The organism is Haloarcula montana (assembly GCF_035666295.1).
GTDB lineage: Archaea > Halobacteriota > Halobacteria > Halobacteriales > Haloarculaceae > Haloarcula > Haloarcula montana.
Map to the genome: position 1 here is coordinate 2,544,918 of NZ_CP142027.1, position 220,284 is coordinate 2,765,201.

Below are 220,284 nucleotides of genomic sequence, written 5' to 3' on the forward strand. Positions count from 1 at the left end.
GACCGCGTCGTCCTCGGTGACGGTGAGACGCCACTGCTCGAACTCCACGCGGACCCCGACGCCCCCGAGCGAGGGGCAAACGAGACCGGGTTGTACCACTTCGCCGTTCGGGTCCCGTCACGGACGGCGTTGGGAGCTGCACTCGAACGGATCGAACGGACGGCACGGCTCGACGGGGCGTCGGACCACCACGTGAGCGAAGCGTTGTATCTCACCGACCCCGAGGGAAACGGTGTCGAGATCTACCGTGACCGTCCGCGAACACAGTGGGAGGAACACGACGACGGGACCGTCCGGATGGGTACCGATCGGTTGGATCGCGCGGGCGTCGAGGGTGCGAGCGACGGCGCTTCTTCGGTCCCCGTCGGAACAGATATCGGACACGTTCACCTCGAAGTCGCCGACCTCGACGCGACGCGGTCGTTCTACGCCGATGGCCTCGGGATGACTCTCCGCGCGACCGCACCCGGGGCCTGTTTTTTCGCGGCCGGATCGTATCACCACCACGTCGGAGCCAACGTCTGGCACGCGCGGTCGGGGCCGGGCGAGGGCCGCGGGGTCGCGTGGTACGAACTCCGTGTTCCCGAGGGGGCGCTTGAGGAGGTCCGTCGACGGCTCTCCGAGTCCGGATACGACAGCGAGTCCGCCGGAGAGGGGTTCGTGACGACCGATCCCGCTGGGATACGGGTCCGGATACAGCCGTCCCGATAGCGGTGCTGAAGTACGTCGAGTGACTACTGGGGGTATGGAGAGAGACGACTGGTTCTGTACGGTAGACGGCGCGGTCTCGGGAGGGCGACGATGAGCGGTCCACACCAGGGCCAACAGCTCGTGACGGCGGGGACAGCACTGTCGGACGCGCAAGCGGCGGCCGTCCTGGTCCACGGCCGGGGCGCGACGGCTCGGAGCATCGTCCAGATGGGACTCGATGTCCACGAAGAGGGGCTCGCGCTCCTGGCGCCACAGGCCGCCGGGAACACCTGGTATCCCAACTCCTTCCTGGCATCCGTCGAGGACAACGAACCGGGCCGTAGCTCCGGGCTCCAGGCGGTCGAGGACGCGGTCGACCAAGCGGTCGACGCCGGTATCCCGCGCGAGTCGGTGCTCGTCGGCGGCTTCTCACAGGGCGCCTGTCTGGCAAGCGAGTACGTCGCCAGGAACCCACGTCGGTACGGTGGCTTGGCGGCTCTGAGCGGTGGGCTGATCGGTGAGACGGTCGATCCCGACTCCTACGACGGTGAGATCGAAGGGACGCCGGTGTTCATCGGCTGTAGCGACGTCGACCCGCATATCCCGATCGAACGGGTCCACGCGACAACCGAGACGTTCGAACTGCTCGGCGGCGATGTCGACGAGCGCATCTACGAGGGAATGGGCCACGGCGTCAACCAGGACGAACTCGACGCTGTCGCCGATCTCGTCGGGAACGTACTGGCGACGTAGGTTACCAGCCCCTTACCGCGAGATTTTGTGTCTGCCGGCACCAGTACGAGTATGCATACACGACGGTCGTTCCTGCGTGGTGTCGGCGTGGCCGGCGTGGTCGGGTTGGCGGGGTGTCTCGGCGGTGACGAGCCGTCGGCTGAAGGGTCGTCGAACGAACCGACAGCTACCAGTGATGCGACCGGGGCACCCCCACCGACTGCCGAGCGATCGTTGTATCTGGCTCAGGACATCGGGACGCTCGATGGAGAGGTAATCAGCGGCGGCGTCCCGAAAGACGGCATCCCGGCTATCGATGAACCGACGTTCCAAGCGGCCGAGGAAGCGTCGCTCGACGACGGCGAACCGGTGTTCGGTCTCGTCCGTGGCGGGGACACCAGAGCGTACCCACAGCGGATCCTCGTCCACCACGAGATCGTCAACGACACCGTCGATGGCGACCCGGTGGCGGTCACGTACTGTCCGCTGACCGGCACCGCACAGGGGTTCGAACGTGGACCCGTGGAGTTCGGCGTCTCGGGCAACCTGGTCAACTCGAACCTCGTGATGTACGATCGGGGCACGGATAGCCGGTGGCCACAGATCCTGGCGACGGCGATCGACGGGCCGCTCGCCGGCGAAACGCTCCGGGAGTTCCGTGTGGTCTGGACGACCTGGGGGAAGTGGCGGGCCGCCCATCCCGGAACGGCGGTGCTGACCGAAGACACCGGCTACACCAGGCGGTACGGCGACGACCCGTACGGTCAGTACAATCCCCCAGGTGGCTACTACGCCAGTGACCGGACGTTGTTCGAACCGCTGTCCCGGGACGACCGAGCGCACCCGAAGTCCGTCGTCGTCGGGACCCGGACGGCCGATGGCGCACTCGCGTTCGACAAGGAGTCGTTGCTCTCTGCCGGCGTCCTGACCGGCGCCATCCAGGGCCGGCAGTACGTCGCCGTTGCCGACGACGCCCTGTCGACCGGATACGTCTACGCGAACCCCGACGGCCGCACGGTCGAGAAACGGGCCAACGGCTACAGCCTGGACGGGGAACCGGTCGCGGCCGACTCGCTCCCGCTGGAGCGCGCACTCGCGTTCGACGCGATGTGGTTCGCGTGGGCGGGGTTCTACCCGGGGACCGGCTATGTCAACTGACACCGAACGACGGCCAGTCGCCGATCGGGTCGGGAGACTGGTCAGGCAGACGCTCGTCGCGACCCGCGGTGCCCTCACTCGGCGGGACGGGAAGGCGGTGTTCGTCGTGTCTTCGGCAGCATACGTCCTGTTGTACACGGCCGGCCTCCGCAACCTCGGTTTCGGTCCGTGGGGGTACGAGCTCTCGATCGTTTCGGACCCGCTGGCGCGGGCCGTCCAGCCGGTCGGTCCATTCCAGTGGGAGTCGGTCGCGCTCGTCGTCGTCGGCCCGGTCGAACTGCTCGTCTCGCCGTTGAACGTCCTGCTCGGCGCGGGACTGGCGACGCTGGTCGGGCTGAACCTGGCCGTATCGGTCGTCGCCTGGCGCGGGCCGACCGCCTGTCGACTCGGGTCGGGTGCGAGCGCGGCTGCCGGAGTACCCGGATTGCTCTCTGGGTTTGCCTGCTGTGGGCCGACGATATTACTGGTCGTCGGGGTACAGGCGAGTGCCGGGGTTCTGACCGTGTTCCAGTGGCTCCTCCCGCTGGCTGCGGTGGCGCTCGTCGGGACGTTGTTGTGGGTCGGGCGAAGGGTCGAACCGGCGGCGCTGTGAGACCCTCCGAACCGGTCAGTGTCCCGAACTCGTCGATCCGTTCCAGCAGCGGCTCCGGCATCGAACCACCGACCACAGCCGCCTATTATGCACACGAAAATACTGTTAATTATCGTCGAGCGACACTCTCCCCGCCAGGGGAAAAGCTATATCCGGCGTGTCGGAGCAGATAGGTGTATGACTGCGAACGTCCTGACGGACGTGAATCGGCCGTACGTTCCGCGGGGTGGGACGACGGTCACGGCCGAAATCGAGGTGGAGCCGGGGAGGCAGGAACGACCACCGACTCGACAGATCGCGCTCTGTCTCGACGCGAGCGGGTCGATGGCGGGAGAGCTGATCGAACAGGCACGTGAGGGAGCCGAGTGGATCTTCGGTCTCCTGGAACCGACCGACTACCTCTCGATCGTCGCGTTCGACAACGAGGTCGAGACGGTACTCGAAGCCACCCGGTGGGGGACGATCGGTCGGAGGGAGGCAGTCGATCTCGTCACGGAGATCAGCGCCGGGGGTGGAACGGACATGTACAGTGGACTGCTCGAAGCGAACGCCAGTCTGGACGGACTCCCGAGTGACGAGGACACGGTTCGACGAATTCTGTTGCTTTCGGACGGGAAGGACAACCGCAAGGACGCCGACGACTTCGCCGAACTAGCCCGGGAGATCGACCGTGAGGGTATCCGCATCGAAGCCGCCGGTATCGGGACGGAGTATCGGGAAGCGACGATCAGGACCCTCGGGACGGCTGCACGGGGCGAGTGGACCCACTTGGCGCGGCCCGGCGACATCGAGACGTTCTTCGGCGAGGCCGTCGAGGACGCGGGCTCGGTCGTCGCGCCGGACGCGGAGTTGGAGTTGGTCGTCGACAACGGCGTGGACATCAACGAGGTCTACCGGGCGATTCCCCAGGCCCAGACTGTCGACCCGGAGTGGGAACGGAACCAGGCGACGATCCGTCTGCCGGATCTGCTCGACCGGGAGACCCAGTGTGTGGTCCTGAAGCTACGGGTCCCGGAGCGGGCAACGACCGGACCCGTCGTCCTGGCGGACGTGACACTGACTGCCAGTGGGGAGACGGCCGGCGGCGAGATCACTGTCGAGTACACCGACGACACCGAGCTGCTGGCCGAACACGTCGAGACGGTCGACATCGACCACCGGCAGACAGTCATCAGGACGGAACTGGGGCGTGGAAACGTGGCGGAAGCACAGACCGAGATCGAGAAGATGACCGAGATCCACGGCGACGGGACCGAGGCGGTCGAGGCGGCCAAACGACAGACACGGATCGTGAGCGAGGGCGGGCGAGCCGAACAGAGCGAGGCGACCAGAGTCGTCACGGACGAGGGTGTCCAGGAGTGAGCGCCTCGGTAGCACGCGGCCGCGGGGAGTGACTGATGCCCTGGGAACCACAGACCGGTGACGTCGTCGCCGACCGGTACAAACTGACCGAGTTTCTCGGACAGGGGGGATTCGCCCGCGTCCACCGGGCCGTCGACGGCGAGACGAACGATTCGGTCGTGTTGAAACACCCGAACTACACCGACTCGAAGAACGATCCGGAACTCATCGACGAGTACTTCCAGAAGGAAGTCGAGTCGCTTCGGCGTGTCAGCGCCGCGGGTGGCCACGAGAACGTCATGGACCTCTACGACTGTGTCGAGGACCGGGAGGTCACCTTTCTCGTGGCGCAACTCGTCGAGGACGGACTCGACCTCAACGAGGTCATCGACCGGCACGGCCCGATCGAGGATACCGAACAGGTCCGCCAGATCGGGATCGACCTCTGTGACGCGATGGGCTTTCTCCACGAGAACGAGATCGTCTACCGGGACCTGAAACCGGAGAACGTCCTGTTGACGCCGGATATCACGCCGACGCTGATCGATTTCAACACTGCGACGGGGTTCGATCCGACGAGTGACCCGGTCTCGGGGGACAACGGGACGACGATCCTCGGGCCGTACAAGCCACGCGAGGTCGCCGACGCCACCCGGACTGACGTTCGACAGGGACCCTGGTCGGACGTCTATTCGGTGGGAAAGACGCTGCTCTTTCTGTTGAAAGGGAGCGTTCCGGAGAAAGACGGCATCAACCCACAGCAGTTCGGGGCCGACTGTGAGGCGTACCTCGCGGAGATCGTCGAGCGTGCCACCCAGACCGACCATCGCGACCGCTACAGCAACGCGACGGTACTGAAGGCCGTTCTGGAGGCAAAAGATCCCACACCGCCGGAGACGGCATCGGTCGTCTATCGCCAGCAGAACAAGCGGTTCACCGTCGGTCCGGGCGATACCATCGGCCGGGCCGGAGCCAAGGGGCCGCCCGCGTCGATCACGATCGAGGACCCGAAAGACGAGTACATCTCTTCGGTGCAGATCCAGTTCGATATCGAGGGCGACGACTGGTATCTCCAGGACCGAAGCCTCAATGGCACGTTCGTCCAGCAGGGCAGCGGATGGCAACGGGTGCTGTGTGAGTCGGGACGCGAACGGCTCCGAGAGGTCGGTGAGGACCCGACAGACAGACATGGACACGTTCCACCCGAGTCCGTACCGATCCACGAGGGCGACCTCGTCGCCCTTGTCCATCCAACCTACGGCGTCACCTTCGAGTTCCATACGGAGTAACCATGCGATACAGCACACACTACGACACTGGCGACGCCAAACGGGGGGACGGAATCAACGAAGACAGCCTCTCGATGACGGTCTTCGAGGACGGGCATCGAGAGGGGCACGGTATCGGGAGCGAACGGGGGACCGACGAACCCACGCCGTCGCCGACGCGCTCGGTCGGCGTGTTCGTCCTCGCCGACGGCGCTGGGGGACACGACGCCGGTGACGTCGCCTCGTATCTCGCCACGACCGGGATCGCGGAACGACTGGCTCCGGTCGCGATCCGTGCGGCCCGCGGACGGCCGGAGCGGTTCGACATCGACATCGACGACGTGGTTCTACCCGAGGAATCGACCGCCGTGAGCCTGCGATCGGCGATCACCGACGCCGTCGTCGAGACCCACCGCGACATCCTGCGGTACGTCGGGTCCGCGGGTACCCGGTCGTATACAACCGCAGTCGCGGGGATCTGTCTGGACGGGCGGCTCCATCTGGGGTGGGTCGGCGACAGTCGAACCTACGTCGTCAACGAGGCGACAGAGCGGATCGCCCGGCTGACGAAAGACCACGCGCTGGTCCAGCGCTGGGCGGAGGCGGGCGAGATCGACGAACTCGAATCGCAGGTCCACCCGCGGGGAAACGAGATCACCCGCGCACTCGGTGGAGCGGGCGGGGGGGACGCCGGGACGGCGACCGTCGAGGTCGATACGCGGACGGTGGATCTCTACGCGGAGGACACCGTGTTGGTCACCAGCGACGGACTCGTGGACGCACAGACCGACGCGCCGGCGCTGTACCGTCACTACGTCGATTCCGGGAAGTCCGAGGCCGCCGCCGAACGAATCCGGGACAAGGCAGTGACCGACGAGAATCTCCGTGACGTGGTCCTGTCGGCGGATTCGCTCCCGGCGGCCGGGGAGACGTTCATCGAGATGGCAAACGAACGAGGTGGGAAAGACAATCTCTCGGTGCTTCTGTTCGGTGACGACGCGCTCCCGGAGACGCCGGCCGAGGACTCGTTGCCGGTTCGGGATATCGACCCGAGCCGTCGACCGCTCGACCGGGACACGGCCCTGTTGTCCGACGAGTGACCGCTCACCGAGGCGGACTCGTCCGTGAGTAACTGTTTTCCTGCTGTACTGAGAACACGTGAGACGAGAACCGATGTCGGGTACGGGGGAGACAGTCGAGTGTCCGATCTGTGGGGTCCGGTTCGATCCGACGACAGCCGGTGGCTGGTGTACGAACATCGAGTGCGGTGAGTGGCAGTACGACGCCGGAGACGAGAGTTCCGGGGGAGCGGTCGTCTACTCGCCGACCGGTGACCCGGACCGACTCGGACTCCTCGAACAGGCCGCGGCGCAAGCGGACGCCGACAGCGCTTCCGAGTCGGTCGGGTCAACCGACGACGAATCCGACGGAGCAGCCCAACCGACCGCAGACGACCCGTCTCTGACGTGTCCGGACTGTGGGGCGATCCACGACGACGCGAACTTCTGTATCGAGTGTGGCAGCCGACTCGACAGCGACCGGAACGATACTCCGGAGTCACTCCGCCTGGCTGTCTGTGGCCGACAGGTCGCTGTTACCGACGGTGACTGTGTCGGCCGCGACATCCGTGCCGCGATGCTCGAGGCCGGACGGTCGGACGACGAGGCCGTGCGAGTCCACCGGGAGCACGTCCGGTTTCGGAGGGACGACGACGGGTTCTACCTCGTCGACCTGGGTGACAACCCGACGCGCCTCAACGACCGTCTCCTGGAGCGGGGCGACCGCGAGCCGGTGGCACCGGGCGACGAATTGGGCCTCTCGGAGGTCGTCACCGCGACGGTTCGCCATCCGGAGAACCCCACAGGTTAAGCATCCCGTTCCAGTACACCAATTCAATGTCCGGGGGTGAGTTGCGTGAATCCGTCGCCTTGCTCGCCGAAGAGTGGCGAGTGCTGGCACTCGGCCTCTGTGGCCCACTGGTCTACGCTACCTGGGTCGTCGCTAGCGGGCTCGTTCTGGAGGCCGGGACGCCGGCGTTGAAACGAGCAGTAGCGACGACGGTCGCCGGGACACCCGTCCGCGGGCTGGAACTGTTCGCGCTGCTCGCGTGGATCGTCCTCCCGTCGCTGGCTGCCATCGCACTCGTCCAACGGCAACTGTTCAACCGCCACGGCAACCTCGCGAACTCCTATCGGATGGCCGAACCCGGCGTGTTGCTGGTCGTTCCGAGCCTGGCGCTCGTCGGCTGTCTGGCAGCACTGGTCGTCTCCGGTTGGTCGCTTCCGTTGGCCACCGCATTGCTCGTCGTCACGGTCCACTTTCTCGTTCGGACGGTCGCGTTCGGACACCGCGTGTACACGCTCTCGCTCACGCGGACCCTCCTCGGGATGATCGCCGTCTCCGCGCTCTCGGTCGTCGTCGGACTCCTGATCCGGCTATCGACCGTCACCGGGCTCGATCCACGCCTCGCGAGCCGGGCCGCGACGGCCGGTGTCGCCGATGCGGTCCAGACGTGGACGGCACTGATCGGGATCGAGTCGGCGCTTCTCCTCCGCGGGACGCTGTTCGTCCCGATCGCGCTCTCTGTGTGTTATCTCCTGGCACAGACGACTGTGGCCTCGATCGCGAAGCGTCGGGGGCTCCCCTCGGCACCCAAGCGACGGCCCGGACAGCGCGTTCCGGAGTCGGCCCAGCCGTCGGCGGTGACCTCGGCCACGCGTGTGGTCTCGAACGCCGATACTGCCCCCGAGGCCACCGGTGACTCGGATGGAACCGCCGTGACTAACTCCGAATCCGATCCGACGCCGGGTTCGGCAGACGACGCTGACGGTCCCGGTCCGACCACGACTCCCTCCGAGACAGCCGATGGGGGCGACGAGCATAGCGGAACCAGAGTGTTCACGCCCACCGAACCCGTACCGTCTGCCGACGATCCCGGTGAGCAGCCGACCGAGACGGACGAGCGATCCGGCAGTGTTGAGACCGCACAAACATCACGCAGCCGCGTCCTGCCGATGATCGAGACCACCGAGGCCTATCGTCGATCCGGTGACGGCACACACCGGACGAGCGACGCAGGCGATACCATCCCGCGGTTCGAGCCAGCGGCCGACACCGATCCGACCGCCAGCGGTCCCGTCGACCGCGACGAGCGTGCCGTGACCCCGGTGTCCGACACCAGCACGGAGAGCGAAGCCGACGACTCCGTCCGGGCAGCTACTGATGTCGTGCCGAGGTTCGAGGCGGCTCACGAGTACGCTGCCGTCTCCGAGTTCGATCAGTCGGCGACGCCAGTGAACGCCGAGACGATCATCGCCGACACGGGGAGTGGCCCCGACGAGAGCCTGGCGACTCCCGGGACGAGCGAGTCCGAACCGCCGGCAGCGACGAACGGACCGGCCGAGATCGACTGTCCGAGTTGTGGACGCCGCGTCGAAAACAGTGCGGATGTCTGTTACTGTCCGGGCTGTGGAACCGCCTTGGACACTGGAGCCGGCCGCTGAGACACGACCCTCAGTCGTCAGTCCGTCGGCGTAACAGGGCAGCGAAGGCAAGCGGTGAGAGGAACGCCATCGCGATCACCGCGGCGAACGTTCCCAGCGGGCCGGTGACGCCTCCGCCGGACTGTTGCTGGCCTGTCTCTCCGCCGCTGTTCGTGTCAGTGGACGCAGCCGTCTCGCTAGCGGCCGACGCCGTCGTCTCCGTCTCGCTTGCCGGCTGGCTCCCGCTGTCGGTTGTGCCACCGCTTGGTTCTCCGGGCCGGACGACGACAGCGCCTTTCATGCCCAAACCGGCGTGTGGCGTACAGACGTACTTGTAGATCCCTTCGCTCTCGAAGGTGTGGCTGTAGGTCGTGTCGGCTTCGGAGACGAGCGATCCCGAATCCAGTGGCCCGTCGCCGTCGGAGACGACGTTGTGGCCGCCGCCCTCGCCGGTCCAGGTCCAGACCACTTCCGTCCCGGGGTTGACCATCACCGCGGGCGGATCGAACGCGAACGCGCCGTTGTTGCCCTGTGCGCCGACGGTAACCTCGACGGTGTCCTGGCCGCGCTTGTCGACGGTGCCCTCGAAGTTCGAGACGTCACTGAACCAGCCGCCGTAGTCGGGCGATTCCTGGGCGGATACTGTCGCCGTAGCGCCCAGCGCGGCCATTCCGGCCGTCGCCTGGGCGAACTGTCGTCGGGTCATCGAGTGCATGGTAGCTGTCCTGGTGGCTGTCGCCCGCACGACCGAGGCGGGGAGCCGACATGAATCGGTAGACGACCAGCCTATCTATACTACTACGCCAGTTCCCAGTCCGCAGGAACGCGGCCGAACGTGTCCGACCCACTGTGGTACTCGTTGACTAGCGTGAAACAGCTTTAATATCTCACCACTTCACGGTGGAAATACGTCACTCTCACCGACGTGGTGATCCAATGCTCCGGACTACTCCGACTCCGTCGCCGACGATCCCGCTCCGCTGGCACGCCAGTGGACCGGGGGCCATCGAGTGTGGGCTCGTACCCGCACTCGGGGCCGCGCCTCTTGGCACGGGTCGGAATGGTCCGGTGGACACCCGGACGGTGACCATTCCGCTCGGCGCTACGTAGGCGCACTCCGCCGCCGTGGGACGGAGGCCGGGTCGCGCCGGCCTCCCACTGCGGCGCCGGGTCGGTACGTTATCGACACTCGGCCGTTCACTGACGGTCTCGTCCTGGCCGCGGTCGGGACAGTGTGGATTCGACTGTCTCGGTCGGAACCGCTCTCGCTGTTCGGCGAGCCGTCGGTACAGTACTCGCCAGAGTCATCGCCGCCCAGCGGGTTTCCGTCGTTCGACGGGAATCCCGAGTCCGCTGACTCGAAGCACGCCCCCGCCGCCCGGAGACGCCCCGACGTGCTCGGTTGGCGAGCCCCGTTCGGGCCGGTTCGACTCCGGCCGTCGGCATTATGTCGCTCTCTGCGACTGTTCCGGTCGACGCATCGGCTGATGTCTCAGTACGCGTCCCGCGTGGCGGGTCCGACGACCTCGAAGGCGGCGTCGCCGGCGTCATCGACGGTGTCGACGATGTCGTCGATGTCTCGGTCGAGCGTGTGACACGGGTCCGTCCGACCTGGACGGACATCCGGGTCGACGCCGACGTGGCACTGACCGTCACCGTCCCGGAGGCCGAGGCCGCCGCCGACGCCTGCGTGACCCGCCTCGAAGACGGCTTCGGGATCACCGACGTGAACGCCGTCGTCGTCGACGGAGCGTGATCGGCGCACCGTCTCACTGCCTCCGCTGTCCTGGTGGACGCCCCCGCGGGTTCGATTCCCGACCGGAGGATTCATGCATCGTATGCATGTCGCTGCCGCACTCGACCGGCAGCGCCGACAGAAGCACAGTTCGAACGATCGCCGACGGCGTCGGTAACCGTGTGGTGAGGGCACGTCACAGCTTCCGGTCGACCCACCCATCGCTGTGGAACCGTTTTCGAACCACATCCCCGTCGGCGCGCCCTCAACGGCGATCGGTTTCAGACCGACTCGTCGGATTCGGCGACCTGGTGACCGTCGTCGTCCTCGGGTTCGTCGTCCCCGAGCGGGTCGGGCAGTTCTTCCTCCGGCTCTTCGACGAGGTCGCCCGCGAGGAGCCCAGTCAGTCCGGTGACGAGCATCCCGACGCCGGCGATCCGCGTCGAGCGGACGTACCACGCTTTGGGTTCGAGGTCCCCGGGGTTCTCGTAACCACGCAACAGGAGCTTTGCGTTCAGTTTGATCGCCTGGCGAGGCAGGAAGACGGCGAGCAGTCCCTGCACGACCATGTACGCGTATCCGACCGGGAGGAGTCGTCGTATCATCGATCGAGTATACGGCCTCCACCACCGTCAACGCTCCCCTCGAAACGGCGGCCTATGACGTGGCCGACCGCATAACGGTCTGGAGACCGTAGCCGACCGTATGGCAGTCGAGACGGTCGACGACGTCTGGATCGACGCGCCGGTCGAGCGGGTCTTCGCGTTCATGGACGAACCGGCCAACCAGGCCGCCGTGACTCCGAGCCTGGCGGTCGCCGAGCGCGTCGAACGACTGGATAACGGCGGCAACCGCGCCAGGTACGTCTATCGGCTGTTCGGAATCTCCTTCGAGGGCGAGGTCCGTGCCAGCCGGTACGAACCGCCCGAACGGATCGTCTACGACCTCGTCGGTGACCTCACCGGGACGATCACCCTGACCTTCGCGGCCGAGGACGGCGGGACGCGGCTCACGTACGCGGCCAGCTACGGGATTCCCGGGCCGGTCCCCGAGTGGCTCCTGGCGCCGCTGGTCGGGTGGTACAACGCACGGGAGGTACGGCGGCTGCTGGCGACGGTTCGGGATCGATTGGCGACCGAGTGACTACCCCGACGACCGTCAGCCGTCGCCCTCGTTCCAGCGTGCGTCCGAGAGGGTCCGCTGGACCGCTTCCTCGCCGATCGCCGTCGCCAACGTCTCGAAGCCCGACCGTTCGACGGGGTCGCCGGCGTTGGCGACTAGGCGGGAGACGATGAACTCCGGCGTGGACTTGCCGACGGTGCCAAAGCGGGGCTGGTAGTCCACCTGGAGTTCCAGATCGGGACTCAGCCCCTCCGCGAAGATGCCGTCGGTCCGGGCAGTCTCGGGCAGCGGTTCCAGATCCGCTGCGAGGTGGGTGACGAACACGCCCAGCGCCCCGCGGTCGACGGTCAGCGTCACGAGCCCGTGCAACAGGTCGGCCGCCGAGCCGGGTTCGGTGATCGCCTCGAACTCGTCGACGAGCATCAGCGTCCGGTCGCTCCCGGTCAACGGCGGAACGACGGAGCGCAGCGTCGATTCGAGGACGCCGGCGTTGAACGAGGCGTGCCGTCGGTGGAAGACTATCGTATCGACCAGCCCGACTTCGGCGGCGTCGGCGGGCACCGGCAGCCCCATCTGTGCGAGCAACTGGACCTGACACAGCGTCTCCAGCAGCGTCGTCTTCCCGCCGGAGTTGGCCCCGGTGAGGATCGCGACGCGGTCACCGCTGGGGGGCTCGTTCGCGCCCTGGACTGGGAGGGTGTGATCGCCGACGGCGTAGGTAATCGGCTGTGGATCGTCGGCGTCGGCAAGCGTGAGGTTTCGGGCGTTCCGGACGGCGATGGTCTCCCGGTCCTCGACGAGCGTGGGTCTGACTAGGTCGAACGCGATCGCGAAGCGGGCGAGCGAGACCGACAGCGCGATGTCGTTGACGGCCGCGACCGCGTCGTCGATCGTCGCGCGTGCGGCTTCAAGATCCTCTTCCAGCCGATCCGCGACAGTCGATTCCCGCTCCTGGAGGTCCGCCCGGAGCGAACTCCGGAGATCACGGAGGGCGGTCTCGACGAAGTCCCGCGCGTCGGTCGCTTCGCTCGGCATCGCCGCCCGGATTCTCGCCCGGTCCAGGCCGGTCTCGTCGGTGACGTACCGGGCCAGTGCGTCCTGGAACTCCGCCGGTCGCCGGGCACCGTCCTGGACTGCCTCGACGACTTCGGTGGAGCCAGCAGCGAGGTCTTCGACGTGGCCCAACTGATCCCGGAGCCGGTCGAGTTCCTCGTCGGCGCCTCGGCCGACGCCGTCACCGTCGCCAGCGAGGCCGGCCAGGGCAGCCCTGGCCGACGCGAGGTGGTCGCTGTCCAGTGTCGCGATGGGCTCGAACACGCCCTCCGAGACGCCGACGTTCTGGAGTTCGATCGCCGTCTCGACGGCCGAACGCTCGCCGCCGTTCCCGTATCCTTCGAAGGCATCGACGACCGACTCCCGTGTCGACTCCGGGAGCGCAGCCCACGACTCCCGTGCGGAGAGCACGTCGTCGAGGCGTTCTTCCATTCGTTCTTTCGAGGGCAACGGCGTCAGGACGCGGATTCGATCCGCGGCGTCGGACGTGACGGCGTACTCCTCGGCCAGGTCGAGCAGTTCCTTGTAGACGTCACGGGTGTCCCGGGTGGCGAGGAGGTCCATCGACTCGGCGCCGCTGGCCCGTCGGAGGATTCGCGTCGCTCGGCCCCGCGAGAGCCCGGCCGCGGTCAGCGTCCGCGTGTCGGCCGACTCGATCGCCTCGATGGCCCGTTCGACGCCCAGTTCCTCGGAGAGCAGTGCCGACGTCTTCGGGCCGATCCCCCAGTACTCCTCCAGTCGCATGGACGGGGAGTCGACCGGTGGCCGCTTAGTCGTTGTTCTTGCGTGTGGTGAGTCGAGCGACAGAAACGGCCGTCTGCTGTGGGGGCAGCCGGACGACTCAAGCCCCCGGAGACGCAAGCAGCCGGTATGGACTCCTGGCGCACGGCCGACGAACCGGCCTGTCCGGCTTGCGGCGAGCCACTGGACCCGGCGGTTATGGACTGTCCACACTGTGGCGAGCAGTTCCTCTCGGAGGAAGAGGCCGCGGCACTCACGGAGAATCTGGCCGAAGCGCTGGAAACGGAACCGCAGGCAGCACCCCGCTGGGCGGTTCTCCTGACCGGGCTCGCGCTGGGGATCGCCATCGCGCCGCTGGTGACCTACGCCGGCGTCATCGCGACCGGTGTCCGGTCCCTGGGGGTCGTCGTCACGCTCTTGCTCGCCGGCTGGTTGCTCCCCGGGATCTATCTCGCCCGGTTCCGAAACCCGAGCGAGGTGCTCTCACGTGGCCTCTATCTCGTTGTCGCCGGGATCGGTGCCGTCGTCGTCGCCGTCGGATACGACACGCTCGGGGCCGGGGAGTCCACTGTCTCACAGGGGACCGCACTGTTGCTGGCACTGCTTGCCGTCCCGGCCGTCGTCGCCGCCGTGCTCGCCAGACGGGCGTCGAACCGCGCGGCCCGACAGCTCCGTGGCGAGCCTGGGCGACTCCACGAGCGGGCCGGTGTCGAACCCGACGACGAGGAGTGAGCGGCCCTCGTGCCAACTCTCGGGAGGGAATGGGTCTGCTCACGACGAGATCGGCAGCGATGGCGTGCTAGTCCCAGAACGACTGGGTCCGTGCGTACTCCCGTTCCTGACGGAGGATATCCCGGTAGAACTCGTCTTCGTCCTCTCGTAGGCGGTTGATGATCCGTGCGGCGTTGTGTGGGCCGACGCCGCGAGCCGCCAGCGCGAGAACGGCTCGTTTGCCGTGGCTCTGAACGAGGGAAGCCGATCGATAGGCGCGTTCGGTCGTCTTCTCTTGCTCTTCGTCTTTCTCGCTTGCCCGAACTGCCGTCAGCACTTCGTCGGCCCACGGGTTCAGCGCCGCGATGCGGGTCGACCCACACTGTGGACACTCCGGCTGATCGCGGACCCGCTTGACCTGCTGTCTGCGGTCCCACTCCTTGCAGTGGAGACAGGCCAGGATGACGCGGTCCTCCTGGATGCGCTCTCTGACCGTCTGGATGACGCTCGCGTCGGCGTTCTCCGGCGAGAGCAGTTCCCGGCCGGCCGAACGGCCGCCGAGTCCGATCGGCGTCCGCTCGCCCACCGTCTCCAGTGCCACCTCGCCGGACTGCAGCGCCGACAGCAGTGTGGCCGTCTCCTCCAGCGCCAAATCTTCGTGGCGGACCTCTCGCAGGGCTTCCTCGTACATCGGCGTGTCCTCCAGTGCCGCCAGCAGGCGGTCCCGGCCGAACTCCGTCGATCCACGGCCCCGCCAGCGTTTGAGCGAGCCGAACTTCGTCGCGACCTGTGCGAGCTTGAACTTCAGCGCGTCGGCGTTCTTGAGACTCAACTCGACGAGTGCGGTCAGGTGGTCGGGGTCGGTCTCCTCTAGGACCTCGATCACGTCGCCGGCGGTGATCTGTCGTGGCACCTCCAGTTCGATCCGGTAGGGATCGACCTCCATGGCGACCGAGGAGCCGGCCCGCTGGCCCAGTAGTGCCGAGAGAACCCGTCCCAGCGTCTCGTTGACCTTGTGGCCGTAACAGGCGTTGACGACGACCTCCCGGCCCTGGAACTCCACGAGGACGGTGCCGTCGTCCGGCAGCGGTGCCTCGTGGCCATCCAGTTGTTCGAGGCCGTTCTCGACCGTCGCCGTGCCGGCGTCGTAGCGGTTCGAGACGTGGTTCGCGACGGCGTCGATCGGTGCGCCGTCCTGGAGTTGCTGGCCGGCGACACGCCGGAGTTCGCCGACCTCCTGTGCGACGGCCTTCGGCACGGGGATCTCCGACCCGGTCCAGGAGGGGACCTCGCCGGCCGGGTCCTCGATCGGCGAGACGGTCACGACCTCCTCCTCCTCGTCGATGTTCGTAATCCGCCACATCTCGCCACGCTGGACGAACACCTCTCCGGGGGTCGCGAAGTTGACGACGAACCGTTCGTCCAGGGTCCCGACTTGGTCGCCCGAGGCCACGTCCTCGACATCGTAGGTCGCCTCGTCGGGGATCATCGAGAGGTTCTGGTAGAAGTACTGCCAGGTTCCCCGGCGCTTCTCCAGGGTGTCCCGTTCCTCGTCGAGCCAGACGACGTTGTTCTCGGCCAGTTCCCGGACGACCGCCTTGAACTGCTGTTCGGGGAGGTCACGGAACGGATAGGCACGGGTGAGGACCCGATAGGCCTCCATCGCGCGGATCTCGCCGGTGTCCATGACCAGGCCGGCGATCTGGTTGGCGACGGTGTCGAGGCTGCCGTCGTGGATCTCGGCCGGTTCCACGTCGCCGTTGCGGGCCTGTCGGGCGATCGCCAGCGCTTCGAGCGTGTCGTCGGCGTGGGTCGTCACGACCGTCCCGGACGAGACCTGGTTGCGCCGGTGGCCGGCGCGGCCGACCCGCTGGACCAGCCGCGAGACCTGCCGCGGGCTGCCGTACTGGACGACGTGGTCGACGTGGCCCACGTCGATGCCCAGTTCCATCGAGGAGGTACACAGCAGAGCGTCCAGTTCGCCCCGCTTGAATCCGTCCTCGACGTCGATGCGGGCTTCCTTCGAGAGCGAGCCGTGATGGACCCCGAGGTTCGTCCCCAGTTCCTTGAACCGCGAGCCCAGCGCCTCGGCGGTCTGGCGGGTGTTGACGAACACCAGGACCGACTCGTGGTCGCCGATCAGGTCGTCGATGAACCGGACGTGGCTGGCCGTCTCCGCGTCGGTGACCAGTTCGCTGGAGAGCCGTTCGTCACGGTCGGTCACTTCGGGGTGGACCACGTCGATCGAGAGCCGGCTCCCGATGTCGACTTCGACGACCCGACAGCCGCGCCCGGCCGTCAGAAACCGGCCGACCTCCTGTGGATCGCCGACCGTCGCCGAGAGGCCGATGCGCTGGAACGACCCCGACAGCTCCCGCAACCGTTCTAACCCGACGGTCAACTGTGCGCCCCGCTTGGCCGCGGCGAGTTCGTGGACCTCGTCGACGACGACGTGGTCGACGTCTTCCAGCGCGGTCCGGAGTTTCGACCCGGTGAGCATCGCCTGTAACGTCTCCGGCGTGGTCACCAGCACGTCCGGCGGATCGTTCGCCTGCTTCTGGCGCTGGTAGTCGGTGGTGTCGCCGTGTCGCACGTCGATGTCCAGCCCCAGCGTCTCGCCCCACCACTCCAGGCGCTCGCGCATATCGCGGTTCAGCGCCCGCAGCGGGGTGATGTACAGCACCCCGATCCCGAACCGGTCGTCGGACTCGACCAGGGAGTCGAGCACCGGTAACATTGCGGTCTCGGTCTTCCCGGTCCCCGTCGGCGCGACAACGAGCGCGTCACGGCCGTCGGAGAGTGGCGGGATCGCCTCGCGCTGTGGCTCGGTCGGCGTCGAGAACCCCCGCTCGGAGAGGGCGCTCCGGACCTGCTCGCCCAGCGCCGAGAACGCGGCGACACCCGTCTCGCTCATCGTCTCTCGTTACGGCTGGGCGAGGTTAAGCGCGTCGCGTCCGACTCGCGGTTTCCTCGTGTCGACGGCACTCAGTCCGTGGCGTCACGCCACCGGAGAACGAGGTAGCCGATCCCGCTCCCCACACAGGACCCCACCGAGGACGGCCAGCCCCATCCCGGCGATGAATCCGAAAAAGCCCAGGCCAAGCGTGGTCCCGCCGTCCTGCCAGATCGTGTACACCGTCCCGTTTCGCTCGACCGGGAACGGCGGTTCCCGATTCGAACCTATCATTTTTGTTGTGATTGTTGCCTCCTAGTCCCAGTCTCAATGTTGAAGGGGCTGGTCGCCTATCTCATCGTATGTACCTCGCCGACGAGGCCTGGCCGGACCTCGAATCGTACTTCCAGTCGGAGTCGCTGGCGCTGGTCCCACTTGGTTCGACCGAGCAGCACGGCCCCCACCTCCCGGAGGGGACCGACCACATCATCGCCGAGGCCTTCGCCCGGCGGGCCGCCGAAGAGACGGGCTATCTCTGTACGCCCACGATCACGGTCGGCGTCAGTCCCCACCACCGGCAGTTCCACGGGACGATGTCGGTCGCGGCCCCGGTGTTCCGTGACTACGTCGAGAGTCTGACCCGGAGCCTGGCCGAGCACGGCATCGACCGGGTGATCTACGTCAACGCCCACGGCGGCAACGTCGAACACCTCCGTGAGGTCGGTCGCCGCCTGCGGGACGCCGAAGTGATGTACGCCATCGAGTGGATGTGGGACGAGTCGATCACCGACCGTATCCAGGAGGTCTTCGAGACGCCCGGTCCCCACGGCGGCCCGAAGGAGACCTCGCTGATCCAGTATCTCGCCGGCGAGTTGGTCCACGAGGACCGCATCGAGGACGCCCGCGACGGCGGCCTCCGCGAGTTCGACGAGTCCTCGGGACGGGTCCACGGTGCCCGTACTTTCTACGACGCTATCGACAACACGGACAACGGCGTGCTGGGGGACCAGACCGACGCCTCCGCGGCCGTCGGCGAGGAACTGTTCGAGGCCGCGCTGGACCAACTCTGTCAGCTCTGTGAGTGGCTCGCTGCCCAGCCGTTCGAGGACCTGCTGCCGAAAGAGCACGTCTGAGATGGAACGGAAACGCGTCTACTCGGTGTTGTTCGCCTGCTTTGGCTTCCTGGCAGTCACGAACGCTGCCGTGGGCTTCCAGGACGGGACGTGGTCGACGGCCGCCGTGGCGCTGACCGCCCTCGGTGGCGCCGTGACCTTCCTCACGGCGCTGGCGGTCGCAGTGCGGCCGGCCGTCTTCACCGACCAGACTCGGGCCGGAACGATCGCCGCACTGGCCGCGGGCGTCGCTGCCTTCGCCGTCGGGACCGTCCTCAGCCTCCTCTAGACCCGTCGGTACTCGCCCAGTCGCGTCCCGTCCAGCAGGAACGCCTCAGCCTCGGAGAATCCGGCCGGAAGGAACGGTGAGAGGAACGACTGCCCCTCGACGTTGACCCAGGTGCCGCCCGAGCGATCGTTGAACGCCGGACAGAGGACGAGGTCGGCGTCGGTTTCGACGGGCTCGTCGAACTGCTCGGCGAACGGCGACGGATCGAGTGTGCCCCGGAGCCACGCACGCTCTTTCCGTGCGCCGCCGACAGTGTCTTCGAGCCTGACGACGGGATGCTCGTGGCCGAGACAGACGACATCGGCCGCCAGCACCTCGGGGGCGGGCCAGGTGTGGCCGTGGGCGAACCCGACCGCCCCGATTCGGGTCCCGTGGGCGGGCGTCACGGTCACGTCGGCGTCCAGATCGGCAAGCACCGGTTTCAGGTCGCCGTCGTGGTTGCCCTTCACGAGCGTTACCGGGACCGACAGCGCCTCGAACAGCGCGGCGAGTTCGGCCCGTTCGTCCTCGAAGGGGTCCCCGATGGCGTGGCCGAGGTCGCCGACGACGACGAGTCGGTCGGCGCCGGTCCGGTCGAGCAGGGCCAGCAGCCGCTCCCGGCGGTCGCGTGCCGCCGACTGGAGCTCCACACCTTCGTACCGAAGTCCCGCTTCGATGCCGGCGTGGTAGTCGGCGACGACGAGGAGTCGCTGGCCGTCGGTCTCGGCGGTCGCGGCCGGCGCTCCCGGGATCGGTTCGAGGTCCATCGACGCGGGGTAGGTCGCCGGGACGCAAAAGGGGCGCGGCTCGACCGCGGCCGCTCAGATCGGCGTCAGTTTCCCGTCGTCGGGTTCGTAACACCGCCCACCCATCAGCGCGTCCTGGATCGCGTCCTCGACGGCGTCGGGATCGGCGCCGTAGCGGTCCACGACGGTCGCGAGTACTGCCTCGCGGTCGGCGCCGCCGCCGTCGTTGAGTTCCTCCATGACCTCCATGACTGCGTCTTCGAGGTCGATGTCGTCGGCCGGCTCCTCGACGGCGTCGGCGCTACTGCCTGTGGATTCCGTGTTCGCCTCGACTTCCCCAGCGGTCTCGTCCGCTCCGGCGTCGGTCGCCGTCTCGGGCGTCTCTGTCTGTCCGTCTCCGGTCGCCGCGTCGCTATCGGGGGCCGGCGATTCGCTTCCGGCCGGCGCACCGGGCGACTCGGGGGCGGACTCGGCGTCGGCCGCGCCGGCGGGCGCTCCCTGCTGGGCGGCCTCGGCGTCGGTGAGTTCCTCGGGATCGGGCGTCTCGATGTCCGCTTCGCCTGGTTCCTGGACCTCCGAGCCGCTCTGGAAGTCCGTCCCGAACTCGTCTTCGATCTCCTCACGCTCGTCTTCGTCGAGGTCGAACTCGGGCTCGAACTCGCCGACGTCGTCGCTCGATTCGTCGCTTTCGACGGTCGTGGTTTCGCCGATCGAGTCGGCACCGATCGGTGTCTCACTGGACTCGTCCGCCGGAGCGTCGTCGACTTCCGCCCCCTCGTTGGAGGCGTCCACGGTCGTCGACGCCGGTTGCTCGGCATCGTCGTCCGATCCAGTCGCTCGCTCGCTTGTCACGTCGGTATCCGGTTCGTCCGCCGTGTCGGCATCCGGTTCGGTACCGGACTCCGCCGTGGTCGCCGGCTGCTCGGTGCCCGTGTCCGGCGCTGTGGACCCGGACTGTTCCGTTCCGTCGTCGAGTGCTGCCTCCTCCGTGTCTGTACCGACGGTCGGGACCGACTCGGCTCCGCTCGCGTCGGTTGAATCGGGTCCGTCCGTGGCTGCGGTGTCTGGCGTCTCGATCCCCGTCGCCGCGAGGACCGGAACGGGGTCGTCGCCGCCGTCGTCCGGCGACAGCGACAGCGTCCCGGCCTCGTCTCGCTCGCCCGCCACGACGCGTGTCGCGTCCAGCGCGAGGTCCCGAAGCGCGTCGAGGTAGTCGCCGGTCGTCCCGTAGTGGTCCAGTGCGAGCGCGATCCCGGCGGCGTCGGCCTCGGCGACATCCTGGTCGAGCAGTGCCTGCCGGAGTTCGTCGCCGGCCAGCCCGGTCCCTTTGGCGCCCGCCATCCGGCCGATCCGGTCGAGCGTCTGTTCGGCGGCCTGGACGACCCAGCGGTCCCGCGTATCGGCGTCGACCTCGCTGATACTCTCGGGCCGGACCGAGGTGAACACGCGGTCGCCGTCCTCGGGCTCGAACGTCCGTGCTTTTCCGGTGATGGCGACGAACAGCGGCGGCGTCGCACCCTCTAAGAAGGCCAACTCGTCGGGCTGGTACTGGCCGGCGTAGACGACGAAGGCGCCCGTCGGATCGACGATACGGGCTCGCAGCACCTCCTCGTTGACCTGTTCGATCTCCGTGAGGACGCCGACGACGAACAGGCGATTCACCCGTGCACCGGTGGGCGTGACGACGTAGTTCGGTGCCCGCTCTTCGTCGGATTCGGAGTACGAGAAGTCGGCGTCGTCGAACTCGGCAGCGAACAGCCGGTGGGCGACCTCTCGGGTCCCGGCGCCGCTGTCGTCCTCGGATTCGCTCACGTGTCCACCTCCGCTAGCAGCGCACTGGCACGCTCGACGGGATCGTCGTCGGCCTCGGTGAACGTTTCGGCGTTGAGGTTGGCACCGTACTCGTCGACCGACAGCGAGCCCCGGACGACGTACTCGTGTCCGACGACTTGCTCGGCGATCCGCTCGGCGACGACCTCCTTGTCCATGGCGTCCCGGGCGTGTTCGCGGGCGTCGTCGAGATCGCCGCCGTACACCCGTGCGGTCAACTCGTCACCGAGGATCACCGTCACCGTCCCCGTCCCGTCGTCGAGGATCGCCTTCGTCCGTAGATCGTCCTCGCCCTCGACGGCGCCGTGGGAGCGACACTGGCCGTTCTGGATGACGCGGCCACACTCCGGACAGCGTTCGATGAGCCCCGAACCGTCGCGGATCTCGATGACGTTTCCGGACAGTTCCACGTCGAAGAGCCCGCCGCTCTCGACGGCCTCACGGATCGAGAGCCGCGGGGCGTCCTCGGTCACTTCGACGGGGGTCGACAGCGCCGTCACCGTCGAGAACTCCGAGACGTTGACCGACGGTGCGCCGCGGAACTCCCGGACGAACGTCTCCTCGATGCGGACCGACGCCCCTTCCTCGATGGCGTCGTGTGGCTCCCAGTCGGTAAAGGGGAGGCGGCCGCTCTCGTCACCGAGTACGCCGCTGAGGATCGTCGTCTCCCCGTCGCGGCCGTCGATGATCTTCCGTTCACACTCGATGACCTGGACCTCGACGGTGACACCGCGGTCGCCCGGTTCCAGGGACGCGAGCGTCGACTCGCCGCCGATCTCGGCGTCGACGTCGAGGGGTTCGTCGACGACGCTCGCGTTGGTGCTGTCCCCGAGGTTGAGTTCGGGGTGGCCGTCCCACTCGCGGACGCCGGCGTTGCCGAACTGGACGGTCTGGCCGGGTTCGAGGTCGCCGTCGAACCCGTCCCAGGCCGTATACGAGATCCGTCCCGTCTCGTCGGCCAGTTCCCCCTCGCGGATGACGTGCTGTTCGCCGTTGTACTGGATCGACCGGCGACCCGACGTGAGGACGACGGCGGTCACGGTGACGTTCGAGTCGTCGGTCGTGACCTCGCCGATGGACTTGCTCGACGGACCGCTCCCGCCGGTCTCGCCGTCCCCGTATTTCCGTCTGAGACTCTGTTTGGCCTCGTCTATCGGGACCGAGTAGTTCACCAGATTCTCCAGGTCGCTTTTGACCTCCTCTTTGTCGACGCCGAGGTCGGAGGCGAGTTCCTCGGCATGAGCTTCGAGAGACATCGCCCGAGGGTTCGACGGGGCCGGTGAAAAGGGTTTGTGGCACCGTCCGTGTCGGATGTCCGTCCAGTCACACGTGGCCAGAATTTTTATTTGTGATACTGAGAACTCTCTGCCATGGAACTCGGTCGCGTACAGGATGGGCGGCGTAGCCGGTTCGCCCAGGGACCGACCGGTTGGTCGACACTCCAGTCTGCGCTCGCAGTCGAGACCGAACGGCTAACCCGGGTGTGTTGACGTGGGTGGTGTCTTCGGATCGAAGCCGTCTGACTCCCACGTGATCTGGCGCAGCGGGCGAGACGACGACGGGGCCAAGCAGTTCGACTTCGAGTACCTCCGGCTGTGGGCGGCACACTTCGGAATCGACTACGAGGAGTGGGAGCGGGTCGACCACGAGCGCGGCGACGACTCCCGGACACAACACGCCTGTGTGTTCTGCTGGGCCGAGACCGGCGGACAGGAGTTCTCGCTGGGCGACCGCGACTGGAGCATGGGGTCCCAGGAGAAACCGCGGACGTTCATCGAGATCGACGAGGCCGGGATCGCTCGGTTCAAAGGCTGGACAAGCGAGGCCGTCCTCGACCTCGACGAGTTGCTCTTGGACGGGACCACCTGCCGGCTCAGGACCGCCGACGGCACGCAGAAGTCACTCGACGTGACCAAACTGGCGACCAGACCGGAACGGACGTAACCGAAACCCGTTTTCCGCCGTACCGTCTCCTGCTCGGTATGCACGTCGTCGTCAACGCCGCGATGAGCGCCGACGGGAAGCTCTCGACCCGGCGACGCGAACAGATCGCCATCTCGGGGACCGAGGACTTCGACCGCGTCGACCAACTCCGGGCCGACAGCGACGCGGTCATGGTCGGCGTCGGAACCGTGCTGGCGGACGATCCCTCCCTGACTGTCGACGATCCCGACCGGCAGGCCGCGAGGACGAACGCGGGCAAACCCGCCAACCCGGCCCGCGTCGTCGCCGACTCGCGGATCAGGACGCCGCCGGACGCGACGGTCCTCGACGACCAGGCCGCGACGTACTTGTTGGTCAGCGAGGCCGCACCGACCGACTTCATCGAGGAGATGGAAGCGGCCGGCGCCTACGTGATCGCGACCGGGCAGGATCGAGTGGACCTGACCACGGCGCTCGCGAAACTCGAAGGCGAGGGCGTCGACCGACTCATGGTCGAAGGTGGCGGCGAACTCATCGCCGGACTGTTCGAGGAGGGACTGGTCGACGAACTATCGGTGTTCGTCGGGCCGACGATCATCGGCGGCCGTGACGCGCCGACGTTGGTCGACGGCGAGGGATTCGTCGAGGAGTTCCCCGAGCTTTCACTCCAGGGCGTCGAGCGACTCGGCGATGGCGTCTTGCTCCGCTGGACGCTCTGATCGCCGGGAAAACTGTTTGATCTTGCCGTGCCAATCCCTGCCCATGCGGAACGACACCACACAACTCGACGAAGCGGGGAAACGAGCGGCCTACATCACCGACGAGTGGTCACAGGACCCAGCGATCATGCAGACCCAGGCGCTGTGTTACGTCGGACTCCAGTTAGAACGGATCGCCGATGCGCTGGAAGAGGAGAGCTAGTGGTCGTGACCGGTCATCTCGCTGAAGGAGGCGCCAAAGCGCTCCTCGAACAGCGCTAGCGTACTCTCCTCCAGTGCGGCGATCTCGTCGTCGACCTCGCCCTGGCTGTGGTGGACGGCACCGTGGATGCGCTGTGCCAGGCCGAACATCGCGATGTCGCCGACGACCTGCGGGTCCGTCTCGTCGGGTTGTTCGCGAAGGATCTCCAACAGGCCGCTCGGGACGGTCAGTTCGTCGGTTGTATCGGCTGTCTCGATCGTCAGCGTGACAGTGTCGGATGCCATGCCACTCCGTTGGCAGACCGCACGGAAGGGTCTATCGGGTCCGTGTCCTCCCGGTACCGACCCGCCCGAGCGGACCGCTTTCCCGACCCCGATCAGTCGTCGGCTTCCGCGGGGGCCTCGGTTTTCTCGTCGACCTCGTCTTCGAGGTAGTCGTCGGCGTCGAGGGCCGCTTTCGTCCCCATCCCGGCGGCGGTGACCGCCTGCTGGTAGTGGAAGTCGACGACGTCGCCGGCGCCGAACAGCCCCTCGACACCTGTCCTTGTCTGCCCGCCGCCCGTGCCGCCCTCGGTGACGATGTAGCCGGTCTCGTCGAGTTCGACGCCCGTTTCTTCGAGATACGCCGTGTTCGGGGTGTGGCCGATGGCCATGAACACGGCACCGACATCGAACTCGAAGGTTTCGGTGTCCGGATCGTCGAGGTTCTCGGAGGGATGGCCGACCTCGTTCCGGGCCAGTGTGACGTGGTCGACGCCGTCCTCGGCGGAGCCGTGGATCTCCAGCAGTTCCGTGTTGCGCATGATCTCGATCTCGCCAGCGTCGACCTTCTTCTGGACCTTGTCGATCCAGTAGTCCTCCGCGCGGAACTCCTCGCGGCGATGGGCCAGGTAGACGGTGTCGGCGAACTTCGTCAGGAAGTGGGCTTCCTCGAAGGCGGCGTCGCCGCCGCCGACGACGAGCATATCCTCGTCACGGAAGAACGCGCCGTCACAGGTCGCACACGTCGAGACGCCGTAGCCCATCAGTTCGTCCTCACCCGGGACTCCCAGTGTCCGGGCGCTGGCACCCGACGCCGCGAGGAACGCGTCACAGGTGTAGACGGTCCCGTCGCGCAGTTCCACCCGGAACGGACGGTCGCTGTCGTCGACCTCGGTGACGATCCCGTGGTCGATCTCGGTCCCGAACCGCTCGGCCTGCTCTTTCATCTTGTTGATGAGGTCCGGTCCCGACAGCCCTTCCGGGAAGCCGGGGTAGTTCTCGACTTCGCTGGTCAGCGTGAGCTGTCCACCCGGTTCGTCCCCCTCCAGAACGAGGGGCTCGTTGTTCGACCGCGCGGCGTAGATGGCAGCGCTCAGTCCCGCGATGCCCGAGCCGGCGATAATGAGGCGCCGGTGCTCCGGTGTCTCTGTCATTACCAGAGTTACTGTCGGCCGGCGTATTTAGTTTGTGCTGTCGTGCGCGGATCACTCGCGATACCGTGTCTACCGGTCACGAGCCACGAAACGAGGCGAGTATCACCGGCACACACGACGAGGTCGGAACGCCCACATCGACGGGCTCCGAAGGGCGGGTATGGCTGCCGATCTGGACGAGAAGACCGACCGCTACGAGGGACTGCTCGCCGAGGCTGTCGACGCCGCAGAGATCGCACCGCCGGAAGGGACACCGATGCACGACGGTGCATTAGAATGTGCGGAGATGGCACGGTCCTACCTGGAGGACGGGCGTCACTTCCGGGAGAACGACGACCCCGTCAACGCCCTGGCAGCGTTCTCCTACGGGCACGCGTGGCTCGATGCCGGTGCCCGCATCGGCCTGTTCGACGTTCCCGAAGCGGGGCATCTGTTCACGCAGTGAATCGTAACCGGGTGGTGTCCGTGCGGCGATCGCCGCGCCGAGCCGCTGATACCGGTACAGCAGAATATCCGCAAAACTGGCACCGTCGATGCTTCGTAATCTCCCGACTTGTCCGGCGGAAGTAACGGAAAGCAGCCGTCCTGAACGGTATCAATTGACACACTAGCGGCCGTAGAAGGGCGAGAAACGCCGTTTACCGTCATTTCACTGCCGACTGCCCGACGGATCGGCTGGTACTGCTGTGTGGGAGCTATATTGTTAACTATCTGCACAACAGCGAAACCTTTATATAGTTTTCTACCTAACTAAAGGTAACGAGAACTCGCCGAAGGGTTCTTCAGCGTTCTGTACCCGGCAGAACGGGACCACCACTATGAGCGAAACAACGACAACTACCAACGCCCGAACCAGAGAACGGCTAGAGAGCGACCAGCAAGAGCAAGAACAGACGGACACCTGCCCGGAGTGTGGCGGGGGCCTGGTCAACGACACCGAACACGGAGAGACCGTCTGTGGGGACTGTGGCCTCGTCGTCGAGGAAGACGAGATCGACCACGGCCCGGAGTGGCGTGCCTTCGACTCCTCGGAGAAAGACCAGAAGTCCCGCGTGGGCGCCCCGACGACGAACATGATGCACGACAAGGGGCTCTCGACGAACATCGGCTGGCAGAACAAGGACGCCTACGGCCGGTCCCTGTCGGCCCAGCAGCGCCAGAAGATGCAGCGATTGCGCACCTGGAACGAGCGGTTCCGTACTCGCGATTCCAAAGAGCGCAACCTCAAGCAGGCCCTCGGTGAGATCGACCGCATGGCCTCGGCGCTTGGCCTGCCCCAGAGCGTCCGTGAGACTGCCAGTGTCATCTACCGGCGCGCCCTCAGCGAGGACCTCCTCCCCGGTCGTTCGATCGAAGGGGTCGCTACCGCCGCGCTGTACGCTTCCGCCCGCATGGCTGGGAGCCCGCGCTCGCTCGACGAGATGGCCAGGGTCTCCAGGGTCGAGAAGATGGAACTCACGCGGACCTACCGATACATCGTCCGCGAACTGAACCTGGAGGTCAAGCCCGCCGACCCCGAGCACTATCTGCCCCGGTTCGTCTCCGATCTGAACCTCAGTGACGAGACCGAACGCCGCGCCCGGACGCTCGTCGAGAACGCGCGGAAAGACGGGCTACTCTCGGGGAAATCGCCGGTTGGTCTCGCGGCCGCTGCCGTCTACGCCGCGGCACTGTTGACCAACGAGAAGGTCACCCAGAGCGAGGTCAGCGACGTGGCGAACATCTCCGAAGTCACGATCCGAAACCGCTACAAGGAACTCCTCGAAGCCGACGATCTCTCGGCCTGATTCGCAGTCGGTGGTCCACAGCAACCTTTTTCACCTTTCCAGATGTGTGTGACTAACACACATGGAGGAAGCGTATGTCCGTCTGCTCTGCCCGGAGTGTACGAAAGACTGGGAGTCGACGCCGAACGACCTTCCACGCCACGACACCGTCTTTCACTGTCCGAACTGCCACGCTAGCAGACGGCTCGCCGAATTCACCCGGACAGAGCGTGATCTCGGGACGTTGAAGCGACTCCAATAACGGTCAGTTCTCGACTGGGGAGCGTGCACCACACGCTTCACAACGGCGGATTATCGCGCCCTGCTCGCGTTCGAGCCGTGTGTCTGGCAGTCCACACTCGGGACAGAGGACGTACTGCTCGACGTACTCGTCGATTCCGTTCCCGATACGGGCGGCATCGAACGCGCCAGTCAGTCGTGCCCGCCCGCTCTCGTCGATGTGTCCGCTCGTCCCGACGTCGTTTTGCAGGAACTGCATCACGTGGTCGGGCTCCCGATCCAGTCGCCGACAGACTGCCTGGAAGTTCTCGAAGACGGTGGTGTTGCCCTCCTGGCGGACCTCCGGGTCGGGGACTTCGAACCGTTCGGAGGTCCCGTCGATCTCCGGCGTCTCCTCGATCGCCCGGTCGAGCATGCTGTCGTACTCCATACACGGGTGTGGTTACTCCCTCGATAAAAACTTTTCAGAGAACCCCAAACGGATGCCGACACGACTGTCGCAGGTGCCGGCGTACGTGTCCAGATAGCATCGGTTTCGGCACTGTACACCGAGACGTATGGTAACCCCCGTCAAAGTAATACTATATCCTTCCAGTTGCAAGGATGTGGTGACCATGAAAAAGCAGGAGCTCATTCATCTCCACGGCCTGCTTGCACAGGTACAGAACCATTACGAACGCGAAACAGGCGACGAAGTCGAACACGACGAATACGAAACGCTGGGCGTCAAACCTACTTCTATCCACAAATCGAAGACGGATCACAAGGCCGCCGTCTCCGCCATCGCGACGGGGATCACCTCGGAGATGACTGCCGACGAGAAAGAGCCGGTTTCTGCTGCTGCGGACTGACTGGTCGTTGCGTTTTCACTATCTCAGCTGTTCCCGTAGCTTCGCTACTCGTCGATGAGTTCCTCGAACTCCGGGAGGACATCCTCGTCGTCCGTCTTGTCGTCACCTGTCTCGTCGTTTGCGTCGGTGTCGTCGGCTTCGTCGGACTCGATTTCCTCGATTTCCAGTACTTCGAGCGGAATGTTTTCGAGCCGTTGCCCGATCTCTTTTCGGGCGATCCGTGCGGCGTGTTCGTCGCGCTCGACGTTGAACACGGTCATCTCTAGTTCGAGGGCGACGAGACTCTCGTCGGCAGCGATGAACGCGGGTTCGATCGCCTCGTCACAGTGGGGACAACTCCGCCCGCCCATGTTGATCTCCACGTAGTTGAGGTCCGGGTTCAGCATCTCGCCAGTCTTGGAGATAGCGATCCGGACGGCCTCGTCACTTGTCGCCACGTCGTAGACGGGGACCGCGGCTTCGACGACGACTCTGCAGTCCATAGTGTGGTATTAGCTAGCGGACATAATGAAGGTTAGCCCGGTGACACGCATGGGGAGTGTCGACTCGAAACCCCGAAGAGCGTTCGTCCCGTCCGTCCGCCCGATGGAAGAGGGACACATCGACGTGGCGTCGCTGTCGGGCGGGCTAGATCTACAGGCCACCGTCGAAAGCGGGCAGTCGTATCTGTGGGACCGTGCGGACGGACAGATGTACGAACGGGAAGCGGCAAGCGGTGGCGACGCGTGGTACTGGACGACGGTACGCGTCGACGGCGAGCCAGTGATCGTCCAGGCCCGCCAGACCGACGGCCGACTGGAGTGGAAGTCGACAATCGACGCCGAACCGATCCTCCGGGAACTGCTCGGACTGGGCGACGACCTCGTGGCGATCCGGAGGACGGCGACCGACGACGCCGTCGTCGAGGAGGCCTACGACGCCTACTGGGGGATGCGCATCGTTCGGGACCCGGTCTTCCCGACGCTGATCTCGTTTATCTGCTCGGCGCAGATGCGCGTCGGCCGCATCCACGGAATGCAGCAGGCGCTCCGTCGGGAGTTCGGCGACGCCGTTACCTTCGACGGGGAGACGTACCACGCCTTTCCGACGCCGGAAGCGCTGGCGGCCGCGACCGAGGGCGAACTCCGGGACCTGAGTCTGGGCTACCGCGCTCCGTACGTCCGGCGGACGGCCGAGATGGTCGCGACCGGCGAGGCCGACCCCGCCGACGCGACGGGACGGGAGTACGAGGCCGCCAGGGAGTTTCTCACACAGTTCGTCGGCGTGGGCGAGAAGGTCGCCGACTGCGTCCTGCTGTTCTCGCTGGGTTACCTGGAGGCGGTCCCGCTGGACACCTGGATCAGGACGACTATCGAGGAGTACTACCCCGACTGCGAGCGGGGGAACTACGCCGAGACCTCGCGGGCGATCCGGGCGGCGCTCGGCGGGGAGTACGCCGGCTACACCCAGACGTACCTCTTCCACTACCTCCGGTCGGGCGGCCGGGACCACTGAAGCTAACTGGGAGCCGCCGATACCGACGTGTATGTCTCGCACTCGCGTACACGTGTTCGTCTCCGGACGCGTTCAGGGCGTCTACTACCGGGCGACCACCAGAGACACCGCACGGGAACAGGGCGTCGACGGCTGGGTGAAGAACTTGGACGACGGCCGGGTTGAGGCCGTCTTCGAGGGGAACGAGGAGGCCGTCGAAGCGATGATCGACTTCTGTCACGAGGGGAGCAAACGGGCCGATGTCACCGGCGTCGAGGTCAGCTACGAAGACCCCGAGGGACTCGACGGCTTCGAGGTCCGCTGGTAGGTCCCCCACAGTTACGAGCGTGGCCGGCAAACGCCTGCCTATGCTCACCGGTTCCGAGATGGCCGTCGTCGACGCCAACGCGGAGGCGCTCGGCGTTCCGCGTAAACAGTTGATGGAGTCCTCGGGCCACGCACTCGCACGCGAGGTCCGTACCCACGCAGCGCCCGGCGACCCGATTACCGTCGTCGCCGGACGAGGGAACAACGGCGGGGACGCGCTGGTCGCGGCCCGGTTCCTCGACCAGTACGATCTGCGGATCTGCCTGCTCGGGCGGCCCGAGACGATCACGACCGACATCGCACGGGAGAACTGGAGGGCACTCCAGCGCGCCGAGTACTCGACAGCACAGGTCAGGGACTCCGCGGCGTTCGAGCTGGGCGATCCGGAACTGGTCGTCGACGCGATGCTCGGGACGGGTATCGCCGGCGACCTCCGGGAACCGGCGGCGACGGCGGCCCGAGCGATGAACGATAGCGACGCGACGGTCCTCTCCGTCGACGTTCCCTCCGGACTGGACGCCGAGAGCGGGACCCTCGCCGAGACTGCGGTCGAGGCCGATCACGTCGTGACCTTCCACGACACCAAACCGGGGTTGGACGACCTGGACGCGACGGTGACGGTCGCTGACATCGGTATCCCCGACGCCGCTGAACTGTTCGTCGAGCGCGGGGACCTTCTCCGACTCGATCGGGACCCAGCTAGCCACAAGGGCGACAACGGGGAAGTGCTGGTCGTCGGCGGCGGCCCCTACACCGGTGCGCCGGCACTGGCCGCCCAGTCGGCGCTCCGAGGCGGCGCCGATCTCGTCCGGGTAGCCTGTCCGGCCTCGGTCGCACGGGAAGTCCAGGGGTACAGCGAGAACCTTATCGTCCTCCCGTACGACGACGATCGCCTCGCGCCCACACACGTGGATTGGATCGCAGAGCACGCCGTGTCCCACGACACGCTCGTCCTCGGTCCCGGACTCGGTGACGCCGACGAGACGCTGGACGCGGTCGCGGACCTGCTGGCGCGGTTCGACGGGATCGCTATCGTCGATGCCGACGCGTTGCAGGTCGTTCCCGAGGTCGAGACCGACGCGGACCTGCTCTGTACGCCACACCAGGGCGAACTCCGGGCGATGGGTGGCGAGACGAGCGAGGACTGGCGCGAACGACAGGCGCTCGTGGAGTCGTTCGCCGCGGAGATCGGCGCGACGCTGCTCGTGAAGGGGCCGTACGACATCGTTTCCGACGGGGACCGGACACGCGTCGGCCGGACCGGGAACGCGGGGATGACCGTCGGCGGGACCGGCGACGTGCTGGCAGGGCTCTCCGGCGCGCTGGCCTGCGTGCAGGCGCCGATCGACGCCGCGGCACTGGCCGCCTACGCGAACGGTGCAGCGGGGGATCGGGTCGTCGACGAACGCGGGAACGGCCTCGTCGCGACTGATCTCCTCGAAGAGATTCCGACAGTCCTCTGGGCGTAACCGCGACGACTACGCGGAGGCTCCGACGAGGTCGCCGGCCCGCGCACGTGACTGCTCGACGATTGCGGGCCGGGCCTCGAACTCGATGATGACCTCGTCGCCGTAGTCGACGGACTCGACGTGGGCGTGGTCGTGGATCCAGGAGACGAGACTCATCGTATCGTCGGTCATCGGGAGGACGAGCCGCTCTTCCTCGTAGTCCGGGAGTTCGTCGTCGATACGCTGGGACAACCGATCGATGTTCGTCCCCTCGGCGGCGCTGACGGCGACGGGGTTCGGGGCCAGCGCCGAGAGTGCGGCTTTCTTGCGCTCGACCTCTTCGTCGTCGACCGCGTCGGTCTTGTTCAGGACGGTGACGATCGGGGCTTCGTTGCGCTCGTAGAGCGTGTCGTGGCTCGTCACCAGTTTCTCCCGGATCTCCTCGACCGATTCGGAGACGTCGACGACGAGCAACACCAGGTCGGCACGGTACACCGAGTCGAGCGTCGACTTGAACGACTCGACGAGCCAGTGGGGGAGGTCCTGGATGAAGCCGACGGTGTCGGTGACCAGAATCTCCCGTTTCCCGACTTCGGCGCGTCTCGTCGTCGTCCCGAGCGTGGTGAACAGGCGGTCCTCGCTCTCGGCGGTCGTGTCCAGGTCGGGATGTCGGTCCTCGTTCTCGTCGATATCCAGGTCGGCAGCGAGGCGTCGCAACAGCGTCGACTTCCCGGCGTTAGTGTAGCCCGCGAGCGCGACCAGATCGAAGCCCGACTCCCGGCGCTGTTCGCGCCGGTGTTGTTCGGTCTCCTCGATGGATTCGAGTTCGTCGTTGATGCGGGCGATCTGTTTCTTGATGTCCTCTTCGCGGCTCTCGTCGTACTCGCCCAGTCCCATGAAGCCCGGCCGCTCGTCGCGTTTGGCCAGGCTCGCCTTCGCCTCGGCCCGCGGGAGTTCGTAGCGCAACTCCGCCAGTTCGACCTGGAGCTGTGCTTTCCGGGTCTGTGCCCGCTGGCCGAAGATCTCGATGATGAGCCGGAAGCGGTCGATCACCCTGACGCCGGTCGGGAGCTTGTTCCCGATGTTGTAGGTCTGGTAGGGGCCGAGCTGGTTGTCGAAGATGACGACCGTCGCCTCCTCGCGTGCGACGACGTTGCTCAGGCGGACGATCTTCCCCTCGCCCATGTGGTAGGCGGGGTCTTCCGTCCGGGTCTGGGTGATCTCGCCGGCGATCTCGTAGCCGGCTGCCCGTGTGAGCTCTCTGATCTCTGTCGTCGCTGCGGTCCCGCTGTCGACCCGTTTTGCGACCACAGCGCGTTCGGTGGACTGTCTCGCTGTCACTTACCGAAGCGTATGGCCCGGGAGTATTTAAATTCAATTCGACTGTCGGATTCGAGGGGACACAAAGGTCTTAACGTGTGCCCGTCTGCTCTGGTCTATGGTCGAGTTCAACCTCCAACAGATGGGGCTCGAAGCGGGGGGCGGCGCGCTCATCGGTGGGATCATCGGGTTCGCCGCGAAGAAGATCGCGAAGCTCATCGCGATCCTCGTCGGCCTGGAACTGGCCCTGTTCAAGTTCCTCGAAACCCGTGGTATCCTCGAAGTCAACTGGTCGGCCATCGGCGGGGCCGCACAGAACGCGACGAGTTCGGCAGGTGGTGCGACGGCCGGAACGCCACCGTCCTGGATCACCTCGCTGCTCTCGGCATTGCCGGTCAGTGCCGGCTTCGCGACCGGCTTCTTCGTCGGGTTCAAGAAGGGATGACGCTACCGAGTACTGAGTTCGTCCTCGTCTTTGATGATCTGTGTCTCGGCTTGCCCGCTCGTGTGCTCGTTGACGAGGTCGTAGAAGTCGTTTTGTAATCCCGCCGGGAAGGTCAGCACACCCACCCAGGAGCCGTCCGATTGCCACTCCTCGCGTTCGAGGTCGCCGAACTGGCGGATCTGTGCCTGCGCGCTACCCGCGTAGTCCGCCGGCACCTGTACCGCGACGGTGATCTCGTCGAACCGGATCGGGATGACCGGCCGCAACGCGTCCAACGCGTCGTCGACCTGGCTCTCGACCGGTTCCATCGGATCGACCCGGAAGTCCGTCTCCTCTAGGGCCGACTCGATCCGCTCGGGCGGGTGGGGTGCGTCGTCCATCTGCGGGTTGACCGCGTTTCGCGTGATACGCTGGACGAGCTGTTTGTGCTTCTGTTCTTGCATCTCGCGGCGTTGCTCGGCCGTGATCTGGATCTCCCCTTGCTTGATGACCTCGGGGATGATCTCCAGGGGGTCCGTCGTGTCGAAGACCTCCTCCAGACTGCTTTCCGGCGGTCGGTCACCGCGAGACGCGTCCTCGAAGATGTCCTCGGCCGCGATCACGTCTTCCAGGTCCCCCTCGAACTCGTCGCGCTTGATGGCGAGGGCTGCGTCCGGATCGACGAGTACCTCGAACCGCTGGCCGTGGGATTCGAGGCGCGCCGTCACCGCCTCTTCGAGTGATATCATACCCGGCGGTAGCGGTGGCCCATGTAAAGACCTTACTGCGGCTGATGGGGGAACGTTTTTACGGAACTCGATATATAGCTGTCATATGACAACAGGAGACGACCTGCACTGTCTGTCGTGTGGAACGACCTTGGACCAGCGCCGGGAACACGGGGTCACCGTCGATTACTGTCCGGACTGTGGTGGCGTCTGGCTCGACCCTGGTGAACTCGAACAGCTGACGGGCCACAGCAGTCACCACCACAAAGACAGGGACATCGACATCGAGATGGAGGCAGAGGAGGAAGAAGAGGAGGAAGAGGGCGGTATCCTCGGGACAATCGCTGGTGCACTCGGCGGCGAGGAAGACGAATTCGAGGAAGAAGGGTTCGAAGAGGAAGGGTTCGAGGAGGAGTTCGGCGGCGAAGAAGAATTCGGCGGCGAAGAGGAGTTCTGAGCGGACCCGAGTCTCGTTTGGAGGCCCGTATCCAGTGGACTTCTTCGAGGCTACCTTTATGAGTGAGTCGGGCAAAGACAGTGACGAATGCGGTCGCTGGAACTCACCGTCGACGACGAGACCGCCAGGTCACTCGCTGTCGAGGCCGACCTGCTGGATTTCGACGAGATCGAGAGCTACCTCGGTTGGCTCGTCGCCAACCGATTCGCGGTCGAGGACGACAGCCAGCGAGGGCGCCGTCTCGGTGCGTACGCGCGTCGACGCGACGATATCGATGCCGATGCGGATGTCGCCGCCGTTGCCAGTGCCGCGGCCGGCGAAGGTGGGTTGACGATCGCCGGCGAGGAAGACACCGTCGCACGCATCGAAGACAGGGAACTGGAAGCCGCTGCCGACGCCCTGTCGTCGGTCGAGGGACAGCGCTTCGACGAGTTCGTCCAGCGAGCGGTGACCCAGACACGGGAACAGCTCGGTGACGGTCTCGGAAGTGGGATCGACTACAGCTCACGGGAGACACTCTCGGACGATAGACGACTGGGCGAGGACATCACCGACCTCGACGAACTCGACGTACCCGGCTGGGACGATGACCTCCAGGCCCGTCGCCGGCGTGCCGTCGGAGCCGCACTTGCCTACCTCAAAGACGTCGAGGAGGCGACCCGGAGCGACTTCGTCGACGAACTGTACGACGACTATCCGGCCGGCTACGCCAGCCAGCAGAGCTGGTGGTCCTGTATCAAACAGGGGCTTCGACAGGTCGACCGCGTCGATCCGGCCCGCGAGGAGAGCCGGACTTGGCGGTTCCGGACGACGCCGGGACGTGTCACACGGATCTCCTACGTATGAGCGGACTCCGGGAAAGACTGATTACACAGCCCTTGGAATCGTTTAGCAACTCCCGTGACTGAAATAACCGATCTACCATGACCGACGAGACCGACGACGGACGACTCTTCGAGTGGTATCGAACGTACATTGGGGAGCCGGACCGAGAGATCGACGTGTATCTCGGGTTCGCCCTCTTTTTCGGCGGGATCGGACTCGGGATCGGGGCGTTCGTCATCGGTGCCGCCGGGCAGTTCACCGGTGCCGGCGGCCCACAGTCGAACTTCGTCTTCCGGGAAGCGGCCATCGCAGTGGGGATGCTCGCGCTCCCGGCGACCTTATCGAGTGTCGTCGTCTTGCTCCCGGTCGGCAAGCGCGCGATCTACGGTGCCGTCGTCGGGTCGGCGATCAGTCTCGTCGGTCTGGGACTGTTCGTCTGGGCGTACCCGTACAGCTGGGCGACGGGCTCGGGTCCGCAGTACAGCATCCACGTCCTGTTCGTCTACGGGCTCGGGCTGGCGTCGCTGCTGGCCGCGACTGGCGGTGCGCTCGTCGCGTACCACATCGACCGTGCGAAGCCACGACCCGGCGACATCCAGGCCCCGGAAGAGGACGAGGGAGAATCCTACACCGACGAGGAGATCGAACAGGACATCGAATCCGCGATGGAAAGCGTCGATCTCACGTGGGGCGGCGTCGAACGCCACGAGGGAAGCGACCTGAAAATCACTCCCAGCGAGGGAGAAGTGGAGATGGACGTCTCCGGGATGGATGCCAGCGTCGACCGCGTCCATCGGAGCAGTGTCGACGAACAAGTCGCCGGCCTCAAGACGGTCAAAGGCGGCGAGAAAGCGACGGACCGCTCGACCTCGACCGTCGACGAACAGACGGACCAGCTGAAGAAGCTTCGGGAGCGCAAGCAGGCGGAAGCAGCCAGCGAGAGCGACGAGACTGTTCTGGAAGGCGTCCTCGGCCGGGCCGCTCGGCTACTGGGCCGATCGTAGTACATGTCAGCTTTAATCATACGCCAGTCTGGATAGCAGTTCCCGTGGCGACCCCGTATCGGGTTCGACTGCCGAATTTCCGCGAACACCCCCCGTCAGTCGACCGATGTCCAGTCATTATCTTGGCAGATACGTACTTTTATTACACGATGTTACGGAGGTATTTGTGAGCTACTTATGGCAAAAGGCCTCGACGTCGGTACGATGAATATTATCTCCGCACAGCAAGAAGGGAACGAGACGGTCTTCGTCCAACAGCGAAACTCCTTCGTAGAAATCGAGTACAGCGACATGGCAGAGCAGATGCTCTCCCGGTCGGACGTACTCCACATCCGCAAGGACGACGACGTCTACGTGCTTGGCGACGACGCCCTGAACTTCGCAAACATCTTCAACCAGGAGACACGCCGCCCGATGTCACAGGGGATCCTCTCCTCCGACGAGAAGTCCGCGATCCCGATGATGAAACTCATCATCGAACAGGTCGTCGGTTCGCCGGAGTACCCCAACGAGAAGCTGTTCTTCTCCTCGCCGGCCGACCCGATGGACTCGGACCTGTCGACGCTGTACCACCAGAAGACCATCGAGTCGTTCCTCGACGACATGGGCTACGACGCCGAACCCATCAACGAGGGGATGGCGGTCATCTACTCCGACCTCGCCGACAACGACTTCACCGGGCTGGGGATCAGCTTCGGTGCCGGGATGACCAACGTCTGCCTGTCGTACTACGCCGTCCCTGTGATGAAGTTCTCCGTCGCCCGCGGTGGCGACTGGGTCGACGAACAGGCCGCCCAGGCGACCGGGACACAGGTCGACAAGGTCACTTCGATCAAAGAGGACGACTTCGAACTCGACTTCGAGACCGATGTCGGCGGTGTCGAAGGCGCCCTCTCGATCTACTACGAGAACCTGCTGGACTACGTCATCGAAAAGATCGCACAGGAAGTCGACGAGGAAGACATCGAGGAAGGACTCGATGTCCCCGTTGTCGTCACCGGCGGGACCTCCTCACCGAACGGCTTCACGAAACTGTTCAAACAGCACCTCGACGACGCCGACATTCCGTTCTCGATCAGCGAAGTCCGCCACGCGGACGAACCGATGTACAGCGTCTCGCGCGGTGCCCTCGTCGCCGCTCGCTCGGACGAAGAAGAGCAACGCGACTCGGGCAACGCTGCCGACGAAGAGGAAGTCGAAGCCCAATCTGACGACTGAGGAGCGTCGAGGCCCGCCCAGGTTCGGGTGGCTGCCTGTTTTCGCCGCCGCATATTCCCCTCACCGAAAAGCGTTCTACCGAGACGCGATGCTCGGATCGCAGTGGTGGGTTCAGCTGCCCGTGTCGGCAGACGCTGGCTCCCTGCTCTCGTCGGAACCTGGTGGGTCCTCGTCGGAGTCGTCGTCGACAGTGTCTGTCGTCTCACGGTCGGGCGACACGTCGCCAGTGTCGTCGTCGGCTTCGGGGTCTTCCGTCTCCCGGTCCGATCCCTCTTCTGTCGTCTCCGTCTCGTCCGTCACTGTCGAAAACACGTCGGTATCCGAGATCTCCGTGACCTTCTTGACCGTCTGTTCCTGGTCGTTGAACCGGTCCAGTGCGTCGTCCCAGGACTCGCGTCGACGGCTCTCGCTCTTGTGGTCGACGGGGACCCCCAGGTACGAGCAGTTCCCACACGCTGTGGTCTCCGAATTGCCGAGCCGATAGGATTCGAGCGGGTCCCCACACCGTGGACAGTCCATACCCGACGGTTTGCGACCCGGCGGTTTAATTCTAGCGCTGGTGTCGGTTGAACGATCGGTTACTCGGCCTGGTCCTCGTCTTCGTCCTCGCTATCGGAGCCCGCCAGATCGCCTGATTCGATGTGGGCCGCTTTCTCGTCGTCGGTCAGTTCGTGGAAGGTCTCGGTTTCGACGTCGATCGTCGCGACGCCGATCCCCTCCGGCGAGAGCCCGTCCTCGGCGACCGAGGCCAGCGCTTCGAGCGCGAGGTCGACGCCGGCGTCCAGTTCCATCCCTTCGTCGTAGTGTTCTTCGAGGTAGTCGCGGATGTCGCCCCGGTCGGCACCGACCGCGAGGGCCTTCCACTCGTAGGGCGTCCCCGACGGATCGGTCTCGTAGAGGCGGGGTTCGCCGTCGGCGATACCGCCGATGATGAGCGCGACGCCGAACGGTCTGGCACCGCCGACTTGCGTGTACTGCTGGATGTAGTCGGTGATCTCTTTGGTGAGTGTCTCGACGCCGACCGGCTCGCCGTACCGAAGCTGGTTGACCTGTGCCTGCCGTCGAGCGAGATCGATCAGCTGCCGAGCGTCGGCGACGTGGCCGGCCGAGGCGATCCCGATGTGGTCGTCGGCCTTGTGGATCTTCTCGACCGAGGACCGCTCCATCAGTGGCGAGCGGATACGCTTGTCGACGGCGAGTACGACGCCGCCGGCCGTCCGGACACCGATGCTTGCGGTGCCGCGCTTGACGGCCTCGCGAGCGTATTCGACCTGATAGAGGCGGCCGTCCGGAGAGAAGATTGTAATTCCGCGGTCGTACGCCTGCTGTTGGTTTTGTCCCTGCATAGTTATTGGAGATCGAGTTCAGTCGCCCCCGCGAACGCGTCGTTCGTCCGGACGTCGACGCGACGGCCCCGAACGACTGCGTCCCGTGTCACGTCCTCGAACACGACCTGTCTCTGAGCAGGAGGTTCCGCCGGCCCGCCTATATACTTTTCTTCACAGGCACGCATCGTCCCGCTGGTTCCGCGGACTCGGATACCGACCTGCGTCTCGTCGATATCACCGAGTGCTGTGAGCGCGGAGCGAGCGTCGTCGACGTGGTCTCGACGGACGCGGACGATCGCGTGGCCCGCTCCGTCAGCGAAGGCGAACTCGACGACGTTCATGTCCGTCTTTGCGCTCCCGATATCACCGAGGAGGTTCTGTGCCGCGTACCACACCGAACGCTGGAACGCCCGCCTGTCGATGTCGACGTCGGGCCAGCTCTCGATGGCGACGGCTAGATACCGCCAGCGTGGACGGAGGTGCTTGGGGAGGTGTTTCATTGTCGATGGTCCCCCGAGGAACCGTCCCGGTATGACATACCCGGTACTGGGGATAGCGGGCACAAGAACACGTCGGTGCCGACCGCTACGGGAGTCCGACTGTCTGGGAGTTGTCCGTGTCGTCGATGTCCGGCCGTGCCTCATCGATCGCCGACCGCCCGGAGAAGAGGTAGCCGGCGATCAGGAAGTCCAAGACGCCTTCGACAGCGAACAGCAGGTCACTCGCCAGTAACATCCAACCGAGCGACAGGAGTCCAACCAGGACGAGTCCACCCCCGCCGAGACCCCGCCCCCAGTTACCGTTCGTAAATATCCCGTACGCCGCGACTATGAGGACACCACCCAGTACGACACTGAGTCCGGCAAAGACCAGCGCCAACAGAACCGGACTGCTGTTGCCGGTGAGGAAGCCGTGGTAGACCATGGTTCCGTGTACCAACTGTCGGCCCCCCTCAAGGGCCATGAATCCCCCTGCGACCGTTACCCCAAACGGTCGACTCACCTTTTGCACCATAGACACGTCTATTCACTGCGAGGGTAAAATCCTTTCCACATCGGATGGAATTTACCGACGGTGGGGCCGATTAGGCCGTGTTTCGACTGTTCCGGAAATATCGCGTACTACTCGTCGATACTGACACCGGGCTCGATGAACCGATCCGAGCGGCGCTCGCGGTTCCGGTCGACGAGACGGCCCCATTCAGCGAGACCTGCCTCGACCGCCGCTGGCTCAAAGCCGATGCGTTCACCGAGCGCGACGAGATCGCGCGGGGCCCGAAGCTCGAGGTGGTTCGATGGGTCGACAGAGACGACGTATGGCGCGTCGGCGTCCTCGACGAGGTCCCGGAGTTTGCGAAGCCCCTGAATCGCACGGACCCGGCTCCCGCCGGAGTGGCCGACGACCGCCCCGAGCGAGAATTCGACTCTGACCCCGTTTTCGGCGGCGGCCTTCGCGAGAACGTGGTTGAAATCACCGCTACCCTGCATCGGATGAGCCAACACGTCCACCGCGGGTTGCTCGACCGCGAACCGGTTCATCGCGGTCGTTCCACCGTGAACGGCGACGATCGTCCGATCGGGCCGGTAGTTCCCGAGGAACCCGCTCGCCCGGGAGGGATCGTCGGCTCTGATCTCGATCCCGGTCGCCACGTCGATGTCGTAGGCGTCGGCAATCTGTCCAGGATCGTAGGATGCCTGATCGTCGCCGTGGTTCCGGACGACGATGCCGTCGTAGCCGTACTCGCTGGCTGTCAGCGCCTGTCGGGCGACCGTACTCTCGCCGTCCGGGCGGGCGTGGACGGCCTCGTACATCACAGTTCCTCGAACAGTTCGCGGGCGTTGGCCACGGCGTGTTCCCGTTTCGCCGGGTACGCTTCGACCTTCGCCCGGAGTGTGATGCCGTCGCCGCGGGTGACCTCCCCGCGGAAAGCGGCCTGCTTGTCGAACGTGAGGAAAAACGAGCAGTTGTCGTCGACCCGTTCGTCGAGTTCCGCCTTCACCGCGTCGATGTCCGAAAGCGTCGCGACCTGTGAGAGCACGTGACGGATCTCGTCGGCGTTCTCGACGCGGGCCGAGAGGACGACGATGCGGTCGCCGTAGTGACCCTCGCTCTGGGATCGCTCGATCGAGTACTCTTCGGGGAGAAACGTCCGAAGCGCTTCCTCGACCCGCCGGTCGTCCTCGGTCGCATAACAGAACGTCCGGAGATCAACGTAGTGGAACGGGACCGACGACATCGAGCCTTACTCCGCTGCTTCGAGGTTGTCTTCGGGAACGCCCTGTTCCTGACCGTCCTCGAAGGAGACCGTGTAGTTGGCGTCGCCGAACATGGTCTCGACGACCTGGGTGACGGTTCCCTCCTGGCCGTCGTAGTCACTGTGCTCGTCGTGCAGAATCACGGTATCGTCCTCTTCGAATGCCATGGGCAGCGGTACTCGGTGACTGCTCAAAAAGGGACTGATTCGCGCCGGTGAGGGTGTCGAAGACTTATAACGGCCTCCGCCGTACCCCCTCGTATGACCTGCGCTTCGCTCCCTCTCGGACAGTCGTTGGGACCGCCATGCCGGCCAGTCTGTGACGACCACTGATGACCGTCGACAACCTCTGGTATCTCTCGGACGTGGCCAGCCAGGAGGCCGAACAGACGTACCACCACCTGCTGGAGGAGTACGACCCAGCCGTCGAGTTCAGCCGCCACCGGCGCGTCTCCAGGCCGCGCTTCCGGACGGTCGCGGAGGCCGCCCGCGACCACGGGGCACCGTACGGGGCACACACGCTGGTCTACCGATCCGACGGCGCCCTCTTGTTGGTCCGTCACGAGGGCGTCGACAAGTGGGTGCTCCCGGGTGGCGAACTCGACGGGAGCGAGTCCTTCCGGGAGGCCGCGCTGCGGGAACTCTCCGAGGAGGGCGGTATCGAAGGGACGATCGAGGGACTCGGACTCCTGGGTCGCGTCGAGTTCTACCACGACGACAACATGGCCTGGGGCGTCCTCCCCGTCTTCGAGACCCGTGCGGAGACGACGACCCCGCGAGTGGCGGACCCCGACCAGGAGATCAGCGACGCCCAGTGGTTCGACGAACTCCCGGAAGACACCCGCGACCGCGAGGAGATCCAGCAGTGGCGTGATCGTCGGTTCCGCTGATCGTCCGAATACCGCCGTCGTCCCCTACTCGGGGCCGAAGGACTGCCCCTCGCGGGCGTCGGCCTCGAGCCGTCGGACCGTCGCCCGGGCGTTGCTGGCGTCGTAGCCGAACAGTACGGTCTCGGCGTACTCGCCGGCCACCTCGGCTGCTTTGCTCAGGTCGTCGATGTCGACATCGACGGCGTACAACTCGATGCTGAACGGACTGTCGAGTTCGTCGCGGAACCCCTTCGCGAGGATCTCCAGCCAGTAGGTCGTCGAGTAAGCCATATCGTAGATCGGAACGACGAACTCGTCGACGAATTCGCCGACAGCGTCGACGTCGAGGCCGCTCCGGGCTTCGAGGTGGCCGGGGTACGGATCGGGATACAGCGTGAGGTAGAGTTCACCGGGGACCCGCTCGCGGGCGTCGGCGACGAACTCGGTGATGACGTTCGTCCGCCAGGCCGACCACTCCTCGAAGTCGCTCTCCGCGAAGCGTCGCTCACACCGGTCGCAGTAGCAGTACTCCTCGCGTGGAAAGCCGACATCGTCGAGACGGACGTCACCGTTTACCTCGGCGGCGTCGGCGATGATATCGAGGAGGCCGTCCCGATAGCGCTCGTGGGTCGGACAGACGTAGGTCCAGTCGAAGTACGGTTCGTTCCGGGTGGCTGCAGTCCCTTCGTCGTCGAAGGCCAGCAACTCCTCCTCGCCTTCGACGGCGTTGTCCCCGAAACACGATACCATGTTGACCGCGCCCGCGATGGGTTCGGCCGCCCGGCCGGTCACGTCCTTGACCTCGTAGAAGGCTCGGTCGAACTCCGACCACGCTGTCTCGTCTTCGTTTCGCGTGACGACACCGTACATGGCATCGAATAGGTCACTCACCCCGGTAAGGGTTCGGAAACGTGGTTTGGGAGCGATACTGCTGTCAACGACTGTAGACGTACGCGAGGCCGATGACCCCGACGAGGGCGATGAGCCCGAGTAGTTTCTTTGACATCGTTCCGCCGTACACGACCTGTATATAAAGAACTATCGGCTGAGTGGGAGATATCGCTCAGTCGTCGGCTTCGGGACTGTCTGTCGGAACCGCCGCTGTGTCGTGGGTCCCGACCGGTGGACGGTTTACGGCCGCTGCCCGGGAGGTCTCCGGGTCGGTCCTGTCCGTGTCGTCGATCTCGATCCCGTCCATCCCGCCCTCGTCGCGTGCGTCCTGGTCGATCCGCATCGAGCAGAACTCGACACCACACATCGAACAGAAGCGCGCTGTCTCGTAGTTGTCTCCGGGAAGCGTCTGGTCGTGGAACGCCCGCGCTCGCTCGGGGTCCAGCGCCAGTTCGAACTGTCGCTGCCAGTCGAAAGCGTACCGTGCTTCCGAGAGCGCGTCGTCCCACTCGCGGGCGCCCTCGCGGCCGTTCGCCACGTCGGCGGCGTGGGCGGCGATCCGGTAGGCGGCAAGCCCGTCCCGGACGTCCTCGGCGTCGGGGAGGCCGAGGTGTTCTTTCGGGGTGACGTAACACAGCATCGCCGCGCCGGCCCGTGCCGCTTCCGTTGCACCGATGGCACTGGTGATGTGGTCGTACCCGGGCGCGATGTCGGTCACGAGCGGCCCGAGGACGTAGAACGGTGCGCCGTCACAGACTGACTGCTGACGTTCGACCTGCCCGGCGATCTCGTCCATCGGAACGTGACCCGGCCCCTCGACCATGACCTGGACGCCGTGGTCCCAAGCCCGCCGTGTGAGTTCGCCCAGCGTCTCCAGTTCCGCGTACTGTGCCGGATCGCCGGCGTCGGACAACGAACCCGGACGCAGTCCGTCACCGAGGCTGATCGTCACGTCGTACTCGGACAGCATCGCACAGAGCTCGTCGAACGCAGTGTACAGCGGGTTCTCGGCCCGGTTGTCCTCCATCCACTTCGCCAGGATCGACCCGCCCCGGGAGACGATCCCGGTGGTGCGACCGTCGGTCAACGGCAGGTGTTCCAGTCGGACGCCGGCGTGGATCGTCATGTAGTCGACCCCCTGCTGGGCCTGCTTCTCGATCACCGACAGCAACCGCTCTGTCGTCAACTCGGTCGGGTCGTCGACTCGCGTGAGTGCACCGTAGATCGGGACGGTCCCGATCGGGACCGGCGAGTGAGCCAGGTTTGCGGTCCGGATCTCGTCGAGATCGCTGCCCGTCGAGAGGTCCATCACGGTGTCGGCCCCGTGGTGGACGGCCGTGTGGAGTTTCTCCAGTTCGGTCCCCGAATCGCCCGACTCCTCGCTGTTTCCGATGTTGGCGTTTACCTTCGTGGCGAACTCACGGCCGATTATCATCGGGTCCAGGCGGTCGTGGTTGACGTTCGTGGGGATCACAGCCTGTCCGTCGGCGACTTGCTGGCGGACGAACTCGGGATCGACCCGCTCGCGTTCGGCGACTCGTTCCATCGCGTCGGTGATCGTTCCCGCCCTGGCGGCATCGAGTTGCGTCATGTATCACTAGGTAATATCACTAGGTAATAAATATACCGTCGACTGACACTCCACCGATGAGTGACACGGCCGGGCACCGCTCGAAGCTACCGGTCGTGTGCCCAGAACTCGTCTTCGACGGTGACTTCCTTCTTGAACAGCGGGACCTCCTCTTTGAGGCGGTTGATCCCGTCTTCGACGGCGCGGAACGCTTCCCCCCGGTGGCCCGCCAGCACGACCACGAAGACGATGTCCTCGCCGGCCTCGACGACACCGGTCTTGTGGTGGAGGGCAACGGCGTAGACGCCGTCGCGGTCTTCTAGTGAACGCCGTAACTCTGCCATCCGGTCGGCGGCGACCTCGTCGTAGCGCTCGAACTCCAGGAACTCCGTCCGCGGGTCGTCGGGACTGTCCCGTGCTCTCACCCGCCCGGTGAACGTGGCGATCGCGCCGGCGCGATCCTCGTCCGCGGAGCGCTTTACCTCCCCGACCAGCGTCTCCAGGGTGACGTACGGATCGCGGTCCAGCATGGCGTCGACGACAGCATCGAGGTCAGCCGCGCCACCGCTGCCGGCGCGGTGGACGATCGGGTCGGCCGCCTCGCGGTCGCCCAGGACGACCTTCGGGATCGACGCGTCGCTGTACCCTTCGACCAGCGCGTAGTCGTACTCCGGGGCCAGTGCGTCCAGTGTCTCGGTCAGCGACCGCTGCTCGCCGGTCGCGAACCACGCCCCGTCGTCGGTCAGCGCGACGCTCTCGCTGGCACCAGCAGCGCGGTGGCGGGCGGTGTCTTTCCCTTCCGTATCGATGTCCGGCGGATGGGTACAGTGTTTGACCGTCGCGACCCGCCCGCGCTCGGAGAGTCGCTCGGTCAACCGCTCGACGAGGGTGGTCTTCCCGGCGTCGGAGTGGCCGACGATTCCCAGGACCTGCATGTGATCGTCTATCGGACGCGAACAGGTATGTGTTTCCGAACGCGGTCAGGGCCGTTCGACCGACTTCTCGACGACCTCGACCCCCTCGATGGCCGTTCCGGGGTACTGGCCGTCGTCGTCTTTCTCGCTGGCTTTCACCATATCCCAGACGACGTTCAGCCCCGTGGTCACGCCTTCGAGTGCCTCCATCTCACAACCGGTCTTGCCGACCGTCTCCACGGCGACGGTGAGTTCTACCCGGTCGTCGCCGACCGAGAACTCCGTCTCGACGTTCGTGATCGGGATCTGGTGGCACATCGGGATCGTCTCCCAGGTGTGTTTGACCGCCTGGACGGCACCGATCCGTGCCGTCGTCAACACGTCGCCTTTCTCGACGTCGTCTGCCTCGATAGCTGCGAGTGTCCGGTCGGTCAGCCGAATCGCGCCCCGGGCGACGGCCCGGCGCTTGCTGTCAGCCTTCTCACCGACGTCGACCATCTGGGCGTCCCCGTCCTCGTCGACGTGCGTGAACTCCTCGGTCATGCCCGCTGGTAGCGCGACCGCCCTCAAAACTGTACGGGTCTGGTCACTGCCGGACGAGGCCGAGCAGGTGTCCGACCGCCGGCGCGATCAGTTCTCCCGTGCCAGTCCGGGCAGCGTTCTCGCTGCCGGGCAGGCAGAACACGAGTCGGTCGTCGACGACGCCGGCGGTCGCACGGGAGGCCATCGCCATCGGGCCGACCTCCTCGTAGGAGAGCCAGCGGAACAGCTCCCCGAAACCGGGAATCGAGCGGTCGAAGAGGTTCCCCACCGCGTCGACGGTCACGTCGTCGGCCGTGAGACCGGTCCCACCGGTCGTGACCACTACGTCGGCGCCGTCGTCGAGCAACCCGGCGACGGCCTCGGCGATGGCGTCCGCGTCGTCGGTGACGAGCCGACGATCGGTGACATCGTGGCCTGCGTCTTCACAGACGGTTTCGACTGCGTCACCGCTGGGATCGTCCGCTAGCGTCCGCGAGGACGAGACAGTCAGGACGCCGATATCGACCGCTTCGCGGTCGTCTCCGTGGTGGTCGTGATTGCCGTGGCCGTGGGTGTGTTCGTGGTAGTCCTGCGTGTGCTCGTGATCGCTGTGGTCGTTTCCCATACCGTGGCGTGGGGCCGAGAGACGGAAAACTGTCGGCGGTCACGGCTCGTCCAGGAGGTCGCCCAACACCTTTCGCTGGGCGGCCGCGAGGTGTTCCGTGAACGTCGCCGTGGTGATCCCCAGGTCGTCCGCGACCTCGCCCGCGTTGGCCGCTCGCGGGTGTTCGAAGTAGCCCATCTCGTGGGCGCGTTCCAGGACCTCCCGCTGGCGGCCGGTCAGTTTCTCGCGGTCGAGGACGACGGGTCGGCTCCGGTCCAGCGAGTCGTCGGTCTCGACAAGCCGCCGGAGGGTAACGCATTCGCCCGTCGACTGGAGGTCGCCGATCACGTCCCTGAGCGTGGCCACGTCCTTGACCAGGAAGGTCACCGTCAGGGACCGCTCGGTGGCGCTTAGCTCCTGGACGACACAGCCCGCTCGCTCGATCCGCTCACAGACACAGCCCTGTCCAGCCCGTCGATGGAGGCGGTAGATCCGTCCCTGGTCGTAATCGAACACCGTCTGGACGTTCCTGGTGTCGCCAGGCGACGGTGGGGACCCGTCCTCGCCGACCAGCGTGAACTCCTCGACGATCTCACCCTCGTCACCGCCCAGCGCGCTCCGGGAGACGGCGGCGACGTGGTGCTCCTCGCTGGCGTGGGGCTGGACCTGGCATGCCTGCGGGTCGACCACGTCTACCTCCGCGAGCACCCGCCGGGACATATATCGAAATGTCGACCGTTTCGAGTAAAATAACTCTGTGCGAACATATTCGGTGCGGAATTTCACTTAAAAAATACCCGAGATGTTTGGTCTGACGTTCACCGTCGTCGTCTTGCAAGAGCCGGATACGAGGGACCGGACCGAACAGTCAGCGGACTATCATACCAGCCCTCACCCAACCCATGAGACGGAACACGATACTCATCGTCCTGCTGGTGACCACGGTGTTGCTCCCGATGTGGTACGTCGCGTTACACGGCGAACCCCCCTCCGAGGAGATCGCGATCGACGAGAGCGTCACCGACCTCCGACCGCTAGAGGGGCCGATCGACACGCCGAACAAGCTCTCGCCCAGCCAGGTCGGCGTCGTCGTCTGGGTCGCACTCTTCGGGCTCGTCGGCGTTCTGGCCGGCGCTCACCAGTTCATGAACAGGGCCGTTCGACCACCTGAGGAAGCGCCCGTGGCCGACGGCGGGCAACTCACGGCGAGTCTGCCGTGGCTCGAATCGGACAACCGCTGGGTCGTCGAGTACCACGACGCCTCGGACGCCATCGAGGGACTGGTCGCGATGGGCGGGTTGACCGTCCTCTCGATCGTCTTCGCGGCGCTGTTCACCGGCGAGTACCTGACCCTGGCTCGGACCCAGTACTTCGGGCTGTACGCCACGGGGATGTTCGTCTCGCTGGCGCTGTCGACGGTCGCGTACTACGCCTGGTTCATGCCACACGTCGAGGTCGCGGAATACAGGAGGCACGACTGATGGACTACCCGAAACCCGACGACGAGACCGAGGACTGCGGCTGTAGCGATACCCCGGCGACCCGCCAGAGCCTCTACAGCGACGCGCGGGCCGAACTCCGGCGGCGTGACTTCGCGAAGTTCCTCGCGACTGTCGGCGGCCTGACGGCCGTCGCGAGCCTGACGGCGCCGCTCGCGAGCACCACCCAGGTGTTCGAGCGCAGCTACGAGGGGCCGATCTACTCCGACGGCGTCACCCTGGTCGACAGCGAGGGCGAACCGATCCAGGAGGGCCGCCTCTCGGAGGGCGAACACATGACGGTCTTCCCCGAACCCCGGCCCGGGATCGAGGACGCGCCGACGCTGCTGGTCCGCTACTCGGAATCGGCCTACAGCAATGTCAAGGAGGGCTTTACGGTCAGCGGTTACGCGGCGTTCTCGAAGGTGTGTACCCACGCCGGCTGTATGGTCGGGAACCGGGACGGGGATCTGCTGGTCTGCCCGTGTCACTTCGGGAAGTTCGATCCACTCTCCGGCGCGAGTGTCGAGGGCGGCCCGCCGGGGCGGGCGCTCCCACAGCTCCCGATCACGCTCTCCAGCGACGGGACCCTGATCGCGACCGGCGACTTCTCGGGGCCAGTCGGCCCGGGGGGTGAGTGATGTCCCGCACCGACCGGATCTACGACTGGTTCGACAGTCGACTCGATGTCGAGCGGGGCCAGCAGTTCCTCGGGAAGGCCTTCCCCGCCGAGGACTCGTTCCTGCTGGGCGAGGTCGCGCTGTTCTGTTTCCTGCTGCTGGTCCTGTCGGGGATCTTCCTCGGATTCTTCTTCGAGCCCTCGACCTCGGCAGTCGAGTACGACGGCAGCGTCGAGAAGTTCCAGGGCCAGGAGATGCCCGAGGCGTTCGTCTCGGTGTTGCACATCACCTACGACGTGCCCTTCGGGATGTTCATCCGCCGGCTCCACCACTGGGCGGCCCACCTCTTCGTCGCCTCGATCGGGTTGCACATGCTCAGGGTGTTCTTCACCGGGGCGTATCGGAATCCGCGGGAACCGAACTGGATCGTCGGCACGGGACTGGCGGCGCTGTCGATGGGTGCGGCTTACACCGGCTACGCCCTGCCGTTCGACGAGTTCGCCGCGACCGCGACCAGCATCGGCTACAACCTCACGATCTCCGTGCCGCTGCTGGGGGACTTCCTCGGGCAGGTGGTCTTCGGCGGGGAGTTCCCCTCCAGCGCGACGATCCCCCGGCTGTATTTCCTGCACGTGCTGGTCATTCCCATGGCGATCGCCGGCGGGCTGGCGCTGCACATGTGGATTCTGATACGCCAGAAACACACCGAAGCACCCCGTGAGGACGACGTCGTCGCCGGCGACCGGGAGATCGACAAGGGCGACGACAGCGTCATCGTCGGCCTGCCGGCGGTCCCCAACCAGGCTGCCGTCTCGGCGGTCGTGTTCTTCCTGACGGCCGCGACGCTGTCGGCGCTTGCCGGCCTGTTGCCGGTCCACAACGTCGCCGAGTACGGCCCCAACGACCCCGCGAGTACCCCGGCGCTGATCATGCCCGACTGGTTCCTGATGTGGGTCTACGGCTTCCTGAAACTGCTGCCCCAGATCGGGTTCTCCATCGGCCCGGCCCACATCAACGGCGAGTTCGTCGGCGGCGTCCTGCTTCCGGGCCTGGTCTTCCTGGCGATCGCCGCCTGGCCCTTCATCGACCGGACGCCCGAGCCGACCCACTTCACCGCCGATCCCCTACAGCGGCCCTGGCAGACCGGCGTCGGCGTCGCCGCCGTCGCCTTCGTCATGATCGCCTCCATCGCGGGGATGAACAACATCCTCGCCGACCAGGTGCTGGGGACGACCACCGATGTCGTCAACCCTATCCTGACCGCGGCGCTTCTGGGGGTTCCGCCGGTGCTTGGTGGGATCACTTACCTCCTGTTGCGCGACGGGGCGACGTCGCCCCCGTCCGACGACGAGGGGGTCGCCGCCGACGGTGGCGCTGCCGACAGCGATACCGCCGACGGCAAAGCCACGGACGGGGGGACGAGCGATGACTGAGATCGCGCTCTCCCGACGCCAGTATCGGCTGTTAGACACGGCGAGCAAACTGGTCGGGCTCGGCCTCGTCGCTGCCGGCCTGGAGGCCGGCGGCTCGACGCCGACCGGCATCGCCCTCGCGCTCGTCGGTACCGCCTGTGCGACCGCGACGGTGTTCCTGAGCCATGAGTAGACAGACTCCAGACGACGACCGCTGGACGGACAGTTCCCTGAGTCGACGCGACTTCGTGCGAGGGTTGGGTGCGGCCTCGCTGCTGGGCGCGACGGGCCTCTCCTTCGCCGACGACGGCATGCAGGGCCTGGAGGCCGTCGACGACCCGATCGGTAACTATCCCTACCGCGACTGGGAGGACCTCTACCGCGACGAGTGGGACTGGGACGATATCGCCCGCTCGACTCACAGCGTCAACTGCACCGGCTCCTGCTCCTGGAACGTCTTCGTCAAGGACGGCCAGGTCTGGCGGGAGGAGCAGGCCGGCGACTACCCGACCTTCGACGAGAGCCTCCCTGACCCGAACCCGCGTGGCTGTCAGAAGGGCGCTTGTTACACCGACTACGTCAACGCCGACCAGCGCGTGCTCCACCCGCTTCGCCGCACCGGCGAACGCGGCGAGGGCCAGTGGGAACGGATCTCCTGGGACGAGGCCCTGACCGAGATCGCCGACCACGTCATCGACGAGGTCCGGGCGGGGCGCTACGACGCGATCTCCGGGTTCACGCCGATCCCGGCGATGAGTCCGGTCTCCTTCGCCTCCGGCAGCCGGCTCATCAACCTGCTCGGTGGGGTCTCCCACTCCTTTTACGACTGGTACTCGGACCTGCCGCCGGGCCAGCCGATCACCTGGGGGACCCAGACGGACAACGCCGAGAGCGCCGACTGGCACAACGCCGACTACATCATCGCCTGGGGATCGAACATCAACGTCACGCGAATCCCCGACGCGAAGTACTTCCTCGACGCCGGCTACGAGGGGGCCAAACGGGTCGGGATCTTCACCGACTACTCCCAGACGGCGATCCACACCGACGAGTGGCTCTCCCCGGAGGGTGGCACCGACACTGCCCTGGCGCTCGGGATGGCACAGACCATCGTCGACGAGGGGCTGTACGACGAAGCCCACCTGAAAGAGCAGACCGACATGCCACTGTTGGTCCGGGAAAACACCGGGAAGTTCCTCCGGGCCAGCGAGGTGGGCCTGGCGGGGGACGCCGACGACCCAGAGAAGGTGTTCGTGATGGTCGACGCCGACGGCACCCTGCGGCGTGCGCCGGGGTCGCTGGGCGACCGCGACGGCCAGAACGACCCCGACTCCAGCATCGAACTGGAGTTCGACCCACGGCTGAGCGTCGACCGCACCGTCGAAACCGACGACGGACAGGTCCCTGTACGGTCGGTCTGGGAGAACCTGCGGGACGAACTCGCCCAGTACACGCCCGAGTTCGTCCACGAGGAGACCGGTGTCGGTGAGAACACCTATCAGCGGGTCGCCCGCGAGTTCGCCGAGGCCGACGCCGCGAAGATCATCCACGGAAAGGGCGTCAACGACTGGTACCACAACGACCTGGGCAACCGCGCCATCCAGTTGCTCGTGACGCTGACCGGCAACCTCGGCGATCCGGGGACTGGACTGGACCACTACGTCGGCCAGGAGAAGATCTGGACGTTCCACGGCTGGAAGGTCCTCTCGTTCCCGACCGGGTCGGTCCGCGGTGTCCCGACGACGCTGTGGACGTACTTCCACGGCGGCATCCTCGACAACACCGATCCCGACACCGCCGAGAAGATCCGCGAGTCGATCGACAAGGGGTGGATGCCACTCTACCCCGAAGAACGCGAGGACGGCTTCCGGCCAGACCCCTCCACGATGTTCGTCTGGCGGGGCAACTACTTCAACCAGGCCAAGGGCAACGTCGCCGTCGAGGAGCAACTCTGGCCCAAACTCGACCTCGTCGTCGACATCAACTTCCGGATGGACTCGACGGCGATGTACTCCGACATCGTCCTGCCAGCAGCGAGCCACTACGAGAAGTACGACCTCTCGGAGACGGACATGCACACGTACGTGCATCCGTTCACGCCGGCGGTCGAACCCCTTGGCGAGGCAAAGACTGACTGGGAGATCTTCCGGCTGCTGGCCGAGACGATCCAGGAACGAGCCCGGGAACGGGGTGTCGAACCGGTCGAGGACCGGACGTTCGACCGGACGATCGATCTGACGACGATCTACGACGACTACGTCCGTGACTGGGAGACCGGCGAGGCGGGCGCACTGGAAGAAGACCGCGCGGCCGCGGAGTTCATCCTCGAACACTCCGAGGAATCCAACCCCAGCGACACCGACGAACAGATCACCTTCGCCGACACCGAGGACCAGCCCCAGCGCCTGCTCGCGGCCGGCCCCCACTGGACCTCCGACATCAAAGACGACGAGGCCTACGTCCCCTGGCAGGACTACGTCCACGACAAGGAGCCCTGGCCGACGTTCACCGGGCGCCAACAGTACTACGTCGACCACGACTGGTTCCTCGAACTCGGCGAGGAACTGCCGACCCACAAGCGCGGCCCGCAGGACACCGGCGGGGACTACCCGCTGACCTACAACACGCCCCACGGCCGGTGGTCGATCCACTCGACCTGGCGCGATAGCGAGAAGATGCTCCGGCTCCAGCGGGGCGAACCGGTCGTCTACCTCAACCCCGAGGACGCCGCCGAACGCGGCATCGAGGACGGGGACACCGTCGAGGTGTTCAACGATCTGGGCAGCGTCGAGGTCCAGGCGAAGATCTACCCCTCCAGCGAACCGGGGACCGCTCGCCAGTACTTCGCCTGGGAGAAGTTCCAGTACCCCGACCGGGACAACTTCAACACGCTCGTCCCGATGTACATGAAACCGACCCAGTTGGTCCAGTACCCCGAGGACACCGGCGAGCATCTCTACTTCTTCCCGAACTACTGGGGGCCGACCGGCGTCAACAGCGACGTGAACGTCGAGGTGCGCCCCGCGGGAGGTGAGTCCGATGAGTAGCCAGAACGGGGAGGACACCCACGTCGACGTCGCCGACGGCGTCGACCACCAGGTCGCGATGGTGATGGACCTGAACAAGTGTATCGGCTGTCAGACCTGCACCATCGCCTGTAAGTCCCTCTGGACGGAGGGCGGCGGGACCGACTACATGTACTGGAACAACGTCGAGACCAAGCCCGGCGAGGGGTATCCGCGGGGCTGGGAGGACTCCGGTGGCGGCTGGCAGTCCGAGGACCACTCGGACCGCGAGACCGGCGACATCCCCTCCCGCGAGGAGTACGGCCGATCCTGGGAGTTCAACCACGAGGAGATCATGTACGAGGGCAGCGACGAACCGCTCCGTCCGCGGGAGGGCGCCGAGTGGGGGCCAAACTGGGACGAGGACCAGGGCGCCGGCGAGTACCCCAACAGCTACTACTTCTACCTCCCACGGATCTGCAACCACTGTACCCACCCCTCCTGCGTGGAGGCGTGCCCGCGCTCGGCCATCTACAAGCGCAGCGAGGACGGTATCGTCCTGGTCGACCAGGATCGCTGTCGGGGGTACCGCTACTGCGTCGAGGGCTGTCCCTACAAGAAGGTGTACTACAACACCGTCTCGAAGAAATCGGAGAAGTGCATCTTCTGTTACCCGCGTCTGGAGGGCGAAGGTCCGGACGGGGAGACGTACGCGCCCGCTTGCGCCGAGGAGTGCCCGCCACAGCTCCGGCTGGTCGGGTTCCTCGACGACGAGGACGGCCCCATCTACAAACTCGTCGAGGAGTACGAGGTCGCGCTCCCCTTACATCCGGAGTTCCGGACCCAGCCCAACGTTTACTACATCCCGCCGTACGCGCCCGGCCAGCACACCGAGGACGGCGAGACGGTCGACGTCGACCGCATCCCCCGCCAGTACCTCCGTGAGCTGTTCGGGGACCGGGTCGACGACGCCTTGGACACCATCGAGCGCGAGCGCCAGCGCGCCCGCCAGGGGGCCGACAGCGAACTGATGGAACTGCTCCAGCACAAGAACCCCGCGAAACAGTACCGACTGGAGGTCTTCGATGACTGACGCCAACCACATCGGGACGGCACTGCTGCTGGGCCTGATCGTTGTGACCGCGACGGCCGCGGCGCCACTCGCGACTGCCCGTCCGGCCCACGAGATACCGGTCTCGCCGGCGACCGGGGACCTCTCGACGCCGGCCGCCGACGGCTGGGAGTCGGTCCCGGCTGCTGATGTCCCGCTGACCAGCGCACCGAGTAGCGTCCCGAACGCCGACGACACGACCATCGAACAGGTCCACGTCCAGGCGGCACGGGGCGACGGTACGCTCTACCTGCGGCTGCAGTGGGCCGACGCGACGCGGGACCGCAGCGCCGCCAGTCCGGAGGCGTTCGCCGATCAGGTCGCGGTCCAGTTCCCGGTCAACGCCAGCTCCCGGCCGCCGATCGCGATGGGCGGTCCAGGGAACATGGTCAACGTCTGGTACTGGAGCGCCGACGCCGGCACCCAGGAACTGCTGGCCGGCGGCGTCGGTTCGACGACGGCGTTCGACCAGCCCGCGGTCCAGGCCGAGGCCAGCTACGACGACGGTACCTGGTCGGTGGTCTACGCCCGCTCGGTCGATGCCAGCGGGGACAACCGGACGACGATCACCGACGACGGTGACCTCGACGTGGCCTTTGCGGTCTGGAACGGGTCCAACGGCGAGCGGGCCGGTCAGAAGTCCGTCTCCGAGTGGCACTATTTCCCGTTCGGCGAGGGGCCGCAGGGACCGCCCTACCAGGCGCTGCTGTGGTCGGTCGCCGGCGTCGCTATCGTCGCAGTCATCGGCGTGACCGCCTTCGGTATCCACCGCACCAGAGGGGGGATGAACTGATGGCGACGACACCTGCTGACGCGCCCGAGGATGTCGACCGGGACGCGGCCGCCCGCGGGACCGTCTACCGGACGCTCGCGGCGGCGTTCCGGTATCCCGACGGGGAGTTTCACGCCGCGGCCGCGTCCGGCGCCTTGCAGCGGGACCTGCGGCGGTGTCTCGACCAGACCGCACTCGCCGTCGAGGCACCGGCGCTGGCGACCGACGACGACTACGAGACCCTGGCCGCGCGGTACAACGACCTGTTCGAACTGGGGTACAGCGAGTACACCGACCGGACGGACGGCTCGCTCGACAGTTCGGGACCGCCGGTGCCGCTGTACGAGTCCAAATACCGGCCCGACCAGTCCTGGAACGACGTGAACCTCGACCTGGCGCGGGCCTACGATCACTACGGCCTGGAGATCGACCAGGAGCGGCGGGACAACCACGACGCGCTCCGGTACGAACTGGAGTTCGCGGGCTATCTCGCGCGACGGGAGGCCGTCGTCGGCGAGGACGCGGCGCTGGCTCGGCTCGACTTCCAGGACCGCCACCTCGGTCACGCCGCTGCCGGCGTCGCCGACCGGCTGGCCGACGAGCCCGGAACCGACATCTATGGCTCGCTCGGGGAGTTCATGGAGGCGTTCGTCCGCACCGACCGGAACGACCTCGCCGACCGACTGGAGGGGAGACGATGAGCGCCCACGAGACGGTCCTCGGACGCCTGCCCGCACTCCCCGAGGAGCGCCGACAGTCGCTCCCGATCGCTGCCGTCGGGATCGCCGCCGTCGCCGTCGCGGCCCGGTTCGTCGCCGCACTGGCCGTCAATGCGCCCGGTGCCCCGTCGACCGTCGCCGTCGAGTCGCTCGGGTGGATCGCGACGGCGATCCCGGCACTCGCGGCCGTCGTCGCCGGGGTGTTCGCCAGCCGTCCCACGGTCGGGTTCGGACTGCTGTTCGTCGGCGTCTTCGGCCTCCTCTCGCTGGTGTCCGGGGCAGCCGCCGCGCCCGCCGCCGTCGCAGTGGTCGCCGGGACGGTCGCCGTCGTCGTCGCCTCCCGCGAGCGTCTGTCGACCGGTGAACGCGGCGCCGGGGCCGTCCTCCTGATCGCGCTGGCGGTCGGACTGGCGAGCGGCGTCGGCGGTGTCGTCGGCCTCCGATCGGTCGCCTCGACGCTGGCGCTGGCCGGACTTGGACTGCTTCCGGTGTTCACCGCGACCGACGGCCGTGCGCTGATCGGCGGCGGACTCGCCTTCGGTGCGGTGGTCGCGGTCGGGCTTTCGGTGCCGTTCGTCACCGGCGCCGTGACGCTGGTCGGGGGCGGCGTCGTCGGGACTTCCCTCCCCGTCGTCGCCCTCGCGGCCGCCGGGACGGTCTCGACGGCCAGCGCGGCGGGCCGGACGCACAACTGGCCCTTGCTGGCCGGCGTCGTCCTCCTGGCGCTGGCCGGCGTCCCGGCGACGCTGGGCAGTGCCGTCCCGTTCGCGCTGGGGATCGCCGCTCTCGTCTCCCTGGAGGGGTCGCGATGACCGACGACCGCAGCGAGTACGAGACACAACTCGACGCCGACCCGGACCCGCAACTGGACCCCGAACGCAGTCCGGGGATGCACACCGACATCGAAGCGTTGGCGGACATCGAGGTGAGCCGCGAGGACGTGACCATCGGGGAAGCAACGCCCGAGGAACTGGCGGCCGCCGACACCGAACCCGTCGAGGACGCCGATCTGGCTGCGTTGCTGTCGGATCTCCGTGACGGGACCGACATCGACCGACGGCGGGCGGCCCTGGCGTTGAAGGACGAACCGACCGAAGACGCTATCGTGACCGCACTCGCCCGGGCCGCGACGACCGACGCTGACAGTGACGTACGCCAGTTCGCCGTCGAGGCGCTGACCGCACACGGCGACGAGCGGACGGCCGCGGCCGCGGTCGACCTGCTCGACGATCCCGACCCCTGGGTTCGGGCCGAGGCCGTCGTCGCCCTGGACAACCTCGACCGCCAGGCCCACGAGGACGACATCGCGGCGGTCCTGGCCGGGGACGACCACCACGCCGTCCGCCGGAACGCGGCGATCTCGCTGTTCAAGCTTCGCGGCGAAGCGTTGGGCGAGGATCTACTGGAGCTGAGCCACGCGGACAGCGAACGCCTCCGGGAGTGGGCGGCCCACATGCTGGCCGGGGTCGACGACGACCGGGCACGCGAGCGACTGCGCGAGTTGACCGACGACCCGGCCTCCGTCGTCCGCCAGACTGCGGAGCGGTCCCTGGAGGCCGATCCCGGACAGTTTCGCCGCCAGTTCGGCGGTGCTTTGGAGAACGACGCCCGACTACTCCCCGGTGAGGACCGACTCAACAGGATGCCCGATCTATGACAGCCCAGACGACGCTGACCGATCGTGTCGAGGCACAGCTCCGCGCAGTGCGTGACCCACAGGCCGACCTCTCCGTCTTCGAGGCGGGGTTCGTCCAGGACATCGCGGTCGAGGCCGGCGACGTGACGATCGAGACCGATCTGACGGCCGTCGACGGCGACACCGCCGACGAGATCGTCGAAGCGACGTTGCGGGCCGTCGACGATGTCGATGGCGTCGAGAGCGTCCACGTCGAGAGCACGAGCCCGTCGAGCGAGGGGCGGTCGGCGGTCGAGGCGTTCGACCACGTGATCGCCGTCGCCAGCGCGAAAGGCGGCGTCGGCAAATCCACGACCGCGACCCACCTCGCCTGCGGGCTGGCGGCCGACAACGACGTGGCCCTGTTCGACGCCGACATCCACGGGCCGAACGTCCCCGGACTGCTGGACATCTCGGGACCGGTCCACTCCAGCGACGAGGGGGACCCGTTGCCGGTCCGGACCGACGGGATGGACGTGATGAGCGTCGGCTTGATGGAGGACGGCGCGCCGCTGGCCTGGCGCGGTGCGATGGCCCACGACGCGCTGGAGGACCTCTTTTCGAACACGGCCTGGCGCAACGACGACGTGCTCGTGATCGATCTCCCGCCGGGGACCGGGGACGTGGTGTTGACGACGCTGCAGGAGGTCCCCGTCGACGGCGTCGTCGTCGTCACGACCCCCTTCCACGCCAGCGTCAGCGATACGAGCAGGACCGTCGAACTGTTCCGGGACAACGACGTGCCGGTCCTGGGAACCGTCGTCAACATGGCGGAGTACGTCTGTGACTGCTGTGGCGAGGCCAACGACCTCTTCGCGGAAGCCGCGGGACCGTCGGGGATCGACGACCTAGATGCGCCGGTTCTGGCCAGACTCCCGTTCACCCACGACCTACAGGGGACGCCCACACCCGGCGACGTTCCCGGCCCGATCGTGGACCTGGCTGATGCGGTCGCCGACGCCGCCGAGACGGCCGGCGAGGTCGACGTTCCCGAGGGGGCCGTCGATATCCGCGGGCTCCCGGCCCAAGCGCGGAAAGACCGCGTCCGCGACCGGTTCGGCGAACTGGCTTCCGGCGAGGCGTTCGTCCTCGTCAGCGACCGGGACCCGACGCCGGTCGGTCCGTTTCTGGGGCAACTGGCCGAGGCCCCGCGCGAGGCGTTCGATCCCTTCGAGATCAGCCGGGAGACGCCCGACGACTGGCTCCTCCGGACCGTGAAACCGTGAGCGCGGCCACTGGGGTCGTTCTCGCGGGCGGCCGGTCGCGCCGGTTCGACGACGGCGACAAGGCACTGGCGACACTCGACGGCGATCCGTTGCTGGTTCACGTCGTCCGGACGCTGGCGGCGGTGACCGACGCCGTCGTCGTGAACTGCCGGGCCGACCAGCGCCCGGCGTTCGAGACAGCCCTCGCCGACGCCGATCTCGGGGTCTCGTTCGCCGTCGACGACCGGCCCGACGAGGGGCCGCTCGCGGGTCTCGGCCGTTCGCTGGCGTCCGTCGAGACCGAGTACGCCGTCGTCCTCGCCTGTGACATGCCGCTGGTGCCGTCCGCGTCGCTGGGGTCGCTGTTGGAGCGTGCGGCCGACACCGAGACGACTGTCGTCCCTCGAACGGCCGGTGGATTCGAACCGACCTGTGCTGTCTACCGGGTCGACCGGGCGGCCACCGCTGCCGACGACGCCTACGACGACGGCGAGCGCAGCCTTCACGCACTGCTGGAACGGCTCTCTCCGACTGTCGTCGATAGCGAGGCTGTCGGGCTCGACGACCGGGCGCTGACGAGCGTCGATACCGTCGCGGTTCTCGAACGGTTCCGGGAGCAGAACGGGCGGAACCGTTAGCTCATGGGTGGGTGAAGTAGGCGACTGATTCGCCGTCGGCGCCGAGGTCGTCGAGTCGGGCGAACCCGATCCGCTCGAACTGGACCAGATCGTCGGTGTCGTACTCCACCAGTCCCGGCTCGCCGATCCCGGTCACGTCGCCGTCCATCGTCCGAAGCCGGAACGATGGTCCGTCGGCGGGTGCCCAGTGGACGACGTCGACGCCCTCTTCGCGGACGGCGCTGATGTCGTCGCCGGCGTACTCGAAGGCGTCCCGGGTGTGTCGCACGCAGCCGTAACCTTTCAGCCAGACCCGATCGCCGTGGGCCGGGAGGTCGTCGCCCTCGACGACGACGCCGCTGGTGACGGGGATCTCCCGCCGGCCACGGTCCTCGTGATCGGGGTGCAGCGGCGGCTCTCCAGCGTCGGGACCGCCGACGATCTGGCGCTCGACGAGGCCGCCGTGCTCGTCGCCCTCGCGGACGAAGAACGCCCGGTCGGTCTCGTCGTCGATCAACTCGCGGTTGTTCGCGTACACCGAGGACATCGCCAGGTCGACGTTGGAGGTCGAGGTACCCAACTCGACCATCGCGTCGACGAGGGCCTCACCCCGGATGCCGCGCCGTTCGAGGCTGGCGACCGTCGGCGCTCTGGGGTCGTCCCAGCCGTCGAGGTCGCCGTCGGCGATCAGTTCCGCGATGGTCGAGGTCGACAGCGAGACGTCGTACTCGTCGACCTGGACGTGGCCCCAGTGGACGACCTCGGGGTACTCCCAGCCGAAGTAGTCGTAGACGAACTGCTGGCGCTTCGCGGAGTCCTGGAGGTCGATCCCACGGATGATGTGGGTGATATCCAGCAAGTGATCGTCGATCCCGCTCTGGAAGTCGAGCATCGGCCAACAGCGGTAGTCGGCGGCCGCCTCGCGGGGATGTGGCGTGTCGATGATCCGGAAGGCGACGAAGTCCCGCAGCGCCGGGTTCTTGTGAGTGATGTCCGTCCGTACGCGGAGGACCATCTCGCCGCTCTCGTACTCGCCGTCGACCATCGCCTCGAACTCCTCGTGGACCGTCCCGGCGTCTTTCTCACGGTGTGGACAGGCCTCGCCGTTGTTCTTCAGATCGGAGAACTCGCCCTGGGGACACGAGCAGGTGTAGGCCCCGCCCGCGTCGATGAGGTCCCGGGCGTGGTCGTAGTAGGTCTCGACCCGGTCGCTGGCTTTCACGACCGAGTCCGGCTCGAAACCCAGATAGCCGATGGCGTCGATAATCTGGTCGTAGGCGTCCAAGTCCGGTCGCTTGGTCTCGGGATCGGTGTCGTCGAACCGGCAGACGAACGCGCCGTCGTAGCGTTCCTTGTAGGTGCCTACGACGGCAGCCATCCGTGCGTGGCCGATATGCCAGGGGCCGTTCGGGTTGGGGGCGACACGCATCCGGACGCCGTCCTCGTCGTCGACGTTGGGAAGGTCGGGCAGCGGGTGGTCCTCGCCCTCGTCTTCGCTCTCGATCTCTTCGAGACGGTCGGGGGCCAGTTCGGCGATCCGATCCCGTCGTTCCTGGCCGTCCATCCCGTTGACTCGATCGACGACCGGGGCGATGATCCCTGGAATCTCGTCGCCGTACTCGCGGAACTCGGGGTTTTCGCCCATGAGTGGCCCCATGATCGCCCCGACCTGTGCCTCGCTGTCGTGTTTGACCGCGTTGAGGAGGGCGTCGACCTCGGCGGCCTCCTCGATGCGGGCACGAAGCTCGTCGTCCATGCACGACCCTGGCACCGCCCCGGTCAAAACGGCGTCGGGTTGGCGCGGCGCCTGTCACAGCCGTCTGAAGACGGGGACACAACTCTCACCGTCGCACGTCCGACACCCCGTCAGTCACTGCCCGTTTCGGCTACCGTTTCGTTCCTAGGTGTGTACTAATTCCTTCGAGCGCGTCGAGACCGGTTACCTCCCCGGATTCGTCCGGCACGGTCCACAGATCGAGTTCGGGCAAGGATCGTCGAAGCGTCTCGATCGCCTCGGTCTGGACCGCCCGCTTCCCGCGACACCGCTCGCAGTCCCCCGGCTCTTCGATGACCTTGTTCACGACGAGCGTGGTCACGGGCACCTCGAAGGAGCGCAACTGTTCGACGAGGCGCTCGGTCTCCCGGACGGCCATGGTCTCCGGTATCGTGACGGCCCGGAACGCGGTCTGGTCCGGGTCCCGGAGGACGGTCCCGACCCGTTTCATCCGATCGCGCATCTCCGTGAGATCGTCCGGGGCGTCGTCGCGCCGCCGGCCGGCCATCGGGCCGAACATCATGGTTCGGGCGGTGTCGACCTTCCGTCGAACCTGGTCACGCAGATCGAGTGCCGTCGCCATCCCCCGGCCAATGACTTCGGGGAGGTCGAGGAGTCGGAGCGTGTGGCCGGTCGGGGCCGTATCGAAGACGACCCTGTCCCAGCGGTCGTTTCCTACGTAGGTTTCAATCCCTTCGAGCGCAGCGAGTTCGTCGCTACCGGGCATGATACCGCTCGTGAACAGCGCCGAGACCTCCTCTTCGTCGAGGTCGATGCCGGCATCGCTGAACTCCGCAGCCAGGGCTTCGAACAGTGATCGGTAGCGGTCGATTCCGGTCTGTGGATCGACCTCGACACCCCAGAACCCGTCGCGAATCTCGGCTGGATTCCCGCCCAGATTCGCCTCGACGGCATCGGCCAGCGAGTGGGCCGGATCGGTCGAGACGACCAACGTCTCGAACCCCTCCCGGGCCAGTGACAGCCCCGTCGCCGTCGCTACCGTTGTCTTTCCCACACCACCTTTGCCACCGTAGAGGACGAACTCCGTCACAGTGGCTCTAGGTGACACTGGTGTATAACTGGTGTCCCCGCGATAGCGGGGTCAGTACTCGCGTTCGACGAGATAGTCCGCGATCCCTTCCAGCAGGAAGCGCGCCTCGTTGTCCGGGAGGACTTCGAGGTTCTCTTTCCCGCTGGCGATGAGGTCGTGGGCCGTCTCGCGGGCGTACTCGATAGAGCCGACCTCGTGGAGGCGGTCGACGGCCGCGTCGATCTCGGCCTCCGAGACCGCATCGACGGATTCCGTCGTGACGAGTGACTCCAGATCGACACCCTGCTGGCGAGCGTGCAGCGTCACCAGCGTCTGCTTGTTCTCGACGAGATCCGACCCGCGCTGTTTGCCCAGTTTCTCCGAGGGCGTCGTCAGATCCAACAGGTCGTCCTGAATCTGGAAGGCTCGCCCCACGTCGAGTCCGTAGTTGTACAGCGCCTCGACCGTCCTGTCGTCGGCCCCCAAAAGCGTCGCCGGGATGGCCGCCGCCGCGCCGTAGAGCACGGCAGTCTTGAGTTCGACCATCTCCAGGTACTCGTCAGGAGTGACCGACTCACGCTGTTCGAACTCGATGTCCAGTGACTGTCCCTCACAGATTCGGGTACAGGTGGTCGCGAGCCGTGTGGTAGCGTCGACCGACCGCTCGGGGGCAGCACCGGTCGAGAGCAGGAACTCGAAGGCTTTCGAGTACAGCGTATCACCGGCAAGGATCGCCGTCGAGAGATCGTACTCCTCGTGGACGGCTGGGACACCACGACGCAGTGGATCGTCGTCCATGATATCGTCGTGGATCAGCGTGAACGTCTGGATGACTTCGATGGCGAGTGCCGCCGAGAGCACGTCGGCTTTGCCACCGTCCAGCGTCGGGAACGCCCGGTAGTCCACAGCCGACGGCTCGATATCGAGCAACGATTCGGCGACGAGCAACAGTACCGTCGGCCGAAGCCGCTTGCCACCAGCGTCTAGCAGGTATCGCGACGCCTCGTAGAGGTGGTCCGGCCGTTTGACCGGCAGGTCCTCCGGGAGCGCGCTGTTGACCCGCTCTCGCCGGGCGACGATGGCGTCTTCGACTTGCTGATGGCGTTCGGACATACTCTCACTCGGTGAGCTTGATCATGTTGCCGTTGCGGGTCACGTGGAGATCCCGGCCCATCTGGTACCCCATGTCCTCCGCCAGATCGACGTACGGCGCGAACCCTTTGAGGTCCTGGTGGGCGGGGATGACGTTCCGGGGCTGGAGCGCGTCGAGCATCTCGTAGTGGCCCTCCTGTCGAAGGTGGCCCGAGACGTGGATGTCGTCGTAGATGCGGGCACCCTGCATGCCCAGCAGTTTCTCGGACTGGTAGCGCTGGCCCTCGTTGGTCGGCTCCGGGATGACCCGGGCCGAGAACAGGACCTTGTCGCCGTCGTCCAGTTCGTAGGGCGTCTCGCCCCGTCCCATCCGGGTGAGCATCGCGCGGGGCTCGCCCTGGTGGCCGGTGACGATCGGCAGGAAGTTCTCCTTGCCCTCGTTCATGATCCGCTTGAACGTCCGGTCGACGGATTTGCGGTGACCGTACATCCCCAGGTCCTCCGGGAAGTCCACGAAGTCCAGGCGCTCTGCGGTCCCGGAGTACTTCTCCATCGAGCGACCCAGCAACACCGGCTGGCGGCCGATGTCGTCCGCGAACTCGACCAGCGAACTGACGCGGGCGATGTGGCTGGAGAACGTGGTTGCGACGATCCCGCCGTCGTAGTCCTCGATGCTGTCCATGACGTCTTTGAGGTGGCGACGGGCGACCGACTCGGAGGGGGTCCGTCCCTTCTTGCCGGCGTTCGTACAGTCCTCGATGTAGGCCAGGACGCCCTCGCCTTCCCGGCCGATCTCGCGGAACCGCTTCATGTCGATCGGATCGCCGATGACCGGCGTGTGGTCCATCCGCTTGTCCAGCCCGTAGACGACCGCTCCCTCCGGCGTGTGGAGGACCGGGTTGATCGCGTCGATGATCGAGTGGGTGACGTTGACGAACTCGAGTTCGTTCCGCTCGCCGATGTCCATCGTCTCGCCGGCCTCCATCTTGACCAGGTCGTTCTGGACGCCGAACTTCTCCTCACCCTTGATCTGCTGTTTGACGAGTTCGATCGTAAACGGCGTCGCCACGACGGGCGCGTCGTAGCGGTGGGCGAGCTTCGAGATTGCGCCGATGTGGTCCAGGTGACCGTGTGTCGGGACGATCGCCTTCACGTCGCCCTCCAGATCGGACATGACCCGGTCGTCCGGGATCGCGCCCATGTCGATGAGATCGAGCGAGTGCATCCGCTCGGTCTCGACGTTGTCGTGAATCAGTACCTTCGAGAGGTTCAGGCCCATGTCGAAGATGACGACGTCGTCACCTGCACGGACTGCCGTCATCTGACGGCCGACCTCTTCGTATCCGCCGATTGTTGCGATTTCGACTTCCATGGTTGTAGCTCCGAGTGGAAGCCGTCCGCGTGCACGCGGTCGGCAGTGGCGACGACGGTAACGGCTGTGAAACGGCGTCTCGATTCCGTGGCGACTCCGAGGCCAGTCGGGAAACCCGTAGCCCCTGAGCCGGAAGGGTGGACTCTCGTCCGGACGACATACACCCGCCGTCTGCCGGCCGCCGATCCGCGCCCTGCGGGCGGCCGTACGCTCGGTTACTCGGACGTACAACTCGCCGTCTTAAAACGGTGTGGGTTCATTTCGACTGCTCGTCGTCGAGTTGGTCCGACAACGGGTCGTCGTCTCCGCCGACGGTGAAGCCACCGATGTCGTCGGGTTCCTCGTCGTCACCCCCGTCGTCGGCCTGTTCGGGCTCGTCGTTCGTCGAACCGTCGGGGTCGGAGACGAACGGCTCTGTCTCCCCGGCGTCGAACGACTCCGTGTCATCGATCGGTTCCGGTTCGAGGGTATCCGTCCCGGTTTCACCCGGCGGATTCGGGTCGGGTGTTCCTGTCTCGGTCCTGTCGTCGGCGTCCGTCTCGAACATCTCGGACCCGTCGTCAGTCGCCGTCGGTTCGCCGCTCGGCGGTGCCTCGAAGCGGTCGTCGGCCGACTGGTCGGTTGCGGTGTCACGCTCAGCGGTATCGAACGGATCGTCGTTCGCATCGTCGGCAGCCGGTGAATCGCCCTCTGGTTTCGACTCTTGCTGTGGCCCCTCTCGCGGGGTCGCTTCGCCGTCGTCGAACGCTGTCGGGTCCGGTGGCGACCATTCTTCGGGCGGTGCGGACGGATCGGTCTCCGTTGTCGACTCCGGTGACTCCCGTTCCCCGTCGTCACTGTCCGGGCTCTCGGTTGCCGGGTCGCTGCCAGCATCAGCCGTCGTATCGGTATCGACACCTGTCTCCGTGGAGTCCGGGTCGCTCGCCGGGGACGCGTCGGGACTGCTGTCACCGCCGGCAAGGGGGTCGGCCCGGGAAGCTGTGGTCTCGTCCTCTTCTGGAGACTCCGCACTCGTCTTGGGCTCACTATCGCCCGCTGAGAGCCCGGCGGCCGACGACTCGGACGGCTCTCTGGCAGCCGTCCCGGACTGGGCTGTTTGGTCCGTCGTCTGTGATCTCGGTGCGGAGGTGTCTGTCGCGGTTCTCGGTTCCACCGACGACTGTTCCCGGCTGGCTGCGGCACCACCAGGGGTGGCCTGCTCGGGCTGGGCGAGCGGCGCTTCCTCCGACGCGTCGTGACCCGATCCACTGTCGTCCGGTTCCCCGGTGGCGGCGATCGTGCCGACCATCGCCGCGTCGGCGATGAGCTTGTGTAGCAGGCCGAACACGCCGGAGAGACTCAGGAGGAGGCCGACGACGGTCACGACGATACCCAGTATCGCGCGGGCACCGGCGTCGCCGGTCGCTTCGAAGGAACCGTACTCGACGAGGACGTTACCGACGGCGATGAGACCGCCGCCGATCAGGGCGACCACGAGCAGATACCCGAGGAACTTCGTCCCGTATCGGTAGACGTCGGGTAATCCAACAGCAGACATAGTTCGACCATCGACAACAGCCGGCAAATAGGTTACGACGGTTTTACCCGCCGTCCCCGACCGTCGTCCCGGGGGTTCCGCCCCCGAGGAACTCTGCCAGTGCGTCCGGACCGAAGACCTGGGCAGGTGCCGATAGAGCCAGTAGCGTCCGGACTTTGCCGGCCATCCCACCGGAAACGTCCGTCGCATCGCTGGCACCGAGCGCGTCGGCCACGTCCTGAATGTCGTCGATCCGCCCGATCACCTCGCCGTCGCCGTCGAGGACGCCCGGAACGGTCGAACAGACTCCGATCCGATCGGCGCCCAGTGCGGACGCGAGTTCGACGACGAGTTCGTCACCGGAGAGGACAGTCGCGCCCTCGCCGGCGTGGACCACGAGGTCACCGTGGAGGACGGGGACGAACCCCTCGTCGAGCGCCGTCCGGACCTGCTCGGGCGGGAACTTCAGCGTGCCGTCCCCGGTACGTGCTCCGGCGGAGAACGGATGGATCGGGACCGCGGGGACGCCCCGTTCGGTCAACTCGGCCACGATGCGGGCGTTGAGCCTGGCCATCGCGCCGTGGATGGCCTGAACCGCCCCAGCGTCGTGGGTCCCGTCGGTCGTGCTGACACCGTGTTCGGCCGCGTGGTGGTGGCCGAAACTCCCGCCACCGTGGATCACGACCAGATCGTCCTCGGCTGTCACGACCGCATCGGCCGCGGCGGCCAGTCGCTCGTCGTCGACCGTCTCCGGTTCGTCTTTCACCGTGACGACGCTCCCACCAAGTTTCAGGACGGTCGTCATTCTCGGCGAACCCCGTCAGTGTCTAGCTCCGCACGGAACGCGTCCTCACAGCCCGGCGTGTAGCGCAACGCGGTGAGCGCGCCGTCGGTCTCGTCCAGGGCGACGATACAGCCACCGCCACCGGCCCCGGTCAGTTTCGCGCCCGCGGCACCGCCCTCGCGTGCCGCCCAGACCATCGCGTCCAGCGACCGCGAGGAGACGCCGAGCGCCGCGAGCAATCCGTGGTTGAAGTTCAGCAACTCCCCCAGCGCCTCGTAGTCGTCCGTTCCCAGCACGGACTCGCCTTCCCGGACGATATCCCCGATCGCACCGACGGTATCTGCGGCGAACTCGTACTCCTCCCGGAGTTGCCGGACGCCCGCGACGAGTTCGCCGGTGTCCCCGGCCCCGCCGTCGTAGCCGATGACGAAGGGGAGCGTCCCGACGCCCTCGATCCGCCGGCAATCGTCGCCCTCGACCCGGACCGCCCCGCCCATCGCCGAGCAGAACGTGTCCGCTCGCGAGGCCTGCCCGTCCTGGACCTCGTACTCGACTTGGTAGGCGCGGTCCGCGATCTCTTCAGGTGTCAACTCGACTCCCAACTCACGTGTGGCGGCGTCGATCGCCGCGACGACGACCGCCGCCGACGAGCCCAACCCAGCACCCAGCGGGATGTCGCTCTCGACGACGATCTCGAAGCCGGCGTCGGGCCTGTCGGCGACTTCACGGGCCTGTGAGACGGCTTCGTTGATGTAGCCGACGCCCGCCCGAACGAGTGATTCGTCGACTTCCAGATCGGGGTGTCCGTCGCCGTCACTGTACTCGACGGTGTAGCCGTCGAGCGTGAGGTCGTCGACGTGGACCCGCAACCCCTCGTCGATCTCTCTGGCGGTGACGCGTGCCCGCTTCTCGATGGCACACGGGACCGCCGGCTCGCCGTAGACGACTGCGTGCTCCCCGAACAGGTACACCTTCCCGGGAGCGCTCGACGTGACCATACCCGCCCGTGGTCACCGAGGGGGTTAGGCGTTTTCGGAGCGGTCCCGCCCGTGGACCCGCATCGACATCTCCTGGCGTGGGTGGGCGGTCAGCGAGGGCAACAGCTCCAGCGGCGTCTCTCCGAGGAACTCCAGGCGATACTCGCGTGCGGTCGTCGCCGTGATGAGCTGGGCTTCGAGCATCGCTAGGTGCTTGCCGATGCAGTGGCGCGGCCCGCCGCCGAAGGGGAAGTAGGCGAACCGCGGCCGCTCCTTGGCGCGCTCGGGCCGCCAGCGCTCGGGATCGAACGTCTCCGGGTCGTCGTAGAACCGCCCGGAGCGGTGGACACCCCACTGGGGGAGCATCAGCGTGGTCCCGGCCGGCACCGAGTACCCCGCCAGTTCCACGTCGACGGTGGGCTCCCGGAAAATCGTATAGACCGGCGGATACAGCCGCATCGCCTCCTGGATCACCCATTCGAGGTACTCCAGTTCACGGACGTGTTCCATCCCGGGCCGATCGTCGCCGACGACCTCGTCCAGTTCCTCGTGGACGCGTCGCTCCGCTTCGGGGTGTTCCGAGAGGAGGAACCAGGTGTAGGTCAGCGTCAACGCCGTCGTGTCGTGGCCGGCAAGCAGCATCGTCATCATCTCGTCCCGGAGCTGTTCCGGCGACTGCTGACCGTCGTCACGGGCTCGCAACAGCACCGACAGGAAGTCCATCGGTCCGTCCTCGTCGCTGCCGACCGTCCCCTCGCGCGTCTCGATGATATCGTCGAGGACGCCGTCGAGAGTCTCGACCGCCCGGTCGAACTTCGCGTCGTCCGGCATCGGCATCCACTGGGGGGCCGCGAACCTGATCGGGTCGGGCTCGAACCGCTCGCCCAGCGGCATCAGTTGTTCCTCGATCGTCCGGACCGTCCCTTCCTCCAGTTCGACGCCCATCATCAGATCGAGGATGACGTCGAGGGTCACCCGCGTCATCGCCTGCTCGGCGTCGACCACGTCGCCATCTGTCCAGCCGGCGATGCGATCCTCCGCGTGGCCGGTGATCCGGTCGGCCATCCCGGACAGCCGGCTCATCGAGAACGCGGGGTTCGCGAGTTGCCGTTGCTGTTCCCAGGTCTCGCCCTCGCTCAACAACAGCCCGTCGCCCAGGAGGTCCCCGAGCGCGTCGCCCTGGAAGTCCGGCTTGCGGAAGTCGTCGGCCTCCGAGACCAGAACCCGTTCGAGGGCAGCGGGGTCACAGATCATGAACGTGTCCATCGGCCCCATGTCGAAGCGGGCGACGTCGCCGTAGGCCCGTTCTAACGCGGTGATGAACCGGAACGGGTTCCGTGCGTACGTGCGGCTGCTCCCGAACAGCGGTTCGCCCTTCGGTCCCGGCGGCGTCCCTGACATTAGCCGGAGTTAGGACTGGACACGTTTGAATCGTGTGCCAACATCGTTAGCGCCACCGACCCGGATCGAGGTTCCAGTCCGTGTTCCGTCGCACCCAGACCCCACAGACGCCACCGACCGCGCTGATCCCGACGGTATACGCCAGGAAGAACCCGAACACGAGTCCGAGAAAGAGATCGTAGGCGGGTGCCGACGGCGGAATCCCGAACCCCAGCAGGCCGGCGATGTACAGCGCGGGCACGAACAACACGAGCAGTGGGAGCATCGCCGCGACACCGGCGAGCGTTCCGACCCAGAGCCCGCGAGTGTATCCACCGCCGTCCCGATGAGCCGCGACGGCGCCGCCGGCGATCGACGAGAACGGGAGAAAGGAGAGCACGATCGTCACGAGCGCACCCGTCCCGGCATCGGCTAGTGTCTCACGCATCTCGCTCGTCCGGTTCGGCGGGGGAGATCATGTAGCTTCCGAGCACATCGTCGGTGACTGTCTCACGAGCTTGCACCGATCAGTTCCCGATGTCAGTATCGTATTTGACATAGTTGCCGAGCCACCCGCCCGCGGCACTCAGGCCGACGATGTAGAGCAACCCACCGACGATCGCGACCAGGAAGACCACGATACCGAGTGCCCCGAACGCAAGGGGTGCTTCGAGCGTGAACAGTCCGAACATAACGAAGAACAGCCCGAAAAAGACCATCACGACGACGAGTCCGATCACACCGGAGATCGTCCCGACTCTGAGCCCGTCGTTCCGGTCGCCGCCTTCCAGATAGCCCGCGATTGCGCCGCCGAACAGCGGGGCGAAGGGGACGAACGAACTCAGGACGGCCGTCGCGACTGCACCGATCACCGCGTTGAGGAGGGTGTCTTGTTCTCCCATCGCCCGCCCGTTCTCTCGGCCCGCTGGTAATCCTTGTGTTGTCTCCGGGACCACAGACCCGCCGCTTGCGGCCACAGCGGGAAACAGAAGACTGCGCGAAAACGAGCCTCAGATACCGGATTCGAAGTCGTCGAGCCCGTAGGCGGGCTCGGCACCGCGGCGGTCGAGCGTCTCGTTGGCGAGCAGCCAGTAGACGACCGATAGGGCCTTACGACCCTTGTTGTTGGTCGGGACCACGAGGTCCACGTTGGACGTGGTGTTGTTGGAGTCACACATCGCGATGACCGGGATACCGACCGTGATGGCCTCCTTGACGGCCTGGGCGTCACCGATCGGGTCGGTGACGACCACGACGTCGGGCTCGATGTAGCCGTCGTAGTCGGGGTTGGTCAGCGTGCCGGGGATGAACCGGCCCGTCCGGGCGCGTGCCCCGACGGCCTCGGCGAACTTCTCGGCCGGGAACCGGCCGTACTGGCGCGAGGAAGCCACGAGGATCTGCTCGGGCTCGTAGTTGGCCAGGAAGTCCGCGGCGGTGCGGATACGCTGGTCGGTCATCGAGACGTCCAGCACGTAGAGCCCGTCGGTCCGGACGCGGTGGATGAACCGGTCCATGTCCTTGGTCTTTTGCTGGGTCCCGATGTGAACACCGGCCCCGAGGTAGTCGTCGACGGGGATCAGCAGGTCCGCTTCGGCCTGCTCGTCGGGCATGACGTCCTCGTCGAGCTGGGGCTCGTCGTCGGCTTCTTCGGGTGTTGCTTCGGCCTCGGCCGCCTCGTCGGCGGCGTCAGCGGGCTGTTCGGCTTCCGTCTCGGCCTCGGTATTGGCGTCGGCGTCGACTTCCTCCTCGTCCTCTGACGGGTCGAAGTCGGACTCTGACGCGTCGAGACCCTCTTTTTCGTTGCCGCTCATACTGCGTTGTCCTCGATACGGATCAGTTCGTTCAGCTTGGCTGTTCGCTCGCCGCCGACCGCGCCCGTCTTGATGAACGGTGCGGCGGTCGCGACGGCGAGGTGTGCGATGGTGGTGTCCTCGGTTTCGCCGCTGCGGTGGGAGACGACCGACTCGTAGCCGTTCTCGACGCCGAGTTCGATGGCGTCGACGGCGTCGGTCAGCGTCCCGATCTGGTTCGGCTTGATGAGGATGCTGTTTGCGGCACCGGCCTTGATGCCCGCCTGCAACCGCTCGACGTTCGTGACGAACAGGTCGTCACCACAGACCAGCGTCTGGTCTCCGACCTGGTCGGTCAGGTCGGCGAAGGCCTCGTAGTCGTTCTCGTCGAGGGGGTCCTCGACGTAGACGAGGTCGTACTCCTCGACTTTGCCGGCGATGTAGTCGATCTGCTCTTCGGTGGATTTGACGCCGTCGTCGTAGACGTAGCCGTCCGCTTCGTCGTCGTACAGCTCGGCACCGGCGATGTCCAGGCCGAAGGTGATCGCGAAGCCGAAGTCGTCCGCGATGGTCTCGACGGCTTCGTCCATGATCTCGAACGCCTCGTCGTCCGAGATGGAGGGTGCCCACGCACCCTCGTCGCCCTTGCCCGCGGGCAGGTCGCGGTCGGCCAGGATGTCGTGGACCTCCTGGTGGACCGCGGCGTTGGCGAAGACGGCCTCCTCGACGCTGGGTGCGCCGACGGGGGCCGCGAGGAACTCCTGGATGTTGGTGGCGTCGGCGGCGTGTTCGCCGCCGCCGATGATGTTACCCAGCGGCGTCGGGTACTCGTTGCCGCGGAAGGTACCACCGAGGTGCTGGAACAGCGGTGCGCCCAGCACGTCGGCACCGGCTTTCGCGGCCGCCATCGAGATGGCGACCGCCGAGTTCGCACCGATCCCGGAGAAGTCGTCCGTGCCGTCGGCAGCGTGCAGCGCCGCGTCGACGTCACGCTGGTTGCCGGCGTGGACCTCGCCGATGAGGCGGGGGAGTGCCTCCTCGCGAGCGTTCGCGATGGCCTCCTGGGCCGGGAGTTCGATCGCCTCGTACTCGCCGGTGCTTGCACCGCTCGGTGCTTTGCCGCGGCCGAATCCCCCACTCTCCGTGAGGACATCGGCCTCGACGGTCGCGTTCCCACGCGAGTCGAGGACGCGGCGGAGTCGTACGTCTGTGATGAGCGTCATTTGTGGTCACCTCGCCTGACTGTGAACGGAAGCACCCCGGCGTCGTACTCCTCGGCAGCGATGAGGATCGGCTGGGTCTGCTCCGTCTCGATGAGCACGGGGGCACCGTGGGCCAACTGCAGCGCTCGTGCGCCCAGTTTGCGGGCCTTCTCGTAGCGGCTTTCCTGTGCGTTCATTGGTAGGGTGCGACGATGTCGACGAGGTCCTTGTGCGAGACGAGCATCCGGCGACAGCAGTGCCGCTCGACGCCGAGTTCGTCGAGGACCATCTCGGGGTCCTCGGGCTCCTCGGCTTCGCGGGTGCGGGCCTTGAACTCCTCCCAGTGCTCGCCGACGACGTTACCGCAGGTGAAACACCGGACCGGTACCATCATACTTTGATCACCTCAGCGGTAGGATTTCTGGTAGCGGGCCCGTGCGCCGGGGCCGCCCCACTTTTTCGGTTCGGACTGGCGCACGTCGTTGACCAGCAGCGATCGATCGAACTCCATGAACGCGTCACGGAGTTCGGCGTCGTTGGTGAAGTCGACGAGGCCGCGAGCGATGGCGGTTCGGGCGGCGTCTGCCTGCCCCATGACACCGCCACCTTCGACGGATACTTCGACGTCGATGTCGTCGCGGATGTTCTCCTCCGCGATGCGGAACGGCTCCAGCATCTTCAGCTGTGCCAGTTCCGGTTCGACCAGTTCCACCGGCTGGGAGTCGATACGCACGCGTCCCTCGCCCTCACGGATCGTCGCGCGGGCGACGGCGGTCTTCTTCTTTCCGGACGTGTTCGTTACCATGTCTTGTTCCCTCCAAGTTGCTCACTGACGTCTGCCAGCGAGACGAACTTGATGTTCGACAGTCGGTCCAGCGACGTGCCGTCGAGCACGTCGCCGTCGTCGTCGTACGGGTTCCCGACGTAGACACGGACGTTTTCGAAGGCCTCCTGGCCACGCTTTCGCTTGTGGGGGAGCATCCCGCGGATCGACCGCTTGAGGATGCCGTCCGGTCGCTTCGGGTAGAAGTACCCGTTGTCGTTCCCGATGTCGACGCGTTTCTTGTACTTCTCGACGATCTGGTTCTCGCGGCCGGTGATGACGGCCTGTTCGGCGTTGACCACAGCGACGGTCTCGCCGTCCAGGGCCTTCTCGGCGACCTGCGAGGCGACACGGCCCATGATACAGTCGCGGGCGTCGACGATCACGTCGGCATCGAACTCTGCGACGCTCATCGGATCACCCGGACCTGCGAGCCGTTGGGATTGTTTTCGATTGCCTGTTCGAGTGATACAGCCTCTCCGACCTGGTCGATCTTCTTCTCGGCGGTTCCGGAGAAGTCGACGGCGGCGACGGTGACGTCCTTCTGCAGGACACCGGAACCGAGCACCTTGCCCGGCACGACCACGGTTTCGTCTTCCCGGGCGTACCGCTCGATGCGGCCCAGGTTAACTTCCGCGTGTGTGCGCCGTGGCTTCTGTAAGCGCTCGGCGACGTCGCCCCAGACAGCACCGCCCGAACGGGCGGCGGACTTCAGATCGGCGATGAGACTACTGAGTCTCGGGTTCGTCTTGCTCATATGATTCCTCCGTTGTAGGAAAAGTGCAGGGAGCAGGATTTGAACCTGCGGACCCCTACGGGACAGCGCCCTGAACGCTGCGCCGTTGGCCTGACTTGGCTATCCCTGCTCGCATCAGTTCGTTTTACGTGCCCCGTAAAACCCCTTTCGGTCCTCGCGCTTCGGGGGCGTGCGGTCATCGGCGCCGTGGGTGTGTTTCGGGGCATTGTCTTCGTTACAGTTGGACTGCGTCTTTCAGTTCTGTCGCGCGGTTCCGGATCGTCTCCACACCGCTGACGACGAGGTCGTCTGCGGTCAGCGATCCGTCGGTCTCGACGTGGAACACGAACGCGTTCTCGACGTCGGTCACCTCGACTTCCTTGCCGGGGTACCGCTTCGAGAGGTCGTTGTCGAACGTCTCTGTCGCGACAAGTTCTCCGTTCGTGGCGTCGCCGGCAGCGTGTTCGGCCGCCTGTTCCTCGATGACGCCACGCAGGATGTTCGGTTCGTCGTCCTCGAACTCGCTTTTGTCACCGACGACTTCCACCTGCTGGAGGTGTCGGTAGCCGACGGCGACGCCGCCCTGGTGTTTGGCGTGTTCCTTCCCGGTATCGAGGACGGCATCGGCCTCGACTTCGAGGCGCTGGTCGTCCTTCAAGTCGATGATCGGGATGTTGTCGTCCGCGGGTTCGACCAGGGGGTCGCTGGACACGAGGTCGCCCGAGTAGGCGGTCCCGGGTCCATCGACGGACAGCGACAGCGTGACCTCATCGCCGAGTTCGAAGTCGTCGATATCCGTGGTCAACGGAACCAGTCCGAGCCGGAGCCCGATCTGCTCGTTGAACATCACGCTCGTGTTCTCGATCACCCGGACGGTGTCGATACTGAACGTGGGCACGTCGGCGACCATCGCACGGCGGATGCCGTTCGCGAACGCCGGCGTGATCCCACGGACGAGAAAGCGCGATTCCCGTTCACCGCGGTCGACGAACTCAACCTCGTAATCCTGTGTCATTGGTTAGAACCCGGAGTTCTTCGGCGCGCGTGTGCCGTCGTGAGGCGTCGGGGTGACGTCCTCGATACGGCCGATTTCGAGGCCGGCACGTGCCAGCGCACGGATCGTCGCCTGTGCGCCCGGCCCGGGGGAAGTCTGCTGGTTCCCACCGGGACCACGGACGCGGACGTGGACTTCCTCGACACCGCGGTCGATGGCCTTCTCCGCGACGACCTCCGCCATCTGCATCGCGGCGTAGGGCGAGGCCTCGTCACGGTTCTGCTTGACGACCGTCCCGCCGGAGCTCTTCGCGAGCGTCTCCGCGCCGGTCTGGTCGGTGATGGTGATGATCGTGTTGTTGAACGATGCGTGCACGTGGGCGATGCCCGTGATGCCGTCTTTCTCTTCGCTCATTCTTGTGCCTCCGCGCGCTCAGGGTGGAGTTCGTCCGCCAGCGAGCTGTTCTCGTCGAACCCGAGCGTGCTCTCGACGCCGGCTTCGACCTTCATCGACGGGCGTGTGACACGCTGACCTTCCAGCGTGATGTGCCCGTGGACGATGAACTGTCGGGCCTGTTCGGCCGTGTTCGCGTAGCCCTTGCGGTAGACGACGGTCTGGAGTCGGCGTTCCAGCACGTCCGTAACGTCAAGCGACAGGACGTCGTCAAGCGTGTCCTGTTCGTTGAGTGTGCCGTAGCGCTTGAGCCGTGCCAGGAACTCCTCGGCTTCGGTCTCGTGTTCGCCGGCACTGCCCAGCAGCTTCCGGGCCTCACGGCGGTAGCCTCGGAGTTCGGACTGTGCACGCCACAGTTCCTCTTTGTTCTTCAGGCCGTAGCGGCTGACGAGGTTCGATTCGTCAGCGATACGCTCGCCCTGGAAGGGATGGTTGGGCGTCTCGTAGAACTTCGTGTTCGAACCGAGCGCCATTATTCGTCATCCTCCGCGGCGGCTTCCTCGGCCTGTTCTTCCTTGATGGCCTCGACGTTGACGCCGATGGTACCCTCGGTACGCCCCGTGGACTTCGTCCGCTGGCCGCGGACCTTCTGGCCACGCTGGTGGCGGATGCCACGGTAGGAGTCGATCATCTTCATGCGGTTGATGTCCTGACGGCGGGTGAGATTCAGGTCGTTCCCGGTCTCGTGGGTGGTCTCACCGGTGAAGTAGTCCTTCTGGTGGTTGGTCATCCAGTCGGGAACGTCGTCGGCGAAACTCTCGACGTGCTCGACGACGTTGTCGATGACGTCGTCGTCGAGCTTGCCGAAGACTGCTCGCCGGTCGACCTCCGCCTTCTGCGCGATGAGGCGAGCGGCACGCGTCCCGATGCCGTTCAGTTCTGTCAGTGCTCGTTCGACGGACTTGGTGCCGTCGAGGTCTGTCTGTCCGATGCGGACGAAGTAGCGGATGTCCTCTTCTTCCTCATCCGCCTCGTCCGCGTTGGGGTCTTCTGCACTCATATGTGGGTAGTCGGTTAGGGGTGAGCGTCGTGGCTGGGATTCGAACCCAGGAGGCTGTACGCCACAGAGTTAGCAACCCTGCGCCTTGGGCCAGGCTTGGCTACCACGACACGCTTTGCTGAGACTCGCGCCCGCAGCACGCGGACTCGGGAGCCGGTCCCCCTACACGAGTGTGTCCCAGTCTATTCCGGGGTTGTATTTAAACGCAACGGAAGGGAGTTCCCGCGTGAGAGCGGGACATACGCCGCCGTGTGGCGGGTTCACAACAACGACGTGTCTGGGACGCTATCGTCCCGTATGGAACGACGACGGAGAGCCGACGGCGGAACCGCCGTCGACCCGACCGACAGCGCCACGGTCCGTGATCACCTCAGCCGGTTCGCCGGGGTCGACGTGGAGAGAGACGACGACGGGACGCTCCGGGCGACGTTCGGGCGCTCGACGTTCGTCGCCGTCGCCCCCGACGGCACCGTGACGACGGGGATGCCCCTCCACGGGTTCGACGGGCCGGCCGAACGGCTGATATTCGACCACGAGGCGGGAGCACTGCGCATCGAGGCAGACGGCGTCAGCTACACGTTCCGGCGGCCCTGACTCAGTCGTCGTCTGTCGGCGCTGGTGCCGAGTCGACGGCCGGGCCGCGGTCGATGTACTCTTCGTTGACGACCCACTCGCCGTCCTCCTTGACCATGTATTCGCCGTAGTACGGAACCCGGTTGGCGACGGTCTCGCGGAACGTCTCGCGGATCTCCTCACGGCTCATCTCCCCCATCGACCGCAGGTCGTCGGTTCGGTTCAGACAACCCTTCAGCTTCCCGTCGTGTGTCACGCGCACGCGATGGCAGTTGTCACAGAAGGTCGTGTTCTCGACGGGATCGACGATTTCGACCATCCCCTCGCCAGCTCCCTCGTCGCCCTGTACCCAGTAACGCTTGCGGTCGTGCATCTCTCGGACCTCGATGCGGTGGGCTTGGTCGGCGAGCCAGTCGTGGACTCGCTGGATGTCGATGGCCCATTCGGGTCGGCCGACCAGTTCCGGCATGTACTCGATCAACTGGAGCCGGAGCCCGTCGTTCCGTGCGACGTGATCGACCATCTCCGGCACGTAGCCTGCCGTCGGTTCGAACACGACCATGTTCAGCTTTACCGGGTCCAAGCCCGCATCGAGGGCGGCCTCGACGCCCTCGATAACTTTCTCGTAGGCGCCGCTCTGTGTGATCTCGGCGAAGGCCTCGGGTTCGATGGCGTCCTGTGAGACGTTGACTCGCTCCAACCCGGCATCGACGAGGTCCCCTGCGCGCCCGGGAAGGAAGGTTCCATTGGTCGTCAGCGACACCTCCATCCCGTCGGGAGTCCGGCGGATGATCTCTTCGAGGTCGCCCCGAAGCATCGGCTCGCCGCCGGTGAACTTCACCGCTTCGACGTCGAATTCCCGGGCGACCTCCAGGAAACGGACCACGTCGTCGGCATCCATCTCGTCGTCCTGTGGCTCCATCGGACCACGAGTATCGCCTAGCCCCTCGTTGTGACAGTAGACGCAGTCGAAGTTACACCGGTCGGTCAGGGACACGCGGACCTGCGAGACCTCACGACCGTGGTCGTCCTCCAGCACGTCACGCCCTTGCAGAGCCATGGGTATAAACTAGCTGCCCGATGCCGTATTTGGGACTGGCCGCTGGGGGACACAATCCTTATCGGCGCTGCGGGGCCTACCCGGTGGCATGGATGACTCCGACGTACGTGACCGTCTCCGGGCTGTCGAGGACGACGACCTCGGGGACGACATTGTCTCGCTGGGCCTGATCAACAGTATCGAGGTCGACGACGAGATACGGATCGACCTCGCGCTGGGCGCCCCCTACTCGCCGGCCGAGACTGCGATGGCAAACGAGGTCCGCGAAGCCCTCGCAGATACTGGCTACGATATCGACCTCTCGGCGAGCGTCGACCGCGGTGTCCCGGCCGAGGAGGACCCGTTGCCCGATGTCAAGAACGTCATCGCCGTGGCTTCGGGAAAAGGCGGGGTTGGCAAGTCGACGGTCGCCGTGAACCTCGCGGCCGGGCTCTCCCGGCTGGGCGCCCGCGTCGGCCTGTTCGACGCCGACATCTACGGCCCGAACGTCCCGCGGATGCTCGACGCCGACGAATCACCACGCGCGACCGAGGACGAACAGATCATCCCTGTCGAGAAACACGGGATGAAGCTGATGAGCATGGACTTCCTCGTCGGCAAGGACGACCCGGTCATCTTCCGTGGCCCGATGGTCGACAGCGTCCTCACCCAGCTCTGGGACGACGTGGTCTGGGGCAGCCTGGACTACATGGTCGTGGACCTGCCGCCGGGGACCGGGGACACACAACTAACGATGCTCCAGCAGGTCCCCGTCTCCGGGGCGGTCATCGTAACCACGCCACAGGAGGTCGCACTCGACGATGCCCGGAAGGGGCTGCGGATGTTCGGTCGCCACGAGACGCCCGTACTCGGCATCGTCGAAAACATGTCGACGTTCGTCTGCCCCGACTGTGGCGGCGACCACGACATCTTCGGGAGCGGCGGCGGCCGCGAGTTCGCCGAGGACACCGATATGCCGTTCCTGGGGGAGGTACCGCTGGACCCGGGCGTCCGCGAGGGTGGCGACAGCGGGCAGCCCCTGGTGCTGGACGAGGACAGCGACACGGGCGATGCCTTCCGCGAGATCACGGCCCGGACGGCGGACATGCAGGGGATCATCCACCGGAAGCGCCAGGCCGACGCGCAGCTGGCCGAACCCGAGCAGTAGCGCGGAGAACAGAGAAGACGTTACGCTTCGACGGCGGTATTCTGCTTGCGAGTGACGTAGCCCGCGATGCGGTTGCGGACGCCCTTGGACTCGATGTTGGTCAGTTCCTCGACGACATCCTTGTTGTGCTCGAAGTCGGCCCCGAAGGCGTTGGGGTATCGCTCCATCAGGAGTCGCCCTGTCTTCTTGACGTAGGCGGGTTTGATTGCCATGGGCGTTGATTGCCTGGTGGGCCTCAAAAAGGGTTCGAATCACGGCCCCACACGCGAAGCTTTATCATCCGGGACGGAACCAGGGTCGCCGTGTCCTGACGAGCGAACCGGCGTGTCAAGCGGGAGCGTGACACACCACGTCGGCCCCTGCGCGTGTCACCTGTTCGCTACCACTCGGCGTCGACCAGGTCTCGGACCCGTTCGAAGGCTGCCCGTTCGCGTTCGCCGCCGGCAGTCTCGACGACGGATTCGAAGTACGCGAGCCGGTCCAGCAGCGTCTCCCGGTCGTAGGCGTCGACACCCAGCCGCGAGGCGGCGACTGTCGCCTCGACGACGGCGGCGTGGCCCCTGTTCGTCGTCGGCACCACGCGGCGCCGGACAACCGACTCGACGGGGGTCAACTCCCACTCGATCCACTGCGTGCCGCCGTTCGTCCCCTCGTCCCGCTGTTCGACTGTCACCCGGACCCACGCGTCCGCGCTGTCGATAACTGGCTCCTCGTGTTCACGGATCGACAGTGCCGCCTCCGCGAAGTCGACCGGATCGCGGGTGAACTGGACATAGCCCGAGCCACGCTCCCGGAAGTTCCGCCAGGTCCGGGTCCGGCCCCAGGTCGTCGCTGTCGCGAGATCGCCGTCGTCTGGCACGTGGATCCCAAGCGCCGCCAGGTTCCACAGCCCGTTTGGCCCTTTCGTTGTCACAACCGACTCCGTGACGCCGTCTAGTTCGACCGGCCACCCGTCGTCAGACGACCCACTCACACTTCGACCCCCCGACGGAGTGCGACGAACAGCGCACCGGCCACCAGATCGGCGGTCGTCCCGGGGTTGATTCCGCGGTCGAGGAATTCGTCCGCCAGTTCGGCCGCGCTCTCCTGGCCGTCGAGGACCGCCTGCGCTCGCTGCTGGACCGTCTCGGCGGTCTCGCGGTCCGACTGTTTCACCACGAACGTGTCCGGCTCTTCGGCCAGTAGTTCGAGGAACACTGTCGCCGCTCTGTCGGGAACGGGGTCGTCTCCGTCGATGATCCGCTCAGCGGCTCCGAACACACGCTCGAACCCGCTGACCCATTCAGCGGCAACCCCGTCCACGTCGGCACTGCGCTCCATTACGTCGTACAGAGTTAGCGCCCGCTCCTCGATGGCCGGGATCGCTGCCGAGCCACGTCTGACATCCAGTGGCTCCAGGCCCGATGGCGGATCGCCGACCGCAACGTCGACGTGCTCGAACGAACGATAGAACTCCGCCGCGTCCGCGACGGTCGTCGCCCTCACCACTTCGTCCGTGCCGGTCGGTGTCAGCGCGGCGTCGTGGGCCGCCGCGACAAGCGGCGCCAGGAGCAACAGCGCACCGAACTGCGTGTTCCCGGCCGATTGCTCGACCATCCCGGCGACGGCGCGCTCGAAGACACGACCGACCCGCTCGCCATCGGCCGCCCGTTCCAGACCCGGACGCGCGCCGACAGCGCCGGCCATGAAGTGCTCGAACCGCAGATCGTCGTGGTCGTGGTTCCGGTCGACGTTGCCCGGTTTCGGGGTCCCGGTGACCTCCAACAGGAGCGCGAGCTCGGCGTCCTGGGCGATGGATCGCGCCGTCATCGGACGACTCCTCGCTGCTGTGCGTCGACGGCTGCGTGCACGTCCCGAAGGATTTCACGGTCGTTGCTGGCACGACCGACGCTGACGGCGTCGGCGCCGTAGCCGAGATACTCCCGAACAGTTTCCTGGTCGCGGACGCCGTTGTTGGCGATCACGAACAGGTCGGTCGCGTCCGTGACCGGTGCCACGACCCCCTCGGAGTCCATCGCGTCGACGTGGAGGATGTCACCGCCGGCACCCTCCACTATTTGTGCCACCGAGACCAGATCGACGCCGTCGACCCCGGCCCGGACCTTCACGGAGACTGTCGCCCCCGACGCAGTGGCTTCCGAGACCTGCTCTTCGAGGCGGTCGGTGTTCCGGAGAAGCGATTCGCCGGCGCCGGCCGCACACATCTCGCTTTGCCGGCAGTGGGCGTTCAGTTCGAGGATCGCGTCGTGGTCGCGACAGACGGCCCCGACGCGACGGACGGGCTCGACTGACGCGCTCCGGACGTTGAATCCCGGTCGGACTGGGGTGGGTTCGAGCGCCCCGAGCTGTTCGTCGACGAACGAGACCGGATCGTCCGGGAGAAACTCGTTCCGGTCGCGATCGACCAACTGACGGGCGGCATCCCGTGTCGCCTCGTCGAGGGCGATGCCGCCCAGGAACGCACAGCCGACGTGTTCGGCGACGCTACGGGCCCACCCGGCGTCGGATTCACCGCTCAGGCTCGCCAGCGCGACGCGTGGCCGGAACATCAGGCCACCTCCAGTGCCCGGTCGACGGCGCGTGCCACGCGGGCCGCGTCCGTGGGGCCATCGAGCGTCGTGTCCGTCCGGACGACCGGCCGATCGAGTTCCGTCGGATCGGCCTCGTCGAGGACGAAAGCGTCGGCGAATGGATAGGAGGCGGCGACACCGGCGGTGCTCGGTTCGACCCCGGTCCCTGCCATCAGGTCCGCGGCCGGGCCGGAGAACACCTCGTCGCCGACGAACGGCGAGACGGCAACGACGGTCGTCCCGTGGAGTGCCCGCTCGATGTCATCGATCGCCAGCATCGGGCCGATAGAGGTGACCGGATTCGACGGGCCGATCACTACTGGGCCGTCCAGGGCAGCCAAGACGGCGTCGGTCGGATCGGCCTCTGCGGAACCGCGGAACTCGACATCTTCGACCGGTGGTTCGCCGTTCCGTGCGACCCACCACTCCTGGAAGTGCATCGGTCCCGACGGCGTGTGGACGATGGTCGCGACCGGATCGTCGCTCATCGGCAGGAGCGTCCGGTCGAGGTCGAACGCGTCGGCAAGCGTTCGCGTGACTGCGGTCAACGACTCCCCTTCGTCCAGCAGTGCGGTCCGCGTGAGGTGGACCGCTCGGTCACGATCACCGATGAGCATGAACTCGGCGACCCCGGAGAAGCGTCGCCAGCGGGCGATAGCACGGCCCGCGGTCTGTCGTTCGGCCGGGAGGTAACGCGGACCGGTCTCCAGGTCGGCGGCGTCGGCGAGTCGGTGGAGTTCGTCGTGTGTCTCGGTCGTATCATCGGCACGACCCCACCAGGTCTCACGGTCCAGGTCGTCGCCGCCCAGGAACAACACAGTGTCGAGGTCCGGGCAGATCAGGTGGCCACCGAGTTCGATGTCGTCGCCGGTGTTGGCTACCACGGTCGTCTCCTGCGGTGGGAAGACGCCGTCGGCACCGGCCAGCAGTTTCGGTGTCCCTGTCCCGCCGGCGAGGAACGTCACCATACGCCGACGTACGGGGTAGTGTCGGTATAAACGTGGTCCTCCGCCACGTCGTTTGCAGAATCATCCCTGAGAACCGGGGGGCAGATTCAAGTTAGTACCCTCACATATCTCGTATAGCAGCGAAACCGACCGATGGATGCACATCGTTTTGCCCCGGCGGCCCCCGACGAAACGTTCGTCTACGGGGCCTGTGCCCCCGGTTGGCACTCCGCGGGTTCACACGCCGACGCCCTCGACGACTGGATCGAGACGCTCCGCGACCGGGAGGTAGCGCGGATCTGTTGTCTGCTTCCCGGCCGACAACTCGATACGGGCGGCTCGAATCTCGACCGGTACCGGTCGGCGTTCGGGGCCGAGAACGTCTGTCACAGCCCGGTCCCGGATCACCATCTCGTTCCACAAGAGCAACTCAGCGGGGAGATACTGCCGTTCCTGGCCGACGCACGGGAACACGAGGAGCGAGTCGTCGTCCACTGTCTCGCCGGTATCGGACGGACGGGCCAGGTGCTTGCCGCCTGGCTCGTCTACAACCGTGACTACGGGCCACACCGGGCTATCGAGACGGTCGAGTCGATGGGGCGGGAACCACTCGACGCGGTCCATGCCGGCAACGCCGAGAAGGCCGATCTCGTGGAGGTGCTGGCCGACATCGCTCGTGTGGGCTAGCCGAATTGTTTTCACCGGAGCCGGCGTATGCGCGCACGATGACAACGATCAAGGACAGCGTCCACGACCACATCGCGGTCGAGGGCGTTGCCGAAGCGTTGCTGGAGACGCCGCCCGTCCAGCGCCTCCGTCACATCTCCCAGCTCGGCACGGTCACACTGGTCTACCCGTCGGCCAACCACACCCGATTCGAGCACTCACTGGGGGTGTACCATCTCGCCGATCAGGCACTCGGTCATCTCGGGATCGAGGGTCGGCAGGCCGAACGCGTCCGGGCCGCGGCGTTGCTCCATGACATCGGCCATTCCCCGTACAGCCACAACGTCGAACACGTCGTCCACCGGCACACGGGGAAATACCACGACGATGTCCACGAACTCATCGACAGCGGCCCGGTCGCACGGGTCCTCAGCGAACACGGGCTCAATCCCGACCGAGTCGCCGACCTCGTCGCCGGCGACGGCGACCTCGGGCAACTGGTCTCGGGTGAACTCGACGTCGACCGGATGGACTATCTGGTCCGTGACGCCCACCACACCGGCGTTCCCTACGGGACCATCGACCACGAGCGGCTCATCCGGGAACTCCGACTGGTCGACGGCGAACTCGTCCTCGACGAGGGCAACGTCCAGGCCGCCGAATCGCTGTTGCTCGCCCGGGCGCTGATGAACCCGACCGTCTATCAGCACCACGTCGCCCGCATCGCCAAGACGATGTTGCGCCGCGGGACCGAACGGTTGCTGACCGCGACCAACTGGACGGCACACGACCTCCGGCGATGGGACGACAACGATCTGTTAGTGCGGCTCCGCCAGTGTGACGAGACCGAGGCGTACGCCGACCGGTTGAGCTGCCGAAATTTGTACAAACGGGCCGTCTGGGCGGAGTATTCTGCCGTCCCACAGGACCTACTCGACGCCGATCACCGGGACATCCGCGCCCTCGAAGACAAGATCGCGGCGGTGGCGGACGTCGATACCGACGCGGTCCTGGTCGACGTGGCCGCCGAACCTTCGATGACGGAGTCGACGAGTCGCGTCCTCGTCAACGGCGAAGTCCGGCAGTTAGGCGAGCAGTCGACGCTGGTCAGTGCGCTCCGGGCAGCACAGCGCGACCAATGGCGACTCGGCGTCTACGCCCCCCCGTCGTCGAACGAACGTGTCGGCGAAGCCGCGATCCGCGAACTCGGACTAGATATCGACGGCGCCCGGGTCAGGGATGTCCGTACCGGAATCCACGCGACCCTCGACGAGTTTAACTGACTGTCGGACACACCAGTAGCCGTGATTCTGGAAGGAACGATCCTCCGCGGGCGCGACTTCGAACCCATCGAGGGGCGTGTCGTCGTCGAGGCCGGCGAGATCGAAGCGGTCGAGGAGGCCGCCGTCGATAGCGACGCCGTCGTCTGTCCGGCGTTCGTCAACGCCCACACGCACATCGGCGACTCCATCGCGAAGGAAGCCGGCGAGGGACTGACGCTCGAAGAACTCGTCGCGCCGCCGGACGGACTGAAACACCGGCTTCTCCGGGCCGCAAGCACGGAGGAGTTGATCGACGGGATGGACCGAACGCTCTCGTTCATGGAGCGGTCCGGAACGGGAGCGTTCGTCGAGTTCCGAGAGGGCGGTGTCGAAGGGGTGAGTGCGATCAAAGCGGCGCTGACGGACTCGTCGCTCCGGAGCGTTCTCCTCGGCCGGGAGACCGTCGACGCGATGGAAGCGGCCGACGGGTTCGGCGCCAGCGGTGCCAACGACGACGAGTTCGGCGCCGAGCGTCGAGCGACCCGGCAGGCGGGGAAACGCTTCGGCATCCACGCCGGCGAGGTCGACGCCTCCGACATCAATCCGGCACTCGATCTCGACCCGGACTTTCTCGTCCACATGGTCCACGCAACGGGGTTGCACCTCGATCGGGTCGCCGATAGCGATATCCCGATCGTCGTCTGCCCGCGGTCGAACCTCTCGACTGGGGTCGGGAAACCGCCGGTCGAAGCGCTGGCCGAACGGACGACGGTCGCGCTGGGGACCGACAACGTGATGCTCAACAGCCCCTCGATGTTCCGCGAGATGGCGGTCACCGAGATGCTGTACGACCTCTCCGCCCGTGAAGTGCTCCGGATGGCGACGGTCAACGGCGCCGAGATCGCCGGACTCGATTGTGGTGTGATCGAGCCTGGTCGACCGGCACGCCTGTTCACCCTCGACGGGGACACCGACAATCTCGCGGGCGCGCAAAACCCCGTCCGCGCGCTGGTTCGCCGGGCCGGCGTCGACGACGTCGACCGCGTTGTCCTCGCGGACGCGTAGCCGAGTTTATCCGGCCGGCACCCGTAGGCCAGCCTGAGATGCCCTCGACAGACCGCGGAGTCGGAACGCTCGGAAAACTGGTCCTCGGGACGGTCGTGGTGGTCGCTGCACTCGTCGTCGCCACCGTCGTCCTCGCGTTCCTCCAGAACCTCCTGGCAGCGCTGCTCGGACTGCTCGTCACCGTCCTCCTGTTCGGCGGTGGGGCGTACCTGGTCTACAGGCTCGTCTCGTTGATCGCCAGCGACGAGACCGAACCGGAAGACCCGATCGAGAGCGCCGGCGGAGCCACTACGGAGCCGACAGATTCGGTCGACCGACTCACCGAGCGGTACAAACGCGGCGAACTCACCGACGAGGAGTTCGAACGCCGTCTCGAAGCCGAAATGAGCGACATCGACCAAGAGGTCGCGGACCTCGAAGCCGAACTGGAGTAGGTAGTGGTATTCGGTATCGAGTACCAAACGCCTAAGCAGTAGTATTACTAACTATTCCTCATGTACAACAGGATTCTCCTCCCGACCGACGGGACCGCGGGGATGGACGAGGTCGTCCGTCACGCCGTGGCGCTGGCGGAGACACACGACGCCGAGATCCACGCGCTGTACGTCGCCGACACCGGCCGGTTCTCCACGCTGCCGGCGGACATGACCTGGGAAGGCGTCACCGAGCTGTTCCAGACGGAGGGGGAGCGTGCGATCGACGCCGTCGAGCGGTTGGCAGGGGACGTTCCGGTCGAACGGGCTATCGTCGATGGGCGGCCCAGTACCCGGATCGGCGAGTACGCGAGCACCCACGACTGTGACGTGATCGTCATGGGAACACATGGTCGGGCCGGGATCGACCGCCTGTTGCTCGGGTCGGTCGCCGAGACCGTGATCCGTGGCTCCCGGATTCCCGTTGTCACCGTTCCCGTCGGGGCGACCAGTCCGGAGCCACCGGCCCAACCCCGTGAAATCGCTATTGAGTGACCTCAGACCGGACGCAGATGGTCGCAGTCCCCGGCGGTGACGGTCACCTCGCCGTCGTCGGTGTCGACGACGAGTGCCCCGGGAAACCGGATGTCGACGGCTTCGCCTTCGACCGGTCCGTCGGCTGTCTCGACGCGGACACGCTGGCCCAGCGTCGTCGCGTGCTCGCGCCAGGCCGGGAGCACGCTGTCGATGTCGCTCCGGAGGTCGTGAAACGCTTCGAGCACTCGCTGTGTGAACACCCGGCGGTCGATGGGGTCGCCACGTTCGTGCCGGAGACTCGTCGGGTCGGCGTCCGTCGGGAGGGAGTCAGGGTCGACGTTGGCGTTGATCCCCATCCCGACGACGACCCAGGAGACGCGGTCGGCTTCGCCCTCCATCTCGGTGAGGATGCCGACCAGTTTCCGCCCGTCGACGACCACGTCGTTGGGCCACTTGATGCGGGCGTCGACACCGGCCTCGCGGGCTGCGCGGGTGACCGCGACTGCCGCAGCGAGCGTGAACACCGGCGCGTGGGCCATCGGCACGTCCGGCCGGCAGAGGACCGAGAGCCAGATACCCCCGCTGGGTGAGGTCCACTCGCGGTCGAGACGGCCACGACCGCCGGTCTGTTCGTCGGCCAGCACGACCACGTCCTCGGCGCCGTCGGCCGCGAGATCGCGTGCCCGTGCGTTCGTACTCGGGATGCTGTCGTGAGAGTCGATCTCGAAGGGCGCGTCGAGTCCGTACTCGACGGCTGTGCCACCGAACTCGGGGACGCGGGTCAGTTCGTACCCGTCGTCGACGCTCTCGATCTCGAACCCCTCCTCGCGGAGCGCCTCGACGTGTTTCCAGACCGCAGCGCGTGAGATATCCAACTCGTCGGCCAGCGCCGGTCCCGAGGCCGGACCCGCGGCGAGGGCGTCGAGGACTCGATGGCGCGTCTCCTGCATGGACCCGGATACGACAGCCGACAGTAAAAAGCAGACGGGAGCCGACCGTCACCCGATGACGAACAGCAGATCGCCCATGTCGACGGAGTCGCCCTCGCCGACGGCGATCTCGTTGATCGTCCCGCCGCGTTCGGCGACGATGTCGTTTTCCATCTTCATCGCTTCGAGCACACAGAGGACGTCGCCGGACTCAACCTCGTCGCCGGCCTCGACCTCGACCGAGAGGATCGTCCCCTGCATCTCGGCAGTGACCTCCTGTCCTTCGGCGCTTGCGCCGCCGCCACCACCGTCCGAGTCGCTGCCGGCCTGTGGGCGCTGGGGCTGGTCGCCGCCGTCTTCCAGATCGACGTCGCCGACCTGGATCGGCTGGGCGCCCCGTTCTTCGAGTTCGACCTCGAAGCGCTTCCCGTTGACTTCCAGGGTGAACTCGCGTTCGACGACCTCTTCGTCCTCGTCGGCCTCGCTCTCGGTCGTCGTCCCCCACTTCTCCTGGGCTTCCTCGATGCGCGATCGGTCGAGGTGGTTGTCGAGGTACTTCGTCGTGTGTGTCGAGGCGACGAACTTCTCGTCGGTGAGCATCAGCCGGTGGAACGGGATCACCGTCGGGAACCCCTCGACGTCGAACTCCGCCAGCGCGCGTTTCCCGCGCTCGATGACCTCCTGGCGGTCCGAGCCGTGGACGATGAGCTTTCCGATCATCGAGTCGTAGTCGGTCACCAGGTCGTCGCCCTGTCGGAGCGCGTCGTCCATCCGGACACCGATCCCGCCGGGCGGGTCGTAGGTCTCCAGGGAGCCGCTGTTTGCCGGCGCGAAGTCCTCGGCGGCGTTCTCGGCGTTGATGCGGAACTCCATTGCGTGGCCGTCGATCCCGATGTCGTCCTGGGCGAAGGGGATCGTCTCGTCCTGTGCGACCTTTATCTGCCACTTCACGATGTCGATCCCGGTGATCTCCTCGGTGACGCAGTGCTCGACCTGGATGCGGGTGTTGACTTCCAGGAAGTAGAAGTTCGTCTCCGGGCCGAGCACCTCGTCAGCCTCGCGCTCGGTGTCTTCCTCGACGAGGAACTCGACGGTCCCCGCGTTGTAGTAGTCGGCCTGCCGGACGCCGCGGCGGGCTGATTCGCCGATTTTCTCCCGAAGCTCCTCGGAGAGAGCGGCCGACGGCCCTTCTTCGATGACTTTCTGGTGTCGTCGCTGGAGCGAACAGTCGCGCTCGCCGAGATGTCTGACGTTGCCGTGGTGGTCCGCGAGGATCTGGATCTCGATGTGACGGGGGTTCTCCAGGAACCGTTCGAGATAGACGGAGTCGTTCGAGAAGTAGGCCTCGCCTTCGCGTTTCGCCGATTCGAGCTGTTCTTCGGCCTCTTCGGGATCGTGGACGATCTTCATCCCGCGGCCGCCGCCGCCACCTTCGGCTTTGATCGCGACCGGGAAGCCGTGTTCCTCCCCGAACTCGACGACTTCCTCGGGATCGTCGACGGGATCTGTCGTCCCGGGGACGATCGGAACGTCCGCCGATTGCATGATCTTGCGGGCCTTCGTCTTCTCACCTAAGGCCTCCATGGCGTCGCCGGTCGGGCCGATCCATTTCACGCCTTCGGTGTCCTCGACCGTCCGGGCGAACGACGCGTTCTCGGCGAGGAAGCCGTAGCCGGGGTGGATCGCGTCGGCGCCGGACTGTTTCGCGGCGTCGACGATCGCCTCCTGATCGAGATACGAGTCGGCGGCCCGAGCCGGCCCGACGTTGTACGCCTCGTCGGCATACCGCACGTGCCCCGAATCCTTGTCTGCCTCGGAGTACACCGCCACTGTCCCGATGCCCAGCTCCTCGCACGCACGCATGACGCGTACCGCGATCTCCCCGCGGTTGGCGACGAGCACCTTGTCGAACATGTCCCGTCATACTGAGAGTCGGCCCATAAAACTATGCGGACTCCCGAAATCAGTCGTCTGATACGACAGCAGCGAACAGATAAATAAATCTGTCGAGCGGTTGTCAGGCCTGCAACGGGCAGCCGGTGTTGAAGGGGCGATGCCGATAACGACTACGTGTGACCAGCGACGTAACGCGCCGGCGGTTCCTCGCCGGCACTGCCCTCACCGCCCTGACTGCCGCTGCCGGCTGTAGCGGGACGACCCCGTTCGTCGGGAAACGGACGGAGTCGACAGAGACGATCACAGTCCGTGACGCGACCACTCTGACAGTCGAAACCGAGACCGGGGACGTGACGCTGCGCGGCACCGACCGCGAGGACCTCCACGTCCGCGCCGTCAAGCAAGCCAGTTCCGTCGGCACGGACGTCACGGAGTTGACCCTGGAGACGACCCGGGAGAACGGCCAACTCTCTCTCTCGTCCCAGTGGAGCGGGACCACCGGGTTCTTCACCAGTCGGCCGTCGCTGGACATCGACGCCGAAGTTCCCGCGTCACTGGCTGTTGGCGAGGTAACAACTTCCGTCGGCGATATCCAAGCGACCGATGTCACCGGTGACCTGCGGGCCGAGGCGAACACCGGCGACGTCCGGGTACGCCGCGGCGGCGGTACAGTCAGCGCCGAATCCGACACCGGCGATGTCGAGGTTCGATCGCCGGACGTCCTGGCCGGAGCGTCGACGAACACCGGTGATGTCTCTGTCGACGTCCCCGCGATCGACGGCGAGACGACCGTCGACGCCAACACCGGCGACGTGACCGCACACGTGGCCCCGGACCTGGACGCGACGCTCGTCGTCCAGTCCTCGACCGGCGACGTGGAACTGACCGGACTCCCGCTGTCGGACGGCGAGACCGAGCAGGACGACCCCGGAGAGTCGTTCCGTGGCGTCCTCGGGGAGGGCGGGCCGACGCTTCGCATCGAGTCCTCGACCGGCGACGTGACCGTCCGCTCGCTGTGACGGGGGTCGGTCCGGATGGTCGAGGCACACGCCGTCGACCGGAACGCGGGATTCGCGTCGGCACTCGCTACACGACCGTCGATATTTATGTTCGTTCGGTGACCAGGGGGAACGGATGGCTCCCGCTGTCGATCCCGCGACCCTCTCCCGCGGAGCGCGACGGTTCGTCGGTGCACCGGTCCGGCCACAGACCTACCGAAACCTCCTGTACCTGCTGCTGGCGTTTCCCACCGGGTTCGTGTACGTCTTCGTCGTCAGTTTCGGCGTGGGGTTCGGGCTCGGTCTGTCCGTCGTTTTGATCGGTGTGGCCATCCTGGCCGCGACCGCGGTCGTCTGTCTGGCCCTCGCCGGCATCGAGCGCCGTCTCACGACGACGCTGCTCGGCCGCGATATCGAGGCCCGAACCGCTCTGTCGGGCGAGACAGCCCGCGAACGTGTGGCGTCGCTGTTTATCGATCCCCGGACGTGGACGCCGCTCGCGTACTTGGTACTGAAGTTCGGCGTCGGAATCGTGACGCTGATACTGCTGGCCTCGGCGCTATCGACGGGGCTTGCGATGGTGCTCGTGCCGCTGCACTACGGTGATCCGGCGGTGTACGTCGGCATCCCGACCGACCGTCCGGTGGAGTTTCACCCGGCGCTGTACGTCGTCTGGAACAACCTGTTGGTCGGTGTCAACGCGGTCGTCAGCGTCGGCTACTGGCGGGTCCGGACGCTGCCGGAGGCACTGGTTGTGGCTGTCGCCGGGCTCCTCCTCTCGCTGGCGACGCTGAACGCCCTCAACGGACTCGCACGCGCTACGGGATGGGTCACCGAACGGCTCCTGGCCGGGGCCTACGACCCTCTCGGTGCGATCCTCGGTGGCTCCGGACCGAACTGACTACATCCGGTCGGTTCGCCCCGCCGCAGTCCAGGGATCGGTCGGCGTCTCCCCGGGGACCCGAACGTGGCGTTGCTGGGTCGCGCTGACCCGCTCGGAGAAGCGCCACTCCTCCCCGTCCCAGGTCTCCTCGGACTGGGATGTGGCGGCGGCCGCGGCCGCTGCGGCCCGTTCCCGGTCGGCCAGATGGGCGCCGATGGCGACCGCAATCGCGGCCGCCTCCTCGGTGGAGGCGTCCGGAACCTGGCTCGTGACGGACTCGACCAGGTCGCCGTCGACTGCCGTCTCGGTGTCCGTCTCGGCCGATACCTCGCCGTCGGTGTCTGTCTCTGTCGCCATGGTTACAGTGGGATGTTACCGTGTTTGCGGTCGGGTTGGTCCGCTCGTTTCCCCCGGAGTAGCTCCAGATCGGCGATCAGCCGCGGCCGTGTCTCCTGTGGTTCGAGGACGTCGTCGACGAACCCGCGCTTGGCCGCGATGTAGGGGGTCGCGAACGCGTCGCGGTACTCGTCGATGAGTTCCTGCCGCCGGGCCTCGACGTCCTCGGCGGATTCGAGTTCGTCGTCGTAGAGGACGTTGACCGCCCCCTGTGGCCCCATCACCGCGATCTCGGCGGTCGGCCAGGCGTAGTTCACGTCCGCGCCGATGTGTTTCGAGGCCATCACGTCGTAGGCGCCGCCGTAGGCCTTGCGCGTGATGACTGTCAGCAACGGGACCGTTGCCTCCGAGAACGCGTAGAGGAGTTTCGCGCCGTGGTTGATGATGGCGTTGCGTTCCTGGTCCTTGCCGGGCATGAACCCGGGCACGTCGACGAACGTGACGATCGGGATGTTGAACGCGTCACAGAAGCGGACGAACCGTGCCGCCTTCCGGGAGGCGTCGATGTCCAGGGTCCCGGCGTTGACACGGGGCTGGTTGGCGACGACGCCGACGGCGTGGCCGTCAAGGCGGGCGAACCCGGTGAGGATGTTGCGGGCGAAGGCCTCCGCGACCTCGAAAAAGGAGTCCTGGTCGAGGACGCCCCCGATCACGTCGTGCATATCGTAGGGTTTCTGTGGGGCGTCGGGGACCGTCTCGACCAGCGAGTCGTCCCGCCGGTCGGGGTCGTCCCAGGAGTCCACGCTGGGCGGGTCCTCGACGTTGTTCTGGGGGAGAAAGGAGAGCAGATAGCGGATCTCGTCCATCGCGGCCTTCTCGTCGGCGGCGGTGAAGTGGGCGACGCCGGACTCGCTGGCGTGGGTCTTCGCGCCACCGAGTTCGTCGAAGCCGACCTCCTCGCCGGTGACCGTCTCGATCACGTCCGGGCCGGTGATGAACATGTGGCTGGTCTCCTCGACCATGTAGACGAAGTCGGTGATCGCCGGCGAGTACACCGCTCCCCCGGCACACGGCCCCATGATCGCCGATATCTGCGGGACGACGCCGCTGGCCTGCTGGTTCCGGTGGAAGATGTCGGCGTAGCCCGCCAGCGAGTCGATCCCTTCCTGGATGCGGGCGCCGGCCGAATCGTTCAGCCCGACGATGGGCGCGCCGTTCTCGATGGCTTGGTCCATCACCTTACAGACCTTCTGGGCGAACGCCTCCCCGAGCGATCCGCCAAAGACCGTGAAGTCGTGGGCGAAGACGTACACCCGGCGGCCATCGACCTGGCCGTAGCCGACGACGACGCCGTCGCCCGGGACGTGGTTGTCGTCCATGTCGAAGTTCGTCGAGCGGTGTTCGCGCAAGGCGTCGATCTCGACGAACGTCTCGTCGTCCAGGAAGTAGTCGATCCGCTCGCGGGCGGTGAGTTTCCCCCGGTCGTGCTGTGCCTCGATGCGCTCCTCGCCGCCGCCCCGCTCGGCGGCCTCCTTGCGCTCGCGGAGGTCCTCGACGCGGTCGTCGTGGCTCATTCGACATCACGGCTCGTGGACCCGAACATATCCGCGCTGTCGGGGGCCGGTGAGAAAAGCGTTACCCGCGCCGCCGGGATCGAAGTCCCACCGGAACGACCGTGAGCGTTCGAACCGCCGGAGTTTTGAGGGGGTACGACCTTCCACCCCGTGTGAAAAACATCACGGCAACGCAGCACAACCCATTCGGTTTCGACGCGCCGTGTGAGCCGTTCGTCCCGGGCTACGGCGACGCCAACGCCGACTTTCACGTCATCGGAGACAACCCTCGGGTCCACGGCGGCAGCGAATCGGGTATTCCCTTCACCGGAACCCCTGCCGCCGAGCGCCTCCAGCGGGCGCTGCTTGCCGGCGGCCTGTTAGCGGAGACGGGGACGCCGCCGACCGTCGACAAGACGTACCTCTCCTATCTGTTCCTCTGTGGCGACCGCAACCCGACCGCCGACGATTACGCGGACCACGAACCGATGTTCGACACCGAGGTTCGGGCGATCACCTCTCACGTCCTGCTCCCGGTCGGCGAGCGCGCGACCAGGCACGTCTTCGCGAACATGACCGCCGAACCGGCCGATTCCGTCGATATGGAGGCCCTGCACGCGACGGAGGTCCGTGGCAGTGGCTGGCTCGTCTACCCGATCAAAGACCCCCGCGAGTGGACCGACGCCGACGAGGACGCCCTCGTCGCCGCCCTCACCGCGCTACTCGCGACCGACTACCGACAGGAAGCCGAACTCGGCCGGTTCCTCCCGGGCGACGACGTGTGGCGGGTCCGGTAGTCCGACGGGACGCCGTTCTCGGGTCCGGTCACGACTCCAGATCGCTCGCCGCCAGCGGTGTCGCCGTCGCCCAGTAGTGCTCGAAGGTCTCGTCGGCCCACGCCCGAACGGCCGCGGCGTCGGTGTCGATGCCGGCCCGCAGGATGCCGTCCGTGTCACGTAACAGGAGGAAGACGGTGTCGTCGGTCACCATCGCTGCCAGCGGAATCCGCTCGTCTCGAATCCTGACCGTGGCGCTGTCTGCACTCAAGAGCGTCCGGAGGTGGTCCCGGAGTCGGGGGTCGTCGGCGAGCGCTTCGATCGCCGTCCGCGAGAAGACACCGCGGAAGCTCTGGCCGCGCTCGACGACCTGCTCCTGGACGGCCCCGAGGCTCTGATCGTTGAACGTATGCGAGAACGCGGAGACGGTGTCGGCGTCCGCGAGCATCCCGAGCAGCCGCTGGAGGGGCGCGTTCGGGCGGGTCTGTGTCGGCGTCGTGATCGTCGCGTCGGCCAGTTCCCGCAGGTCGAAGTCGATCGCCGCTGTCGGCAGATAATCGACGATCCCCCGGAGGTCCTGTTCGGTCTCGACGATCCCGACCAACTCCTCGAACCCGTCGGCGACCAGTCGGCCGGTCGCGGTCGCGACGTACCCCCCGTCCCGGCGGCGGACCCACGCTCTGTCCTCGAAGTCGGCGAGAATGCGACCGAGTGTCGCCTGTGAGGCCCCCGTACGATCCGCGAGTTCGCTCCGAGTGTGGTGGCCCGTAGCCAGGGCCGACAGCACCGTCACCCGGTTGGGCGACAGCGCCAGGAACTCGATCTCCTCCAGCGCGGATTCCATGGGCGCTCGTTCCGCCCCGCCGGGCAAAGGGTTTTCGCACCGTGAAAGAATTTCACACCGTGCCGGACCGGGAACCCCGAGTCGGCGTTTCCCGGCGCGTAAGGGTTTCTGGACGACCTTATGCCCATAGAGGCCCTCTTATCGAACGTGATGAGCATGGTCTACGTTATGCTGTTTTGGTCGTTCTCTCCGGTCGTGTCCGGAGACTCCCTGCTGGAGGTGTCCGGATGATCTCACGCCGTGTTCTCGGACTCGCTGTCGCCGCGAGCGTGCTGTTCGGCGGGACCTTCGTCGCCGTGAAGGCGGGCTTAGACTACTTCCCGCCGCTGCTGTTCGTCGCGTTGCGGTTCGACATCGCCGCGCTGGCGCTGGCGGTGTACGTCCTCGCGACCCGGTCCCGGGCCGACCTGCTCCCGCGGACTCGCGGTGACCTCCTCGGAATCGGTGTCACCGGGCTGCTCGCGATCGGGTTGACCAATGCGCTCCTGTTCGTCGGCCAGCAGTCCGCGACCAGTGCCGTCGCCGCGATCGTCTTCAGCCTGAACCCGATCCTGACGCCGGTGTTCGCCGCACTCCTGCTCTCGACCGAACGGCTCTCCCGTCGCGGTGCGGTCGGAATGGTCGTCGGCCTGCTCGGGGTCGCGCTGGTCGTCGACCCGGACCCGGCGATGCTCGCCGACGGCGGCCTGGGGCAACTCGTCCTCTTCGTCGCCGCCGTAGCCGCTGCGCTCGGGAGCGTCCTCATCCGCTGGGCCGACAGCAGCCTCTCCAGTACCGTCCGGGTCGCCTGGGCACTCCCGCTGGCGTCGGCGTTGAACCACGGGCTGAGCGTCGCGGCCGGCGAGTCGATCACCGCCGTGGTGTGGACGGTCCCCGGCCTGCTGGCGCTTGGCTACGTCGGCGTGTTCGCCGGCGCAGTCGCCTACATCGCCTACTTCGGACTGCTCGACGAGGTCGGTGCGATCCGGGCGAACCTGGTGTTCTACGTCGTTCCGGCGGTCTCGACGCTGGGCGGGTGGGCGCTGCTTGACGAGACCATCCCCCCGACGGCTGTCGTCGGGTTCCTCACCATCTTCGTCGGCTTCGCCGTCATCGGGAGCGACTCCGTCGACCGCCGGCGGCTCCGCCCTGGCTACGAACCCGACGTGAACCACTTCGAGATCGACGGCGAGGTCCGGGCGTTCGAGGCCGACTGAGCTACGCCCGGCTCCGCCGCGAGAACAGCGCGATACAGCCCCCGACGGCGGCGACGGCGATCGCACCGGCCTGTCCAGCGGTCGGCGTGACACCGACTACACCGCCGATCCCCGTGACGAACGTAAACGCCAGAAAGAGCGGCAGAATCACTGCGATTGCGACGAACCACGGGCGCCCCGCCAGCGTCGCGATGCGACCCGCTCCCAGTTCGTACTCCTCCAGGGCGAGCCGTCCCAGCACCCAGCCGTCGAACAGCAAGAACCCGAGCAGCCCCGCGGTGAGCGCGAGGTTGGCGATCGTGTCGGCCAGCAGCGTAAACAGAGACGGCGACAGTGCCGCACCGGACCCCGTGACGAGAAACAGCGTGCCGACGGCGGCGGTCGCTCCCCCCCGGGACGCTCCGTGCTCGTCGACCAGATACGAGACCAGCACCTCGTAGATGCTGATCGACGAGGACAGCGCAGCCAGCAACACGACGCCGAAGAACGCGACGCCGACGAGGTTGCTGTAGGGCAAGTCGGCGAACGCACCGGCGAGGCTGATAAACAGCGCGCCCGGGCCGCCGGCGCCCGGATCGACGCCCAGCGAGAACAACAGCGGGAAGATGACGAGCCCGGCCAACACGCCGATACCGGTGTTGAGCCCGGCGATGAGGGTGCCGTCCGCGGCCAGCGATCGGTCCTCACCGAGATACGAAGCGTAGGTCAACATCGCGCCTGCGCCCACCGAGAGGGTAAACAGCGCCTGTCCCGCCGCGGCTCCCAGGACATCGAAGAAGTTCGCCCGCAGGTAGCTCAGATCGAGCGAGAGGTAGAACTCGTAGCCGCCCGTGGCCCCGTCGAGGGTCCCCGCCCAGACGGCCAGCCCACCGAGCATGAGGACGATCCCCGGGACCATCACCGTCGTCGCTACCTCGATGCCGCGGTCGACGCCGACGTAGACGACGGCCGCCGTCGCCAGCAGGAACAGGGCGTGAAAACCCGCGGCACCGACGCCGTAATCGATCGCCGCGAAGTACTCCTGGGGGGCCGAGAAGTACGCGCCGGTCGCGCTGGCGAGGGTGTACCGCAGAATCCAGCCGCCGACCACGGAGTAAAACGAGAGGACGACGACCGACGCGAACAGGGCCAGCCCGCCCAGCGGGCGCCAGCGATCCCCGCACAGTGCGCCGAAGGCGCCGACCGGGTTCCGCCCACTCCGCCGGCCGATCACCATCTCGCCCAGCAGCCCCGGGACGCCGACGAGGACGACGACGAGCAGATACAACAACAGGAACGCGCCGCCGCCGTTCTGTGCGGTCAGCCAGGGGAACCGCCAGATGTTCCCCAGACCGACGGCGCTGCCGACGGCGGCGAGCACGAAGCCGACTCTGGTCCGCCAGGTCGCTCTGGTCATTGTCCCCCGGTCCGTACGGACGACGAAAAGACTGACGGGACGGGAGCTGTCAGAACGGCTGGACGACGGCGGGGTCCTCGCCCAGGAACATCGTCTCGACGCCCAGTCCGAGTGTCGCGAGGATGCCGGCGACGACGACCAGCCGGAGTGCCCACAGCCACACCGGACCGAACCAGCCCAGCCCGCCGGTCCCCTGTCGGAGTTCTGCGACGGCCTCCTCGCCAAGCACCCAGCCGACGAAGACGACGACCAGCAGCGCCGACAACGGGAGGAACAGCTGGTAGGCGAAGTTGTCGAACCAGGTCAGCCAGGCGGTGTCCCACGCCGAGGGCAGTCCCAGGACGAACAGGCCGACGCCGATCCCGGTCGCCAGCACGGGCCGGGAGACGCCGAAGTTGTCGTTGGCCCAGGCGACGCTGACTTCGAGGAGACTGATCGCCGAGGACAGCGCCGCGATGAGCACGACGCCGAAGAAGACGACCCCGAACAGCCGACCGAACGGGACGGAGCTAAAGCCCGAGGCGGTGGCGACGAACAGCGCCCCCGGCCCGCCGGTCGTCGCCGTGATCTGGTAGTCGATCGTCAGCAGGATCGGGAACACGACCAGTCCGGCCAGCACGCCGACCAGCGTGTTCATCACGACGATGATCCCGCCGTCGAAGACGAGGTTGTCGTCCTCGCCGACGTACGAGGAGTAGGTGATCATGATCGCCATCCCCAGCGAGAGGGTGAAAAACGCCTGCCCGACGGCGAAGGGGATGATGCTCCCGGCGTTGTCGACCATCGTCCCCAGATCCGGCGAGAGGAAGAAGGCGTAGCCGGCGCCGGCACCCGGCAGCGTCACCACCCAGGCCGCCAGCGCGATCATCAACACGACGATGCTGGGGACCATCACCGTCGTCGCTTTCTCGATGCCGTCCTCGATGCCCAGCGCGACGATGCCGACGACCAGCGCCAGGAAGAGCGCCTGTGCCAGCACCGCTTCGGGACCTGCGGAGACAGCGCCGAAGTAGCCGCCCGGATCACCGAAGTACGCGCCGGTCGCACTGCCCAGGATGTACCGGAGGACCCACCCGCCGACGACGTTGTAGTACGAGAGGATCCAGAAGCCGGTGAGGATGCCGATCCCGCCGACGAGACGCCAGCCGCGGTGCCCGAGTTCCCCGAAGGCGTCGACGGCGTTGACGTTCGTCCGCCGGCCGAGGACGAACTCGGCCAGCATCGCGGGGAAGCCGATAAACAGCACGGCGATCAGGTAGAACACGACGAAGGCCGCGCCGCCGTTGGCACCCGTCTTGAACGGGAACTGCCAGAGGTTGCCCAGTCCCACTGCGCTCCCCACTGCCGCGAGGATGAATCCGAGTCGGGTCGTCCAGGTCTCTCTGTCGCTCATATCTGCTGGCGCTTTCCCGCTGTCGGTGTTAACGCCTGTGATTCCGTTCGGTTCGGACGACCGACACTGTCTCGACTGCTCTCAGGCCTCGCCGTACACCGGAACGGCGGCACCACTTGTCACGCTCGCCGCGTCCGAACAGAGGAACAACATCACGGCGCCGATCTGCTCGGGATCGACCCACTCCTCGAAGTCGGCGTCTGGCATCATCTCGCGGTTCATCGGCGTGTCGATGACGCTGGGCATCACTGAGTTGGCCCGGACGGTGCCGAGGTTCTCCTCGGCGATGCTTTCGGTCAGGAGCCGCACGCCGGCTTTCGTCGCCCGGTAGAGGCCGTCGCCGCTCCCGCCCTCCAGCGAGGAGCGGGCCGACACGGAGACGATGGCGCCTTCCGTCTCCTGTAGGTGTGGGATGGCGTGTTTCGAGGCCAGAAACATGGTCTTGAGGTTGACACCGAAGAGGAAATCGAAGGTGTCGGCGTCGGTCTCGTGGAGCGGGTCGCCACCACGCCAGGTACCGGCGACGTTCAGGAGATAGTCCAGGCGGCCGTGGTCGTCGACCACGCGCTCGACGACGGCGGCGACGTCGTCCTCGTCGGTGAAATCGCCCTGGTGGAACTCGATCCGGCCCGGCTCGGACAGCAGGAAGTCCTCGCTGTCAGGCTCGACCACGTCGGCCCCACAGACGGTCGCACCGGCTTCCAGAAACGCGTTCGCGACAGCACTGCCCAGCGCGCCGCCGACGCCGGTTACCAGGGCTACTTCGCCGTCGAAGTCAAATTCGACTGACATACACTCGGTGAAGGACGGGAGACCGATAAATCAGGGGGTGACTGGCAGCGGACTTCCCGAGAACAGCCGAGCGAGCGTGGTGAGGGTCCCCGTCCCGTCGACGGTTCGATCGCGATGACGGCCAGGCAGCCGGGACTCTCCCCTTCGGTGGGTCACAGCGTCGCGAGGTTCTGTCGGAGCTTGATGGTCGCCGTCATCAGCGTCGTCGCGGTCATGATGACGAACACCACCTGGACGTGGAGGACGATAGCTCGATCCAGCCCGGCCAGCGTCGCCAGGTCGACAACCGGGACCAGCGCACCGAACAGCAGGACCGGCAGCAGGTGACGCAACAGCGTGTCGATGACGGTCCCCTGGACGCGGGTCTCGGCGGCCCCGCGGTGGCCGAAGGAGACGCCTGCCGCCGCGAACGTGCCGGCGCTGATACCCATGACGGCGACGACGAACGGGTGTCGGCCGACAAGCGCCGATCCGATACCGACGACCGCGACCGCAACGACTGCGGCCCGTGTCAGCGCCTTCTCGTAGGTCCCCAGATCCCCCTCGTCGGCCGGGACGATGCTCCGATAGAGGACCCGCATCGCCATCGCCAACACGAGGACGTGGGCGAGTACCAGACTGCTCTTGATCGGAAGCCGAAGCGTCGTCACGATCTCGATGATGCCAAGCAGAGCGAACCCGACAGCGAGGATGCCGACGGCGACGAGATAGTCCCACAGACGGGCGTCCGTCGCTAAGTCACTCGCCTGTCTGTTCCGATACGCGTAGAAACTGAAGCGGGCACCGAGGACGGCCAGAAGTGTAAACGAGATGAAAAATATGAACGTGAGGTTGGGGTTGTCCGCGACGAACTGTAACTCGACCCTGAACCCCCCTATCTGCACCGGCTAATCACCACTACCTGTGTCTGGGTTACCCAGGGCACGTAGCTCTTGTGTAAGCTGGCTAGTAGTTTCGTACCGCGCCAGTTTTTCCCGGGCCAGCGCTTTCCCCACGATATCGTCGACCGGTTCGGGAACGTCCGCGACCTCGCTGGGTGCGGGGACATCGCCATCGAGAACCTGGCTACGGATGGTGCTGAACGATCCGGTGAAGGGGGCGCGCCCGGTGAACAGCCGGAAACAGACGGCGCCGAGTTGGTAGATGTCGGTCGCGTGGTCGATCCGACCGAATCGCCGGTCGTAATATTCGGGTGCGGCATAGCGCGGGTCAAGGTAGGTCGCGGGATCGAAGTGATACCGGTAGACGCCCAACAGCCCGACGTTGTCCAGCAGGGGCGGCTGGCGGTCGTCCTCGGTGAGGACGTTCCCGTAGTACGCCACGTTCTCGGGGTCGATACCGCCGTGGACGGTCCCCCGTTCGTGGAGTTCCGTCACCGCTCCGGCCAACTGGACGGCGTGCCAGACGGCGTCGGCAGGCTCGAACTCCCCGCGGTCTTCGAGCGTCTCCGCGGTGTACTCCGTCGCGATCCACGGCCCAGGCTCCCGGTGCCAGCCGTACAGCGTCAGGACGTTCTCGACGTCGCTGACGCTCTCCCACTCGTCGAGCCGTGACGCGAGATCGGCGAGGAACTCCGTCTCGCCGTCCGGATGGTCGAGCAACTGGATCGCGAGCGCGTATTCGTCGTCGTCGCGTGTCCCGAGCGTGCGGTAGCTGTCACCGTAGCGGCGGCTGTCGCGCGGCGCGAGGATCGAGAGCCGGTCGAAGGGGCTCTCGTACTCGACGATCGGGAGCCAGTCGGCGTCGGCGACCAGCGGCGCGGCGTCGGGCTCTCCGTCCAGATCCTGCTCCTGGCCTCCGGTTCCGCCACCACCGTGGTCCGTCTCGTCGTCTTCGGTGTACACCCTCCGTGGCCCGTAGCCGTCGCCCTGATCCGGTAGCGTCGTCCGCCCGATGTCGCGGTTCGACAGCGGCGACCGGTCCAGTATCGCGTTCCCCCGCCCGACGGCGGTTTGGCGGCGGATGTACGCTTGCTCTTCGTCGGTGAGGTCGCCGACGCCCTCCGCGACCGCCTCGGGGTAGCTGACAGCCAGATACGACAGCGCCAGTTCCGTCACCGGCCCCTCGTCGAGCCGGTCGGCGAGCCGTCGGACGAGGACCGGTACTGCGTCGGGATGCTCCTCGGCGACGAGACAGAGCGCCGTCGCCGCACCCAGCCGGACCTGCCGGTCGCCGACGTCGAGCAGACCGAGCAGCGGCGGAATCGTGCCGCGACCGGTATCCCCACCCGTGATTACGTCGGCGATGAGCTGTCGGGGGTCCCGGGACCCGGGGGCGTCTGATGACATACCGGTCGCTCGTCGGAACTAGGATGCTCGTCATGTATTATGCTATCGGGCAGCACGCTGTTCGACGGCTATCTCGACCCCGGTCACGGTTCGATCAAACAGCACGACGACACCCGCTTATCAGTGGTGAGAATAGGAGACCAACGCTTTAGAACGGTTTTTGCCTAGATGCACCAGATGACCGAAGAGAGGGACACACTGCTCCCGAGCGTCGTCGGTGACAGTTACGCCACGCGTCTCGGCGTCGCGCTCGTGTTCGCGATCGTCGTCGTCGTTGCATTCGGTGCCGTCATCAGCGTTCAGGCCTCGGCCACGCTGGAAGACGACGTGGCCGCCGACATGACGGCGCTGTCGGGGACACAAGCGGGACAGTTAGACGCCTGGCTGACCACGACCCAACGGGACGTACGGACGACATCACGCCTCCCCGTCTTCGCCGACGGGTCCGCCACAGAACGACAGAACAGGCTCGAAGCACTGATCGAAACCGACTCCGTTCCACCGGACGTCGTCGCGGTCCACTACGTCAACACCGAGACGGGAGTGATCACCGAGAGTTCGAACCAGGAGTTCGTCGGCGTCAACGCCGCCGAGCAGGGCGCGCCGTTCGCGACCGACCCGCCGGAGTTCGAGAGCCCGGACGACACGTACGTGACGGAACCGTTCAGCGTCTCGGTCGTCGACCACCCGATCATCGCCGTCGTCTCGCCGGTCCCCGGCGCGGAGAACCGGGCACTGGTCTACATGACCGATCTCGGTGCCAAGGCCGACGAGATCTCGAACCAGCGCGACGGATCGTTCACGACGGTGGCCAGCACCGACGGCCAGTTCGTCTCACATCCGAACCACTCGATGATCGGGACGACTGCGCCGATCGCCACGGGGGGCGAGAACCCGCTCCAGTCGCTGGAGGGCGGACAGATCGACTTCGTCGAGACCGACTCGATGCTCATGGGACTGAGCCGACTGGACTCTCACGACTGGGTCGTGATGGTCCACGCGAACCCACAACAGGCCTACGCGCTCAGCAGCCAGATCAACTCCGACCTCGTCGGCCTGATCCTCATCGCGATCGTGAACCTGGGACTGGTCGGGGTCACGATCGGCAGCAACACCATCGTCTCGCTGCGGCGCCTCTCGACGAAAGCACAGGCGATGGCCGACGGTGATCTGGATGTCACCCTCGAAACGTCCCGGACAGACGAGTTCGGGACGCTGTACTCGGCGTTCGACAACATGCGGACGAACCTCGACGAGCAGATATCGGCCGCCGAGCGCGCACGCGAGGAAGCCGAGGAAGCGAAACAGGACGCCGAGCAGGCCCGTTCGGAGGTCGAACAGGAGCGCAACGAGATGGAGGCCCTCAGCAGTCACCTCGAACTGAAGGCCCAGGAGTACAGTCAGGCCCTGGAGGCGGCCGCCAACGGGGACCTGACCGCCCGTGTCGACACCGAAAGCATGAGCGACGCGATGGCCGAGGTCGGCGAGGAGATAAACACGACTCTCGACGCGCTGGAAGCACTCCTCTCGGACGTGCGCTCGTTCACGGGCAACGTGATGCAGTCCAGTGAGCGCGTCGAGTCAAACGCCAAGCGGGTCGACCAGGCGAGTCAGCAGGTCTCGAAGTCCATCCAGGAGATCTTCGAGGGGACGACCGAACAGAACGAGGGGCTGGAGTCCGCCGCCGGCGAGATGGAGAACCTCTCGGCGACGGCACAGCAAGTCGCCTCCTCCGCTCAACAGGTCGCTGACACCTCTCAGTCGGCTGCCGAGGTCGGTGAAGACGGTCGAGAGGCCGCCCAGGAGGCGATCACCGAGATGAACGCCATCGAAGATCAGACCGAGGCCACCGTCGAAGAGATCACCGCGCTCGACGACGAGTTGGACGAGATCGGCGAGATCGTCGGCGTCATCACCTCGATCGTCGAGCAGACGAACATGCTGGCGCTGAACGCGTCGATCGAGGCGGCTCACGCCGACGGTCAGGGCGAGGGCTTCGCCGTCGTCGCGGACGAGATCAAGTCCCTCGCCGAGGAAACCAAGGCGGCCGCCGGCGACATCGAGGGCCGGATCGAACGCATCCAGTCACAGGCCGGCGAGACCGTCGAGACGATGGAGTCGACCAGCGAGCGGATCACCGAAGGCGTCGAGACTGTCGAGGAGACCGTCGACGCCTTGGAGACGATCGTCCAGTACACCGAGGAGGTCGACACCGGCATCCAGGAGATCGACCGGGCGACCGAGGAACAGGCCCGTACGGCACAGGAGGTCATGGGGACGATCGACGACCTGGCGGACATCAGCCAACAGACTGCGACCGAGGCCGACACCGTCGCCGGTGCGGCCGAAGACCAGGCCGCATCGATCGCACAGGTCTCCGAATCCGCCGGTGAACTCCAGGCGCGTGCGGAGGAACTGGAATCGCTGCTCGAACGCTTCGAGGTCGACGCCGCATCCGGCAACGGGAACGGCCAGCCGACCGCTGCGACCGACGACTAACAATGGACACGATAACGACCTGGTTCATGCTGGGACTGCTCGGTGAACTGCTTGGGACGGCCGTACTGGCATACGGGTACACGCTCGTCCCGAAGGGCGACAGACGACGGTATCTCCTGCTCGTCGCGATCCCCGGGATCGCCGTCGTAGCCTACGCCTTGCTCTTTCTGGGGATCGGGACGATCCAGAGCGACGGGCACACGGTCTACGTGGTCCGGTACGTCGACTGGCTGCTGACGACGCCGATCAACGTCCTCTATCTCGGCCTGCTGGCACACGCCTCCCGGCGGGATATCGCCAAACTCGTCGGCCTGCAGGCGTTGACGATCGTCTTCGGCTTCGCCGGGGCAGTGACGTCGTCTCCGGTGAGCTACGGGCTGTTCGCGCTCGGCGGGCTGGCTTTCGCCGGCGTCGTCTATCTGCTGTACCGTGATGTCGCGGCCGTGGCGACAGCTTCACTCTCGGACATCGAAGCGGGGCTCTACCGGACGCTGCGGAACTTCGTTGTCGTCCTGTGGCTGGTCTATCCCGTCGTCTGGGTGCTCAGTCAGGCGGGGATCGGTCTCATGGACGTCGAGACGACCGCGCTGGTGATCACCTATCTGGACGTGGTGACGAAAGTCGGCTTCGGCCTGATCGCCCTCTATGGCAGGACGACGCTCGTCTCGATCGCCGAGAGCGAGGGCGCTGTCGCTGCCGGCGACTGAGCCGCGGCTTGTCGACTTGCGGTCGAAAAAACATCACCCACTCCCCTACGGCCGACCGACGCGTCAGTGGATACCCATCGCTTCGATCTGTTCTTGGTACCGGTTCCGGATGGTGACCTCTGTCACCTGTGCCACGTCGGCGACCTCGCGCTGTGTCTTCTTCTCGTTACAGAGCAGCGAGGCCGCATAGATGGCTGCGGCGGCATAGCCCGTCGGGGACTTCCCGGAGAGGAGTCCCTGCTCTGCGGTCTTGTCGATGATCTCGTTGGCCTTGGACTGGACCTCCTCGGAGAGCTCCAGTTCCGAGGCAAACCGGGGGACGTACTGTTTGGGATCGACCGGCTCCATCTTGAGTTCGAGTTCCTGGGCCACGTACCGATAGGTCCGTCCGATCTCCTTCTGTTCGACCCGGGAGACGTCCGAGACCTCCTCTAAGCTCCGGGGGATGCCCTCCTGTCGACACGCCGCGTAGAGACAGGCCGTCGCGACGCCCTCGATAGAGCGACCGCGGATGAGGTCCTCGTCCAGCGCCCGTCGGTAGATGACCGAGGCGACCTCACGCACCGAACGCGGGACGCCCAGTGCCGAGGCCATACGGTCGATCTCCGAGAGTGCGAACTGGAGGTTTCGCTCGCCGGCGTCCTTGGTCCGGATACGCTCCTGCCACTTTCGCAGTCGGTGCATCTGGCTGCGCTTCTCCGAGGAGAGCGAGCGTCCGTACGCGTCCTTGTCCTTCCAGTCGATCTGGGTCGTCAGCCCCTTGTCGTGCATCGTCTGGGTCGTCGGCGCTCCGACCCGGGACTTGGACTGTCGCTCCGAGTGGTTGAACGCCCGCCACTCGGGACCCCTGTCGATGTTTTCGTCCTCGATGACGAGGCCACAGTCCTCACAGACGAGTTCTCCGCCCCCGTCGCTAGAGATGGACTCCGACTCACATTCCGGACACGTCTGCTGGCCCGTGTCTTCGGACTCCTGCTCGCGCTCCTCCTGGTCCGTGTCCCGCTGGCGCGTCGGCCGTTCCATGTGTTCTTTTAAGGAGAACGTTCTGACCTATATAAATGTTGTGCTGAAAGCAAAAACACCCTTCGAAAGCGGGTGATAGTCGGCCACAAGGGCTATATACGATCTTCTGATCGGGAAAATTATCGTCGACTGTTCCCGTCATCCGACCAGAACTGGCATTAGCGAGTCGCCGAAAGGGGAAATACTGCCAGGTCATGACTCAGGAGTCCCAGACGGACGACGAGGACGGGATCGGAACCCTGTTCGACGAACTGGAGGAGCTAGAAGCGCTCGTCGACAGTCCCACGGAGCGCGAACAGGTCCGAGAGGCCATGCGGGCCGCCGCAGACTCCCAAGACGACGACCCGCTCGTCTTCGGGCGTGTGGTCTGGGGATTCGACCGGAGTGACCTCGCGGAGGCGGTGCTGGGATCGTTGTTGTTCGGCATCCCGATGGCAGTCGAGGGAGGAACGGTCGACGCCGGACGACACATCGCACAGCACCCGCTGTATCTCCTCGGGACGCTTGTCGCCGCTATCGGCATCGTCATCAGCATCCTCTACGTCGCCGACATCCAGGACGTGCGTGTCGCGAACGCGTATTTCGGGCTCATCCCGCGGCGGTTGGTCGGGGTGACGGGGACCGCGTTCGTCGTCTCGGTCACGTTGCTCACTTCGTGGGGGCTGGTCGAGTGGTCGACGGCGCCGGCGGCGCTCGTCGAATCGCTCTCGATCTGTACCGTCGCGTTCGTCCCGATGTCTATCGGCGCCGCGCTGGGCGACATCCTGCCCGGAAGCTGACGCCTGGCCACGGTGTGGTACCGACTCACGGTGTCGGGGGCGTTTGGCAATCGTTAAAAGCCGCGGTCGGATACGGGGTGGTATGAGCGAGAGCCAACAGAAGCGGACGCAAAAATGCGTCTCGTGTGGCATCAACATCGCCGGCACGAACGCCGCTGCGTTCAAGTGCCCGGACTGCGGGCACCAGATCTACCGGTGTGCGACCTGCCGGAAGCAGAGTAACCTGTACAAGTGTCCTGACTGCGGTTTCACGGGGCCATAACGATGGGGAAAGTCGCTGCCAAGATCAAGGTCATGCCACAGAGCCCGGAAGTCGACCTCGACGACCTCCAGGAACGTCTGGAAGGTTCGCTTCCGGAAGGTGCCAAAATCAAAGGCTTCGAGCGTGACGACGTGGCCTTCGGGCTCGTCGCGCTGTTCCCGACGGTCATTATCCCCGACGAGTCCGGTGGGACCGACGCAGTCGAGGAAGCGTTCGCCGACGTCGAGGACGTCGAGTCCGTCGATGTCGACACTGTCGGCCGACTGTAACGCCGAACTCTCTCGTTTCCGTCCGTTCGCGTAGTCACAACGCCACCTCGTAGCCACACTCACTCGTGGCCGCGGAACGCACGTTTTATTAGGGCGACCGGACAAGCGATGTCCAAGAATGCCCAGTTCCAACGGACCCCTCGAAGGGACACGTGACAAGCTCAAGAACAAGCCACGCGACCGCGGCACCTCGCCGCCCCAGCGCTCCGTCGCACAGTTCGAGACCGACGAGAAGGTCCACCTGAAGATCGATCCGTCAGTGCCCGACGGACGGTTCCACCCTCGATTCAGCGGCCAGACCGGCACTGTCGTCGGCGAACAGGGCACTGCGTACAAGGTCGAGATCGTCGACGGCGGGAAGACGAAGACCGTCATCACCAAGCCCGCTCACCTCCGCAGTCAGGAGTAACCGATGACCATCTTCAAAGAGAAGCTCGACGAGGAGTACCTCACCAACGCCGAGACGAAGGCGATCCTCGAAGAGCTGGAGATGGAGCGGGCCGCCGACGAGGACCGCGAGATGCGCTACGAACTCAAACGCGCGATCGAACACGTCAATCGGTTCGCGCTCCTCGATCCCGAGGAGTCCCGCGAGTTCGTCGACAAACTCCAGGAACTGGAGAAAGTCGACGAGGCCACGGCCTACAAGATCGCCAACCTCCGCCCGCTCGACCGAGACGAACTCCGCTCGGTGTTCGCCCAGGAGCGGTACTCGCTGTCCGGGGACGAACTCGACGAGGTTCTCGGCATCGTCAAACAGTACGCCTGACCGAAAGTCGTCGAAAAATTCCTTCTCAGGCCCGTTCACTCCGCAGCTGTGTGTCTCCGGTAGATCACCGGAAGCCCGAGCGGGAGTGAGAGCCCGCCACACGGAACGGCCAGCCAGGAGTCTCGATCGACCATCACAGCCCGGCGAGAAGCCGACTGCGGTGTGGCCTGGCGCCTTTGATAGTCCGTATCCCTCGCCATTAAGTATGCTCTGGTCGTACCGCAGTCTATGAGTGATACGGAGAGCGATGACGGTGCGACCATGACTGGTGTCGTCATCGATGTCCTCCCCCACGGGCGGGCGTCAGACGACCGTCCACAGCACCAGAAAGATCCGCTCGCGTTCGTCCTCGGGATCGAGGAGTTCTATATCTACGAACTCGTTCTGGACGGCGATTCGGATGTCTCGATCGGTGATCGAGTCGATCTGACTGCTTTCGGCCGTATCAACGAGGTCGAGTTCGACGACCTCCCCAGCGGGGCTCGCTCCGAACTGGAGTACGTCGTCGAGGAGATCGTCGAGGACAACGAACAGCGGTTCGTCGACTTCTACAACGACGCCCAGCCGATCACCCTCCGGCTCCACCAGTTGAACCTCCTGCCGGGGATCGGCAAGAAACTGCGCAACTCGATCCTCGACCAGCGAAAGCGAGAGCCCTTTCAGAGCTTCGAGGATCTCCAAGAGCGAGTCAGCGGGCTCCACAACCCCCAGGAAGTGCTCATCGAGCGTATCCTGGAAGAACTGCGCGAGGACGATCTGAAGTACCGGACGTTCGTGCGCCGGTCCGAGCAAGGCGAGGGCGAGTGAAGCGAGGCCTCGAAGTAGAGCGGGGAGGAACGATCCGTGGCACAGGGCGAGGGCGAGTGAAGCGAGGCCTCGAAGTAGAGCGGGGAGGAACGACCCGGGGCACAGGGCGAGGACGGCTGAGGGGGAGTCCTCGACGGAGCGGGAAGTGACCGTGGTACAGGGCGAGTACGCGACTTTTTCAATCGCCGCCCGTCTACGGGGGATAATGACCGACACAGCGACAGGCACGAGAGACCCAGATTCGCTCGTCCGCCGTGCCGGAAAGCGCGCCGACACCCGCAAGGACCAGCACTTCCTCGTCGACGACCGCGTCCTCGACCGGATTCCGGAGTACGCGACCGAGGTGGGGATGGACTGTTCACACGTTCTCGAAGTCGGCGCGGGTCCGGGCGCCCTGACAGACCGACTGCTCGCTGTCGCCGACCGGGTGACTGCCGTCGAGCGCGACCCCGATTTTGCGGCCCACCTCCGCGAGGAGTTCGCCGACGAGATCGAGGCCGGCCGGCTGACCGTCCTCCAGGGAGACGCCCTGTCGGTCGATCTCCCAGACTACACGGCCAGCGTCTCGAACCTGCCCTACGGTGCGTCATCGGAGATCGCCTTCCGCCTGTTGCCGCGCCAGCGACCGATGGTCCTGATGTTCCAACAGGAGTTCGCCGAGCGGATGGCCGCCGATCCCGGGACCGACGACTACGGGCGACTGTCGGTGACGGCGGGCCACTACGCCGACGTCGAAGTCGTCGAGACGGTCCCCAAGGAGGCGTTCGACCCACAGCCCCGCGTGACCAGCGCGCTGGTCCGGACGACGCCCCGGGAGCCGGACTACTCCGTCCCGGACGACGACTTCTTCATGGACTTCCTCCGTGCGGTGTTCACCCAGCGTCGGAAGACGATGCGCAACGCCGTCCGGAACACGGTCCACATCTCGGGACTGGGGGACGCCGACGCGGTCGTCGAGGCAGCCGACGAGGAACTGATGAGCGCCCGTGCGGGGGACCTGTCGCCGTCGGCGTTCGCCGACCTGGCGACACTCGCCTACGAGGTCGGCCAGCCGGAGGACTGAGATGGACGAAGACCGGGAGTGCGGGCGACCGTCGCTGGCCGACGAGCGGGGCGTCGAATCGGTCTACCAGCCCGCGGAGGACTCGGCGCTCCTGGCACGGGCCGCTCGGGAAGCCGTCGAACCGGGGATGCGGGCACTGGACGTCGGTACCGGCTCGGGCTACGTCGCGGCACAGCTGGCCGAGGCCGGTGCCGACGCCGTCGGTGTCGACCTCAGTCCGCTGGCCTGCCGACAAGCTCGCGAGAACGGTGTTCAGACTGTCCGGGGCGACCTCGTCGCGCCGTTCCAGTCGCTGAGCTTCGATCTCGTCGTCTTCAATCCGCCGTATCTCCCGACCCCCTCGGAGACGGAGTGGGACGACTGGATGGAACACGCCCTCTCCGGCGGCGAGGACGGTCGCAGACTCGTCGATCCGTTCCTGTCGTCGGTCGGCCGGGTGCTTGAGACGGACGGCGAGGTGTTGCTCCTGGTCAGCAGCCTCACCGATCCCGACGCTATCCTCGCGTTCGGGGGAGATCACGGCCTCGACGGCGAACGGCTCGCCAGCGAGAAACATCCGTACGAGGAACTCGTCGTCCTGCGGTTCTCGCAGATGTGATTACCGCAGAGCATTTCTTCGAATAGGAAATATTAAAGCCCGTCATTTCGTACGCGGGAGTAATGACACAGATAGTTGCCACGACACCTGGCCTGTTCCCGTTACCGGACTGGGCCAAAGACGAACTGGCCGACCTGAAGGGTCACCAGAAGACAGACCTCATCTCGGGCGACGAGAGCGCGGCCGTCGAGGACGCCTACGACCGCGTCCGGACCGAACTGATCGAGACACAGGCCGACGCCGGTCTCGATCGAACTGTCGAGGGGCAGGGCCGCTGGGACGACATGCTCGCACACCCGCTGGCCGTCCACGACGAGGTCGAGACCCGCGGGATCGTCCGCTACTACGACAACAACAACTTCTACCGGGAGCCGGTCGTGCAGGGTGACCTCGGCGCGGACGGCGGGGACGTGGCTGCGGACCTCGATGCCGCTGCCGACCACGTCGACGAGGGCCTTCAGGCCGTCCTGCCGGGTCCGTATTCGCTCGCCGACCTGGCGACCGACGAGCACTACGGTGACGATGCCGAGTTCCTCTCGGCGGTCGCTGACTTCCTCGCCGAGGAGGTCCGCTCGTTCCCCGATGTCGAGACGCTGTTCCTGCTGGAACCGTCGCTGGTCGAGAACGCGCCCGAAGGCGGTGCCGACGAACGCGCGAGCGCCGCAATCGACACTGTCGCGAACGCCGCGGACGCACAGGTCGTCACCCACACCTACTGGGGCGCCCTCGAAGAGAAGGTCTACGCACACCTGATGGACGCTGATGTCGACGCCATCGGCTTCGATCTGATCGCCGACCACGACAAGAACGTCTACAACGTCCAGGAGTACGGGACGAAAGACGACGTCGCCCTGGGTGTCGTCGACGGGCAGAACACGCTCGTCGAGGCTCCCGAGACCATCCGGGACCGGATCGACTGGTTCGAACAGCAGACCAACACGACCTTCGAGACCGTCTACGCGACCGCGAACACGGAGCTGTTCTACCTCCCGGTCAACAAGTTCACGGACAAGCTGGAAGCGCTCGCAAACGCAGCCGACCTAGAGGAGGTCGAAGCATGACAGGACCACGAGAGCAGTTCCGACCGGCGGACCACCCCAACGACCACTTCCTGCTGACGACCGTCGTCGGCTCCTACCCCAAGCCCAAGTGGCACGACCGTGCCCGCGAACTGTTCGAGGACGAGGACGCCGACTTCGGCCAGGAGGAGTGGGAGGAATCGAAAGACGACGCCTCGCGGCTCATCACTCACGAACACGAGCGCTGCGGGATCGACGTGGTCTGTGACGGCGAGATGCGGCGCAACGAGATGGTCGAGTACTTCGCCCACCGGATCGACGGCTACGAGTTCAACGGCCGCGTGAAGGTCTGGGGACACAACTACTTCGACAAGCCCAGCGTCGCCGACGAGGTCGAGTACGGCGAGCAGTGGCTCGTCGAGGAGTTCGAGTTCACCGACGAGGTCGCCGAGCGCCCGGTCAAGGTCCCGATCACGGGGCCGTACACGCTAGCGAACTGGTCGTTCAACGAAGTCTACGACAGCGAGGAGGCCCTGGCCTACGAACTGGCCGACCTCGTCAACGAGGAGATCGAGGCCCTAGTCGACGCCGGCGCTCGCTACATCCAGATCGACGAACCGGCCCTCGCCACTACCCCCGACGACCACGCCATCGTCGGCGAGTGTCTCGAACGCATCGTCGACGACGTCCCCGAAGACGTCCGCCTGGGACTGCACGTCTGTTACGGCGACTACTCCCGGATCTACCCGGAGATACTCGACTACCCGGTCCACGAGTACGACCTGGAACTCGCCAACGGCGACTACGAACAACTGGACGTGTTCAAAGACCACGAGTTCACGAAGGACTTCGCGATGGGTGTTCTGGACGCCCACACCGCGGAGGTCGAGTCCGTCGAGGAGATCAAGGACAACATCAAGAAGGGACTGGAGGTCGTCCCGCCGGAACGGCTCACTGTCTCGCCGGACTGCGGGGTGAAGTTGCTCCCCCGTGAGGTCGCTCGCGGCAAGATGGAGAACATGGTCCAGGCGGCCCGCGAGATCGAACAGGAACTGGACGCCGGAGAGATCGACGTCGTCGCCAGCGGTGCGGAAGCCAGCGCGGACGATTGACGTAGCCGGCGCGGACGGGTAGTTTGGTTCTCGCGAATCGCGCGGCGATTCGCGCCGTTTTCACCGTTTTTACGAGGAGAGTTGCCCGCAGCGAGCGATGACACGGCTCGCGAGGACACCCCGACCGTAGAGCGACGACTTCGCCGATCATCTCTAGACGAATTACTGTTCGACAACAGTCGAATACTATTACGTCGTTAGACGGCTCGAACGCGTCGAAACTTCCAGCAGAATCGATACAAACTATACACCAAATATGGGATATGTTGTTCCTGGATTGGAACAAAAAAGTCGGTAAATATGGGTTTTCAGGGGCTAAATAGACCGATATTCCCGTATCGGATGTAGTCCATAAGAAGACGAACATAATCCTGGGAAAGAGTTTAGTTGTCGTCAGTTGAACGTCGAACTGAGAGCTATGACCGACGACACACACCTCCGGGCGGAACTGTATCTCCGCGGCGATACGTACGGTACGTTTGACGCGCAACAGCAGGTCCTGAACCGTGTCAAGCGACTCGAAGCCAACGGGGTCTTCAGCGAGTCGATGCTCGCCGGCGAATGGCAGCGTATCCGGACGATGGCCGAAGACAAGCGGTCAGGTGCGCTGGCGACCTACGAGGAGTTTCGCGACTGGGCTGACCGAAACGATCACTCACTGGAGCCGGCCTTCGAGCGCCGGACCCGCAGTTACGTCGGTCTCGACCGGGTCGACGACGTAGTCGTTTTCCCCGTCGTCTCCCTCGCGATGTACGACGGAAGCCAGCTACAGGGGGTGTTCCCGTGTACCGACGAGGACAGGACTTACACCGTCGGTGACGCACTGGAGGCCTTCGAACGTGGTGACGCCGACTGGTTGGCACAGTTCGATTCGGTGACGGTGGGCCGGACCCACCCGTGGCTCGAACCGGGCGTCGACGTGACGCCCTAACCGCGCAGCGCTTCGACCGGTTCCTCGCTGGCTGCTTTCCAGGCCGGATAGAGCCCGCTGAGGATGCTCGTCACCACGCCGAAGGAGAACGCTGCACCGACGTACCAGGCGTTAGCTACCCGGAACACTGCCGTCGCGTCGCCGACGGTGTAGTGGTTGATCGCCAGCCCGGCCCCGATACTCAACACAACGCCGATGAGGCCGCCGACGATCCCGAGCAACGCTGCTTCCATCAACATGACTTTCAACACGTCACGCTTCTGGTAGCCGACCGCACGGAGGACACCGATCTCCTCGCGGCGCTCGACGGTCGACATCAACATCACGTTCAGGATGGAGATCCCGGCGACCAGTAGCGATATCGAGGCGATACCGACCAGGATGGTGTTGATGATCTGGAACGTCTGCCGGATCTGATCGACCAGCGACCCCAGTTCGCTCACCTCGACACGTTGCTCCCGGTCGTTGAGTTCCTCGCGAATGCGCATCGCCGTCGCGTTGGCCTCGGCACCCGACGGGGCGGTGATGTAGACCTGTGAGTAGCCCGGCTCGTCGATCTGGCTCGCCGGGACGATGACCCGGTTCGAGGGATTGAGCTGGGAGAACGACTCGCCGTCCTCCAGCACCGCTCGGACCCGGAGGGAGGTCCCGTTGACGGTGATCGTACTTCCGCTGTCGATGTCGTACTCCTCGGCGATCGAGCTGCCTATGAGGGCACCTGACCGGTACGGCTCCGGGACCCGCCCGTCGCTCGCGGTGTACACCTCCGCCGGGTTCTCGATGCCGTATACGAACTCCTGTGAGGATCGCCCCCGTGTAAACTGTACCTCGACGATGTCGGTTCTGACCGGCGTGACGGTCGTTCGGGCACCGACGACACGCTGGATGTCCCGGATGTCCCGGTCGTTCAGGTATTCGACACCCTCGTTGGCGTTGGGTGAGACCGTCACCTGGTTCCCGATATCGCCGAGGTTCTGGGTGATCGAGTACCGCAGCGAGACGCCGAACATCCCCAGCGAGGCGATCGCGATGACGCCGATGACGATCCCCAGTGCCGCAAGCAGCGACCGCATCTTCGTCCGCGTGAGGTTCCGGCGTGCCATCAGGGCGGCGGGGAACCGCCGGTAGATCGGTTCAAGCATCGATTTCCTCCCGGCCGATGGTTCCATCGACGAGGTGGACCGTTCGGTCGACGTACTGGTTGACGAGTTCGTCGTGTGTGACGGCGACGATGGCGACGTCCTCGTCGTCGGCGATCCGCCTGAACTCGTCGAGGATCTGCCGGCCGGTCTTCCGGTCGAGGTTCCCCGTCGGTTCGTCCGCGAGGACGATCTGCGGGTCGTTGATCAGCGACCGGGCGATTGCGACGCGTTGTTTCTGGCCACCGGAGAGTTCGTCCGGCCGGTGATCGAGCCGGTCGCCCAGTCCCATTCGTTCGAGCAGGTCGACGGCTCGCCGACGTGTTCCCGGGTTCCGATCGAACAGTTGCGGAACCTCGACGTTCTCGACGGCGTTCAGTGTCGGCAGCAGGTAGAAGTGTTGGAAGACGAACCCGATCTTCCGTTTCCGGAGTGTGGTCCGCTTTCGGTCACCGAGGTTCGTCACGTCGTTCCCGTCCAACAGGACCTTCCCCTCCGTGGGTGTCGAGAGGAGACCGAGGATGTTCAACAGCGTCGTCTTGCCACTCCCGCTTGGACCCATGATCGAGACGAACTCGCCGGAGTCGAGCGTGAAGTCGATGCCGCCGAGGGCCTCCAGCACTTGGCCACCGGTCCGATACCGCTTGACGAGCCCCTGTGCGTCGATGACGTTCATATCTCCTCGTCGCCGCGGCGGTACCACCTGACGAGGACGACGACGATGACGAGCGCGGCCACTGCGCCGACCCCGATGACCGGGAGGAGCCCGCCGAACATCCCGCCACCGCCGCCGTTGTTCGCGTTCTGGTTCGGTCGCGCCGGCACCGCTGGCTCGGTCGCCGTGACGTCGACCTGGAAGCGCTGGACCTCCCGCTCGTCGTCGACGAGATAGCTCACTTCGATCGGGACCGACGAGACGTTCCCGGTGGTCCGTGCGTAGAGATCGAAGGAGACGAAGTCACTGGAGGGGACCGTCCCGACGAAGTACTCCTTGTTCGGGAACGCGGGCGTGACCCGCTCCGTATCGACGACCGAGACGAGGACGCTGCTTGCCTCGGTCGTACCGAGGTTGCTCGCGCTCCCCGAGATCTGGAGCCGTCCGCCCTCGCGGACGACGTCGAGGCCGGTCAGCGTGATCGCTCCCGGCGCGGAACGGAGTTCGGTCGCTGTGGTCGCGGTCCGCTGACGGGACCCGATCTCGTACTCCGCGGTCACGTCGACGTTCGCCATCGGCTCCGAGAGGGTGGCGTTGAGTCGGACCGACTCGGACGTTCCCGCGGGGATGTCCTGGACGATCGCACGGCGGAACGTCGCGTTGTCCGAGTCGGCGGTGATGACGACGCTCTCGACGGGGGTGTTGCCCTGGTTGATCACGTCGACCGACAGCGCGCGGTCTTCGCCGCTTCCGACCGCCGAGGCGTCCAACGAGACCCCTTCACGCAACTCGTCGGGGCGGATCGTCTTCGACCGGGTCACCGTCCGTTCGGTGTCCCCGTTGATCGTGTAGTGGAGCGTCGCAGTCACGGGCTGTGTCCCGACACGTTCCGGCCGGAAGCTGAAGGAGGCGGTTTCGACCTCGTTGCTCCCGATCGAGGCGAAGACGGTCCGGTCGTCGAGCATCTCGACGGTCCGTCCGTCGACCACCAGTTCGACGTTCGCGATCGGTGTATTCAAGCCGTTAGCGATGGTGACCGTCCCGTTGGATTCGACGCCGACGACGGACTCGTTGGCTCTGATATCCAACTGTGGATGCCGCTCGCGGACGTTGACGGTCACGGGGTATCGAAGCTGGACTGCTTCACCCGTTTCGGTGTTGACGCCGTAGACGAACACACGGAGGTCACGCTCCCCCTCGTCGTCGAACGTGTATGTCAGTGGGATATCGAGCTCCGTGCCCGGTGAGATCGTCCCCACACTGTCGATCCGCTTGAGCTCGTCGATGCCGTATCCAGTCCCTCGAAGCACGACCGATCGGATCTCCAGCGAGCTGTTACTGCTCGCCAGGTTCCTGATCGTCGGCGTGATCGTTACTGTCTCATCCGGGGCGGGAGAGTCCGGCGAGATTGTCACTTCCGCGACGGAGGCGTTGACGCCGTTGGCCGTTACTGCTATCGGGAGCGTCCCGACCACGACCAGCAGTCCGACCAGGAGGACGGTCAGTCGACGCATCCGACACCTCCCTTCGTCACGCTTCGTTGGAGGCGCAATTCGACACCGGGGACAGGGACCACTGTCATAGTCGCCCCTGCGGCTACACGTCGTATAAAATTTGGCTCTTTCGGGAGCGAACGATACCTCCGAATCAGGTCGGGAGTGTGTCGATCAACCGTTCGAACTGCTCGCGGTATTTGGCCTCGGCCCGGGCCGTCGCCAGGCCGGACTCGTCGGCGAAGACGGCCTCGAATCCGGCCATTCGCCAGAGCAGCGTCGAGAGCTGGTACAGCGGCCGGCGCTCCTCGTAGCCGTCCGCGAAGTCCATCGGCCGGAACTCCCTGTAGCCGGTGTGGAACCGCTGGCGCAGCGTCTCCTTGATCTGTGGATCGTCGAACGACGAGTCGATGAAGAGAAACTCCGTCTGTGCGAGGTTGTACTCGGGGAGCGCGGCCAGGACGTCCTGCCAGTCGAGCACCGCCGTAATCGGTTGTTCGGTGTCGCGCTCGAACAGGAGGTTCGCCGGCCGGAAGTCGTCGTGGACCAGCCGCGGGACCCCGTCTTCGGGGACGATATCCAACGCCGGTTCGATCCGGTCCCGGGCACGGGTCGCCAGTTCCTCGAAGGGGGTCCCGTCGAGCCGGGTGAGGTGTGCTCGGGTGAGCTGTTCGAAGTAGTCCCGCCAGCTTCCCATCCAGTCCCGGACGATGATCCGGTCGTTGTGCAGGTCCAGACGACCGAACGCTTCGAATCCGATCTCGGAGTGCATATCTCCCAGCACCCGCCCGGCCTGTGCCATCACACGTTGACGCTCGTCCTGTGTGAGTTGGCCGAACTCGGTCGCGAGGTTGTGTCCGTGAACTCGCTCGGTGACAAAATACGGCGGGACGTCGACTGTCGGCTCCTGTTTGAAGACGAGAATCCGCGGCACCGGGATGTCGGTCCGGTCGGCGACGTACTCGTGGAGTCGGGGTTCGACTTCGAAGGGGACGTTACCTTCGGGTTTGAACTTCACAACCACCTCGTATTCTTCGCCGCCGTGGGCCATCGTCACGATGTAGACATCGCTCTGATGACCGCCACCAGGCGTCTCGAAGGTGAACCCGTCGTGGTCGGGACCGGACTCCCGAAGGACCGCTGCGATATCTGCTTCCGGCGTCGACACTACGACCTGCTATGGGGGTGGGGCAAATAAAGCTGTCAGTCATAGCCCCGACGCGGACGGCCGATGGGAGAGACAGTGATTTGCCGGCCCGGTCCTCAGGTGATCGTATGCCAGAACTCGTGTTGGTCGCGGGCGTCGCCCGGACTGGGGCTATCGGCGACGGCGAGACGATCCCGTGGCACTACGAGCAGGACGAGCGCCAGTACAAGACCCGCGTCGCCGGGCACCCGGTGATCGTCGGGCGTCGCACCTGGGCGAGCATGACAGATGTCGAGGGGACACATCCCGTCGTCGTCACGAGCACGCCCGGGGAGTACGACGCAGCTGAGACGACGTTCGTCTCCTCCGTGCCCGACGCGATCGACGCGGTCGACGATCGTAGTGAGACTGGCTATGTCATCGGCGGCCAGTCGATCTACTCGATGTTCCTTCCCTACGCCGACCGGGCACTCGTCTCCGAACTCCCGGAGTACGAGACCGGCGCGGCGGTGTTTCCGTATCTGGGAACCGACTGGAGCGTCACCGGTCGCGAGCGCTACGACGAGTTCACCGTCGTGGCGTACACGAACGAGGACCCACAGCCACCGTCGACCGCCCGACAGTAGCGACGCGAGCCACCGCAACCGCCAACGCTTACCCTGCGCAGTCCTACCGGTCGATCATGCGCACGGTAGACGCGGCGGGACTGGCGATCGGCGACGACCAGCCACCGCGCATCATGGGTGTGCTGAACGTCAGCAAGGAATCCCCGTACGACCCCTCCGTCTACGACGAGCCCGACGAGGCGGCAGCCTACGTCGACGAGGAACTGATCGGGGAGGGTGCCCACATCGTCGACGTGGGCCTGGAGTCGGCGAACAAGCGTCTCGACGTTCTCTCGGCCGAGCAGGAACTCGACCGGCTGGAGACGGCGATCGAGACGATTCAGTCGGTCGGCGGTGACGCGGTTTTCTCCATCGAAACCCGGTACGCCGAGGTCGCCGAGGCGGCACTGGACGCCGGCTTCGACATGGTCAACGACATCTGTGGGTTCGCCGATCCGGAGATGCCCGAGGTCTGCCGGGAGTACGACGTCGCGGTCGGGAAGATGGCGAGTCCACCGGACCTGGAACGACCCGGTGCCGTCGACGATGTCGACTGGGCGGCTGCTCGCTCACCCGAGTGGGCGGGCCAGGCCGACTACGTCGACCGGGTCTACGAGGCGCTCAAACAGCACGGGATGACGGACAAGACCATCGTCGACCCAGCCTTCGGCGGGTGGAGCGAGCGCAAGACCCTCGAAGACGACCGGGCGACGTTTCGCCGGCTACGGGAGTTCCGCGGGTTCGGCCAGCCGATCCTCGTCTCGATCAACCGGAAGAACTTCCTCCGGTCGCTGGCGGACCGCTCGACCGAGGCGGCACTGCCGGTGAGTCTCGCGGCGACCTCGATGGCGATCGAACGGGGGGCACACGTCGTCCGAACCCACGACGTTGCCGAGACGCTGGACGCCGCGAAGATCGGCGGTGCGTTCGCCGAACGCGGTCGGACGATCGAGGGCGATGTGACCGTCAGCGAACTCGACGTTCGAAGTGCCGGCGACGTTGCCCGGCACCTCGAACGGATCGGCGCCGGCGAGGACGAGGGGGAGCCGTTCGTCGGCCACGTCTTCGAACTCTCGGGGCTCGATCCGTCCGGGGTCGACGAGTTGGTGACGGCAGCCGCCGACACGGGTGTCGTGGTTCGCGGGGGCTCGGACGGCGCGCTCGTCGGTGGCTCACTGGCCGAACTCTCCGCGCTGGCAGGTGCCCTCGAAGGCACGTCCGCTGGGGGGGCACTCACACGAGCGATCGAGGGGTAAGATGGATTACTCACAAGAGCGGGTCACGACGCTGCACGATCTGACCGATCCTCTCCCCGACGCACCCGTCGCCGACAGCGCCGTCGTCGTCCCTATCGCCGGCGAATCCATCGCGGCCGTTACGCCCGAGCACGTTTTCGAGTCGCTGGAGACGGTCGGCCCGGGTGCGGTCGTCGTCCCACTTCGGGCGCCGGCCGAGGTCGCCGAGGGGTTCCGGGAGTGGGTTGCCGACTACGCCGTCGACGTGACGACGCTGTGGTGTGATGCACCGGCACTGGAGACGCGACTCGAAGCGCATGGGATCGGTGGCCAGCGCGGGAAAGGACGGGATGTCTGGCTCGGGTTGGGCGTCGCCGCCGACCGCGCCGACTACGTCGTGGTCCACGACGCCGACGCCCGCACCTACTCTCCGGCGGTTGTCCAGCGTCTCCTCGCGCCGCTCGCGATGGAGCACGACTTCGTCAAGGGGTACTACGCCCGCGTCGAGGACGGACGCCTCTACGGCCGGCTGGTTCGGCTGTTCATCGCACCGTTGTTGCGCACACTGGAGGACCGACACGACGCCGAGATCGTCCGCTATCTCTCGGCCTTTCGCTACCCGCTTGCCGGGGAGTTCGCCTTTAGCGCCGACGTTGCCCGTCGGCTCCGGGCACAGCGTGCCTGGGGACTGGAGATCGGGTTGCTCGGGGAGACCTTCGACGCTGTCGGCATCGACCGCTCCGCGCAGGCGGACCTCGGCGTCCACCGCCACGATCACAAACCGGTCGGCGGCCGGGGCGGGCTCTCCGGGATGGCCGAGCAGGTCGGACAGGCGCTGTTTCGGGCCGTCGAGGAAGGCGGGATCGACCCGGATTACGGGACGCTGCCCGACGCCTACCGGGGTGCGGCGAGCCGGCTAGTGTCACAGTACGCGGCCGATGCGGCGTTCAACGGGCTGGAGTACGACCGGTCCGCGGAGCGCGAACAGGTCGAGGAGTACGTCTCCGGTGTCCGGCCGCCGGGTCCCGACACCCGCCTTCCGGCCTGGGACGAAACCGATCTCTCACCCCGTGTCGTCTTCGACGCTGGCCGGGTCGAGCACTCGCTGCCGAGCGATTCACGGACCGATTGACCGGGCTCACCCTTCGATGGGTTCGATATCGTCACGCCGACCGTCCAGCACGGCAAACCGTTCGCCACGGCGTCGTTCGAGCCAGTGGAGGAGCCGCTCGGCCCACCGTAATTTCTCCCGTTTCTCCGGGTCGACGGCGGGGTCGTCGAAGTCCCAGCCGACGAAAATCAGGTCGGCCGCACCGAGGTGATCCGCGAGAAACGCCGCGCGGTCCCCGTCGGTGAACCCGCCGAAGTTCACCACCGGAGGCGCCGGTTCGGCCTGCGTCGTCGGGACGACAGCCGAGAGTTCGAGCGACGGGACGTGGCGCTCGACGGCCGGGACGTTGTCGCCGTGGGCGTGGACGGCGACGGGGGTCCCGGATTCGCTCAACGCCCGGGTCGTCTCGGGGGTCTTGTCCAGGTCGGTCACCTGACAGTCGACGGCGACACCGACCGCCTCCAGCCGATCAGCCGCCGTCGAAGCGGCGAACACTAGATCCGCCGCCGCGGCCCGGTCGGCCTCGGCTTCCAGTGACGGACCTGCACCGGCGATCGCGATCGTCGCACCGTCTCCGTCCAGCTCAGTCGGGTCGTACGTCTCGGCGGTGCCGACCAGCTCGGCGAGTCTGTTCCGTGCCCGTTCGTCACCGTCACGGCCGTAGCCGAACGCTTCCAGCAGTGCGGCGTACACCGGTTCCCACGTGTCGTAGTCCATAGCTATCGCTGTCCCATCAGCTCCGAGATAAAGCGGATTTAGCCGAAATGGCACGTCCGTGTACCCCTACCCGGGTGCCCTTTCGGCTTTCACCCTCTCGTTCTGACGCATCCGGTATAAGTTTTCTCTTACCCACCACTTTGTCACGGATCGAGCAGACGCGCGTCTGACGGTGTGACGGGTTCACAGGCCCATCTGTGGTGTTCGACCCGGTGAACCGACCAGTTGTCTGACGCGGGCGCACCCGACACGGCTCCACACCGCGCTCTTTTAGTCTCGTAGCCGACTACGGCGCGACATGAAGGTCAACATCGGGCTTCGAGGGTGGCGGTTCGACGACGATATCCTCGACGAGAACGGCCGCATCCGGCCGCTCGGGACGCTAGACCCGGAGACACGACAACGTCTGCTGATTCTCGCGCGGCGGGTCGTCGACCCCTGTGACGCCTGTCGGATGGTCGAAGGCGCCGCGACGGAGGCGTGTAACGTCGCGGAAGTCATCTACGGCGAACCGAACGGGGAAGTGGTTCTCTGTTCGGCCCACGAACCCGATTTCATCTACTGGTTCCGTGAACTCGGCGGCGAGGAATACGCCGGTGACACGGAGATGCGACGGGCCTTCCACGAGTGGTTCGTCGAGGGCGGTCGTGCGCCCGACGACTACGAGGGGCTCGAACACGTCGACGAGGACCCGACTGCCGTTCCCGACGCACCACCGCGATCGGAGGCGATCCCCGGCATCGAGGAGGAACTGGACCAGGTCGACGAGGACGATCTCGACTCGATCGACATCGACCTGGACGATCTGGACGTATGATCGCCGTCGCCGTCGTCGATGCCGAGACGCCGGGTAATGTCGGCACCATCGCCCGGTCGATGAAGAACTTCGGCCTCTCGGAGTTGTTGCTCGTCGACCCGCCGGAGTTGGACCCCGACGGGGAGGCCTACGGGTTCGCTGGGCAAGCACGCGAGGACATCCTTCCGGCGGCCCGGACCGTCTCGTTCGATCACCTCGTCGAGCACTACCACACCGTCGCCTGTACAGCCGTCCCGAACGAGGACGCGAACAACCACGTCCGCTATCCTGCGGTGACCCCCAGTGACCTCGCGGCGTCGCTCCAGGGCGTCGACGGGGACATCTGTGTCGTCTTCGGCCGCGAGCGGGTCGGCCTCCACAACGACGAACTGGCCCGCTGTGACGAGATCTGTTCGATCCCCGCGAGCGCCGACTATCCGGTGTTGAACCTCGGCCAGGCCGCGACGATCGTCCTCTACGAGCTTCGGGAGCTGACCGTCGAGCGCAATCAACACCCCGACTCGCTGCATACGACCGCGGAGGCTGGGGCCGTCGAGGGGCTTCATGACGAGTTCGGACGGTTCCTGGACGCTATCGAGCATACCGAGGAAAAGCAGGCGAAGACACGCCGGATGTTCCGCCGGCTGCTCGGCCGCGCTCGGCCGACCGGACGGGAGACCCGTACGATGCGCGGACTGTTCCGGCAAGCCAGACAGCGGATCGAACGCGGTTCCGATTGAGCTCACTCGATACGCTGTCGAGAGAGTCGACACAACGAGTATCCGGACGTGCAGCGGAACTCAGACCCGTTGCTGGATCTCCTGGCGCAACACGTCACTGACCGTGTCTCCGTCGGCCTTCCCACGGAGCGCGCCCATACACTCGCCCATGAGCGCCGAGAACGCGCCCATCCCCTCGGCTTCGATCTGGTCGCCGTTCCGTTCGACGACTTCGACGACGGCTTCGCGGACCTCGTCCTCGCTGACACCACCGAGGTCCTCCTGCTCGACGGCCGCTTCGGCGGTCAGATCGGGGTTCTCGGCCAGTGCGGTCAGCAGGTCCTCGATACCCTCGCGGGGAACGTCGCCGCCGTCGACCAACAGTAACGTCGCCCGCAGGTGATCGTCGGTCAGGTTCTCGACCGGCACGTCGTCACGGCGCAGTTCAGTCAGCGTCGACTCCAGCACCCCGGCAGCGAGCGTCGGATCGACGCCCTCGTCGACGACGGCCTCGAACAGCGGCCAGCGCTGGCCGTAGGCGACCTGTTCGGCCAGTCCGGCGTCGAGTCCGTGGTCGGCCTCGTAGCGTTGGACTTTCTCGGTCAGCAGTTCCGGTGTCTCGACGTCGGTCACGTCGGGTTCGACGGGGGGAACGTCGGTCTCCGGGTACATCCGCGCCGCGCCCGGGAGCGGACGGAGATACCGCGAGGTGGCGTCGTCGCTGGCGTCGCGGGTCTCCTCGGGGACGCCCTCCATCGCCGTCTCGGCGCGCTCGGCGACGGCGTCGATGGCGAGGTCGGCGGTCTCCGGATCGTCGGCGACGATGGCGACGGCATCCTCCGGGTCGGCACCGACGGCCTCCCGGAGGGCTTCGACCTCGGCCTCGGTGACGCCGTAAGCCGGCAGTTCGTCGGTGTGGAAGATGCCGCCGGCGCCATGGCGCTTCGCGTGGTCCGAGAGTTCGGTACCGAGCCGTCGGTCGGGTTGGATCTCCCGGCCGACCAGGCCGTCGAACCCCGAGAGCAGGACCGCCTTCACCGCGCCGCCGTCGTCCAGCGCACCGCGGACGACGCCGGAGTCGGTATCCTCGAAGACCTCGGTTACGTCTTCGGGGTCCCCGACTGCCGCGCCGCGCTCGTCGAGTTCGTCGACGATCTCCAGCAGTTCGACCTGCCGGCGGACCTCGTTGCGGACGATGTCGTCGATGTCGTCGAGGCTCTGGACGCCTTTCAGTTCGATGCGGGCGCCCTCGGCGATGGAGACGTTGACGTCCTGGCGGATGGTCCCCAGCCCCCGCTTGACCTGGCCGGTCGAGCGTAGCAACATCCCGATCCGCTCGGCGGCCTCGCGGGCCTGTTCGGGCGAGCGGATGTCCGGTTTCGTCCCGATCTCGACCAGCGGGATGCCGAGCCGATCCAGCGAGAATCGGACCCCTTCCTCCGTTTCCTCGATCCGCTGGCAGGACTCCTCTTCCAGAAGCATGTCTTCGATGCCGACATCCCCCTCGCTGGTCTCGATCGTGCCGTCGTTGGCGACCAGCATCGACCGCTGGAATCCGGTGGTGTTGGAGCCGTCGACGACGATCTTGCGCATGACGTGGACCTGGTCGACGACGTTCATCTCCAGTAGCTGTGCGATCTCTAAGGTCGTCTCCATGGCCTCCCGGTCGACCCGGTGTGGCGGTTCGTCGTCCTCCTCGACGAGGCAGGTCGAATCGTAGGCCAGATACTCGAACTCGCGGTCGACCATGCTCTCTTCGAGGGCCGCCTCGTCGATCTCGCCGAGTTCGCTCTTGGTCGGGTGGAGGTAGCGGCTGAACTGCCGGTCGGACTCCTCGGGCTCGCGGATCCGGGTCGGACAGTTACAGAACAGCTTCGTGGCCGTATCGAGTTGCTGGTGGATCTCCAGCCCCGCGACCAGGCCGAGTGCCTCGTAGTCGTAGTCCTCGGTCATTGAAGGGCAGTCCGTGACCGGGGGCAAAAAAACGCACCCTTCGGCGGTCGCGACCGGGGGCTTTTGTCCGCCCAGGCCGACGGTGTCGTGTGCGCTGGCCGCTCTTGACCGTCGTCTGCCTCTCGTTGCTGGCCGGCTGTAGCGGCATCACCGGCTTCGGTGCGACCGGCGCTCCCGAGACGACGCCCGCGCCTGTCCCGGCGGCCACAGAGCAGACCACGACGCCCAGTGCCCCGCCGGGACTCGACGATTCCGGGCTCGACGGCGTCAGTGTCCTCTCGAACAGCCACGAACGGGCGCTGGAAAACCGATCCTACACGTTCATCGAACGGTACACGATGACGACGATCCGCGACACCGGCCGACTCCGCGTCTCGCGCAACGAGACGACCTACGTTGAGGACGGGCGCAACTACCGCCACGACCTCGAACGGAGGCGTCTCCTCCCGAACCGGACCGTCGAGCGCTACGAGCAATCGATGTACGGCGACGGCGGAACCTGGTACGAACGCCGCGACGACGGGACCGTGACCTACTACCGGGGTGACCTGCGGTTCTACCGGGACGAGTTCGCCGGCGAGGCCGCGTTCTACGTCGACCAGTACGTCAGCGCGACCCGGAGTTGGACCCGCCGAGTCCGACGGAACGGGTCGCTGTACTACCGCGTCACCGGCGTCGGCGGGACCCCACCCGGAATAAGCCAGGCGGAGTCGTACCGGTTCAGCCTGCTGGTCGCTCCCGACGGCTTGGTCAGGGAACTCCGCGTCCGCTACACGACGACGGTCGGGTCACAGCGAGAAACGGTCGGCTACCAGTTCTGGTACGAGGATGTCGGCTCGACCACTGCTCCGGCTCCCTCCTGGCTCGACGAGGCCCGACACCAGGCCCGCAATCGGTCGACCGGGTCCGGGACCTGACGGTCGAACTGCCCGGGCCGCCTACTCGTCGCCGAGGATACCGCGCTCGGTCATCTTCGCCGGGTCGAGCACGTCGTCGACCTCGTCCTCGTCCAGATACCCTTCCTCCAAGACGACCTCACGGATCGTCTTGTCTTCCGCGAGGGCCTTCTTCGCGACCTTGCTGGCCTTGTCGTAGCCGATCGCGGGGTTGAGCGCGGTCGCCAGCGCCATCGACTGTTCGACCCGTTCCGCACAGTGGTCGGCGTCGGCCTCCAGTTTGGCGACGAACTTCTCGGCGAAGACCTCGCTCCCGTTGGCGATCAGCCGGGCGGACTGCAGGAAGTTCGAGGCCAGGACGGGCTTGTAGAGGTTGAGGTCGATCTGGCCCTCGGCGGCGCCGGCAGAGACCGCGGCGTCGTTCCCGACGACCTGCTTGTGGACCTGGTTGACCGCCTCGGCGACGACCGGGTTGATCTTTCCGGGCATAATCGAGGAGCCGGGCTGGTTCTCGGGCTGGTCGATCTCGCCCAGGCCGTTCCGTGGTCCCGAGGCCAGCAAGCGGAGGTCGTTCGCGATCTTGTTCAGCGAACCCGCGACCGTCCGAAGCGCGCCGTGGGCCTCCGACATCGCGTCGTGGGCGGCCTGTGCCTCGAAGTGGTTGTCCGCTTCGTGGAACTTGAGGTTAGTCTCCTCGCTGATGTACTCGGCCGCCAACCCGGGGAAATCGGGATGAGTGTTGAGGCCGGTCCCGACCGCGGTGCCGCCGAGCGCGAGTTCGGAGAGGCGACTGCGGGTGTCCTGGACCCGCGAGATCCCCTTCTCGACCTGGGTTCGGTAGCCCGAGAACTCCTGGCCGAGCGTGATCGGGGTCGCGTCCTGCAGGTGTGTCCGCCCCGTCTTGACGACGTGTTCGAACTCGGACTCCTTCGCTTCCAGTGCGTCGCGAAGGGTCTTCAGTCCCGGAAGCACGTCCTTTTCGACGGCCTCCAGTGCGGCGACGTGCATCGCCGTCGGGATGACGTCGTTGCTCGATTGACCGAAGTTGACGTGGTCGTTGGGGTGGATCTCGCGGGTTCCGATCTTGCCGCCGTACAGCTCCGTCGCGCGGTTCGAGATGACCTCGTTGGCGTTCATGTTCGAGGACGTGCCGGAGCCGGTCTGGAACACGTCGACGGGGAACTGGTCGTCGTGGTCGCCGGCGATCACTTCGTCGGCCGCCTCGACGATGCAGTCGGCTTTGTCCTCAGGGATCAGCTCTAGGTCGCGGTTCGCCTGTGCGGCGGCCTTCTTGACAACGCCCAGCGCCCGGACGAACCGCCGGCCGAACGTCGTCTGGCTGATCGGGAAGTTCTCGACCGCTCGCTGTGTCTGTGCGCCCCAGTAGGCGTCCGCCGGGACCTCCATCTCACCGAGACTGTCCTGTTCGGTCCTGAAGTCGTCGCTCATACGTCTAGGCGGTCCGCGCCCCCGGTCGTAAAAGCCTCCGGTAGCCGTCGATCGACCCGGCGTGAGTAGCTGTCGGGAGCTGGTCCACACGAACGCTGTTTGGCCGGCTGCTCCGTCACGGAGTCCGTCCGTCGAGGTCCTGTCGGAGAAAGTCGGCGGTTCGCCGATCGAACGGGCTCTCCGTCCGTAGTGTTTGTTTATTTACTCCCTCCCGATGACGATAACGATTTATCCACACAAACTGCCGTATTCGTGCTCGACAGCCGTTCTACGGCCGGTAGACGTGCATGAATATTCGGAAGCATTAAGTGACACGTCTATCCAGCTAGTGTGAGTTCGACTCCACGGTGACGACCATGACCGACGCTCCGTCTTCGTGCCTGTCTCCCGCCTCGCCAGTCCTCCTGTCGAGGCAACCGGGCAGTACCCGACCGGAGCGCGTGATGGGACCGACGGACTTGGCAGAACTCACGATCGCACCCTGGTGGACTGACGGCGATGGCAACGGTGCGGTCACGCCCGAACCTGGCAACGAACGGGCAGTTCACGCACGTCTCGCAGGCCGCCCGAATACGGTCGGCGGGTCGTTCGACGGGACAGCGGGCACGAGATCGGCCACGGATGGCAACGGGGACTGTGTGGCCGTCTGCGCTGTTTCCCACACCTGCTCCGCTCCGCCGACGCTAGATACACCGGCTTTCGGTGTTGGGCCGGGCGAGTCGAGACATGCGGCGAGACACGACTGACACAACCAAACCATGCGCGAGATACTCAGCAGACTCACAAGCGCCGGAGAGCGGCTCCGGTCGGTGGTACAGGGCGATGAACCGAACGGCAAACAGGTGGCGACCGACGGTGGGAAAACGACGACACAACAGGGACAGGACATGCTGCGCAACCGGCTGCCCGTCCAGTGGGAACTCATCGAGTCGTCCCCCTTCTGGCTTCCACCGCTCTTTCTGGCCGGACTGTTCGTCTACGGTGCGATCTTCTGGAACCTCATCATCTCGTTGACCGAATGGGGTGGACTGGGCGACGCGGACTACTCCCAGCTCGATTTCAGCATGTACTCGCGGATGGCGGGCGACCCGACGTTCTGGCAAGCGACCCAGAACACGCTGGTGTTGCTCGTCGTCTTCACGGTGCTCTGTCTGGTCTTGGGACTGCTCATCGCGATCCTCATCGACCAGAACATCCGGTTCGAGAACACGTTCCGGACGATCTATCTCCTGCCGATGAGCCTCTCGTTCGTCGTCACAGCGACGCTGTGGGCGTGGATGTTCAACGCCTCCAACGGGGTTCTCAACACGTTCCTCAGGGCACTGAACCTCGAAGGGGCAGTTATCTCACTGTTGAAACCGGCGGCGGTCCAGGCGACGACGATCCAGTGGCTCTCTTGGTCGACGACGGCGCTGGGCGCGGTGATCTTCGCACTGCTGTGGCAGTTCAGCGGCTACGCGATGGTCGTCTTCCTCGCGGGCCTCCGTGCGATCCCGGACGAACACTACGAGGCCGCACGCGTCGACGGCGCGTCGACGGTCCGGATGTACATGCGGGTCATCATCCCGCAACTGCGTGCACCGGCGGTCTCGGCGTCGGTCGTGCTGATGGTGTTCGCACTGAAGGCGTTCGACTTCATCTACGCACTGCGCGGTGACCAGCCAGGGGCGAACATCGACATCCTGGCGACGATGATGTACCGCGAGGCGTTCACGGGCGGCAACGAGTGGGCCTACGGGTCCGCGATCGCGATCGTCCTGTTCGTCCTCGCATTGCTGGTGATCGCACCGTATCTGTACAGCGAGTACCAGCGGGGTGAACTATGAGTACACAGGACGCAAGCCCGCTCGATTCGATACAGGAGTATCTGAGCAGACGCACCGCGCTGTACGCCGTCCTGCTGACTGGCGTCGTCTTCTACCTCGTTCCGGTCGAGGCGGCGGTGATGACGATGTTCAAAGCCGACGCGTTCGTCAACACCGAGCCGTACCTTCCGCCGGCCCCGAGCCAGTTCTCGCTGGACTCGACGATGACTGCGATCGACACCATCGCGCCCGGGATCTGGAACTCGATCCTGATGGCCGTCCCGGCGACGGTGCTGTCGGCCGTGTTCGGGAGCCTCGCGGCGTACGGCTTGACGACCATCGACTGGAAGGGTCAGGTCGGCGTCGTCGTCCTGATCATCGCCGGGATCTTCATCCCGTACCAGGCCGTCCTGGTGCCGATCAGCACGTTCTGGTACCAGGTCGTCCCGAGCCTCGCCGAGGGAATCGTCGGGGTTGTCCTGAGCGGATGGGAGTACCCGGTCGGCAACGGTGGATTACAGCTGATCCAGCTGACGATCACACACGTCGCCTACGGAATCCCGATCTGTACCCTGCTGTTCCGTGGCTACTACCAGGCCATCTCCGACGAGATGATCGAGGCGGCGCGCCTCGACGGCGCGAGCGCGTTCAGCATCTACAAGAACATCATCTTCCCGCTGTCGTATCCGATGTTCGCCGTGACGCTCATCTACCAGTTCACCCAGGTCTACAACGACCTGCTGTTCGCACTCGTGTTGCTGAACGATCCGAACACCCAGGTCGCGACGCAGCGACTCGTTCGGCTGACCGGCGGTGTCCAGCAGGACTTCACGCTCACGATGGCCGGGGCGATCGTCGCGGCGTTCCCGACGCTGGTCGTGTACATCTTCTTCGGTGATCGGTTCGCGAAAGGTGTCGCATCATAGGAGGTCCAACTAATGTCACATCTCACACTCGACGACGTAACGAAGATCTTCCACGACGACGACGAAGGCGAGATCGTCGCGGTCGACGACGTTTCGATCGACATCGAGGACGGCGAGTTCGTCTGTGTCGTCGGCCCGTCCGGTTGCGGGAAATCGACGACACTCCGGATGATCGCCGGCCTGGAGGACATCACCTCCGGCGAGATCCGCCTGCAGGGGAACGTCATCAACGATCTTCCCCCGGCACGGCGCGGTGTCGCCATGGTGTTCCAGTCCTACGCGTTGTACCCGCACATGACTGTTCGGGAGAACATGGCGTTCGGGCTCGAACAGTCGACGGATCTCCCCGACGGGGAGATCGATGACCGGGTTACCGAGGCGACCGATATCCTGGGTATCCACGATCTCATCGACCGGAAGCCAAACGAACTCTCGGGCGGCCAACAACAGCGTGTCGCGCTGGGGCGGGCGATCGTCCGGGACCCCGAGGTATTCCTGATGGACGAACCCCTGGCGAACTTGGACGCGAAGCTCCGGGCGGAGATGCGGACCGAGCTTCAGCACCTCCAGGAGGAACTGGACGTCACGACCGTCTACGTGACCCACGACCAGACGGAAGCGATGACGATGTCCGACCGCATCGCGATCCTCAACGACGGGAAACTCCAGCAGTGTGCGACCCCGCTGGAGTGTTACCACGAGCCCGGCAACCTCTTCGTCGCGGGCTTCATCGGCGAGCCCTCGATGAACTTCTTCGACGTCGAGCGCCAGGGATCGACGCTGGTGGCCGATCGCTTCGAGTACGAACTGAGCGAACAGACGGTCGATGCCTTGCCCGACACAACGTCTCTGACGCTGGGAATACGCCCCGAAGACGTTGAGATCGTCGACACGAAACTCGACGAACACGACTACGACGCGGTCGTCGACGTCGTCGAACCACGCGGGAACGAGAACACGGTTCACCTGTCCTTCGAGGACGGCCAGATGGACACGTTCACTGCCACCATCGACGGGATGCACCAGGTCGAGTGGGGCGAAGACGTCACTGTTCGGTTCCCCGAGGAGGCGATTCATCTCTTCGATACTGCCACCGGTGAGGCAGTCAAAAACCGGGACCTCAGCTCCGTCGAGAAGATCGAGTCGGCGGTCTGAGGCGCTATCACGGCTGATATTTCCGCCCGTATTCTTTTCCCCGCCGATACGGTAGCACGCGTGAGCGGAACGAATGACACGGCAGGAGACGGTACTGGTGGTCGGTGGGGTCGACCTGACAGCCCACGGACTCGATCTGTCGACGTGTCGTCTCCGCAGCGTCGACGGTCCGGAGGCGGCGCTCGATGCGATCGAGAGCGGCGGCGTCGACCGGCTGCTGGTCCCGTACGAGACGGGTTCGATCTCCGGGGCCGAACTCGCGGCCGTCGCTGCACGGCGGGCCGGCGTCGGGAGCATCGTCGTCGGGAGCGACGTTCCGGACCACGTCGAGGCGGTCCCGGGGGTCGAGGCGGTGTACACGCCGGCCGAGGACAGTCCGAAACGGACCGGTGACCTGGGGGCACCGAGGAGAGCATCCGGATACCCCGACGGCCCGCCCTCTGTCGAGGGGTCGGACGACTCGCTGACAGAACGGCTCCGCACCGTCCTTTCGACGGGCTGTGATCGGCTCGGACTCCCGTACGGGTACGTCACCAGACACGTGGACGAGGCGGTGGAGGGAGTCGCCGCCGTCGGGGGACAGGATGTCGGGACCGATCCGGTGGCGGCGTCGGGTCAGCCGGGGCCGACAGACCGCGTCGTCGCGAACAGCGACCTCGACGCGACGGATCGGGAAGACGGGGCCACTATCGCGGACTCGGGACTCGCCTGTTATGTCGGGACGGCTCTCGATGTCGACGGTGACTGGCACGGGGCGCTGTGGTTCGGTGACTCGACGCCACGTGAGGCGGAGTTCGGACCGCGAGATCGACAGTTCGTTCGTCTGGCGGGACGCTTGGTATGCGCCGAGATCAGCCGCCACCGACAGGCTGTCGAACTCCGGCGCGGACAGTCCCTTCTCGACCGTATCGAGGAACTGGCGGTTATCGGTGCCTGGGAGTACGACAGTCGCGAGGACACTATCTCCTGGACCGACGGGACACGCCGGATATACGGCGTCGACGACTCCTTCGAACCGACGCGTGCGTTCGTCGAGGACGCCTACGACCCGGCTGACAGGGATCGCGTCGTCGAACGGTTCGAACGCGCACTCGAGACCGGCGAGTCCTACGACATCGAGACGCAGATTCGAGCGGCCGACGGCGAACGGAAGTGGGTCCGCGTACGGGGAGCCACAGCCTCCGACCGATACCTCCGCGGGACGATCCAGGACATCACCGAGCGGAAAGCGCGCGAACACGAACTCGAAACCGCCGCGCGAGCGATCGCGACCGCGGCCGACGCCATCTACGAACTCGACAGCGAAGGTTACATCGAGATGGTCAACGAAGCGGTCGTCGAGATCACGGGCTACGACCGGGCGGAGCTACTCGGCGCACACGTCTCGAAGATCCTCCCCGAGTCCGACGTCGAACGCGCCGAAGAACTGATCGACGAGCAACTGGCCCGTGATTCGCCCGACGTGGTCACGTTGAACGTCCGTATCTGCCGGGCGGACGGCTCGACGCTCCCGGCACAGAGCCGCATCGCGTTGCTCGTCGAGGACGGCGAGTTACGCGGGTCGGTCGGCGTGACCCGGGACATCAGCGAGCAGCGAGCGTACGAGCGGACGCTCACCGAACTCCACGACGTGAGCCGTACGCTGTTGTCGGCACAGAGCAATCAGGAGATCAGCCGGGCAGTCGCGGACGCCGCCGACGAGATCCTCGACATCGAGGCGGTCGGCATCTACCGGTTCGACGAGGCCGATAACGCCCTCCGTCCCGAGGTGGTCCCCGAGACGGCCCGCGATATCGTCGGTGATCCGCCGGTGTTCGGACCGGGTGAGGGACTCGCCTGGGAGGTGTTCGTCAAGGGCGAACCCAGAGTCTACGACGACGTCTCCCAGGAGCCGGGCGTCCACGACGAGGCGACCCCGATCCGGTCCGAGCTGCTGTTGCCGATCGGGGAGTACGGCGTCTTGCTCTGTGGATCGACCGCGGTCGCCGTCTACGACGAACGGACGATCGAACTGGCCGACCTCCTCGTGGCCAACGCCGAAGCGGCCTACGAACGGATGCAACGCGAACACCGGCTCAGAGAGCGCGACCGGGAGCTCAGCGAGCAGAACCGACGGCTCCGGCAGGTCGTCGACATCAACGATCGAATCCGACGGATCGGGACCTCCCTCGTCGGGGCGACCAGCTTCGAGGAGGTCTCCCGGATCGTCTGTGACGGGCTGGTCGAGAGCGACCGGTTCGACCTCGTCTGGGTGGGCGAGTTCTCGACGATCGATACGGCAGTGACCCCACAGTACGAGGCCGGATCGAAACGCGGCTACTTGGACGTGGTCGGGCTCGACGGCGGGGCCGCTCCGGAACCGACGGTCCGAGCGGCAACCGAGCGGGAACCGGTCTTCCTCGACCGGGTCGCGAACCACCTCCGGGAGGAAGAGTGGCAACGCGAGGCCCTCTCCCGTGACTACCGGTCGGTCGCCAGTCTGCCCCTGACATACGAGGGTGTCCCCTACGGAACGCTCTCGGTGTACTCGAACGAGGTCGACATCTTCGGGTCGGAGACACAGACGGTGCTCACAGAGTTTGCTCGAACCGTCGCGCACACGCTCTCGACGGTCGAGCAACGGCGCGCGCTGCTGGACGACCATGCGGTCGAACTGACACTCGGGCTCGACAGCCAGCCGAGGGTCCTCTTTACGCTCGCGGCGACACTCGGGGGGAGAATGGAACTGAAGCGCCTCCGTCCGACGGCGGATGGAACTGTCCTGTACGGGACAGTAACCGGCGTGACCCCCGACCGTTTCGAGGCGGTCTGTGCGGAGCGACGCGGGATCGACCGGGCACGGGTGGTGGGAGCCGACGGCGATACCCTCCGATTCGAACTCACGCTCGATGGCCCCTGTATCGGGACGCTGGTCGCTGACCACGGTGGCGTCTTCGATACGCTGCGAATTCAGGAGGACCACGCCGTCCTCTCGGCCACGTTCCCGACCTCGGCGGGGATCAGCGAGTTCGTCCGGATGTTCACCGACCGGTATCCCAGCGCCGAACTCCTCGCTCGCCGCGAACGCGAACAGCAAGCGGTCGCTACGGAACCGGTCCTCTCGGAGTTGACCGACCGACAGCGGGAGGTGCTCGAAGTCGCCAAACGAGCGGGCTTTTACAGTTGGCCCAGGGAGAGCACCGCCGAGGAGGTAGCGGCGTCGATGGATATCTCGGGACCGACCTTCCTCGAACACCTCCGCCGGGCAGAAGCGAAGGTCGTCGACTCGCTGCTGGACCGTCCGGTCCCGTCAGAGGAGCGGTAAGCCGTACAGTCGGTGCGTTGTGTGGTCGTTTTCACCGTTGAGAACCACGCCCCTCGTATGATAGGCTCCGACGTGTTGACCCCCTCGATAGATTGGGACAGCTGATATGGTACCGACTACCAATGTCTCCACGTATGTGGTCGCTACTGGCGTCGGCCGTCGATCAACCGAGTTCCGAACAGGGAGAGGCCCAGTCGCCCGAACAGACCGGGACCGACGACCGTGACGGCGATGCGGAGGCATTGGTCCGGAGTATTCTCGACGGACTCACGGACCCGACACTCGTCACCGACGCGACCGGGACGATAACCCACAGCAACAGGCAGGCACAGTCGCTGTTCGATGTTACCGAGGCCGACGTCGTCGGTCGACACCCCGAGGAGCTATACGGCGAGGGAAGCACGGTCGAGTCGGTCGTCTCGACGGCGCTTGACGAGGAGCGTGACATCCAGGACCGGACCGGAACGCTCGTCGTCGACGACTCGGAGGTCCCGGTCAGCCAGACGGTGACAGTGCTGTACGACGACGACGGGGACTGTTCCGGGACCATGTTGGTCGTGACCGATATCACCGAGAAGCGCCGCGAACAGCGCCGGAAAGAGCAACTGGAGACGTACCAACAGCAGGCCCTGACGGACCTCCAGGGGAAACTCGAACGCCTCGCCGAGGGCGACCTGACGATCGATCCGACAGTCCCTGAGCCCGACGCCGAGTTCGAGGAGATCCGGACCATCCACGAGGAGTTCGAATCGATGAACGGCAACCTCGGGATGGCGGTCTATAACATCCGCGAGATCGTCGAGACACTGACCGACCAGTCGGAGTCCCTCGCAGCGACCGGCGAGGACCTCTCGGCCTCCGCGGAGGAGGTGACCGCCTCCATCCAGCAGATCGACGCGCCGTCGAGCGAACTCAGCGAGGGGGCGGAGGACCTGGCCGACCAGACCCAGCGGGCAAACGAGCACGTGGACGACCTCTCGGCCTCGATCGAGGAGATCACCGCCTCCATCCAGCAGATCGACGCCCGGGCGGCCGAGGCCGAGGAACTGGCCGGTGACGGAGTTGAGGAGGTCGAGACCGCCGTCGGACAGATCCGCAACGCCACGGACGCGACCGCGGAGGTCACAACCGAGATCGACTCTCTGGAGACCAAGATGGACGAGGTCGGAGAGATCGTCGAGATGATCGCCGACATCGCCGAACAGACGAACATGCTCGCACTGAACGCCAACATCGAGGCCGCACGCGCCGGCGAGGCCGGCAGCGGGTTCGCCGTCGTCGCCGACGAGGTCAAGAGCCTCGCCGAGGAGTCCCAGGCGATGGCCGACGACATCGCAAGCATCATCGCCGAAGTCCAGGACCAGACCGACGAGGTCGTCGGTAGCATCCGGGACGCGAACGCCGAAGTCGAGAACGGCGCCGACGCGGTCGAGACGATCGGCTCACGTCTCCACGAGATCCAGGACCGCGTCGAGCAGACCAGCGCCGGCGTCGGCGAGATCACGAACGCGGTCGAGCAACAGGCGAACAACGCCGAGGAGGTCGCGAGCGTCGTCGAGAACAGCTCCGCGCTGGCAGAGGAGATCACCGCCTCGATCCAGCAGATCTCGGCCGGCCTGGACGAACAGGTAAACGCCACCGATCACGTCGCCGACCGCTCACAGCAGCTCAACGCGACCAGCGAGGAGCTGTTCGAACTGGTCGATCAGTTCCGTCTGGCGGCCGACGAGGACGCAGAGGTCGGCGACATCTGAGCCGTCGGCCCCGCAGCTACGGCCGACTCAGCTCCAGCGGTCCAGCCCGGTTTGGACGACCGACTCCTCGATACGCTCGAACCCGCGCCGGACCTCGTCGGGGTCGACTGCCCACTCCTCGGTTACGAACCGCCGGGCGGCGTCGAGGTCGGGTGTGATCTCCAGATCGAGGTCGTACTCATCGGTGACCGCCGGGTCGAGAAACAGGTTCCTGATCCGGTCGGCGTGTTCGATGTGTTCCTCACGGGCGTCGAGCACGGCATAGAGGTCGCCGTGTTCCTGCAGTTCCGAGATCGCTGTCTTCGGGCCGATCCCGGAGATTCCCTCGTTGAAGTCCGTTCCCATCAGGATCGCGGCGTCGACCAGTTGCTCCCAGGTCAGGTCGTGGCGCTCCAGCGTCGCGTCTAGATCCATCAACTCGGGGTCGCCCTTCGAGGTGAGTTGCCTGAGTGTCAGGGGGGCACCGAACAGCAAGGCGTCGTAGTCCTCTGTCCCAGCGTAATCGACCACACTGGTGCGTGCCATGTAGGCCGCCTGTCCTTCTCCCTCCGCGGGTGCGTCGACGACCGGCACGTCGAGCAGCGCCAGCAGCTCTCGCGTCGTCCCGACGATGGTGTCGGTAAGTCGCTGAGTCCGGGATTCGAGCGTCGCGACCCGGGCCGTGTCGCCGCTTTCTCGGGCGTCTTCGAGCTGGTCTTCGTAGCGTTCGCGCTGTTCGCGTCGTTTCTCGACCTCCTCGTCTTTGAGATCGGTCACCGCGCCGTCGAAGACAAACACCGGTGTGATGTCGTGTTCGAAGAACTTCGGTAGTCCCTGGACGACGCCGATGAGGTTTGCGACCTCCGTCCCGTCCTCGGTCGTGTATTTGTGATCGCTCGTGAACTTGACCGTCGTCGTGAGATATCGGTAGAGCCAGTTGTGGGCGTCGACGGCGACGGTACTCCCACCCAGTTCGTCGAACGACACCTCCTCGATGGCTGCAAGCGACCGTAGATCAGCGTTTCCCATTGGCGGCGGTACGGGTGACAGCGGTTTGAATCCCCCGTCCTGGCCGTGCCAGTCGATCGGTCACCGGTCGACCAGTTCCGGCGGGTCCGAGCCGGTCTTCTCGCGGAGAAACGCCACCTCGGCCTCCGAGAGGTCGCGTTCACGGAACAGGTCGAGCCCTGCCTGGTAGCCGTCGACACAGCGATCGCCGGGCCATTCGAGTTCCAGTTCGCCCAAACCCTGCTCGGTCCCGGTGAAACAGAAGCCAGCACGATAGGCTGCCTGGTAGGAGAAGGGGTTGTTGACACCGATCGTGACACGGTCGAATCCCCGGTTGCTTGCCCGCTCACGGACGAACGCGAGGAGCTGTGTTCCGAGTCCCGCGCCCTGTCGATCCGTGCGGACAGTGACATAGCGGATACAGAGTGTCCCCGGATCGGTCCGGTCCGGGTCGAACGCGGCGGCACCGACCACCGACTCGTCCCGGCAAACGGCCTTCCCCGTCGAACTCATCACGAACTTTCCGGCGTAGGCGAACTGCTCGTGGTCTAACCGAAGCGTCGGCCCGTCCTCGGGCCATCCGAGCAGTTCGTACTCCATACGCGAAACTCGCCGGCGCGTGATTTGTATCCTGGGAAACGGGAGAGAAAAGTACGTGGCTCACGAACGTCGCATATGAGCGTCTCGACGGCCGGTGAGCGTCGTATCGAGCTCTCGACGACGACGGCCATGTTGGCCCTCGGCGATATCCTGGCGATCACCCTGTTTGTCGCCGCTGGCGAGTATACGCACGGATTCAATCCCCTCGTTGATTTCGGTCGGGTCGCCGGGACCCTCGCCCCGTTTTTGATAGGATGGGTCCTGATCGCCGGCGTCAGTGGACTCTACGCGGAGTCGTCGATCAACTCAGTCCGTGGGGCGCTCGGATGGACGTTTCTCGGCTGGGTTCTGGCGGTCGTGATCGCACAGGCGCTTCGAGCGACGGCGGTGTTCCACGGGAACGCGGCCGTGACGTTTGCACTCGTCTCGATCGGTGTCGGCGGGTTTCTGCTCTGCCTGTGGCGTGGGATCGCGTCGCTACTCCTCAGTCGATAAGCGTCGGCTAGGAGACGGATGTCACGGCTCGAATGGCCACGGGAGTCCGGAGTTCACTGGCTCCCGCAGACTGTTCAGAATTATCGGAGTTCGGCTACGTCCAGCGACACTGTCGACTGGACCCATGCCTGGTGGTTCTCCCGGTCGTAGACGACGAATTCCTCGTCGCCGATGTGTAGCTCCGCGTACCGGCGGCTCTCCTCCTCGGAAGTAGCCTCACTCGTGTCGTCCGTGGCGTTCGTACTCATAGGTCTGCGGGGGGACTTGACTCCGGCCCCTCCATTCTCTGGTTGGTCTTCCTGCATAATAAGCCTCTTCCCCCAGTTATCATCTCGGAAAACAGTACGACGGCCGAACGGGTAAAACGGATGTGGCGTTTTCACAACCTGAAAACGGCGAGGAGTGGCTCCGAAACGCCTGTTCTGGTACCCCACCTCAGATAATCCGGTTTTCCGTGCTGATGGATCACCGAACGTAATCGGAACGTAGCCGCGAGAGACGCCCTCTATTCGGTTTCCGGAGAATAAGCACTGCATAAGTTATAGAGAACTACTTGGTATAATTTCTGGAGTATACGACATAGGTACCTGAAATGTTATTCAGTGCCTATGGGAAACAGTTATATACCTATGATCCATAGAATAATTCACTATCATGACGGGTTACTACGATCTTATCCTCGGTCTCATCCCGCTTGCGATGGCTGGAATCACCGGTGGGCTCACGATTTCCGGCGTCGCGTTGACTACCGCAATCCCGATGGCGTCCGTCGTGGCCGTCGCGCTTATCGGGCACGCGATGTTCATCCGTGCGCCCGTCGACCCGACACCCACCGACCCCGAACCGTCACCGGCCGACCCGGTTCAGTCGGCAGACTGATTCCCCGATTTCTTCCACGCTGCTCCGTCCCGTGGCATTAAGACACTCTCGGGCAAACGTCGCTGTATGACTTCTCACTCCAGCGCGCTCTCTCTGACGAGCGAGGAGACCCGTGATCTGGCCACGCCAGCGGCATACGTCGACGCCGTCCGGGAGGGGTACCGCCAACGTGGAGAGGGGGCTCCGGCGGAACCCCGAACCACGCTATTCAACGACGACCCGACCGGGATGTTGACGGGATATCTGGCGATTCTTCCCGACACCGGGGCGATGGGCGGATACACGTACGCCGCCGGGTTCGGCCAGCGTGACGCCCACTTCGCGCTCCCGATCTTCGACGCCGACAGCGGCGAACCACTCGCAGTGATCGACGGCGCCGCGATGAACCCGCTCAAGACTGGGGCGGCCGGTGCCGTCGGCGTGGACGCGCTGGCACGACGGGGTATCTCGGATCTGGCCGTCATCGGAAGCGGTTCACAGGCCCGCGGACAACTGTTGGCGACGGCGACAGTCAGGGATTTCGACCGCGTCGAAGTCTACTCGCCGACCTCCAAACACCGTGAGGCGTTCGCAGCCGAGATGAACGAGCGACTCGACGCGACCGTCGCTGCCGTCGCCAGTTCCGCCGCGGCGATCGAAGGTGCCGATGTCGTTATCACTGCCACTGACGCGTCAGAACCGGTGTTCGACGGCGACCTGCTCGACCCCGGAGCGCACGTTACAGCGATGGGATCGTACCACCCGGAGAAGCGCGAACTGGATACGACGACGATCGAACGCGCAGTCTACGTCCCGGATCTCGAGGCTCGCATCCAGCAGGACGCCGGTGCGTTCATCGCTGCTCGTGAAGCGGGGGTCGTCGACGACGACCACGTCCACGCCGAACTGGGCGATGTCGTCGCCGGGTCCGCCGTCGGCAGGTCGTCACCCGACGACATCACCGTCTTCGATTCCGGGGGAACAGCTATCGAGACGGTTGCTGCCGGCAAGTTACTCTACGACCGCGCCCGTGAGGCGGGACTGGGGACGGAGATCGAGTTCACGCCCGCCAGCGCCGCGTTTCAGGACCTCTAGAGGTACGGACCGAGTCCGAGTGCCTCGACCAGGCTGATCCCGACTGCCGTGGCACCGAGGATGTAGCCGGCGATCGTTCCACCGTTCAACAACGGGAGGCCGGCGTGTGCCCGTCCTTTCAGTACCATCCAGAGCAGAATCGCCAGCCCGACGAAGGTCCCGAGCATCGCTGTCATCGCCGGTAACGGGATTCCCAGCACAGTTCGGACACCTGTCGGTGCGAAAAAGGCTGCACTGGCGACCAACACTGTCGGAATCACCGCGTCGCCCAGCCCGATGAACAGCGCGTCCCGGTCGAGGGGCGCTGTCCCGTCGTCCGCGTCGGCAGCCTCGTCGCTCTCGGTCCCATCGGCGACGGACTCGTCGGTCGCTGCCTCGCTGTCCTCGTCTGCCGTCGGATCGGGTGTCGACGCCTCCAGGAACGAGTACGACAGCGTCAGCGGGATGACCAGAACCACCGGGACTTTAAGATCCATCACGCCGGAGGCCAGGGTCAGCATGTGTTCGGTCCCGTAGACGCTGATCGCGTCGTAGACCGCGAGGACCGTCAACAACACCAGTGCCGGAAGGATTCCGAAACTGATCCCGAACAGGCCAGCCGCTGCCGCCCCCATCACGGCCCCCGCGGCGTCGACGACGTACCACTCCGGATAGAACAGCAGGCCCAATCCCAACAGTGCCGAACAGCCGACTGCCAGGACGTTGACCCCGCCTGCGGTCACGAACGGGGGGACGAGTTCACGGAAGACGTACAGCGACAGCCACGCGCCCGAGAGGATGATGAGTCCGCGGATGAACTGGTCAGCGTCGTACCGAAACGCCAGCAACATCACCGCCGTCGCGATCAGGATGCCGCCGATGTAGAGGACGCTATTGGCCGGGTCCGACGGGTCCTCGACCGCCTGATAGCCGGCCGACTTGAACGGCTCGACCAGTGCCAGCGATCCGAGTTGGACGAACAGGAAGATGAGGGCGATGAGTCCACAGCCAGCGGCGACACGCCAGCGCGTATCCATGGGCCGTACTCCGTCGGCGTTCGATTTGAGGGTTACGAACCCGCGCGTCAGCGGGCGTACACTGCCGTTCCGACCAGGCCAGGAACGTGGGTCTTCTCGGTGGGCGAAACCGCGACGAACGGCCGCTCAACCGGGCCGAACACGTCCACGACGGTTCCGACGACCGTCAGCTGTTCGTCGAGAACCTCCGTCCCGAGGGCGGCGTAGCTGTCGTCGGGCGAACGCACGACAGCGAGCCCCTGTGCGACCCGGACCACCTCACCGAGGCGTCTCATTCCCGGAGGACCTGGAGGTAGGCCGCGACCGCGCCGAGCAGATCGCTCTTGGTGGCGTCGTCGGCGTTCTTGACCAGGACGTATCCGCGTTGCTCGTGCTCGCGGGGATACGACTTCTCCCGTTCGATCACCGCGTCGTACCCGACTTGCTGGACTGCCTTCGCTATTTCGTCGACAGTCGGCTCCTCGATGGCGAGATCCAGCGAGACGCGACGACCGTCGCTCCGGGAGCACCGGGCGTCGAACGCCGCCGGCCAGATGACGTTTTCGACCATATTTGGTGTGATCTCCGGGGCCTTATGTGCTTTTCCGACGGCCACCGATCTGTTGGATCGCCTCGTTTGAATCGGAAATAAAGTATGTAGACTTACAATGCATGGTGTCAAACAGAGCAGGAGAATGGTGAACAAAGCTGCGTTCGTGGTGGGTATCATCGTCCTCCTGGCTGCAGTCGGTATCGGTGTCCTCATCGGGATGCAAATCGGCGGTGCGTCCGGATCAGGTGTCGTCTCGCCCGGCGAGGAGACGCCGGCACCGACGAGCGAGCCCACGGAGAGCCCCACGGCGATGCCATCGACAGCGACCGGAACGCCGACGCCGACCATGACGGCACAGTATACGACCGTTCCTACGCGGTCGTTCAACGAACAGAACATTACCGATCACGTCCTCCAGTACATCAACGCCGAACGACAGGCGGCGGGGCTCGACAACCTCTCTGCCAGCGGTGCCACGTCGGAGCAACTCCGCCAAATGGCCGGCAGCCACAGTGAAGCCATGGCCCGCGAGGGGCGGGTCGTCCATACGATCGACGGCCAGTCAAGCGCCGATCGGTACCGGAACAACAACCTCTATGGGCGCTGTGAGATGCGATCGGATGGCGGCGGCTACATCGAGTCTGCGGACAACAACCGATTCGAAGCGATCGGCAAGACGGTCGCCGGACAGCCCTATACCGACAAGGGCCAGCGTCGGTTCCACGGCAACGACACGCAGGTCGCCCGCGCGTTGGTCGAGGATTGGAACAACTCGGACATCTACCGCGACCGGTTGACCCTGGAGAACGCGAACCGCGTGGGGATCGGGGTCCAGGTCACGAACACGGGCAACGTTTACGCGACGGTCAACGTCTGTAGCTGATCGGCCTGTCTTCTCCGGGCCATCGCTACGCCTCTCGTAGTGCCGCTCTCCGACCATCGTACAGACGACTTTCCTTGAAGCGCGTGTGCGTGACCATCGCCAGCTGTCACACGAGGCGGCGCTGGACCGTCCTCGGCGTCGTCGGGTTCCGGAACGTCGACCGTCATCAGGGTCTCCGACGACCGCTCCGGACTGATCGCGGTCGTCGACATCGGGTGTGGCGTCTCGGAGCGACGGTCAGCATGTGGTCCACCGCCGTGGGCGTACTATACTACCAATTGAAACGAGTTACACACCGATCGCACTGCAGTCGTGCGGTCGGGTGTGCATTGGTTTTCAATGGCTACTATATCAGTGCGTGGCCGCTGACCGTCCAGCCGGTCCCCACCTCAGCGATACAACCCGGCCGAGATCGTACTGATCAGCGAACTCTCGGCTCCCATCTGTATACTGAAACGACATCTAGCCGGTTCGATTCCGTCAGGAGAGTCGTGTCGCTCGGCGGTGAAAAACGGGACGTGTCGGGCCGGATCAGCTACCGCTGGAGCCGTTCTGTTGGTCCGCAACCCACTGGTCGTATTCGTCCTGTGGCATCACGACGATCTCGCCGAGCATCTGTGAGTGGCCCGAGCCACAGTATTCGGCACAGTAGAGCTGGTAGGTCCCGGGGTTGTTCACGTGTGTCCTGATCCGGTTGTGCTGTCCGGGGAAGGCGTCGGCTTTCAGTCCGAGCCCGGGCGCGTGGAACGCGTGGAGCCAGTCCCTGGAAGTGACATGTAATACCACGTCCTGATTGGCAGGCATCCGGAGAGTCGTCGCCGAGTTCACGTCGGCCTCGCTCTGGTAGCTCGACCCGTTGTAGTAGAACGACCAGCCGTACCGGTAGGCCTGGACCTCGATGTGTTCGGTCTGTTCAGGGAGGTCGGCGCCACTACCCGCCTCCGCAGTGACGTACGGACTCGCCATCACTTGATACGAGGCCACGCCGACGAACAGCAGGATAACGGCCGTCGCGACGGTCCAGGTGATCTCCAGCCGGCGGTTCTCCATCGTCGGGAGCGGTTCCTCCTTGTTGCGGAACCGCCAGACGGTGTAGATCAGGATCCCCTCGACCAGAACCGTGATCGGGAGAGCGACGTACAGGAGGTTCTGGTTCAGTCCCCAGATGAGGTTTTCCGTCGTCGAGTCCGCGGTCTGGGCAGCGGCCGGCTCGGCGATCAACGCGAGCAACGCGACCCCGAACAGGGCGGCCAGACCTGCGCGTTTCCGAGTCATATCGCCGGCTTAGGATTGTCCATGTAAATAACTGCTGACTCACGCCAACGAGGGGGCCGGCGGCGAAAGCGCATGGTCTAAGTGCGCCCCGTCGTAATTCCAACTAATGGCAGAGAGCCGTACGTTCTCCGGAATGTTGGCGGCCAGTGCGGTCGGCGTGTACCTGCTGGTCGTCGCCGGGGGAACGGCCTCGATCACCGACGCAGCCGCGGCCTGTTCGACCTGGCCGCTGTGTCGAGGGTCGTTATCGCTGACCGATCCGGGGCTGTTGGTCGCCTGGGGGCACCGTCTTACAGCGGCGGTGGTCGGCGTCCTCGTGCTGGCGACGGCAGTTGTCGGCCTCCGTACCGGGACCCGACGCCGGGTGAAGGCGATGGTTCTCCTGGGACTGGCACTGTACCCCGTCCAGGTCGCGCTCGGCGCGTTCGTCGCGACCTCGGGGGCGGCCGGACAGCTCCCCGGTGCACACCTCGGAACCGGGATGGCACTGTTCGTCGCGCTCGTCCTGGGACTGGCCTGGCACCTCGAAGCAACGACCGGGAGCGAGGACGAGACGACCGTCTCGGACCCGGAACTGGCGCCGGAACCGACCGATACAGCCGAAGAGCCGGCGACACAGGAGCTGACGACGAAGGAACGTCTCGTCGGGACGGCGTTCGCGTACTTCCGGCTGATGAAACCAAGGCTCATGTGGCTCCTGTGTCTGGTGGCCGCGGCTGGGATGGCGCTGGGCGAAGGCGAGTCCCTGACCGTCCGGACGGTCCTCCTGACGCTCGGCGGCGGCGTCCTCTCGATCGGCGCCTCGGGGACGTTCAACCACGTGCTCGAACGGGACATCGACAAACGGATGGACCGGACCGCCGACCGCCCGGTCGCGACCCACCAGATCCCTGTCCGGAACGCCCTGGCGTTCGGCGTCGCACTCGCGGCGGCGGCGATGGCGCTGTTCTGGCAGGTCAACGTTCTCGTCGCGGCGCTGGGACTGACGGCGATCCTGTTCTACAGCGTCATCTACACGCTCGTGTTGAAGCCAAACACCGTCCAAAACACCGTTCTCGGCGGCGCAGCCGGTGCGTTGCCGGCCCTGATCGGCTGGGCAGCCGTCGAGGGGTCGATCGGACTGCCGGGACTCGCGCTCGCTGGCCTGATCTTCCTCTGGACGCCGGCACACTTCTACAACCTCGCGCTGGCGTACCGGGACGACTACGAGCAGGGCGGGTTCCCGATGATGCCGGTCGTCCGGGGTGGGACCGAGACGCGAAAACACATCGTCTACTACCTCGGTGCGACGCTCGTCGCCGCTGGCATACTCGGTTCCATGACGGTTCTTGGCCCGCTGTACGCGGTCACGTCGGTCGTGCTCGGCGCCGTCTTCCTCTGGACGGTGGTACAGCTGCACCGGGAACAGACCGAGGCGGCCGCGTTCAGAGCGTTCCACGCCTCGAACGCCTATCTCGGGGCGGTACTGGTGGCTATCGTCGTCGACACGCTAGCCATATGAGTACACAGGCCTCCGGTTTCGGCCGGTTTGTCCCCGAGCCGCGGTCGCTCCTGTTGGTCGCGGTGGTGTTGAACGCGGAGTTGTTGCTCGTCTTCCTGTACGTCGCACTGGTCGACGGTCCGGCCACCGACCCCGTGTTGCTCGGGTTCCCGTTCGTCTGGATCAACATCGCCGCGCTGGTCGTCCTGAAGGTCCGGCCGGCCTCAGCCCCTTCCCGACGTCGAGCGATCGCCGCTGCCGTCGCTGTCGGGTACGCGCTCCTTCTGGGCTACGTCGGCGGCGTCTTCGGGCTCGGTGGGCAGGGAACGGGGCTCCGGACGGTGCTGGTGGCACCGCCGGGGTTCTCACCGACGCTGATCTACAGCGGCGCGACCCTCGGGATCGTCCTGATCCCCTGGAAGGTCGCCGGCTACCTCGCCCTGTCGTATCTGGTGTACGTTACGGTCGTCGACGCCAGCGGCGGTCTCGCGGGCGGCTTCCTCGGGCTGTTCTCCTGTGTGAGCTGTGTCCTTCCGATCGTCGCGTCCGCCCTCGGCGGTGTCGTCGGCGTCGGGAGCACGCTCTATCAGGCTGCAGCCCTCCAGTCGTACGGCGCCTCGACGGTCGTGTTCCTGATGTCGGTCGCGCTCCTCTCTGCCGTCCACCGGTTCGACGTGACGATCCTCGGGTGGCTCCGGAGCCGCTGACGGGACAGCCATTTATTCGTGCCGGCTCAGAGACCGACCATGAGCACTGTCGTTATCGAGTACTGCGTTCCGTGTGGCTTCCGTGACCGCGCACTGGCCGTTCAGAAGGCGATTCTCAACGGTCTGGAGGGGGAACTCGACGAACTCCGACTGGTCATGGGAGACCACGGCGTGTTCCGGGTCAGCGTCGACGGTGACCCTGTCTACGACAAGGACGAGGACGGCGACTACGACGTCGACGACCTCGTCCGGGCGGTCCGGGACGCGCTCTGAGAACGGAACGGCTTTCGGCGCGGCGACCGCACCGGACAGCATGGACGAGGTACTGGTCGCAGAGGACGTTGGACGGCGGTACGGCGAGACCGTCGCTGTCGACGGCGTCTCGCTGTCGGTCCGTGCCGGTGAGGTCCTCGCCCTGGTCGGACCGAACGGGGCCGGCAAGACGACGCTGGTTCGGGCACTCACCGGGACGACCGACGCGACGGGACGGGTGGAACTGTTCGGGCGGTCCCCGCGGACGGTCGATCGGGACCGTATCGGGCTGTTACCACAGGCGTTTACCCCTCACGAACGGCTGAGCGCCCGCGAACTGGTCGGCTACTACGCCGGGCTGTACGACGAGACCAGATCTACCGAGGCTGTCCTCGACGACGTTGGCCTCGCAGCCGACGCCGACACGGCCTTCGAGAACCTCTCGGGTGGCCAACAGCGCCGGACCTGTGTCGCGGTCACGCTCGTCAACGATCCCGATCTGTTGATCCTCGACGAACCCACGACCGGGATCGATCCCGCCGGTCGACGGGAGCTGTGGGGACTTCTCGAAGGGCTGGCCGACCGTGGTGTGACTATCGTCGTGACGACCCACTACATGGAGGAAGCACAGCGACTCGCCGACCGAGTCGGGCTGTTGGAGGACGGTCGTCTCGTCACCGTCGGACCACCGGACCAACTGATCGCGGACCACGGCGGTGACAGCCAGTTGGTCGTTGACGGCACTTTCGACGAGGCAGCGGTCGCATCGATCGATTACCCGGCACGGATGCGCCGCCTGAACGGGAGTCTCGTCTTCTACGGCGTCCGGCCGGAGTCGATCGGTCGCGTCGTCGACGAACTCGACACGGCCGGTGTCGCCTACGACAGCCTCAGGTGGGAACAGCCCGATCTCGAAGACGTCTACCTGGAACTGACCGGGACGACGGTCACGGACAGTGGTGACGCGCGTGGGACGACGGAACCTGTCCCGGGTGAGTCGGCATGACCCGGCTCGGTCGGCTTCGATCGGAGATCCGTGCGGCGACGCTTGCGTTCTTGCGGCGGCGAACGGCCGTCTTCTTCACGTTTTTCTTCCCAGTCATCATCGTCGTCATCTTCGGCGTCCTCGTCCAGACTCGGCCCGGCGGTGGCGGCCTGTTCACCGAACCGCCGAGTTACTACGTCCCTGGCTATCTCGCGGTCGTGGTGTTGTTCACGCCGCTGTCCCGGGTCGGCAGCGAGGTCGCGCGCCACCGGGACGGCAACCGCTTCGAGAAGCTGGCGACGACGCCGCTGACACGGACCGAGTGGCTGCTGGCACAGACGGCCGTCAACGTCGTCGTCATCGGTCTGGCTGGCCTGCTCTTGCTGTTCCTGATGGTCGGTGTGACCGGCGCGTCGATCCGCCCGTCCCCGTTGTTGCTCCCGTTCGTGGTCCTCGGCGTCGGGCTGTTCTGTGGAATCGGCGCTGCCATCGGTAGCCTGGCGAGTTCGCAGGACGGCGTCATCTCGGCGAGCAACGGGATCGCGCTCCCGCTGTTGTTCCTCTCGGAGACGTTCGTTCCCCCGACGATGTTGCCGGGGTGGCTCCCGACGTGGCTCTCTCCGTTGACGTATTTCTCGCGAGGGGTTCGGGCAGCCACGACAGGGAGCGGTGACGCGATGGTGCCGCTCGTAATTCTCACCGGCTGTTCGATCGTCGCGTTCGTCGTCGCTGCCGGACTCCTTCCGCGGACTGACTGATCTCCCGGTCGAAGATAGTCTCTCTCCCGAGAGATACCTGTCACCACGGACGCTGTCACACTCTGTGGAACTAATCGGGGTGACTCGAAGCCCGACTCTCTATCGAGCCGTGGCTGATCCGGTCCGTTCGGTGAGAACGGAAGCCAGCGTCTTTCTCGGGGACACAGCGATCCGGAACGCGCGAAGCTGTCTCGGCTTCGATCGGCAGCGCTGTCGCCGTGGTTGACCGCTCACTGCCGTCGGAGCGGCCCGGCGAGCACGAGCAGGAGCGCCGCTTCCCCGCCGCGGGGCACCCAGCCGTAGACGTGGTTCAACATCACGTAGGTGACCAGGCCAAGAAAGAGACTGAGACTCCAGGCCGCTGCGGCGATACGGCCGACCCGAGCGTGCGCGGTCTCGCGCAGTTCCGCGGGCGTATGCGTCAGCCCCAAGACGACGGCGTGGACCACGACCGGGACAGAGATCGCGGACAGCAGGATGTGGATCGCCAACATCACGATGTAGGCGGTCCAGACCGCGCCGCCGGCGAGGATCTCCTTCTCGAAGCCACCGCCGACCTTCACCAGGTACATCACGAGAAACGCGAGGATGAGGGTAAACGCCGTCAGCATCGCAGCCCGGTGGCGCTGGACCTGTCCGCTCTTGATGAAGTAGACACCGACGAGGATCGCGGTCAGCGCGCCGGCGTTGACGACCGCGATCGCGTCGCTCAGGAGGATGACCGCTTGATTGGAGATGTCCGGGAGCGGCAAGAGATCGCCGAAAGCACCGAACACGAGTGCGTACCCGACTATCGAGACGACGGCCGTGAGCGCGGCGGGGCGCGAGCGGGCGCTCGTCCGGAGGTGATCCGTGACTGCCATACCCGTCCCTTAGCGCGAACGGATTTCCGTGTTCTGGAACGGAGCGCAAAACCCGTAGACGATCGGGGACGGTCCGATCAGGCGAAGGTTCGCGAGACGTCTTCTTCTTCGCTCTCGTCTTGCTGGATTTTCTCCCAGGCGTCGTAGAAGTCCGTCATCTGGACCTCGGTGCGTCCGTCACGGATCGCGAACATCCCGGCCTCGGTACAGATCGCCTTGACGTCGGCACCGGAGGCCTCGTCGATCTCCTCGGCGAGTTCGTCGAACTCGACACCGTCGGCGAGGTTCATGTCGCGGGTGTGGATCTGGAAGATCTGGCGCCGTCCGTCGGCGTCCGGCTTGGGGACTTCGATGAGGCGGTCGAAGCGGCCGGGCCGGAGGATCGCCCGATCCAGCATATCGAAGCGGTTGGTGGCGGCGATGATGCGGATCTCGCCACGGTCGTCGAAGCCGTCCATCTCCGAGAGCAGTTGCATCATCGTCCGCTGGACCTCGGCGTCGCCGGAGGTCTTCGACTCCGTTCGTTTGGCGGCGATGGCGTCGATCTCGTCGATGAAGACGACTGCGGGCTCTTCCTGGCGGGCCAGATCGAAGAGGTCGCGGACGAGCTTCGAGCCCTCGCCGATGAACTTGTGGACGAGTTCGGAGCCGGCCATCTTGATGAACGTCGCGTCGGTCTCGTTGGCGACGGCTTTCGCGAGCATCGTCTTCCCGGTCCCGGGCGGGCCGTGCAACAGGACACCGCTCGGGGGATCGATACCCACGTCCTCGAACATCTCCGGGGACTTCAGGGGCATCTCGACGGTCTCGCGGACCTCGTCCATCTGCTCTTCGATGCCACCGATGTCCTGATAGGTGACCGACGGCGACTGGTCGACCTGCATCACGCGAGCGCGGACGTCCGTCTCGTCGTTGAGTTGCTTGACGATCGAGAGGGAGTTGTTGACGGCGACCCGGTCGTCCGGCGAGAGGTCCTCGCGCATCTCGTCGGTGACCTCGGTCAGGGCCTCCTGGTTGTTGCCGTGCTGTTTGATGATGACACCCTCGTCGGTCAGCTCCTGGACGGTCGCGACGAACAGCGGCGACTGTTTGAGCTTCTTGTTCTCGTGGGTGAGCCGTTCGAGCTTCTGTTGGTACTTGTTGTTCTCCGCGTTCGCGTCGAGCAGCTTGTCCCGCATCTCCTCGTTCTGGGATTCGAGGACTTCCAGCCGTTCCTGCAGTGCCTCGATCTTCTTCTGTTGTGAGGCATTCTCGTCGTACGGTAAGTCGACATCGTCGACGGTGTCGGTCATTACGCCCGGTATAATAGATGAACGGTTATGAGGCTTCGGGTCAGTTGAGCGGACAGTAGCGTCGTCTCGACGGGAAATCGGTAGGTTTCTTCTGTCCGGGTGGCTACGCCGGCGTATGTCCTCGGAACGTGAAGACGTTATCGTCATCGGCGGCGGCGTCGCAGGACTTTCGGCGGCGATTTTCACCGCCCGTGCCGGTCTCTCGACCCGAATCGTCTCGATCGGCGAATCGATCCTCGAACGGAACGCACACCTGGAGAACTACCCGGGGTTCCCTGCGGGAATCAACCCACGTCTCCTGCTGGAACTGATGCAGGCGCAGGCTCGACGGGCCGGCGTCTGGTTCATCGACGGCGAGGCGACCGACGTGGAACGGGACGACGGCCGGTTCGTCGTCACGCTGGCCGACGAGGAGACCTACGACGCTCAGTATCTCGTCGCGGCCTCGTGGTCCGACCCCTCCTACCTGGCCGCCCTCGATATCGAGAGCGCCGATCGGGGCTCGAAGGAGTTCGTCGGTGTTGACGACTGTGGACGGACGGACGTGGACGGGCTCTACGCGGCTGGCCGTCTGGCCGAACAACACCACCAGACGATTGTCGCCGCGGGCCACGGAGCACAGGTCGGGCTCACACTGATCGAGGACTCGGACGTAGAGTTCTACCACGACTGGACCGCGCCGGAGGGGTACTTCACCGACCGCGGGCGCGAGATCCCGCCGGGGTGTGAGGAGATCGACGAGGACGAACGGCAACAACGCGAACAGGAGTCACTGGAGATCATGCGGCGGTACTTCGAACAGCCGATGCCCGGCGAGCCGACGATGCATCCCAGCGTCGCGGACGACGAGTAGGTTATCCGTCGGAGTCGTCGGTCTCCGTCGGATACTCGAACGTGGTGGCCGAGCCACCGCCTTGCTCCCGCTCGCGCATGCTCTGGCGGGTGAACTGTGGTTTCGCCCGGACGCCTCTCTTCGAGCGGAACGACCACCACAGCGCCCCGGTCAGCAGGACCGCACCGACGCCGGCGACACCCGCTCCGATCAGTGAGGCCTCGGCGTACAACAGCGCCGTCGAGAACAGCGTACTGGCGAGTAACATCCCGAGGATGAGCCGCTTTGTCATCGCGGCGAGCAGGCGGTCCGAGTCCTCTAGATCGGCCCTGACGTGGAGGTCTTCGCGCTCGACCCGGTCCAACACCGATTCGAGTTTCGGCGGAATCCGAACCGCAGATCGGGTCGCATCCTGGATCTCCTGCTGTCGGTCCTCGATGTAGTTCCGGACACCTTCCGCGAGATGCCCCTCCTGACGGAGATAGTCCGTCGCGACGGAGATGAAGTCGAACTCCGGATCGAGCGTGACACAGACGCCCTCGACGACGGTCGCGACCCGGAGCACCAGCGCCAGGTTCGCCGGGAGCCGCAGCGGGAACTCGTAGATCGTATCCTCGACCTGCTGGATGATCTGCTGGACGCGGTACTGTTCGATATCTTCTCCGCGTGCGTCCGCGATGGCGAGTTCCATCACGTCACCCATCACCTGCCGGTCGGCCTCCGGCGAAAGGGTGCCCATCTCGATCAGGGCGTCGAGGATCGCGTCGATGTTCTGGTCGGCGACCGCAGCGTAGAAGTCGATGATCTTGTCCTGGACGAACGGGTCCACTCGGCCCGACATCCCGAAGTCGTAGAAGACGAGTTTCCCGTCGTCCTGGACGGCCAGGTTCCCCGGGTGCGGGTCCGCGTGGAAGACGCCGTCGTCGATGATCATCTGGAGGTACGCCCGCTGGAGGGTCTCGGCCAGTTGCGTCCGGTCGAACCCCCGTTCGTCCAAATCGTCGATGTCGTTGATCTTCGTCCCCGGGACGTACTCCATCGTGAGCACCCGCTCGGTGGAGTGGCTCTCCGTGACTCTCGGGATGCGGATGCGGTCGTTGTCCGCGAAGTTCCCGCGGATCTCGGTGAGCATCCGGGCCTCCCGCTTGTAGTTCATCTCCTCGCGGATCGTCTTGGAGAACTCGTCGGCGAGCGTCTCAAGCGAGAACGACCGCGCCTCGCCGACGAAGTACATCAGTATCGGGAGCGACCACTTGATGACCCGGAGGTCTGCCTCGACGAGGTCCTCGATCCCCGGCCGTCTGACCTTCACAGCGACCCGTTCGCCGTCGATCTCGGCACGGTAGACTTGGCCGAGCGAGGCCCCGCTGATGGCCTCGCTCTCGAACTCGTCGAAGGCGTCGTCGACCGCCCCCAGTTCCGACTCCAGTACGCCCTTCGCGGCCTCCCACTCGGCCGGCGGGACCCGGTCCTGGAGCTTCGAGAACTCCTCGATGTACTCCGGTGGGAGGATATCCGGGCGCGTCGAGAGCAACTGCCCGAGTTTGATGAACGTCGGGCCGAGGGTCAGTAACGAATCCAACAGCGCCTGTGCCCGTTGTCGGCGCTGCTTGCCGGTGACGCGACGGGAACGACCGACGACGAGGAAGCGCTTTCGGTCCCGGGCGTACGCGACCAACAGGGGCAGGAAGTGGCGTGCGACGACGAAGAACCGCCAGTACGCGCGAAAGTTCACCAGCAGGGCACCCCAGGATCAGTCCTCGTCGATGGGAATCGTCGTACTCGGTGCGGCTGTGGCCTTCGGGAGCCGGAGTTCCAGGACGCCCTTTCGAACCGTCCCCTCGGCGCCCTGCCCGGTCGCGTCCGGTGGCATGGGGAGTTCGGCGTCGAGAAACACCGACCGGTCCTCTTCGACGAACCGGAACTCGCGGGGGACGTCCTTGCTGCGTTGGCCCTCGATGACGAGTCGACCGCTCTCGACACGGACGTCGATGGTGTCGCTGGTGACGCCCGGAAGGTCCAGAACGAGCAGATACGCGTCGTCGGATTCGAGTACGTCCGCGAACACGGCGTCGGGGAGGTCACGTAACGCCTCACGCAGCGCTGACATACACGGCGGTAAGGGGCGACCCTCGTTAAACCCGACGGTCCCGTCAGAACAGGACTCCGATCCCGAAACCCACCACAATCCCCAGTCCCACGACACCGAGGCCGGCTTTGAGCAATCCATCGCGAGCGATGCGCCAGGCCGTCCCACGCTCGTCCGTATCCGAGATGACGAAGACGGGTGTCCCGTCGCCTGCACCGATGACTGCGTCCACGAGGGTGCTCCCCCACTCGGCGGCTGGTCCACGCCGGGCGAGTCCGTAGACGTAGACGTGTTCGCCGGGATCGAGTCGGCGCTCGATGAACCGCTGTTTGTTCCCGACCGACAGTTCCGTCACCACCAGATTCAGCGTCCGGTCCTGTTCGTCGACCGCATCGGAGGCGCCGACGTACTGTGCGAGAGTCTCCGGTAGTTCTGTCCCGGGCGGGACCGTCACGGAGTGGGACTCGAACCGGATGTCGGCTCCCTCCGGATCGACGCGGACCCGGTCTGTACCGTCGTCGACGAGGAAGTCGACCCCTCCCATCCCCTCGTCGAGCGTCTCCCAGTTGGAGTGTTTCCCCGACGACCGGAGTTCCTGGACCTCGTAGGTGTAGGCGAGACAGTCACTGCCGGTCAGTGGCGACGTGACGGTCCCGGACTCCTCGTCGACGACGGCCGTCCCTTCGATCTCGACGGGACCCGTATGCCCGTCGACGCTTCTGATCGGGACGGGATCGTTCCGGAGGATATGATAGACTGTGGATAGTTCTCGACCGCCGGTAAGGAGAAAGTATCCCGCGACGGCGGTGATTCCCAGGAGGACCAACTGCGGGACGACCATACACGCAGTGGCGGCGTGGAGGCTGATAAGCGTACACGCTCTCGCGGTCGACGGCGGATGCTTTTGCAGGTCGGACTCCAAGACCCCGTATGGCCCATTCCCCGGAACCGGACGACGACGCGCTCACGCTGGAGACGGCACGACGAGAGATCGGTAGTTACGCCGTCCCGGTCGACCGGACCGATCGCATCCCGCTGTCGGTCGCCGTCGGACGGGTCCTGGCGACGGACGCGACGGCCGCCGAAGCAGTCCCGGAGGCCGGGATCGACCACGAATCGACGGTGTTCGAACGTGGTCACCAGGTTCGGCCCGTCGATGTCGGCTTGCTGAAGGCGGCCGGCGTCAACGAGTTGCTCGTCTACCAGCGGCCCCAGGTCGGGATCGTCCCGACCGGCGACGAACTCGTCCAGCGGGACGGCCAGCGGGACGAACGCGTCGAGACGGCCGGGTTTACCCTCTCACAGTACGCCGACCGCTGGGGTGGGAAGGTGACCTACCGCGACCCCGTCGCCGACGACAGGCCGGCGCTCCGGATGGCGGTCCAGCGCGACCTCACGCGGGACGTTCTCGTGGTCACGGGGACGACGCCCGGTGACACTCTCCGGGAGGTCGTCGCCGATCTCGGGACGATCCTGACCGACGAACTCCGTCTCGATCCCGGACACCAAACGGGGCTGGCGGTCGTCGAGGACCGCCCGGTGCTGTTGCTCCCCGAGAAACCCGTCCCGGCTCACGTCGCCGCGGTCCAACTGTTGCGGCCGCTGCTCAAGAGCTTCGCCGCTGCCCCCTTGACAGCACACCCGGAACGCAGGGCGACCCTCGCCGAGGATGTCCCAGTCCGACGGGACGCACAGTCTTGCGTCCCGGTCACCGTCGAAGACGGAACCGCGACGCCGCTGGCCGGAACTGATCTTGGAACGGTCACTCGTGCCGACGGGTGGCTCACGGTTCCTGCTGGCGCCGAGCCACCGGCCGCTGGCGAGACCTGTCGGGTCGAGAACTGGGACTATCTCCCCTGATCAGCGCAGGTCGAGCAACGAGTCGACCCGCCGGTCGCCCCAGACACAGCGACCGTCGACCGCCGGTGGCCGGCGCTGGACGTGGATGCCGTCCAGGCCGGCGTTGCGCGCCGCACCGATGTCGTCGGGGTCGTCGCCGACGAGCGCACCGGCGGCAGCGGTACCGCCGTCGGTCATCGGTTGCCCCGTCCCGTCGACCAACCCCAGGTCCCGCATCGCCCGCTCGACGGGCGTCGGATCGGGCTTCCAGCCGATGTCGTCGTCACAGCAGACCACCGTATCGAACCAGTCGGCGATGTTCAACTCCGCTAGGACCGGGCCGGTGAGGTAGTCCTGGCAGTGTGTGACCAGCCCGACCGGAACCTCACACGACGCCAGGAACCGCTCGGCGTCGTCGTAGAGATACGTCGCGTTCGCCCGATCAGTCGGGTTCTCGACCTCGTGAAACGTCTCCCAGAACCGCTCGGGTCGACTTCCCTTCGGGCGAGGAACTCGTCGCGTGCGCCGCCGATCCCGTACCACAGGACTCTGGCCTCCTCCTCGGAGAACCCGACCCCGAGGCGATCGCCGACTTCGCTCATCACCGCCGTCGGGTACGACGGCTCGATGTCGACGAGCGTCCCGTCGAGGTCGAACAGCCAGAAGTCGTAGTGGTCGGTTGTCATAGGGGACGACTAGTAGGTGAGTATCCGGTAAAGGTCTTCGGGCCTTTATGACGGGTAATCGGACGATATCGGCCGTAGCTGGCCCCTAACCGGTATGGAACCGGTCGATTGTGGGGCAGTGTCACTCTACGCGGATCGAGCTTCCGAGATACTTCGAGAGCACTTCGGAGACCGAGTCCGCGTTGAACGGGTCTAGATCGGCGGCGATGGCCGCTTTCAGTTCCGCGAAGGCGTCCTCGTCGATCCGGAGTTCGCTGAACGAGACGGATTCGACAGGGACGCCCAGTTCCGACTCGACGACATCCCGGAAGTGGGACTCGTCGGCCAGTTCCCCGCGCCAGCAGTTGTCCCGGAAGAACAGCCAGGCCGGCTCGCCCGGCGGGTCGGCCCGTCGGAAGACGGTCGTCTCGAAGCGGTCCGGGTCGGTCGCCACGCCGCCGGGCGTATCGAGCCGGAACCGTACCCGGAAGACGTAGCACGCCGGCGCCTCACGAGGGTCCGAGGGGGACACGACTCAGTCGTAGATGCCATCGAACCGTTCGGCGAGGTCGATGTCCTTCTGGGTGATCCCACCGGCGTCGTGGGTGGTCAGTCGGACCTCCACCTCGCCCCACGTGATCGTCATCTCGGGGTGGTGCCAGGCGTCTTCGGCCAGTCCCGCGGCGGCGCCGAGAAAGCCTGACGCGTCCAGGTAGCCGTCGAACTGGAAGGCACGGACGATCTCGTCTCCCTCCCGGTTCCAGCCCTCGGGGAGTCGCTGTTCGATCTCGTCGTCGGAAAGCAGGTCTGCCATGGGCGAACGCTGGAGTGCCACGCCGAAAACCGTTGTGCCGGTCACCCGCTGTCGTCGATCGCCCGTCGAAGCTTCCACTGCGTCCCCAGAACGCCGACCGTGACGACGGCCAGTGCGACGACGGCCCACGTCGGCAGGACGCCACTCGTCGCACCGGTCCAGACCGCGAAGCCGCCGAGTCCGAGCATCAGGAGACAGCCGTAGGTGAACACCTGTGCTACCCGACGGTGGTCGCGGCGCCGGTCCTCGTCGTAGCCGGTTACCTCCAGTAACCCACCGATCGCGACGGCGACGAAGCCGGCGCCGACGACCAGCGGGGTGATACTCACCATCGGCTCAGTCGTCGGCGAGTTCGTCTAAGACGGCGCTGGGGATCTCCTCGCGCATTCCTTCGGGGATGTCTTCGGGATGCATCTCCTCGACGAACTCGGGCGGTGAGGACTGGTCGTCGCCGCCGAAGTCGGGATCGAACAGTTCCAGTGCGGTGTGGATCGTCGACCAGTCGTCCTCCTCGGCGGCGTCTCTGAGACTCCGGGTGGGCGCGGCGAGTAACTGTGAGACGATCGCGTCGGCCATCGACTCGACGACTTCGCGCTGGTTCTCGTCGAACTCTGCCGCGGAGAGCGCGGTGTTGAGTTCGGCGGCCTTGATCTGCTCGGCGCTCTCGTACATCGTCGAGATGACGCGGTCGGCTCGCTTGCGCTTGTACTGGGTCAGCAGGTGGTCGAACTCCTCGTCGACGAGCCGTTCGACTTCCTCCGCGGCCTCGCGACGCTGTGTCCGGGTCTCCTCGGTGACCGATTCGAGCGCGTCTAGATCGTAGACGGTCACCGACTCCAGATCGCCGGCCTCGGCTGGAACGTCGCGGGGTTGAGCGATGTCGACGACCGCGGTCTCGCCGGCGTCCTCGAACGCCGGCGTCTCGAAGACCTTGTCGTTGCTACCCGTCGCGGAGACGACGACGGCCGCTTCTTCGACGGCGGCTTCGAGAGCGTCCAGTGCGACCGCGCTCGCGTCGGTGTCGATCGAGTCGGCCAGATGCTCCGCGTGTGGAACTGTCCTGTTCGCGACGATGACGTGGTCGACCCGTTCGGCGAGTGCGACCGCTGCGAGCCGCCCCATCTCGCCGGCGCCGACCACGAGCGCGCTCTCGCCGTCGAGAGCCCGATCGGAGCCGACGAGTCGGACCGCCGCGGAGGCCAGCGAGACGACCCCTTCGTTGATCCGCGTCTCCGAGCGGGCCTGTTCGCCGACGTGGATCGCCTTCGTGATCCCGTCTTCCAGGACCGGTCCGATACCGCCGACACCGCGGGCCTCCTCGTAGGCGGTCCTGAGTTGGCCGAGGATCTGGTCCTCGCCGAGGACGATCGACTCCAACCCTGCAGCGACACGGAGGAGGTGGCGAAGGCTCTCCTCGTGGTCCATCACCACGGCCGCGTCGTCGTCGATCTCGCGTGTGAACAGCTCCAGGGCCGACACCCCGGCCTCGTGTGACGGGGCGACGACGTAGCCCTCCGTCCGGTTACACGTCTGGAGCGAGAGCGCTTCCTCGACACCGGGCCGGGACAGCAGCGTCTCGACCGCGTGGCGCTGGCTGTCCGTGGCCGCAGTCTCTAGTTGGTCGACGGTCGCGTGTTCGTGTGATACGCTCACGCCGACGATGACTCCGTGCTGGTCTCTCACGCCGTCTCACCCGGTAGATCCTCGATCACGTCTGCTAGTACTTGGTGGGGATTGGGTTCGCCCCTATCTAAAGCCTTCCAAAGCTCCCGGTTTCTGACAACGGTCCGGACGATGTCCCGCCGGCGCTCGGGATCGACCCCCTGGGACTGGAGGTCGTCGCGCAGATCGCCGACGAGCGCGGCCATCTCGCCGGCTGACCCGAACTGGGCTTCGAACTCCTCCCGGAGGTACTTCGAGAGCGCGGGGGCACGACCACCGGTGGCGATCGCCAGCGTGACGGGGTCGTCCCTGACAGTCGCCGGCACCGCCACGTCGTCGACCGCTCGCTCGCCGTGGTCGTCCGCCCGGTTGACGAGCGCGCCGGCCTCGCGTGCCGCGGCCGCGGCCGCGTCGTTGAGGTGGCTATCGTCCGTCGCGGCGACGACGAGCGCGGGGTCGGTCCGTTCGATCCACGCCGCGATCCCGTCCGCGTCGGGCGCCGCCCGGATCTGCTGGGCGTCGCCGAAGTCCTTCTCGGCGAACTCCGGGCTGACCACCACAACGGTCGCCTCGGCCGCGAACCGGCGGGCCTTCCGTGCACCGACCGGCCCACCGCCGACGACCAGGACCGTCTCGTCGGTGAAGTCGTGTAAGAGCGGGATCACGGTTCGGTGGCAGTCTCGGCGTTTGCGCGCGCCCGCTCGTCCAGCCTGATCCCCGTCTTCTTGAGGATGCGCGTCGAGAACAGCGTGTCCCAGTCGTCCTCGCCGATGTCCCAGTACTGGCTCATCCGGTCGTGGACCTGCTGGATGCGCTGTTGGCTCTCTTCCTCGCTGCGCCCGTGGGTCATCGCGAAGAAGTTGTACGGCCAGACCCCCTCGTGGCGGGGTCGCTCGTAGCAGTGGGTGACGAAGTCGAACTCGGCGATCGCTGGCCCGACCTCGTTGACCACGTCGTCGGGAACGTCCCAGACGGTCATCCCGTTCTCGCTGTAGCCCAGCGCGTAGTGGTTCGGGATCGCGCCGACCCGCCGGACCTTCCCTTCCTCGTCGAATCGCTTGATCGTCTCGACGACCCACTCGGTGTCGGCACCGATCTCCGCGGCCACGTCGGCGTATGGCGTCGCAGTGATCGGCAAGCCGTCCTGGATCGCCAACACGAGGTCCAGTTCCGCGGCCGTCAGCGACCGCCGGTCGGTCGGCGTCACCTCCGGGCCGGCGTCCGAGCAGTCGACGGCCTGGGTCTGTGGTCCCTCGACGGGGAACTTCGCGCCGACGTGGAACTCCTGTTGTTTGGGGAGGTTGTACGTCTCCTCGCCGGTCTCGGCTTCGATATCGGCCAGCACCGCGTCGACGCGGGCCTCGTCGGCGACCGAGAGGACGAACCACATGTTGAGATGTGGATGTTCCCGCTCGTAGTTGTGCGCGACTTCGGGATGGTCGTTGATCAGTTCCGCGTGGTCGTCGTAGCGCTCGGGCGGCGCGTGTGTCGCCACCAGCGTCGCCGTCCCGCCGATCGCCTCGGCGTTGATGAGTGCGCCAAAGCGGGTGAGGACCCCTTCGTCGTCGAGTCGCTGTACCCTGTCGAGGAGTTCCTCGGCGGTAACGTCGATGCCGTGGTCGGCCAGCGCGTCGGCGGCCGGCCCGAAGGGGTGTTCGACGACAGGAAACCCCCCCTGGAAGGCGTTGAGGACCGCGCGGTCGACTGATTCGAGGTCCGCTGTCATACGATAGGTTCGGGTCTGGGCGGACATAAACAGCCCGGACGAGACAGCCACTGGGTGGCGGCAGAGCGCTTTACTGGTTCGGGACCTAACATGAATCGTGTCGATCTCCACGCTCGAACTGGGATTCAGACTGTTCGTCTTCCTCTGCGTACTGGTCGCTGTCCCCGGCTCGTTCCTCCTCATGTTCCGAGTGTTGGATTACGCGGCCAAGGACACGCTGATCGAGCAGTTCGCTGGCGAGCAACAACCCGATGCCGGGCAACTGAACGCCTACTTCGAGCAGGCGGCCGTCGAGGCGGTCACGTGCCGGATCTGTGGCTCCGCCAACGGCACTGACTACACCTACTGTCACAACTGTCAGGAGCGCTTGCAGCACTGAGCGCCCCGGTCAGCCTTCGACGCCGCTCACTTCGTAGCCGCGGTCTTCGAGATCGGCCAACAGGCCCTCGTGGTCGGCGCTGGCCTCGTAATAAAACACCAGGTCGAACGATCCCTCACGGAGGAGTTGCTGGCACTCCCAGACGAACGACTCGTCGTCGAGTGTCAGCCCCTGGTGCTGGTTCGAGGCGAACTCCGGGTCGTCGCTACCCGAGTAGACGAACGTGTCTGCGGGGTCGTGTCCCGCTGCGGCGGCGATCCGCTCGCCGACCTCGATCGTCGCCTGCATCATCTCGATCTCGTTGCTGCCGTCGTACTCCGTGTGGACGATAGTCCCGTTGAGTTCGATCTCGCCGGGTTCGAGTAACTGCTTGGTCCGTCGGTAGAGGTCCTCGTCGAGCGTGTCTGCGTCAGCCATGGCTGGACGTGGGTCCCGGCTCCCCTAATGCACTTCGCATTCGCAGCCGCTCGAAAAATGCCGCACAGAATCGGTCCGCCGACGGGCCGCTCCCGTCGGGTATCAGTGCCAGTGGACGCGGGTACAGAACCCGTCTTACAGGCGCGTCAGATTGGTTGCCCGGGGGCCCTTATCTGCCTGCTCGATGTCGAACTCGACTTCCTGTCCCTCTTCGAGGTCAGGACCGCCGACGTCTTCCATGTGGAAGAACACGTCTTCGTCAGCGTCGTCAGTTTCGATGAATCCGTAACCGCCAGTGTCGTTGAAGAAGTCAACCGTACCGGTCGCCATTACACTCCTACATACGACCCCAGGGATATATAAAATATGTGCACGGTTCACGTTCGCGATCCGAGTGGTCGACCGATCCGTTCCACAAAGTCCTTATCGGCGCGTTGATATCAATCCAGTAATGCTGGACTGGGTGCGTACCGTCGGCTATGCCGCGTACGAACGGTTGTTGCGGTCGGAGATCGGTGGCGCACCTGATCACGTCGCTGTCATCATGGACGGCAACCGCCGCTACGCCCGCAAGGAGGGCGAGGAAACGACCGAAGGCCACCGGGAGGGCGCTCAGACCACCGAACAGTTGCTGGACTGGTGTGACGAACTGGGTGTCCGGGAGGTGACGCTGTACACCTTCTCGACGGAGAACTTCGACCGGCCGGCCGAACAACGGGAGTTCATCTTCGATCTCGTCGAGGAGAAACTCCGGACGTTCGCGGACGCGGATCGGGTCCACGACGCCGGGGTGTGCATCCGTGCGATCGGCGAGCGTGAGATGCTCCCGGAGCGGGTCCTCGACGCCATCGACTATGCCGAAGCGAAAACGGCGGGGTACGACGCCCTCAACCTCAACATCGCCCTGGCCTACGGCGGTCGGGCGGAGCTTCTGGGGGCCGCTCGGGACGTTGCCCGTGGCGTCCAGGCCGGCGAACTCGAACCAGACAATGTGGACGTCGATACGGTTGCGGAGTCCCTCTATCAGGGGCCGACCCGAGACGTCGATCTGATCGTCCGGACCGGCGGCGACGAGCGGACATCGAACTTCCTGCCCTGGCACGCCAACGGCAACGAGGCGGCGACGTTCTTCTGTACGCCGTACTGGCCGGAGTTCCGCAAGATCGACTTCCTGCGGGCGATCCGGACCTACCAGAACCGCCAGGAGTCCTGGCGGACGACTCGCGCCCGGCGCGCGCTCGCACTCGTTCGCGCAGTCGGTGACCGGGACGTATCGCAGGCCATGGCGACGCTCCGCCGGTTCCGTGACGCGCTCCCGAACGGCGAACGCGAGCAGGCCGACGAGGAGTACGAACTCGCCGATTAGCGGATCGAACCGAACGGGACCCGACGGATCCGCAGGTCCCCGACGGGCGTCACCAACACCGTCAGCGGGCGATCCGGGTCCGGTGGCCCGCCGAGACGCCAGTCGGTGTCCGTGACCGACCCGTCTGCCGTCTCTACCCGGATTCGATAGGTTCCCCGACGGTAGGTAACACTCTCCTGTTGGACGCCGCCGGTCGGCTCGACGGTGTACTCGCGGTCTAGCACCGTCGTCGAGTCGCTGCCGGTCCCGTACTCCACTGTGACACTGATCTCGTGGGCCTCCGTGTGGAGGTTGTGGACGCGATAGGAGGCCCACTGTCCCTCACACGGTGTCGCGAAGTTCTCCGCGCTGTCCTCGCTGGCGAAGACCTCCGAACAGTCGAAGTATCGATCCCTGTAGTCCCCGGCTCTGACGACCAGCCCGGGACTGACAAAGTACAGCGCCGGGAGCTGTCCCCAGTCGGCGTGGACGTCGTCGGCGTAGTTTGCGTACCCAGTCGAAGTCGCGAGGACGTAGTGCCCGCCGTGTGCAGGCCTGTCGTGTCGCGCGGCACCCTGGGCGTTAATTTCCTCGGCGTTGTCCGCGTGCAGTCGGTTGTACGCCCGCGTGCGCTCGAAGGTTCTGGCGAACTCGACGGCAGTCTCGCGGGTCGGTTCGGCCGGCCGATCCGGGTACGACTTCGGTCCCGCCGGCGTCGAGGCGTAGGTCCCCGTCGCGTCGGGAGTCGGAACCGGCGTCGGCGAGCGGTCGGTCGTCGAGCGACTGGCACCGCCTCCACCGTCCGTGGCCGAGCGACAGCCAGCCAGGGAGAGGGCGGCTCCGACCGCCCCAGCCTGGAGGTACCTGCGGCGGGTCAGCAGCGTGTCCATACTCGCCGTTCCGGTGGTCGTGGCAAGGGTCTTCCGTGCGGTCAAACGCTGGCTTGAGCGTCCAAGCGACGCCGATCACGACATCGGCTTACTGACCGAACCGTCGCTGTCGTTCCTGGTAGTCCCTGAGTGCCCGCAGATAGTCCCGCTGCCGGAAGTTCCGCCAGTTCACGTCGGTGAAGTACAGTTCGGAGTAGACCGACTGCCAGATCATGAAATCCGAGAGGCGCTCGGCGCCGGTCTTGATGACGAGATCGGGGTCGGTCGGGAAGACCAGATGCTCCTCGACGGCGTCCTCGTCGATCTCTGCCGGCGTCAGTTCGCCGTCGGCCACGTCTTCGGCGAGCTTTGCCACCGCCGTCGCGAACTCCGATTGGCCGCCCAGTCCGATCGAGATCTGGATCGGTGCGTCCGCTTGGCGCTCGTCGTCCGGCCCTCGCACTGCGACTGTCTTCGGCGCTCGAATGGCCGAGAGTTCCTGTCGGAGCGTCGGGACGACCTCTTCGTCGAGGACGCTCACGTAGACGACGATCGTCCCCGCGCCGTACCGGACCGCCCAGTCGAGGAATCGCTCGACGGTCGTGTAGGCACCGTCGGTCAGCAGGTCGCGTTCGGTGATGACGAGGGCGACGCGGTCGGGGAGAGCGGCGTCACTCATGCGGACGCGGGTCGCGAGGTAGCGGTCGTACAGGCCCACAATGGCGGGTACACCGAGGGGATGCCTAAAATTCACGACTCGGCGTCTCACCGGGACACGGACGAGAATTTCCTCTCGGAGTTCGGAAACGGTAAGTGGCTCTCCGGGGTACCGGAGAGACGTGACTTCGACCGTACGGCGAGCGGCCGGGTTCGCGCTCGTCGGGACGTTTGCACTGATCGTCCCGCTCGCGACGGGCATCCAGTCGCCTGCGGTGGCGACCGTCGTCGCTACCGGTCCGTTCGTCCTCGTCGCAGCCCTCGTCCTGACTGTCGTCGATCCGGGGTCCCGTCTCTTCGAACTGTTCGCTCGCCCGGGTGACTACGAGGACGGGAAGCTCCACGGGTTGGCCGCGTTCTCGCTCGCTGTCGCCGGGTTGGCGCTGTTTGCCGTCCAGTTCGGGATGGCCGCCTGGGTGTTCGTCGGGACCGTCTTCGTCGTCGCCTTCGGCAACCTCGGACAGCGACTCGTCGCCTCGGTCAGGAGCGACCAGTTCGTGGCTACGGGGGCGTTCATCGTCGCCGGGTTCCTCGCGGGCCTGGCCGGGCACGTCGCCGGCGCGCGGCTTCAGTCGGCAGCGGTAGAGCTTCCGGTCGTCGTGTTCCTGGCGGCGACCGGGGCGTTGGTGGCCGCGCTATTGCGGTCGGTCCTGTTCGAACGGGACGATCCGCTGGTGTTGCTTACCGTCGGACTCTTACTGTGGTTGCTCGTCGTGCTCGCCCCCGCGGTTACGACACAGCGGATCGGCGTCGCACTGGCCGTGACGGCAGTGTTGGGATACGTCTCCTACGCGCTCGATACGGCTTCCCTCCCCGGGATGTTGACCGGTATCCTGCTCGCACTGCTGACGATCGTCCTCGGTGGCTACGGCTGGTTCGCGATGCTCGTGACGTTTTTCGGGCTCGGTGGACTCTCCTCGAAGTACCGCTACGAGGAGAAACTCCAGCGGGGGATCGCCGAGGAAAACGAGGGTGCCAGGGGTAGCGGGAACGTCCTCGCGAACTCGATCGTCGCGCTCGTGGCCGTCCTGGCGACCGCCGCGAGCCCTTCCCATATCGCCGTCGACCCCGTGCTCTTCCTCTACGCCTTCGCCGGCGCGGTCGCCGCGGCGATGACCGACACCTTCTCCAGCGAGTTCGGCGGGCTCTACGACAACCCGCGGCTCATCACGACTTTCCGACGAGTCGAACCAGGGACGGACGGCGCGGTCACCTGGCAGGGGGTTGCTGCCGGCCTGGTCGGCGCGGGAATCATCGCCGGCATCGCGTCGGCGCTGCTTGCCGCCGTCGGCACGACTGGTGCTCTCGTCGTCGTCGTCTGTGGTCTGATCGGAATGACCGTCGATAGCCTGCTCGGTGCGACTGTCGAGGGCACTATCGTCGGCAACCAGGGCGTCAACATGTTGGCCACGCTGGCAGCGGCGATCACTGGTGTCGTCCTGGCACTCGGTGGCGGCCTCGTATGAGTCCGATCCGCGAGGCCCGTCCTGAAGATCGCACCCGGTTGCGGGCGATCCAGACGGCCGCGCTCGATCACCCGTGGCCGGATCTCCTGACGGTCGCCGTCGACGGTCCGCCGGAGCTGCTCGTCTACGACGACGGCCGGCCGGTCGGTTACGCTCTGGTTGTTCCGGATCACCCGGTCGCGTACCTCGCGGAACTGGCCGTCGACCCGCCGGTACAGGGACAGGGGATCGGGACGCTGTTGCTCTCGACGTTGGTGGAACGGCTTGGAGATCGGGGGTTCGAGACCGTCCGGCTCACCGCTCGGGCCGACGACGAGCGCGTCCGGAGCTTCTACGAGCAGTTCGGCTTCGCCCTCGAAAGTCACCTCCCGGACCACTACGACGACGGCGACGGTGTCCTGTTGTGCCGTCAGCTCTGATCGCCGTTCTCGATCCGGACGTGGACGCTCGTGGGCTGTTTGACGTACTCGCCGTGGTCGGTGGCGACGACCACGTCGACACCGCGCTGTGCAGCGACGTCGAGCACTTTCTGTGAGCACGGCCCGTCGAGGACGACCGTCTCGGGCACACGCTCGTTCTCGGCGACGAGCGAGACCGCCTCTTCTGCGTCCCCCTCCGCGAGAACCGTCAGATCAGCACCGAGAAGCCGGACCTGTCCAGTGTTTGCGCCGATAACGGCCTCGATATGGTCCGAGAGTGTCTCCGGCGGCCGCTGGGTCGATTCGGTCGGATCTGTCTCGGTTTCGGACGGTTCGACCGCTTCGGTGACGGTGGCTGTCCCACCTTCGTCGGCGTCTTCGAGGGTCTGTGTGGCTCGCTCGGTGGTGACGGACCCGTCGGCTCTGGCCGGCTCGTTCGGGTCCGATCCGTCCTCGCTCTCGACGAACTCGTCGTAGGGGATCTTGTCCCGGAGTGCCGCCATCGCGTCGGCTCGGGACAGATCCTCGACCGACTGGCCCCGTGGTGCGAACGCGACGTAGTCGATCTCGCCGACCTGTGCCAGTTCCTTCAGGATGAGGTCGCCGCCACGGTCGCCGTCGAAGAAGGCGGTGACGGTCCGGTCGGCTGTCAGGGCCGCGACGGCGTCGGGAACGTCGGTTCCCTCGACGGCGATCGCGTTCTTGACGCCGTATTTCAACAGCTGGACCACGTCGGAACGCCCCTCAACGACGACGATCGCGTCGGAATCGACGACCCGCGGGCCTGCGGGGAGCCCCTTGTACTCTGTGACATCTGCGACGCGGACCCGCTGGCGAACCGTCTCGACGATGTCCTCGGTGGTCACGGAGTCGGCCTCGAACTCGGTCAGGAGTTCCGTCGCCCGATCGACGACCTCCCGGCGTTTGGCGCTTCGGATGTCCTCGATGTCGGTGACGGTGATCTCCGCGCCGCAGGGACCGACCTGCTCGATGGTCTCTAATGCCGCGGCGAGGATCGCGGTCTCGACCTTATCGAGGCCGCTCGCGACGGTCACTTCGCCACGGGATCGGCCACCCTCCGCGGTGATCTCGACGTCGATCCGCCCGACCTTCTTCGAGTCCTGGAGGTCACGCAGGTCCATGTCGTCGCCGAGCAACCCCTCGGTCTGTCCGAACACCGCACCGACCACGTCGCTTCGCTCGACGATCCCGGCGGCGGTGATGTCAGCGTGTATCAGATATTTTGCCGTGTCTTGCATCGTTGGACTCCGCGTGGCTGGCCCATCGCGGACAGCAGGGCCGACCCGTTCTTATTAGTCCGTAGGCGGGGTGGACTCAAATAAGCTGTCCACCTGGCCGCTCACTCGATCGAGAGCGACGAGAGCACGTCGGCGGCTGTCTCCATCGACGCTATCGGATCGCTCGGGTCGTCGTGTTCGAAGACGAGCCACTCGGTGCCGGCCGCCCGTGCGGCGTCGACGACGGCCTGGAGATCGACGACGCCGTCGCCCAGTTCCGTCGGCTCTCCCTCGGCGGTGACGTCTTTCAGGTGGATGACCGGAACGCGACCCGACAGCGTCTCCAGCAGGGTAACGGGGTCACGGCCCGCCGCTCGTGCCCATCCGGCATCGAGTTCGATACCGACGGTCGTTTCAGCGATCAACCGGTCGAAGGCGGTCTCGGTTCCGACCGGAACGAACTCGTGCGTGTGATTGTGATACAGCAGCGGTTTCTCGACGCTCCCGGCCAACTCGTCCAGTTTCCTCGCGGTCTCGGTGACCGCCGCCGCGTCAGCGAAGTGGTCGTCGTCCAGATACGGGACGACGACGTAGGGGGAACCCAGTGTCGCGAGGTCGTCGGTGACACCGGCAGGGTTGGACTGGATCGCCTCGGCGTCGACGTGGGTGCCGGCGGCGAGCAACCCCGCCGATTGCAGGCGCTCCGCCGTCTCGACTGGGTCCGACAGGCCCGCGAACTCGACTCCGTCGTACCCGGCCGCGGCGATACGCTCGAACAGTTCGTCCTGGGAACCCGGATGCTCGCGCAGGGTCCACAGTTGGATCGCGGTGCGCATACCCGCTGCTGAGACCGCGAGCGTGATATAACCGGCCCCACAAACCCCGGCCATGGGACTCACGGAGGAGCGGATCGACCCCGCACGGTTCCTCGAAGACGTAGAGATGCGCGTCGGTGAAGTCGTCGACGTCGAGGACTTCCCGGCCGCACGGAAGGACGTCTACAAGCTCACGGTCGACTTCGGCGACGAACAGCTCCAGTCCGCCGCAGGGCTGACCGACGTGTACGACCACGAGGACCTGTTGGGTGCGCAGGTCATCGCCGTCGTGAACCTCGGGACAGTGACTATCGCCGGCTTCGAGAGCGAGTGTCTCGTGACCGGTGTCGACGGTGCGGACGGCGTGGTCCACCTGACCACGGAGCGGGACGTGGAACCGGGGACCCGCGTGTATTGAAGACAAATTCTCTTCGGATAGCTCGACCGAAGGAACGAAATTGATTTGTACGGGAGCTAACTAGCTTCGTTCAACAATCATGAGACACGTGCGCACCGTCGGGTGGGCAGTCGTCGCATTCGCACTGATGGCGCTTGCTGTCCCGTGGTTCCTCTGGGACAGTTCGCGGGTCGCCGCCGGCCTCCCGGTCTGGCTGTGGTGGCATATCGGTTGGATGGGGCTCGCCAGTGTCGTCTTCGCCGTCTTCGCACACACCGCCTGGGGCTTGGGTATCGAGGAGGTGCCCGCCGATGGCTGAGACCACGCTCCAGTTGGGCATCGTCGGCGCGTACATGGTGGTGGCGCTGGCCGTCGGGGTCGTCGCCTACCGGTTGACCGACCGCAACGCCGAGGACTACTACCTCGCCAGCCGGACCCTCGGGACCGTCGTCCTCCTCTTTACGACCTTCGCGACGCTGCTGTCGGCGTTTACCTTCTTCGGCGGGCCGAACCTCGCGTTCTCGGCCGGTCCCGAGTGGATCTTGGTGATGGGGCTGATGGACGGGATCATCTTCGCGATCCTCTGGTACGTCCTGGGCTACAAACAGTGGCTCGTCGGCAAGCGACACGGCTACGTCACGCTGGGGGAGATGCTGGGCGACCGGTTCGGTTCGACCCCGCTGCGGGTCCTCGTCGCCGGTGTGAGTCTGATCTGGCTGTTCCCGTACGTGATGCTCCAGCAGAAAGGTGCCGGACAGGCGCTGGTCGGACTGACCGACGGCGCGGTCCCGTTCTGGGTCGGTGCGGGCGGGATCACCCTCTTTATGATCCTCTACGTCGCCGTCTCGGGGATGCGCGGCGTCGCCTGGACCGACACGCTCCAGGGGTTGTTCATGCTCTCGCTGGTCTGGATCGCCGTCGCGTGGGTCCTCTCGTCGGTCGGGGGCGCCGGCCGGGCGACGGCACTCCTCGCCGAGACCAACCCCGAATTCCTGGCGCTCGGCGGCGGCCTCTACACCCGGCAGTACATCGTCTCGACGGCGGTCAGCATCGCCTTCGGCGTTGCGATGTTCCCCCAGATCAACCAGCGGTTCTTCGCCGCCGGTTCCAAAACCGTCCTCAAACGGACGTTCGCGCTCTGGCCCGTGCTCGTCCTGTTGTTGTTCGTCCCGGCGTTCATGCTCGGTGCCTGGGCTGCGGGACTGGGCGTCGAGGTGGCCGAGGGGAGCAACGTCGTCCCGGCCCTGCTCGCGGAGTATACGCCGACGTGGTTCGCGGCGCTGGTCATCGCCGGCGCGATGGCCGCGATGATGTCCTCTAGCGACTCGATGTTGCTGTCCGGCTCGTCGTATCTCACCCGCGACATCTACCGGCCGCTGATCCGTCGCTCCGAGGAGACCGACAGCGAGCGAGCCGCGACCGATGACGGACGCGAGACCACTGTTGCACGCGTGGGCGTGGTCGTCTTCGCGACGCTGTCGTTCGTCGCGAGCCTCTACACCCCCGGGACGCTCGTCCAGATCGGGGACACGGCCTTCAGCGGGTTCGCACAGTTGACGATGCCGGTCGCGTTGGCACTGTACTGGCGCGGGACGACCCGGAGCGGGATGTACGCGGGTATCCTCGGGAGTCAGCTCTTCTACATCCTGCACGTCTTCCCGATCATCGAGACGAGCGCCGGATTCGTCGACCTCTCGCTCTCGCTGCCCGGAGCGTATCTCGGGTGGACGCCGGGCATCGTCGGTATCCTCTTGGGGACGGTCCTGACTATCGGTATCTCGCTCGTGACGACGCCGGCGTCCACCGAGAACCGGGCCGCCTATCGTGTCGACGGTGTCGAAGCCGACTGATGCCCTCACGTCGTCGGTCACTTCTCCGTCCGGATGGGTGAAACTAAAGAGCGTGGGGCTCCCGAACCCAGGTATGGACACTGAGACCGCTGGCGACCGAAGTCGCCTCGTCCGCGTACTGCTCGCCGTGGGCCTGGGAATCCTCGCGCTCCGCTCGCTCCGTGGCGGAAAGCGACTCCGCGGCGTTCTGACCGGAGTCGGTGCCGTCGCTCTGGGCGTCTCCGCGGCCGGGAACAGCGGCCCCGCGGTCGAACCGCTCCACGAGACCGACGACACCGATTTCGAGACGGACGCGAGCGTCGACATCGACACCGACAGTTCGGACACGGCTACGGCGTCCGACGACACCGACGAGACCATCGCCGTCGTGGCCGACGACACGGCCGGCTCCCTGACCTGTATCGAGTGTGGCGAACCGATCGTCGCGGGCCAGCGCCGGCGACCGAACGGTGACGGCGAGACCGCTCACGATAGCTGTCTGTGAGTCGCCAGGGCTGAGGCGACGACGGAATCTGCCACGGACAAACTACGCCCTTTTTTGTTCGGCGCGTCGACCGACACGTATGCACACCCACATCGTTCCGGTCGGCTTCGATTACGACCGGCTCATCGCGCCGCTGGTGCGCGAGCAACTCGATGTCGACCGGGTCATCCTGCTCGAAGGCGCCGTCGGGAGCGAGGCCAACGTCGAGTACTCGCGCAACCTCGCGCGGAAACTGGAGAAAGACTACCAGAACCTCCTGGGGGCTGAAACCGAGCGGTTCGTCATCGCCGACGTCTACGACTACGACGACGCCTTCGAACAGGCCTTCGAACTCATCAACGCGGAACTTGACTCGGGTAGCGAGGTGTGGGTCAACGTCTCCGCGATGCCCCGGACGGTCTCCTTTGCCTTCGCGACGGCGGCCCACTCCATCATGGTCGAGCGTGAGGGCGACCGGGACCGCATCCACACCTACTACACGGTGCCCGAGAAGTACTTAGAGACGGAACTGGCCGAGGAACTCCGCCGGCAGGCCGATCTCCTCCAGGATATCCAGGCTGGCGACGCGGTCGACGACCGTGTCGACGAGCGACTCGAAACCGCGCTGGATCTGCTTGACGAGTTCGACGAGCGGGGGACGACCATCGGTGCCAAGGAGATCGACGGCTCCCACATCGTCGAACTCCCCGTCGCCTCGTTCTCGAACGTCAAACCGTTCGAGGAGGTCATCCTCTTTACGCTGGGCGAACACGGCGAGTTCGAATCGGTCTCCGAACTCGCCCAAGAACTGGCCCGGGATCTCGGTGAGGAGTACACCGACTCCTTTCGCTCGAAGGTCATCTACAACGTCGACCGCCTCGGCCCCGGCGGGAAAGGCTACATCGAACAGGAGGATCACGGCAAGTCCTACCGGACGCGACTCTCACGGATCGGCGAACTGTGGGTGCGGGCACACTCCGCCGAGGACCGCACCGAGACGGATCTGAGCTAGTCGGTCTCGACGCCCGTGATCTCGAACCGTGCCCCGCCGTCCGCCCCGGCTGTCACGGACAGGTCCCAGCCGTGGGCTTGGGCCACCCGGTTGGCGATTGCGAGCCCGAACCCGGTGCCGTCTGTCGCGGTCGAGTAGCCCGGTTCGAACACGTCTTCACGCTCGCTCGCGGGGATTCCCGGCCCATCGTCGGCCAGATAAAAGCCGGACTGATCCGGCAGCGTCCCGACGGTGACTGTCACCCGTTCGTCCCCGTGCTCGACGCTGTTGCGGATGAGGTTCTCCAGGAGTTGTCGGAGTCTGGCCCGGTCTGTGCGAACGGATAGCGCCGTCTGCACGTCGAGCGTGGCCGTCGCCGTCTCGACGGTCCGCCAGCAGCGTTCGACAGTCTCAGCCAGCGAGACAGTCTCGATCTCCGAGAGCTGCCGAGCTTCCTGTGCCAGCGTTAGCAAGTTGTCGATGAGTTCCTCCATCCGGTCGTGGGCGTTCGCCACCTCGGCCAGGTGGTCGCTGTCGTTGTCCCGTCGTGCCAGTTCGAGGCGACCGGTCGCGACGTTCAGGGGGTTCCGGAGGTCGTGGCTGACGACGCTGGCGAACTCCTCCAGTCGCTCGTTCTGCTGTTCGAGTTCGGCAGCCTGTTGGCGCAGTTGCTGTTCGGTCTCGATCCGGTTCAGCCTGGCCTGTGCCTGCGTACACAACAGCTCGACGAGTTCGAGGCTGGCCTCGTCGAACGAACCCGACTCCCGTGAGACGCTCTGAAAGACGAACTCGTCCCCGAACGGAACAGTCAGCGAGGAGAGAAACGCCGTGTCAGCCGGCCTGACGTCCCGGGTCCTGATATCGTCGACGACGATCGCCTCTCCAGTCCGATAGGCCATCGCCGCGTCGCTCTGTTCCGTGTCGACCGGGATACGGCCGTAGTACTTATCAGAGTCCAGATGTGACGAAACGGCCTGCGGAACGAGACAGTCGTCTTGGACCTCGTTGACGATCGCGACATCGAACTCTAGTATCTCCTCGGCGGCAGCGACGACCTTCTCGTGGACGCTACTCGGGGTCTCGCAGCTCTCTATCGTCGTCCCGACCCGGTGAAGGGCCGTGATCTTCTCCTTCTGTCCGTGGAGTTCACGCTCCCGGGCCTTCCGGTCGGAGATATCCCGCGAGAACCCGACGATGCGCTCGACACAGGCGCCGTCGGTGACTGGATGTCCTTTCACCCACACCCACCGTTCGTAGGACTCCTGGGGGTTAACCCGTAGTTCGATATCGATCGGCGAGCCGGCCGACAGCTGCTCCATCGCCTCGCTGGCACGCTCTCTGTCCGCCGGATGGACGGCGTCGAGGATACTGGTTTCACCGGTGTCGAGTGCCGCCGTCGATACGCCCCACAGGTCTTCGAACGCCTCGTTCCTGAGGTATACGTCGTTCCAGTCGGTCGAGACCATCCAGAGGACATCGTCGCTTTGGGCGACGAGTTCCTCCAGTGTCTGTTCCCGCCAGCGGTGCCGGCGGCAGGTCCGTGTGCTCTCCAAGACATCGACGACGCGGTCACGAAGTAGTTCCTGACCACCGTCGGGACCGCCTTGGGGAACGTAGCCGTCCGCGCCAGCGGCCAGGACTCGCGTGGCCAGGGATTCGTCGCCGTCGGCGGGGTAGACGACGACCGGTGGCGGCCGTTCGACAGCCCCGACGCGTTCGGTCAGCGACACGGCGTCGATCTCGGGCGGGTGGTGTTCGCTGACGACACAGTCGATGGACTCGGTCCGGATGCGGTCACACGCCTCTGCTGTGGTCTCCGCCTGAACCACAGTGATGTCGTCCAACGCGCTCCCGAGCGCGTTCGGCACCGCTTGGTCCTCCGCTGTGGTGACGTAGCAAACCCGCCGCTGCCCACACTCCGGCGGCGACCAGAACGGCCCATCAGCCATACGAACATCTCGCAACGACGGCTCAAATCGATTTCGGAATGGGCGATACCCGTTCGTGAGACTGCACGTTCTCGGGTAACGGACGGCCCCCGGGCCACAGTGAACACACTCGCCCCCCGATAGAAACCGAAGTCGTTAATCCGTGGGTGGGCTACCGTACACTTAATGGCACGTCGAGGCACTATCCCGTCCGTTCTCGTACCCGTAGTAGGGGCGTCCAGCCCCAACTAACTCCACCGCTCGACGCCCGCACCGTTTTCGACCGACCGCCGCCACAGCTACGAATGAGTGACACACAGGACCCACCGACCGACGAATCGACGACTGAACAGACAGACAGCCTCGACGGGGAGTACGACCCGGGAGCCGTCGAACCCGCCTGGCAGGACCAGTGGGTCATAGACGAGACGTACGCCTACGACGGCGACGCCGACACCCGCTTCAGTATCGATACGCCGCCGCCGACGGTCTCGGGCAACCTCCACATGGGGCATCTCTATCAGTTCACGCTCCAGGACTTCGTCGCCCGGTACCACCGGATGGCCGACGATACGGTCTACTTCCCCTTCGGCTACGACGACAACGGTATCGCCTCCGAGCGGCTGACCGAGCGGGAACTCGACATCCGTCACCAGGACTTCGAGCGCCGGGAGTTCCAGGAGAAGTGCCGCGAGATCTGTACCCAGTACGAGGACGAGTTCACCGAGGACGTCCAGTCGCTCGCGATCTCTGTCGACTGGGACAACACCTACAAGACCATCGCTCCGAACGTCCAGCGCGTCTCGCAGCTTTCCTTCCTTGACCTCTACGAGAAGGGGCGCGAGTACCGCCAGCGCGCGCCGACGATCTGGTGTCCGGACTGCGAGACGGCGATCTCTCAGGTCGAACAGGAAGACGAGGACAAACACACCAAGTTCAACGACATCGCCTTCGACCTCCTCGAAGACAGCGACGGCCCGGTCGAGGACGAGACGTTCACTATCTCGACGACCCGGCCCGAACTGCTGCCGGCCTGTGTCTCCGTCTTCGTCCACCCGGACGACGACGAGAACCAGCACCTCGTCGGCGGCACCGCGCGAGTCCCCCTGTTCGGCCAGGAGGTCCCCATCATCGCCGATGAGCGCGTCGACATGGAGACCGGTAGCGGGCTGGTCATGTGCTGTACCTTCGGCGACCAGAACGACATCGAGTGGTACCAGGCCCACGATCTGGACCTCCGCTTGGCTATCGACGAGTCCGCGACGATGACCGAGGTGGCCGGCGACTACGAGGGGATGCACACCACCGAGGCCCGCGAGGCGATCATCGAGGACCTCGACGAGGCCGGCTATCTGCTGGAATCCCGCGACCACGACCACACCGTCCAGGTCCACGAGCGCTGTGGCGTCGAGGTCGAGTACCTCGTCACCGAGCAGTGGTACATCGAACTACTGGACAAGAAAGACGAGTACCTGCAGGCGGGTCGGGACATGGAGTGGTTCCCCGAGAAGATGTTCAGTCGCTACCAGCACTGGATTGAGGGACTGGAATGGGACTGGTGTATCTCCCGACAGCGTGACTCGGGCATCCCGATCCCGGTCTGGTACTGTGACGACTGTGGCGAGCCGGTGCTTGCCGACCCCGAGCAACTGCCCGTCGACCCGCTCTCGGACGACCCGCCGGTCGATAGCTGCCCGGCGTGTGGCCACGACACGCTCACCCCCGAGGAGGACGTCTTCGACACCTGGGCGACCTCCTCGCTGACGCCGCTGGTCAACGCCGGCTGGGACTGGCACGCCGACGGGTCGGCAGCCACCGACGGAGCGGCCTCGATCACGGACGGCACCTTCGAGATGGAGATGTCGGAGCTGTACCCCTTCGATCTGCGCCCGCAGGGCCACGACATCATCTCCTTCTGGCTGTTCCACACCGTCGTCAAGTGTTACGAACACACCGGTGAGGTCCCCTTCGAGAACGTCATGATCAACGGGATGGTCTTAGACGAGAACCGCGAGGCCATGTCCAAGTCCAAGGGCAACGTCATCCCGCCAAGCGAGGTTCTGGAGAACTTCCCGGTCGACGCCGCCCGCTACTGGGCCGCCGGGACCTCCATCGGCGACGACTTCCCGTACAAGGAGGGTGATCTGGAGGCCGGCGAACGCCTCCTTCAGAAACTCTGGAACGCCTCCCGACTGGTCGATCAACTGACCCCGGCCGCCGAGTCTGTCGACGACGTCGACCAGACCGAACTCTCGGCGGTCGACCGCTGGCTCCTGGCCGAACTGGACGCGACCGTCGAGTCCGTCACCGAGAAGTTCGAGGACTACGCCTTCTCGAAGGCCCGCAACGAACTGCGGTCGTTCTTCTGGAACACGTTCTGTGACGACTACCTGGAGATCGCCAAACAGCGCCTCTCGGGCGGCGGTGACCCCTCGACGGAGTACACGCTGGTCCGCGCACACCGCACGTTCCTGAAACTGTTCGCGCCGTTCCTGCCCCACATCACGGAGGAACTGTGGAGCCGGCTCTACGCCGAGGACGACGGCTCGGTCCACACGACGGACTGGCCGGTCGCCGCCGGCTACGAGGCCGACCTGGCGGCCGGCGAGACGGCGATGGAGGTCGTCTCGGCACTGCGGCGCTACAAGACCGAACACGGGCTGGCGCTGAACGCCGACCTCGACACCGTCGAGGTGTACGGCCACGTCGCCGGCTTCGAGGACGCCATCGCCGAGGCCATGCACGTCGATCAGTTAGAGACCTACGACGAGGCCCCGGAGATCACGACCGAGATCAGCGGGATCGACCTGGACTACTCCCTCGTCGGGCCGGAGTTCGGCAGCAGCGTCGGCGACATCGACGCGGGCATCGAGTCCGGCGACTACGAGATCGACGGCGACCGGCTCGTCGTCGCCGGTGAGTTCGAACTCGACGCGGAGATGTTCGAGGTCGAAGAGTCCCGGACCTACTCCGGCGAGGGTGAGATGACCGAGACCGACTCGGCAGTCGTCGTCGTCCAGTAGGGAGTCCGTGGGCGGCTGTCCCCGGGATGGTCGGGTCGTTGGACCGGGTCCGTGGTTCCACCGCCGAAAAGGCTAATCCGAGGGCGCTGGAGGTGTACCCACTGTGACACCCTCGGTCTTCGATCCCGGCCTGGAGTCGATCACCGTCGCGGAGACGGAACTGAGTGACGTCGATGGCGAGGCCGGCGAACTCGTCGTCCGGGGCTACCCGATCGCGGAACTGGCCGCGAACGCGACCTACGAGGAGAGTGTCGCGCTGCTACTGGACGGGGACCTCCCAACGGCCGACCGACTGGCGACGATCCGATCAACCCTCGTCGACTCCCGGGGTATCGACGACGCCGTTCGGGCACTCCTCGACGCAGCGGCGGGGGCTGGCGTGGCACCGATGGACGCGCTCCGGATGGGGGTCGCGGCCGCCACTCTCGGGACCGACAGTACGGAGCCGTCGGCTACTGCCCGGCGATTGATCGCCGTCGTTCCCACGATCGTCGGGACCTACTGGCGCTACCGGCAGGACGAGTCGCCCGTCGATCCGGACCCCGAACTGTCCCACGCCGCGAACTATCGGTACCTGGTAACCGGCGAGCGACCGACAGCGGCGGAAACCCGGGCACTGGAGACGTTCCTGACGACACTCGTCGACCACGGACTCAACCCGTCGACGTTCACCGCACGGACGGTCGTCTCCACGGAGTCGGACTTCGTCTCGGCCGCGACGGCCGCAGTCGGGACACTCAAAGGCCCGCTCCACGGGGGGACCCTCCAGCAGGTGTACGGTCTGCTCCGGACTGCCCACGAAGCCGACGATGTCGAGACGGCCGTTCGAGACCTGCTGGCGAAACGGGACGAGTTACCGGGCTTTGGTCACCGGGTCTACGAGGTCCGGGACCCGCGGGCAGCGGTCCTCTCGGCGGCGATAGAACGACTCCCCGCGGCCGGCGACGGCTTCCTCTCGACCGTTCGGGCGATCGAGTCCGCCGGCGTCGAAGCACTCGACGAGCGCTTCCCCAGGCGGAACGTGGCCACCACCGTCGAGTTCTACGCCGCGGCGTTACTCCACGCAGTCGACGTTCCACCCGGGCTGTTTACGCCGACCTTCGCCGTTGCCCGGATCGCCGGGTGGATGGCCCACTGTCTCGAACAGCGCAGGGAGAACACGCTGGTCCGGCCGGTCTCCCGATACGTCGGCCCGACCGGGCGGTCGTGGACACCGATCGGGGATCGACAGCCCGGTAGCACCGCGCTGGGAGCGGTCCCCGTCGAACCGGTCTCCGAGACGCTACAGACACTCTCTGAACCGGCCCGGTTGGAGATGCTGTTGGCACTGGCGGCCGCTGACGGCGCGATCGCGTACTCGACGCTTCGCGAGCGGACGTCGATCGAGGACAAGGGCCGGTTCAACTACCACCTCCGACAGCTCAGGGGCGCGTTCGTCGCGGACGACGAGTCGGGGTACGCGCTGACCGCGGCCGGTGAGCGGTTCGTCGAGACGGTCCTGGCCGGTGATGTCGTACCCGAGGACGCGTAACGACTGAGGGGAACACGGCTTCCCCGCCGTGTCCCGCTCGGTCCCTCGTTTCGCCGACTGTCTGCCTTCGGGCGCGCGTATCACTCGAACGGGAGAAGATGGATTCTCCGAGATATTACGGTTCTGCCGGTGGTTCCTCCAGTATCGATGTTCGGATCACAACCCACACGTGTCGTCCTGTCGGTCAGAGTGTCGTTGTCTCGCCTCCCGACTGGGCTACCCGCGATCCGGGGCGCGATAGCATGACCGGACAGACCGTCCGGCCGGGACTGGAAGGTATCTCCGTCGCTGAGACCCGACTCAGCCGGGTCGACGGCGAGGCGGGGGAACTCGTCGTCGGAGGGTACCCGATCGAGATACTCACGGAACACGCCAGTTTCGAGGAAGCGGTCTTCCTCCTGTTCGAGGACCGGTTGCCGACGGGAACCGAACTCGACCGGTTTCGGTCTGCCCTCGCAACCCGGCGGACCGTCGGTGAGGCGGTCCACGGCGTCCTGTGTCGTGCCGCCGAAGACGGCGACTCCGCGATGGATGCACTCCGGATGGGGGTCGCGGCCGCCAGTCTCGGGACCGACGCGGACGACTCCCGCGAAGCCGCCAAACGCGTCGTCGCCGTCGTTCCCACGATCGTCGCGGCCTACTGGCGCTACCGGCAGGACGAGTCGCCCGTCGACCCTGACCCGGAACTGTCCCACGCCGCAAACTACCTGTACATGCTGACGGGCGAGCGACCGAGCGACGACGCGGTCGGGGGCATAGAGACGTATCTCACGACCGTGATCGACCACGGGCTCAACGCGTCGACGTTCACCGCGCGGACAGTCGTCTCCACGGAATCGGACCTGGTCTCGGCGGCGACGGCCGCGGTCGGGACGCTCAAGGGACCGCTCCACGGCGGCGCGCCGGGACCGGTGCTGGATATGCTCCAGTCAGTCCACGATTCCGGCGATCCCGAGGGGTACGTCCGTGACCGCCTCGACGCCGGCGAGCGACTGATGGGCTTTGGCCACCGTGTCTACCGGGTTCGCGATCCGCGGGCGGCGGTCCTCTCCGCTGCGGCCGAGCGGTTCTACGCCGGGACCGACGCGGATGGCTTCTACGAGACGGTCGAGCGGTTCGAGTCGGTCGCGCTCGACGCGCTGGCCGAGCACAAACCGGACCGCCGGCTGGCGACCAACGTCGAGTTCTACACCGCGGCGCTGCTCCACGGCGTCGGAATCCCCCGGGACCTGTTCACCGCGACGTTCGCCGTCGGCCGGGCGGGGGGCTGGATGGCCCACTGTCTGGAGCAACTCGACGACAACCGGTTGATCCGGCCGGTCTCGACGTACGTCGGCGCGACCGATCGGACGTGGACGCCGGTCGACCGCCGGTGACTCAGCCGCCGCGCTTGAGCTTCTCTGCGCGGGTCGCCAGTGCGAGAAACGTCGCAACCAGCGTCAACACGACGGCCCAACCGGCCGCCAGATCGTGGGCCGGCAGCGTGTGATCGAGCCCGCCGGCGACGACCTCCGCCCGGAGGACGGTGTGGTGTGGCCCCTCCAGGACGGGGACGAAGTAGTCGACGACGTCGTTGAAGCCGTACCACCCGGCGGCGACCGCGACGGCGGGGACGGAAAACGACGCGTACCGGTGGATGAGAAACGCCTCGACGGCCATCGCCAGGTGTGAGAGGATCAGGAACCAGTAGAGCCAGGTGGCGATGCCGGCCGGCCCGTTGACGATCAACTGGACGTAGGGGGTCCAGAGCCCGAGCTTGATACAGCCGAAAAAGGCCAGGGCGTGGAGCCACTCAGTGTTCCAGTCCAGCCGCCAGGCGGCAAACGAGAGCCCGATGAACATCGTCGCGACCGGCGAGTCGGGGATCAACGGATATGCGAGCGGCGGCGCGGCCCCGAGTTGGCCCTCGACCAGCGGCGGCGCCAGATCCGTCGGACGCCCGGCGTAGTACCAGAAGCCGAACAGCGTCCCGACGAGGTTGACCAGCGCGATCGGCCAGGCCAGTCTGAGGCCGACGTTCTCCAGCCACTCCGGGAGCGGCGCGACGTACCGCGGAAGCCCCTCGGTCTCCGGGAGCGGTCCGTCGAACCCGCGTGCGACGACTGCCTCGATGCGCCCGCCGAGTGAGACCATGTGAGGTCGGTCGGGAGGGGGCGGCAAAACGGTAGCGGTCAGAACCGGAGTTCGAAGCGCGCACCGCCCGTGTCGCTCTCTGTGGTGACGACCTCCCAGCCGTGCCGGTCGGCGATCGTCTCGACGATCGATAGGCCCAGCCCGGTGCCGTCACTCGCCGTCGTATAGCCCGCTTCGAACACCTGCCCGGGATCGTCGCTCGGTAGTCCCGGGCCGTCGTCCGCGACGAATATCCCGCCGTCCCCCGCGTCGTCGAGAGAGCCGACGGAGATACGGACGCCGGGAGTGCTGTGGTCGACGGCGTTGTCGACGAGGTTCGTCAGGAGTCGTCGGACGTCGGTCCGATCGATCACGACCTCAGGAAGCGAACCGACGCTGAGCGTCGCGTCGACGGATTCGTGGCGCTCCCAGATCCGCTCGACGAGCGCTTCGAGGTCGACCGGTTCCGGATCGGGTTCCATCTCGCCGTGTCGCGCGAACCGGCTCAGGTCGTCGACCAGCGCCCCGATCTGTCCGTGGGCTCGCTCGATCGAATCCAACCGATCGGCGTCCAGCCCCTCCTCGCGGAGCAACGCCAGGTTCGAATCGGCCACCTGCAGCGGTGATCGGAGATCGTGGACGACCTGTGCGAGGAACTCTTCGAGACGCTCGGAGTGCCGTTCGAGGGATTCTTCGTAGTGTTTCCGATCGCTGATGTCGAGCGTGATCCCGATGAGGCCGGCGATCTCGCCGTCGTCGTCGCGCCAGGGAACTTTCGAGGTCAGCGCCCACTCGTCGTAGCGCTGTTTGTCGGTGACCGGCTCCTGTTCGTACTGCTCGTAGATCTTATCGAAGCTATGGGTCTCGGCCTTGCCCTCGTTCGTGTGTTCTTCCTTGTGGATGATCGGCTCCCCGTCCCTGATGACCCGCATGTCGTCCTCGTAGGTATCGGCCGCGTGCTCCTCCGGATAGAGTTCCCTGTCGGTCTTGCCGAGCAACTGTTCGGGCTCGTCGATGTGGGCGTGGCTCACACGGAGGTGCCGGGCCTCCTCGTCCTTGACGTAGAGGTGATGCGGGATGCGTTCGAAGAGCGTATCGAGCAGGCTGCTCTCGTAGGCGAGGCGCTCTTCGGTGCGGGCGTGTTCGACGGCGTTCTCGATACGGTTACACAGCATCTCGATCGTCTCGCTGTCGCCGGTTTTCTGGACGTAGTCGGTGACACCGGCCGAGATCGCTTCGCTGGCGACGGCTTCGCTTCCCTTTCCGGTAAAGAGGATAAACGGGAGGTCGGGGAACCGCTTGCGGACGGCTTCGAGGAGCTCTAGTCCGTTCATCTCCGGCATATCGTAGTCCGAGACCACGCAGTCGACGGTCTCGGTCTCCACGTGGGAGAGGACCGCGGTGGGGTCGTCGAGGGAGGTCACACGGAGCTGCCCGGACTCGCGTTCGATCATCGCCGCTGTCACGTCGAGGAACGCCCGGTCGTCGTCGACGTGGAGGACGGACACTTCGCCCCGGCGTTCCGAGGGCGGCCATTCCGGTCGCATTACGGGTGATTCGACGCCGCCGGATAAAACATCACTGGCAGCCAGGCGGTCGAATCTCCTGCCGCGGGGCCACGTGAGGCCAGCAGCCACTCCACGTGAGTCCGCCAAGGGCACGCGTTAAGTAAATCCAGACCTAACCCGTCGTCAATGTCTGAAGCGACCGATCTGGAGGACCTTCGCCGCGGTACCGACCTCGTGAAACGCGGCTTCGCGAAGATGCAGAAAGGGGGCGTCATCATGGACGTCGTCGACCGCCAGCAGGCCCGCATCGCCGAGGATGTCGGTGCGGTCGCGGTGATGAACCTCGAAGCGGTCCCGGCCGACATCCGCAAGCGCGGCGGCGTCGCCCGGATGGCCGACCCGGCTTCGCTGGAGTCGATCATCGACGAGGTGTCGATCCCCGTGATGGGCAAGGCCCGTATCGGTCACACGAAGGAGGCCCAGATCCTCGAAGCGGCCGGCGCCGACATGGTCGACGAGAGCGAGGTGCTCACGCCCGCCGACGACCGCTACCACATCGACAAACGGGAGTTCACTGCACCGTTCGTCTGTGGGGCTCGGAACCTCCAGGAGGCGCTGCGTCGCATCGACGAGGGCGCGGCGATGATCCGGACGAAAGGTGAGGCCGGCACCGGCGACGTGAACCAGGCCGTCCACCACCAGCGCAACATCAAGGGTTCGATCCGCAAACTCGAAGGGATGAGCCACGAGGAACGCGAGAAGTGGGCTCGCGAACACGAGGCACCGGCCGATCTGGTCCACGAGACCGCCGAGATGGGACGACTCCCGGTCGTCAACTTCGCTGCTGGCGGTATCGCGACGCCGGCCGACGCCGCCCTGATGATGCACCACGGCTGTGACGGCATCTTCGTCGGCTCGGGCATCTTCGGCGCGGAGGACCCCGAGGCGATGGGGACCGCGATCGTCGAGGCCGTCAACAACTGGGACGACCCCGAGACACTGAAAACGATCGCGACCAACGTCGGCAAGGGGATGTCCGGCGACGCCAACGCCGACCTGCCCGAAGACGAGAAGATGCAGGGACGCGGCGTCTGATCGTAACGACAACACACAAAAACGAGCGCCTGTTCTACGGAGGTATGCAAGGTTCCGGGGTGGTCCAGGGAGCGCTGGACTTCCTCGAACAGCTCTCGGCGGTGTACGGGCGGACAGCCATCACCTTCGGTGTCCTCCTCTCGGCGTTCGTCCTCGTGGTTATCGTGTTCCCTGTGGCCGTTCGGGCCGCCAGACACGTCCTCTTCTCGCAATACCTCACTGACCACTTCGACGGCGCCTACGGGATCGTCGAGCGGTTGGCACCGACCTCTTCCTCGGGTATCCTTCTGCGGACGGTCCAGTTGACCGTCGTCGCAGTGGCGGTCGTCGCGACGCTCATCCTCTGGGAGGTCATCGATCCCAGCGGGCGCCTGAGCCAGATTGCCACGAGCGACCTGTCCAAGGTCGGGATCACGGTCGTTCTGGCGGCGATCGGCTTCGCGGCCTCGGACCAACTGAAGCGGCTCGTCGACCGCCTCGGTGACGGCTCCGACCGGATCACCGATCACCAGGAAGAGATCGTCCTCCGGGTCGGACAGGTCGTGATTCTGTTGACCGTACTCTCCGGTGCGTTGACCCTCTGGGGTGAGAACCTCAGCGGCCTCCTCGTCGGAGCCGGGTTCCTGGGGATCGTCGTCGGCCTGGCGGCCCGCCAGACGCTGGGGTCGCTGATCGCCGGGTTCGTCCTCATGTTCTCCCGGCCGTTCACGATCGGGGACTGGGTGGAACTGGGTGAAGAGGAGGGGATCGTCACTGACATCACGATCTTCAACACCCGGCTGGAGAACTTCGACGGGGAGTTCGTCGTCATCCCGAACGACCAGGTCGCCGACCGTGCGATCACCAACCGCAGCCAGAAAGGACGGCTCCGACTGACTCTCGATGTCGGCGTCGACTACGACACCGACATCGAGCGCGCTCGCGAAGTCGCACACGACGCCATCGCGAGCGTCGAGGGTGTCGTCGACTCCCCCTCGCCACAGATCGTCCCGAAGTCCTTCGGTGATTCGGCGATCGTCCTAGAGCTGCGGTTCTGGATCGACCACCCGACGCCGCCCCGGAAGTGGCGCGCGGTCTCGCAGGTGGTCACAGCGGTCAAGGCCGCTTTCGACGAGGCCGGGATCGTCGTCCCGTTCCCCCAGCGGCGTTTCTCGGTCCGGAACGACGGCGAGGACGCACCGCCCGAGGAACTGGCCTCACTCGCCGAGCGGACGGAGACCGACGACTAGGCCCACAGTTCCTCGACGACGAGGCCGAACCCGAGAATCCAGCTTCCCGCTAGCACACCCAGCACTCCGATCCTGAACAGCCGGGCGGCCCCGTTTGCGGCTGGCGGGTCCGTCACCGCCGTTGTCGCCGTCGATAGCGCCGCCGTCATCGTGGCCCCGGATACGAGTCCGAGAAACGCGCCGGCCGCGAGCGGGATGGCGACGAGTAAGAGTCCCGTCCCGACGCGTGTGGCGACCTCACCGACCGGGCGTCTGTGCCGGTTCGGCTCCGGACGCCACTGTGACATGTGATATCGTAGCACGCTATCGTTCTTAAAACCGGCGTCGACTTCGTCCGGGGATCTGTATCATGGCTCGCGTTCGATCCGGCTGCAGTCCCGCGATTTCCCGCCAAGCTCGGGGAAATCTCCGGTCGAAACTACTATCCCGGGCCACGCGTAGGGAGTGATATGAGCACTCCGCCGGGGGAGTATTACACTGACGAACGCTGGCAGAACTGGATCGACCGTATCGACGACGAAGACGTGGACCCCGAGAACGAAGACTCGGCACGCCTGCTGTTGAACTTGCAGGACGACACAGCGATCGCGGTCGTCAAGATCCTCGCCGACTACGACGACGGGACACTCGACGAGGAGACCGCGCTGGAGGAACTACGCGGTGTCCGCGAGATCGTCCTCGAAGAAGTCGCACTCGACGACGAGGAGACGGTCATGCTGATCGATGGCGTCCAGACCTCGCTGGTCTGCGTGTTCTACGCCGCCGAGGAGTACGTGGCGGAGGGCGTCGCCGACGAGGGGACGGTCGCCGACTACATCGCGGCCGCCGCCGACGCGGAAGCCGAGGAGGACCTCGACGCCGCGCTGGGCTACTGTGTCCAGGCCGGGACCCGCATCATCGACGGCGACGAACTGGCCATGGAAGTCGCGGAAGACCTCGACTACGGCCTGGTTTCGGAATGGGTCAACGGCCTCGACAGCCTCCAGACCGCGATGGAAGACCCCGAGGTCGTCGAGGAAGAGGACGAAGCGAGCTGATACTGGGGCGGACAGGTTTTTATCTGCCTACGGAAAAAGATCTACATGGAGTTCCTGGGCGAGGAGCGCGCACAGTCGGTGCAGGTCGGTGCTGTCCTGTTGTTCGGCATCCTCATTATCGCGTTTTCGACCTACCAGGCGTTCGTCGTCCCGGACCAGAACCGCGAAGTGGAGTTCAACCACAACCAGGAGGTCCAGCAACAGCTCCAGGATCTCCGGAACTCGATCGTCTCCGTCCCTGGAACGTCCAGTACCGAGGCGGTGAGCGTTCAGCTCGGGACGCGCTATCCCAGCCGGCTGCTGGCGCTGAACCCGGGACCGTCGTCGGGAACGTTGCGGACCGACGGCACCGAGACGGACGACATCAACGTCACGATCGACAACGCTTCCGCAAGCGGCGAAACCGGCGACTACTGGACCGGGACGCAGCCACGGCGGTACAACACCGGCACAGTCGTCTATTCGCCCAACTACAATCTCTACGACGCACCCGACACTTTCTACGAGAACTCGGTCGCGTTCAATCAGTTCCGGACCGGCAACATCACCCTCTCGGAGCAGACCGTCGTCAACGGCCGCTCGATCTCGCTGGTCGCGCTCAACGGCACTCTCAGTCGGAGTTCCAGCGGCTCGACGACGGTCGACGTGCGCCCGGTGAGCCACTCCGAGCGCACTATCACTGTCACCAACGACTCGGCGACGACGAACGTCTCGGTCTCGTTTCTGACCCGAATCCCCGAGTCCACGTGGGAGACGGAACTGCTGGCTGAGGAGATCGACTCCACACCAGGCAGTGGTGACGACGACCGATACGTTGCCGATGTCAGTTCGACGGATGGCCCGGGCCCGTACAGGCAGCTGACGATCACCTTCGAACGCGGCGTGGACTACCAGCTCCAACTGGCGAAAGCCGGCGTCGGTGTCGGAGCCACGGACACCTCGGCCGCGTACATGACCAATATCAGCGGCAACGGTGCCCAGGTCACCCGTGGGGAGAGTACGGAACTCGTTCTGGAGGTACGGGACAGCTACAACAACCCCGTCCGGGGGACCGCGGTATCGGCGTCGGTCCGGGGCACGAACAACGGCGTTATCGAACCGGTCCAGCCGGTCTCGGACAGCGACGGGCGCGTCCGCTTTCGCTATCAGTCGTTCCCCGCCAACGACACGGGAACCCACCGGATCAACGTCAGCTACGTCGGACTGGATGATACCTTCGACGCGGAGACCCCTGAAAACGTCTCGATGAGCGTCGAGGTCAAGTCCGGAAACTCGAACCCGTCGAACCCGAGCCCAGTCACAGGAGATTATGCCCTCATCACCGCAGTCCAGCCCAATCCCGACACGCTGCCCGACGACCAGGGTGAGATCATCCGGCTTGACATCTCGAATACGGATACGTCGGGCTGGCGGCTTCGAAACGACAATGGCGTCACCTTGGCGACGCTGAACAACATTGACGAGACGGTGTACTTCGCACGCAATCCCGGAGAAGTTGAGGATCTTTGGGGACTCTCCGATGTGCAAAACTTCAACAGTGACCTCGCTAACGGAGGAGACAATATCACGCTCGAAGACGACACCAACACAGTTGTCGACTACTTCGCATACGAGGGCAGGACCTTCTCCGATGGAACCTCGTTCAACTTCCAGAACGGGAGTGGCACTGACGATACCGAACGCCAGGTCGCAGTCCGGAAGAAGGTCGACGGAGACTGGGTGGATTCGAACAGTGCAAGCGACTGGTCCGAACAGCACGACTGTGCCTTCTTCGACTGTTTCGACCGGCTGGAGATCAACGATGTAACCGACGCAAGCAAGAGCAACCCGAAAGCGGAGTACGACTTCGATTACTTCGCGGCTCATCCATCAGCGAACGATGAGTTCGGCGAGGTCGAAGTTACTCTTATCGGCGAGAGCAAGACGAGCACGTTCGACCAACCCCGACAGGACGATATCACTCTCTCCGGAAAAGGCGGCTCTGGCGGTGAGCAGTTTACTATCCGGGTCCGAATCTACACGGATTCGGGGTACGAACTCGAATGTCTGGAACTGACCGACACCGCAGACGGTTCCGGATCGTTCACTAAGTCGGATATGACGCGCTGCCTACCCTGATTCCCCGTCCCACACCCACGACAGCGCGAGCGGCTCTTCCCACCCGTCGGCCCGGTGGACGAACGGTCGCCGCGCGACGCCGGCCACGAGGAGATGGGGTCCAACCCGGCGGAACGCGCCGCTCCAGAGTTCGCTTTGATAGGGGTAATAGAACGGTGTCCAGGGCTCGCTGTCGGCCCCGCCCAGACGGACCGTCACGCCGCCGGCACGGGAGATTCCGGACCGGCTCAGGATCGTTTCGCGGGCGACCTGGGCGGCCTCGGCACTGGTGTAGCGCTGGACGAACAGCGGCTGGGAGGGGAGGTCGCTGCTGTAGTAGCCCGCCGCGGGTCGGGTCCACTCGTTGACGACGACGTAACACCGATCGATCCGGTCCGAATCGACTGATAGCGGTTTCGTGACTTCCTGGAGCCGGACAGAGTCGTTTGCGACTGCAGCGCCGTCGATCGTCGACACCGGCTGGGCTCGGTAGAGCTCCTGGACCCGGGTCTCGGCGATATCGTCGCTGTAGACGACCGCTCGGTGGGTGGTATCACGGAACCCGGCCCGGCGATAGTCGATCTCGAACAGCGGGATCTGCTCGGGGGAGTCGGCGACGAACGTCTCCGCCAGCGCCGACCGGATCGGATCACGCGAGAGCGTCGAGTCGACGAACCGCTCGCTCGCGACGGCCTCGTAGTGTCGGTACAGGCGCACCAGTCCGGCGACGACCATCACTGCGTCGCCGCGCTCGTTGAACCGCTCGATGCTGTCGAGCGTGCTGCGGCCGAACCGTCGTTCTCGTTCGGCCCCGCGGAAATACTCGCCCAGTTCGCGCTCGTAGGTGTCGGCAAACGCCGTCGTCACCGACCGGAGCGCCTGGATCGCGTCGCCGTCCAGCGGCGTCGCCCCGGCGGTTGCTGGCTGCGGTCGGCGCCAGTCGATCGGGACGTACCGCCAGAGCCGCTCGTCCTCGCTCCACCAGACGTCGTAGGGCCAGCCGATATCGATACGCGGGCTTCGGATCTCCCTGTCGAGGCGCGCGACGTCACGTTCGGTCAGCGGCACCGACTCCCCCTGCTCCCGGACGGCGTCCAGCACGTCGGCCGCGGCCTCACGGTAGGCCGATATCGCCGCCGGGTACTCCTCGGCGAACCACGACAGTCCGTCCATGATCCGGTCAGTGCGGGTCGCCAGCCGTGTCGCCGGGTCTTCCTCGTCGGTCTCCGTCTCCTGGGCCGCTGCCTGGCCCGTTCCGACGGCTGCCGCGCTCGTGAGGCCGGCCAGCGAACGCAACACGGACCGTCTCGTCGGGGCCATCTATGGACACTCCTCGCTCATGTGGTGCTGTTCGTCCATCTGTCCTGGGGAACCGAATAGCTTTCCGCCATCGCTATCGCTCCCGGAGGTAGATGACGACGCCGGCACCCACTACCAGGAGCACGACCACGCCGCCGACGAGCCACGGGAGCGCCCCGCCGCCACCGCTGTCGGTCGGGATCGGCGTGAGCGTGTTCGGTTCGGGGGACGGCTCCGGTGTCGGTGTCGGGCTCGGGGTGGGTGTGGGCGTCGCCGTCGGAGAGGGTGTGGGTGCCGGCGTCGACGCCGCCTCGAACGTGATCGTCGCCTGCTGGCTCGTGTCCTGACTGCTGGCGACGACGTCGACGTCACCCTCACCCTCGATGGTACGATTCAAACGCTCTGATTCGCCAGGCTGGAGGTCGAACACGCCACGGATCACCGTATCACCGTCGACGGTTATCGATAGATCGGCCGTGCCGGCAACCCGTCCGGTGTTCGTGACCGTTGCGGTGACGTTCGCGCTCCCGTTCGGGCCGACGCTCCGGGGCGCGTCGAGTTCCGTCTCGAAGAACGGCTGACGGACCGTGTCGACGTCTTTGAACACCCCATCGGCGGTTACCAGGCGGTCGTTGTCGTGCGAAAACCGGACGGTGGCGTTCTCCCCGACTGTCCGCCCGCTCAGATCGAACTGTGCCCTGAAGGTCCCGTCCTCGCGAACGACGATCTCGTCTTCCGCGTAGAAGCTCGGGTCCTCGTCCGGGAGTGTATCCGAGGGTGGCGTCAGCCGGACGACGACGGTCGCGTTCGATCCCGGCGCGAGGTTCGTCCGCCCGGTGATGTTGGCGGTCGTCGACGGGGTGAGTTCAACCGTTCCATCGTCGGACGCATCGAAGGTGACGTTTGGTTCTTCGAAGGTGATTCGCTCGTTTCGCGTGACGTTGGTGGTGAACTCGCTAGCGTAGTAGGGGTAGGCGGGCTCGTCGATATCCCCGTTTGCCCCGCCCTGGGGGCCACTCGGTGTCGCAAACAGGAACCGGTCGTCACGCGCCTCGTAGGTAAACTCGGCATCGAAGCTATCCCCGTCGTCGATCACGTCCTTGAACCGGTCCGAGCCGCTATCGACGATCAGCGAGAGGCTCCCACTGTCGTCCTCTGCGACCTGCTGGTCCAGACGGAGATAGGCATCAGCGGTGCCCGGCTGCTGTAACGGGAACTTCTCTGACGGCGCGTTGACCCGCTCGGGTCCCTCGAATCGGAAGGTTATCCCCTCGCCCTCCCAGTCGGTCCCCTCGTGGTCGACGGCGAGCCCGTAGAGGACGTTTGTCCGGTACCCCTCTTCGAGTCCTTCGTTGATGTCGTTGTTGTTCTGGGCGTAGTCGACTGTCGCCAGCGCGCCGGACAGTCCCGTGGTCTCGTACCGGATGACGACTCTGTCGTCGATGGCGACGGTGTCTCGCTCGGTCAGTGGCGTCCCGCTCCCGATCGGTTCGTTTGCAGCGTCACTGGGAGCGACGTGTACTTGCGAGTCGCTTAGCGTCGGCTGGACGAGATCCAGTTCGGCGACGCCGACGGCGTTCTCGACAACCGGCTCGCCGTCCTCGATCAGGAAGCGCCCGCGCTGGTCGAGTACCAGCTCGTAGCTCGTCGGCTGGAGGGGACGCGGGAGCTGTGTCGTCGGGGTGTTCCCGTTGACCTCCTGGATGTACTCCGTGAAATTGACCTCGGCGGAGTCGTTGATCGTCTCGCCGGCGTAGAACTGCGCGTCCGAGACATCCGTGACCGCGCCGGACTGGACCGCCTCGTGGTGGATGTAGCTCTCGACGGTGTCCTCCTCGGAGAAGTACACTACGTCCGTGTCCCCGGGGCTGATGCCCTCCAGCGAGGAGTGGTCGCTCCCCATCAATCGGGTGTTCGCGTAGAACGTGACTTCGCCGTCGTCGTCGTCGTCTTCGAGGTAGAGCACGTCGACGAACGCGTCGTTCCGGTCGCGGAGTTGGACCCAAGCCGTGTCGGCTGCGTCGAGTTCCACGGTAACGGAGACGATTTCACCGGCGGCACGGGTGTAGAGGTCACGATCGAACTCGGCGTCCGAGCCGCCGATATCGATCGTGGCCGTGTCTTCCGCGGTGGTGTCGCTGACGAGCACGTCGAACTCGTACGCCCCGTCATCGGGGAGTTCCGACCGGGCGTCGAGGTTCGAGAAGTTCGCGACGATCTCCTCCCGGTTCTGGAAGTCGATGGAGTTCCGCAGGTTCAGCGTGATGTAGCCGTCCTCGCGGAGGTCGGTCACGTCGTCACCGCTGTCGCGGTCGTAGCCGAGCCTGTCCAATGGCAGGTGCTCCTGGTCGGTAACTTCGGTGACGCTGCTGCCCGGATGAACGAACAGCGCCCGGAGCTGTTCGTAGCTGAAGTCGTCGGCACGGATCGTGACGTTGTAACTGCCGGCGACCCGGTTGCTGTCGGTGACCTCCAAAGAGACCGCGTCGCTGGTGGTCGAGACACTGTCGCGCTCCCAGTCGACGGCGAACTCCTGTGGTTCCAGCGTGAAGTTGACCGCCGTGTCTGTGACCCGGTTGACCGTGTTGAGCGCGAACGTCCGCCTCCCGCCGATGTCGATCGAGTCGGTTTCGAGCTGAATCTCACCGTCTCGGACCTGTAGCGCCTGCACTGTCCGGTTGACCGTGTCGTCCTCCGGGTCGACCTCCATGAGATAGACGGTCTCACCGTTCCCGGCCTGGAACTCGTTGGGCCGGTTCTGCGTGACATCGATGCGATAGTCCTGACCCAGATAGTTGGGGCCGTCGGTCAGCGTCGCCGTGGTGCCCGAAACCAGCGTCGCTGACACGGGACCGGACGCTGTCGCCGCGACGACCAGCGCGGCAACGACCACCAGTGTCAGTCCCACCGCACGGACCCGGGGTGTTGTCCCTGTCATCGGGGCTCCCACACGGGGCGATATCGGCTCGGTTCGGGACAGAACGCGACTGGTTCTCGCACGTTTGATGCCAGTTGGGTGGTCTTCATATATTACTTTGGCTCTCTGCAGGAGGGGTCTGCCGTCCGAAGGCGCCCATACCCATCTCAGTTGACAGTCTCCCGGACTCGGCAGTCGCGTGTCGGTCCACCGGCTGTCGTTCCGACCGCTCGAAAGCTGTGGCCATCCACAACTATCTTATTCCGTGTTCGTCGAGTACAGATAATGAGGGGGCGCGCACAGTCGGAAGTCGTCGGTGTCGCCCTGCTGACAGCCGTCATCATCCTGGTGGTGGGCAGTGTGGGGCTCGTCATCCTGGACGGCCAGGACCGGTCCGACAGCGTCCTCGTGGACGTCGGCGCCGAGTTCGACGGCGGGGCTCTCGTTCTGAGCCACCGGGGCGGCGACTCGGTCGCGGCCGCCGACGTTGCTGTCGTCCTCGACAACGGGACACGCGCCAGGTACTCACTGACCGTGTTTACGCCGGTTGCGAGCACAGACGCGACGTTCGATCCGAGCGAGCAGTGGGTACACCCTTACAGCTCGCCCGGCGACCGCGTTGAGCTGCTCGTCGTCCACACCGCCTCGAACACCGTCTTACTGGACGAGGTCGTCCAGCTCCCGGCGGCGACGGCAACACCCACAGCGACCGCCACGCCGACTGCGACAGCAACTCCGACCCCGACCGCAACGCCAACACCCACGGCGACTCCGACGCCCACTGCGACACCAACCCCGACGCCGACTCCGACGGCGACGCCAACCCCGACTCCAACACCAGGCCCGACGCCGGAACCGAACTCGCCTCCGACGGCGGCGTTCAGCTACGACCCGTCCGGGCCAACGACTGGCGAATCGGTTACCTTCGATGCGGGTAGCTCGGCCGATGACGACGGGACGATCGACTCGTACGAGTGGGACTTCGACGGAGACGGCAGTTACGATCGGACGACGACCGATCCCACGACCACCACGAGTTACTCGACCGAAGGAACCCGGTCTGTCACCCTCCGTGTCACCGACGACGATAGTGCGGCGAACACGACGACCCGCTCTGTGGTCGTGGACGATCCCCCGACCATCGAGACGTTTGCGGTGACCGATCAGAGTTGGTCTTTCTTCATATTCTCTCAGGCAAGGTACGACATCGAATGGAGCGTCTCCGATACGAACCTCCAGTCGACGACGGTCTACGTCAACCAGAGCGGTGCTAGTACCAATCCACAAGAGAGCTATACGACTGACTCTCCCCAGACGTATACTGAATTCTACGGCTATTCACAGGAGTACACGTTTACCATCGTCGCCGTCGACGATGCCGGGAATCGGCGGTGCCGACGGATCACCGATACCGCTGACGGCTCGCCGGACAGCCCGATCACGTCGAGTACGTCGTGTAACTGACGCTAGTTACGACAATTGTCGATAAGGCAGTCGACAGTAACTTACGTTCCGGTACCGACCCCCCGAGTATGACAGCCGTCGGTATCGACGCCATCGAGATCTGGACGGGGAAGCTCAAACTCGACCTCGCGGAGACGTTCGCGCCCGCGCAGGGCGACGACCCCGGGAAGTATACGAAGGGGCTGGGGCTCCACGCGTCGTCGTTCCCGGATGTCTACGAGGACATCGTGACGATGGGGGCCAACGCGGCCTACCGGCTGATGGACCGGAAAGGACTCGAACCCGACGACATCGGTCGGATCGACGTCGCAACGGAGAGTTCCTTCGACAACTCAAAGCCCGTCTCGACGTACATCGCGGGGTGTCTCGAACAGGTGTTCGACGACGACTTCCACCACGCCAACAAGGGCGAACGGAAGTTCGCCTGTATCTCCGGGACACAGAGCGTCGACGACGCGTACAACTGGATTCGTGCCGGTCGGAACCGGGATCGGGCAGCCATCGTCATCGCGACTGACACTGCCCTCTATGCCCGCGACGACCCAGGCGAGGCGACGCAGGGTGCTGGCGCGGTTGCGATGCTCATCGACGAGGAGCCGGCCATCGTCGAACTCTCGACGGAACAGGGCTACGGGAGCGCCGACGAGACGGACTTCCTCAAACCCAACCAGCAGTTCCCGTCCGTCGACGGCAAGCGCTCGGTGAAGGTCTATCTGGCACGGATGCGCGAGGCACTGGACGACTTCGCGACGGTTTCGGGATCGATCCACCCCGACGACTATCACATGATCCCGTTTCACACGCCGTTCCCGGGGATGGTCCGGAAAGCCGCAGCCCTCGGCTACCGACACATCGTCCGCGGGACAGATGTCGAGGACGTACTCGCCGAGGAGATCGGTCACCAACCCGTCCGGGAGACGTTTGACTCCGAGGAGGCGTTCAACGACGCCATCCGGGAGTATACCGACGCACTCACCGAGACAGAACGGTACCGGGACTGGTACAACCAGGCCATCGAGCCGACACTCGAAATCTCCCGGCACGTCGGGAACTGGTACACCGGCTCCGTGCATCTCGCCCGTGCGTCCGGACTGAAAGTAGCCATGGAACAGGATATCGACCTCGCCGGCGAGAAACTGCTGGTGGCGTCGTACGGCTCCGGTGCACAGGCCGAGGTCCACGCCGAGACGATCGTTCCGGGGTGGGAAGACGAGATCGCGGCCCTGGACATCGACGACCAGATCCAGCGCCGCTATGACCTCTCCTTCGAGGAGTACGAAGAGATCCACGATGTCCACAACCACGCGATGGACGCACACGTTGAGGAAGACGCGGAGGAGTTGACCCCACCCGAAGCGGAGTTCGCCTTCGACGGCTGGGGTCGCATGGGCGAACGAAAGTACCGCTACGTCGAGTAATCGGCACGCCTCTTCTCGGAGAGTACCCGAAGCGACGCATTGGCCGACAGTTTCGCCGACTCCGGTCCGGAGCCGTCCGATACAGCTTGTGACAGTTCTCTAGTAGTAACCGAAGCCGTTTTGTCCGCAACCGTGGCACAACTGTGCATGACACGTTGGTCGTACGGACCACAGCCGACCGCGGCTCTCGCGGGTGCCGTCGTCGGCGTCTGCGGGGCGTTATTTCTCCTCAAGCCGAGGTTTGTGGCGCCCCCGGACGGCGGCCCGACAGTTCCGGGGGTCCCGAGTGGGTCTGTCGGCCTGGGAGAGGTCCCCCTCGCCGCCATCTACGTTGGGGCGATCCTCGGGACCGTGCTGACGGGGTTTCTACTCGTCGTCGTCGTCACCAAGGGGATCACGCTGTTTTTTACCCGTGGTGGCCCGCTCGTCAGGGCGTATCGGTTCGTCGTCCCGAACTCGCCGTTGGTCAAGATGGCCACGGGAATCATGCTGTTGATGGGCGTGATGTTGCTCGGGGTCGCGATGTTGCCTGGCGCTATCGGCGATCTCGGTGAGAGTGGCGCGGTCAGCGGCGCCGACGATATCGCCGGCGACCCGAACGCCGGCGTGTTCGCCGGGGACGTGGTCGCGACGCGCCCGACGGCACCGGCCACGAACGACACCGACGGCGATGGAATCCCGGACGCCTGGGAACGAGCCGGTGAGACGCCCTCTGGGGCGGCGTTACCGGGGGCCGATCCACAGCGGAAGGACCTCTACGTCGTCGTCGGCCACGGCAAGGAGTCCCCGCCGCTCAGCGACTCGGAGCGACAGCAACTCCGGTCTATCTGGGACCGGATGCCTGTCTCGAACCCTGACGGATCGACCGGGATCAGGCTCCATCTCACGAGAGAACAGGGTCCGGTTTCCGGAGCCACTGTCGACGTCAACGGCACCGAGTATCGGGGACTGTACAGTCCTGACCGGTTGGGGCCACGCCGGTGTACGTACCGCTACGTGGCGCTGGGGAGCGTCTCCAGTGATCGGACCGCGGTCCGGGTCGACGCCCCCGGCTACGCTGGCGTCGTTGACGGACAGCCCCGGTCGGAGTACACCGGCTCGGCGTCGTTCCGGGTGGCTGCGACGACCCATGCGCTGTTGCATATGGTCGCCGGGGAGCTGTCGGGGGGCTACCACACTTCCGACGGCTGGCTGACCACCGGCTCCCCGACCGAACAGCTCTCACGGACCACTGCGGACCATCTGAACGCGACCGGGTTCCGGACCTCGTCGGCCTACGCCGGCTGTTAGGGGATCGTCCGGAGTCCGGCGAGCAGATCGTCCAGGTCGGTGTCAGTGACCGCGAGCGAGAAATCGTCGATGCGGGCCAGGTCGGCCGCGTGCTCCCAGACATCGTCCTCGTTGATCCCGTGGAGGACGACGGCGTTGGGCGTCGGTGAGACGACGCGGAGTGCGACCAGCGGTGATTCACCGCGGGTCACGCCGGTGAACACGAGCGCCCGGTTCGTCGACTGGCCGTACAGCTGGTAGAACTCGTCCGAGGAGAGCCGTCTGATCGCTTCGATCGAGTTGATGACGGTGTGGCCCGAGACCGTGTCGGTGCTCCCTCGGGCTAGCTCGACGGCGTCGGTCGCCTCGTAGACGCTCTCGACGCCGACGTTTGCGGTGTACTCCCGGAGATCGTGGACCACGTCGCTGTCGAACCCCGCCGAGATCACCCGGGCGTGCTGGCGGATGTGCTCGCCGCCGCGGGCCTCGTCGATGTCGAGCAGCCCGCTCACGAGCCGCCGGAGGACGCCGATCCCCGGGTTGTCGCGGCGCCCGCTCTCGTAGTCGGAGATCACCGACGGCGAGACGTCGAGGTGGTCGGCGAGTTCCGTCTGTGCGATGTCGAAGTCGGTCCGCCACTTGCGGAGCGTCGCACCCGGCTCGCCACTCAGTGCCACCTCGCCGGCAATCTTCTCCGCGAGATCGGCTCGGGCTCCGCCTGTCATTAGTCCACAAGCTGGACAGACGCGAACAAAAGGGTACCGGAACACGCCCCTCCGCAATCCCTAAACGCCAGTCGGGCCAACCACGACCCAATGGATTGGACGGAGAAACACCGACCGAGCACGCTCTCGGAGGTCCGGGGCAACGACAAGGCCCGGGACGCTTTCGAGGAGTGGGCTCGAACCTGGGACGACCACCGCGAGGCGGTCATCCTCCACGGCTCGCCCGGCGTGGGCAAGACCTCCGCTGCCCACGCCCTGGCGGCGGACATGGGCTGGCCGACCATCGAACTCAACGCCAGCGACTCCCGCACCAAAGACGTCATCGAGCGCGTCGCCGGCGAGGCCGCCAAGTCCGGCACGCTGACCGGCGGTGGCGGGGGTCGTCGGCTCGTCATCATGGACGAGGCCGACAACATCCACGGCAACGCCGACCGCGGGGGCGCTCGCGCGATCACCTCCCTGGTCAAGGAAGCCAGCCAGCCGATGGTGTTGATCGCAAACGAGTTCTACGAGATGTCCAAGGGCCTGCGCAACAACTGTCAGGAGATCGAGTTCCGGGACATCTCGCCGCGGTCGATCGTCCCCGTCCTCCGGGACATCTGTCGCCGGGAGGACATCGACTACGAGGACGAGGCCCTGGAGACGATCGCCGAGAAGAACAGCGGCGACCTCCGTGGCGCGGTCAAGGACCTCCAGGCGATCGCCGAGACGACCGACCGGCTCACGGCCGACGACGTGGTCACCGGCGACCGGGATACGACGGAGGGGATCTTCGACTACCTGGACGTGGTTATCAAGGAGGCCGACGCCGAGACGGCACTGAAAACCAGCTACGACGTCGACGAGACGCCCGACGACCTCATCAACTGGATCGAGGACAACATGCCCAAAGACTACGAGGGGGCCGAACTCGCTCGGGCCTACGGTGCGCTCTCGAACGCCGACCGGTGGCTCGGCCGGGTCCGAGCGACACAGAACTACTCGTTCTGGAAATACGCCACCGACAACATGACGGCCGGGGTCGCGGCCGCCCGTGACGGGACCAAAGGCGGCTGGACCCGCTATGGCCCGCCGAGCTACTGGTCGAAACTGGGCCGGTCGAAAGGGACCAGACAGACCCGCGACGACATCGCCCAACAGATCGCCGCCATCGACGGCGTCTCGATGCGGACCGCCCGCCGGGAGATCATGCCGTTCCTCGCGTCGATGACCCACCACTGCAAGAACCGCGAGTTGACCGTCGCGATGGCCGCGACCTACGAGATGGAGGCCGAGCACGTCTCCTTTATCACCGGGTCGGGCAAGGACACGAACAAGGTCCAGTCGATCGTCGAGGACGCACAACAGCGACAGGCCGAGGCCGCAGTCGAACACTCGGGCGGTGCCTTCGAGGGCGCGACGGCCAGTGGTGGGGCCGGCGCCGACGCCACCGACACGGAAACCGACGACGAGGCCGAATCGACCGATCAGCAGGTGACACTCGGTGAGGGTGGGGACGACGAAGAGTCGGCCACGGGCGAGGAGCCGGACACGCCCGACAGCGACGAGGCCGACGAGGACGACAAGCAGTCCGGCCTCTCGGATTTCATGTGATTACCGGCCGCGGCCGCCGATCCCCGGCAGCGCGGTCCGTTCCTCGACGCGGTTCATCAGCATCGACGCAGAGACGACCAAGGCGAGATAGAACAGCGCGGCGAGCACGAACAGCTCCGTGTACCGGAACGTGGCGTTGGCGATCTCCTCGGTCCGGAAGAACAGCTCCCGGACGGTGATAAACGCCGCCAGCGAGGAGTACTTGATGAGGTAGACGAGTTCGTTGGACCATCCCGGGATTGCGTATCGGAGCCCCTGCGGAAGAACGACGTACCGGATGCCCTCGACCTTCGAGAGGCCGATCGCGCGGGCCGCGGTCAACTGCCCGGTGTCGACTGATTCGAGCGCCGACCGGATGTACTCGGCCTGGTAGGCGGCGCTGTTGAGCGTGAACCCGAGGATGGCGACGATCACGGCCGACCCGGGGACGAAGCCCTGGCCGACGCCGGGTAGCACGCGGACGACGCCGGTCAGGCTGGTCCCGAAGTAGAGGACGAACAGCTGTGCTAGCAGCGGCGTCCCGCGGATGAGTTCGGTGTAGGACAGCGAGAGCCAGCGCAACCCCCGCCCGCCGTAGACGCGTGCGACTGAGAGGGGGACCGCCAGCACGAACCCGAACGCGATCCCGGCCACGGTCAGGATGATCGTCAGCCACGCGCCCCGTGCCAGCGACGGCAGCGACGGGATGGCACCGGCAGCGAACCCGAACGCGCCGGCCAGCAGGTCGAACGGGAGCCCGAACAGCCCGAAGTCGCTGGCCAGCCCGCGCAACCCCTCTGCGGTCGCGGTGAACGGCCTGGCGGGGACGAACGGCTGGTCCTGCGGGACGGCCAGTGAATCGGGGAGCAGATAGTCGTTCGTCCACCGGAGCAGGAGCCAGCCCCAGAAGACGGCGACCGCAGCCAGTGCCCACGGTCTGTCCACGTCGACCGTCGTGCGAACCTCCTCGACGGCCGACTGTTCTGCCCCCATGGTTACTCGTGGCCCTGGAGGCCGGTCAGGAACGCCTCCGTCCGTTCGTGTTCCGGCCGCTCGAACAGTTGCTCGGGGCTGCCCGACTCGACGATGTGCCCGTCGTCGAGGAAGACGATGTTGTCGGCCGCCGAACGGGCAAAGCCCATCTCGTGGCTCACGACCAACATCGTCATCCCGTCCTCGGCGAGATCACGCATCACGTCGACTACTTCGCCGATCAGTTCGGGGTCGAGCGCGCTCGTGGGCTCGTCGAACAGCATCAGTTTCGGTTCCATCGCCAGCGCGCGGGCGATCCCTACACGCTGTTGCTGGCCCCCGGAGAGTTCCGCGGGATAGGAGTCGGCCTGTTCGGCCAGGCCGACGCGAGCGAGGTGTTCGGCCCCACGCTCGCGGGCCGCCTCGGCCGACATCCCCCGGACCCGCTTGAGGCCGAGCGTGATGTTCTCTAAGGCGGTGAGGTGGGCGAAGAGGTTGAACCCCTGGAACACCATCCCGACCTCCTGGCGGAGCGCGTTCACGTCGGTGTCGGTGCCGGAGACCAGCGTGTCGTCCAGCCAGATCTCGCCGTCGTCGATCTCGGTGAGGCGGTTGATACAGCGCAGCATCGTCGACTTCCCGCTGCCGCTTGGCCCCATCAGGACGTCGACGTCCCCGCGTTCCATCCGGAAACTGACTCCGTTCAGTACCTCCTCGTCACCGTAGGACTTGTCGACGTCCTCGACTCGTAACAGACTCATGCGTTCTCACCGGTCGGAATCGCGTAGTAGTCGCTCAGACGGTCCAGCGCCCGGTTCGTGCCGAAGGTCAACACGAAGTAGATCGCGCTGATGACCAGGAAAACCTCCAGGACAGCCGTCGAGCGGCCCGATTGCGTGAACAGGTCGTACCCCCGGGTCAACAGCTCTGCCAGCCCGATGGCGAAGGCGATGGAGGTGTCTTTCAGGACGATCGTGAACTCGTTCTGGAACCCGGGCATACTGCGCCGCAGCGCCTGTGGTACCACGACGTGGCGGATCGCCTCTATGCGGCTCATCCCGATCGAGCGGGCGGCTTCCATCTGTCCCTCGTCGACGCTCTGGAGTGCCCCGCGGAAGATCTGTGACTGATAGGCCGCGCTCCGCAGTCCCAGTCCCACTGTCGCGGTGATAAACGCCGACTGCGAGATCGAGACGACAAAAAAGAGGACGAGCATGATGACGACGATCGGTGTCCCTCTGAGGATGACACCGGCTGTCCCGACCACTCGCTTGGAGAGCGGGTTCCCGTACACCTCGATCGCCCCGGCCGGGAAGCCGACGAGAAACCCCAACAGCAGGCTCGCCAGCGTCAGGCCGACGGTGACGGCTGCCCCGGCCAGCAGGTAATCGAGGTTCCCGAAGACGAACGCCCAGTCGGTCGCCTGGAGCATCCGCTTACTCGCCGAACCACGTCTGGGTCAGTTCTTCGTAGGTGCCGTTCTCCTGGACTGTCGACAGGCCCTCGTTGAGCGCGGACTGACGGTCGCTGTCGCCCTCGCGGACACCGAAGCCGTAGCGCTCGCCGGTCTCGTAGACGAACGCGATCGAGACAGGCCGGTTCGCGGCGAAGGTCTCGGCGACCGGCTGGTCCAGTACCACGGCGTCGATGTTGCCGTTCTCCAGGTCCTGGACCGCCAGCACGTAGTTGTCGTAGGCGTTGTACTGGCCCTCGGTGATCCGCGAGCCGACGAGTTCTTCGTTGACGACGCTCTCCCCGGTTGTCCCCTTCTGTGCACCGATCGGACGGTCGCTGAGGTCGTCGAGACTGCCGGGCGAGAAGTCACCGTCGCCGCGGACGATGATCGACTGGTCGGCGCTGTAGTAGGGGTCGCTGAAGTCGATGTTCTCGTCGCGATCGTCGGTGATCGTCATGGCAGCAGCGATGACGTCGATGTTGTCGTTGTTGAGTGCGGGGATCAGCGAGTCGAACTCGAACTCCTCCCAGCCCTCGAAGGAGTAGTCGGTCTCCTCGACGACGGCTTCGAGCAGGTCGACGTCGAAGCCGACGAGGTCGCCGCCCTCTTTCATCTCGAACGGCGGGAACCCGGGGGCGGTCCCGGCCGTGATCGTCGGTTCGCTGCCACCGCTGCCACCGCTACCGCCATCACCCATACAACCGGCGACGCCGAATGCGACGGCCGAACCGCCGACCGTGGTGAGATACTGCCGTCGTGAGAGCCCTTCGTCTGACATACTCGGGTACACAGCATAGACCGGGATTAGTGTTACGAAGGGACCAATACTGGTGTTGTAAACGGTTCCCTCGGACGATCGGTCTTCGAACCGACAGCGACCGATCAGTCGTCGGCGTGGGAGGTCGCCGTCTCGGACTGTGGGTCGGCGTCGAGACCGCCGGCCGGCGGTTCGACGTAGGCCCAGGCGGTCGCGGCGACGAGCGAGACGAGGATCGCGAGCGCCGCGGCGTGATGCAGGACCTGTGCCACCGCACCGAAGTTGAAGATGGTGTTCGCACCGAGCAGTACCTGGACCGGCAGCACTGCCAGCGCGACGCCGGTCGCGTACCTGATCCGTCGCGTGTAGTCACCACGCCAGGCCGCGACGGCCGATCCGAGGATGAAGAAGCCGGTTATCATCGCCACGAAGCGGTGGAACCACTCGATGAAGCTCATCCAGTTCGCCGGGAACAGCCCGAGCCAGCCGTCACAGAACGGCCAGCGGCCGGCACAGGTCAACCCTGCACCGACTGCTCCCGTGTACACCCCGAGTAGGATGAGCACGAACGTGAGCCCGGTCGTCGCCGCCACCAGTCGCCGAAAACGGGTGGTCATATCCGTCTCTCTGGGCTGTAAGTATATATTCTCGGTCCTTTCGGCCGGCACGACCCCCGGAAAACTGCGGGTCAGTTCAGCGTTTGATACCGTGGCCCGAAATTATATGATTATTCGATAAAGATTCTGGTACCGATAGAGATGATACGCTCTCGGCTCCGCGATTGGTTCGGCAGCACGACGGACAGTACCGACATCGGTTCCGCCGAGACTGACGGAGGAACGCGGGCTCCCCTTGGGGATGGGGAGGGACGGCTCGGATCGGCGTACGATCCGGACCCGGAGCGATTGACACCGCTCGTCGGCGACGAAGCAGCACTGTCGACGGCACAGCACCAACTCACGGCACAACTGACTCTTGATGGCGACGACGTGGAGACACTCGTCGAGGAGTACCGCGCGGCAGGTGTCGGGCGGGACCCCTTCGTCGAGACACAGTCTGTCGCCAGGGACGCGCTCGTCGACGCGGCCTTCGACACCCTACGGGACACGCTCGACACTGAGGCCCAGGACACGATCGACGCCGTGCAGGCGGAACTCCGACGCGAACTCGACGCCCTTACTCAACGGAGTCGGACGGGACTTGCCGCCTTCGATTCGGAGGCGACGGCCACCGAACCGACGCCAGCGGAGATATCCGGTGAGACGGGACTCTCGATCGACTTCCACGATGTCCTCCATCACATCGGCACGCCGCTTTTCGTCCTCGATGCGGACGGCGACATTCTCACCTGGAACAGTTCGCTGGCCGAACTCACCGGCGTCGACGAGACGGAGGCGAAATCGATGGAGATGGCGAGCATGGCGTTCTACCCGGACGGCCGCCGGGCGAAGACTCTCGCCGACAAGGTCCTCGACGCGCCCGAACAGACCCACACCGAGTACGACGTTCCCAAGGTCGACTCGGCCGATTTCACCCTCTACCGGGACACGAGCGTCATGCAGGACCAGTACGGCGAGGACCGACACATCTCGTTCAGTGCGGCCCCCATCTACGACGACGGCGAGGTGGTCGCAGTCGTCGAGATGGTCCAGGATCGGACGGCCGAGGCCGAGCGACACAGCGAGATCACGGCGCTCGTCGAGGAACTGAGCACGACGATGCAGGCACTCGAACGGGGCGACCTCGACGCTCGTGCGTCCGTCGACTCGACCGAATACATCGACGAGGCGCTGCTCGACGTGGTCGACTCGCTCAACCACATGGCGGAGAACCACGAGGCGTTGACCGAACAGGTCGACGCCCAGACGGCCGAACTGGCGAGCGCGATCGACCAGACCGCGTCGGCCGCACGAACGGTCGAGCAACAGGTCGAGCAACAGGCCGAGAGCCTCGCGACGGCGGCCGACAACGTCCAGGACGTGAGCGCAGGGATGCAAGAGGTCGCGGCGACCTCGAACGAGGTCGCGTCGTCCGCCGACCGCGCCCTCTCGGCAGCCGAGGACGGTGCAGCGGCGAGCGAAACCGTCCAGGAGGTGACGGATACGCTGACCGAGACGAGCGAGGACCTCGTCGAGAGCGTCACCGATCTGGAATCGCGGATGGACGAAGTCGGTGAGATCGTCGATGTCATCGCCGATGTCGCCGAACAGACCAACATGCTCGCGTTGAACGCCAACATCGAGGCGGCACGGGCGGGCGAGAGCGGGAGCGGCTTTGCCGTCGTGGCCGACGAGGTCAAGAGCCTGGCCAACGAGACCAGCGACCACGCGGCCGAGATCTCCAACAGCATCGACGCGATCCAGGCACAGGCGACCGAGACCGCCGACATGGTCGAGACCTCGCACGAACAGGTCCAGCGCGCCGAGTCCGAGATCGAGGAGGCGCTCTCGGCGCTGGACGAGATCAGCGACGCAGTCGAGTCAGCGGCGACCGGTATCCAGGAGGTCGCCGAAGCGAACGACGATCAGGCCGGTGCGATCGAAGACATCACCTCGACGATCGAAGACGCCCGGGAACACGCCAGAGAAGCCGAGGAGGCGACCGACCAGATCGTCGCTGCGACGGACCAACAGACTGCCGCTGTCGAGGAACTCGTCGCTCGGGTCGAGGAACTCTCCGACGAAGGGACTGGTACGCAGTGAGCCGCCCGGACCGTTGAATACGACGACCGTCGATGTACCGTTCGATGTTTGACGCGAAACGGGGCTTTTTCTTGATGCGGAGTCACGTCCGGGCATGGGACTCGATGAGGACGCGCTGGAGTATCACAGCCAGGACCCGCCAGGGAAGATCGAGATCGCGACGACGAAACCGACCAACACACAGCGAGACCTCTCGCTGGCGTACTCCCCGGGCGTCGCCGCCCCCTGCGAGGAGATCGCGGCCGACCGGGAACAAGCTTACACGTACACGGCGAAGGGGAATCTCGTCGCTGTCGTCTCCAACGGCTCGGCGGTGCTGGGGCTGGGTGACATCGGCCCCGAGGCCGGCAAGCCGGTCATGGAGGGGAAGGGCGTGTTGTTCAAGCGGTTCGCCGATATCGACGTCTTCGACATCGAACTAGACACCCACGACGCCGATACGATGGTCCAGACCATCAGCACGATGGGTCCGACCTTCGGGGGAATCAATCTCGAAGATATCAAGGCACCCGAATGTTTCGAGATCGAGCGCCGGCTCCGGGAACAGATGGACATCCCGGTGTTCCACGACGACCAGCACGGGACGGCGATCATCTCCGGGGCAGCGTTGTTGAACGCGGCTGAGATCGCCGGCAAGGACCTCTCGGACCTCGATATCGTCTTCTCCGGTGCGGGGGCGTCGGCTATCGCAACCGCTCGGTTCTACGTCTCGCTCGGAGCCCGGAAGGACAACATCACGATGTGTGACTCCTCGGGGATCATCACGACCGACCGCGCCGAGACCGAGGAGCTCAACGAGTTCAAACGGGAGTTCGCCAGCGACGTGTCCGACGGCGACCTGGCGGACGCGATGGCCGGTGCGGACGTGTTCGTCGGCCTCTCGGTAGGCGGTATCGTCGACGAGACGATGGTCCAGTCGATGGCGTCCGATCCGATCGTCTTCGCGATGGCCAACCCCGACCCCGAGATCGACTACGAGACCGCCAAACAGGCCAGAGACGATACGGTGATCATGGCGACCGGACGCTCCGATTACCCCAACCAGGTCAACAACGTCCTCGGGTTCCCGTTCATCTTCCGTGGCGCGTTGGACGTCCGGGCGACCGAGATCAACGAGGCGATGAAAGTCGCTGCTGCCGAAGCACTGGCGGATCTGGCCCGTCAGGACGTTCCCGACGCCGTCGTCAAGGCCTACGGCGACCAACCGCTCCAGTTCGGGCCGGACTACATCATCCCCAAACCGCTCGATCCCCGCGTCCTCTTCGAGATCACCCCGGCCGTCGCTCGCGCTGCCATGGACAGCGGTGCCGCGCGCAAAGAACTCGATCTGGACGCCTACGTCGAGCGACTGGAGGCCCGGCTGGGCAAGTCCAGAGAGATGATGCGGGTCGTCCTCAACAAGGCAAAGAGCGATCCCAAGCGGGTGGTACTGGCCGAAGGCCACGACGAGAAGATGATCCGGGCGGCCTACCAGCTCGTCGAGCAGGGGATCGCCGAGCCGATCCTGTTGGGCGACGCCGACGAGATCGAGGCCACTCGCCGTCGGTTCGGCCTGGAGTTCGATCCCGTCGTCGTCGACCCCGAGAGCGCCGATGTCGACGCTTACGCCGACCGGCTCTACGAACTCCGCCAGCGCAAGGGGATCACTCGGCGGGAGGCGGAAGACCTGATTCGGGACAGCAACTATCTGGGCAGCGTGATGGTCGAGATGGGCGACGCGGACGCGATGCTGACCGGACTGACCCACCACTACCCGTCGGCGCTCCGGCCGCCGCTGCAGGTCATCGGGACCGCCGACGACGCCGACTACGCCGCTGGCGTCTACATGCTGACGTTCAAGAACCGCGTCGTGTTCTGTGCCGATACCACGGTCAATCAGGACCCCGACGCCGCCGTCCTCTCGGAAGTGACCAAACACACCGCGGATCTGGCCCGACGGTTCAACGTCGAACCGCGTGCGGCGATGTTGTCGTACTCCAACTTCGGCAGCGTCGACAACCCCGGGACGCGAAAGCCCCGACGCGCGGTCGAACGGCTCCGCAGCGACGAGACGGTCGACTTCCCGGTCGACGGCGAGATGCAGGCCGACACCGCTGTCGTCGAGGAGATTCTGGAAGACACCTACGAGTTCGCCGAACTCGATGGCCCGGCCAACGTCCTCGTGTTCCCGAACCTCGAAGCGGGGAACATCGGCTACAAACTCCTCCAGCGACTGGGCGGCGCGGAAGCTATCGGTCCGATGCTGGTCGGGATGGACAAACCCGTCCACGTCCTCCAGCGCGGTGACGAGGTCAAAGACATCGTGAACCTCGCCGGCGTCGCGGTCGTCGACGCACAGCAGGAGTAGCGTCGCAGAGCGGTTACCCCTGGCGTCGCGTTCGGACGCCGACAGCGGTGATCACTGTCCCGATCAGCCCCTGCGTGTGGGTGGGTTCAGAAAGAGCGTATCGGCGATGGCCACAGTACCCACGAGCGAGGCGCCGATCAGTGCCGTCCGCAGCGGGACACCGACCAGTTCTGCCAACAGTACCGTCGTCAAGAAGGCCACTGGAACGAGTGCGAGGACCAGATCGTCTCTGGTCGGTCCCGGATTAGCCACTCGGTCGCCTGGCTGTTCGCGTTGTCGACCAGTTTTACCACTACGGGTACTCATACGCACTCACCACCTCGCTATCAATACGTGGCTGCTCCGTCTTAATTGTTACTCGCATGCAGTTTTCCGAACGTACCATGAGTGCTCGCAAAGGCAATCAATACGTTATGAGTATCCTTTACCGTGATACCAGATCGCACGAACGCAGCGGAACCGACTGTTCGGTACTTTTCAGCCCGTCATTGCTATCGAAGAACGACGCCGTCGGTGAACGGGGACCGAGGACGCGGGTAGAATAGGGGGGACTCCTGTGGAGCAACGGCGACCGGCGCGGTGTTAGTCCGATGCGCCACCGCGCTCGGACCGGGACGGCGGGGGGACCCGGTCGTCGGTGGTGGTCGTCTGCGGACGCACACAGCGGTCGGGTTCGCCGTTGACGTGTGCGTACTGGTCCGGTGCGTTGGCCAACGGATGGGCTGGATTCCGGTCGCCCGAGATCCGGGCGGCTCTCACCTCCGTGAAGCCGTTCAGTCGAGCCTGGATGCCACGCCAGTGCAGTCCCGTCCTGCGGGGGACGGTGACGGCGTGTGGCGGGTCGTAGACGGAGCCGTGTGTCGCGAGGACTTCGGCGTTGACGTTGCCCGCCAGCTGGTCGTGGTCGATGAGGAGGCCGACACGGGCGTCACGGGGTACGCGTGCCGCCAGAACGTCCAGTCCCAGATGGAGCGCGCGGTACTCCGCGACGTTGTTGTCCGGGGCCGTGTCGGGTACCGACAGCCGTGTCACTCGCTGGCCGTCGAACGTCTCGATGACGACGCCCAGCCCGCCACCGTGGTCGGCTGTCTCGCCACTGTGGGGTCTGAAGGAACCGTCTGTAGCGAGATAGAAGTCCCGATGGTGGCTTCGGGGTGGGTGTGCGATGTGGGGCGTCGGTGATTCATCGAACAGGTCTCGAAGGGTCGGCCGGCCGTATGCGGCCATACCCGACCTTGGCGGTACGGGGTATTAAATATGCACCCTCGAACGGGCGGATGGAACCCCAGAAACGCACTGAAACCGGCTCGCGTGGACCGGTCGTGTGGCTGCCAGGCAACGACTGCGATACTCGTCCGTCCTTCGCTCGTTCACGACAGACGAGCCACCAGTCGGGGGGAAGACGCTCGTGGTGGCGCGCTCAGAGATCGACGCGCCGAAGCCACAGTCCGAGTCCGAGCAACACGGTCCCCACCACTGCCCGCCAGAGGACCCGTGTTGCTGTGCCGATCAACGGCTCCGTGCTTCCTTGTGCTCCGTTCCAGTACAGTTCAAGCAGAAATAGCCCGATCAGCAACACTCCGACCCCGTAGGCACTGGCTGCGATCGTCTCCCTGGCCGTCGATCGGGTGTAGAGAACCGCGGCTAACCCCACGGCGAGGAGAACAACGAGCAATCCGTAGTTCGCGACGAATTCGAACAGCAGTACGAACAAGACCGGGACTCCGACAACGACCAGCAGACGGCGGCGTTCGGTGAGTGCCACGAACTCGACAGCACGACCGACAACAGTCCCTGGGCCATCGTCCATACGCTGCTAAGGTCGCTGTCGGGGATATATCTTCCTACGTTGACAGCTCTACGGAGGACCAGGCCGAGTGCCACAGGACGTGATCACGAGGCGGTTCACCGAAATGACTCGTCTCTCCCCATCTCGCGGCCAGTCGGATCGCGAACCGATCCCGGTCACTTGTGCGTGAACAGGACGACGGCGCCGTCGTGGATAGTCGTACAGAGGTCCATCTCGAAGTCCAGGTTCAACGAGGTAAACTCCTGTTTGCAGACCACCATGTCGTCGAAGGGCTCCTCGCAGGAGGGACAGGCGACGGCGGTGGTGTTCTGGTACGATTTGATCGCCTCGTTGTCCTCGCGAGGGGTCAGCGAGGAGACGAGTTCGTCGAACTCTTCCATACCCTGGCTGGCGGTTGCTGTGGGCATAAATCACACGCCATGTTCCGGTGCGTTAATCACCGCCCGCGAGCGTGGTCTTCCCCATGCACGACACACGGTTCGTTCTGGCGGCGGGCACGACGGCGACGGCCGAGCGGGCCGGTCTCAGCGCCGCCGGCGCCGATCCGTCCCTCGCGTCGACGACGCCGTCGGCCGACGCGGAGCTCCTCACGTACGGACAGCCGGTCAGAACCGGAACGGTCCCGGTCAGCCCCGATGGGTGTCCGACGCCGGCTCTGGGTACGCGGGCAGTACGGGACTGTCTCGGCTTCGATGTCACCGTCGTCGACGCCGGCCTGAGCGAGCCGACGGCCGCACCGACGGTGTCGGTCGGGGCGAAACCCGGTCGGGACATCACCGAGCAGGACACGGTGCCGACGGCCTACGGCGCCTTCGAGGCGGCCAGACAGTTCGGCCACGCGCTCCCCAACGACGAGTTGTGGCTCGCGGAGACGGTTCCGGGTGGGACGACGACCGCACTGGGCGTGTTGCGGGCACTGGGCGAGGACGTGATGGTCTCCTCGTCGCTCCCGGAGAACCCCATCGAACAGAAGCGGGACCTCGTCGAGGAGGGGTTAGCGGCGAGTTCACTGGACCCCGGCGACGCTGCCGGACAGCCCAAGCGGGCGCTCCGGCGGATGGGCGATCCGGTGCTCGCGACGCTGTCCGGCCTCACCGCTGGCGCCGTCGAGACCGACACCGCAGTGACACTCGCGGGCGGGAGCCAGCAACTCGCCGTCGCTGCGCTGGTCCGTCACGGCGGCTACGAGGGGCCGCTATCGCTGGCGACGACCAGTTACGTCGCCGACGATCCGACAGCGGATCTCCGGGCCGGTGCCGAGGGTCTCGACCTCGACCTGACGGTGACCGACCCCGGTTTCGATCAGACAGACCACGTCGGGATGAACCGCTTCGTCGCCGGTGAAGCCAAGGAAGGCGTCGGGATGGGCGGGGCGCTCGCGCTGGCCCAGCGGGCCGGTGTCCCGATGGCCGAGGTCCGTGCTGCGTTCGCGGACAGCTACGGGGAGTTGCTCGACCGATGAACGGCGTCGTCCTCGCCGGCACGCAGTCGGGCGTCGGCAAGACGGTTGCGACGCTTTCGACGCTCGTCGCCCTCGAAGCGGCTGGCACGGATGTCCAGCCGGCGAAAGCCGGTCCGGACTTCATCGATCCGAGCCACCACCGCGCCGTGACCGACACGCCTTCGCGGAGCCTCGATCCGTGGCTGTCGGGTCCGGACGGCACCCGCCGGACCTACTGGCGCGGCGACGGCGATGTCTGTGTCGTCGAGGGGATGATGGGGTTGTACGACGGGAGCGTCTGCTCGACGGCCCGGGTCGCGGGCTGTCTGGACCTCCCCGTGGTCCTCGTGGTCGACGCCAGCGCCGGTATGCAAAGCGTCGCCGCGACGGCACTCGGGTTCCGGGCGTACGCCGACCGCATCGACGCCGACATCGACGTGGCCGGCGTCCTCGCCCAGCAGGCCCACGGCGGCCGCCACGCCGAGGGAATCCGGGAAGCCCTTCCCGACGAGTTGACCTACTTCGGCCGGATTCCGCCACAGTCGGATCTGGAGATTCCCGACCGACACCTCGGGCTCGTGATGGGTGGAGAGTCACCGGTCGACCGGGAGGCACTGACGGCCGCTGCCGAGCACATCCGAACTGATCGGCTGCTGGCGGCGATGGAGCCGGCAGAGCGGCCGGCCGACGCCGAGACTACGACGCCGACGGACGACGATACCGTCGTCGCCGTCGCCCGGGACGAGGCGTTCTGTTTCGTCTACCCCTCGACTGTCGAACGACTCCGAGCGGGCGCGACGGTCGAGCAGTTCTCTCCAGTCGCCGGCGATCCGCTGCCCGACGCCGACGCCGTCTACCTCCCCGGCGGCTACCCCGAGCGGTTCGGCCCCGAACTCGCCGACTCGTCGACGCTGGCCGAACTGGCCGATCGAGCAGCCGAGGGCCTCCCGGTTTACGGGGAGTGTGGCGGGCTGATGGCGCTCTCGGAGTCGCTGACGACCGTCGAGGGCGACCGCTACGGGATGGCCGGAGTCCTCCCGGCACAGGTCCGGATGCGCGACCGGTACCAGGCGCTCGATCACGTCGAACTCCGCGCCCGGCGGGAGACGGTGACAGCCGGAAACGGTGAACGGCGCCGCGGCCACGAGTTCCACTACTCGGAGGCGTCGGTGGCCGACGACGCAACCTTCGCGTTCGATGTCGTCCGGGGCGAGGGGATCGACGGCGATCGCGATGGACTGACCGAGTACCGGACGTTGGGAACGTACGCCCACTGCCACGCCGAGAGCGGCGCGTTCGACGCGTTCCTATCAGCGAGCTTCGATCCTGGGCCTGGGCGTTGACCACCGACTCGGGCCGTCAGACGCCCGTAACCTTTTTTCGTGTCTAGATACGTGATAGGTACAATGAACGAGTTGCAGGAGTTGTTAGGCGATGTCGTCGCCGATGTCGATGCGGTGTTCCTCTTCTCGCCGACGGCCGCGTTCTTCGAGCGGTTCGCGGACGTGACGGAGGTCTCGGTGGTCGTCGTCGCGAGCGAGAACACTGTCGGGGCCGAGGAGTTCGTCGGACTCCCCATCGAGTTCATCGACCTCGAAGGACGGGTCCGGTTCGGGATCGAGGGGGCGCTGGAACTGGGGGTCGTCGAAGAAGGCGACGAGATTGTCTGTATTGCGGATATCTTCGGCGGGACGACGAACTCCGTCGTCCGGGTCCAGACGGATACGTTCTCGCCGTCGGGCGTCTACGATCTGTTCACCAACTCCCGAGCCGAACCGGATGTTGTCCGGGATGTCCTGGAAGTCGCAATCGAACTGGGAAAGAAAGGCCAGAAAGGCAAACCGGTCGGTGCCCTGTTCGTCGTCGGGGACGCCGGGAAGGTGATGAACAAGTCCCGACCGCTGTCGTACAACCCCTTCGAGAAGTCCCACGTCCACGTCGGCGATCCCATCGTCAACGTGATGCTCAAGGAGTTCTCGCGGCTCGACGGTGCCTTCATCATCTCAGACTCGGGGAAGATCGTCTCGGCGTACCGATATCTCGAACCGTCCGCCGAAGGAGTCGACATCCCGAAAGGGCTCGGTGCTCGGCACATGGCCGGGGGTGCTATCACCCGGGATACGAACGCGACGGCGATCGTGCTCTCGGAGAGCGATGGGATGGTTCGGGCGTTCAAAGGCGGTGAACTCGTTCTGGAGATCGACCCAGAGGAGTACTGATGATGCAGTCTGGATTCAACTGGCCAGACGCCATCCGGACGATATTCTCCCCGGAGGGGACGTTGATCATCTCTATCGCGATCCTCCTCCTCGGGATCATCGTCGGGTATCTGGTCTGGCGCGCTTCACGGCGGTTCATGGACGAACTCGGCGTCCAGGAGGCCGTCGAGGGGACGCCGTTCGAGCGGACCGCACGGAGTCTTGGGACATCGACAGTCGGGATCATCTCGAACCTGGCTGCGCTTTTCATCTACGTCATCGCGATCACGGTCGCACTCAACATCGCCCAGTTGGTCAGCCCCGAGGCCTACTGGACGCGATTGACCGCGTTCCTCCCGGACCTCTTCATCGCTGCCTTCGCCGTCATCGTCGGGCTCATCGCCGCCGACAAAGCGAAACTCGTCGTCTCTGAACGCCTCCGGAGCGTCAAGATGCCGGAGGCGACGCTGCTGCCGGAACTCGTCAAGTACAGCATCTTCTATCTCGCGCTGTTGATCGCACTCGGGCAACTCGGCGTCGACACCCTCGCCTTGCTCATCCTGCTCGCCGCCTACGCGTTCGGGTTGGTCTTCCTCTGTGGGTTGGCCTTCCGTGATCTGTTGTCGGCCGGCGCTGCCGGGATCTATCTCCTGTTGACTGAACCGTACAGTATCGGCGACGAGGTCATCATCGACGAGCACGAGGGGATCGTCCAGGAAGTCGATATGTTCGTCACACACGTCGAGAGCGACGGTCGGGAGTACATCATCCCGAACCAGCAGGTCCTCCAGTCGGGTATCGTCCGTGTGCGGAACTAATCCGGAGACTGTTGGCCGCCGACTGGCGTGGCCGGGACGCCGGCGACGGTCGTCCCGGAGGGCACGTCTTCGGTGACCAGGGAGTTGGCGGCGACCTGTGCGTCGGCACCGATCCGGACGCCGGGGAGGACGACGGCACCGGCGCCGATCATCGCGCGCTCGCCGACGACGACCTCGCCGGTCCGGTACTCGTCCTGGAGGAACTCGTGACAGAGGATCGTCGCGTCGTAGCCGACGATGGCGTCGTCCTCGATCGTCGCCAGTTCCGGGAAGAACACGTCCACCGTCGCCGTCAGGCCCAGCGAGACCCCCTCCCCGACCGTTGTTCCCAGTCGCCGGAGCAGCCAGTTCTTGAACTGGAGGCTCGGGGAGTACCGAACGATCCAGATCAGGACGGCGTTGACGATCAGCCCCAGCGGCGACTTCGCCTCCGGCCAGTGCATCAGCGAGTTGCGCGGTCCCGGTGTCGGCGTTCGGGTGAGTCGGTCGTGACGGCTCTGGCCGTCTCCGTCGTCGGGTCCGGAACGCTGGGCGTCACTCACGGCTTCCAGTAGGGCGGCCGCTCCCTTGAACGCCTCGCTACCGTCGCCAGAACGTCGGCGTCAGCAACACCAGTACCGGAACGATCTCGATACGTCCGATCCACATCAGCAGGAACATCACGACCTTGCTCGATCGGGCGAACCCGTCGTAGGTCCCGTACGGTCCCGCCCGCCCGAAGGCCGGCCCGATGTTGAAGAACATCGACGCGGCCGCCGACAGTGCCTCGAATTCCGTCAGCGGGGCGTTCGCCCGTTCGCCGTCCGCGACCAGCACGACCGTTCCGACCAGGAAGAAGACAAAGGCAACCAGCGTGTAGGCGTAGACGTCCCGGATCGTCGATTCGTCGACCACTTCCGCGCCGAGTCTGACAGGGACGATACTCCGTGGGTGGGCGGCGACGTTGAGGTCTCGCCAGAACGATTTCGTGACGATCAGCCACCGGAGCGCTTTCAGCGAGCAGGTCGTCGAGCCCGCCATCCCACCGATGAACATACAGCTGAACAGGACGTGTTTTGCGGCCGCGGACCAGGTGTTGAAATCGGTCGAAGCGTATCCCGTCGTGGTCACGATCGAGGCTGTCTGGAAGACCGCGTGTCGGACGGTCGGTTCGAGTCCGCCAGCGATCGTCCGATTGCTGAACAGCAACCCGGTCACGAGGAGGCTCACGGTGAGCAGGACACCGACGTAGAACCGGAACTCCGGACTGTTCCGCAGGCGGCCGATATCACCCCGAAGGACGGCGTAGATGAGCACGAAGTTCGTCGCGCCGACGATCATGAACACGACAGTCACCCACTGGACCGCCGGCGAGAACGCACCGAGACTCTCGGCTTCGGGCGAGAACCCGGCTGTAGCAATCGCGGTGAGCGCGTGGGCGACGGCGTTGTAGAGCGTCATGTTCGGGGCCAGCCCGATCGCGCCGAGTCCGAGCAACACCAGCGCCGCCCCGGCGGTCAGCCCGAGATAGAGCCGTCCCAGGATCTTCGCCGTGTCTCCGATGCCGGGTGTGAGCTTCGTGACGGTTTCCGTCCGGGACTCCGTCTCCATCAACTGTGCGCCGGCAACCGAGAGACGGGACAACACCGCTGTCGCGAGCAGCAAGACCCCCAACCCACCGAGCCACTGGAGCACCTGCCGCCACAGCAGCAGTGCTCGGGAATGTGCCCCGAAATCCCGAATGACTGTCGCGCCGGTCGTCGTGATCCCACTCATTCCCTCGAAGGCTGCGTTTATCGGACTCGCGAAGACGCCAGTCCCTTCGATGACCATCGGGAGCGCGCCGACGAGTGCGATCGACAGCCAGGCGAGCGACACCGTCAGGAACGCCTCGCGGTCGTGAATCCGTCGCCGGGGCAGTTGTGCCAGGACCGTCCCGACACCGACGGAGACTGCGATGGTCACGAGATACGGCGTCGGTGACTCGCCGTAGACGAGAGCGACGACTACGGGGAGGGTCAGTGGAACCGCGAGGTACTGGAGAATCGACCCGAGGACGTTGAGCGACGACCGGACGTCGACGGTCGTCAGTACCACCCTGACCCACCACCGGTTGCCTGATAGTGGGGACGGCTCACGGCGAGTCCTGCCACGGCGCGATCTACTCGGAGGTCCTCCTTGAAACTTCCCGCGACGGGTCAGTTCTCGCCGCGGATCTCCGCCATGTGGTCGAGTCGCTGCTGGACGAGATCGGCCGTCCCGATGTCGTGACGGACTCGGAGCCCATCAGTGCCCGCCCGGTCGAGCGCGCGCTCGGCGATCTCCTCCGCTTCGCTGATGCTGTCGGCGATGCCTACGACGGCATAGGAACGTGAGGTGGTGGTGTAGATGCCGTCCGCGCGCTCGTCGACGCTGGCGTAGAACAACAGCGCGTCGCCGGCGTTCTCCTCGTCGATGGTCACCCGAGCGCCCGCCTCCGGATTGGTCGGGTAGCCCTCGGGAACCGCGTACTTACAGACCGTCGCCTTGGGCTGGAACGAGAGTTGGGGCAGCGACTCCTCGTCCCGTGCGGCCGTCAGTACGTCGAGGAACGGCGTGTTCAGCACCGGGAGGGTGTTCATCGCCTCGGGGTCGCCGAAGCGAGCGTTGAACTCGACGACCTTCGGCCCCTCGCTGGTGAGCATGAACTGTCCGTAGAGGACGCCCTTGTACCCGTCCAGGGCGTCGACGGTCGCCTCGATCACGTCGACGGCGGCCATGTAGTCGTCCTCGTCCATGAACGGCAGTTCGAGGCCGGCGTCGGAGTAACTGCCCATCCCGCCGGTGTTCGGTCCCTCGTCACCTTCGTAGGCACGTTTGTGGTCCTGGACGGCGGGAGTGACGCGGACTTCGCCGTTGGCGACGAACGCCTGGACGGTGAACTCCTCGCCGACGAGACGCTCTTCGAGGACGACGCGGTCGTAGTTCGACTCCCGGATGTACTCCTTGGCGTCGGCTTTGCTGATCTGGTCGCCGGTCACGCGGACGCCTTTCCCGCCGGTGAGCCCTGCTGGCTTGATCGCCAGATCGCCGTCGTAGTCGTCGACGTACGCACAGGCGGCCTCCATATCGTCGAAGGTCTCGAAGTCGGGACAGCCCGGGATGTCGTGTTCCTGCATGAACCGGCGCTGGAACGCCTTGTCCGTCTCGATGCGAGCCTCGGCCTCCTGGGGGCCGAACGCGTAGACGCCGGCCTCGTCCAGTGCGTCGGCGACTCCCTCGGCCAGTGGTGCTTCGGGGCCGACGACGGCAAGCGTCGCGTCCACCTCGCGGGCGTAGGTGGTCACGGCCGTCGGGTTCGTCGTGTCCAGCGTCTCGAACCCTTCGGCCAGCGCGGCGATGCCGGGGTTGCGGTTGCCGGCACAGGCATAGAGGTCGGCGTCCGACTCCCCGAGCGCACGGGCGACGGCGTGTTCGCGGCCCCCGCCACCGACGAGTAGCACTGTCTCTGTCATGTCCGAATCCGCGACGGGGATCGACGTAAGTATTGCTCTCTCGGCCTGTCGGCCGCGTGTCGCTCACCCGCACTGGCCCCGTTTCACTCCGGTGTCGTCGCGTCCCTTTTCCCCGCGGCACCCCGACAGCGGGGTATGAGCGACGACCCCACGTCACGGAACCGCCTCGACGAGGCACAGAGTCCGTACCTCCGTCAGCACGCCGACAACCCGGTCAACTGGCAGCCCTGGGACGAGCAGGCCCTGGATGCCGCCCGTGAGCAGGACAAACCCATCTTCCTCTCGATCGGCTACGCGGCGTGCCACTGGTGTCACGTCATGGAGGAGGAGAGCTTCCAGGACGAGTCGGTCGCGGCCGTCCTCAACGAGCATTTCGTCCCGATCAAGGTCGACCGGGAGGAGCGGCCCGACATCGATAGCGTCTACATGAGCATCTGTCAGCAGGTGACCGGCGGCGGCGGGTGGCCCCTGTCGGCCTGGCTCACACCGGAGGGGGAACCGTTCTACGTGGGGACTTACTTCCCGCCCGAGGAGAAGCGCGGCCAACCCGGATTCGGGGACCTGCTGGAGCGACTGGCCGAGTCGTGGGCAGACCCGGAGGACCGCGCGGAGATGGAGAACCGTGCCCAGCAGTGGACCGACGCCATCGAGAGCGATCTGGAGGCGACGCCGGCCGACCCCGAGGACCCGGCCGACGATCTGATCCAAACCGCGGCGACCATCGCCCACCGCGGTGCCGACCGACAGAACGGCGGCTGGGGCTCGGGCGGCCCGAAGTTCCCCCAGACCGGCCGGCTCCACGTGCTGTTGCGTGCCCACGCCGACGGGGGATCGCCGACCGATTCGGGGACGGCCCCTGCAGGAGCAGGCGATAGCGACGCGGCCGACAGCTACCTGGCCGTCGTCGAGGAGACGCTCGACGTGATGGCCGACCGGGGACTGTACGATCACGTCGGTGGCGGGTTTCACCGCTACTCGACCGACCAGCAGTGGGCCGTCCCCCACTTCGAGAAGATGTTGTACGACAACGCGGAGATCCCCCGGGCGTTCCTGGCCGGCTATCAGGCGATCGGCTCCGAACGGTACGCCAGCGTCGTCCGGGAGACGTTCGCGTTCGTCCAGCGCGAACTGCAACACGACGAGGGCGGCTTCTTCAGTACGCTGGACGCGGTGAGTCCCCCACCGGGCGAGCCCGACGGGGACACCGAGGAGGGGGCGTTCTACGTCTGGACGCCCGAACAGGCCCACGACGCCATCGAGGACGAAACCACCGCGGACCTGTTCTGTGAGTACTACGGCGTCACGGGCCGTGGCAACTTCGAGGGTGCGGCCGTACTGGGCGTACGCAAACCCCTCTCGGTACTCGCCGAGGAGTACGAACTGAGCGAGAGCGAGGTCACGGAGCGCCTGGAGTCGGCGCTGGACCAGGCCTTCGATGCCCGCCAGGAACGCCCACGCCCGGCCCGGGACGAGAAGGTCCTCGCCGGGTGGAACGGACTGATGATCCGCGCGCTCGCGGAGGGCGCGATCGTCCTCGACGACGCCTACGCCGACGTGGCCGCCGACGCGCTGTCGTTCGTCCGCGAACACCTCTGGGACGCCGACGAGGGCCGACTCGCCCGACGGTACAAGGACGGCGATGTCGGGATCGACGGCTACCTCGAAGACTACGCGTTCCTCGGCCGTGGTGCGCTGGCGCTGTTCGAGGCGACCGGCGACATCGATCACCTGGCGTTCGCGATGAACCTGGGGGAGGCGATCACCGAGGCGTTCTGGGACGACGGCGAGGAGACGCTGTACTTCACGCCGACCGGTGGGGAGGCGCTGGTCGCCCGGCCCCAGGAACTCACTGACCACTCGACGCCGTCCAGCACCGGCGTGGCCGTCGACCTCCTGCTCGCGCTCGATCACTTCCGGGCCGACGACCGCTTCGAGACGGTCGCCGAGGGGGTCGTTCGAACGCACGCGAACCGGACCTCGTCGGACCCGCTCCAGCACGCTTCGCTCACGCTGGCGACGGATACCTACGAGCAGGGGTCGCTCGAACTGACGCTCGTCTGTGACCCCGAGAACCCACCGGAGGAGTGGATGGAGACGCTCACCGAGACGTACGTCCCGCGACGGCTTCTGGCGTGGCGGCCCGCCGCCGACGATATCGTCGACGAGTGGCTCGACGCGCTGGCGCTGAGCGAGTCACCGCCGATCTGGGCCGGCCGCGGCCTGACAGCGGGCAATCCGACGGTCTACGCCTGTCGGAACTTCGCCTGCTCACCGCCACAGACGGGCCTGACGACGGCCTTAGACTGGGGTCGGGAGTAACCTACTCCAGCGCGGCTTCGATCTCGTCTGCGAGATACACGAGGATCGGAACCGGCTCCTCCTCGACGAAACGGGCGATCTCCTCGCCGTCGTATTCGACGACGACTGTCGGAATATACTCGATACCGTACGCCTCGACGGCTTCGCCGGTCTTGGAGCCGTCGTCCTCCTTCTCGACGGGGTAGTGATAGATCTGCGTGTCCGGGATTCCGGCTGCTTCCAGTGCTGCCCCGAAATCGGGGAATTGGGCGCGACAGTCCTTACACCAGTCACCGCCCCAGATCTTGACGATCAGGTCGTCGCTGTAGCGTTTCAGTACGTCGACCGAATCGGTGTAGGCGTCCTCGACCCACACCGGGTTCGGTTCCATGGTCTCCAGTCGCTCCGAGTCGCTCATGCCAGCAGGTAGCGGAGCCACCGGCTTGAACTTCCCGGCTCACTCGACGGGGTCTGGGGCCGTCAACCGCTCCCGGAGGATCGTGCGGTGACACCGCTTGGACTCGCCCTCGAAGCAGACCAGCACGACCGGCTCGCCGTCGTCGACGCGGTCACGGAGACCGGCCAGTGCTGCCCGTGCCGCGTCGTCGCTCGCCAGATGCGTTCGGTACCGATCAGCGAAGTCGGTCTCCTCCCAGGCGGCGTTGTGAGCGCCCTCGTCGCACATCCCTCGGCGTTTGAACTCCTCGGTCACCTGTTTCGTCTCGGCGAGCAAGTCGGCTGGCGGTCCCAGTTCCGGAACGTTCTCGTCGACCGCAGCGTGGAACCAGCCGGTGGGTTCCCGGACGACGCCGACCAGCGTCTCGTCGCCCGATCGGTCCGCGAGGCCGTGCTGGAGTGCGGCGACGTAGGTGTCCCCGACGCGGCCGTCCATACCGGCCGATCGGCCAGCCGCCGGAAAAGCCTGCCGGGACCCGCGATCACCCACACGGTATGGGGGGCTCCAGTAGGGGTTTAGGTCTCCCTGGCGTATCCGGAGGTATGCACGACGATATTCTCGATACCATCGGCTCTCCGCTGGTGTCGGTCGATGCGCCGGCGGGGGCGACAGTCGCCGCAAAGGTCGAGTCGTTCAACCCCGGGGGCTCCGCGAAGGACCGGCCGGCGGCGTTCATGATCGAACGGGCCGAGCGGGAGGGGGATGTCTCGCCGGGTGACACGCTGGTCGAACCGACGAGCGGCAACACCGGCATCGGACTGGCCATGGTCGGCGCGGTCAGAGGCTACGACGTAGTGCTCGTGATGCCGTCCTCGAAGTCCCCCGAGCGCCGTGAGATCATGCGAGCCTACGGCGCGGAGATCGAACTCGTCGAGGGCGACATCTCGACGGCGAAAGATCGGGCCGACGAACTCACCGACCAGGCGGGGTACATTCAGTTGCGCCAGTTCGACAACCCGGCCAACCCGCGGGCACACTACGAGACGACCGGCGGGGAGGTCATTGAGCAGGTCGGCGACCGGACCGTCGACGCGCTGGTCGCCGGCGTCGGGACCGGCGGGACGATCAGTGGCACCGGGAGACGGCTCCGCGAGGCGTTCCCCGAGATGGATATCGTCGCTGTCGAACCCGCGGACAACGCCGTCCTCTCCGGAATGGAACCGGGGACCGGCCAGGATAGTTTCCAGGGGATGGGACCGGGATTCGTCAGCCCGAACACCGACGTCGATCTCATCGACGACGTCCTCACCATCGAACTCGACGACGCCGAAGCGGAGTGCCGCCGCCTCGCCCGGGAGGAAGGCATCCTCGTCGGCCAGTCCTCCGGCGCCTCGAACCTCGCCGCACGCGAGTGGGCACAGCGACTCCTCGACGACGGCGTCGAGGACCCGCTCGTCGTCACCGTCTACTGGGACAGCGGCGAGCGGTATATGTCGACCGAGATGTTCGACTAATCGAGTGGATGCGCGCTCGACAGATAGGATTCGTACTCGGCACACACCCATTCGTTCATCGCGCCCGCATCGTTCGTGACGACCCCACTGATCCCCGAGTCGGTGTAGACGACGAGCCCGCTGACCGGGCCATCCGGCGTCTGTGCGGTCCAGACCGCATAGGGCATCGGCTCCGCTGTCACGGACAGCGAGAGGTCGGCGGCGCCGCGTAACTGTTCGTAGTCCTCGGTGTAGTTCTCGCGGAGCGCGTCGACGGCGCCGTCGGTCAACACTAGTTCGACGGTCGC

The 220,284-nt window shown here is 65.7% G+C and carries 234 protein-coding genes, 2 tRNA genes and 1 pseudogene (2 of these 237 running past the window's edge); 116 read left to right on the forward strand and 121 right to left on the reverse strand.

The window, feature by feature from the left end; all coding sequences use genetic code 11:
* From VJ109_RS13465 to VJ109_RS13505, 9 genes are all read left to right on the forward strand, one after another.
* Positions 1-711 carry the 3' portion of a VOC family protein gene (locus VJ109_RS13465; RefSeq protein ID WP_324757405.1) on the forward strand. Its footprint begins 132 nt before the window's first position, so the window shows 711 of its 843 coding nt (coding positions 133-843); the start codon falls outside the window, past its left edge; it ends in the stop codon at positions 709-711.
* Between the two features lie 90 nt (positions 712-801).
* Complete coding sequence (locus tag VJ109_RS13470; protein WP_324757406.1) at positions 802-1,443, forward strand: alpha/beta hydrolase; 642 nt, start codon at positions 802-804, stop codon at positions 1,441-1,443.
* A 51-nt stretch (positions 1,444-1,494) separates the two neighbouring features.
* Positions 1,495-2,580, forward strand: a complete 1,086-nt coding sequence (locus tag VJ109_RS13475; RefSeq protein ID WP_324757407.1) for a DUF3179 domain-containing protein — start codon at positions 1,495-1,497, stop codon at positions 2,578-2,580.
* Entirely contained in the window at positions 2,570-3,172 is a 603-nt protein-coding gene (locus VJ109_RS13480) for a hypothetical protein (RefSeq protein ID WP_324757408.1), read from the forward strand. The genes VJ109_RS13475 and VJ109_RS13480 overlap by 11 nt, the downstream gene beginning before the upstream one ends.
* Before the next feature lie 177 nt (positions 3,173-3,349).
* Complete coding sequence (locus tag VJ109_RS13485; protein ID WP_324757409.1) at positions 3,350-4,534, forward strand: vWA domain-containing protein; 1,185 nt, start codon at positions 3,350-3,352, stop codon at positions 4,532-4,534.
* A gap of 35 nt (positions 4,535-4,569) precedes the next feature.
* A complete protein-coding gene (locus VJ109_RS13490) occupies positions 4,570-5,802 on the forward strand; it encodes an FHA domain-containing serine/threonine-protein kinase (RefSeq protein WP_324757410.1) in 1,233 nt (410 codons plus the stop codon).
* Positions 5,803-5,804: 2 nt separating this feature from the next.
* Positions 5,805-6,881, forward strand: a complete 1,077-nt coding sequence (locus VJ109_RS13495; RefSeq protein WP_324757412.1) for a protein phosphatase 2C domain-containing protein — start codon at positions 5,805-5,807, stop codon at positions 6,879-6,881.
* 73 nt (positions 6,882-6,954) lie between these two features.
* Entirely contained in the window at positions 6,955-7,650 is a 696-nt protein-coding gene (locus VJ109_RS13500; RefSeq protein WP_324757414.1) for a double zinc ribbon and FHA domain-containing protein, read from the forward strand.
* A gap of 26 nt (positions 7,651-7,676) precedes the next feature.
* Entirely contained in the window at positions 7,677-9,284 is a 1,608-nt protein-coding gene (locus tag VJ109_RS13505) for a hypothetical protein (protein WP_324757415.1), read from the forward strand.
* A gap of 10 nt (positions 9,285-9,294) precedes the next feature.
* Here VJ109_RS13505 and VJ109_RS13510 read toward each other — a convergent pair whose 3' ends face one another.
* The gene (locus VJ109_RS13510; RefSeq protein WP_324757417.1) at positions 9,295-9,969 is read right to left on the reverse strand and encodes a halocyanin domain-containing protein; all 675 of its coding nucleotides are present in this window, start codon (positions 9,967-9,969) and stop codon (positions 9,295-9,297) included.
* 741 nt (positions 9,970-10,710) lie between these two features.
* On the opposite strand from VJ109_RS13510, the gene VJ109_RS13515 reads away from it, so the two are divergent.
* Positions 10,711-11,019, forward strand: a complete 309-nt coding sequence (locus VJ109_RS13515) for a hypothetical protein (RefSeq protein ID WP_324757419.1) — start codon at positions 10,711-10,713, stop codon at positions 11,017-11,019.
* A gap of 260 nt (positions 11,020-11,279) precedes the next feature.
* Here VJ109_RS13515 and VJ109_RS13520 read toward each other — a convergent pair whose 3' ends face one another.
* Positions 11,280-11,603 carry a DUF6199 family natural product biosynthesis protein gene (locus VJ109_RS13520; RefSeq protein WP_324757420.1) on the reverse strand — a complete coding sequence of 108 codons (324 nt, stop codon included), beginning with the start codon at positions 11,601-11,603 and terminating at the stop codon, positions 11,280-11,282.
* Positions 11,604-11,703: 100 nt separating this feature from the next.
* Here VJ109_RS13520 and VJ109_RS13525 point away from each other — a divergent pair, with 100 nt between their 5' ends.
* The gene (locus tag VJ109_RS13525; RefSeq protein ID WP_324757422.1) at positions 11,704-12,141 is read left to right on the forward strand and encodes an SRPBCC family protein; all 438 of its coding nucleotides are present in this window, start codon (positions 11,704-11,706) and stop codon (positions 12,139-12,141) included.
* 15 nt (positions 12,142-12,156) lie between these two features.
* Here VJ109_RS13525 and VJ109_RS13530 read toward each other — a convergent pair whose 3' ends face one another.
* Complete coding sequence (locus VJ109_RS13530; RefSeq protein ID WP_324757424.1) at positions 12,157-13,917, reverse strand: MutS-related protein; 1,761 nt, start codon at positions 13,915-13,917, stop codon at positions 12,157-12,159.
* Between the two features lie 126 nt (positions 13,918-14,043).
* On the opposite strand from VJ109_RS13530, the gene VJ109_RS13535 reads away from it, so the two are divergent.
* Positions 14,044-14,646, forward strand: a complete 603-nt coding sequence (locus VJ109_RS13535; protein WP_324757426.1) for a zinc ribbon domain-containing protein — start codon at positions 14,044-14,046, stop codon at positions 14,644-14,646.
* A 67-nt stretch (positions 14,647-14,713) separates the two neighbouring features.
* On the opposite strand, the gene VJ109_RS13540 is transcribed toward VJ109_RS13535, so the two are convergent.
* Together VJ109_RS13540 and VJ109_RS13545 are read right to left on the reverse strand one after the other, a co-directional pair.
* Positions 14,714-17,539, reverse strand: coding sequence for a DEAD/DEAH box helicase (locus tag VJ109_RS13540; protein WP_324757428.1), 2,826 nt, complete (start codon positions 17,537-17,539; stop codon positions 14,714-14,716).
* An 84-nt stretch (positions 17,540-17,623) separates the two neighbouring features.
* Positions 17,624-17,812, reverse strand: a complete 189-nt coding sequence (locus VJ109_RS13545; RefSeq protein ID WP_324757429.1) for a hypothetical protein — start codon at positions 17,810-17,812, stop codon at positions 17,624-17,626.
* 68 nt (positions 17,813-17,880) lie between these two features.
* Between VJ109_RS13545 and VJ109_RS13550 the strand changes: the two genes are divergently transcribed.
* Complete coding sequence (locus tag VJ109_RS13550; RefSeq protein WP_324757431.1) at positions 17,881-18,651, forward strand: creatininase family protein; 771 nt, start codon at positions 17,881-17,883, stop codon at positions 18,649-18,651.
* A 1-nt stretch (position 18,652) separates the two neighbouring features.
* Entirely contained in the window at positions 18,653-18,919 is a 267-nt protein-coding gene (locus VJ109_RS13555; protein ID WP_324757433.1) for a hypothetical protein, read from the forward strand.
* Here VJ109_RS13555 and VJ109_RS13560 read toward each other — a convergent pair.
* The 3 genes from VJ109_RS13560 to VJ109_RS13570 are packed head-to-tail and all read right to left on the reverse strand — an operon-like array spanning position 18,916 to position 22,730.
* The gene (locus VJ109_RS13560) at positions 18,916-19,665 is read right to left on the reverse strand and encodes a metallophosphoesterase (RefSeq protein ID WP_324757434.1); all 750 of its coding nucleotides are present in this window, start codon (positions 19,663-19,665) and stop codon (positions 18,916-18,918) included. The genes VJ109_RS13555 and VJ109_RS13560 overlap by 4 nt on opposite strands.
* A 54-nt stretch (positions 19,666-19,719) precedes the next feature.
* On the reverse strand, positions 19,720-21,456 hold the full coding sequence (locus VJ109_RS13565) for a hypothetical protein (RefSeq protein ID WP_324757435.1): 1,737 nt from the start codon (positions 21,454-21,456) through the stop codon (positions 19,720-19,722).
* Positions 21,453-22,730: a Single-stranded DNA binding protein gene (locus tag VJ109_RS13570; RefSeq protein WP_324757437.1), complete on the reverse strand. Its 1,278-nt coding sequence runs from the start codon at positions 22,728-22,730 to the stop codon at positions 21,453-21,455. The genes VJ109_RS13565 and VJ109_RS13570 overlap by 4 nt, the downstream gene beginning before the upstream one ends.
* A gap of 235 nt (positions 22,731-22,965) precedes the next feature.
* Here VJ109_RS13570 and VJ109_RS13575 point away from each other — a divergent pair, with 235 nt between their 5' ends.
* From VJ109_RS13575 to VJ109_RS13585, 3 genes are read left to right on the forward strand one after another with little or no spacing between them, the layout of a single operon-like run.
* Positions 22,966-23,418 (forward strand): hypothetical protein, encoded by a 453-nt coding sequence (locus tag VJ109_RS13575; RefSeq protein ID WP_324757438.1) that lies wholly within the window; start codon positions 22,966-22,968, stop codon positions 23,416-23,418.
* Positions 23,419-23,456: 38 nt separating this feature from the next.
* The gene (locus VJ109_RS13580) at positions 23,457-24,116 is read left to right on the forward strand and encodes a 2,5-diamino-6-(ribosylamino)-4(3H)-pyrimidinone 5'-phosphate reductase (protein ID WP_324757440.1); all 660 of its coding nucleotides are present in this window, start codon (positions 23,457-23,459) and stop codon (positions 24,114-24,116) included.
* 43 nt (positions 24,117-24,159) lie between these two features.
* A complete protein-coding gene (locus tag VJ109_RS13585; RefSeq protein WP_276222059.1) occupies positions 24,160-24,318 on the forward strand; it encodes a hypothetical protein in 159 nt (52 codons plus the stop codon).
* Here VJ109_RS13585 and VJ109_RS13590 read toward each other — a convergent pair.
* Both VJ109_RS13590 and VJ109_RS13595 read right to left on the reverse strand, forming a co-directional pair.
* Positions 24,315-24,602 (reverse strand): DUF7545 family protein, encoded by a 288-nt coding sequence (locus VJ109_RS13590; protein ID WP_324757442.1) that lies wholly within the window; start codon positions 24,600-24,602, stop codon positions 24,315-24,317. The genes VJ109_RS13585 and VJ109_RS13590 overlap by 4 nt on opposite strands.
* Before the next feature lie 92 nt (positions 24,603-24,694).
* Positions 24,695-25,732 (reverse strand): NAD(P)/FAD-dependent oxidoreductase, encoded by a 1,038-nt coding sequence (locus VJ109_RS13595; RefSeq protein ID WP_324757444.1) that lies wholly within the window; start codon positions 25,730-25,732, stop codon positions 24,695-24,697.
* A gap of 160 nt (positions 25,733-25,892) precedes the next feature.
* Between VJ109_RS13595 and VJ109_RS13600 the strand changes: the two genes are divergently transcribed.
* The 3 genes from VJ109_RS13600 to VJ109_RS13610 all read left to right on the forward strand — a co-directional run bounded on the left by VJ109_RS13600 (position 25,893) and on the right by VJ109_RS13610 (position 27,760).
* A complete protein-coding gene (locus tag VJ109_RS13600; RefSeq protein WP_324757446.1) occupies positions 25,893-26,177 on the forward strand; it encodes a DUF357 domain-containing protein in 285 nt (94 codons plus the stop codon).
* Positions 26,178-26,550: 373 nt separating this feature from the next.
* On the forward strand, positions 26,551-27,519 hold the full coding sequence (locus VJ109_RS13605) for a transcription initiation factor IIB (RefSeq protein ID WP_324757448.1): 969 nt from the start codon (positions 26,551-26,553) through the stop codon (positions 27,517-27,519).
* A gap of 61 nt (positions 27,520-27,580) precedes the next feature.
* Complete coding sequence (locus tag VJ109_RS13610) at positions 27,581-27,760, forward strand: DUF7836 family putative zinc-binding protein (protein ID WP_276222052.1); 180 nt, start codon at positions 27,581-27,583, stop codon at positions 27,758-27,760.
* Between the two features lie 3 nt (positions 27,761-27,763).
* On the opposite strand, the gene VJ109_RS13615 is transcribed toward VJ109_RS13610, so the two are convergent.
* Positions 27,764-28,168 (reverse strand): translation initiation factor IF-2 subunit beta, encoded by a 405-nt coding sequence (locus VJ109_RS13615; protein WP_276222050.1) that lies wholly within the window; start codon positions 28,166-28,168, stop codon positions 27,764-27,766.
* Between the two features lie 184 nt (positions 28,169-28,352).
* On the opposite strand from VJ109_RS13615, the gene VJ109_RS13620 reads away from it, so the two are divergent.
* Complete coding sequence (locus tag VJ109_RS13620; protein WP_276222048.1) at positions 28,353-28,589, forward strand: UPF0058 family protein; 237 nt, start codon at positions 28,353-28,355, stop codon at positions 28,587-28,589.
* 44 nt (positions 28,590-28,633) lie between these two features.
* Here VJ109_RS13620 and VJ109_RS13625 read toward each other — a convergent pair whose 3' ends face one another.
* Positions 28,634-29,071, reverse strand: coding sequence for a DUF555 domain-containing protein (locus VJ109_RS13625; protein ID WP_324757451.1), 438 nt, complete (start codon positions 29,069-29,071; stop codon positions 28,634-28,636).
* A 103-nt stretch (positions 29,072-29,174) separates the two neighbouring features.
* On the opposite strand from VJ109_RS13625, the gene VJ109_RS13630 reads away from it, so the two are divergent.
* The 3 genes from VJ109_RS13630 to VJ109_RS13640 are packed head-to-tail and all read left to right on the forward strand — an operon-like array spanning position 29,175 to position 31,858.
* Positions 29,175-30,083, forward strand: a complete 909-nt coding sequence (locus VJ109_RS13630; protein ID WP_324757453.1) for a DNA-3-methyladenine glycosylase family protein — start codon at positions 29,175-29,177, stop codon at positions 30,081-30,083.
* A gap of 31 nt (positions 30,084-30,114) precedes the next feature.
* Complete coding sequence (locus VJ109_RS13635; protein WP_324757455.1) at positions 30,115-30,390, forward strand: acylphosphatase; 276 nt, start codon at positions 30,115-30,117, stop codon at positions 30,388-30,390.
* Between the two features lie 40 nt (positions 30,391-30,430).
* Positions 30,431-31,858: an NAD(P)H-hydrate dehydratase gene (locus VJ109_RS13640; protein WP_324757456.1), complete on the forward strand. Its 1,428-nt coding sequence runs from the start codon at positions 30,431-30,433 to the stop codon at positions 31,856-31,858.
* A 9-nt stretch (positions 31,859-31,867) separates the two neighbouring features.
* Here VJ109_RS13640 and hflX read toward each other — a convergent pair whose 3' ends face one another.
* The gene (hflX, locus tag VJ109_RS13645) at positions 31,868-33,178 is read right to left on the reverse strand and encodes a GTPase HflX (RefSeq protein ID WP_324757457.1); all 1,311 of its coding nucleotides are present in this window, start codon (positions 33,176-33,178) and stop codon (positions 31,868-31,870) included.
* A gap of 97 nt (positions 33,179-33,275) precedes the next feature.
* Between hflX and VJ109_RS13650 the strand changes: the two genes are divergently transcribed.
* Positions 33,276-33,602 carry an FUN14 domain-containing protein gene (locus VJ109_RS13650; RefSeq protein ID WP_324757459.1) on the forward strand — a complete coding sequence of 109 codons (327 nt, stop codon included), beginning with the start codon at positions 33,276-33,278 and terminating at the stop codon, positions 33,600-33,602.
* A 2-nt stretch (positions 33,603-33,604) separates the two neighbouring features.
* On the opposite strand, the gene VJ109_RS13655 is transcribed toward VJ109_RS13650, so the two are convergent.
* A complete protein-coding gene (locus VJ109_RS13655) occupies positions 33,605-34,330 on the reverse strand; it encodes a ribosome assembly factor SBDS (protein WP_276222033.1) in 726 nt (241 codons plus the stop codon).
* Positions 34,331-34,415: 85 nt separating this feature from the next.
* Here VJ109_RS13655 and VJ109_RS13660 point away from each other — a divergent pair, with 85 nt between their 5' ends.
* From VJ109_RS13660 to VJ109_RS13675, 4 genes are all read left to right on the forward strand, one after another.
* Complete coding sequence (locus tag VJ109_RS13660; protein WP_324757461.1) at positions 34,416-34,766, forward strand: TFIIB-type zinc ribbon-containing protein; 351 nt, start codon at positions 34,416-34,418, stop codon at positions 34,764-34,766.
* An 87-nt stretch (positions 34,767-34,853) separates the two neighbouring features.
* Positions 34,854-35,612: a hypothetical protein gene (locus tag VJ109_RS13665; RefSeq protein ID WP_276222029.1), complete on the forward strand. Its 759-nt coding sequence runs from the start codon at positions 34,854-34,856 to the stop codon at positions 35,610-35,612.
* A gap of 77 nt (positions 35,613-35,689) precedes the next feature.
* The gene (locus VJ109_RS13670; RefSeq protein ID WP_324757463.1) at positions 35,690-36,595 is read left to right on the forward strand and encodes a cell division protein CdpA domain-containing protein; all 906 of its coding nucleotides are present in this window, start codon (positions 35,690-35,692) and stop codon (positions 36,593-36,595) included.
* A 177-nt stretch (positions 36,596-36,772) separates the two neighbouring features.
* Complete coding sequence (locus VJ109_RS13675) at positions 36,773-37,813, forward strand: disk-shape morphogenesis protein volactin (RefSeq protein WP_276222025.1); 1,041 nt, start codon at positions 36,773-36,775, stop codon at positions 37,811-37,813.
* A gap of 111 nt (positions 37,814-37,924) precedes the next feature.
* On the opposite strand, the gene VJ109_RS13680 is transcribed toward VJ109_RS13675, so the two are convergent.
* From VJ109_RS13680 to VJ109_RS13710, 7 genes are all read right to left on the reverse strand, one after another.
* Complete coding sequence (locus VJ109_RS13680) at positions 37,925-38,332, reverse strand: TFIIB-type zinc ribbon-containing protein (RefSeq protein ID WP_324757465.1); 408 nt, start codon at positions 38,330-38,332, stop codon at positions 37,925-37,927.
* A gap of 59 nt (positions 38,333-38,391) precedes the next feature.
* Positions 38,392-39,159, reverse strand: coding sequence for an archaeal proteasome endopeptidase complex subunit alpha (gene psmA, locus VJ109_RS13685; RefSeq protein ID WP_324757467.1), 768 nt, complete (start codon positions 39,157-39,159; stop codon positions 38,392-38,394).
* 2 nt (positions 39,160-39,161) lie between these two features.
* The gene (locus tag VJ109_RS13690; RefSeq protein ID WP_324757469.1) at positions 39,162-39,641 is read right to left on the reverse strand and encodes an Rpp14/Pop5 family protein; all 480 of its coding nucleotides are present in this window, start codon (positions 39,639-39,641) and stop codon (positions 39,162-39,164) included.
* Between the two features lie 85 nt (positions 39,642-39,726).
* Complete coding sequence (locus VJ109_RS13695) at positions 39,727-40,104, reverse strand: hypothetical protein (RefSeq protein WP_324757470.1); 378 nt, start codon at positions 40,102-40,104, stop codon at positions 39,727-39,729.
* A gap of 158 nt (positions 40,105-40,262) precedes the next feature.
* Complete coding sequence (locus VJ109_RS13700) at positions 40,263-40,952, reverse strand: RNase P subunit p30 family protein (protein WP_324757472.1); 690 nt, start codon at positions 40,950-40,952, stop codon at positions 40,263-40,265.
* Complete coding sequence (locus VJ109_RS13705) at positions 40,952-41,377, reverse strand: RNA-binding protein (protein WP_324757474.1); 426 nt, start codon at positions 41,375-41,377, stop codon at positions 40,952-40,954. Before VJ109_RS13705 ends, VJ109_RS13700 begins: the two co-directional genes overlap by 1 nt.
* A gap of 6 nt (positions 41,378-41,383) precedes the next feature.
* Positions 41,384-41,563, reverse strand: coding sequence for a DUF1918 domain-containing protein (locus VJ109_RS13710; RefSeq protein WP_276222014.1), 180 nt, complete (start codon positions 41,561-41,563; stop codon positions 41,384-41,386).
* 161 nt (positions 41,564-41,724) lie between these two features.
* On the opposite strand from VJ109_RS13710, the gene VJ109_RS13715 reads away from it, so the two are divergent.
* Complete coding sequence (locus VJ109_RS13715; RefSeq protein ID WP_324760351.1) at positions 41,725-42,285, forward strand: NUDIX hydrolase; 561 nt, start codon at positions 41,725-41,727, stop codon at positions 42,283-42,285.
* Positions 42,286-42,309: 24 nt separating this feature from the next.
* On the opposite strand, the gene VJ109_RS13720 is transcribed toward VJ109_RS13715, so the two are convergent.
* From VJ109_RS13720 to VJ109_RS13745, 6 genes are all read right to left on the reverse strand, one after another.
* Positions 42,310-43,134, reverse strand: coding sequence for a hypothetical protein (locus VJ109_RS13720; protein ID WP_324757478.1), 825 nt, complete (start codon positions 43,132-43,134; stop codon positions 42,310-42,312).
* Positions 43,135-43,327: 193 nt separating this feature from the next.
* Complete coding sequence (thiC, locus tag VJ109_RS13725) at positions 43,328-44,746, reverse strand: phosphomethylpyrimidine synthase ThiC (RefSeq protein ID WP_324757479.1); 1,419 nt, start codon at positions 44,744-44,746, stop codon at positions 43,328-43,330.
* Between the two features lie 86 nt (positions 44,747-44,832).
* Positions 44,833-45,660 (reverse strand): molybdopterin synthase, encoded by an 828-nt coding sequence (locus tag VJ109_RS13730; protein WP_324757481.1) that lies wholly within the window; start codon positions 45,658-45,660, stop codon positions 44,833-44,835.
* Positions 45,661-45,705: 45 nt separating this feature from the next.
* A complete protein-coding gene (gene moaC, locus VJ109_RS13735) occupies positions 45,706-46,182 on the reverse strand; it encodes a cyclic pyranopterin monophosphate synthase MoaC (protein WP_324757482.1) in 477 nt (158 codons plus the stop codon).
* Positions 46,183-46,225: 43 nt separating this feature from the next.
* On the reverse strand, positions 46,226-46,786 hold the full coding sequence (locus tag VJ109_RS13740; protein WP_324757483.1) for a MogA/MoaB family molybdenum cofactor biosynthesis protein: 561 nt from the start codon (positions 46,784-46,786) through the stop codon (positions 46,226-46,228).
* A 39-nt stretch (positions 46,787-46,825) separates the two neighbouring features.
* On the reverse strand, positions 46,826-47,485 hold the full coding sequence (locus VJ109_RS13745) for a helix-turn-helix domain-containing protein (protein ID WP_324757484.1): 660 nt from the start codon (positions 47,483-47,485) through the stop codon (positions 46,826-46,828).
* 182 nt (positions 47,486-47,667) lie between these two features.
* Here VJ109_RS13745 and VJ109_RS13750 point away from each other — a divergent pair, with 182 nt between their 5' ends.
* Genes VJ109_RS13750 through mobA form a run of 12 tightly spaced genes read left to right on the forward strand, consistent with a single transcriptional unit; the run spans position 47,668 to position 59,400 of the window.
* Positions 47,668-48,246 (forward strand): hypothetical protein, encoded by a 579-nt coding sequence (locus tag VJ109_RS13750; protein WP_276222002.1) that lies wholly within the window; start codon positions 47,668-47,670, stop codon positions 48,244-48,246.
* On the forward strand, positions 48,243-48,884 hold the full coding sequence (locus VJ109_RS13755) for a QcrA and Rieske domain-containing protein (RefSeq protein WP_324760353.1): 642 nt from the start codon (positions 48,243-48,245) through the stop codon (positions 48,882-48,884). Before VJ109_RS13750 ends, VJ109_RS13755 begins: the two co-directional genes overlap by 4 nt.
* A complete protein-coding gene (locus VJ109_RS13760) occupies positions 48,884-50,296 on the forward strand; it encodes a cytochrome b (protein ID WP_324757486.1) in 1,413 nt (470 codons plus the stop codon). Before VJ109_RS13755 ends, VJ109_RS13760 begins: the two co-directional genes overlap by 1 nt.
* Positions 50,289-50,468, forward strand: coding sequence for a DUF8120 family protein (locus VJ109_RS13765; protein ID WP_324757488.1), 180 nt, complete (start codon positions 50,289-50,291; stop codon positions 50,466-50,468). Before VJ109_RS13760 ends, VJ109_RS13765 begins: the two co-directional genes overlap by 8 nt.
* A complete protein-coding gene (gene narG / locus VJ109_RS13770) occupies positions 50,461-53,322 on the forward strand; it encodes a nitrate reductase subunit alpha (protein WP_324757490.1) in 2,862 nt (953 codons plus the stop codon). Before VJ109_RS13765 ends, narG begins: the two co-directional genes overlap by 8 nt.
* Entirely contained in the window at positions 53,315-54,373 is a 1,059-nt protein-coding gene (gene narH / locus VJ109_RS13775; protein WP_324757491.1) for a nitrate reductase subunit beta, read from the forward strand. Before narG ends, narH begins: the two co-directional genes overlap by 8 nt.
* Positions 54,366-55,184: an ethylbenzene dehydrogenase-related protein gene (locus tag VJ109_RS13780; protein WP_324757493.1), complete on the forward strand. Its 819-nt coding sequence runs from the start codon at positions 54,366-54,368 to the stop codon at positions 55,182-55,184. The genes narH and VJ109_RS13780 overlap by 8 nt, the downstream gene beginning before the upstream one ends.
* Positions 55,184-55,864: a molecular chaperone TorD family protein gene (locus VJ109_RS13785; protein WP_324757495.1), complete on the forward strand. Its 681-nt coding sequence runs from the start codon at positions 55,184-55,186 to the stop codon at positions 55,862-55,864. Before VJ109_RS13780 ends, VJ109_RS13785 begins: the two co-directional genes overlap by 1 nt.
* Complete coding sequence (locus tag VJ109_RS13790) at positions 55,861-56,694, forward strand: DUF8068 family protein (protein ID WP_324757497.1); 834 nt, start codon at positions 55,861-55,863, stop codon at positions 56,692-56,694. The genes VJ109_RS13785 and VJ109_RS13790 overlap by 4 nt, the downstream gene beginning before the upstream one ends.
* Positions 56,691-57,539, forward strand: coding sequence for a HEAT repeat domain-containing protein (locus VJ109_RS13795; RefSeq protein ID WP_324757498.1), 849 nt, complete (start codon positions 56,691-56,693; stop codon positions 57,537-57,539). The genes VJ109_RS13790 and VJ109_RS13795 overlap by 4 nt, the downstream gene beginning before the upstream one ends.
* Positions 57,536-58,783 (forward strand): P-loop NTPase, encoded by a 1,248-nt coding sequence (locus VJ109_RS13800; RefSeq protein WP_324757499.1) that lies wholly within the window; start codon positions 57,536-57,538, stop codon positions 58,781-58,783. The genes VJ109_RS13795 and VJ109_RS13800 overlap by 4 nt, the downstream gene beginning before the upstream one ends.
* Positions 58,780-59,400, forward strand: coding sequence for a molybdenum cofactor guanylyltransferase (mobA, locus tag VJ109_RS13805; protein WP_324757500.1), 621 nt, complete (start codon positions 58,780-58,782; stop codon positions 59,398-59,400). Before VJ109_RS13800 ends, mobA begins: the two co-directional genes overlap by 4 nt.
* A gap of 1 nt (position 59,401) precedes the next feature.
* On the opposite strand, the gene VJ109_RS13810 is transcribed toward mobA, so the two are convergent.
* From VJ109_RS13810 to VJ109_RS13920, 23 genes are all read right to left on the reverse strand, one after another.
* Complete coding sequence (locus tag VJ109_RS13810; protein WP_324757502.1) at positions 59,402-61,135, reverse strand: glutamate--tRNA ligase; 1,734 nt, start codon at positions 61,133-61,135, stop codon at positions 59,402-59,404.
* Between the two features lie 130 nt (positions 61,136-61,265).
* On the reverse strand, positions 61,266-62,204 hold the full coding sequence (locus VJ109_RS13815; protein ID WP_324757504.1) for an ArsA family ATPase: 939 nt from the start codon (positions 62,202-62,204) through the stop codon (positions 61,266-61,268).
* Between the two features lie 51 nt (positions 62,205-62,255).
* On the reverse strand, positions 62,256-63,296 hold the full coding sequence (gene idsA3 / locus VJ109_RS13820) for a geranylfarnesyl diphosphate synthase (RefSeq protein ID WP_324757505.1): 1,041 nt from the start codon (positions 63,294-63,296) through the stop codon (positions 62,256-62,258).
* Between the two features lie 4 nt (positions 63,297-63,300).
* The gene (locus VJ109_RS13825; protein ID WP_324757507.1) at positions 63,301-64,647 is read right to left on the reverse strand and encodes a ribonuclease J; all 1,347 of its coding nucleotides are present in this window, start codon (positions 64,645-64,647) and stop codon (positions 63,301-63,303) included.
* Positions 64,648-64,903: 256 nt separating this feature from the next.
* Positions 64,904-66,184: a hypothetical protein gene (locus tag VJ109_RS13830; RefSeq protein ID WP_324757509.1), complete on the reverse strand. Its 1,281-nt coding sequence runs from the start codon at positions 66,182-66,184 to the stop codon at positions 64,904-64,906.
* Between the two features lie 43 nt (positions 66,185-66,227).
* Positions 66,228-66,968: an isopentenyl phosphate kinase gene (locus tag VJ109_RS13835; RefSeq protein ID WP_324757510.1), complete on the reverse strand. Its 741-nt coding sequence runs from the start codon at positions 66,966-66,968 to the stop codon at positions 66,228-66,230.
* Positions 66,965-67,945, reverse strand: coding sequence for a mevalonate kinase (gene mvk / locus VJ109_RS13840; RefSeq protein WP_324757511.1), 981 nt, complete (start codon positions 67,943-67,945; stop codon positions 66,965-66,967). Before mvk ends, VJ109_RS13835 begins: the two co-directional genes overlap by 4 nt.
* A 24-nt stretch (positions 67,946-67,969) precedes the next feature.
* Positions 67,970-69,325, reverse strand: coding sequence for a cytochrome P450 (locus VJ109_RS13845; RefSeq protein ID WP_324757513.1), 1,356 nt, complete (start codon positions 69,323-69,325; stop codon positions 67,970-67,972).
* Positions 69,326-69,371: 46 nt separating this feature from the next.
* Positions 69,372-69,752 carry a DUF5518 domain-containing protein gene (locus tag VJ109_RS13850; protein WP_324757514.1) on the reverse strand — a complete coding sequence of 127 codons (381 nt, stop codon included), beginning with the start codon at positions 69,750-69,752 and terminating at the stop codon, positions 69,372-69,374.
* 79 nt (positions 69,753-69,831) lie between these two features.
* Positions 69,832-70,206, reverse strand: coding sequence for a DUF5518 domain-containing protein (locus tag VJ109_RS13855; protein ID WP_324757517.1), 375 nt, complete (start codon positions 70,204-70,206; stop codon positions 69,832-69,834).
* A gap of 108 nt (positions 70,207-70,314) precedes the next feature.
* The gene (gene rpsB, locus VJ109_RS13860) at positions 70,315-71,115 is read right to left on the reverse strand and encodes a 30S ribosomal protein S2 (RefSeq protein WP_324757519.1); all 801 of its coding nucleotides are present in this window, start codon (positions 71,113-71,115) and stop codon (positions 70,315-70,317) included.
* Entirely contained in the window at positions 71,112-72,317 is a 1,206-nt protein-coding gene (gene eno / locus VJ109_RS13865; protein ID WP_324757521.1) for a phosphopyruvate hydratase, read from the reverse strand. Before eno ends, rpsB begins: the two co-directional genes overlap by 4 nt.
* The gene (locus VJ109_RS13870; RefSeq protein ID WP_276221962.1) at positions 72,314-72,493 is read right to left on the reverse strand and encodes a DNA-directed RNA polymerase subunit K; all 180 of its coding nucleotides are present in this window, start codon (positions 72,491-72,493) and stop codon (positions 72,314-72,316) included. The genes eno and VJ109_RS13870 overlap by 4 nt, the downstream gene beginning before the upstream one ends.
* A complete protein-coding gene (locus VJ109_RS13875; RefSeq protein ID WP_166970841.1) occupies positions 72,490-72,690 on the reverse strand; it encodes a DNA-directed RNA polymerase subunit N in 201 nt (66 codons plus the stop codon). The genes VJ109_RS13870 and VJ109_RS13875 overlap by 4 nt, the downstream gene beginning before the upstream one ends.
* A gap of 12 nt (positions 72,691-72,702) precedes the next feature.
* Positions 72,703-73,101, reverse strand: a complete 399-nt coding sequence (locus VJ109_RS13880) for a 30S ribosomal protein S9 (protein WP_276221958.1) — start codon at positions 73,099-73,101, stop codon at positions 72,703-72,705.
* Positions 73,095-73,532 carry a 50S ribosomal protein L13 gene (locus VJ109_RS13885; RefSeq protein WP_324757524.1) on the reverse strand — a complete coding sequence of 146 codons (438 nt, stop codon included), beginning with the start codon at positions 73,530-73,532 and terminating at the stop codon, positions 73,095-73,097. Before VJ109_RS13885 ends, VJ109_RS13880 begins: the two co-directional genes overlap by 7 nt.
* The gene (locus tag VJ109_RS13890) at positions 73,529-73,876 is read right to left on the reverse strand and encodes a 50S ribosomal protein L18e (RefSeq protein WP_276221954.1); all 348 of its coding nucleotides are present in this window, start codon (positions 73,874-73,876) and stop codon (positions 73,529-73,531) included. Before VJ109_RS13890 ends, VJ109_RS13885 begins: the two co-directional genes overlap by 4 nt.
* A 24-nt stretch (positions 73,877-73,900) precedes the next feature.
* Positions 73,901-73,985 (reverse strand) — tRNA-Leu (locus tag VJ109_RS13895).
* Between the two features lie 105 nt (positions 73,986-74,090).
* Positions 74,091-74,870, reverse strand: coding sequence for a DNA-directed RNA polymerase subunit D (locus VJ109_RS13900; protein ID WP_324757525.1), 780 nt, complete (start codon positions 74,868-74,870; stop codon positions 74,091-74,093).
* A gap of 3 nt (positions 74,871-74,873) precedes the next feature.
* Positions 74,874-75,263 (reverse strand): 30S ribosomal protein S11, encoded by a 390-nt coding sequence (locus VJ109_RS13905; RefSeq protein WP_276221951.1) that lies wholly within the window; start codon positions 75,261-75,263, stop codon positions 74,874-74,876.
* Positions 75,260-75,775, reverse strand: coding sequence for a 30S ribosomal protein S4 (locus tag VJ109_RS13910; RefSeq protein WP_324757527.1), 516 nt, complete (start codon positions 75,773-75,775; stop codon positions 75,260-75,262). The genes VJ109_RS13905 and VJ109_RS13910 overlap by 4 nt, the downstream gene beginning before the upstream one ends.
* A complete protein-coding gene (locus VJ109_RS13915) occupies positions 75,775-76,302 on the reverse strand; it encodes a 30S ribosomal protein S13 (RefSeq protein ID WP_276221948.1) in 528 nt (175 codons plus the stop codon). Before VJ109_RS13915 ends, VJ109_RS13910 begins: the two co-directional genes overlap by 1 nt.
* Before the next feature lie 25 nt (positions 76,303-76,327).
* A tRNA-Ser gene (locus VJ109_RS13920) sits at positions 76,328-76,412 on the reverse strand.
* Between the two features lie 187 nt (positions 76,413-76,599).
* Between VJ109_RS13920 and VJ109_RS13925 the strand changes: the two genes are divergently transcribed.
* The gene (locus tag VJ109_RS13925) at positions 76,600-76,896 is read left to right on the forward strand and encodes a hypothetical protein (protein WP_324757529.1); all 297 of its coding nucleotides are present in this window, start codon (positions 76,600-76,602) and stop codon (positions 76,894-76,896) included.
* A gap of 1 nt (position 76,897) precedes the next feature.
* On the opposite strand, the gene moaA is transcribed toward VJ109_RS13925, so the two are convergent.
* Positions 76,898-77,914 (reverse strand): GTP 3',8-cyclase MoaA, encoded by a 1,017-nt coding sequence (moaA, locus tag VJ109_RS13930; RefSeq protein ID WP_324760355.1) that lies wholly within the window; start codon positions 77,912-77,914, stop codon positions 76,898-76,900.
* A 109-nt stretch (positions 77,915-78,023) separates the two neighbouring features.
* On the opposite strand from moaA, the gene VJ109_RS13935 reads away from it, so the two are divergent.
* Complete coding sequence (locus VJ109_RS13935; RefSeq protein ID WP_324757531.1) at positions 78,024-79,082, forward strand: Mrp/NBP35 family ATP-binding protein; 1,059 nt, start codon at positions 78,024-78,026, stop codon at positions 79,080-79,082.
* Between the two features lie 20 nt (positions 79,083-79,102).
* Here the strand turns inward: VJ109_RS13935 and VJ109_RS13940 are convergent, their stop codons facing one another.
* The 5 genes from VJ109_RS13940 to cofD all read right to left on the reverse strand — a co-directional run bounded on the left by VJ109_RS13940 (position 79,103) and on the right by cofD (position 82,620).
* Positions 79,103-79,294: a 30S ribosomal protein S17e gene (locus VJ109_RS13940; RefSeq protein ID WP_276221944.1), complete on the reverse strand. Its 192-nt coding sequence runs from the start codon at positions 79,292-79,294 to the stop codon at positions 79,103-79,105.
* Positions 79,295-79,461: 167 nt separating this feature from the next.
* Positions 79,462-80,055, reverse strand: a complete 594-nt coding sequence (locus tag VJ109_RS13945; protein ID WP_324757533.1) for a DUF447 domain-containing protein — start codon at positions 80,053-80,055, stop codon at positions 79,462-79,464.
* Complete coding sequence (locus VJ109_RS13950) at positions 80,052-80,891, reverse strand: triphosphoribosyl-dephospho-CoA synthase (RefSeq protein WP_324757535.1); 840 nt, start codon at positions 80,889-80,891, stop codon at positions 80,052-80,054. The genes VJ109_RS13945 and VJ109_RS13950 overlap by 4 nt, the downstream gene beginning before the upstream one ends.
* A complete protein-coding gene (locus VJ109_RS13955) occupies positions 80,888-81,631 on the reverse strand; it encodes a tRNA-dihydrouridine synthase (protein WP_324757536.1) in 744 nt (247 codons plus the stop codon). The genes VJ109_RS13950 and VJ109_RS13955 overlap by 4 nt, the downstream gene beginning before the upstream one ends.
* On the reverse strand, positions 81,631-82,620 hold the full coding sequence (cofD, locus tag VJ109_RS13960; protein ID WP_324757537.1) for a 2-phospho-L-lactate transferase: 990 nt from the start codon (positions 82,618-82,620) through the stop codon (positions 81,631-81,633). Before cofD ends, VJ109_RS13955 begins: the two co-directional genes overlap by 1 nt.
* A gap of 132 nt (positions 82,621-82,752) precedes the next feature.
* Here cofD and VJ109_RS13965 point away from each other — a divergent pair, with 132 nt between their 5' ends.
* Genes VJ109_RS13965 through VJ109_RS13985 form a run of 5 tightly spaced genes read left to right on the forward strand, consistent with a single transcriptional unit; the run spans position 82,753 to position 86,560 of the window.
* A complete protein-coding gene (locus VJ109_RS13965) occupies positions 82,753-83,286 on the forward strand; it encodes a protein-tyrosine phosphatase family protein (protein ID WP_324757539.1) in 534 nt (177 codons plus the stop codon).
* Positions 83,287-83,324: 38 nt separating this feature from the next.
* Positions 83,325-84,548, forward strand: coding sequence for an HD domain-containing protein (locus tag VJ109_RS13970; protein ID WP_324757540.1), 1,224 nt, complete (start codon positions 83,325-83,327; stop codon positions 84,546-84,548).
* A gap of 21 nt (positions 84,549-84,569) precedes the next feature.
* On the forward strand, positions 84,570-85,592 hold the full coding sequence (locus VJ109_RS13975) for an amidohydrolase family protein (RefSeq protein ID WP_324757541.1): 1,023 nt from the start codon (positions 84,570-84,572) through the stop codon (positions 85,590-85,592).
* A 38-nt stretch (positions 85,593-85,630) separates the two neighbouring features.
* Positions 85,631-86,026, forward strand: a complete 396-nt coding sequence (locus VJ109_RS13980) for an SHOCT domain-containing protein (RefSeq protein WP_324757542.1) — start codon at positions 85,631-85,633, stop codon at positions 86,024-86,026.
* 60 nt (positions 86,027-86,086) lie between these two features.
* Positions 86,087-86,560 (forward strand): universal stress protein, encoded by a 474-nt coding sequence (locus VJ109_RS13985; RefSeq protein ID WP_324757543.1) that lies wholly within the window; start codon positions 86,087-86,089, stop codon positions 86,558-86,560.
* A 2-nt stretch (positions 86,561-86,562) separates the two neighbouring features.
* Here VJ109_RS13985 and VJ109_RS13990 read toward each other — a convergent pair whose 3' ends face one another.
* Together VJ109_RS13990 and VJ109_RS13995 are read right to left on the reverse strand one after the other, a co-directional pair.
* The gene (locus tag VJ109_RS13990; protein WP_324757544.1) at positions 86,563-87,492 is read right to left on the reverse strand and encodes a biotin--[acetyl-CoA-carboxylase] ligase; all 930 of its coding nucleotides are present in this window, start codon (positions 87,490-87,492) and stop codon (positions 86,563-86,565) included.
* A gap of 48 nt (positions 87,493-87,540) precedes the next feature.
* The gene (locus tag VJ109_RS13995; RefSeq protein WP_324757545.1) at positions 87,541-89,385 is read right to left on the reverse strand and encodes an acetyl-CoA carboxylase biotin carboxylase subunit; all 1,845 of its coding nucleotides are present in this window, start codon (positions 89,383-89,385) and stop codon (positions 87,541-87,543) included.
* A gap of 158 nt (positions 89,386-89,543) precedes the next feature.
* On the opposite strand from VJ109_RS13995, the gene VJ109_RS14000 reads away from it, so the two are divergent.
* Complete coding sequence (locus VJ109_RS14000) at positions 89,544-90,386, forward strand: DUF4097 family beta strand repeat-containing protein (RefSeq protein WP_324757546.1); 843 nt, start codon at positions 89,544-89,546, stop codon at positions 90,384-90,386.
* A 115-nt stretch (positions 90,387-90,501) separates the two neighbouring features.
* Positions 90,502-91,266 (forward strand): sensor domain-containing protein, encoded by a 765-nt coding sequence (locus VJ109_RS14005; protein ID WP_324757547.1) that lies wholly within the window; start codon positions 90,502-90,504, stop codon positions 91,264-91,266.
* Here the strand turns inward: VJ109_RS14005 and VJ109_RS14010 are convergent, their stop codons facing one another.
* Entirely contained in the window at positions 91,267-91,605 is a 339-nt protein-coding gene (locus tag VJ109_RS14010; protein ID WP_324757548.1) for a DUF8022 family protein, read from the reverse strand.
* Between the two features lie 2 nt (positions 91,606-91,607).
* Entirely contained in the window at positions 91,608-93,158 is a 1,551-nt protein-coding gene (locus VJ109_RS14015) for an acyl-CoA carboxylase subunit beta (RefSeq protein WP_324757550.1), read from the reverse strand.
* A 152-nt stretch (positions 93,159-93,310) separates the two neighbouring features.
* Between VJ109_RS14015 and VJ109_RS14020 the strand changes: the two genes are divergently transcribed.
* Positions 93,311-93,934 carry a uracil-DNA glycosylase family protein gene (locus VJ109_RS14020; RefSeq protein ID WP_324757551.1) on the forward strand — a complete coding sequence of 208 codons (624 nt, stop codon included), beginning with the start codon at positions 93,311-93,313 and terminating at the stop codon, positions 93,932-93,934.
* Positions 93,935-93,962: 28 nt separating this feature from the next.
* Here the strand turns inward: VJ109_RS14020 and VJ109_RS14025 are convergent, their stop codons facing one another.
* Entirely contained in the window at positions 93,963-94,757 is a 795-nt protein-coding gene (locus tag VJ109_RS14025) for a helix-turn-helix transcriptional regulator (protein WP_324757552.1), read from the reverse strand.
* A 227-nt stretch (positions 94,758-94,984) separates the two neighbouring features.
* On the opposite strand from VJ109_RS14025, the gene VJ109_RS14030 reads away from it, so the two are divergent.
* On the forward strand, positions 94,985-95,953 hold the full coding sequence (locus VJ109_RS14030) for a DMT family transporter (RefSeq protein WP_324757553.1): 969 nt from the start codon (positions 94,985-94,987) through the stop codon (positions 95,951-95,953).
* A gap of 1 nt (position 95,954) precedes the next feature.
* On the opposite strand, the gene VJ109_RS14035 is transcribed toward VJ109_RS14030, so the two are convergent.
* From VJ109_RS14035 to VJ109_RS14055, 5 genes are all read right to left on the reverse strand, one after another.
* The gene (locus VJ109_RS14035) at positions 95,955-97,349 is read right to left on the reverse strand and encodes a sodium-dependent transporter (protein WP_324757554.1); all 1,395 of its coding nucleotides are present in this window, start codon (positions 97,347-97,349) and stop codon (positions 95,955-95,957) included.
* Positions 97,350-97,398: 49 nt separating this feature from the next.
* Positions 97,399-98,742, reverse strand: coding sequence for a sodium-dependent transporter (locus VJ109_RS14040; protein ID WP_324757555.1), 1,344 nt, complete (start codon positions 98,740-98,742; stop codon positions 97,399-97,401).
* A gap of 81 nt (positions 98,743-98,823) precedes the next feature.
* Positions 98,824-99,534 carry an SDR family oxidoreductase gene (locus tag VJ109_RS14045; RefSeq protein ID WP_324757556.1) on the reverse strand — a complete coding sequence of 237 codons (711 nt, stop codon included), beginning with the start codon at positions 99,532-99,534 and terminating at the stop codon, positions 98,824-98,826.
* Between the two features lie 152 nt (positions 99,535-99,686).
* Positions 99,687-100,418 carry a hypothetical protein gene (locus VJ109_RS14050; protein WP_324757557.1) on the reverse strand — a complete coding sequence of 244 codons (732 nt, stop codon included), beginning with the start codon at positions 100,416-100,418 and terminating at the stop codon, positions 99,687-99,689.
* Positions 100,419-100,421: 3 nt separating this feature from the next.
* Positions 100,422-101,822, reverse strand: a complete 1,401-nt coding sequence (locus VJ109_RS14055; protein WP_324757558.1) for a protein kinase domain-containing protein — start codon at positions 101,820-101,822, stop codon at positions 100,422-100,424.
* Between the two features lie 177 nt (positions 101,823-101,999).
* On the opposite strand from VJ109_RS14055, the gene VJ109_RS14060 reads away from it, so the two are divergent.
* Both VJ109_RS14060 and VJ109_RS14065 read left to right on the forward strand, forming a co-directional pair.
* Entirely contained in the window at positions 102,000-104,321 is a 2,322-nt protein-coding gene (locus VJ109_RS14060) for a methyl-accepting chemotaxis protein (protein WP_324757560.1), read from the forward strand.
* 2 nt (positions 104,322-104,323) lie between these two features.
* Positions 104,324-105,028: a bacteriorhodopsin gene (locus tag VJ109_RS14065; protein ID WP_324757562.1), complete on the forward strand. Its 705-nt coding sequence runs from the start codon at positions 104,324-104,326 to the stop codon at positions 105,026-105,028.
* Positions 105,029-105,091: 63 nt separating this feature from the next.
* On the opposite strand, the gene VJ109_RS14070 is transcribed toward VJ109_RS14065, so the two are convergent.
* Complete coding sequence (locus VJ109_RS14070) at positions 105,092-106,051, reverse strand: transcription initiation factor IIB (RefSeq protein WP_276221898.1); 960 nt, start codon at positions 106,049-106,051, stop codon at positions 105,092-105,094.
* Between the two features lie 194 nt (positions 106,052-106,245).
* Between VJ109_RS14070 and VJ109_RS14075 the strand changes: the two genes are divergently transcribed.
* The 11 genes from VJ109_RS14075 (at position 106,246) to VJ109_RS14125 (ending at position 113,660) form a co-directional block, all read left to right on the forward strand.
* Positions 106,246-106,830 carry a DUF2391 domain-containing protein gene (locus VJ109_RS14075; RefSeq protein ID WP_324757565.1) on the forward strand — a complete coding sequence of 195 codons (585 nt, stop codon included), beginning with the start codon at positions 106,246-106,248 and terminating at the stop codon, positions 106,828-106,830.
* An 82-nt stretch (positions 106,831-106,912) separates the two neighbouring features.
* Positions 106,913-107,092, forward strand: a complete 180-nt coding sequence (locus VJ109_RS14080) for an HVO_2753 family zinc finger protein (RefSeq protein ID WP_276221895.1) — start codon at positions 106,913-106,915, stop codon at positions 107,090-107,092.
* A gap of 2 nt (positions 107,093-107,094) precedes the next feature.
* Positions 107,095-107,361 (forward strand): elongation factor 1-beta, encoded by a 267-nt coding sequence (locus VJ109_RS14085; RefSeq protein WP_324757567.1) that lies wholly within the window; start codon positions 107,095-107,097, stop codon positions 107,359-107,361.
* A gap of 118 nt (positions 107,362-107,479) precedes the next feature.
* The gene (locus tag VJ109_RS14090; protein WP_324757568.1) at positions 107,480-107,770 is read left to right on the forward strand and encodes a 50S ribosomal protein L21e; all 291 of its coding nucleotides are present in this window, start codon (positions 107,480-107,482) and stop codon (positions 107,768-107,770) included.
* A 3-nt stretch (positions 107,771-107,773) separates the two neighbouring features.
* Positions 107,774-108,130: an RNA polymerase Rpb4 family protein gene (locus VJ109_RS14095; protein ID WP_276221889.1), complete on the forward strand. Its 357-nt coding sequence runs from the start codon at positions 107,774-107,776 to the stop codon at positions 108,128-108,130.
* Between the two features lie 228 nt (positions 108,131-108,358).
* Entirely contained in the window at positions 108,359-108,937 is a 579-nt protein-coding gene (locus tag VJ109_RS14100) for a DUF655 domain-containing protein (protein ID WP_324757570.1), read from the forward strand.
* A 205-nt stretch (positions 108,938-109,142) separates the two neighbouring features.
* Entirely contained in the window at positions 109,143-110,000 is an 858-nt protein-coding gene (locus VJ109_RS14105) for a 16S ribosomal RNA methyltransferase A (protein ID WP_324757572.1), read from the forward strand.
* Position 110,001: 1 nt separating this feature from the next.
* The gene (locus VJ109_RS14110) at positions 110,002-110,598 is read left to right on the forward strand and encodes a HemK2/MTQ2 family protein methyltransferase (protein ID WP_324757574.1); all 597 of its coding nucleotides are present in this window, start codon (positions 110,002-110,004) and stop codon (positions 110,596-110,598) included.
* 62 nt (positions 110,599-110,660) lie between these two features.
* Positions 110,661-111,659, forward strand: a complete 999-nt coding sequence (locus VJ109_RS14115) for a 5-methyltetrahydropteroyltriglutamate--homocysteine methyltransferase (RefSeq protein ID WP_324757575.1) — start codon at positions 110,661-110,663, stop codon at positions 111,657-111,659.
* A complete protein-coding gene (locus tag VJ109_RS14120) occupies positions 111,656-112,729 on the forward strand; it encodes a methionine synthase (protein ID WP_324757577.1) in 1,074 nt (357 codons plus the stop codon). Before VJ109_RS14115 ends, VJ109_RS14120 begins: the two co-directional genes overlap by 4 nt.
* Before the next feature lie 418 nt (positions 112,730-113,147).
* Positions 113,148-113,660, forward strand: a complete 513-nt coding sequence (locus VJ109_RS14125; RefSeq protein ID WP_324757579.1) for an HTH domain-containing protein — start codon at positions 113,148-113,150, stop codon at positions 113,658-113,660.
* Here the strand turns inward: VJ109_RS14125 and VJ109_RS14130 are convergent.
* The 4 genes from VJ109_RS14130 to VJ109_RS14145 form a co-directional block, all read right to left on the reverse strand.
* The gene (locus VJ109_RS14130; protein WP_324757581.1) at positions 113,657-114,802 is read right to left on the reverse strand and encodes an ABC transporter permease; all 1,146 of its coding nucleotides are present in this window, start codon (positions 114,800-114,802) and stop codon (positions 113,657-113,659) included. The genes VJ109_RS14125 and VJ109_RS14130 overlap by 4 nt on opposite strands.
* A complete protein-coding gene (locus tag VJ109_RS14135) occupies positions 114,795-115,475 on the reverse strand; it encodes an ABC transporter ATP-binding protein (protein WP_324757583.1) in 681 nt (226 codons plus the stop codon). Before VJ109_RS14135 ends, VJ109_RS14130 begins: the two co-directional genes overlap by 8 nt.
* Positions 115,472-116,968 (reverse strand): COG1361 family protein, encoded by a 1,497-nt coding sequence (locus tag VJ109_RS14140; RefSeq protein WP_324757584.1) that lies wholly within the window; start codon positions 116,966-116,968, stop codon positions 115,472-115,474. The genes VJ109_RS14135 and VJ109_RS14140 overlap by 4 nt, the downstream gene beginning before the upstream one ends.
* Before the next feature lie 133 nt (positions 116,969-117,101).
* Positions 117,102-118,115 carry a phosphotransferase family protein gene (locus tag VJ109_RS14145; protein WP_324757585.1) on the reverse strand — a complete coding sequence of 338 codons (1,014 nt, stop codon included), beginning with the start codon at positions 118,113-118,115 and terminating at the stop codon, positions 117,102-117,104.
* A 107-nt stretch (positions 118,116-118,222) separates the two neighbouring features.
* Between VJ109_RS14145 and VJ109_RS14150 the strand changes: the two genes are divergently transcribed.
* From VJ109_RS14150 to VJ109_RS14160, 3 genes are read left to right on the forward strand one after another with little or no spacing between them, the layout of a single operon-like run.
* Positions 118,223-118,720: a dihydrofolate reductase gene (locus VJ109_RS14150; protein WP_324757586.1), complete on the forward strand. Its 498-nt coding sequence runs from the start codon at positions 118,223-118,225 to the stop codon at positions 118,718-118,720.
* A 56-nt stretch (positions 118,721-118,776) separates the two neighbouring features.
* The gene (gene folP / locus VJ109_RS14155; protein ID WP_324757587.1) at positions 118,777-119,955 is read left to right on the forward strand and encodes a dihydropteroate synthase; all 1,179 of its coding nucleotides are present in this window, start codon (positions 118,777-118,779) and stop codon (positions 119,953-119,955) included.
* A gap of 1 nt (position 119,956) precedes the next feature.
* Entirely contained in the window at positions 119,957-121,066 is a 1,110-nt protein-coding gene (locus VJ109_RS14160; protein ID WP_324757589.1) for a glycosyltransferase family protein, read from the forward strand.
* Between the two features lie 6 nt (positions 121,067-121,072).
* Here VJ109_RS14160 and VJ109_RS14165 read toward each other — a convergent pair whose 3' ends face one another.
* Positions 121,073-121,762, reverse strand: a complete 690-nt coding sequence (locus tag VJ109_RS14165; RefSeq protein WP_324757590.1) for a 6-hydroxymethylpterin diphosphokinase MptE-like protein — start codon at positions 121,760-121,762, stop codon at positions 121,073-121,075.
* Between the two features lie 298 nt (positions 121,763-122,060).
* Between VJ109_RS14165 and VJ109_RS14170 the strand changes: the two genes are divergently transcribed.
* Complete coding sequence (locus VJ109_RS14170) at positions 122,061-122,579, forward strand: DUF8114 family protein (RefSeq protein ID WP_324757592.1); 519 nt, start codon at positions 122,061-122,063, stop codon at positions 122,577-122,579.
* Entirely contained in the window at positions 122,576-123,298 is a 723-nt protein-coding gene (locus tag VJ109_RS14175; RefSeq protein WP_324757593.1) for an RNA methyltransferase, read from the forward strand. Before VJ109_RS14170 ends, VJ109_RS14175 begins: the two co-directional genes overlap by 4 nt.
* Positions 123,299-123,358: 60 nt before the next feature.
* Here the strand turns inward: VJ109_RS14175 and gatE are convergent, their stop codons facing one another.
* Complete coding sequence (gatE, locus tag VJ109_RS14180) at positions 123,359-125,230, reverse strand: Glu-tRNA(Gln) amidotransferase subunit GatE (protein ID WP_324757594.1); 1,872 nt, start codon at positions 125,228-125,230, stop codon at positions 123,359-123,361.
* A gap of 89 nt (positions 125,231-125,319) precedes the next feature.
* Here gatE and VJ109_RS14185 point away from each other — a divergent pair, with 89 nt between their 5' ends.
* Entirely contained in the window at positions 125,320-126,147 is an 828-nt protein-coding gene (locus tag VJ109_RS14185; RefSeq protein ID WP_324757595.1) for a DUF7537 family lipoprotein, read from the forward strand.
* A gap of 21 nt (positions 126,148-126,168) precedes the next feature.
* On the opposite strand, the gene VJ109_RS14190 is transcribed toward VJ109_RS14185, so the two are convergent.
* Complete coding sequence (locus VJ109_RS14190; protein WP_324757596.1) at positions 126,169-127,575, reverse strand: class II fumarate hydratase; 1,407 nt, start codon at positions 127,573-127,575, stop codon at positions 126,169-126,171.
* Between the two features lie 758 nt (positions 127,576-128,333).
* Here VJ109_RS14190 and VJ109_RS14195 point away from each other — a divergent pair.
* The 5 genes from VJ109_RS14195 (at position 128,334) to VJ109_RS14215 (ending at position 136,519) form a co-directional block, all read left to right on the forward strand.
* Positions 128,334-129,401, forward strand: coding sequence for a carbohydrate ABC transporter permease (locus VJ109_RS14195; RefSeq protein ID WP_324757598.1), 1,068 nt, complete (start codon positions 128,334-128,336; stop codon positions 129,399-129,401).
* Positions 129,398-130,306 (forward strand): carbohydrate ABC transporter permease, encoded by a 909-nt coding sequence (locus VJ109_RS14200; RefSeq protein WP_324757599.1) that lies wholly within the window; start codon positions 129,398-129,400, stop codon positions 130,304-130,306. The genes VJ109_RS14195 and VJ109_RS14200 overlap by 4 nt, the downstream gene beginning before the upstream one ends.
* 12 nt (positions 130,307-130,318) lie before the next feature.
* Positions 130,319-131,461 carry an ABC transporter ATP-binding protein gene (locus VJ109_RS14205; protein WP_324757600.1) on the forward strand — a complete coding sequence of 381 codons (1,143 nt, stop codon included), beginning with the start codon at positions 130,319-130,321 and terminating at the stop codon, positions 131,459-131,461.
* 73 nt (positions 131,462-131,534) lie between these two features.
* Entirely contained in the window at positions 131,535-134,765 is a 3,231-nt protein-coding gene (locus VJ109_RS14210; protein WP_324757602.1) for a GAF domain-containing protein, read from the forward strand.
* A 122-nt stretch (positions 134,766-134,887) separates the two neighbouring features.
* Positions 134,888-136,519 (forward strand): methyl-accepting chemotaxis protein, encoded by a 1,632-nt coding sequence (locus VJ109_RS14215; RefSeq protein ID WP_324757604.1) that lies wholly within the window; start codon positions 134,888-134,890, stop codon positions 136,517-136,519.
* Positions 136,520-136,546: 27 nt separating this feature from the next.
* On the opposite strand, the gene fen is transcribed toward VJ109_RS14215, so the two are convergent.
* Entirely contained in the window at positions 136,547-137,527 is a 981-nt protein-coding gene (fen, locus tag VJ109_RS14220) for a flap endonuclease-1 (RefSeq protein WP_324757606.1), read from the reverse strand.
* A gap of 60 nt (positions 137,528-137,587) precedes the next feature.
* Positions 137,588-138,106: a GNAT family N-acetyltransferase gene (locus VJ109_RS14225; protein ID WP_324757608.1), complete on the reverse strand. Its 519-nt coding sequence runs from the start codon at positions 138,104-138,106 to the stop codon at positions 137,588-137,590.
* Positions 138,107-138,181: 75 nt separating this feature from the next.
* Between VJ109_RS14225 and VJ109_RS14230 the strand changes: the two genes are divergently transcribed.
* A complete protein-coding gene (locus VJ109_RS14230; protein ID WP_324757609.1) occupies positions 138,182-138,601 on the forward strand; it encodes a DUF3054 domain-containing protein in 420 nt (139 codons plus the stop codon).
* Between the two features lie 80 nt (positions 138,602-138,681).
* Here the strand turns inward: VJ109_RS14230 and VJ109_RS14235 are convergent, their stop codons facing one another.
* On the reverse strand, positions 138,682-138,849 hold the full coding sequence (locus VJ109_RS14235; protein ID WP_276221840.1) for a DUF7331 family protein: 168 nt from the start codon (positions 138,847-138,849) through the stop codon (positions 138,682-138,684).
* Positions 138,850-139,255: 406 nt separating this feature from the next.
* Here VJ109_RS14235 and VJ109_RS14240 point away from each other — a divergent pair, with 406 nt between their 5' ends.
* Both VJ109_RS14240 and VJ109_RS14245 read left to right on the forward strand, forming a co-directional pair.
* Complete coding sequence (locus VJ109_RS14240) at positions 139,256-139,480, forward strand: DUF8015 family protein (RefSeq protein WP_324757611.1); 225 nt, start codon at positions 139,256-139,258, stop codon at positions 139,478-139,480.
* 66 nt (positions 139,481-139,546) lie between these two features.
* Positions 139,547-140,554: an ornithine cyclodeaminase family protein gene (locus VJ109_RS14245; protein WP_324757612.1), complete on the forward strand. Its 1,008-nt coding sequence runs from the start codon at positions 139,547-139,549 to the stop codon at positions 140,552-140,554.
* On the opposite strand, the gene VJ109_RS14250 is transcribed toward VJ109_RS14245, so the two are convergent.
* The 3 genes from VJ109_RS14250 to srp19 are packed head-to-tail and all read right to left on the reverse strand — an operon-like array spanning position 140,551 to position 142,120.
* The gene (locus tag VJ109_RS14250; RefSeq protein ID WP_324757614.1) at positions 140,551-141,570 is read right to left on the reverse strand and encodes a presenilin family intramembrane aspartyl protease PSH; all 1,020 of its coding nucleotides are present in this window, start codon (positions 141,568-141,570) and stop codon (positions 140,551-140,553) included. The two genes, VJ109_RS14245 and VJ109_RS14250, sit on opposite strands and share 4 nt — an antisense overlap.
* A 47-nt stretch (positions 141,571-141,617) precedes the next feature.
* Entirely contained in the window at positions 141,618-141,845 is a 228-nt protein-coding gene (locus VJ109_RS14255) for an H/ACA ribonucleoprotein complex subunit GAR1 (RefSeq protein WP_324757615.1), read from the reverse strand.
* The gene (gene srp19 / locus VJ109_RS14260) at positions 141,842-142,120 is read right to left on the reverse strand and encodes a signal recognition particle subunit SRP19 (protein WP_324757617.1); all 279 of its coding nucleotides are present in this window, start codon (positions 142,118-142,120) and stop codon (positions 141,842-141,844) included. The genes VJ109_RS14255 and srp19 overlap by 4 nt, the downstream gene beginning before the upstream one ends.
* A gap of 124 nt (positions 142,121-142,244) precedes the next feature.
* On the opposite strand from srp19, the gene VJ109_RS14265 reads away from it, so the two are divergent.
* The gene (locus VJ109_RS14265) at positions 142,245-142,985 is read left to right on the forward strand and encodes a CAP domain-containing protein (RefSeq protein ID WP_324757618.1); all 741 of its coding nucleotides are present in this window, start codon (positions 142,245-142,247) and stop codon (positions 142,983-142,985) included.
* A 531-nt stretch (positions 142,986-143,516) separates the two neighbouring features.
* On the opposite strand, the gene coxB is transcribed toward VJ109_RS14265, so the two are convergent.
* Positions 143,517-144,260 (reverse strand): cytochrome c oxidase subunit II, encoded by a 744-nt coding sequence (gene coxB / locus VJ109_RS14270; protein WP_276221827.1) that lies wholly within the window; start codon positions 144,258-144,260, stop codon positions 143,517-143,519.
* Between the two features lie 106 nt (positions 144,261-144,366).
* Between coxB and VJ109_RS14275 the strand changes: the two genes are divergently transcribed.
* From VJ109_RS14275 to VJ109_RS14295, 5 genes are read left to right on the forward strand one after another with little or no spacing between them, the layout of a single operon-like run.
* Positions 144,367-145,761 (forward strand): heme o synthase, encoded by a 1,395-nt coding sequence (locus tag VJ109_RS14275; RefSeq protein ID WP_324757619.1) that lies wholly within the window; start codon positions 144,367-144,369, stop codon positions 145,759-145,761.
* Positions 145,758-146,447, forward strand: a complete 690-nt coding sequence (locus tag VJ109_RS14280) for a DUF7546 family protein (RefSeq protein WP_324757620.1) — start codon at positions 145,758-145,760, stop codon at positions 146,445-146,447. The genes VJ109_RS14275 and VJ109_RS14280 overlap by 4 nt, the downstream gene beginning before the upstream one ends.
* Before the next feature lie 39 nt (positions 146,448-146,486).
* Entirely contained in the window at positions 146,487-146,720 is a 234-nt protein-coding gene (locus VJ109_RS14285) for an Rdx family protein (protein WP_324757621.1), read from the forward strand.
* 40 nt (positions 146,721-146,760) lie between these two features.
* On the forward strand, positions 146,761-147,705 hold the full coding sequence (locus VJ109_RS14290) for an ABC transporter ATP-binding protein (protein WP_324757622.1): 945 nt from the start codon (positions 146,761-146,763) through the stop codon (positions 147,703-147,705).
* Positions 147,702-148,442: an ABC transporter permease gene (locus VJ109_RS14295; protein WP_324757624.1), complete on the forward strand. Its 741-nt coding sequence runs from the start codon at positions 147,702-147,704 to the stop codon at positions 148,440-148,442. The genes VJ109_RS14290 and VJ109_RS14295 overlap by 4 nt, the downstream gene beginning before the upstream one ends.
* 230 nt (positions 148,443-148,672) lie before the next feature.
* On the opposite strand, the gene VJ109_RS14300 is transcribed toward VJ109_RS14295, so the two are convergent.
* Both VJ109_RS14300 and pan1 read right to left on the reverse strand, forming a co-directional pair.
* Positions 148,673-149,305: a DUF420 domain-containing protein gene (locus tag VJ109_RS14300; RefSeq protein ID WP_324757626.1), complete on the reverse strand. Its 633-nt coding sequence runs from the start codon at positions 149,303-149,305 to the stop codon at positions 148,673-148,675.
* Between the two features lie 77 nt (positions 149,306-149,382).
* Entirely contained in the window at positions 149,383-150,597 is a 1,215-nt protein-coding gene (gene pan1, locus VJ109_RS14305) for a proteasome-activating nucleotidase Pan1 (protein ID WP_324757628.1), read from the reverse strand.
* 115 nt (positions 150,598-150,712) lie between these two features.
* Between pan1 and VJ109_RS14310 the strand changes: the two genes are divergently transcribed.
* Positions 150,713-151,450: an NAD(P)/FAD-dependent oxidoreductase gene (locus VJ109_RS14310; protein WP_324757630.1), complete on the forward strand. Its 738-nt coding sequence runs from the start codon at positions 150,713-150,715 to the stop codon at positions 151,448-151,450.
* A gap of 1 nt (position 151,451) precedes the next feature.
* On the opposite strand, the gene VJ109_RS14315 is transcribed toward VJ109_RS14310, so the two are convergent.
* Genes VJ109_RS14315 through VJ109_RS14325 form a run of 3 tightly spaced genes read right to left on the reverse strand, consistent with a single transcriptional unit; the run spans position 151,452 to position 154,359 of the window.
* Positions 151,452-153,164, reverse strand: a complete 1,713-nt coding sequence (locus VJ109_RS14315) for an ABC1 kinase family protein (RefSeq protein WP_324757631.1) — start codon at positions 153,162-153,164, stop codon at positions 151,452-151,454.
* A gap of 18 nt (positions 153,165-153,182) precedes the next feature.
* A complete protein-coding gene (locus VJ109_RS14320) occupies positions 153,183-153,539 on the reverse strand; it encodes an Hsp20/alpha crystallin family protein (RefSeq protein ID WP_324757632.1) in 357 nt (118 codons plus the stop codon).
* A 43-nt stretch (positions 153,540-153,582) separates the two neighbouring features.
* Complete coding sequence (locus tag VJ109_RS14325; RefSeq protein ID WP_324757633.1) at positions 153,583-154,359, reverse strand: GIDE domain-containing protein; 777 nt, start codon at positions 154,357-154,359, stop codon at positions 153,583-153,585.
* An 89-nt stretch (positions 154,360-154,448) separates the two neighbouring features.
* On the opposite strand from VJ109_RS14325, the gene VJ109_RS14330 reads away from it, so the two are divergent.
* The gene (locus tag VJ109_RS14330; protein ID WP_324757635.1) at positions 154,449-155,378 is read left to right on the forward strand and encodes a molybdopterin-binding protein; all 930 of its coding nucleotides are present in this window, start codon (positions 154,449-154,451) and stop codon (positions 155,376-155,378) included.
* On the opposite strand, the pseudogene VJ109_RS14335 reads toward VJ109_RS14330, so the two are convergent.
* The 7 genes and pseudogenes from VJ109_RS14335 to ahbB form a co-directional block, all read right to left on the reverse strand.
* Positions 155,379-156,043 (reverse strand): annotated as a pseudogene (locus tag VJ109_RS14335) (HAD family hydrolase).
* A 121-nt stretch (positions 156,044-156,164) separates the two neighbouring features.
* Complete coding sequence (gene lwrS / locus VJ109_RS14340) at positions 156,165-156,554, reverse strand: LWR-salt protein (protein ID WP_324757636.1); 390 nt, start codon at positions 156,552-156,554, stop codon at positions 156,165-156,167.
* A gap of 3 nt (positions 156,555-156,557) precedes the next feature.
* Positions 156,558-156,836 carry a 4a-hydroxytetrahydrobiopterin dehydratase gene (locus VJ109_RS14345; RefSeq protein WP_324757637.1) on the reverse strand — a complete coding sequence of 93 codons (279 nt, stop codon included), beginning with the start codon at positions 156,834-156,836 and terminating at the stop codon, positions 156,558-156,560.
* A 41-nt stretch (positions 156,837-156,877) separates the two neighbouring features.
* A complete protein-coding gene (locus tag VJ109_RS14350; RefSeq protein ID WP_324757639.1) occupies positions 156,878-157,168 on the reverse strand; it encodes a hypothetical protein in 291 nt (96 codons plus the stop codon).
* A 4-nt stretch (positions 157,169-157,172) separates the two neighbouring features.
* Positions 157,173-158,519: a glutamyl-tRNA reductase gene (gene hemA / locus VJ109_RS14355; protein WP_324757640.1), complete on the reverse strand. Its 1,347-nt coding sequence runs from the start codon at positions 158,517-158,519 to the stop codon at positions 157,173-157,175.
* Complete coding sequence (locus VJ109_RS14360; protein WP_324757642.1) at positions 158,516-159,163, reverse strand: precorrin-2 dehydrogenase/sirohydrochlorin ferrochelatase family protein; 648 nt, start codon at positions 159,161-159,163, stop codon at positions 158,516-158,518. Before VJ109_RS14360 ends, hemA begins: the two co-directional genes overlap by 4 nt.
* Complete coding sequence (ahbB, locus tag VJ109_RS14365) at positions 159,160-160,224, reverse strand: siroheme decarboxylase subunit beta (RefSeq protein WP_324757643.1); 1,065 nt, start codon at positions 160,222-160,224, stop codon at positions 159,160-159,162. The genes VJ109_RS14360 and ahbB overlap by 4 nt, the downstream gene beginning before the upstream one ends.
* A gap of 97 nt (positions 160,225-160,321) precedes the next feature.
* On the opposite strand from ahbB, the gene VJ109_RS14370 reads away from it, so the two are divergent.
* The gene (locus tag VJ109_RS14370; protein WP_324757645.1) at positions 160,322-160,603 is read left to right on the forward strand and encodes a DUF7577 domain-containing protein; all 282 of its coding nucleotides are present in this window, start codon (positions 160,322-160,324) and stop codon (positions 160,601-160,603) included.
* A 9-nt stretch (positions 160,604-160,612) separates the two neighbouring features.
* Here VJ109_RS14370 and VJ109_RS14375 read toward each other — a convergent pair whose 3' ends face one another.
* Complete coding sequence (locus tag VJ109_RS14375; protein ID WP_324757647.1) at positions 160,613-161,020, reverse strand: DUF5778 family protein; 408 nt, start codon at positions 161,018-161,020, stop codon at positions 160,613-160,615.
* A gap of 135 nt (positions 161,021-161,155) precedes the next feature.
* Positions 161,156-161,350 carry a cold-shock protein gene (locus VJ109_RS14380; protein WP_053967073.1) on the reverse strand — a complete coding sequence of 65 codons (195 nt, stop codon included), beginning with the start codon at positions 161,348-161,350 and terminating at the stop codon, positions 161,156-161,158.
* Positions 161,351-161,471: 121 nt separating this feature from the next.
* Between VJ109_RS14380 and uppS the strand changes: the two genes are divergently transcribed.
* Positions 161,472-162,386 carry a polyprenyl diphosphate synthase gene (uppS, locus tag VJ109_RS14385; protein ID WP_324757648.1) on the forward strand — a complete coding sequence of 305 codons (915 nt, stop codon included), beginning with the start codon at positions 161,472-161,474 and terminating at the stop codon, positions 162,384-162,386.
* On the opposite strand, the gene VJ109_RS14390 is transcribed toward uppS, so the two are convergent.
* Positions 162,383-163,255, reverse strand: a complete 873-nt coding sequence (locus VJ109_RS14390; RefSeq protein WP_324757649.1) for an Ig-like domain-containing protein — start codon at positions 163,253-163,255, stop codon at positions 162,383-162,385. The two genes, uppS and VJ109_RS14390, sit on opposite strands and share 4 nt — an antisense overlap.
* Positions 163,256-163,343: 88 nt before the next feature.
* Entirely contained in the window at positions 163,344-163,952 is a 609-nt protein-coding gene (locus tag VJ109_RS14395; protein WP_324757650.1) for an undecaprenyl diphosphate synthase family protein, read from the reverse strand.
* A 121-nt stretch (positions 163,953-164,073) separates the two neighbouring features.
* On the opposite strand from VJ109_RS14395, the gene VJ109_RS14400 reads away from it, so the two are divergent.
* A complete protein-coding gene (locus tag VJ109_RS14400; RefSeq protein WP_324757652.1) occupies positions 164,074-165,417 on the forward strand; it encodes a DUF92 domain-containing protein in 1,344 nt (447 codons plus the stop codon).
* Positions 165,414-165,836 (forward strand): GNAT family N-acetyltransferase, encoded by a 423-nt coding sequence (locus tag VJ109_RS14405; RefSeq protein ID WP_324757654.1) that lies wholly within the window; start codon positions 165,414-165,416, stop codon positions 165,834-165,836. Before VJ109_RS14400 ends, VJ109_RS14405 begins: the two co-directional genes overlap by 4 nt.
* Here the strand turns inward: VJ109_RS14405 and dnaG are convergent.
* A complete protein-coding gene (gene dnaG, locus VJ109_RS14410) occupies positions 165,827-167,095 on the reverse strand; it encodes a DNA primase DnaG (RefSeq protein ID WP_324757656.1) in 1,269 nt (422 codons plus the stop codon). The genes VJ109_RS14405 and dnaG overlap by 10 nt on opposite strands.
* 101 nt (positions 167,096-167,196) lie before the next feature.
* A complete protein-coding gene (locus VJ109_RS14415) occupies positions 167,197-167,910 on the reverse strand; it encodes a sugar phosphate isomerase/epimerase family protein (RefSeq protein ID WP_324757658.1) in 714 nt (237 codons plus the stop codon).
* 52 nt (positions 167,911-167,962) lie between these two features.
* Between VJ109_RS14415 and VJ109_RS14420 the strand changes: the two genes are divergently transcribed.
* The 5 genes from VJ109_RS14420 (at position 167,963) to VJ109_RS14440 (ending at position 171,611) form a co-directional block, all read left to right on the forward strand.
* The gene (locus tag VJ109_RS14420; protein ID WP_324757659.1) at positions 167,963-168,307 is read left to right on the forward strand and encodes a tRNA-binding protein; all 345 of its coding nucleotides are present in this window, start codon (positions 167,963-167,965) and stop codon (positions 168,305-168,307) included.
* A gap of 79 nt (positions 168,308-168,386) precedes the next feature.
* On the forward strand, positions 168,387-168,605 hold the full coding sequence (locus VJ109_RS14425; RefSeq protein WP_324757660.1) for a DUF3311 domain-containing protein: 219 nt from the start codon (positions 168,387-168,389) through the stop codon (positions 168,603-168,605).
* Positions 168,598-170,136: a sodium:solute symporter family protein gene (locus VJ109_RS14430; RefSeq protein ID WP_324757661.1), complete on the forward strand. Its 1,539-nt coding sequence runs from the start codon at positions 168,598-168,600 to the stop codon at positions 170,134-170,136. The genes VJ109_RS14425 and VJ109_RS14430 overlap by 8 nt, the downstream gene beginning before the upstream one ends.
* Before the next feature lie 73 nt (positions 170,137-170,209).
* Positions 170,210-170,620 carry a DUF2892 domain-containing protein gene (locus VJ109_RS14435; protein ID WP_324757663.1) on the forward strand — a complete coding sequence of 137 codons (411 nt, stop codon included), beginning with the start codon at positions 170,210-170,212 and terminating at the stop codon, positions 170,618-170,620.
* Positions 170,621-170,699: 79 nt separating this feature from the next.
* The gene (locus VJ109_RS14440) at positions 170,700-171,611 is read left to right on the forward strand and encodes an HFX_2341 family transcriptional regulator (protein ID WP_324757664.1); all 912 of its coding nucleotides are present in this window, start codon (positions 170,700-170,702) and stop codon (positions 171,609-171,611) included.
* On the opposite strand, the gene VJ109_RS14445 is transcribed toward VJ109_RS14440, so the two are convergent.
* The gene (locus VJ109_RS14445) at positions 171,608-173,539 is read right to left on the reverse strand and encodes a receiver/sensor box histidine kinase (RefSeq protein WP_324757666.1); all 1,932 of its coding nucleotides are present in this window, start codon (positions 173,537-173,539) and stop codon (positions 171,608-171,610) included. The genes VJ109_RS14440 and VJ109_RS14445 overlap by 4 nt on opposite strands.
* Before the next feature lie 284 nt (positions 173,540-173,823).
* Between VJ109_RS14445 and VJ109_RS14450 the strand changes: the two genes are divergently transcribed.
* From VJ109_RS14450 to VJ109_RS14460, 3 genes are all read left to right on the forward strand, one after another.
* Entirely contained in the window at positions 173,824-176,541 is a 2,718-nt protein-coding gene (locus VJ109_RS14450) for a valine--tRNA ligase (RefSeq protein ID WP_324757667.1), read from the forward strand.
* Between the two features lie 103 nt (positions 176,542-176,644).
* Positions 176,645-178,072, forward strand: a complete 1,428-nt coding sequence (locus VJ109_RS14455) for a citrate/2-methylcitrate synthase (protein ID WP_324757669.1) — start codon at positions 176,645-176,647, stop codon at positions 178,070-178,072.
* A 242-nt stretch (positions 178,073-178,314) separates the two neighbouring features.
* Positions 178,315-179,448 carry a citrate synthase gene (locus tag VJ109_RS14460; RefSeq protein ID WP_324757671.1) on the forward strand — a complete coding sequence of 378 codons (1,134 nt, stop codon included), beginning with the start codon at positions 178,315-178,317 and terminating at the stop codon, positions 179,446-179,448.
* Between the two features lies 1 nt (position 179,449).
* Here VJ109_RS14460 and VJ109_RS14465 read toward each other — a convergent pair whose 3' ends face one another.
* On the reverse strand, positions 179,450-180,205 hold the full coding sequence (locus VJ109_RS14465; protein WP_324757673.1) for a DUF1405 domain-containing protein: 756 nt from the start codon (positions 180,203-180,205) through the stop codon (positions 179,450-179,452).
* Between the two features lie 38 nt (positions 180,206-180,243).
* On the reverse strand, positions 180,244-181,731 hold the full coding sequence (locus tag VJ109_RS14470; protein ID WP_324757675.1) for a hybrid sensor histidine kinase/response regulator: 1,488 nt from the start codon (positions 181,729-181,731) through the stop codon (positions 180,244-180,246).
* Positions 181,732-181,878: 147 nt separating this feature from the next.
* Here VJ109_RS14470 and pdxS point away from each other — a divergent pair, with 147 nt between their 5' ends.
* Positions 181,879-182,787: a pyridoxal 5'-phosphate synthase lyase subunit PdxS gene (gene pdxS, locus VJ109_RS14475; RefSeq protein WP_324757676.1), complete on the forward strand. Its 909-nt coding sequence runs from the start codon at positions 181,879-181,881 to the stop codon at positions 182,785-182,787.
* 44 nt (positions 182,788-182,831) lie between these two features.
* The gene (locus VJ109_RS14480; RefSeq protein WP_324757677.1) at positions 182,832-184,016 is read left to right on the forward strand and encodes a mechanosensitive ion channel family protein; all 1,185 of its coding nucleotides are present in this window, start codon (positions 182,832-182,834) and stop codon (positions 184,014-184,016) included.
* Here VJ109_RS14480 and VJ109_RS14485 read toward each other — a convergent pair.
* Positions 184,013-184,303, reverse strand: a complete 291-nt coding sequence (locus tag VJ109_RS14485; protein WP_324757679.1) for a hypothetical protein — start codon at positions 184,301-184,303, stop codon at positions 184,013-184,015. The two genes, VJ109_RS14480 and VJ109_RS14485, sit on opposite strands and share 4 nt — an antisense overlap.
* A gap of 162 nt (positions 184,304-184,465) precedes the next feature.
* Here VJ109_RS14485 and VJ109_RS14490 point away from each other — a divergent pair, with 162 nt between their 5' ends.
* A complete protein-coding gene (locus VJ109_RS14490) occupies positions 184,466-185,053 on the forward strand; it encodes a DUF2150 family protein (RefSeq protein WP_324757680.1) in 588 nt (195 codons plus the stop codon).
* A 45-nt stretch (positions 185,054-185,098) separates the two neighbouring features.
* Complete coding sequence (locus VJ109_RS14495) at positions 185,099-187,171, forward strand: Ig-like domain-containing protein (RefSeq protein WP_324757681.1); 2,073 nt, start codon at positions 185,099-185,101, stop codon at positions 187,169-187,171.
* Here VJ109_RS14495 and VJ109_RS14500 read toward each other — a convergent pair.
* Both VJ109_RS14500 and VJ109_RS14505 read right to left on the reverse strand, forming a co-directional pair.
* On the reverse strand, positions 187,163-188,470 hold the full coding sequence (locus tag VJ109_RS14500; RefSeq protein ID WP_324757682.1) for a hypothetical protein: 1,308 nt from the start codon (positions 188,468-188,470) through the stop codon (positions 187,163-187,165). The two genes, VJ109_RS14495 and VJ109_RS14500, sit on opposite strands and share 9 nt — an antisense overlap.
* 73 nt (positions 188,471-188,543) lie before the next feature.
* Entirely contained in the window at positions 188,544-191,387 is a 2,844-nt protein-coding gene (locus tag VJ109_RS14505; RefSeq protein ID WP_324757683.1) for a BGTF surface domain-containing protein, read from the reverse strand.
* 264 nt (positions 191,388-191,651) lie between these two features.
* On the opposite strand from VJ109_RS14505, the gene VJ109_RS14510 reads away from it, so the two are divergent.
* From VJ109_RS14510 to VJ109_RS14520, 3 genes are all read left to right on the forward strand, one after another.
* Positions 191,652-192,830: a PKD domain-containing protein gene (locus tag VJ109_RS14510; protein WP_324757685.1), complete on the forward strand. Its 1,179-nt coding sequence runs from the start codon at positions 191,652-191,654 to the stop codon at positions 192,828-192,830.
* A gap of 68 nt (positions 192,831-192,898) precedes the next feature.
* Positions 192,899-194,248 (forward strand): hydroxymethylglutaryl-CoA synthase, encoded by a 1,350-nt coding sequence (hmgB, locus tag VJ109_RS14515; protein WP_324757686.1) that lies wholly within the window; start codon positions 192,899-192,901, stop codon positions 194,246-194,248.
* A gap of 147 nt (positions 194,249-194,395) precedes the next feature.
* Positions 194,396-195,538, forward strand: a complete 1,143-nt coding sequence (locus tag VJ109_RS14520; protein WP_324757687.1) for a hypothetical protein — start codon at positions 194,396-194,398, stop codon at positions 195,536-195,538.
* On the opposite strand, the gene VJ109_RS14525 is transcribed toward VJ109_RS14520, so the two are convergent.
* Complete coding sequence (locus VJ109_RS14525) at positions 195,535-196,242, reverse strand: helix-turn-helix domain-containing protein (RefSeq protein ID WP_324757688.1); 708 nt, start codon at positions 196,240-196,242, stop codon at positions 195,535-195,537. The two genes, VJ109_RS14520 and VJ109_RS14525, sit on opposite strands and share 4 nt — an antisense overlap.
* A gap of 90 nt (positions 196,243-196,332) precedes the next feature.
* On the opposite strand from VJ109_RS14525, the gene VJ109_RS14530 reads away from it, so the two are divergent.
* Positions 196,333-197,835 (forward strand): replication factor C large subunit, encoded by a 1,503-nt coding sequence (locus VJ109_RS14530; protein ID WP_324757689.1) that lies wholly within the window; start codon positions 196,333-196,335, stop codon positions 197,833-197,835.
* Here VJ109_RS14530 and VJ109_RS14535 read toward each other — a convergent pair whose 3' ends face one another.
* The 5 genes from VJ109_RS14535 to VJ109_RS14555 all read right to left on the reverse strand — a co-directional run bounded on the left by VJ109_RS14535 (position 197,836) and on the right by VJ109_RS14555 (position 201,616).
* Entirely contained in the window at positions 197,836-198,807 is a 972-nt protein-coding gene (locus tag VJ109_RS14535; RefSeq protein ID WP_324757691.1) for an amino acid ABC transporter permease, read from the reverse strand.
* A 2-nt stretch (positions 198,808-198,809) separates the two neighbouring features.
* Complete coding sequence (locus tag VJ109_RS14540) at positions 198,810-199,547, reverse strand: amino acid ABC transporter ATP-binding protein (RefSeq protein WP_324757692.1); 738 nt, start codon at positions 199,545-199,547, stop codon at positions 198,810-198,812.
* Positions 199,544-200,218 (reverse strand): amino acid ABC transporter permease, encoded by a 675-nt coding sequence (locus VJ109_RS14545; RefSeq protein WP_324757693.1) that lies wholly within the window; start codon positions 200,216-200,218, stop codon positions 199,544-199,546. Before VJ109_RS14545 ends, VJ109_RS14540 begins: the two co-directional genes overlap by 4 nt.
* Positions 200,219-200,222: 4 nt before the next feature.
* The gene (locus tag VJ109_RS14550; protein WP_324757695.1) at positions 200,223-201,020 is read right to left on the reverse strand and encodes a basic amino acid ABC transporter substrate-binding protein; all 798 of its coding nucleotides are present in this window, start codon (positions 201,018-201,020) and stop codon (positions 200,223-200,225) included.
* Between the two features lie 104 nt (positions 201,021-201,124).
* Complete coding sequence (locus tag VJ109_RS14555) at positions 201,125-201,616, reverse strand: COX15/CtaA family protein (RefSeq protein ID WP_434737260.1); 492 nt, start codon at positions 201,614-201,616, stop codon at positions 201,125-201,127.
* Positions 201,617-201,757: 141 nt separating this feature from the next.
* Between VJ109_RS14555 and VJ109_RS14560 the strand changes: the two genes are divergently transcribed.
* Positions 201,758-203,701: a methyl-accepting chemotaxis protein gene (locus VJ109_RS14560; RefSeq protein WP_324757697.1), complete on the forward strand. Its 1,944-nt coding sequence runs from the start codon at positions 201,758-201,760 to the stop codon at positions 203,699-203,701.
* 94 nt (positions 203,702-203,795) lie between these two features.
* Complete coding sequence (locus tag VJ109_RS14565) at positions 203,796-206,048, forward strand: NADP-dependent malic enzyme (protein WP_324757698.1); 2,253 nt, start codon at positions 203,796-203,798, stop codon at positions 206,046-206,048.
* Between the two features lie 63 nt (positions 206,049-206,111).
* Here the strand turns inward: VJ109_RS14565 and VJ109_RS14570 are convergent, their stop codons facing one another.
* From VJ109_RS14570 to VJ109_RS14585, 4 genes are all read right to left on the reverse strand, one after another.
* On the reverse strand, positions 206,112-206,354 hold the full coding sequence (locus tag VJ109_RS14570) for a DUF8015 family protein (RefSeq protein ID WP_324757699.1): 243 nt from the start codon (positions 206,352-206,354) through the stop codon (positions 206,112-206,114).
* A 276-nt stretch (positions 206,355-206,630) separates the two neighbouring features.
* The gene (locus tag VJ109_RS14575) at positions 206,631-207,275 is read right to left on the reverse strand and encodes a ribonuclease H family protein (protein ID WP_324757700.1); all 645 of its coding nucleotides are present in this window, start codon (positions 207,273-207,275) and stop codon (positions 206,631-206,633) included.
* A gap of 193 nt (positions 207,276-207,468) precedes the next feature.
* On the reverse strand, positions 207,469-207,858 hold the full coding sequence (locus VJ109_RS14580) for a hypothetical protein (protein WP_324757702.1): 390 nt from the start codon (positions 207,856-207,858) through the stop codon (positions 207,469-207,471).
* Between the two features lie 155 nt (positions 207,859-208,013).
* Positions 208,014-208,238: a DUF7385 family protein gene (locus VJ109_RS14585; RefSeq protein WP_324757704.1), complete on the reverse strand. Its 225-nt coding sequence runs from the start codon at positions 208,236-208,238 to the stop codon at positions 208,014-208,016.
* Between the two features lie 83 nt (positions 208,239-208,321).
* Between VJ109_RS14585 and VJ109_RS14590 the strand changes: the two genes are divergently transcribed.
* The 4 genes from VJ109_RS14590 (at position 208,322) to VJ109_RS14605 (ending at position 212,315) form a co-directional block, all read left to right on the forward strand.
* A complete protein-coding gene (locus VJ109_RS14590) occupies positions 208,322-209,320 on the forward strand; it encodes a nicotinate-nucleotide--dimethylbenzimidazole phosphoribosyltransferase (protein ID WP_324757706.1) in 999 nt (332 codons plus the stop codon).
* Positions 209,317-210,642, forward strand: a complete 1,326-nt coding sequence (locus tag VJ109_RS14595) for a cobyrinic acid a,c-diamide synthase (RefSeq protein WP_324757708.1) — start codon at positions 209,317-209,319, stop codon at positions 210,640-210,642. The genes VJ109_RS14590 and VJ109_RS14595 overlap by 4 nt, the downstream gene beginning before the upstream one ends.
* A 63-nt stretch (positions 210,643-210,705) precedes the next feature.
* Positions 210,706-211,518, forward strand: a complete 813-nt coding sequence (gene dacZ / locus VJ109_RS14600) for a diadenylate cyclase DacZ (RefSeq protein WP_276221711.1) — start codon at positions 210,706-210,708, stop codon at positions 211,516-211,518.
* Positions 211,519-211,520: 2 nt separating this feature from the next.
* Positions 211,521-212,315: a mechanosensitive ion channel domain-containing protein gene (locus tag VJ109_RS14605; protein WP_324760358.1), complete on the forward strand. Its 795-nt coding sequence runs from the start codon at positions 211,521-211,523 to the stop codon at positions 212,313-212,315.
* Here VJ109_RS14605 and VJ109_RS14610 read toward each other — a convergent pair.
* The 3 genes from VJ109_RS14610 to purD all read right to left on the reverse strand — a co-directional run bounded on the left by VJ109_RS14610 (position 212,312) and on the right by purD (position 215,788).
* Positions 212,312-212,857: an acyltransferase gene (locus VJ109_RS14610; protein WP_434737261.1), complete on the reverse strand. Its 546-nt coding sequence runs from the start codon at positions 212,855-212,857 to the stop codon at positions 212,312-212,314. The two genes, VJ109_RS14605 and VJ109_RS14610, sit on opposite strands and share 4 nt — an antisense overlap.
* 37 nt (positions 212,858-212,894) lie before the next feature.
* Positions 212,895-214,391 (reverse strand): TrkH family potassium uptake protein, encoded by a 1,497-nt coding sequence (locus tag VJ109_RS14615; RefSeq protein ID WP_324757710.1) that lies wholly within the window; start codon positions 214,389-214,391, stop codon positions 212,895-212,897.
* Between the two features lie 101 nt (positions 214,392-214,492).
* A complete protein-coding gene (gene purD / locus VJ109_RS14620) occupies positions 214,493-215,788 on the reverse strand; it encodes a phosphoribosylamine--glycine ligase (protein ID WP_324757711.1) in 1,296 nt (431 codons plus the stop codon).
* A gap of 135 nt (positions 215,789-215,923) precedes the next feature.
* Here purD and VJ109_RS14625 point away from each other — a divergent pair, with 135 nt between their 5' ends.
* Positions 215,924-218,107 (forward strand): thioredoxin domain-containing protein, encoded by a 2,184-nt coding sequence (locus tag VJ109_RS14625; RefSeq protein WP_324757713.1) that lies wholly within the window; start codon positions 215,924-215,926, stop codon positions 218,105-218,107.
* A gap of 1 nt (position 218,108) precedes the next feature.
* On the opposite strand, the gene VJ109_RS14630 is transcribed toward VJ109_RS14625, so the two are convergent.
* Together VJ109_RS14630 and VJ109_RS14635 are read right to left on the reverse strand one after the other, a co-directional pair.
* On the reverse strand, positions 218,109-218,504 hold the full coding sequence (locus VJ109_RS14630; protein WP_324757715.1) for a thioredoxin family protein: 396 nt from the start codon (positions 218,502-218,504) through the stop codon (positions 218,109-218,111).
* Positions 218,505-218,543: 39 nt separating this feature from the next.
* Complete coding sequence (locus VJ109_RS14635) at positions 218,544-218,978, reverse strand: DUF488 family protein, N3 subclade (RefSeq protein ID WP_324757717.1); 435 nt, start codon at positions 218,976-218,978, stop codon at positions 218,544-218,546.
* Between the two features lie 107 nt (positions 218,979-219,085).
* Between VJ109_RS14635 and VJ109_RS14640 the strand changes: the two genes are divergently transcribed.
* Entirely contained in the window at positions 219,086-219,997 is a 912-nt protein-coding gene (locus VJ109_RS14640) for a PLP-dependent cysteine synthase family protein (protein WP_324757719.1), read from the forward strand.
* On the opposite strand, the gene VJ109_RS14645 is transcribed toward VJ109_RS14640, so the two are convergent.
* Positions 219,994-220,284, reverse strand: partial view of a helix-turn-helix transcriptional regulator gene (locus VJ109_RS14645; protein ID WP_324757721.1) — the 3' portion only. The gene runs 471 nt beyond the window's last position; only the last 291 of its 762 coding nucleotides appear in the window; its start codon lies off the right edge, out of view; it ends in the stop codon at positions 219,994-219,996. The two genes, VJ109_RS14640 and VJ109_RS14645, sit on opposite strands and share 4 nt — an antisense overlap.

What these genes read in the sequence shown, in the direction of transcription:
- VJ109_RS13470 (WP_324757406.1), top strand. Translation starts at nt 802, where the DNA reads ATGAGCGGTCCACACCAGGGCCAACAGCTCGTGACGGCGGGGACAGCA.
- VJ109_RS13475 (WP_324757407.1), top strand. Translation starts at nt 1,495, where the DNA reads ATGCATACACGACGGTCGTTCCTGCGTGGTGTCGGCGTGGCCGGCGTG.
- VJ109_RS13480 (WP_324757408.1), top strand. Translation starts at nt 2,570, where the DNA reads ATGTCAACTGACACCGAACGACGGCCAGTCGCCGATCGGGTCGGGAGA.
- VJ109_RS13485 (WP_324757409.1), top strand. Translation starts at nt 3,350, where the DNA reads ATGACTGCGAACGTCCTGACGGACGTGAATCGGCCGTACGTTCCGCGG.
- VJ109_RS13490 (WP_324757410.1), top strand. Translation starts at nt 4,570, where the DNA reads ATGCCCTGGGAACCACAGACCGGTGACGTCGTCGCCGACCGGTACAAA.
- VJ109_RS13495 (WP_324757412.1), top strand. Translation starts at nt 5,805, where the DNA reads ATGCGATACAGCACACACTACGACACTGGCGACGCCAAACGGGGGGAC.
- VJ109_RS13500 (WP_324757414.1), top strand. Translation starts at nt 6,955, where the DNA reads ATGTCGGGTACGGGGGAGACAGTCGAGTGTCCGATCTGTGGGGTCCGG.
- VJ109_RS13505 (WP_324757415.1), top strand. Translation starts at nt 7,677, where the DNA reads ATGTCCGGGGGTGAGTTGCGTGAATCCGTCGCCTTGCTCGCCGAAGAG.
- VJ109_RS13510 (WP_324757417.1), bottom strand. Translation starts at nt 9,969, where the DNA reads ATGACCCGACGACAGTTCGCCCAGGCGACGGCCGGAATGGCCGCGCTG.
- VJ109_RS13515 (WP_324757419.1), top strand. Translation starts at nt 10,711, where the DNA reads ATGTCGCTCTCTGCGACTGTTCCGGTCGACGCATCGGCTGATGTCTCA.
- VJ109_RS13520 (WP_324757420.1), bottom strand. Translation starts at nt 11,603, where the DNA reads ATGATACGACGACTCCTCCCGGTCGGATACGCGTACATGGTCGTGCAG.
- VJ109_RS13525 (WP_324757422.1), top strand. Translation starts at nt 11,704, where the DNA reads ATGGCAGTCGAGACGGTCGACGACGTCTGGATCGACGCGCCGGTCGAG.
- VJ109_RS13530 (WP_324757424.1), bottom strand. Translation starts at nt 13,917, where the DNA reads ATGCGACTGGAGGAGTACTGGGGGATCGGCCCGAAGACGTCGGCACTG.
- VJ109_RS13535 (WP_324757426.1), top strand. Translation starts at nt 14,044, where the DNA reads ATGGACTCCTGGCGCACGGCCGACGAACCGGCCTGTCCGGCTTGCGGC.
- VJ109_RS13540 (WP_324757428.1), bottom strand. Translation starts at nt 17,539, where the DNA reads ATGAGCGAGACGGGTGTCGCCGCGTTCTCGGCGCTGGGCGAGCAGGTC.
- VJ109_RS13545 (WP_324757429.1), bottom strand. Translation starts at nt 17,812, where the DNA reads ATGATAGGTTCGAATCGGGAACCGCCGTTCCCGGTCGAGCGAAACGGG.
- VJ109_RS13550 (WP_324757431.1), top strand. Translation starts at nt 17,881, where the DNA reads ATGTACCTCGCCGACGAGGCCTGGCCGGACCTCGAATCGTACTTCCAG.
- VJ109_RS13555 (WP_324757433.1), top strand. Translation starts at nt 18,653, where the DNA reads ATGGAACGGAAACGCGTCTACTCGGTGTTGTTCGCCTGCTTTGGCTTC.
- VJ109_RS13560 (WP_324757434.1), bottom strand. Translation starts at nt 19,665, where the DNA reads ATGGACCTCGAACCGATCCCGGGAGCGCCGGCCGCGACCGCCGAGACC.
- VJ109_RS13570 (WP_324757437.1), bottom strand. Translation starts at nt 22,730, where the DNA reads ATGTCTCTCGAAGCTCATGCCGAGGAACTCGCCTCCGACCTCGGCGTC.
- VJ109_RS13580 (WP_324757440.1), top strand. Translation starts at nt 23,457, where the DNA reads ATGCACGTCGTCGTCAACGCCGCGATGAGCGCCGACGGGAAGCTCTCG.
- VJ109_RS13585 (WP_276222059.1), top strand. Translation starts at nt 24,160, where the DNA reads ATGCGGAACGACACCACACAACTCGACGAAGCGGGGAAACGAGCGGCC.
- VJ109_RS13590 (WP_324757442.1), bottom strand. Translation starts at nt 24,602, where the DNA reads ATGGCATCCGACACTGTCACGCTGACGATCGAGACAGCCGATACAACC.
- VJ109_RS13595 (WP_324757444.1), bottom strand. Translation starts at nt 25,732, where the DNA reads ATGACAGAGACACCGGAGCACCGGCGCCTCATTATCGCCGGCTCGGGC.
- VJ109_RS13600 (WP_324757446.1), top strand. Translation starts at nt 25,893, where the DNA reads ATGGCTGCCGATCTGGACGAGAAGACCGACCGCTACGAGGGACTGCTC.
- VJ109_RS13605 (WP_324757448.1), top strand. Translation starts at nt 26,551, where the DNA reads ATGAGCGAAACAACGACAACTACCAACGCCCGAACCAGAGAACGGCTA.
- VJ109_RS13610 (WP_276222052.1), top strand. Translation starts at nt 27,581, where the DNA reads ATGGAGGAAGCGTATGTCCGTCTGCTCTGCCCGGAGTGTACGAAAGAC.
- VJ109_RS13615 (WP_276222050.1), bottom strand. Translation starts at nt 28,168, where the DNA reads ATGGAGTACGACAGCATGCTCGACCGGGCGATCGAGGAGACGCCGGAG.
- VJ109_RS13620 (WP_276222048.1), top strand. Translation starts at nt 28,353, where the DNA reads ATGAAAAAGCAGGAGCTCATTCATCTCCACGGCCTGCTTGCACAGGTA.
- VJ109_RS13625 (WP_324757451.1), bottom strand. Translation starts at nt 29,071, where the DNA reads ATGGACTGCAGAGTCGTCGTCGAAGCCGCGGTCCCCGTCTACGACGTG.
- VJ109_RS13630 (WP_324757453.1), top strand. Translation starts at nt 29,175, where the DNA reads ATGGAAGAGGGACACATCGACGTGGCGTCGCTGTCGGGCGGGCTAGAT.
- VJ109_RS13635 (WP_324757455.1), top strand. Translation starts at nt 30,115, where the DNA reads ATGTCTCGCACTCGCGTACACGTGTTCGTCTCCGGACGCGTTCAGGGC.
- VJ109_RS13640 (WP_324757456.1), top strand. Translation starts at nt 30,431, where the DNA reads ATGCTCACCGGTTCCGAGATGGCCGTCGTCGACGCCAACGCGGAGGCG.
- VJ109_RS13650 (WP_324757459.1), top strand. Translation starts at nt 33,276, where the DNA reads ATGGTCGAGTTCAACCTCCAACAGATGGGGCTCGAAGCGGGGGGCGGC.
- VJ109_RS13655 (WP_276222033.1), bottom strand. Translation starts at nt 34,330, where the DNA reads ATGATATCACTCGAAGAGGCGGTGACGGCGCGCCTCGAATCCCACGGC.
- VJ109_RS13660 (WP_324757461.1), top strand. Translation starts at nt 34,416, where the DNA reads ATGACAACAGGAGACGACCTGCACTGTCTGTCGTGTGGAACGACCTTG.
- VJ109_RS13665 (WP_276222029.1), top strand. Translation starts at nt 34,854, where the DNA reads ATGCGGTCGCTGGAACTCACCGTCGACGACGAGACCGCCAGGTCACTC.
- VJ109_RS13670 (WP_324757463.1), top strand. Translation starts at nt 35,690, where the DNA reads ATGACCGACGAGACCGACGACGGACGACTCTTCGAGTGGTATCGAACG.
- VJ109_RS13675 (WP_276222025.1), top strand. Translation starts at nt 36,773, where the DNA reads ATGGCAAAAGGCCTCGACGTCGGTACGATGAATATTATCTCCGCACAG.
- VJ109_RS13680 (WP_324757465.1), bottom strand. Translation starts at nt 38,332, where the DNA reads ATGGACTGTCCACGGTGTGGGGACCCGCTCGAATCCTATCGGCTCGGC.
- psmA (WP_324757467.1), bottom strand. Translation starts at nt 39,159, where the DNA reads ATGCAGGGACAAAACCAACAGCAGGCGTACGACCGCGGAATTACAATC.
- VJ109_RS13690 (WP_324757469.1), bottom strand. Translation starts at nt 39,641, where the DNA reads ATGAAACACCTCCCCAAGCACCTCCGTCCACGCTGGCGGTATCTAGCC.
- VJ109_RS13695 (WP_324757470.1), bottom strand. Translation starts at nt 40,104, where the DNA reads ATGGCCCTTGAGGGGGGCCGACAGTTGGTACACGGAACCATGGTCTAC.
- VJ109_RS13700 (WP_324757472.1), bottom strand. Translation starts at nt 40,952, where the DNA reads ATGTACGAGGCCGTCCACGCCCGCCCGGACGGCGAGAGTACGGTCGCC.
- VJ109_RS13705 (WP_324757474.1), bottom strand. Translation starts at nt 41,377, where the DNA reads ATGTCGTCGGTCCCGTTCCACTACGTTGATCTCCGGACGTTCTGTTAT.
- VJ109_RS13710 (WP_276222014.1), bottom strand. Translation starts at nt 41,563, where the DNA reads ATGGCATTCGAAGAGGACGATACCGTGATTCTGCACGACGAGCACAGT.
- VJ109_RS13720 (WP_324757478.1), bottom strand. Translation starts at nt 43,134, where the DNA reads ATGTACGGTGTCGTCACGCGAAACGAAGACGAGACAGCGTGGTCGGAG.
- thiC (WP_324757479.1), bottom strand. Translation starts at nt 44,746, where the DNA reads ATGACGCAACTCGATGCCGCCAGGGCGGGAACGATCACCGACGCGATG.
- VJ109_RS13730 (WP_324757481.1), bottom strand. Translation starts at nt 45,660, where the DNA reads ATGCAGGTCCTGGGAATCGTCGGCCACTCCGACGCCGGGAAGACCACC.
- moaC (WP_324757482.1), bottom strand. Translation starts at nt 46,182, where the DNA reads ATGACCGAGGAGTTCACGCACGTCGACGAGGACGGGGACGCCCAGATG.
- VJ109_RS13740 (WP_324757483.1), bottom strand. Translation starts at nt 46,786, where the DNA reads ATGGGAAACGACCACAGCGATCACGAGCACACGCAGGACTACCACGAA.
- VJ109_RS13745 (WP_324757484.1), bottom strand. Translation starts at nt 47,485, where the DNA reads ATGTCCCGGCGGGTGCTCGCGGAGGTAGACGTGGTCGACCCGCAGGCA.
- VJ109_RS13750 (WP_276222002.1), top strand. Translation starts at nt 47,668, where the DNA reads ATGAGACGGAACACGATACTCATCGTCCTGCTGGTGACCACGGTGTTG.
- VJ109_RS13760 (WP_324757486.1), top strand. Translation starts at nt 48,884, where the DNA reads ATGTCCCGCACCGACCGGATCTACGACTGGTTCGACAGTCGACTCGAT.
- VJ109_RS13765 (WP_324757488.1), top strand. Translation starts at nt 50,289, where the DNA reads ATGACTGAGATCGCGCTCTCCCGACGCCAGTATCGGCTGTTAGACACG.
- narG (WP_324757490.1), top strand. Translation starts at nt 50,461, where the DNA reads ATGAGTAGACAGACTCCAGACGACGACCGCTGGACGGACAGTTCCCTG.
- narH (WP_324757491.1), top strand. Translation starts at nt 53,315, where the DNA reads ATGAGTAGCCAGAACGGGGAGGACACCCACGTCGACGTCGCCGACGGC.
- VJ109_RS13780 (WP_324757493.1), top strand. Translation starts at nt 54,366, where the DNA reads ATGACTGACGCCAACCACATCGGGACGGCACTGCTGCTGGGCCTGATC.
- VJ109_RS13785 (WP_324757495.1), top strand. Translation starts at nt 55,184, where the DNA reads ATGGCGACGACACCTGCTGACGCGCCCGAGGATGTCGACCGGGACGCG.
- VJ109_RS13790 (WP_324757497.1), top strand. Translation starts at nt 55,861, where the DNA reads ATGAGCGCCCACGAGACGGTCCTCGGACGCCTGCCCGCACTCCCCGAG.
- VJ109_RS13795 (WP_324757498.1), top strand. Translation starts at nt 56,691, where the DNA reads ATGACCGACGACCGCAGCGAGTACGAGACACAACTCGACGCCGACCCG.
- VJ109_RS13800 (WP_324757499.1), top strand. Translation starts at nt 57,536, where the DNA reads ATGACAGCCCAGACGACGCTGACCGATCGTGTCGAGGCACAGCTCCGC.
- VJ109_RS13810 (WP_324757502.1), bottom strand. Translation starts at nt 61,135, where the DNA reads ATGGACGACGAGCTTCGTGCCCGCATCGAGGAGGCCGCCGAGGTCGAC.
- idsA3 (WP_324757505.1), bottom strand. Translation starts at nt 63,296, where the DNA reads ATGTCCGAACGCCATCAGCAAGTCGAAGACGCCATCGTCGCCCGGCGA.
- VJ109_RS13825 (WP_324757507.1), bottom strand. Translation starts at nt 64,647, where the DNA reads ATGGAAGTCGAAATCGCAACAATCGGCGGATACGAAGAGGTCGGCCGT.
- VJ109_RS13830 (WP_324757509.1), bottom strand. Translation starts at nt 66,184, where the DNA reads ATGTCTGCTGTTGGATTACCCGACGTCTACCGATACGGGACGAAGTTC.
- VJ109_RS13835 (WP_324757510.1), bottom strand. Translation starts at nt 66,968, where the DNA reads ATGACGACCGTCCTGAAACTTGGTGGGAGCGTCGTCACGGTGAAAGAC.
- mvk (WP_324757511.1), bottom strand. Translation starts at nt 67,945, where the DNA reads ATGGTCACGTCGAGCGCTCCCGGGAAGGTGTACCTGTTCGGGGAGCAC.
- VJ109_RS13845 (WP_324757513.1), bottom strand. Translation starts at nt 69,325, where the DNA reads ATGTCAGGGACGCCGCCGGGACCGAAGGGCGAACCGCTGTTCGGGAGC.
- VJ109_RS13850 (WP_324757514.1), bottom strand. Translation starts at nt 69,752, where the DNA reads ATGCGTGAGACACTAGCCGATGCCGGGACGGGTGCGCTCGTGACGATC.
- VJ109_RS13855 (WP_324757517.1), bottom strand. Translation starts at nt 70,206, where the DNA reads ATGGGAGAACAAGACACCCTCCTCAACGCGGTGATCGGTGCAGTCGCG.
- rpsB (WP_324757519.1), bottom strand. Translation starts at nt 71,115, where the DNA reads ATGAGCGGCAACGAAAAAGAGGGTCTCGACGCGTCAGAGTCCGACTTC.
- eno (WP_324757521.1), bottom strand. Translation starts at nt 72,317, where the DNA reads ATGACGCTCATCACAGACGTACGACTCCGCCGCGTCCTCGACTCGCGT.
- VJ109_RS13870 (WP_276221962.1), bottom strand. Translation starts at nt 72,493, where the DNA reads ATGAACGCACAGGAAAGCCGCTACGAGAAGGCCCGCAAACTGGGCGCA.
- VJ109_RS13875 (WP_166970841.1), bottom strand. Translation starts at nt 72,690, where the DNA reads ATGATGGTACCGGTCCGGTGTTTCACCTGCGGTAACGTCGTCGGCGAG.
- VJ109_RS13880 (WP_276221958.1), bottom strand. Translation starts at nt 73,101, where the DNA reads ATGGTAACGAACACGTCCGGAAAGAAGAAGACCGCCGTCGCCCGCGCG.
- VJ109_RS13885 (WP_324757524.1), bottom strand. Translation starts at nt 73,532, where the DNA reads ATGAGCGTCGCAGAGTTCGATGCCGACGTGATCGTCGACGCCCGCGAC.
- VJ109_RS13890 (WP_276221954.1), bottom strand. Translation starts at nt 73,876, where the DNA reads ATGAGCAAGACGAACCCGAGACTCAGTAGTCTCATCGCCGATCTGAAG.
- VJ109_RS13900 (WP_324757525.1), bottom strand. Translation starts at nt 74,870, where the DNA reads ATGACACAGGATTACGAGGTTGAGTTCGTCGACCGCGGTGAACGGGAA.
- VJ109_RS13905 (WP_276221951.1), bottom strand. Translation starts at nt 75,263, where the DNA reads ATGAGCGAAGAGAAAGACGGCATCACGGGCATCGCCCACGTGCACGCA.
- VJ109_RS13910 (WP_324757527.1), bottom strand. Translation starts at nt 75,775, where the DNA reads ATGGCGCTCGGTTCGAACACGAAGTTCTACGAGACGCCCAACCATCCC.
- VJ109_RS13915 (WP_276221948.1), bottom strand. Translation starts at nt 76,302, where the DNA reads ATGAGTGCAGAAGACCCCAACGCGGACGAGGCGGATGAGGAAGAAGAG.
- VJ109_RS13925 (WP_324757529.1), top strand. Translation starts at nt 76,600, where the DNA reads ATGGAACGACGACGGAGAGCCGACGGCGGAACCGCCGTCGACCCGACC.
- VJ109_RS13935 (WP_324757531.1), top strand. Translation starts at nt 78,024, where the DNA reads ATGGATGACTCCGACGTACGTGACCGTCTCCGGGCTGTCGAGGACGAC.
- VJ109_RS13940 (WP_276221944.1), bottom strand. Translation starts at nt 79,294, where the DNA reads ATGGCAATCAAACCCGCCTACGTCAAGAAGACAGGGCGACTCCTGATG.
- VJ109_RS13950 (WP_324757535.1), bottom strand. Translation starts at nt 80,891, where the DNA reads ATGACGGCGCGATCCATCGCCCAGGACGCCGAGCTCGCGCTCCTGTTG.
- VJ109_RS13955 (WP_324757536.1), bottom strand. Translation starts at nt 81,631, where the DNA reads ATGTTCCGGCCACGCGTCGCGCTGGCGAGCCTGAGCGGTGAATCCGAC.
- cofD (WP_324757537.1), bottom strand. Translation starts at nt 82,620, where the DNA reads ATGGTGACGTTCCTCGCCGGCGGGACAGGGACACCGAAACTGCTGGCC.
- VJ109_RS13965 (WP_324757539.1), top strand. Translation starts at nt 82,753, where the DNA reads ATGGATGCACATCGTTTTGCCCCGGCGGCCCCCGACGAAACGTTCGTC.
- VJ109_RS13970 (WP_324757540.1), top strand. Translation starts at nt 83,325, where the DNA reads ATGACAACGATCAAGGACAGCGTCCACGACCACATCGCGGTCGAGGGC.
- VJ109_RS13980 (WP_324757542.1), top strand. Translation starts at nt 85,631, where the DNA reads ATGCCCTCGACAGACCGCGGAGTCGGAACGCTCGGAAAACTGGTCCTC.
- VJ109_RS13985 (WP_324757543.1), top strand. Translation starts at nt 86,087, where the DNA reads ATGTACAACAGGATTCTCCTCCCGACCGACGGGACCGCGGGGATGGAC.
- VJ109_RS13990 (WP_324757544.1), bottom strand. Translation starts at nt 87,492, where the DNA reads ATGCAGGAGACGCGCCATCGAGTCCTCGACGCCCTCGCCGCGGGTCCG.
- VJ109_RS13995 (WP_324757545.1), bottom strand. Translation starts at nt 89,385, where the DNA reads ATGTTCGACAAGGTGCTCGTCGCCAACCGCGGGGAGATCGCGGTACGC.
- VJ109_RS14005 (WP_324757547.1), top strand. Translation starts at nt 90,502, where the DNA reads ATGGCTCCCGCTGTCGATCCCGCGACCCTCTCCCGCGGAGCGCGACGG.
- VJ109_RS14010 (WP_324757548.1), bottom strand. Translation starts at nt 91,605, where the DNA reads ATGGCGACAGAGACAGACACCGACGGCGAGGTATCGGCCGAGACGGAC.
- VJ109_RS14015 (WP_324757550.1), bottom strand. Translation starts at nt 93,158, where the DNA reads ATGAGCCACGACGACCGCGTCGAGGACCTCCGCGAGCGCAAGGAGGCC.
- VJ109_RS14025 (WP_324757552.1), bottom strand. Translation starts at nt 94,757, where the DNA reads ATGGAATCCGCGCTGGAGGAGATCGAGTTCCTGGCGCTGTCGCCCAAC.
- VJ109_RS14030 (WP_324757553.1), top strand. Translation starts at nt 94,985, where the DNA reads ATGATCTCACGCCGTGTTCTCGGACTCGCTGTCGCCGCGAGCGTGCTG.
- VJ109_RS14035 (WP_324757554.1), bottom strand. Translation starts at nt 97,349, where the DNA reads ATGACCAGAGCGACCTGGCGGACCAGAGTCGGCTTCGTGCTCGCCGCC.
- VJ109_RS14040 (WP_324757555.1), bottom strand. Translation starts at nt 98,742, where the DNA reads ATGAGCGACAGAGAGACCTGGACGACCCGACTCGGATTCATCCTCGCG.
- VJ109_RS14045 (WP_324757556.1), bottom strand. Translation starts at nt 99,534, where the DNA reads ATGTCAGTCGAATTTGACTTCGACGGCGAAGTAGCCCTGGTAACCGGC.
- VJ109_RS14055 (WP_324757558.1), bottom strand. Translation starts at nt 101,822, where the DNA reads ATGTCATCAGACGCCCCCGGGTCCCGGGACCCCCGACAGCTCATCGCC.
- VJ109_RS14060 (WP_324757560.1), top strand. Translation starts at nt 102,000, where the DNA reads ATGACCGAAGAGAGGGACACACTGCTCCCGAGCGTCGTCGGTGACAGT.
- VJ109_RS14065 (WP_324757562.1), top strand. Translation starts at nt 104,324, where the DNA reads ATGGACACGATAACGACCTGGTTCATGCTGGGACTGCTCGGTGAACTG.
- VJ109_RS14070 (WP_276221898.1), bottom strand. Translation starts at nt 106,051, where the DNA reads ATGGAACGGCCGACGCGCCAGCGGGACACGGACCAGGAGGAGCGCGAG.
- VJ109_RS14075 (WP_324757565.1), top strand. Translation starts at nt 106,246, where the DNA reads ATGACTCAGGAGTCCCAGACGGACGACGAGGACGGGATCGGAACCCTG.
- VJ109_RS14080 (WP_276221895.1), top strand. Translation starts at nt 106,913, where the DNA reads ATGAGCGAGAGCCAACAGAAGCGGACGCAAAAATGCGTCTCGTGTGGC.
- VJ109_RS14085 (WP_324757567.1), top strand. Translation starts at nt 107,095, where the DNA reads ATGGGGAAAGTCGCTGCCAAGATCAAGGTCATGCCACAGAGCCCGGAA.
- VJ109_RS14090 (WP_324757568.1), top strand. Translation starts at nt 107,480, where the DNA reads ATGCCCAGTTCCAACGGACCCCTCGAAGGGACACGTGACAAGCTCAAG.
- VJ109_RS14095 (WP_276221889.1), top strand. Translation starts at nt 107,774, where the DNA reads ATGACCATCTTCAAAGAGAAGCTCGACGAGGAGTACCTCACCAACGCC.
- VJ109_RS14100 (WP_324757570.1), top strand. Translation starts at nt 108,359, where the DNA reads ATGAGTGATACGGAGAGCGATGACGGTGCGACCATGACTGGTGTCGTC.
- VJ109_RS14105 (WP_324757572.1), top strand. Translation starts at nt 109,143, where the DNA reads ATGACCGACACAGCGACAGGCACGAGAGACCCAGATTCGCTCGTCCGC.
- VJ109_RS14110 (WP_324757574.1), top strand. Translation starts at nt 110,002, where the DNA reads ATGGACGAAGACCGGGAGTGCGGGCGACCGTCGCTGGCCGACGAGCGG.
- VJ109_RS14115 (WP_324757575.1), top strand. Translation starts at nt 110,661, where the DNA reads ATGACACAGATAGTTGCCACGACACCTGGCCTGTTCCCGTTACCGGAC.
- VJ109_RS14120 (WP_324757577.1), top strand. Translation starts at nt 111,656, where the DNA reads ATGACAGGACCACGAGAGCAGTTCCGACCGGCGGACCACCCCAACGAC.
- VJ109_RS14125 (WP_324757579.1), top strand. Translation starts at nt 113,148, where the DNA reads ATGACCGACGACACACACCTCCGGGCGGAACTGTATCTCCGCGGCGAT.
- VJ109_RS14130 (WP_324757581.1), bottom strand. Translation starts at nt 114,802, where the DNA reads ATGCTTGAACCGATCTACCGGCGGTTCCCCGCCGCCCTGATGGCACGC.
- VJ109_RS14135 (WP_324757583.1), bottom strand. Translation starts at nt 115,475, where the DNA reads ATGAACGTCATCGACGCACAGGGGCTCGTCAAGCGGTATCGGACCGGT.
- VJ109_RS14140 (WP_324757584.1), bottom strand. Translation starts at nt 116,968, where the DNA reads ATGCGTCGACTGACCGTCCTCCTGGTCGGACTGCTGGTCGTGGTCGGG.
- VJ109_RS14150 (WP_324757586.1), top strand. Translation starts at nt 118,223, where the DNA reads ATGCCAGAACTCGTGTTGGTCGCGGGCGTCGCCCGGACTGGGGCTATC.
- folP (WP_324757587.1), top strand. Translation starts at nt 118,777, where the DNA reads ATGCGCACGGTAGACGCGGCGGGACTGGCGATCGGCGACGACCAGCCA.
- VJ109_RS14160 (WP_324757589.1), top strand. Translation starts at nt 119,957, where the DNA reads ATGGATTACTCACAAGAGCGGGTCACGACGCTGCACGATCTGACCGAT.
- VJ109_RS14165 (WP_324757590.1), bottom strand. Translation starts at nt 121,762, where the DNA reads ATGGACTACGACACGTGGGAACCGGTGTACGCCGCACTGCTGGAAGCG.
- VJ109_RS14170 (WP_324757592.1), top strand. Translation starts at nt 122,061, where the DNA reads ATGAAGGTCAACATCGGGCTTCGAGGGTGGCGGTTCGACGACGATATC.
- VJ109_RS14175 (WP_324757593.1), top strand. Translation starts at nt 122,576, where the DNA reads ATGATCGCCGTCGCCGTCGTCGATGCCGAGACGCCGGGTAATGTCGGC.
- gatE (WP_324757594.1), bottom strand. Translation starts at nt 125,230, where the DNA reads ATGACCGAGGACTACGACTACGAGGCACTCGGCCTGGTCGCGGGGCTG.
- VJ109_RS14190 (WP_324757596.1), bottom strand. Translation starts at nt 127,575, where the DNA reads ATGAGCGACGACTTCAGGACCGAACAGGACAGTCTCGGTGAGATGGAG.
- VJ109_RS14195 (WP_324757598.1), top strand. Translation starts at nt 128,334, where the DNA reads ATGCGCGAGATACTCAGCAGACTCACAAGCGCCGGAGAGCGGCTCCGG.
- VJ109_RS14200 (WP_324757599.1), top strand. Translation starts at nt 129,398, where the DNA reads ATGAGTACACAGGACGCAAGCCCGCTCGATTCGATACAGGAGTATCTG.
- VJ109_RS14205 (WP_324757600.1), top strand. Translation starts at nt 130,319, where the DNA reads ATGTCACATCTCACACTCGACGACGTAACGAAGATCTTCCACGACGAC.
- VJ109_RS14210 (WP_324757602.1), top strand. Translation starts at nt 131,535, where the DNA reads ATGACACGGCAGGAGACGGTACTGGTGGTCGGTGGGGTCGACCTGACA.
- VJ109_RS14215 (WP_324757604.1), top strand. Translation starts at nt 134,888, where the DNA reads ATGTCTCCACGTATGTGGTCGCTACTGGCGTCGGCCGTCGATCAACCG.
- fen (WP_324757606.1), bottom strand. Translation starts at nt 137,527, where the DNA reads ATGGGAAACGCTGATCTACGGTCGCTTGCAGCCATCGAGGAGGTGTCG.
- VJ109_RS14225 (WP_324757608.1), bottom strand. Translation starts at nt 138,106, where the DNA reads ATGGAGTACGAACTGCTCGGATGGCCCGAGGACGGGCCGACGCTTCGG.
- VJ109_RS14230 (WP_324757609.1), top strand. Translation starts at nt 138,182, where the DNA reads ATGAGCGTCTCGACGGCCGGTGAGCGTCGTATCGAGCTCTCGACGACG.
- VJ109_RS14235 (WP_276221840.1), bottom strand. Translation starts at nt 138,849, where the DNA reads ATGAGTACGAACGCCACGGACGACACGAGTGAGGCTACTTCCGAGGAG.
- VJ109_RS14240 (WP_324757611.1), top strand. Translation starts at nt 139,256, where the DNA reads ATGACGGGTTACTACGATCTTATCCTCGGTCTCATCCCGCTTGCGATG.
- VJ109_RS14245 (WP_324757612.1), top strand. Translation starts at nt 139,547, where the DNA reads ATGACTTCTCACTCCAGCGCGCTCTCTCTGACGAGCGAGGAGACCCGT.
- VJ109_RS14250 (WP_324757614.1), bottom strand. Translation starts at nt 141,570, where the DNA reads ATGGATACGCGCTGGCGTGTCGCCGCTGGCTGTGGACTCATCGCCCTC.
- VJ109_RS14255 (WP_324757615.1), bottom strand. Translation starts at nt 141,845, where the DNA reads ATGAGACGCCTCGGTGAGGTGGTCCGGGTCGCACAGGGGCTCGCTGTC.
- srp19 (WP_324757617.1), bottom strand. Translation starts at nt 142,120, where the DNA reads ATGGTCGAAAACGTCATCTGGCCGGCGGCGTTCGACGCCCGGTGCTCC.
- VJ109_RS14265 (WP_324757618.1), top strand. Translation starts at nt 142,245, where the DNA reads ATGGTGAACAAAGCTGCGTTCGTGGTGGGTATCATCGTCCTCCTGGCT.
- coxB (WP_276221827.1), bottom strand. Translation starts at nt 144,260, where the DNA reads ATGACTCGGAAACGCGCAGGTCTGGCCGCCCTGTTCGGGGTCGCGTTG.
- VJ109_RS14275 (WP_324757619.1), top strand. Translation starts at nt 144,367, where the DNA reads ATGGCAGAGAGCCGTACGTTCTCCGGAATGTTGGCGGCCAGTGCGGTC.
- VJ109_RS14280 (WP_324757620.1), top strand. Translation starts at nt 145,758, where the DNA reads ATGAGTACACAGGCCTCCGGTTTCGGCCGGTTTGTCCCCGAGCCGCGG.
- VJ109_RS14285 (WP_324757621.1), top strand. Translation starts at nt 146,487, where the DNA reads ATGAGCACTGTCGTTATCGAGTACTGCGTTCCGTGTGGCTTCCGTGAC.
- VJ109_RS14290 (WP_324757622.1), top strand. Translation starts at nt 146,761, where the DNA reads ATGGACGAGGTACTGGTCGCAGAGGACGTTGGACGGCGGTACGGCGAG.
- VJ109_RS14295 (WP_324757624.1), top strand. Translation starts at nt 147,702, where the DNA reads ATGACCCGGCTCGGTCGGCTTCGATCGGAGATCCGTGCGGCGACGCTT.
- VJ109_RS14300 (WP_324757626.1), bottom strand. Translation starts at nt 149,305, where the DNA reads ATGGCAGTCACGGATCACCTCCGGACGAGCGCCCGCTCGCGCCCCGCC.
- pan1 (WP_324757628.1), bottom strand. Translation starts at nt 150,597, where the DNA reads ATGACCGACACCGTCGACGATGTCGACTTACCGTACGACGAGAATGCC.
- VJ109_RS14310 (WP_324757630.1), top strand. Translation starts at nt 150,713, where the DNA reads ATGTCCTCGGAACGTGAAGACGTTATCGTCATCGGCGGCGGCGTCGCA.
- VJ109_RS14320 (WP_324757632.1), bottom strand. Translation starts at nt 153,539, where the DNA reads ATGTCAGCGCTGCGTGAGGCGTTACGTGACCTCCCCGACGCCGTGTTC.
- VJ109_RS14325 (WP_324757633.1), bottom strand. Translation starts at nt 154,359, where the DNA reads ATGGTCGTCCCGCAGTTGGTCCTCCTGGGAATCACCGCCGTCGCGGGA.
- VJ109_RS14330 (WP_324757635.1), top strand. Translation starts at nt 154,449, where the DNA reads ATGGCCCATTCCCCGGAACCGGACGACGACGCGCTCACGCTGGAGACG.
- VJ109_RS14345 (WP_324757637.1), bottom strand. Translation starts at nt 156,836, where the DNA reads ATGGCAGACCTGCTTTCCGACGACGAGATCGAACAGCGACTCCCCGAG.
- VJ109_RS14350 (WP_324757639.1), bottom strand. Translation starts at nt 157,168, where the DNA reads ATGGTGAGTATCACCCCGCTGGTCGTCGGCGCCGGCTTCGTCGCCGTC.
- ahbB (WP_324757643.1), bottom strand. Translation starts at nt 160,224, where the DNA reads ATGACAGCGGACCTCGAATCAGTCGACCGCGCGGTCCTCAACGCCTTC.
- VJ109_RS14375 (WP_324757647.1), bottom strand. Translation starts at nt 161,020, where the DNA reads ATGGCTGACGCAGACACGCTCGACGAGGACCTCTACCGACGGACCAAG.
- VJ109_RS14380 (WP_053967073.1), bottom strand. Translation starts at nt 161,350, where the DNA reads ATGGCGACCGGTACGGTTGACTTCTTCAACGACACTGGCGGTTACGGA.
- uppS (WP_324757648.1), top strand. Translation starts at nt 161,472, where the DNA reads ATGCTGGACTGGGTGCGTACCGTCGGCTATGCCGCGTACGAACGGTTG.
- VJ109_RS14390 (WP_324757649.1), bottom strand. Translation starts at nt 163,255, where the DNA reads ATGGACACGCTGCTGACCCGCCGCAGGTACCTCCAGGCTGGGGCGGTC.
- VJ109_RS14405 (WP_324757654.1), top strand. Translation starts at nt 165,414, where the DNA reads ATGAGTCCGATCCGCGAGGCCCGTCCTGAAGATCGCACCCGGTTGCGG.
- dnaG (WP_324757656.1), bottom strand. Translation starts at nt 167,095, where the DNA reads ATGCAAGACACGGCAAAATATCTGATACACGCTGACATCACCGCCGCC.
- VJ109_RS14415 (WP_324757658.1), bottom strand. Translation starts at nt 167,910, where the DNA reads ATGCGCACCGCGATCCAACTGTGGACCCTGCGCGAGCATCCGGGTTCC.
- VJ109_RS14420 (WP_324757659.1), top strand. Translation starts at nt 167,963, where the DNA reads ATGGGACTCACGGAGGAGCGGATCGACCCCGCACGGTTCCTCGAAGAC.
- VJ109_RS14425 (WP_324757660.1), top strand. Translation starts at nt 168,387, where the DNA reads ATGAGACACGTGCGCACCGTCGGGTGGGCAGTCGTCGCATTCGCACTG.
- VJ109_RS14430 (WP_324757661.1), top strand. Translation starts at nt 168,598, where the DNA reads ATGGCTGAGACCACGCTCCAGTTGGGCATCGTCGGCGCGTACATGGTG.
- VJ109_RS14435 (WP_324757663.1), top strand. Translation starts at nt 170,210, where the DNA reads ATGGACACTGAGACCGCTGGCGACCGAAGTCGCCTCGTCCGCGTACTG.
- VJ109_RS14440 (WP_324757664.1), top strand. Translation starts at nt 170,700, where the DNA reads ATGCACACCCACATCGTTCCGGTCGGCTTCGATTACGACCGGCTCATC.
- VJ109_RS14445 (WP_324757666.1), bottom strand. Translation starts at nt 173,539, where the DNA reads ATGGCTGATGGGCCGTTCTGGTCGCCGCCGGAGTGTGGGCAGCGGCGG.
- VJ109_RS14450 (WP_324757667.1), top strand. Translation starts at nt 173,824, where the DNA reads ATGAGTGACACACAGGACCCACCGACCGACGAATCGACGACTGAACAG.
- VJ109_RS14460 (WP_324757671.1), top strand. Translation starts at nt 178,315, where the DNA reads ATGACCGGACAGACCGTCCGGCCGGGACTGGAAGGTATCTCCGTCGCT.
- VJ109_RS14465 (WP_324757673.1), bottom strand. Translation starts at nt 180,205, where the DNA reads ATGGTCTCACTCGGCGGGCGCATCGAGGCAGTCGTCGCACGCGGGTTC.
- VJ109_RS14470 (WP_324757675.1), bottom strand. Translation starts at nt 181,731, where the DNA reads ATGCGACCGGAATGGCCGCCCTCGGAACGCCGGGGCGAAGTGTCCGTC.
- pdxS (WP_324757676.1), top strand. Translation starts at nt 181,879, where the DNA reads ATGTCTGAAGCGACCGATCTGGAGGACCTTCGCCGCGGTACCGACCTC.
- VJ109_RS14480 (WP_324757677.1), top strand. Translation starts at nt 182,832, where the DNA reads ATGCAAGGTTCCGGGGTGGTCCAGGGAGCGCTGGACTTCCTCGAACAG.
- VJ109_RS14485 (WP_324757679.1), bottom strand. Translation starts at nt 184,303, where the DNA reads ATGTCACAGTGGCGTCCGGAGCCGAACCGGCACAGACGCCCGGTCGGT.
- VJ109_RS14490 (WP_324757680.1), top strand. Translation starts at nt 184,466, where the DNA reads ATGAGCACTCCGCCGGGGGAGTATTACACTGACGAACGCTGGCAGAAC.
- VJ109_RS14495 (WP_324757681.1), top strand. Translation starts at nt 185,099, where the DNA reads ATGGAGTTCCTGGGCGAGGAGCGCGCACAGTCGGTGCAGGTCGGTGCT.
- VJ109_RS14500 (WP_324757682.1), bottom strand. Translation starts at nt 188,470, where the DNA reads ATGGCCCCGACGAGACGGTCCGTGTTGCGTTCGCTGGCCGGCCTCACG.
- VJ109_RS14505 (WP_324757683.1), bottom strand. Translation starts at nt 191,387, where the DNA reads ATGACAGGGACAACACCCCGGGTCCGTGCGGTGGGACTGACACTGGTG.
- VJ109_RS14510 (WP_324757685.1), top strand. Translation starts at nt 191,652, where the DNA reads ATGAGGGGGCGCGCACAGTCGGAAGTCGTCGGTGTCGCCCTGCTGACA.
- hmgB (WP_324757686.1), top strand. Translation starts at nt 192,899, where the DNA reads ATGACAGCCGTCGGTATCGACGCCATCGAGATCTGGACGGGGAAGCTC.
- VJ109_RS14520 (WP_324757687.1), top strand. Translation starts at nt 194,396, where the DNA reads ATGACACGTTGGTCGTACGGACCACAGCCGACCGCGGCTCTCGCGGGT.
- VJ109_RS14525 (WP_324757688.1), bottom strand. Translation starts at nt 196,242, where the DNA reads ATGACAGGCGGAGCCCGAGCCGATCTCGCGGAGAAGATTGCCGGCGAG.
- VJ109_RS14530 (WP_324757689.1), top strand. Translation starts at nt 196,333, where the DNA reads ATGGATTGGACGGAGAAACACCGACCGAGCACGCTCTCGGAGGTCCGG.
- VJ109_RS14535 (WP_324757691.1), bottom strand. Translation starts at nt 198,807, where the DNA reads ATGGGGGCAGAACAGTCGGCCGTCGAGGAGGTTCGCACGACGGTCGAC.
- VJ109_RS14540 (WP_324757692.1), bottom strand. Translation starts at nt 199,547, where the DNA reads ATGAGTCTGTTACGAGTCGAGGACGTCGACAAGTCCTACGGTGACGAG.
- VJ109_RS14545 (WP_324757693.1), bottom strand. Translation starts at nt 200,218, where the DNA reads ATGCTCCAGGCGACCGACTGGGCGTTCGTCTTCGGGAACCTCGATTAC.
- VJ109_RS14550 (WP_324757695.1), bottom strand. Translation starts at nt 201,020, where the DNA reads ATGTCAGACGAAGGGCTCTCACGACGGCAGTATCTCACCACGGTCGGC.
- VJ109_RS14555 (WP_434737260.1), bottom strand. Translation starts at nt 201,616, where the DNA reads ATGACCACCCGTTTTCGGCGACTGGTGGCGGCGACGACCGGGCTCACG.
- VJ109_RS14560 (WP_324757697.1), top strand. Translation starts at nt 201,758, where the DNA reads ATGATACGCTCTCGGCTCCGCGATTGGTTCGGCAGCACGACGGACAGT.
- VJ109_RS14565 (WP_324757698.1), top strand. Translation starts at nt 203,796, where the DNA reads ATGGGACTCGATGAGGACGCGCTGGAGTATCACAGCCAGGACCCGCCA.
- VJ109_RS14570 (WP_324757699.1), bottom strand. Translation starts at nt 206,354, where the DNA reads ATGAGTACCCGTAGTGGTAAAACTGGTCGACAACGCGAACAGCCAGGC.
- VJ109_RS14575 (WP_324757700.1), bottom strand. Translation starts at nt 207,275, where the DNA reads ATGGCCGCATACGGCCGGCCGACCCTTCGAGACCTGTTCGATGAATCA.
- VJ109_RS14580 (WP_324757702.1), bottom strand. Translation starts at nt 207,858, where the DNA reads ATGGACGATGGCCCAGGGACTGTTGTCGGTCGTGCTGTCGAGTTCGTG.
- VJ109_RS14585 (WP_324757704.1), bottom strand. Translation starts at nt 208,238, where the DNA reads ATGGAAGAGTTCGACGAACTCGTCTCCTCGCTGACCCCTCGCGAGGAC.
- VJ109_RS14590 (WP_324757706.1), top strand. Translation starts at nt 208,322, where the DNA reads ATGCACGACACACGGTTCGTTCTGGCGGCGGGCACGACGGCGACGGCC.
- VJ109_RS14595 (WP_324757708.1), top strand. Translation starts at nt 209,317, where the DNA reads ATGAACGGCGTCGTCCTCGCCGGCACGCAGTCGGGCGTCGGCAAGACG.
- dacZ (WP_276221711.1), top strand. Translation starts at nt 210,706, where the DNA reads ATGAACGAGTTGCAGGAGTTGTTAGGCGATGTCGTCGCCGATGTCGAT.
- VJ109_RS14605 (WP_324760358.1), top strand. Translation starts at nt 211,521, where the DNA reads ATGCAGTCTGGATTCAACTGGCCAGACGCCATCCGGACGATATTCTCC.
- purD (WP_324757711.1), bottom strand. Translation starts at nt 215,788, where the DNA reads ATGACAGAGACAGTGCTACTCGTCGGTGGCGGGGGCCGCGAACACGCC.
- VJ109_RS14625 (WP_324757713.1), top strand. Translation starts at nt 215,924, where the DNA reads ATGAGCGACGACCCCACGTCACGGAACCGCCTCGACGAGGCACAGAGT.
- VJ109_RS14630 (WP_324757715.1), bottom strand. Translation starts at nt 218,504, where the DNA reads ATGAGCGACTCGGAGCGACTGGAGACCATGGAACCGAACCCGGTGTGG.
- VJ109_RS14635 (WP_324757717.1), bottom strand. Translation starts at nt 218,978, where the DNA reads ATGGACGGCCGCGTCGGGGACACCTACGTCGCCGCACTCCAGCACGGC.
- VJ109_RS14640 (WP_324757719.1), top strand. Translation starts at nt 219,086, where the DNA reads ATGCACGACGATATTCTCGATACCATCGGCTCTCCGCTGGTGTCGGTC.